This window comes from Mesorhizobium sp. C395A, from assembly GCF_030323205.1.
Lineage (GTDB): Bacteria > Pseudomonadota > Alphaproteobacteria > Rhizobiales > Rhizobiaceae > Mesorhizobium.
Window position 1 is genome coordinate 5437023 of the sequence record NZ_CP100473.1, and the last position, 228075, is coordinate 5665097.

General features: G+C 62.7%; 203 protein-coding genes, 2 tRNA genes, 1 other RNA gene, 8 pseudogenes and 1 riboswitch (1 of these 215 cut by a window edge). Of the genes and pseudogenes, 115 read left to right on the forward strand and 99 right to left on the reverse strand.

Annotated features, from left to right (window positions below):
* The 4 genes in view from NLY37_RS26445 to NLY37_RS26460 are tightly spaced (at most 26 nt apart) and all read left to right on the forward strand, a layout consistent with a single transcriptional unit that may run on beyond the window.
* A protein-coding gene (locus tag NLY37_RS26445) for an ABC transporter permease subunit (protein ID WP_023669492.1) crosses the window boundary here: on the forward strand, positions 1 to 308 show its 3' end. Its footprint begins 700 nt before the window's first position; only the last 308 of its 1008 coding nucleotides appear in the window; the start codon falls outside the window, past its left edge; its stop codon occupies positions 306 to 308.
* A 26-nt stretch (positions 309 to 334) separates the two neighbouring features.
* Positions 335 to 1219 carry an ABC transporter permease subunit gene (locus NLY37_RS26450; RefSeq protein WP_050485757.1) on the forward strand — a complete coding sequence of 295 codons (885 nt, stop codon included), beginning with the start codon at positions 335 to 337 and terminating at the stop codon, positions 1217 to 1219.
* Positions 1219 to 2064 carry an ABC transporter ATP-binding protein gene (locus NLY37_RS26455; RefSeq protein ID WP_023688781.1) on the forward strand — a complete coding sequence of 282 codons (846 nt, stop codon included), beginning with the start codon at positions 1219 to 1221 and terminating at the stop codon, positions 2062 to 2064. The genes NLY37_RS26450 and NLY37_RS26455 overlap by 1 nt, the downstream gene beginning before the upstream one ends.
* A complete protein-coding gene (locus NLY37_RS26460; RefSeq protein ID WP_023688780.1) occupies positions 2064 to 2894 on the forward strand; it encodes a dipeptide ABC transporter ATP-binding protein in 831 nt (276 codons plus the stop codon). Before NLY37_RS26455 ends, NLY37_RS26460 begins: the two co-directional genes overlap by 1 nt.
* 123 nt (positions 2895 to 3017) lie before the next feature.
* On the opposite strand, the gene NLY37_RS26465 is transcribed toward NLY37_RS26460, so the two are convergent.
* The 6 genes from NLY37_RS26465 to NLY37_RS26490 form a co-directional block, all read right to left on the reverse strand.
* The gene (locus NLY37_RS26465; protein ID WP_031202782.1) at positions 3018 to 4814 is read right to left on the reverse strand and encodes an ABC transporter ATP-binding protein; all 1797 of its coding nucleotides are present in this window, start codon (positions 4812 to 4814) and stop codon (positions 3018 to 3020) included.
* Positions 4814 to 5860, reverse strand: coding sequence for a glycosyltransferase family 2 protein (locus NLY37_RS26470; RefSeq protein ID WP_023712595.1), 1047 nt, complete (start codon positions 5858 to 5860; stop codon positions 4814 to 4816). The genes NLY37_RS26465 and NLY37_RS26470 overlap by 1 nt, the downstream gene beginning before the upstream one ends.
* Entirely contained in the window at positions 5857 to 6969 is a 1113-nt protein-coding gene (locus tag NLY37_RS26475) for a glycosyltransferase family 2 protein (RefSeq protein ID WP_023682047.1), read from the reverse strand. Before NLY37_RS26475 ends, NLY37_RS26470 begins: the two co-directional genes overlap by 4 nt.
* Positions 6966 to 8147, reverse strand: coding sequence for an acyltransferase family protein (locus NLY37_RS26480; RefSeq protein WP_023740784.1), 1182 nt, complete (start codon positions 8145 to 8147; stop codon positions 6966 to 6968). Before NLY37_RS26480 ends, NLY37_RS26475 begins: the two co-directional genes overlap by 4 nt.
* Complete coding sequence (locus tag NLY37_RS26485) at positions 8147 to 8335, reverse strand: hypothetical protein (protein ID WP_023682045.1); 189 nt, start codon at positions 8333 to 8335, stop codon at positions 8147 to 8149. Before NLY37_RS26485 ends, NLY37_RS26480 begins: the two co-directional genes overlap by 1 nt.
* 492 nt (positions 8336 to 8827) lie before the next feature.
* Positions 8828 to 8903, reverse strand: a tRNA-Thr gene (locus tag NLY37_RS26490).
* 350 nt (positions 8904 to 9253) lie between these two features.
* Between NLY37_RS26490 and NLY37_RS26495 the strand changes: the two genes are divergently transcribed.
* Entirely contained in the window at positions 9254 to 10477 is a 1224-nt protein-coding gene (locus NLY37_RS26495; protein WP_023740783.1) for a hypothetical protein, read from the forward strand.
* A 52-nt stretch (positions 10478 to 10529) separates the two neighbouring features.
* Here NLY37_RS26495 and NLY37_RS26500 read toward each other — a convergent pair whose 3' ends face one another.
* The 3 genes from NLY37_RS26500 to NLY37_RS26510 form a co-directional block, all read right to left on the reverse strand.
* On the reverse strand, positions 10530 to 11348 hold the full coding sequence (locus NLY37_RS26500; protein WP_023740782.1) for an isocitrate lyase/PEP mutase family protein: 819 nt from the start codon (positions 11346 to 11348) through the stop codon (positions 10530 to 10532).
* A 43-nt stretch (positions 11349 to 11391) separates the two neighbouring features.
* On the reverse strand, positions 11392 to 12990 hold the full coding sequence (locus tag NLY37_RS26505) for a cisplatin damage response ATP-dependent DNA ligase (protein WP_023740781.1): 1599 nt from the start codon (positions 12988 to 12990) through the stop codon (positions 11392 to 11394).
* A 244-nt stretch (positions 12991 to 13234) separates the two neighbouring features.
* Entirely contained in the window at positions 13235 to 14245 is a 1011-nt protein-coding gene (locus NLY37_RS26510; protein ID WP_023740780.1) for a ligase-associated DNA damage response exonuclease, read from the reverse strand.
* Between the two features lie 105 nt (positions 14246 to 14350).
* On the opposite strand from NLY37_RS26510, the gene NLY37_RS26515 reads away from it, so the two are divergent.
* Together NLY37_RS26515 and NLY37_RS26520 are read left to right on the forward strand one after the other, a co-directional pair.
* Positions 14351 to 15283, forward strand: coding sequence for a class I SAM-dependent DNA methyltransferase (locus NLY37_RS26515; RefSeq protein ID WP_023725790.1), 933 nt, complete (start codon positions 14351 to 14353; stop codon positions 15281 to 15283).
* 104 nt (positions 15284 to 15387) lie between these two features.
* On the forward strand, positions 15388 to 15744 hold the full coding sequence (locus NLY37_RS26520; protein ID WP_023740779.1) for a hypothetical protein: 357 nt from the start codon (positions 15388 to 15390) through the stop codon (positions 15742 to 15744).
* Between the two features lie 12 nt (positions 15745 to 15756).
* Here the strand turns inward: NLY37_RS26520 and NLY37_RS26525 are convergent, their stop codons facing one another.
* The 7 genes from NLY37_RS26525 to NLY37_RS26555 form a co-directional block, all read right to left on the reverse strand.
* Positions 15757 to 16698 (reverse strand): 2-hydroxyacid dehydrogenase, encoded by a 942-nt coding sequence (locus tag NLY37_RS26525; RefSeq protein WP_023669506.1) that lies wholly within the window; start codon positions 16696 to 16698, stop codon positions 15757 to 15759.
* Positions 16699 to 16717: 19 nt separating this feature from the next.
* Positions 16718 to 18349 (reverse strand): ABC transporter ATP-binding protein, encoded by a 1632-nt coding sequence (locus NLY37_RS26530; protein ID WP_023740778.1) that lies wholly within the window; start codon positions 18347 to 18349, stop codon positions 16718 to 16720.
* Complete coding sequence (locus NLY37_RS26535; RefSeq protein ID WP_023682037.1) at positions 18346 to 19485, reverse strand: ABC transporter permease; 1140 nt, start codon at positions 19483 to 19485, stop codon at positions 18346 to 18348. The genes NLY37_RS26530 and NLY37_RS26535 overlap by 4 nt, the downstream gene beginning before the upstream one ends.
* Positions 19485 to 20582 carry a microcin C ABC transporter permease YejB gene (locus NLY37_RS26540; RefSeq protein WP_023669509.1) on the reverse strand — a complete coding sequence of 366 codons (1098 nt, stop codon included), beginning with the start codon at positions 20580 to 20582 and terminating at the stop codon, positions 19485 to 19487. The genes NLY37_RS26535 and NLY37_RS26540 overlap by 1 nt, the downstream gene beginning before the upstream one ends.
* A 174-nt stretch (positions 20583 to 20756) precedes the next feature.
* Positions 20757 to 22625 carry an extracellular solute-binding protein gene (locus NLY37_RS26545; RefSeq protein ID WP_023740777.1) on the reverse strand — a complete coding sequence of 623 codons (1869 nt, stop codon included), beginning with the start codon at positions 22623 to 22625 and terminating at the stop codon, positions 20757 to 20759.
* On the reverse strand, positions 22625 to 24502 hold the full coding sequence (locus NLY37_RS26550; RefSeq protein WP_023740776.1) for an extracellular solute-binding protein: 1878 nt from the start codon (positions 24500 to 24502) through the stop codon (positions 22625 to 22627). The genes NLY37_RS26545 and NLY37_RS26550 overlap by 1 nt, the downstream gene beginning before the upstream one ends.
* A 151-nt stretch (positions 24503 to 24653) precedes the next feature.
* On the reverse strand, positions 24654 to 25319 hold the full coding sequence (locus NLY37_RS26555) for a c-type cytochrome (protein WP_023688767.1): 666 nt from the start codon (positions 25317 to 25319) through the stop codon (positions 24654 to 24656).
* 192 nt (positions 25320 to 25511) lie between these two features.
* Between NLY37_RS26555 and NLY37_RS26560 the strand changes: the two genes are divergently transcribed.
* Both NLY37_RS26560 and NLY37_RS26565 read left to right on the forward strand, forming a co-directional pair.
* The gene (locus NLY37_RS26560; RefSeq protein WP_023669513.1) at positions 25512 to 26237 is read left to right on the forward strand and encodes a 3-deoxy-manno-octulosonate cytidylyltransferase; all 726 of its coding nucleotides are present in this window, start codon (positions 25512 to 25514) and stop codon (positions 26235 to 26237) included.
* 23 nt (positions 26238 to 26260) lie between these two features.
* Complete coding sequence (locus NLY37_RS26565; RefSeq protein WP_023682034.1) at positions 26261 to 27124, forward strand: prephenate dehydratase; 864 nt, start codon at positions 26261 to 26263, stop codon at positions 27122 to 27124.
* 6 nt (positions 27125 to 27130) lie between these two features.
* Here NLY37_RS26565 and NLY37_RS26570 read toward each other — a convergent pair.
* From NLY37_RS26570 to NLY37_RS26580, 3 genes and pseudogenes are all read right to left on the reverse strand, one after another.
* Positions 27131 to 27435, reverse strand: a pseudogene (locus NLY37_RS26570) (Dabb family protein).
* A gap of 75 nt (positions 27436 to 27510) precedes the next feature.
* A complete protein-coding gene (nudC, locus tag NLY37_RS26575) occupies positions 27511 to 28452 on the reverse strand; it encodes an NAD(+) diphosphatase (RefSeq protein ID WP_023682033.1) in 942 nt (313 codons plus the stop codon).
* Between the two features lie 35 nt (positions 28453 to 28487).
* Positions 28488 to 28907 (reverse strand): HIT domain-containing protein, encoded by a 420-nt coding sequence (locus NLY37_RS26580; RefSeq protein ID WP_023682032.1) that lies wholly within the window; start codon positions 28905 to 28907, stop codon positions 28488 to 28490.
* A 157-nt stretch (positions 28908 to 29064) separates the two neighbouring features.
* Here NLY37_RS26580 and ffs point away from each other — a divergent pair.
* The 12 genes from ffs to NLY37_RS26640 all read left to right on the forward strand — a co-directional run bounded on the left by ffs (position 29065) and on the right by NLY37_RS26640 (position 40776).
* Positions 29065 to 29161: signal recognition particle sRNA small type (gene ffs / locus NLY37_RS26585), an RNA gene on the forward strand.
* 204 nt (positions 29162 to 29365) lie between these two features.
* The gene (locus NLY37_RS26590; protein WP_023740775.1) at positions 29366 to 31177 is read left to right on the forward strand and encodes a DNA polymerase III subunit gamma/tau; all 1812 of its coding nucleotides are present in this window, start codon (positions 29366 to 29368) and stop codon (positions 31175 to 31177) included.
* Between the two features lie 31 nt (positions 31178 to 31208).
* A complete protein-coding gene (locus tag NLY37_RS26595; protein WP_023669519.1) occupies positions 31209 to 31532 on the forward strand; it encodes a YbaB/EbfC family nucleoid-associated protein in 324 nt (107 codons plus the stop codon).
* A gap of 218 nt (positions 31533 to 31750) precedes the next feature.
* A complete protein-coding gene (locus tag NLY37_RS26600; RefSeq protein ID WP_023696746.1) occupies positions 31751 to 32719 on the forward strand; it encodes a cell wall hydrolase in 969 nt (322 codons plus the stop codon).
* A 97-nt stretch (positions 32720 to 32816) separates the two neighbouring features.
* Complete coding sequence (recR, locus tag NLY37_RS26605) at positions 32817 to 33422, forward strand: recombination mediator RecR (protein ID WP_023740774.1); 606 nt, start codon at positions 32817 to 32819, stop codon at positions 33420 to 33422.
* Positions 33423 to 33616: 194 nt separating this feature from the next.
* A complete protein-coding gene (locus tag NLY37_RS26610; RefSeq protein ID WP_023740773.1) occupies positions 33617 to 34894 on the forward strand; it encodes a lytic murein transglycosylase in 1278 nt (425 codons plus the stop codon).
* A gap of 264 nt (positions 34895 to 35158) precedes the next feature.
* A complete protein-coding gene (locus NLY37_RS26615) occupies positions 35159 to 36802 on the forward strand; it encodes an ABC transporter substrate-binding protein (RefSeq protein ID WP_023682026.1) in 1644 nt (547 codons plus the stop codon).
* A 19-nt stretch (positions 36803 to 36821) separates the two neighbouring features.
* Complete coding sequence (locus NLY37_RS26620; protein ID WP_023669524.1) at positions 36822 to 37889, forward strand: ABC transporter permease; 1068 nt, start codon at positions 36822 to 36824, stop codon at positions 37887 to 37889.
* Positions 37886 to 38806, forward strand: a complete 921-nt coding sequence (locus tag NLY37_RS26625) for an ABC transporter permease (RefSeq protein ID WP_023669525.1) — start codon at positions 37886 to 37888, stop codon at positions 38804 to 38806. The genes NLY37_RS26620 and NLY37_RS26625 overlap by 4 nt, the downstream gene beginning before the upstream one ends.
* Before the next feature lie 10 nt (positions 38807 to 38816).
* On the forward strand, positions 38817 to 39653 hold the full coding sequence (locus NLY37_RS26630; protein ID WP_023669526.1) for an ABC transporter ATP-binding protein: 837 nt from the start codon (positions 38817 to 38819) through the stop codon (positions 39651 to 39653).
* A complete protein-coding gene (locus NLY37_RS26635) occupies positions 39650 to 40399 on the forward strand; it encodes an ABC transporter ATP-binding protein (RefSeq protein ID WP_023669527.1) in 750 nt (249 codons plus the stop codon). Before NLY37_RS26630 ends, NLY37_RS26635 begins: the two co-directional genes overlap by 4 nt.
* 38 nt (positions 40400 to 40437) lie before the next feature.
* Entirely contained in the window at positions 40438 to 40776 is a 339-nt protein-coding gene (locus NLY37_RS26640; protein WP_023696743.1) for a DUF2185 domain-containing protein, read from the forward strand.
* 12 nt (positions 40777 to 40788) lie between these two features.
* On the opposite strand, the pseudogene NLY37_RS26645 reads toward NLY37_RS26640, so the two are convergent.
* Positions 40789 to 41572, reverse strand: a pseudogene (locus NLY37_RS26645) (efflux RND transporter permease subunit); the annotation flags it as partial.
* A gap of 195 nt (positions 41573 to 41767) precedes the next feature.
* Here NLY37_RS26645 and NLY37_RS26650 point away from each other — a divergent pair.
* Positions 41768 to 43045, forward strand: coding sequence for a 4-aminobutyrate--2-oxoglutarate transaminase (locus NLY37_RS26650; protein ID WP_023738174.1), 1278 nt, complete (start codon positions 41768 to 41770; stop codon positions 43043 to 43045).
* A gap of 121 nt (positions 43046 to 43166) precedes the next feature.
* On the opposite strand, the gene NLY37_RS26655 is transcribed toward NLY37_RS26650, so the two are convergent.
* Positions 43167 to 44420: an NAD(P)/FAD-dependent oxidoreductase gene (locus tag NLY37_RS26655; RefSeq protein WP_023696740.1), complete on the reverse strand. Its 1254-nt coding sequence runs from the start codon at positions 44418 to 44420 to the stop codon at positions 43167 to 43169.
* Between the two features lie 490 nt (positions 44421 to 44910).
* Here NLY37_RS26655 and NLY37_RS26660 point away from each other — a divergent pair, with 490 nt between their 5' ends.
* The 18 genes from NLY37_RS26660 to trmB all read left to right on the forward strand — a co-directional run bounded on the left by NLY37_RS26660 (position 44911) and on the right by trmB (position 62179).
* Positions 44911 to 46203 (forward strand): imelysin family protein, encoded by a 1293-nt coding sequence (locus tag NLY37_RS26660; RefSeq protein WP_023692591.1) that lies wholly within the window; start codon positions 44911 to 44913, stop codon positions 46201 to 46203.
* Positions 46204 to 46262: 59 nt separating this feature from the next.
* A complete protein-coding gene (locus tag NLY37_RS26665; protein WP_023669536.1) occupies positions 46263 to 46574 on the forward strand; it encodes a (2Fe-2S)-binding protein in 312 nt (103 codons plus the stop codon).
* A complete protein-coding gene (gene bfr / locus NLY37_RS26670; RefSeq protein ID WP_023669537.1) occupies positions 46540 to 47025 on the forward strand; it encodes a bacterioferritin in 486 nt (161 codons plus the stop codon). The genes NLY37_RS26665 and bfr overlap by 35 nt, the downstream gene beginning before the upstream one ends.
* Before the next feature lie 12 nt (positions 47026 to 47037).
* Complete coding sequence (locus tag NLY37_RS26675) at positions 47038 to 48627, forward strand: di-heme oxidoreductase family protein (RefSeq protein ID WP_023740772.1); 1590 nt, start codon at positions 47038 to 47040, stop codon at positions 48625 to 48627.
* Positions 48627 to 49706, forward strand: coding sequence for an imelysin family protein (locus tag NLY37_RS26680; RefSeq protein WP_023730920.1), 1080 nt, complete (start codon positions 48627 to 48629; stop codon positions 49704 to 49706). Before NLY37_RS26675 ends, NLY37_RS26680 begins: the two co-directional genes overlap by 1 nt.
* 2 nt (positions 49707 to 49708) lie before the next feature.
* The gene (locus NLY37_RS26685; RefSeq protein ID WP_023740771.1) at positions 49709 to 50815 is read left to right on the forward strand and encodes a DUF1513 domain-containing protein; all 1107 of its coding nucleotides are present in this window, start codon (positions 49709 to 49711) and stop codon (positions 50813 to 50815) included.
* Positions 50816 to 50922: 107 nt separating this feature from the next.
* Entirely contained in the window at positions 50923 to 51600 is a 678-nt protein-coding gene (gene tsaB, locus NLY37_RS26690; protein WP_023669541.1) for a tRNA (adenosine(37)-N6)-threonylcarbamoyltransferase complex dimerization subunit type 1 TsaB, read from the forward strand.
* A complete protein-coding gene (gene rimI / locus NLY37_RS26695) occupies positions 51600 to 52094 on the forward strand; it encodes a ribosomal protein S18-alanine N-acetyltransferase (protein WP_023669542.1) in 495 nt (164 codons plus the stop codon). The genes tsaB and rimI overlap by 1 nt, the downstream gene beginning before the upstream one ends.
* Before the next feature lie 28 nt (positions 52095 to 52122).
* Positions 52123 to 52923: a lyso-ornithine lipid O-acyltransferase gene (gene olsA, locus NLY37_RS26700; protein ID WP_023740770.1), complete on the forward strand. Its 801-nt coding sequence runs from the start codon at positions 52123 to 52125 to the stop codon at positions 52921 to 52923.
* Between the two features lie 76 nt (positions 52924 to 52999).
* Entirely contained in the window at positions 53000 to 54409 is a 1410-nt protein-coding gene (gene miaB / locus NLY37_RS26705) for a tRNA (N6-isopentenyl adenosine(37)-C2)-methylthiotransferase MiaB (RefSeq protein ID WP_023740769.1), read from the forward strand.
* 83 nt (positions 54410 to 54492) lie between these two features.
* Complete coding sequence (locus NLY37_RS26710; RefSeq protein ID WP_031245904.1) at positions 54493 to 55485, forward strand: PhoH family protein; 993 nt, start codon at positions 54493 to 54495, stop codon at positions 55483 to 55485.
* A gap of 17 nt (positions 55486 to 55502) precedes the next feature.
* On the forward strand, positions 55503 to 56009 hold the full coding sequence (gene ybeY, locus NLY37_RS26715; RefSeq protein ID WP_023669546.1) for an rRNA maturation RNase YbeY: 507 nt from the start codon (positions 55503 to 55505) through the stop codon (positions 56007 to 56009).
* 28 nt (positions 56010 to 56037) lie between these two features.
* On the forward strand, positions 56038 to 57132 hold the full coding sequence (locus NLY37_RS26720) for a hemolysin family protein (RefSeq protein ID WP_023669547.1): 1095 nt from the start codon (positions 56038 to 56040) through the stop codon (positions 57130 to 57132).
* Positions 57133 to 57152: 20 nt separating this feature from the next.
* Positions 57153 to 57623, forward strand: a complete 471-nt coding sequence (locus NLY37_RS26725) for a VOC family protein (RefSeq protein WP_023740767.1) — start codon at positions 57153 to 57155, stop codon at positions 57621 to 57623.
* 77 nt (positions 57624 to 57700) lie between these two features.
* Positions 57701 to 59293 (forward strand): apolipoprotein N-acyltransferase, encoded by a 1593-nt coding sequence (gene lnt / locus NLY37_RS26730; protein WP_023740766.1) that lies wholly within the window; start codon positions 57701 to 57703, stop codon positions 59291 to 59293.
* A 137-nt stretch (positions 59294 to 59430) separates the two neighbouring features.
* Entirely contained in the window at positions 59431 to 59850 is a 420-nt protein-coding gene (locus NLY37_RS26735; protein ID WP_023669550.1) for a helix-turn-helix domain-containing protein, read from the forward strand.
* Between the two features lie 222 nt (positions 59851 to 60072).
* A complete protein-coding gene (metK, locus tag NLY37_RS26740) occupies positions 60073 to 61338 on the forward strand; it encodes a methionine adenosyltransferase (protein ID WP_023669551.1) in 1266 nt (421 codons plus the stop codon).
* A gap of 139 nt (positions 61339 to 61477) precedes the next feature.
* Positions 61478 to 62179 (forward strand): tRNA (guanine(46)-N(7))-methyltransferase TrmB, encoded by a 702-nt coding sequence (gene trmB, locus NLY37_RS26745; RefSeq protein WP_023740765.1) that lies wholly within the window; start codon positions 61478 to 61480, stop codon positions 62177 to 62179.
* A 42-nt stretch (positions 62180 to 62221) separates the two neighbouring features.
* Here the strand turns inward: trmB and NLY37_RS26750 are convergent, their stop codons facing one another.
* Positions 62222 to 62386, reverse strand: a complete 165-nt coding sequence (locus NLY37_RS26750; RefSeq protein ID WP_023669553.1) for a hypothetical protein — start codon at positions 62384 to 62386, stop codon at positions 62222 to 62224.
* A 333-nt stretch (positions 62387 to 62719) separates the two neighbouring features.
* Here NLY37_RS26750 and rimP point away from each other — a divergent pair, with 333 nt between their 5' ends.
* The 10 genes from rimP to NLY37_RS26800 all read left to right on the forward strand — a co-directional run bounded on the left by rimP (position 62720) and on the right by NLY37_RS26800 (position 74943).
* Complete coding sequence (gene rimP, locus NLY37_RS26755) at positions 62720 to 63364, forward strand: ribosome maturation factor RimP (RefSeq protein WP_023669554.1); 645 nt, start codon at positions 62720 to 62722, stop codon at positions 63362 to 63364.
* A gap of 47 nt (positions 63365 to 63411) precedes the next feature.
* Entirely contained in the window at positions 63412 to 65007 is a 1596-nt protein-coding gene (gene nusA, locus NLY37_RS26760) for a transcription termination factor NusA (protein WP_023669555.1), read from the forward strand.
* A gap of 38 nt (positions 65008 to 65045) precedes the next feature.
* A complete protein-coding gene (locus tag NLY37_RS26765; protein WP_023669556.1) occupies positions 65046 to 65696 on the forward strand; it encodes an RNA-binding protein in 651 nt (216 codons plus the stop codon).
* Positions 65693 to 68257, forward strand: a complete 2565-nt coding sequence (gene infB / locus NLY37_RS26770) for a translation initiation factor IF-2 (protein WP_023740764.1) — start codon at positions 65693 to 65695, stop codon at positions 68255 to 68257. Before NLY37_RS26765 ends, infB begins: the two co-directional genes overlap by 4 nt.
* A gap of 161 nt (positions 68258 to 68418) precedes the next feature.
* Positions 68419 to 68838, forward strand: coding sequence for a 30S ribosome-binding factor RbfA (gene rbfA, locus NLY37_RS26775; protein WP_023669558.1), 420 nt, complete (start codon positions 68419 to 68421; stop codon positions 68836 to 68838).
* The gene (gene truB / locus NLY37_RS26780) at positions 68838 to 69809 is read left to right on the forward strand and encodes a tRNA pseudouridine(55) synthase TruB (protein ID WP_023740763.1); all 972 of its coding nucleotides are present in this window, start codon (positions 68838 to 68840) and stop codon (positions 69807 to 69809) included. Before rbfA ends, truB begins: the two co-directional genes overlap by 1 nt.
* A 44-nt stretch (positions 69810 to 69853) precedes the next feature.
* Positions 69854 to 70948, forward strand: a complete 1095-nt coding sequence (gene corA, locus NLY37_RS26785) for a magnesium/cobalt transporter CorA (RefSeq protein WP_023682006.1) — start codon at positions 69854 to 69856, stop codon at positions 70946 to 70948.
* A 95-nt stretch (positions 70949 to 71043) separates the two neighbouring features.
* The gene (rpsO, locus tag NLY37_RS26790; RefSeq protein ID WP_280790898.1) at positions 71044 to 71418 is read left to right on the forward strand and encodes a 30S ribosomal protein S15; all 375 of its coding nucleotides are present in this window, start codon (positions 71044 to 71046) and stop codon (positions 71416 to 71418) included.
* Between the two features lie 278 nt (positions 71419 to 71696).
* A complete protein-coding gene (gene pnp / locus NLY37_RS26795) occupies positions 71697 to 73844 on the forward strand; it encodes a polyribonucleotide nucleotidyltransferase (protein WP_023682005.1) in 2148 nt (715 codons plus the stop codon).
* A gap of 85 nt (positions 73845 to 73929) precedes the next feature.
* Positions 73930 to 74943, forward strand: coding sequence for a class I SAM-dependent methyltransferase (locus tag NLY37_RS26800; RefSeq protein WP_023715304.1), 1014 nt, complete (start codon positions 73930 to 73932; stop codon positions 74941 to 74943).
* 16 nt (positions 74944 to 74959) lie between these two features.
* Here the strand turns inward: NLY37_RS26800 and NLY37_RS26805 are convergent, their stop codons facing one another.
* From NLY37_RS26805 to fabA, 4 genes are all read right to left on the reverse strand, one after another.
* Positions 74960 to 76513 (reverse strand): putative bifunctional diguanylate cyclase/phosphodiesterase, encoded by a 1554-nt coding sequence (locus NLY37_RS26805; RefSeq protein ID WP_023669563.1) that lies wholly within the window; start codon positions 76511 to 76513, stop codon positions 74960 to 74962.
* 181 nt (positions 76514 to 76694) lie between these two features.
* Positions 76695 to 77507: an enoyl-ACP reductase FabI gene (gene fabI / locus NLY37_RS26810; RefSeq protein WP_023669564.1), complete on the reverse strand. Its 813-nt coding sequence runs from the start codon at positions 77505 to 77507 to the stop codon at positions 76695 to 76697.
* Positions 77508 to 77540: 33 nt separating this feature from the next.
* On the reverse strand, positions 77541 to 78761 hold the full coding sequence (gene fabB / locus NLY37_RS26815; protein WP_023682004.1) for a beta-ketoacyl-ACP synthase I: 1221 nt from the start codon (positions 78759 to 78761) through the stop codon (positions 77541 to 77543).
* A 122-nt stretch (positions 78762 to 78883) separates the two neighbouring features.
* Positions 78884 to 79399, reverse strand: coding sequence for a 3-hydroxyacyl-[acyl-carrier-protein] dehydratase FabA (fabA, locus tag NLY37_RS26820; RefSeq protein WP_023669566.1), 516 nt, complete (start codon positions 79397 to 79399; stop codon positions 78884 to 78886).
* Positions 79400 to 79742: 343 nt separating this feature from the next.
* Here fabA and irrA point away from each other — a divergent pair, with 343 nt between their 5' ends.
* Positions 79743 to 80174, forward strand: a complete 432-nt coding sequence (gene irrA, locus NLY37_RS26825) for an iron response transcriptional regulator IrrA (protein WP_031193300.1) — start codon at positions 79743 to 79745, stop codon at positions 80172 to 80174.
* 10 nt (positions 80175 to 80184) lie between these two features.
* Positions 80185 to 80544 carry a DUF4260 domain-containing protein gene (locus NLY37_RS26830; protein WP_023669568.1) on the forward strand — a complete coding sequence of 120 codons (360 nt, stop codon included), beginning with the start codon at positions 80185 to 80187 and terminating at the stop codon, positions 80542 to 80544.
* Between the two features lie 13 nt (positions 80545 to 80557).
* On the opposite strand, the gene NLY37_RS26835 is transcribed toward NLY37_RS26830, so the two are convergent.
* Positions 80558 to 81115, reverse strand: a complete 558-nt coding sequence (locus NLY37_RS26835; RefSeq protein ID WP_023669569.1) for an SH3 domain-containing protein — start codon at positions 81113 to 81115, stop codon at positions 80558 to 80560.
* A gap of 157 nt (positions 81116 to 81272) precedes the next feature.
* Between NLY37_RS26835 and NLY37_RS26840 the strand changes: the two genes are divergently transcribed.
* The gene (locus tag NLY37_RS26840) at positions 81273 to 82274 is read left to right on the forward strand and encodes a 2-hydroxyacid dehydrogenase (RefSeq protein ID WP_023669570.1); all 1002 of its coding nucleotides are present in this window, start codon (positions 81273 to 81275) and stop codon (positions 82272 to 82274) included.
* Positions 82275 to 82286: 12 nt separating this feature from the next.
* Here the strand turns inward: NLY37_RS26840 and NLY37_RS26845 are convergent, their stop codons facing one another.
* From NLY37_RS26845 to dnaA, 7 genes are all read right to left on the reverse strand, one after another.
* On the reverse strand, positions 82287 to 82700 hold the full coding sequence (locus NLY37_RS26845; RefSeq protein ID WP_023669571.1) for an aconitase X swivel domain-containing protein: 414 nt from the start codon (positions 82698 to 82700) through the stop codon (positions 82287 to 82289).
* Complete coding sequence (locus NLY37_RS26850; protein ID WP_023669572.1) at positions 82697 to 83950, reverse strand: aconitase X; 1254 nt, start codon at positions 83948 to 83950, stop codon at positions 82697 to 82699. Before NLY37_RS26850 ends, NLY37_RS26845 begins: the two co-directional genes overlap by 4 nt.
* Positions 83947 to 84435, reverse strand: a complete 489-nt coding sequence (locus tag NLY37_RS26855; protein WP_023669573.1) for a GNAT family N-acetyltransferase — start codon at positions 84433 to 84435, stop codon at positions 83947 to 83949. The genes NLY37_RS26850 and NLY37_RS26855 overlap by 4 nt, the downstream gene beginning before the upstream one ends.
* Positions 84436 to 84439: 4 nt before the next feature.
* Positions 84440 to 85195, reverse strand: coding sequence for a molybdopterin-synthase adenylyltransferase MoeB (locus NLY37_RS26860; RefSeq protein ID WP_023740762.1), 756 nt, complete (start codon positions 85193 to 85195; stop codon positions 84440 to 84442).
* A 31-nt stretch (positions 85196 to 85226) separates the two neighbouring features.
* Complete coding sequence (recF, locus tag NLY37_RS26865) at positions 85227 to 86372, reverse strand: DNA replication/repair protein RecF (RefSeq protein WP_023669574.1); 1146 nt, start codon at positions 86370 to 86372, stop codon at positions 85227 to 85229.
* A 58-nt stretch (positions 86373 to 86430) separates the two neighbouring features.
* Complete coding sequence (gene dnaN, locus NLY37_RS26870; protein ID WP_023669575.1) at positions 86431 to 87549, reverse strand: DNA polymerase III subunit beta; 1119 nt, start codon at positions 87547 to 87549, stop codon at positions 86431 to 86433.
* 277 nt (positions 87550 to 87826) lie between these two features.
* Positions 87827 to 89371, reverse strand: coding sequence for a chromosomal replication initiator protein DnaA (gene dnaA, locus NLY37_RS26875; protein ID WP_031195619.1), 1545 nt, complete (start codon positions 89369 to 89371; stop codon positions 87827 to 87829).
* Positions 89372 to 89976: 605 nt separating this feature from the next.
* Between dnaA and NLY37_RS26880 the strand changes: the two genes are divergently transcribed.
* The gene (locus NLY37_RS26880; RefSeq protein ID WP_156933890.1) at positions 89977 to 90192 is read left to right on the forward strand and encodes a hypothetical protein; all 216 of its coding nucleotides are present in this window, start codon (positions 89977 to 89979) and stop codon (positions 90190 to 90192) included.
* 26 nt (positions 90193 to 90218) lie between these two features.
* On the opposite strand, the gene rpsT is transcribed toward NLY37_RS26880, so the two are convergent.
* From rpsT to NLY37_RS26900, 4 genes are all read right to left on the reverse strand, one after another.
* A complete protein-coding gene (gene rpsT / locus NLY37_RS26885) occupies positions 90219 to 90485 on the reverse strand; it encodes a 30S ribosomal protein S20 (protein ID WP_023681995.1) in 267 nt (88 codons plus the stop codon).
* Between the two features lie 159 nt (positions 90486 to 90644).
* The gene (locus tag NLY37_RS26890) at positions 90645 to 91418 is read right to left on the reverse strand and encodes an enoyl-CoA hydratase (RefSeq protein ID WP_023681994.1); all 774 of its coding nucleotides are present in this window, start codon (positions 91416 to 91418) and stop codon (positions 90645 to 90647) included.
* Positions 91419 to 91458: 40 nt separating this feature from the next.
* Positions 91459 to 92349 carry a bifunctional DNA-formamidopyrimidine glycosylase/DNA-(apurinic or apyrimidinic site) lyase gene (mutM, locus tag NLY37_RS26895; protein ID WP_023726851.1) on the reverse strand — a complete coding sequence of 297 codons (891 nt, stop codon included), beginning with the start codon at positions 92347 to 92349 and terminating at the stop codon, positions 91459 to 91461.
* Entirely contained in the window at positions 92342 to 93580 is a 1239-nt protein-coding gene (locus NLY37_RS26900; RefSeq protein ID WP_023726850.1) for a phosphopentomutase, read from the reverse strand. Before NLY37_RS26900 ends, mutM begins: the two co-directional genes overlap by 8 nt.
* A 175-nt stretch (positions 93581 to 93755) precedes the next feature.
* Between NLY37_RS26900 and NLY37_RS26905 the strand changes: the two genes are divergently transcribed.
* Positions 93756 to 94709, forward strand: coding sequence for a PhnD/SsuA/transferrin family substrate-binding protein (locus tag NLY37_RS26905; RefSeq protein ID WP_023726849.1), 954 nt, complete (start codon positions 93756 to 93758; stop codon positions 94707 to 94709).
* Between the two features lie 28 nt (positions 94710 to 94737).
* On the opposite strand, the gene NLY37_RS26910 is transcribed toward NLY37_RS26905, so the two are convergent.
* From NLY37_RS26910 to NLY37_RS26920, 3 genes are all read right to left on the reverse strand, one after another.
* Complete coding sequence (locus NLY37_RS26910; RefSeq protein WP_023681990.1) at positions 94738 to 95373, reverse strand: TadE/TadG family type IV pilus assembly protein; 636 nt, start codon at positions 95371 to 95373, stop codon at positions 94738 to 94740.
* A gap of 30 nt (positions 95374 to 95403) precedes the next feature.
* Positions 95404 to 96021 (reverse strand): TadE/TadG family type IV pilus assembly protein, encoded by a 618-nt coding sequence (locus tag NLY37_RS26915; protein WP_031245903.1) that lies wholly within the window; start codon positions 96019 to 96021, stop codon positions 95404 to 95406.
* 153 nt (positions 96022 to 96174) lie between these two features.
* Positions 96175 to 96597 (reverse strand): pilus assembly protein N-terminal domain-containing protein, encoded by a 423-nt coding sequence (locus tag NLY37_RS26920; protein ID WP_023681988.1) that lies wholly within the window; start codon positions 96595 to 96597, stop codon positions 96175 to 96177.
* A gap of 345 nt (positions 96598 to 96942) precedes the next feature.
* Between NLY37_RS26920 and NLY37_RS26925 the strand changes: the two genes are divergently transcribed.
* From NLY37_RS26925 to NLY37_RS26965, 9 genes are all read left to right on the forward strand, one after another.
* Positions 96943 to 97113 (forward strand): Flp family type IVb pilin, encoded by a 171-nt coding sequence (locus NLY37_RS26925; protein WP_023681987.1) that lies wholly within the window; start codon positions 96943 to 96945, stop codon positions 97111 to 97113.
* A gap of 149 nt (positions 97114 to 97262) precedes the next feature.
* Positions 97263 to 97781: an A24 family peptidase gene (locus tag NLY37_RS26930; protein ID WP_023740760.1), complete on the forward strand. Its 519-nt coding sequence runs from the start codon at positions 97263 to 97265 to the stop codon at positions 97779 to 97781.
* Positions 97782 to 97986: 205 nt separating this feature from the next.
* Entirely contained in the window at positions 97987 to 98799 is an 813-nt protein-coding gene (gene cpaB / locus NLY37_RS26935) for a Flp pilus assembly protein CpaB (protein WP_023681985.1), read from the forward strand.
* Entirely contained in the window at positions 98796 to 100328 is a 1533-nt protein-coding gene (locus NLY37_RS26940) for a type II and III secretion system protein family protein (RefSeq protein WP_023681984.1), read from the forward strand. Before cpaB ends, NLY37_RS26940 begins: the two co-directional genes overlap by 4 nt.
* 14 nt (positions 100329 to 100342) lie before the next feature.
* On the forward strand, positions 100343 to 101080 hold the full coding sequence (locus NLY37_RS26945) for a CpaD family pilus assembly protein (protein WP_023681983.1): 738 nt from the start codon (positions 100343 to 100345) through the stop codon (positions 101078 to 101080).
* Between the two features lie 54 nt (positions 101081 to 101134).
* Positions 101135 to 102418, forward strand: a complete 1284-nt coding sequence (locus NLY37_RS26950) for a CpaE/TadZ family protein (RefSeq protein WP_023740759.1) — start codon at positions 101135 to 101137, stop codon at positions 102416 to 102418.
* A gap of 29 nt (positions 102419 to 102447) precedes the next feature.
* Positions 102448 to 103953, forward strand: a complete 1506-nt coding sequence (locus tag NLY37_RS26955) for a TadA family conjugal transfer-associated ATPase (RefSeq protein WP_023681981.1) — start codon at positions 102448 to 102450, stop codon at positions 103951 to 103953.
* A 29-nt stretch (positions 103954 to 103982) separates the two neighbouring features.
* Entirely contained in the window at positions 103983 to 104996 is a 1014-nt protein-coding gene (locus NLY37_RS26960; RefSeq protein ID WP_023703461.1) for a type II secretion system F family protein, read from the forward strand.
* 39 nt (positions 104997 to 105035) lie between these two features.
* Positions 105036 to 106052 carry a type II secretion system F family protein gene (locus NLY37_RS26965; protein ID WP_023703460.1) on the forward strand — a complete coding sequence of 339 codons (1017 nt, stop codon included), beginning with the start codon at positions 105036 to 105038 and terminating at the stop codon, positions 106050 to 106052.
* Positions 106053 to 106165: 113 nt separating this feature from the next.
* Here the strand turns inward: NLY37_RS26965 and NLY37_RS26970 are convergent, their stop codons facing one another.
* Positions 106166 to 106987 carry a tetratricopeptide repeat protein gene (locus NLY37_RS26970; RefSeq protein ID WP_023681978.1) on the reverse strand — a complete coding sequence of 274 codons (822 nt, stop codon included), beginning with the start codon at positions 106985 to 106987 and terminating at the stop codon, positions 106166 to 106168.
* A 240-nt stretch (positions 106988 to 107227) separates the two neighbouring features.
* Between NLY37_RS26970 and NLY37_RS26975 the strand changes: the two genes are divergently transcribed.
* The 3 genes from NLY37_RS26975 (at position 107228) to NLY37_RS26985 (ending at position 109899) form a co-directional block, all read left to right on the forward strand.
* Positions 107228 to 108589 (forward strand): leucyl aminopeptidase family protein, encoded by a 1362-nt coding sequence (locus tag NLY37_RS26975; RefSeq protein ID WP_023740758.1) that lies wholly within the window; start codon positions 107228 to 107230, stop codon positions 108587 to 108589.
* 69 nt (positions 108590 to 108658) lie between these two features.
* Positions 108659 to 109009: a MarR family winged helix-turn-helix transcriptional regulator gene (locus NLY37_RS26980; protein WP_023669596.1), complete on the forward strand. Its 351-nt coding sequence runs from the start codon at positions 108659 to 108661 to the stop codon at positions 109007 to 109009.
* 29 nt (positions 109010 to 109038) lie between these two features.
* Entirely contained in the window at positions 109039 to 109899 is an 861-nt protein-coding gene (locus tag NLY37_RS26985) for a C40 family peptidase (protein ID WP_023740757.1), read from the forward strand.
* Between the two features lie 142 nt (positions 109900 to 110041).
* On the opposite strand, the gene NLY37_RS26990 is transcribed toward NLY37_RS26985, so the two are convergent.
* Positions 110042 to 110236: a hypothetical protein gene (locus NLY37_RS26990; protein WP_245260071.1), complete on the reverse strand. Its 195-nt coding sequence runs from the start codon at positions 110234 to 110236 to the stop codon at positions 110042 to 110044.
* On the opposite strand from NLY37_RS26990, the gene NLY37_RS26995 reads away from it, so the two are divergent.
* Positions 110144 to 112648 (forward strand): ligase-associated DNA damage response DEXH box helicase, encoded by a 2505-nt coding sequence (locus NLY37_RS26995; protein ID WP_245270749.1) that lies wholly within the window; start codon positions 110144 to 110146, stop codon positions 112646 to 112648. The two genes, NLY37_RS26990 and NLY37_RS26995, sit on opposite strands and share 93 nt — an antisense overlap.
* Positions 112645 to 113361 carry a ligase-associated DNA damage response endonuclease PdeM gene (gene pdeM, locus NLY37_RS27000; protein ID WP_023688711.1) on the forward strand — a complete coding sequence of 239 codons (717 nt, stop codon included), beginning with the start codon at positions 112645 to 112647 and terminating at the stop codon, positions 113359 to 113361. Before NLY37_RS26995 ends, pdeM begins: the two co-directional genes overlap by 4 nt.
* A gap of 4 nt (positions 113362 to 113365) precedes the next feature.
* Here the strand turns inward: pdeM and NLY37_RS27005 are convergent, their stop codons facing one another.
* Positions 113366 to 114337 (reverse strand): quinone oxidoreductase family protein, encoded by a 972-nt coding sequence (locus tag NLY37_RS27005; protein WP_023740755.1) that lies wholly within the window; start codon positions 114335 to 114337, stop codon positions 113366 to 113368.
* 94 nt (positions 114338 to 114431) lie between these two features.
* On the opposite strand from NLY37_RS27005, the gene NLY37_RS27010 reads away from it, so the two are divergent.
* Positions 114432 to 115310 carry a LysR substrate-binding domain-containing protein gene (locus NLY37_RS27010; RefSeq protein ID WP_023740754.1) on the forward strand — a complete coding sequence of 293 codons (879 nt, stop codon included), beginning with the start codon at positions 114432 to 114434 and terminating at the stop codon, positions 115308 to 115310.
* A gap of 12 nt (positions 115311 to 115322) precedes the next feature.
* Here NLY37_RS27010 and NLY37_RS27015 read toward each other — a convergent pair whose 3' ends face one another.
* From NLY37_RS27015 to NLY37_RS27025, 3 genes are read right to left on the reverse strand one after another with little or no spacing between them, the layout of a single operon-like run.
* Positions 115323 to 116261, reverse strand: coding sequence for a dimethyl sulfoxide reductase anchor subunit family protein (locus tag NLY37_RS27015; RefSeq protein ID WP_023740753.1), 939 nt, complete (start codon positions 116259 to 116261; stop codon positions 115323 to 115325).
* 3 nt (positions 116262 to 116264) lie between these two features.
* Positions 116265 to 116993, reverse strand: coding sequence for a 4Fe-4S dicluster domain-containing protein (locus tag NLY37_RS27020; protein ID WP_023740752.1), 729 nt, complete (start codon positions 116991 to 116993; stop codon positions 116265 to 116267).
* Complete coding sequence (locus NLY37_RS27025) at positions 116990 to 119920, reverse strand: molybdopterin oxidoreductase family protein (RefSeq protein ID WP_023740751.1); 2931 nt, start codon at positions 119918 to 119920, stop codon at positions 116990 to 116992. The genes NLY37_RS27020 and NLY37_RS27025 overlap by 4 nt, the downstream gene beginning before the upstream one ends.
* A 278-nt stretch (positions 119921 to 120198) precedes the next feature.
* Between NLY37_RS27025 and NLY37_RS27030 the strand changes: the two genes are divergently transcribed.
* Positions 120199 to 121101, forward strand: coding sequence for a LysR substrate-binding domain-containing protein (locus tag NLY37_RS27030; RefSeq protein ID WP_023740750.1), 903 nt, complete (start codon positions 120199 to 120201; stop codon positions 121099 to 121101).
* Between the two features lie 99 nt (positions 121102 to 121200).
* Here the strand turns inward: NLY37_RS27030 and NLY37_RS27035 are convergent, their stop codons facing one another.
* From NLY37_RS27035 to NLY37_RS27050, 4 genes are all read right to left on the reverse strand, one after another.
* Complete coding sequence (locus tag NLY37_RS27035; RefSeq protein ID WP_023740749.1) at positions 121201 to 122457, reverse strand: Hsp70 family protein; 1257 nt, start codon at positions 122455 to 122457, stop codon at positions 121201 to 121203.
* 176 nt (positions 122458 to 122633) lie between these two features.
* Positions 122634 to 123425 (reverse strand): TIGR02186 family protein, encoded by a 792-nt coding sequence (locus tag NLY37_RS27040; protein WP_023740748.1) that lies wholly within the window; start codon positions 123423 to 123425, stop codon positions 122634 to 122636.
* Entirely contained in the window at positions 123425 to 124348 is a 924-nt protein-coding gene (locus NLY37_RS27045) for a sulfite exporter TauE/SafE family protein (protein WP_023669608.1), read from the reverse strand. The genes NLY37_RS27040 and NLY37_RS27045 overlap by 1 nt, the downstream gene beginning before the upstream one ends.
* Before the next feature lie 192 nt (positions 124349 to 124540).
* A complete protein-coding gene (locus tag NLY37_RS27050; RefSeq protein WP_023740747.1) occupies positions 124541 to 128551 on the reverse strand; it encodes a peptidoglycan-binding protein in 4011 nt (1336 codons plus the stop codon).
* Between the two features lie 480 nt (positions 128552 to 129031).
* Here NLY37_RS27050 and NLY37_RS27055 point away from each other — a divergent pair, with 480 nt between their 5' ends.
* The 8 genes and pseudogenes from NLY37_RS27055 to NLY37_RS27090 all read left to right on the forward strand — a co-directional run bounded on the left by NLY37_RS27055 (position 129032) and on the right by NLY37_RS27090 (position 138471).
* Complete coding sequence (locus NLY37_RS27055; protein ID WP_023740746.1) at positions 129032 to 129490, forward strand: MerR family transcriptional regulator; 459 nt, start codon at positions 129032 to 129034, stop codon at positions 129488 to 129490.
* 276 nt (positions 129491 to 129766) lie between these two features.
* Positions 129767 to 131575, forward strand: coding sequence for an acyl-CoA dehydrogenase (locus tag NLY37_RS27060; protein ID WP_023740745.1), 1809 nt, complete (start codon positions 129767 to 129769; stop codon positions 131573 to 131575).
* Between the two features lie 232 nt (positions 131576 to 131807).
* Positions 131808 to 132977: an acyl-CoA dehydrogenase family protein gene (locus tag NLY37_RS27065; protein ID WP_023696702.1), complete on the forward strand. Its 1170-nt coding sequence runs from the start codon at positions 131808 to 131810 to the stop codon at positions 132975 to 132977.
* A 31-nt stretch (positions 132978 to 133008) separates the two neighbouring features.
* The gene (locus tag NLY37_RS27070; protein WP_023740744.1) at positions 133009 to 134217 is read left to right on the forward strand and encodes an acetyl-CoA C-acetyltransferase; all 1209 of its coding nucleotides are present in this window, start codon (positions 133009 to 133011) and stop codon (positions 134215 to 134217) included.
* 23 nt (positions 134218 to 134240) lie between these two features.
* Complete coding sequence (locus NLY37_RS27075) at positions 134241 to 136460, forward strand: 3-hydroxyacyl-CoA dehydrogenase NAD-binding domain-containing protein (protein ID WP_023740743.1); 2220 nt, start codon at positions 134241 to 134243, stop codon at positions 136458 to 136460.
* Between the two features lie 41 nt (positions 136461 to 136501).
* Positions 136502 to 136632: pseudogene (locus tag NLY37_RS30955) on the forward strand (thioesterase family protein); the annotation flags it as partial.
* A gap of 307 nt (positions 136633 to 136939) precedes the next feature.
* A complete protein-coding gene (locus tag NLY37_RS27085) occupies positions 136940 to 137590 on the forward strand; it encodes a S24 family peptidase (RefSeq protein WP_023740741.1) in 651 nt (216 codons plus the stop codon).
* Positions 137591 to 137598: 8 nt separating this feature from the next.
* Positions 137599 to 138471, forward strand: coding sequence for a thermonuclease family protein (locus tag NLY37_RS27090; RefSeq protein WP_023711411.1), 873 nt, complete (start codon positions 137599 to 137601; stop codon positions 138469 to 138471).
* Here NLY37_RS27090 and NLY37_RS27095 read toward each other — a convergent pair.
* Positions 138434 to 140083 carry a lysine--tRNA ligase gene (locus NLY37_RS27095; RefSeq protein ID WP_023732412.1) on the reverse strand — a complete coding sequence of 550 codons (1650 nt, stop codon included), beginning with the start codon at positions 140081 to 140083 and terminating at the stop codon, positions 138434 to 138436. The genes NLY37_RS27090 and NLY37_RS27095 overlap by 38 nt on opposite strands.
* A gap of 194 nt (positions 140084 to 140277) precedes the next feature.
* Here NLY37_RS27095 and NLY37_RS27100 point away from each other — a divergent pair, with 194 nt between their 5' ends.
* Positions 140278 to 140652 (forward strand): tellurite resistance TerB family protein, encoded by a 375-nt coding sequence (locus NLY37_RS27100; protein ID WP_023740739.1) that lies wholly within the window; start codon positions 140278 to 140280, stop codon positions 140650 to 140652.
* A gap of 60 nt (positions 140653 to 140712) precedes the next feature.
* Here NLY37_RS27100 and NLY37_RS27105 read toward each other — a convergent pair whose 3' ends face one another.
* Positions 140713 to 141528: an ABC transporter substrate-binding protein gene (locus NLY37_RS27105; RefSeq protein ID WP_050590359.1), complete on the reverse strand. Its 816-nt coding sequence runs from the start codon at positions 141526 to 141528 to the stop codon at positions 140713 to 140715.
* A gap of 296 nt (positions 141529 to 141824) precedes the next feature.
* Between NLY37_RS27105 and NLY37_RS27110 the strand changes: the two genes are divergently transcribed.
* Both NLY37_RS27110 and NLY37_RS27115 read left to right on the forward strand, forming a co-directional pair.
* Positions 141825 to 142556: a helix-turn-helix transcriptional regulator gene (locus NLY37_RS27110; RefSeq protein WP_023669621.1), complete on the forward strand. Its 732-nt coding sequence runs from the start codon at positions 141825 to 141827 to the stop codon at positions 142554 to 142556.
* Positions 142557 to 142831: 275 nt separating this feature from the next.
* Positions 142832 to 143470 (forward strand): acyl-homoserine-lactone synthase, encoded by a 639-nt coding sequence (locus NLY37_RS27115; protein ID WP_023681954.1) that lies wholly within the window; start codon positions 142832 to 142834, stop codon positions 143468 to 143470.
* 201 nt (positions 143471 to 143671) lie between these two features.
* Here the strand turns inward: NLY37_RS27115 and ppk2 are convergent, their stop codons facing one another.
* Positions 143672 to 144577, reverse strand: a complete 906-nt coding sequence (ppk2, locus tag NLY37_RS27120) for a polyphosphate kinase 2 (protein ID WP_023703442.1) — start codon at positions 144575 to 144577, stop codon at positions 143672 to 143674.
* A 102-nt stretch (positions 144578 to 144679) separates the two neighbouring features.
* Here ppk2 and NLY37_RS27125 point away from each other — a divergent pair, with 102 nt between their 5' ends.
* The 3 genes from NLY37_RS27125 to NLY37_RS27135 all read left to right on the forward strand — a co-directional run bounded on the left by NLY37_RS27125 (position 144680) and on the right by NLY37_RS27135 (position 147889).
* Positions 144680 to 145948 carry an ATP-binding protein gene (locus NLY37_RS27125; protein ID WP_023740737.1) on the forward strand — a complete coding sequence of 423 codons (1269 nt, stop codon included), beginning with the start codon at positions 144680 to 144682 and terminating at the stop codon, positions 145946 to 145948.
* Positions 145949 to 146063: 115 nt separating this feature from the next.
* A complete protein-coding gene (phoU, locus tag NLY37_RS27130; protein ID WP_023669625.1) occupies positions 146064 to 146786 on the forward strand; it encodes a phosphate signaling complex protein PhoU in 723 nt (240 codons plus the stop codon).
* Positions 146787 to 146881: 95 nt separating this feature from the next.
* Complete coding sequence (locus NLY37_RS27135) at positions 146882 to 147889, forward strand: magnesium and cobalt transport protein CorA (protein ID WP_023669626.1); 1008 nt, start codon at positions 146882 to 146884, stop codon at positions 147887 to 147889.
* A 104-nt stretch (positions 147890 to 147993) separates the two neighbouring features.
* On the opposite strand, the gene NLY37_RS27140 is transcribed toward NLY37_RS27135, so the two are convergent.
* Complete coding sequence (locus NLY37_RS27140) at positions 147994 to 148512, reverse strand: GcrA family cell cycle regulator (RefSeq protein WP_023669627.1); 519 nt, start codon at positions 148510 to 148512, stop codon at positions 147994 to 147996.
* A gap of 358 nt (positions 148513 to 148870) precedes the next feature.
* Here NLY37_RS27140 and NLY37_RS27145 point away from each other — a divergent pair, with 358 nt between their 5' ends.
* The 3 genes from NLY37_RS27145 (at position 148871) to NLY37_RS27155 (ending at position 152140) form a co-directional block, all read left to right on the forward strand.
* Positions 148871 to 150070: an aspartate aminotransferase family protein gene (locus NLY37_RS27145; protein WP_023730971.1), complete on the forward strand. Its 1200-nt coding sequence runs from the start codon at positions 148871 to 148873 to the stop codon at positions 150068 to 150070.
* Positions 150071 to 150088: 18 nt separating this feature from the next.
* Entirely contained in the window at positions 150089 to 151000 is a 912-nt protein-coding gene (argF, locus tag NLY37_RS27150) for an ornithine carbamoyltransferase (RefSeq protein ID WP_023669629.1), read from the forward strand.
* 108 nt (positions 151001 to 151108) lie between these two features.
* A complete protein-coding gene (locus tag NLY37_RS27155; protein WP_027049368.1) occupies positions 151109 to 152140 on the forward strand; it encodes an Hsp33 family molecular chaperone in 1032 nt (343 codons plus the stop codon).
* Positions 152141 to 152326: 186 nt separating this feature from the next.
* On the opposite strand, the gene apaG is transcribed toward NLY37_RS27155, so the two are convergent.
* Positions 152327 to 152719 carry a Co2+/Mg2+ efflux facilitator ApaG/CorD gene (apaG, locus tag NLY37_RS27160; RefSeq protein WP_023740736.1) on the reverse strand — a complete coding sequence of 131 codons (393 nt, stop codon included), beginning with the start codon at positions 152717 to 152719 and terminating at the stop codon, positions 152327 to 152329.
* 221 nt (positions 152720 to 152940) lie between these two features.
* Between apaG and NLY37_RS27165 the strand changes: the two genes are divergently transcribed.
* On the forward strand, positions 152941 to 154092 hold the full coding sequence (locus NLY37_RS27165; protein WP_023740735.1) for a ceramide glucosyltransferase: 1152 nt from the start codon (positions 152941 to 152943) through the stop codon (positions 154090 to 154092).
* Positions 154093 to 154103: 11 nt separating this feature from the next.
* Here the strand turns inward: NLY37_RS27165 and NLY37_RS27170 are convergent, their stop codons facing one another.
* Positions 154104 to 155294 (reverse strand): O-succinylhomoserine sulfhydrylase, encoded by a 1191-nt coding sequence (locus tag NLY37_RS27170; RefSeq protein WP_023669633.1) that lies wholly within the window; start codon positions 155292 to 155294, stop codon positions 154104 to 154106.
* 57 nt (positions 155295 to 155351) lie between these two features.
* Positions 155352 to 155429, reverse strand: a riboswitch (SAM riboswitch).
* A 140-nt stretch (positions 155430 to 155569) separates the two neighbouring features.
* Between NLY37_RS27170 and NLY37_RS27175 the strand changes: the two genes are divergently transcribed.
* The gene (locus NLY37_RS27175) at positions 155570 to 156664 is read left to right on the forward strand and encodes a 2'-deoxycytidine 5'-triphosphate deaminase (protein ID WP_023740734.1); all 1095 of its coding nucleotides are present in this window, start codon (positions 155570 to 155572) and stop codon (positions 156662 to 156664) included.
* A 101-nt stretch (positions 156665 to 156765) separates the two neighbouring features.
* On the forward strand, positions 156766 to 157536 hold the full coding sequence (locus NLY37_RS27180) for an ABC transporter substrate-binding protein (protein ID WP_023699518.1): 771 nt from the start codon (positions 156766 to 156768) through the stop codon (positions 157534 to 157536).
* Positions 157537 to 157582: 46 nt separating this feature from the next.
* On the opposite strand, the gene araD1 is transcribed toward NLY37_RS27180, so the two are convergent.
* From araD1 to chvE, 4 genes are all read right to left on the reverse strand, one after another.
* Complete coding sequence (araD1, locus tag NLY37_RS27185) at positions 157583 to 158578, reverse strand: AraD1 family protein (protein ID WP_023669636.1); 996 nt, start codon at positions 158576 to 158578, stop codon at positions 157583 to 157585.
* Between the two features lie 201 nt (positions 158579 to 158779).
* Positions 158780 to 160066: a multiple monosaccharide ABC transporter permease gene (gene mmsB, locus NLY37_RS27190; protein WP_023669637.1), complete on the reverse strand. Its 1287-nt coding sequence runs from the start codon at positions 160064 to 160066 to the stop codon at positions 158780 to 158782.
* Positions 160063 to 161595 carry a multiple monosaccharide ABC transporter ATP-binding protein gene (gene mmsA / locus NLY37_RS27195; RefSeq protein WP_027049369.1) on the reverse strand — a complete coding sequence of 511 codons (1533 nt, stop codon included), beginning with the start codon at positions 161593 to 161595 and terminating at the stop codon, positions 160063 to 160065. The genes mmsB and mmsA overlap by 4 nt, the downstream gene beginning before the upstream one ends.
* A gap of 152 nt (positions 161596 to 161747) precedes the next feature.
* Positions 161748 to 162818: a multiple monosaccharide ABC transporter substrate-binding protein gene (gene chvE, locus NLY37_RS27200; RefSeq protein WP_023681943.1), complete on the reverse strand. Its 1071-nt coding sequence runs from the start codon at positions 162816 to 162818 to the stop codon at positions 161748 to 161750.
* Positions 162819 to 163107: 289 nt separating this feature from the next.
* On the opposite strand from chvE, the gene NLY37_RS27205 reads away from it, so the two are divergent.
* A complete protein-coding gene (locus NLY37_RS27205) occupies positions 163108 to 164115 on the forward strand; it encodes a LysR family transcriptional regulator (protein WP_023681942.1) in 1008 nt (335 codons plus the stop codon).
* Positions 164116 to 164119: 4 nt separating this feature from the next.
* On the opposite strand, the gene NLY37_RS27210 is transcribed toward NLY37_RS27205, so the two are convergent.
* Positions 164120 to 164193: transfer RNA gene (locus NLY37_RS27210), tRNA-Gly, on the reverse strand.
* A 180-nt stretch (positions 164194 to 164373) separates the two neighbouring features.
* Between NLY37_RS27210 and NLY37_RS27215 the strand changes: the two genes are divergently transcribed.
* A complete protein-coding gene (locus tag NLY37_RS27215; RefSeq protein WP_023696688.1) occupies positions 164374 to 164637 on the forward strand; it encodes a DUF6460 domain-containing protein in 264 nt (87 codons plus the stop codon).
* Between the two features lie 67 nt (positions 164638 to 164704).
* Here NLY37_RS27215 and NLY37_RS27220 read toward each other — a convergent pair whose 3' ends face one another.
* Complete coding sequence (locus NLY37_RS27220; RefSeq protein WP_023740733.1) at positions 164705 to 165607, reverse strand: histone deacetylase family protein; 903 nt, start codon at positions 165605 to 165607, stop codon at positions 164705 to 164707.
* A 217-nt stretch (positions 165608 to 165824) separates the two neighbouring features.
* On the opposite strand from NLY37_RS27220, the gene NLY37_RS27225 reads away from it, so the two are divergent.
* On the forward strand, positions 165825 to 167162 hold the full coding sequence (locus NLY37_RS27225; protein ID WP_023740732.1) for an MATE family efflux transporter: 1338 nt from the start codon (positions 165825 to 165827) through the stop codon (positions 167160 to 167162).
* Here NLY37_RS27225 and NLY37_RS27230 read toward each other — a convergent pair.
* Together NLY37_RS27230 and NLY37_RS27235 are read right to left on the reverse strand one after the other, a co-directional pair.
* On the reverse strand, positions 167159 to 168229 hold the full coding sequence (locus NLY37_RS27230) for a quinone-dependent dihydroorotate dehydrogenase (protein ID WP_023740731.1): 1071 nt from the start codon (positions 168227 to 168229) through the stop codon (positions 167159 to 167161). The genes NLY37_RS27225 and NLY37_RS27230 overlap by 4 nt on opposite strands.
* Positions 168226 to 168576 (reverse strand): DUF952 domain-containing protein, encoded by a 351-nt coding sequence (locus tag NLY37_RS27235; RefSeq protein WP_023669645.1) that lies wholly within the window; start codon positions 168574 to 168576, stop codon positions 168226 to 168228. Before NLY37_RS27235 ends, NLY37_RS27230 begins: the two co-directional genes overlap by 4 nt.
* A gap of 105 nt (positions 168577 to 168681) precedes the next feature.
* Here NLY37_RS27235 and NLY37_RS27240 point away from each other — a divergent pair, with 105 nt between their 5' ends.
* Together NLY37_RS27240 and NLY37_RS27245 are read left to right on the forward strand one after the other, a co-directional pair.
* Positions 168682 to 169110: a hypothetical protein gene (locus tag NLY37_RS27240; RefSeq protein ID WP_023740730.1), complete on the forward strand. Its 429-nt coding sequence runs from the start codon at positions 168682 to 168684 to the stop codon at positions 169108 to 169110.
* A gap of 116 nt (positions 169111 to 169226) precedes the next feature.
* Positions 169227 to 169886 (forward strand): response regulator transcription factor, encoded by a 660-nt coding sequence (locus NLY37_RS27245; RefSeq protein WP_023740729.1) that lies wholly within the window; start codon positions 169227 to 169229, stop codon positions 169884 to 169886.
* Positions 169887 to 169990: 104 nt separating this feature from the next.
* On the opposite strand, the gene NLY37_RS27250 is transcribed toward NLY37_RS27245, so the two are convergent.
* Positions 169991 to 173494, reverse strand: a complete 3504-nt coding sequence (locus tag NLY37_RS27250; RefSeq protein ID WP_023740728.1) for a PAS domain-containing hybrid sensor histidine kinase/response regulator — start codon at positions 173492 to 173494, stop codon at positions 169991 to 169993.
* A 251-nt stretch (positions 173495 to 173745) separates the two neighbouring features.
* Here NLY37_RS27250 and mscL point away from each other — a divergent pair, with 251 nt between their 5' ends.
* Positions 173746 to 174165, forward strand: a complete 420-nt coding sequence (gene mscL, locus NLY37_RS27255; protein ID WP_023681933.1) for a large conductance mechanosensitive channel protein MscL — start codon at positions 173746 to 173748, stop codon at positions 174163 to 174165.
* Positions 174166 to 174323: 158 nt separating this feature from the next.
* A complete protein-coding gene (locus NLY37_RS27260) occupies positions 174324 to 175490 on the forward strand; it encodes a pyridoxal phosphate-dependent aminotransferase (RefSeq protein ID WP_023740727.1) in 1167 nt (388 codons plus the stop codon).
* Positions 175491 to 175508: 18 nt separating this feature from the next.
* On the opposite strand, the gene hemA is transcribed toward NLY37_RS27260, so the two are convergent.
* Positions 175509 to 176786, reverse strand: coding sequence for a 5-aminolevulinate synthase (hemA, locus tag NLY37_RS27265; protein ID WP_023740726.1), 1278 nt, complete (start codon positions 176784 to 176786; stop codon positions 175509 to 175511).
* Positions 176787 to 177065: 279 nt separating this feature from the next.
* Here hemA and galE point away from each other — a divergent pair, with 279 nt between their 5' ends.
* From galE to NLY37_RS27280, 3 genes are all read left to right on the forward strand, one after another.
* Positions 177066 to 178061 (forward strand): UDP-glucose 4-epimerase GalE, encoded by a 996-nt coding sequence (gene galE, locus NLY37_RS27270; RefSeq protein ID WP_023669652.1) that lies wholly within the window; start codon positions 177066 to 177068, stop codon positions 178059 to 178061.
* A gap of 97 nt (positions 178062 to 178158) precedes the next feature.
* Complete coding sequence (locus NLY37_RS27275) at positions 178159 to 179409, forward strand: D-amino acid dehydrogenase (protein WP_023696678.1); 1251 nt, start codon at positions 178159 to 178161, stop codon at positions 179407 to 179409.
* Between the two features lie 3 nt (positions 179410 to 179412).
* Positions 179413 to 181239: an alanine racemase gene (locus NLY37_RS27280; RefSeq protein ID WP_023740725.1), complete on the forward strand. Its 1827-nt coding sequence runs from the start codon at positions 179413 to 179415 to the stop codon at positions 181237 to 181239.
* On the opposite strand, the gene NLY37_RS27285 is transcribed toward NLY37_RS27280, so the two are convergent.
* The 7 genes from NLY37_RS27285 to NLY37_RS27315 all read right to left on the reverse strand — a co-directional run bounded on the left by NLY37_RS27285 (position 181240) and on the right by NLY37_RS27315 (position 188369).
* Positions 181240 to 182616, reverse strand: coding sequence for an FGGY-family carbohydrate kinase (locus NLY37_RS27285; RefSeq protein WP_023740724.1), 1377 nt, complete (start codon positions 182614 to 182616; stop codon positions 181240 to 181242).
* Positions 182613 to 182930 (reverse strand): L-rhamnose mutarotase, encoded by a 318-nt coding sequence (gene rhaM / locus NLY37_RS27290; RefSeq protein ID WP_023681927.1) that lies wholly within the window; start codon positions 182928 to 182930, stop codon positions 182613 to 182615. The genes NLY37_RS27285 and rhaM overlap by 4 nt, the downstream gene beginning before the upstream one ends.
* Entirely contained in the window at positions 182930 to 183925 is a 996-nt protein-coding gene (locus NLY37_RS27295; RefSeq protein ID WP_023740723.1) for an ABC transporter permease, read from the reverse strand. Before NLY37_RS27295 ends, rhaM begins: the two co-directional genes overlap by 1 nt.
* Positions 183922 to 184899 (reverse strand): ABC transporter permease, encoded by a 978-nt coding sequence (locus tag NLY37_RS27300; RefSeq protein WP_023681925.1) that lies wholly within the window; start codon positions 184897 to 184899, stop codon positions 183922 to 183924. Before NLY37_RS27300 ends, NLY37_RS27295 begins: the two co-directional genes overlap by 4 nt.
* Positions 184896 to 186437 carry a sugar ABC transporter ATP-binding protein gene (locus tag NLY37_RS27305; protein ID WP_286440835.1) on the reverse strand — a complete coding sequence of 514 codons (1542 nt, stop codon included), beginning with the start codon at positions 186435 to 186437 and terminating at the stop codon, positions 184896 to 184898. The genes NLY37_RS27300 and NLY37_RS27305 overlap by 4 nt, the downstream gene beginning before the upstream one ends.
* An 84-nt stretch (positions 186438 to 186521) precedes the next feature.
* A complete protein-coding gene (gene rhaS / locus NLY37_RS27310) occupies positions 186522 to 187517 on the reverse strand; it encodes a rhamnose ABC transporter substrate-binding protein (RefSeq protein ID WP_023669661.1) in 996 nt (331 codons plus the stop codon).
* A gap of 48 nt (positions 187518 to 187565) precedes the next feature.
* A complete protein-coding gene (locus tag NLY37_RS27315) occupies positions 187566 to 188369 on the reverse strand; it encodes a DeoR/GlpR family DNA-binding transcription regulator (RefSeq protein WP_023669662.1) in 804 nt (267 codons plus the stop codon).
* Positions 188370 to 188552: 183 nt separating this feature from the next.
* Between NLY37_RS27315 and NLY37_RS27320 the strand changes: the two genes are divergently transcribed.
* The 3 genes from NLY37_RS27320 (at position 188553) to ggt (ending at position 193932) form a co-directional block, all read left to right on the forward strand.
* Positions 188553 to 190655: a bifunctional rhamnulose-1-phosphate aldolase/short-chain dehydrogenase gene (locus NLY37_RS27320; RefSeq protein ID WP_023741261.1), complete on the forward strand. Its 2103-nt coding sequence runs from the start codon at positions 188553 to 188555 to the stop codon at positions 190653 to 190655.
* Positions 190656 to 190762: 107 nt separating this feature from the next.
* Positions 190763 to 192055, forward strand: a complete 1293-nt coding sequence (gene rhaI / locus NLY37_RS27325; protein WP_023741260.1) for an L-rhamnose catabolism isomerase — start codon at positions 190763 to 190765, stop codon at positions 192053 to 192055.
* 137 nt (positions 192056 to 192192) lie between these two features.
* Positions 192193 to 193932 (forward strand): gamma-glutamyltransferase, encoded by a 1740-nt coding sequence (gene ggt, locus NLY37_RS27330; protein ID WP_023741259.1) that lies wholly within the window; start codon positions 192193 to 192195, stop codon positions 193930 to 193932.
* 17 nt (positions 193933 to 193949) lie between these two features.
* Here ggt and NLY37_RS27335 read toward each other — a convergent pair whose 3' ends face one another.
* From NLY37_RS27335 to NLY37_RS27345, 3 genes are all read right to left on the reverse strand, one after another.
* A complete protein-coding gene (locus NLY37_RS27335) occupies positions 193950 to 194297 on the reverse strand; it encodes a hypothetical protein (RefSeq protein WP_032885862.1) in 348 nt (115 codons plus the stop codon).
* Between the two features lie 185 nt (positions 194298 to 194482).
* Positions 194483 to 195832, reverse strand: coding sequence for a sigma-54-dependent transcriptional regulator (locus NLY37_RS27340; protein WP_023696667.1), 1350 nt, complete (start codon positions 195830 to 195832; stop codon positions 194483 to 194485).
* On the reverse strand, positions 195829 to 197688 hold the full coding sequence (locus tag NLY37_RS27345; RefSeq protein ID WP_023696666.1) for a sensor histidine kinase: 1860 nt from the start codon (positions 197686 to 197688) through the stop codon (positions 195829 to 195831). The genes NLY37_RS27340 and NLY37_RS27345 overlap by 4 nt, the downstream gene beginning before the upstream one ends.
* A gap of 231 nt (positions 197689 to 197919) precedes the next feature.
* On the opposite strand from NLY37_RS27345, the gene NLY37_RS27350 reads away from it, so the two are divergent.
* Both NLY37_RS27350 and NLY37_RS27355 read left to right on the forward strand, forming a co-directional pair.
* Positions 197920 to 199254 carry a dicarboxylate/amino acid:cation symporter gene (locus tag NLY37_RS27350; protein ID WP_023681916.1) on the forward strand — a complete coding sequence of 445 codons (1335 nt, stop codon included), beginning with the start codon at positions 197920 to 197922 and terminating at the stop codon, positions 199252 to 199254.
* Between the two features lie 135 nt (positions 199255 to 199389).
* On the forward strand, positions 199390 to 199971 hold the full coding sequence (locus NLY37_RS27355) for a histidine phosphatase family protein (RefSeq protein ID WP_023741257.1): 582 nt from the start codon (positions 199390 to 199392) through the stop codon (positions 199969 to 199971).
* A gap of 22 nt (positions 199972 to 199993) precedes the next feature.
* On the opposite strand, the gene NLY37_RS27360 is transcribed toward NLY37_RS27355, so the two are convergent.
* A complete protein-coding gene (locus NLY37_RS27360) occupies positions 199994 to 200746 on the reverse strand; it encodes a pseudouridine synthase (RefSeq protein ID WP_023741256.1) in 753 nt (250 codons plus the stop codon).
* A 148-nt stretch (positions 200747 to 200894) separates the two neighbouring features.
* On the opposite strand from NLY37_RS27360, the gene NLY37_RS27365 reads away from it, so the two are divergent.
* Positions 200895 to 201056, forward strand: coding sequence for a hypothetical protein (locus NLY37_RS27365; RefSeq protein WP_023669672.1), 162 nt, complete (start codon positions 200895 to 200897; stop codon positions 201054 to 201056).
* 27 nt (positions 201057 to 201083) lie between these two features.
* Positions 201084 to 201293 carry a DUF768 domain-containing protein gene (locus NLY37_RS27370; protein ID WP_023741255.1) on the forward strand — a complete coding sequence of 70 codons (210 nt, stop codon included), beginning with the start codon at positions 201084 to 201086 and terminating at the stop codon, positions 201291 to 201293.
* 76 nt (positions 201294 to 201369) lie between these two features.
* On the opposite strand, the gene NLY37_RS27375 is transcribed toward NLY37_RS27370, so the two are convergent.
* Complete coding sequence (locus NLY37_RS27375; protein WP_023741254.1) at positions 201370 to 201828, reverse strand: hypothetical protein; 459 nt, start codon at positions 201826 to 201828, stop codon at positions 201370 to 201372.
* Between the two features lie 190 nt (positions 201829 to 202018).
* Here NLY37_RS27375 and NLY37_RS27380 point away from each other — a divergent pair, with 190 nt between their 5' ends.
* Together NLY37_RS27380 and NLY37_RS27385 are read left to right on the forward strand one after the other, a co-directional pair.
* Positions 202019 to 202282 (forward strand): DUF982 domain-containing protein, encoded by a 264-nt coding sequence (locus NLY37_RS27380; protein ID WP_023681913.1) that lies wholly within the window; start codon positions 202019 to 202021, stop codon positions 202280 to 202282.
* 60 nt (positions 202283 to 202342) lie between these two features.
* Positions 202343 to 202941 (forward strand): annotated as a pseudogene (locus NLY37_RS27385) (SOS response-associated peptidase).
* A gap of 479 nt (positions 202942 to 203420) precedes the next feature.
* On the opposite strand, the gene NLY37_RS27390 reads toward NLY37_RS27385, so the two are convergent.
* The 4 genes from NLY37_RS27390 to NLY37_RS27405 are packed head-to-tail and all read right to left on the reverse strand — an operon-like array spanning position 203421 to position 205718.
* A complete protein-coding gene (locus NLY37_RS27390) occupies positions 203421 to 204347 on the reverse strand; it encodes an ImmA/IrrE family metallo-endopeptidase (RefSeq protein ID WP_023731944.1) in 927 nt (308 codons plus the stop codon).
* 4 nt (positions 204348 to 204351) lie between these two features.
* Positions 204352 to 204855 carry a helix-turn-helix domain-containing protein gene (locus tag NLY37_RS27395; RefSeq protein WP_198024931.1) on the reverse strand — a complete coding sequence of 168 codons (504 nt, stop codon included), beginning with the start codon at positions 204853 to 204855 and terminating at the stop codon, positions 204352 to 204354.
* 13 nt (positions 204856 to 204868) lie between these two features.
* Positions 204869 to 205498: a hypothetical protein gene (locus NLY37_RS27400; protein ID WP_023686068.1), complete on the reverse strand. Its 630-nt coding sequence runs from the start codon at positions 205496 to 205498 to the stop codon at positions 204869 to 204871.
* A 4-nt stretch (positions 205499 to 205502) separates the two neighbouring features.
* Positions 205503 to 205718, reverse strand: coding sequence for a ribbon-helix-helix protein, CopG family (locus tag NLY37_RS27405; protein ID WP_023686067.1), 216 nt, complete (start codon positions 205716 to 205718; stop codon positions 205503 to 205505).
* 135 nt (positions 205719 to 205853) lie between these two features.
* On the opposite strand from NLY37_RS27405, the gene NLY37_RS27410 reads away from it, so the two are divergent.
* From NLY37_RS27410 to NLY37_RS27425, 4 genes are read left to right on the forward strand one after another with little or no spacing between them, the layout of a single operon-like run.
* Positions 205854 to 206576, forward strand: coding sequence for a multiubiquitin domain-containing protein (locus NLY37_RS27410; RefSeq protein ID WP_023741252.1), 723 nt, complete (start codon positions 205854 to 205856; stop codon positions 206574 to 206576).
* Between the two features lies 1 nt (position 206577).
* On the forward strand, positions 206578 to 207099 hold the full coding sequence (locus NLY37_RS27415; RefSeq protein ID WP_023731941.1) for a hypothetical protein: 522 nt from the start codon (positions 206578 to 206580) through the stop codon (positions 207097 to 207099).
* Positions 207050 to 207622 carry a Mov34/MPN/PAD-1 family protein gene (locus tag NLY37_RS27420; protein ID WP_198020118.1) on the forward strand — a complete coding sequence of 191 codons (573 nt, stop codon included), beginning with the start codon at positions 207050 to 207052 and terminating at the stop codon, positions 207620 to 207622. The genes NLY37_RS27415 and NLY37_RS27420 overlap by 50 nt, the downstream gene beginning before the upstream one ends.
* Positions 207619 to 209121, forward strand: coding sequence for a ThiF family adenylyltransferase (locus NLY37_RS27425; protein ID WP_023731939.1), 1503 nt, complete (start codon positions 207619 to 207621; stop codon positions 209119 to 209121). Before NLY37_RS27420 ends, NLY37_RS27425 begins: the two co-directional genes overlap by 4 nt.
* 475 nt (positions 209122 to 209596) lie before the next feature.
* On the opposite strand, the gene NLY37_RS27430 is transcribed toward NLY37_RS27425, so the two are convergent.
* The 13 genes and pseudogenes from NLY37_RS27430 to NLY37_RS27490 all read right to left on the reverse strand — a co-directional run bounded on the left by NLY37_RS27430 (position 209597) and on the right by NLY37_RS27490 (position 222686).
* Positions 209597 to 210910, reverse strand: a complete 1314-nt coding sequence (locus NLY37_RS27430; protein ID WP_286440850.1) for an HlyD family type I secretion periplasmic adaptor subunit — start codon at positions 210908 to 210910, stop codon at positions 209597 to 209599.
* The gene (locus NLY37_RS27435; RefSeq protein ID WP_502882086.1) at positions 210897 to 212432 is read right to left on the reverse strand and encodes a type I secretion system permease/ATPase; all 1536 of its coding nucleotides are present in this window, start codon (positions 212430 to 212432) and stop codon (positions 210897 to 210899) included. Before NLY37_RS27435 ends, NLY37_RS27430 begins: the two co-directional genes overlap by 14 nt.
* Positions 212433 to 212875: 443 nt before the next feature.
* Entirely contained in the window at positions 212876 to 213667 is a 792-nt protein-coding gene (locus NLY37_RS27440) for a calcium-binding protein (RefSeq protein ID WP_023686103.1), read from the reverse strand.
* 369 nt (positions 213668 to 214036) lie between these two features.
* Positions 214037 to 214267: pseudogene (locus NLY37_RS27445) on the reverse strand (HlyD family type I secretion periplasmic adaptor subunit); the annotation flags it as partial.
* Entirely contained in the window at positions 214242 to 215957 is a 1716-nt protein-coding gene (locus NLY37_RS27450) for a type I secretion system permease/ATPase (protein ID WP_286440852.1), read from the reverse strand. The pseudogene NLY37_RS27445 and the gene NLY37_RS27450, both read right to left, overlap by 26 nt.
* Before the next feature lie 429 nt (positions 215958 to 216386).
* Positions 216387 to 217328, reverse strand: a pseudogene (locus tag NLY37_RS27455) (LysR family transcriptional regulator); the annotation flags it as partial.
* A 64-nt stretch (positions 217329 to 217392) separates the two neighbouring features.
* Positions 217393 to 218181 carry an ABC transporter permease gene (locus tag NLY37_RS27460; protein ID WP_023687364.1) on the reverse strand — a complete coding sequence of 263 codons (789 nt, stop codon included), beginning with the start codon at positions 218179 to 218181 and terminating at the stop codon, positions 217393 to 217395.
* A 3-nt stretch (positions 218182 to 218184) separates the two neighbouring features.
* Positions 218185 to 219096: a nodulation factor ABC transporter ATP-binding protein NodI gene (nodI, locus tag NLY37_RS27465; RefSeq protein WP_023685034.1), complete on the reverse strand. Its 912-nt coding sequence runs from the start codon at positions 219094 to 219096 to the stop codon at positions 218185 to 218187.
* A gap of 54 nt (positions 219097 to 219150) precedes the next feature.
* Positions 219151 to 219384: pseudogene (locus NLY37_RS27470) on the reverse strand (carbamoyltransferase N-terminal domain-containing protein); the annotation flags it as partial.
* Between the two features lie 37 nt (positions 219385 to 219421).
* A complete protein-coding gene (gene nodS / locus NLY37_RS27475) occupies positions 219422 to 220051 on the reverse strand; it encodes a nodulation methyltransferase NodS (RefSeq protein ID WP_023685032.1) in 630 nt (209 codons plus the stop codon).
* A 13-nt stretch (positions 220052 to 220064) separates the two neighbouring features.
* Positions 220065 to 221423, reverse strand: coding sequence for a chitooligosaccharide synthase NodC (gene nodC / locus NLY37_RS27480; RefSeq protein ID WP_023687361.1), 1359 nt, complete (start codon positions 221421 to 221423; stop codon positions 220065 to 220067).
* Positions 221424 to 221436: 13 nt separating this feature from the next.
* Positions 221437 to 222096 carry a chitooligosaccharide deacetylase NodB gene (nodB, locus tag NLY37_RS27485; protein ID WP_023672235.1) on the reverse strand — a complete coding sequence of 220 codons (660 nt, stop codon included), beginning with the start codon at positions 222094 to 222096 and terminating at the stop codon, positions 221437 to 221439.
* Positions 222093 to 222686 (reverse strand): NodA family N-acyltransferase, encoded by a 594-nt coding sequence (locus tag NLY37_RS27490; RefSeq protein ID WP_023685029.1) that lies wholly within the window; start codon positions 222684 to 222686, stop codon positions 222093 to 222095. The genes nodB and NLY37_RS27490 overlap by 4 nt, the downstream gene beginning before the upstream one ends.
* Positions 222687 to 222923: 237 nt before the next feature.
* On the opposite strand from NLY37_RS27490, the gene NLY37_RS27495 reads away from it, so the two are divergent.
* Positions 222924 to 223949, forward strand: coding sequence for a LysR family transcriptional regulator (locus NLY37_RS27495; protein ID WP_023698291.1), 1026 nt, complete (start codon positions 222924 to 222926; stop codon positions 223947 to 223949).
* An 80-nt stretch (positions 223950 to 224029) separates the two neighbouring features.
* On the opposite strand, the pseudogene NLY37_RS30960 reads toward NLY37_RS27495, so the two are convergent.
* The 3 genes and pseudogenes from NLY37_RS30960 to NLY37_RS27505 all read right to left on the reverse strand — a co-directional run.
* A pseudogene (locus tag NLY37_RS30960) lies at positions 224030 to 224257 on the reverse strand (IS1634 family transposase); the annotation flags it as partial.
* Positions 224258 to 224548: 291 nt separating this feature from the next.
* Positions 224549 to 225580 carry a LacI family DNA-binding transcriptional regulator gene (locus NLY37_RS27500; protein WP_023703127.1) on the reverse strand — a complete coding sequence of 344 codons (1032 nt, stop codon included), beginning with the start codon at positions 225578 to 225580 and terminating at the stop codon, positions 224549 to 224551.
* A 304-nt stretch (positions 225581 to 225884) separates the two neighbouring features.
* Positions 225885 to 227213, reverse strand: a complete 1329-nt coding sequence (locus NLY37_RS27505; RefSeq protein ID WP_023706359.1) for a dicarboxylate/amino acid:cation symporter — start codon at positions 227211 to 227213, stop codon at positions 225885 to 225887.
* Between the last annotated feature and the right edge of the window lie 862 nt (positions 227214 to 228075).

A 228075-nucleotide genomic window follows, 5' to 3' on the forward strand; every position in this document is an offset into this window, starting at 1 on the left:
TGCGGACCGCCCGCGCCAAGGGCCTGTCGTCGTCCCGCGTCATCGGCGTGCATGCGCTGCGCAATGCGCTGATCCCGGTGGTCACCACCATCGGCCTGCAGGTCAGTACCCTGCTCGCCGGCGCCATTCTCACAGAAACCATCTTCGCCTGGCCGGGCATCGGCAAGTGGATGGTCGAATCCATATCCAAGCGCGACTATGTCGTCGTGCAGTCAGGCTTGCTGTTGATCGCCCTTATCGTCATGGCGGTGAACCTGATCGTCGACGTGCTTTATGCCGTCATCAACCCGCGCATCAGGGCGGCGTGATGAGCCAGTCCACCGAAATCGCCCCGATGGCCGCCGGCAACCCTGACCGTCTGACCGGCTTCAGGACCTTCTGGCACTATTTCTCGGTAAACCGCGGCGCCGTCATCGGCCTATTCGTCTTCATCCTGCTGGTGCTGGCCGCGCTCTTTGCACCGCTGCTGGCGCCCTATGCGCCCGACATCCAGGACAAGACCGCTTTCCTGCGTCCGCCGGCCTGGCAGGCGGGCGGCAGCATGGAATATCTGCTTGGCACCGACGCGGTCGGCCGCGACATGCTCTCGCGCCTGCTCTATGGCGCGCGTTTCTCGCTGCTCATCGGCGCCGTCGTGGTCACACTGGCGCTTGTCGGCGGCATCACGCTCGGCCTTTTGGCCGGCTATTTCCGGGGCTGGGTCGACGTGGCGATCATGCGCGTCATGGATCTGATCCTGTCCTTCCCGTCGCTGCTCTTGGCGCTGGTTCTGGTCACCATCCTCGGCCCCGGCCTGTTCAACGCCATGCTGGCCATCGCGCTTGTCCTGCAACCCCACTTTGCCCGTCTGGTGCGCGCTGCCGTCATGGCCGAAAAGAGCCGCGAATATGTGGTCGCCGCCAAGGTCGCCGGCGCCGGCCATATAAGGCTTATGCTGCGCACCATCCTGCCCAACTGCCTGGCGCCGCTGATCGTCCAGGGCACGCTGTCCTTCTCCAACGCCATCCTGGAGGCGGCCGCTCTCGGCTTTCTCGGCCTTGGCGCCCAGCCGCCGACACCGGAATGGGGAACCATGCTCGCCTCGGCGCGTGAATTCATCCTGCGCGCCTGGTGGGTGGTGACCTTCCCCGGTCTGGCCATCCTCATCACCGTGCTTGCCATCAACCTGATCGGCGACGGTCTGCGCGATGCGCTCGATCCGAAGCTGAGGAGGTCGTAATGGCGCTGCTCGACATCCGCAATCTCGTCGTCGAGTTCCAGACCGCATCCGGCCCGTTCCGCGCGGTCGATGGCGTCTCGCTCCATGTGAACGAACGTGAAGTGCTGGCCATCGTCGGCGAATCCGGCTCCGGCAAGTCGGTGTCGATGTTGGCTGTGATGGGGCTGTTGCCGTGGACGGCGACGGTCACTGCCGACGAGATGAGCTTCAACGGCCGCGATCTCCTGAAGATGAGCCCGGCCGACCGGCGCAAGATCGTCGGCAAGGACATGTCGATGATCTTCCAGGAGCCGATGGCCAGTCTCAATCCGTGCTTCACCGTCGGCTTTCAGATCGAGGAGGTGCTGCGCTTCCATATGGGCATGGACAAGGCCCAGCGTCGCGAGCGCGCCATCGAATTGCTGACGCAGGTCGGCATTGCCGAGCCGGCCGAACGGCTGAACTCGTTTCCGCACCAGATGTCGGGCGGCCAGTGCCAGCGCGTTATGATCGCCATCGCCATCGCCTGCAATCCGAAGCTTCTGATCGCCGACGAGCCGACGACTGCGCTCGACGTCACCATTCAGAAGCAGATCCTCGACCTGCTGGTGTCGCTACAGGTCAAATACGGCATGGGCCTGATCATGATCACCCACAATATGGGCGTCGTGGCCGAGACCGCCGACCGCGTCATCGTCCAGTACAAGGGTCGCAAGATGGAAGAGGCCGACGTGCTGTCGCTGTTTGAATCGCCGAAGAGCAATTACACCCGCGCGCTTTTGTCGGCGCTGCCGGAAAATGCCGTCGGCGACCGGCTGCCGACCGTCTCGGACATGCTGTTCGAACCGGCTGCCGGGAGCGTCTGATGGGCATCAAGGTCGTCGAAGGCAAGGACATCGTGCGCGACTATCACGTCGGCGGCGGCCTGTTTCGCGGCGCGCGCACCGTGCATGCGGTCAAGGGCGTTTCGTTCAGCGTCGACAAGGGCAAGACGCTGGCCATCGTCGGTGAATCGGGCTGCGGCAAGTCCACGCTGGCGCGCATCATCACGCTGATCGATCCGGCAACGTCGGGCGAACTGTTCATCGACGGCAACAAGGTCGACATCGCAAGGAACGGCCTGACCAGGGAGATGCGCCGCAAGGTGCAGATCGTCTTCCAGAACCCTTACGGATCGCTCAATCCGCGCCAAAAGATCGGAGATGTGCTGGGCGAGCCGCTGCTCATCAACACCGACAAGCCGGCCGAAGAGCGGCGCGACCTCGCCATGAGGATGCTGAAGAAAGTCGGCCTCGGAACCGAGCACTACAATCGCTATCCTCACATGTTCTCGGGCGGCCAGCGCCAGCGCATCGCCATTGCCCGCGCGCTGATGCTGAACCCGAGCCTGCTGGTGCTTGACGAACCGGTCTCCGCGCTCGATCTTTCGGTGCAGGCGCAGGTGCTCAACCTGCTCGCCGACCTGCAGGACGAATTCCAGCTGACCTATGTCTTCATCAGCCACGATCTGTCGGTCGTGCGCTACATCGCCGACGATGTGATGGTGATGTATTTCGGCGAAGCCGTCGAATACGGCTCGCGCGAGGAGGTCTTCGCCGACCCCAAGCACAACTACACCAGGACGCTGTTCGCCGCGACGCCGCGCGCCGACGTCGCCTCGATCAAGGCGCGGCTGGCGAAGAAGAAGGCCGCCTGACCTCCCACCGAGAATTGTTTTTGAACAATCGGAAATGCGTCGCGGCGGTGGTTTGCCGGCAGGATTGATCGCGATCTGCGAGCTGCCGGGCGCAAGCCGCGTCGCAGGTTGGGGTGCGCCCCATCACTCACCCGCTCCGTGCTGGTAAAGCTCGTCCATGCTGAGCATTGCCAGGGTTGCGAAGGGGGCCTGTTTTTTCACCCGACCGCGGCTCAAGATCACCACGTCGTCGCAGAACGATATGGTGCTGTAATGATGACTGATGACAATGGTGGTGCGGCGGCCGGCCCGCGATTTCAGCGTCTCGACAATAGCGGCTTCTGACAACCCATCCACCGCACTGGTGGCTTCGTCGAGGATGAGAATATCGGGATCGCGCACCAGCGCCCGCGCCAGGGCGATCCTTTGCCTTTGTCCGGCTGACAGGTTGATGCCCCGGTATCCGACCAGTGTCGCGTAGCCCTGCGGCAGGTGCTCGATGAATTGATGTGCCTCGGCCAGCCTTGCGGCGCGCATGGCGTCGCTGGCCGACGCCGTGTCGTAGCCGTAGATAATGTTTTCAAAAATGGTGCCGTCGACCAGTTCCAGCTCCTGACTGGCCAGGGCAATGTTCCGCCGCCACTGGCTTGGGTCCACTTCATCGAGCGGTGCCCCATCGACGAGGATCCTGCCGCTGTCGGGTTTGACGAAGCGGCACAGGAGATTGACGATCGTCGTCTTGCCGGCGCCCGAGCGGCCGATCAGCGCCGTCGAGCGGCCGCTGCGGATGTCGAACACCGCCTTATGCAGCACCGCCTCGCGCGCGTCGGGGTCTGACAGGGGACCGGAATAGGCGAAGCTCACGTCATCAAAGCTGATCCCTTGGCGCAAGCCGTCGAACGGCAGGCTGCCCTGCGGCGCCTCGGGCTTGTCGGAAGGATCGAGCAGCCATTGTACCTCCTCCAGCGAGCCGCTCATGCCTTGCAACTGACTCCAGGACATCTGCAAGGCGCGCATATGCGGCTGCAGTCGGTAGAGCAGGATGAGGAAGGCGACGGTCAGCGGGAAGCTTACATTCGCCAGCCAGGCTCCGATCACCACCGCCAGGAACAGCATCGCGTGCAACACCTCGGTCAGTGGCGGCAAGACGCCCTGGCGGATTGAAAGCACGAAAGCCGCCCGCCGCACCCCGTCGGACGCTTTGGCGAAGACCGCCTTTTCGCGGTTCTCCTGCCCGAAGATGCGAATTAGGCGCCCGGCATGCACCAGATGCAGCATCTGCGACGCCAGTGCGCTGTTGCGCGAGACGACGCTGCGGCTCGGCGCCTTCAGATTGGACGACAAAACCCCGTGCGCCAGTTGGACGAGCGCCAGCCCTAGCGTCACCAGCAGCGTCATCTGCCAAGAGAGGAGCAGGAGGAAGGCGAGCAGGATGACGGCGGCCGAGGCACTGACGATCGCGCCGAGCAGGGCCTGGATAGCGTCGGATGCTCGCCAGGATTCGTTGGAGATGATGTTGAGCAGCCGCCCGGGGCTTTGCTGCAGGAAAAAGGGGTAGCCGACCCTGAGCAACTGCTCCGACAGTGCGCTACGGATCGAATAACCTGCCTTGCCGTAGATGTAGCTGGTCAGCAGAGTGTTGGCGAAGGCAAAGACATTTTTCAGTACGATCGAACCGAGGATCGCGGCCGAAATGGCGATCAGCCGCTGGCGCTCGCCGAGGTCCGCTCCAACCTGCTGGAGGAGGGCGGAGAAACCGGCCATGCCTGATGTTTCGCCACGTCCCATAATGATGCCGAGCAGCGGAATGATGAGACCGATGCCGAGGCCTTCCAGCGCGGCGCCCGCAAGCCCGAGCCCCACCACGACGGGAACGAGCCGCAACAGCCTGCCACCAAGCGCGCGGCGCAGCATTGGCAGGGCTGACGGAATCAGTGACATTATCGCGCTCTGGCCTCCGCATTGGCTTCGCTGGCTTCTCGGTCGTGGCGCAGCGGCAGCCGTTTTGGCCATCCCATCATGACGAGCAGCGCAAATCTGGCGGCACCTGCCAGATTCATAACAACAATAGGCCAGTGCGACAGATCGAGGTCGCGGTCAAAGCGAGGACGGCCCGCCAGTTCCCTGAACGCGGCCCGCGCGGACCAATAGACATGGCGAAGCAGCCAAGGGGCGTGGCGGACATGTTTCAGGCACAGCGCACCATTACCGAGGCTATAGTCGCGGTGCAGCCTGTCGATCGATTTGCGGTCTCGCCGGCCGTGATGATGCAAGACCGTCATGTCGGGCACATACTCGACCGGCATGCCGAGCAGCATCGCCCGCACGAGATAATCAGTATCTTCAGCCGAGCGTAGCGGGCCGCCAGCGCCGAAGCGTTCGTCGAACGAGCCGATGCGGGCCGCGACGTCGCGGTGCATGGTCATGTTGCAGCCGAGCACGAAGCCGCCGGGGTGGACCGCCGGGGTCAGCCGCTCGCTTGCCTCGCGGAGCTTTATGGTGAAGGGCAGGTCCCGGGCATCACCGAGCTCGACCCGGCCGCCGCGGATCAGCCACTTCTCGCCACTCCGGTAGTGCCGCTCCAGGTCGCGGAGATAGTCGCGGTCGAGCTTGCAGTCGTCGTCGACGAAGACCAGCACGCGGCCTCGCGCTCGCGCCAATCCGGCATTGCGGGCAGCGGCTAGTCCGGGGCGAGTCTCCGAGACGGCTGTGACTGGGATGTCGGAAGTTTCGGCGATAGCGGCCAGCCGCTTTGACGTGCCGTCCCGTGAACCATTATCGACCACCACCAACTCTGCCGCGAAGGTGGCGTGCACCCGGCATGCGGTCTGGATCGAGGCTATGCAAGCCTCCAGCACAGCGGCGCGGTCGCGCGTGCAGACGATGAAACTGACCTCGAGCGACGGCCGCTCCGATCGGGGAGATGTCGGGACAGGTGCACTCGCAAACTGGTGATCGCGCAGGAGCGGGTGGGGCCTGTCGGTCATACCAGTCCCCGCTGATAACGCGCAAGCACCGCTTCGGCCGGCGTGGTTTTGAAGAAGTACGCCACCGCGTCCGCCCGCTTTCCGGCCCTTATCGAGAGCAGGCTGAGCCAAGGCGCCCAGACGCCGGGACGCAGCGCATATTGTTCGCGGCGCCGGATGAAATTCCATCTCGCCGTCCGCGTGAGCAATTCGTGGGTCAGCGGCGGTTCTCCTTCGTCGCCGACGAGTTGGTAGAGGAAATAGAACAGGTTCAGCGCGCCTGCCTCGAAGCTTGGCCGTGTGTCGGTCGGCAGCTCGGAAATCCGCTCTTCGAGCGCACGGATGAAATCGGCTGCGCGCGAAACCGTGTCGAAAGAGACGGCCTCGCCGATGTCGCGCAGATCCGCTGTGGTTTCAGCAAGCCCCTCACGCTCGAGATTTTCGGCCACGATCCGCAAATGCGTCCTGCGCATTTCCTTGGCATGCCGCATGGTCACGCTTCCCGCATGGATGCGATAGACGAGCAGGCTATCGGGCAATATGGTCGCCGGGAAACGGCCGGCAAGCCGTCTGAAGAGATCGAAATCCTCGGCATGCCTATATTTTGGATCGTAATAGAGATCGTTGTTCCCAATAACCTTCCTGTTATAGATCACCGTCGGATGCAAGAATATCGTAAAGAACATCGACAATATGTCGAGCCGGCCGAGCCGGAACACCGGGTCTAGCCTGCCTTTGGCGATACGGCCGTGAAGCAAGGTATCGACGCAGGCGCCGCAGAAGCCGAGATCGGGCCGCCGCTCGAACAGTGCGACCTGGCGCGAGAGGCGCCGGGGATAGGCGACATCGTCCGCATCCATTCGCGCAACAAGCTCGCCCTGGGCCAGTCGTAGCCCTTCATTGAGGGTGGCGACGAGGCCGCGGTTCTCACGCGAGATGACAGAAACGCGATTGTCTGCCCGGCGGTATCGTTCGAGAATCTCGAGCGAGTTGTCAGTCGATCCGTCATCGATAGCGATGACCTCCAGGCGATCGTAGTCTTGCCGCAGAATGCTCTCCAGCGCAGCGGTGAGATAAGGCCCGGCATTGTAGACCGGCAGCAGGACGGAGACGAGCGGCGCGGTGGTCATCTCTGCGCATCCGTTCGCCGGAGTTCGAGTGCGGCGCGGCCATCGGGGGATCCGCCGGGATAGGCGTCCGCCGCCCTGCCGAGCCAGCCGGCATCGCCAGAGCGTGCCTGGGAGCGGCGGCGCGCTACATAGGGGAAGCGGCGCTTGAGGCCGTTGAGCGGCTTTTCGAAAGCCGTCCACGAGATCGAAGCGACGGCGATCGTGGCGGTGCTCGCGACCAGGAAACGCCCTGGCCCCTGCTCCGAGACATTGAGCGGGATCCAGGGCTGTGACTTGACGGCGAGCGAAAGAAGGATCGGATGGTAAAGATAGACGCCGTAGCTGATGCGGCCCAGTGACAGCAGCGGTGGCAGTTCGAAAACCCTGCCGAGGACGCCGCCAAGGCCGGCTGAACAGGCGGCGACAACGGCCACCAGCGGCACTAGGGGCAGGATCTGCAGTAACGCCCAGCGGGCCCATTCCAGCATAGGATCGGCCGGCGCAGGGATAAGCCACTCAATCGCCAGGAAGACAGCCGCAAGGGCTGGCCAGCCTAGCCGCATCCATTGCGGCAGGCCGGCGCCTCTGGTCCGCCGGCAGGCAAGCAAAGCACCAAACGCCAGCGCGTCCATCGATGCTGGCGGCAGCAGGTCGCGCGCTAGCGCCGGGGTGGCGGTGATCGGCCAGTAGAAGCGATAGGCCAGCGACAACAGGATGACGCCGATAGTGATCGCTTCCACCCGCCGGCGGGGTGCGAGAAGCACGACCAGCGGCCAGGCGATATAGAACTGCTCCTCGATGCTCAGGCTCCAGAAATGGCAGAGTAGCCAGGGCGTCCATTCGTTGCGCAGCGCGTACCAAAAATTCGACAGGTAAAGCGCATGCCAGACGAGCGATCCACTGGACTGCTCCAGATCGGTCAGCCAGACGAACCCAAGCACGGCGAAATAGGGCGGGAATATGCGCAGCGCGCGCCTGATGTAGAAGGAACTCAATGCAGGGCCGGCTTTGAATTCGGCCGCGGCGCGCGCTTCGAGCAGCAGTCGTGTGATCAGGAAGCCGCTCAGCACAAAAAAAAGCCGCACCCCGATGTGGCCCCAAAAGGAGGACCCGTTGGGTGCAAGGAAATGGGAATAGAGAACCATCGTGACAGCGATGGCGCGCAGAGCGTCCAACTGATTGTCACGCGCGACCGCCATCAGCCATTTCCGCCGGTCTGAAATCTCCGATGAAGCCAGCGGCCCTGCATTCCGGGCCTCAGGTCGAGGCCTGCCAGCGTCGAGAGTGCGCCGACAACATCAAACCCGCGCCTTGTGCGCGGGGCAGCCTCGAAATCGGTGCTGGCCAGCGAAAAATTCAAGCTGATCAACTTGGCGGAATCCTCCACGGCGCACTTCCCAGTACCAAATCCCCCAAGAAATGGTGCAACCGGGCAATGGTGCAGTGCAACACAAAATATCTATCGAGCTGTAATATTTGTGTGAGTTAGTGCTAAAAATGGGTATGATTTGCGAGTGCGTTGCGTCGATCAGGGTTTTTCACGTCCGCAATGCTGCATGAGCAGTAGTACCGTGTCAGAAAAGGCACGGTTTAATTACACAACTATAATCCGGAGTGTCTGATATAGGTCAAAATTGACGAAGATTATTCCAAGATAGTGGTTTTGTATCTTATAAATTATGCTTGTATTGTCGGGTTCTCTAGGCTGTCGATCTTGCGCGATGCAGCATAGTCGATGGTCAAGCGTCTGACGACGCAATCCTGTGGCGGCGGCCATATGGCGCATGTCGACGAGGCAGACAGGAAGTGCCGGTGTTGGTGTAGGGAGTGACGTGCATTAGCCTTGCACCTGCCGTCACGCTTGCGTCGGATGGAGAACTGGTGCCGCTTAGGTGACTCGAACACCTGACCCCATCATTACGAATGATGTGCTCTACCAACTGAGCTAAAGCGGCCCGGGAAGCGCGAGGTTCCAGGATCGGCTGGGTGATAGACTCAACCGGCCGCTAATTCAAGATGGGCAACCGCGATTTCGAGCCGGCATCCGGCAATTCGTCCCGGCATTTTCCATTGGCGCGGAATAAGCCACCGCCTCGTTTGCTTTTTCGGTTACGCGGAGACGTCGCGCCGGACTGCGCGCAAATCGCCCGGCAAGGCGGCAAACGGACTGATTTTATTGCTAAAAGGCATCGAAATGGGCGTTGAACAGGCCTGTAAGGCAGAATGCGGGCGCTCGCCCGTTGATTGATTGGTCGCCTGCGGCTAACGATCATGGCAATGTAAGCGAACGGACAGGGGAATTCGCTTGGACGCGATCGAAAAAGCGATCCGCAACGCCTTCGAGAAAGGCAACGCCGAGGACCGGGCATTTCGCGAGCGGGTCTATCGGTCGGCTTTCGCGGCGCTCGACCGCGTGCTCCAGGCCAATCCCGGCGTGACGGTGGAAGCCGCCATCAAGCGCCGTAAGGCGGTGCAGGAAAAGATCGCCGAGATCGAATCCGAATTCCTGCCCGCGGTCCCCGATGTCGCCGCGCCGACGCAGAGCGCTGCGCAGACACAAGATACCGCGCTGACGCAACACGTTGCGCAGCCGCAAGACGCCGTACAGGGCGCCGCCGAAGCGCCCGCGGTCGATGCCCCGACAGGTGTCGCGGCCGGACCGTCGCCGGCGATCGTCGTTGATGGACCGGTTCAGCCCGAGGCATCCGACGCGCCGCGTTCGCGCGTGCTGCCGGTCGTCCCCGACATCATGCCTGACGCCACGCTGCCCGGCGCCCCGGCGATCGATATGGCCGATTCCGCGCCGGCCGAGGCCGCGGCGGAAGTGGCGCCTGACCGTGATGAAAGGCGGATAAGGGGCCGCCGCCTGCCGCTGACGGCGATCTTCTTTGGCGTGACGTTGCTCGCCGCCGCCGGCATCGGCCTCTATTTCGCCGTGCAGACCGGGGTCTTCAAGACGCCGGCGCAGCTCGACACGGCGCCGCCCGAAGCGCCGCCGACCGTCGACGATGACGACTTCACGCCGCCTGCCGATACAACTGAGCCGCAGCAGCCTGGCGCGCCGCAGCAGCCTGGTGTCGCCGAACAGACGCGCGACTGGATCAACGTGTTTACACCCACCGATCCAACGCATGTGGCGACCCCGTCCGACGCCAAGGCCGATGTCGTGCAGGACGACACCGGCTCCTTCCTGCGCATCCGCTCCGGTGCTTCCGGCTCGGCCATCAGCTTCGATGTCGGGCAGGGCGTGCTGGAGAAGCTTGCCGGCAAACATGCCGTGTTCGACATCGTCGCCCGCGCCGAGGACGGCAAGGACACGCAGATCTCCGTCGACTGCAATTTCGGCGATCTCGGCGACTGCGGCCGCAAGCGCTATGCGGTCGGCCAGCAGCGTAACGAATATCTGTTCGACGTGAAATTCCCCGACAAGCCCCCGGGCGCCGCCGGGAGCATCGCCATCAACTCCGACTTCGACAAGCAGGGCAAGGCGGTCGACATCTACGAGATCCGCGTCTCGATCGAACCGTAGGTCCCGGTGCCCGGTGGTCACAGCCTGGATTTGCGGGCGCGGCTCCTGCCAGCTAAATCATCGCTTTGGGGCTGTGCAGGACGCCCCAGGCCGGGGCGGAGTCCAGCGCGCCGAAGTCGCCTGCCGCAATCTCCCGGCAGATGGTCAGCAGCGCTCCGCCGGCAGCGCGGGCGAGCGATCCACCGACGCTGATCCGCCGCACACCGGCTTGCGCAATCTGGTCGAGGGTCAACCCGGAGACACCCTGGCCGATCACATGATTGACGGGAGTTTTGACTGAGCGGCAAAGCTTTTCGAGGGACGCCAGGTCCGGCACACCCGGCGCATAGAGAACCTCAACGCCGACAGCCTCGAATGTCCTGAGGCGGCGAATGGCCTCTTCGAGATCATAAGCGCCTTTGCCGAGGCCGTCGGCGCGGGCAGTCAGCACGATGTTGTATTTTCGCGCGGCCTCTGCGGCGGCGGCTATCCGCGCCACCGCGTCGTCAAAATCGCGTATCGGCAGATCGGAATTCGGCTGCCGATCCTCGATGGACAGCCCCGCCAGTCCAGCCTCGGCCGCCAGCCGAACGGTCTCGGGAACACCCTCGGGCGTGTCTTCGTACCCGTCCTCGAGATCGGCGGTAACGGGAACATCGGTCGAGGCGGCGATATCGGCGGCATAGGCCAGGCTCTCGGCGCGGCTGACGTCCAGCGCTCCGTCTTTCCTGCCTTTCGAGAATGCGTAGCCCGACGATGTCGTCGCCAGCGCCTTGAAGCCGAGACCCGTCATCATCCGCGCGCCGGCTATGTCCCACGGATTGGGGATCACAAAGCAGCCGGATTTGTGAAGAGCACGAAATCGTTCAACCTTGTCGGATCGGGAAATCATCTACGCTCCTGCCTGGGTTGGTACTCCCGGTTCGGAATTAAGTCTAGCGATCAAGCAGCGCCTGCAGCGTCTCGATGCGGTCGGCTTCGGCGGTCGGCTTGTCCCAGCGCAGCCGTGAGATGCGGGGAAATCGCATCGCAACGCCGGATTTGTGGCGGGTCGAACGGTTGAGACCTTCGAAAGCCACCTCCAGCACCAGGCCTTGGCTGCGGTCGGCGCGCACCGAGCGCACCGGGCCGAAACGCTCGACGGTGTTGTCGCGGACAAATTTGTCGATCTGCTTCAGCTCCTCGTCGGTGAAGCCGAAATAGGCCTTGCCGACCGGCACCAGTTCCTCCGCGCCTTCCGGCCCCGACCAGACGCCGAACGTATAATCGGAGTAGAAGCTGGACCGCTTGCCATGGCCGCGCTGCGCATACATCAGCACAGCATCGACCGTGTGCGGATCGCGCTTCCACTTGAACCACGGGCCTTTCGGCCGTCCCGCGAGATAGGGCGAATCCCAGCGCTTCAGCATCACGCCTTCGATGATCGGGTGCGGCGGCGCGCGGCGCAGTTCCTCCAGCGTTTGCCAATCCGGGAATTCGACGAACGGCGACAGATCGAAACGGTGCGGGTCCAGCGTTGTGATGAAGGCCTCAAGACGGGCCCGCCGCTCGCGGAAAGGTAGTGCGCGCAAATCTTCGCCGTTGATCTGCAGCGCATCGTAGCAGCGCATGAATGCCGGGTATTGCTGCTGTATCTTCGGGGCCACGTTCTTGCGATTGAGCCGCTGTTGCAGGTCCGAAAAGGTGCCGGTCGCCACCGGCTCGCCGACCAGCAATTCACCATCGAGCGCGGCGGAAAAATCCATTGCCTGGGCGAGATCGGGGAATGCGCCGGACACATCGTCGCCGGTGCGCGAATAGAGCCGGCGCACGCCGCCCTCGCACACCGCCTGAACGCGGATGCCGTCCCATTTCCATTCCGCGGCATAGTCGGCCGGATCGAGCTTTTCGAGGTCGCCGTCGCCGACCGGGTTCGACAGCATCACCGGACTGAACAGGGCAAGTGCGGTCCGCTTCGGCTTCTCGGCCTTGCCTTCCAGCCACGCGAACAGCGAGATATAGGGCGGTGTCAGCCCGTGCCACAGCTCCTCGATCTCGGCGACATCGACCTTGCCGAAATCGGCCAGCGCCTGTTTGGCCAGCCGCGCCGAAACGCCGATACGCAAGCCGCCGGTGACGAGCTTGATGATGGCAAAGCGCGCCGAAATGCCGGCGCTGTCGAGCAGCCCGGCCAGCACCTTGGGTCCGTCCGAGCGGCTCGCCGCCTGCAGCTTCGCCACGACATCGCCAAGCGTCGGCTCCCGGTTGGGGATATGTCCCGGCGTCTGCGGCCAAACCAGCGAGACGGTTTCGGCAAGGTCGCCGACATAGTCGTAGGAATAGCCGAACAGCACCGGATCCATGCGCTCGGTGACCAGCGTGCGCAGCATCGCCGGCTTCACCGCCGCAATGTTGAGGTCGCCAGTGATCGCCGCCAGTGCCAGCCCGCGGTCGGGGTCCTCGACGCTGCGGAAATAATCGACGAGCAGCGTCAGCTTGCCATTGCGCGACGGCGTCAGCACCAAGCGGTCGAGGAGTTCGGCAAAGCGGTTCATGGATGCAAGGACCGCGTTGACGGCAGAGGTTTGCGTTCTGGCGCACCCCCCTCTGTCCTGCTGGACATCTCCCCTGCAAGGGGGGAGATTGGCAGCCTTGATCTTGCCGCCCATCTTGCGAGGTTGGCGATTGGCGAAAGCGGAGGTGACATCTGATCTCCCCCCTTGCGGGGGAGATGGCCGGCAGGCCAGAGGGGGGTGGGAAGGATCGCCGCGCCGGCGATTTCTGGATCAAAAATCACCATCAATCGCCCTCGTCCTCATATCCCACCAGGTGCAGTGGCCTGGCGGCGATGCCTTCCAGTTCGCACCAGCGCACCAGCGCTTCCTCGCGGCCGTGCGTCACCCAGATTTCGCCGGCGCCCGTCTCCTTGACGGTAGCGGTCAGTTCATCCCAGTCGGCATGGTCGGAAATGATCAGCGGCAGTTCGACGCCGCCTTGCTTGGCGCGCTGGCGGATGCGCATCCAGCCCGAGGCGAAGCATGAGATCGGGTCGGGAAAGCGCCGCGCCCAGCGGTCGGCGAAGGCCGATGGAGGGCCGACAACGATGGCCCCGGTGAAATCCTGCTTGCCGCCGCTGTCGACGGTTGCCGGCTCCAGCGTGCCGAGGTCGATGCCCTGGCTCTGGTAATATTCGCTGAGCTTGGCCAGCGCGCCGTGGATATAGATCGGCCTGTCATAACCGGCATCGCGCAGCAGCCGCATCACCCGCTGTGCCTTGCCCAGCGCATAGGCGCCGACCAGATGCGATCGCTCGGGAAACTGCGCCGCCGATTTGAGCAGCCGGGCGATCTCCTCCGTGTCGGGCGGATGGTGAAACACCGGCAGGCCGAAGGTCGCCTCGGTGATGAAGACGTCGCATTGGACCGGTTCGAACGGTGCGCAGGTCGCGTCCTTCTGGCGCTTGTAGTCGCCGGAGGCGACGATGCGCCTGCCCTTGTGCTCGACCGCGATCTGCGCCGAGCCCAGCACATGGCCGGCCGGATGGAAGGTGACGCTGACATCGTTCAGCGCCATCGCTTCGCCAAGCACGGCCGCTTGCGTTGTCCCGGCAAAATCCTCGCCATAACGCAACCCCATAATGTCGAGCGTCTGCTGCGTCGCCAGCACCGAACGATGGCCGGATCGGGCATGGTCGGAATGGCCATGCGTGATCAACGCCCGGTCGACTGGCCGCACCGGGTCGATGAAGAAATCGCCGGATGGGCAATAAAGGCCTTCAGGCCGGGGATGGAGCAGGTCGCTGGCGCGCATCCAGTCAAGATAGTGGCTAATTCCAGCGCGGGAAGCCTGTTGCAAGAGACTGCTGACTCGGCCTACAGCCAGCCACCGGCCGCATCAGCCGGCGGGGCCATCGCCATGCAACCGCTGAAAATCTCGTCCGGCGACCTGACCGCCGACCGTCGCGCCGACTATGCCGAGATGCTTTTCGGCTCGGGCGAGCACGCGGCAGCGGCGGAGCTGCTGCTCGGCGCGCTGGAACTGGCGCCGCAATGGGCGGCGGGCTGGTTCCGTCTTGGCGAGATGCAGGAGACAGCCGAGCGGCTCGACGTGGCGGCTCAAGCCTGGGCGACGGCGCTGAAACTGGACCCGGCGGATCGCCTGGGTGCTGCGCTGAAGCTGCAACTCATCGGCAAGGCGCCGGCTGCCGCAGCGCCACCCAGCGCCTTCGTCGAGACGCTGTTCGACCACTATGCCGAGACTTTCGAGGACTCGCTGGTCGACAAGCTCGGCTACCGGCTGCCGGAGTTTCTCGATCGCGCCATTCGCGCGGCAAGACCGGGCCGCTTTTCGCTGGCGCTCGATCTCGGTTGCGGCACCGGTCTGATGGGCGAGAAACTGCGGCCGGTCGCCGAACGGCTGGAGGGCTACGATATCTCCGCCGCCATGCTGAAAAAGGCCCGCTCCAAGGGCGTCTACGACCTGCTCGCCAAGGCCGATCTGCAGCATTTTGCCTATGCCGGGCCGAAAGCCGATCTGGTGGTGGCGGCCGACGTGTTCATCTATGTCGGCGCGCTCGATCGCGTGGTGAAGACCGTCGCCGGCATTCTGGCCACCAATGGCCTGTTTGCCTTTTCCGTCGAAACGCCAGCCAAGGGCGGGGCGGGCGGCGACGCCGGTTTTGCGCTGCAGCCGTCTCGTCGCTACGCCCATTCTCAAGCCTATGTCGAGCGGGTGCTTGCCGCAAACGGCCTGTCGGTGCTGTCGATGCAGCCGACCGTCATCCGCTGGGATCGCCGCCAGCCGGTCGGCGGGCTTGCCGCGCTGGCGGTGCCCTCGTCCAAGGGTTGATGTCTCGTCTTGTTCGAAAACGTGAATAGGATTTTTGCGGCTCGCGCGGCATCAGGTAGGATACAAGCCGAGAAAAGCCCTCGGCAGGCATTGAGGAGGAACACATGCGCTGGAACATGATGGTCTTGGCGTCCTGCCTGGCGATGGCCGGCTGCAGCAGCTCGATGTCGGAGCGGCAGGACCAGGACGTACAATCGTCGCTGCAATATGACAACGTGCCTTGCGATCAGTTGCTGGCGCAGCGCAACGAACTGGCGCAGCAATACCATCTGTCGACGGACGCCAAGCCGAGCTTCTCCAATCCGGCGATGGGCTTCGGCCCGTTCACGCCGGATATGCGCTCCAAAAGCAAGCGCGATACTGATCTGGCTAGTGGCAAGATCGACGCCATGAACCGCTCGATCGTCCGCCGCGACTGCGGCAAGCCCAACAAGCAGAAGAAGTTCAGTCTGCCGAGCTGAACCTGAACTTCCTCAGTACCCCGCCTTGCGGTCGACCACGTTATCAAGCTTTTCGCCGCGCTCGAAGGCATCCATCTGCCGCAACATGCTCGGCGCCAGGTGGACAGGGTCGGAGGTCGCCGCCGCGTGCGGCGTCACGAACACTTTCGGGTGACTCCATAGCGGACTGGTCTTCGGCAGCGGCTCGACCTCGAACACGTCGAGGCTCGCCTCCTTCAGCGTGCCGTCGTCCAGCGCGCGCAAGATGTCGGCGTCCTTCTGCAGCCGGCCGCGCCCGGCATTGATCAGCACCGAGCCGCCGAGGCCGTTGCGCTTGCGCAATTCCTTCAGCACGCCGTAATTGATGATGCCGTGCGTGTCCGGCGTCAGCGGCAGCAGCACCACCAGTATGTCGGTGGCGTTGAGGAAGGGGATCAGCCCGGCCTCTCCGGCATAGGTCGCAACGCCTTTCATGGCTTTGTCGCTGCGCGACCAGCCATTGACGGCAAAGCCGAGCGACAACAGCACCGACGCCGCGGCGCGGCCGAGATTGCCGAGCCCCATAATGCCGACCGAGATGTCGCCGGCCGGCCGCTGCGGCGGTTCGTGCCAGGTCTTCTTCGGCTGCTGGGCACGATAGAGCATGCCCTGGCGATGATGGTCGAGCACCCGCCAGACGACATATTCGGTCATGTATTGGGTGAGGTTGTCGGCTACCACTTTGACGATCGGCACATCGGGCAGGCCGGGATCGGCGAAGATATGGTCGACGCCGGCGCCGATCGAGAAGATTGCGCGTAGATTGGGCAGCGATTTCAAGAGGTTCGGCTTCTGCTTCCACACCACCGCATAGGTGATCGACGGATCCGAAGCGCCGTCCGGCTCCAGCACCACTTCGCGCTCGGCCGACAGCAGCTCGCGCCAGCGCTGCGGATGAAAGCCGGTGACGGCAAGCAGGATTTTGCCTTTTTCCATTTGCGGATTGTATTCCCTGTTATTCGCTGACGATACCGACCGGCGCCGTCTCGATCTTGAACGCGGCCGAGATCAGCGCCTTCGTATAGTCGGTCTGCGGCCGCTCGAAAATCTGTTCGGAAGGGCCGGCTTCGACGATCTTGCCATTGCGCATGACGATGACGTCATTGGCAAGGGCGCGAATGACTTTCAGATCGTGGCTGATGAACAGATAGGCAAGGTCGTGCCTGGCCTGCAGATTGCGTAAGAGGTCGACCACTTGCGCCTGCACGCTCATGTCGAGCGCCGAGGTCGGTTCGTCCAGCATGACGAAGCGTGGATTGAGCACCATGGCGCGCGCAATGGCGACGCGCTGGCGCTGGCCGCCCGAGAATTCATGCGGATAGCGGTTCCTGGTCCCCGGATCGAGCCCGACCTCCTTCAGCACGGCGACGACCTTGTCGTCGCGTTGATCGGGCGACAGCTTCGGCTCGTGGATCTTCAAGCCTTCCTCGATGATCTCCGAGACCGACATGCGCGGGCTGAGCGAGCCGAACGGGTCCTGGAAAACGATCTGCAACTCGCGGCGCAGCGGCCGCATGGCGTTGAAGGAAAGCTGGTTGATGTCGCTGCCATTGAACTGGATGGTGCCGGTCGATGAGATCATCCGCGCCAGCGCCAGCCCGAGCGTCGTCTTGCCGGAGCCGGATTCGCCGACGACGCCGAGGGTCTGGCCGGCGCGCACGGTGACGTCGATGCCGTCAACTGCCTTCACATTGTCGACGGTGGTGCGAAAGAAACCCTTCTTGATCGGGAACCAAACCTTGATGTTCTTGCCTGTCATCACCGGCTTGGCGGCATCGTTGGCGGCCGGCGGCTTGCCCTTCGGCTCGGCGGCCAGGAGGTGCTTGGTATAAGCGTGCTGCGGGTTGGCGAAGATGTCCCTGGTCGGCCCGGTCTCGACGATCTTGCCTTTGGTCATCACGCAGACGCGGTCGGCGATCTTTTTGACAATGCCGAGATCATGGGTGATGAACAGCATCGACATGCCCTTACGGCTCTTCAACTCCGCCAGCAATTCGAGGATCTGCGCCTGCACGGTGACGTCGAGCGCCGTCGTCGGTTCGTCGGCGATCAGCAGTTCCGGTTCGTTGGCCAGCGCCATGGCGATCATGACGCGCTGCCGCTGGCCGCCGGACAATTGGTGCGGATAGGCGTCGAGCCGCTTTTCCGGTTCGCGAATGCCGACCTCGTTGAGCAGCGCCAGCGTGCGCGCCTTGGCCTGGCGGTCGCCCATGCCCTGATGCAGCGCCAGGATCTCGACGATCTGCTGCTCGATCGTGTGCAGCGGATTGAGCGAGGTCATCGGCTCCTGGAAGATCATGGTGATCTTGTTGCCGCGCACGCTGCGCAACTGCTTTTCGTTCATCGCCAAAAGGTCGGCGCCCTGGAACAGGATCTTGCCCGAGGGATGGCTGGCCGTCGGGTAGGGCAGAAGCTTCAGCACCGACAGCGCCGAGACCGATTTGCCGGAACCGGATTCGCCCACAAGCGCCACCGTCTCGCCCTTGGCGAGATCGAAGGAGATGTGGTCGACGGCGGTCGACTGGTTGCCGCCTTGGGTGAAGGCAACGCTGAGATCGCGGACGGAGAGCAGGAGTTCGCTGCTCATCGGAACGCCTTGCGCGGGTCGAAAGCATCGCGCGTTGCTTCACCGATGAACACCAACAGCGACAGCATCAGCGAGATGACGATGAAGCCCGATATACCGAGCCAGGGGGCATTGAGGTTACTCTGCGCCTGTTTTAGCAGTTCGCCGAGCGACGCGGTGCCGGGCGGCAGGCCGAAGCCGAGATAGTCGAGCGAGGTCAGTGTCGAGATCGAGGCGCTGACCAGAAAAGGCATGAAGGTCAGCGTCGCGACCATGGCGTTGGGCAGAAGATGGCGCAGCATGATGGTGCGGTTGGACACGCCAAGGGCGCGGGCAGCGTTGACATATTCGAAGTTGCGAGCGCGCAGGAATTCGGCGCGCACCACGCTGACAAGCGACGTCCAGGAGAACAGCAGCATCAGCCCGAGCAGGATGAAGAAGCCCGGCGGCAGGATGGCGGCGACGATCAGCAGCAGATACAGCAGCGGTATCGCCGACCAGATTTCTATGAAGCGTTGAAAGAGAAGGTCGGTCCAGCCGCCGAAATACCCTTGCAGCGCGCCGGCGGCGACGCCGATAACCGACGAACCCGCAGTCAGGATCAACCCGAACAGCACGGAAATCCTGAACCCGTAGATGATGCGCGCCAGCACGTCGCGCGCCTGGTCATCGGTACCCAGCCAGTTCCAGTTGCCGACAATGCAGTCAGGATCGGCAGCGCCTTGCGGATATTGGCTGCATCGCCTCTGCGCGTCGTATTCCCATGACGGTTTTGCGGGAGCGGCGTCGGGGATCGCATTGTTGACGGTGCGGTAGGAATAGCGGATTGGCGGCCAGATCATCCAGCCATTGGCGTTGATCTCGTCGCGGATGACCGGGTCGCGATAGTCGGTGACGGCGTAGAAGCCGCCGAATTTTTCCTCGGGGTAGGCGACCGCCACCGGGAACAGGATCTCGCCTTTGTAGTAGGCGACGATCGGCCTGTCGTTGGCGATCAGTTCGGCAAACAGCGACAGCACGAACAGAGCGAGGAATATCCACAACGACCAGTAGCCGCGCCGGTTGGCCTTGAAGTTCTGCCAGCGCCGCTTGTTGAGCGGCGACAGCCAGGGGCGGGCGATCCTTGTCGGTGTGATCTCGGCTGCAGCCTGCGTCATCAGACGTCTCTCCGCTCGAAATCGATGCGCGGATCGACCCATGTGTAGATCAGGTCGGACAACAGCGTCACGAACAAACCAAGCAGCGAAAATATATAGAGGTTGGCGAACACGACCGGATAGTCGCGCGCCAACACGGACCTGAAACCGAGCAGCCCGAGACCGTCGAGGGAAAAGATGTTCTCGATCAAAAGCGAGCCGGTGAAGAAGGCCGAGATGAAGGCCGCTGGAAAGCCGGCAATGACGATCAGCATTGCGTTGCGGAACACATGTCCGTAAAGCACCCGCCGCTCCGACAGGCCCTTGGCACGGGCCGTCACCACATACTGTTTGCGTATCTCTTCCAGGAAGGAGTTCTTGGTCAGCAGCGTCGTCGTCGCGAAGGCCGACAGCACCAGCGCCGTCAGCGGCAAGGTCATGTGCCAGAAATAATCGACGATCTTGTCGGGCCACGACAATTGGTCCCAATTGTCGGAGACGATGCCGCGCAGTGGGAACCAGTCCCAGAAGGAGCCGCCCGCGAACAGCACCATCAGCAATATGCCGAACAGGAAGGCCGGTATGGCATAGCCGACGATGATCACGCCGCTGGTCCAGACGTCGAAGGCGGAGCCGTCCTTGACCGCTTTGCGGATGCCAAGGGGGATCGAGATCAGATAGGACAACAGCGTGATCCACAGCCCAAGCGAGATCGACACCGGCATCTTCTCCAGGATCAGGTCAAGAACCGAGATGTCACGGAAATAGCTGTCGCCGAAATCGAAGCGGGCATAGTTCCACAGCATCATGCCGAAGCGTTCGAGCGGTGGTTTGTCGAAGCCGAATTGCTTTTCCAGCTTCTTGATGAATTCCGGATCGAGCCCTTGCGCGCCGCGATACTTCGAGCCGACGTCACCGGCCACATCGAAATTGCCGCCGCCTCCTGCATCGCCGCCGCCGCTGCCGAGGCGGTCGCTGCCGCCCTGGTTGGTCAGGCTGGCGATGACCTGCTCGACCGGTCCACCCGGTGCGAATTGAGTGACGACGAAAGCAACCGCCATGATGCCGAACAGGGTCGGTATCATCAGCAGGATACGGCGCAGTATGTAGGCGCCCATCAGCTTTCACCCTCCCCCTTGTGGGGAGGGTCGATCCGCGAAGCGGAGCGGGGTGGGGGTAGTCTCGATCCGGCGTACGCCGTCACACCCCCACCCCGGTTCGCCATTCGCGCTGCGCACGAAGTGCTCACCGACCCTCCCCACGAGGGGGAGGGTAAAGTGCCGCGCAACAGCCTACCCTTTGCCAATTTTTGCCGCCTTGCCCTTGTCGACCCACCACAGCGCTTCGACCGGAAAGTCGAAATCGGGTTTCCGCTCGGGAAAACCGAACATGTCCCAATAGGCGCTTCGATGATTCGCCAAGAACCAACTTGGAATCCAATCCCGCCGTGCACGCAAGACCCGGTCGAGCGCGCGCATGGCAATTGTCAGGCCTTCGCGATCCTTGGCGGCGCCCGCGGCGTCAACCAGGGCGTCGATGGCCGGGCTCGACGTTCCCGGCAGATTGCGAGAGCCCGATACGGTAGCTGCTCGCGAATGGAAAATGGTTTCGAGGTCGTCACGGGTTGGCGTCGCCGGAAACGAGGCCGCGACCGAGACGAGGTCGTAGTCGAACGAATTCTGCCGTAGCTGATATTGCGCGGCATCCACCAGCCGGATCGAGGCATCGATGCCGACCGCCTTCATGTTTTCGACCCAGGGCGAGTAGACCTGTTCGAAGACTTCGTCGTCGACAAGAAACTCTGCGGACAACCGACCACCCTTGTCGTTCACGACGAAATTGCCGGACCGTTTCCAGCCGGCCTCGGCCAGAAGCTTGGCCGCCTTGCCAAGCAACTGCCGGTCGCGGCCGGAGCCGTTCGACGCGTCCTGGATCACGGCTTCGCCAAAAGCCTCGGCGGGAATCTGCTCACGCAGCGGCTCAAGAAGAGCCAATTCTTGTGGCGACGGTCTGCCCTCGGCGCGAAATTCGGATTTCTCGAAGCAGGATTGCGAGCGCTCATAGGAACCGTAGAAGAAATTGCGCCGCGTCCATTCGAAGTCGAAGCAGAGCCCGATCGCCTGCCGCACGCGCGAGTCGCGAAACTGCTCGCGCCGCTGGTTGACGGCGGTGCCCTGCATCGAAGGCACCGTTTCGGCCGGGAATTCGTGCTTCACCACCTTGCCGGCAGTGAAGGCTGGGAAGTCGTAGCCGGTCGCCCAGACGCGCGAGGTGAATTCCTCCCTGTAGAGGATTTCTCCCTTCTTGAACGCTTCGAAGGCAACGCTACGGTCCTGATAGAACTCAACGCGGATCCGCTGAAAATTGTTCTGGCCGCGATTGACCGGCAGGTCGTTGCCCCAATAATCAGCCACACGCTCATATTCGATCCAGGCCCCTGCCGACCAGCGACCGACCTTGTAGGCGGCTGACCCCAACGGCGGGTTCATCTGCGAGGAATCGAACGGGTTGGTCGTGTAGAAAGCCTTCGACAGGACCGGGAACTCGACGACGTTGAGGATGGTGCGGCTTGTCTGCTTGCCGGAAAACCTAAGCTGCAGCGTGTGGGCATCCACGGCAATCGCGTCATCCAGATGCGTTAGCGGCAGGGAATAGTACGGGTGCCCCTTGTCCTTGAGCAGCTTGAAGGTGAAGGCGGCATCCTCTGCCGTCAATGGCGTGCTGTCATGGAAGCGGGCCTGCGGGCGCAGCGAGAAGGTGAAGTCGTTGCGGTCGTCGGAAATCGTCACGCCGTCAGCGATCAGCCCGTAAACGGCGTCAGGTTCGTCGTACGCTCTCACCATCAGTGAATCGAAGCACATCTCCGTGCGCTGGGGCGAATCGCCTTTGGGAACGAACGAATTCAGCGTGTTGAAGGTCAGCGGCGTCTGGTTGGCAAGCCAGTTGCGCGGCAGGAAGTTGAAGACGCCACCTTGCGGCGCATCGACATTGACATAGTCGAAATGAGTGAAGTCCGGCTTGTATTTGAGGTCGCCGAAAGCCGACAGTCCATGCAGTTTCACGCCGGTTGGGCTGGCGGCGAAAGCCTTGCCCGGCAGCAGCGCAGCAACGGCTGCGGCGCCACTGAGGGCCAGGAAATCGCGGCGAGGGAGCCCCGCCATCAATTGCTGCCCTTGTACTTGGCGGCCAGGGCCTTTTCCTTGTCCGCATCGATCCACCAGGAATCGATATCGGCGCCACGGTAGCCGGGCTGCTTTTCCGGGATGCCGAACTTGTTCCAGTAAGCCAGCCACACAACGGCACGATAGTATTGCGGCACCACATAGTAATTCCACAGCAGCACGCGATCGAGCGCATGGGTGGTGGCGACGAGGTCATCGCGATCCATGGCAAAAATGATGCGGTCGACAAGGGCGTCAACGACCGGGTTCTTGATGCCGGAATAATTGCGCGATGCCGGTGTGTCGGCGGCCTTGGAGCTCCAGAAATCGCGCTGCTCGTTGCCGGGCGATTCCGACTGTTGGAGCTGTCCTGTGATGACGTCGTAATCGAAATTTCTGACGCGGTTGGTGTACTGGCTCGGGTCGACGATGCGCAGTGTCGCATCGACGCCGATCTTGCGCAGATTGGCGATCCAGGGGCTGGAAATGACCTGGTCGGTTTCATTCGAGCCTAGGATTTCAAACTTGAATGGCTCGCCGGTCTTGGCGTTGACCATCTTGCCGCCCTTGATCACCCAGCCGGCCTGGGCGAACAGGTCGACCGCCTGCTTCAGATATTTGCGCTCCGCCTGCGGCGAATCGTAGACCGGCAACTTGAATTCCCGGGTGAATACTTCCGGCGGCAGCTTGTCGCGGTACTTCTCCAGGATCTCCAATTCCTTGCCTTGCGGCAAGCCGCTGGAGGCTAGGTCCGTGCCCTGGAAATAACTGTGGGTGCGAGTGTTGAAACCGAAGAACAGCGTGCGGTTCATCGATTCGAAATCGAACGGGTAGGTGAGCGCGGCCCTGACCAGACGATCGGCAAACAACCTATGTCTCTGGTTGAGCATGAAAGCCTGCATCGGCTCGGGCGAGGTGGTCTTGAACTCCTGCTTGATCACATCGCCGGCCTTGATCGCCGCGAAATCATAAAACGTCGCCCAGCGCTTCGAGCTGTTTTCCGGCTTGATATCGTCGAGGCCACCTTTCTTGAACGCCTCCCAGGAGGCGTTGTCGTCAAGAATGTAGGTAAAGTGCTGCGTGTCGAAATTCTCCCGACCGATTTTCACAGCCAGCTTGGCGCCCCAATAGTCGGGGACGCGCTGCCAGACGATTTCCGACCCCGCCTTGAAGCTGGCGATCTTGTATGCAGCCGAGCCCAGCGGCGGCTCCAGCGTCCCCTTGGTGATGTCGCGCTTCTTGCCATTGGCGTCGGTGCCTTCCCACCAATGCTTGGGCAGCACGACAAGGTCGCCGAGGATCTTGGGCAGTTCGCGATTGCCCTTCTGGTCGAAGTGGAACTCGACCTCACGGTCCGAGACAGCGACTGCGTCGGTGACGTTTTCGAAATAGCGGCTGTACATCGGGCTGTTGGCCTTCAGCACCTGGAACGACCAGATCACGTCGTCAGTGGTGATCGGCTGTCCGTCATGCCATTTCGCCCGTGGGTCGAGCCGGTAGGTGGCCGAGGAATAGTCGGTCGGGTACTTGTAGGCATCGGCGATGAGCGGGTGGCTGACGCTGCCTTCGTCAGTCGCCTGATCCATCAGCGTGTCGTAGAGCAGGCCGCCGCCAAATGGCTGCAGGCCGGCTGCCGGCGATCCCTGAACGATATAGGGATTGAAGCTGTCGAACGTGCCGGAAACGACCGAATTGTAGGTACCGCCCTTCGGTGCATCCGGATTCACATAATCGTAGCGCTGGAAATTCTCGCCATATTTGGAGGGGCCGATCAGCGAAGAGGTGGTGTGCCATTCCTGGGGGAAGGCTGCCTGCAGGCCGCCTGCGAGGGCGCCCACAACCAGAAAGGACCTCAGAAGCGTTCGGCCAACCGTCATGCGTTCTCCTCTTCGCGATGCCCGGCGATCCTAAATGATTTGACGCCGGTGAAAACCGCCACGCGGCGGCTTTGTCGCCGCATATGCGATTTTCCTAACAAAAAGCCGGGCTGAACCCGGCTTTTTTGAGATCATGGAGATGACAATTCGGTTATTTGGCGGGCGCCGGTGCCGGCGTCGCAGGGGCTGGAGCTGCACCTTCAGCCGGCTTGGCCGGAGCAGCACCCTCGGCCGGCTTGCCCGGCGCGGTTGCATCAGCGGCGGCACCTGGCGTCGGCAGCGGCTTTGGGCTGTCCGACAGCGTTCGCAGATAGGCGATGACGTTGGCGCGGTCCTCGTCCTTTGGCAGGCCGGCAAAGCCCATCGCCGTGCCCTTCACGAATTTCTTCGGCGAGGTGATGAAGTGGTTGAGGTTGTCATAGGTCCACTTCTCGGCGCCGCCCTTGGAAAACTCCTTCATGCCGGCCGAATAGGCAAAGCCCTCATGCTCGGCGACGGGGCGGTCGACGATGTCCCAGAGATCCGGGCCGACCTTGTTGGGGCCGCCTTTTTCGCCGGAATGGCAGGCCTGGCATTTCTTGAAGACGGCCGCACCTTGCTCGACATTGGCGGTGGCTAAAAGGTCGGCGATCGGCTTGGCCTCTGCCGCGGGGCCGGCGGCGCCGCCTTCGGCAGGCTCCGTCGCCTCGATGGCGAAGCCGGGCTTTTCCGGCGCCGGCGAGGCAAACAGGGCGTCGGACACCAAACCGACCGAGAAGACGACGAAACAGGTTCCAAGCAACCCGGCGAGCAGTTTGTTGACTTCGTTGGAATCCATACGCCCCAGGGCTCCCTTTTCCGGCGGACCTCTCCGTCCACTCCGTCCGTCGGTATCGTGACCCACCCCGTCGAGCCGGCCAAATCGGGCGGAAACTAGGTCTTTTGCTTGGGCGTTGCAACACCTATAAGGGCGCTTCCAGTGAGACCTTTTGCCACTTTCCCCATCCTCTTTCGAACGCGTTGCACCTCGATGTCCACGCTCATCCTGATCCCGGCCCGCATGGCCTCGACGCGCCTGCCGGGCAAGCCGCTGGCCGACATAGCCGGCGCGCCGATGATCGTCCATGTCGCCCGCCGCGCCGCTGAGGCTGGGCTTGGCCGGGTAGTGGTGGCAACCGACACGCGCAACGTGGCCGAAGCGGTGCGCGCGCACGGTTTCGAGGCGGTGATGACGCGCACCGACCACGAATCCGGTTCCGACCGTATCTTCGAGGCGCTGACCGCCCTCGACCCCGATCGCAAGGTCGAAACCATCGTCAATGTGCAGGGCGACCTGCCGACCATCGATCCCAAGATCATCGGTGCGGCGCTGAAACCGTTCGAGGACGCTGCGGTCGACATCGCCACGCTCGGCGTCGAGATCGTCCGCGACGAGGAAAAGGCCAACCCCAACGTCGTCAAGATCGTCGGTTCGCCGTTGTCGGCGACGCGGCTGAAGGCGCTCTATTTCACCCGCGCCACCGCGCCCTGGGGCGAGGGGCCGCTCTATCACCATGTCGGCCTCTACGCCTATCGGCGCTCAGCCCTCGAACGCTTCGTCGCGCTAAAACCTTCGCCGCTCGAACGGCGCGAGCGGCTGGAGCAGTTGCGGGCGGTGGAGGCCGGTATGCGCATCGATGCCGAGATCGTGCAATCGCTGCCGCTGGGCGTCGACACGCCGGAAGACCTCGAACGCGCCCGACAAATTCTTTCCTGAGACCTTCAACCTGAGATATCGGCATGCCTGACAAGACCAACAGAATAGCCTTCCAAGGCGAACCGGGCGCCAATTCCGACACCGCCAGCCGCAACATGTTCCCTTCGATGGAGCCGTTGCCGTGCCCCACCTTCGAGGATGCCTTCAACGCGGTCGAGACCAACAAGGCCGACCTCGCCATGATCCCGATCGAAAACACCATCGCCGGCCGCGTCGCCGACATTCATCATCTCTTGCCGGAATCGAAACTCCACATCGTCGGCGAGTATTTTCTGCCGATCCACTTCCAGCTGATGGTGCTGCCAGGCGTCAAACGCGAAGAGATCAAGACCGTGCACAGCCATATCCATGCGCTGGGACAGTGCCGCAAATACATCCGCAAGAACGGTTGGAAGCCGGTGATCGCCGGCGACACGGCGGGCTCTGCGAAGCTGGTCTCGGAGCTCAAGGACCGCACCATGGCCTCGCTCGCCCCGGCGCTAGCCGCAGAACTCTACGGCCTCGACATCATCGAGAAGAACGTCGAGGACACGGATTCGAATGTCACCCGCTTTGTCGTGCTGACCAAGGACAAGCGATTGGCCGAACGGCCCTCGGCCGACACCAAGATGATGACGACCTTCATGTTCCGTGTCCGCAACGTGCCGGCTGCGCTCTACAAGGCAATGGGCGGTTTCGCCACCAACGGCGTCAACATGACGAAGCTGGAGAGCTATCAGTTGGGCGCCTTCACCGCGACGCTGTTCTACGCCGATATCGAGGGCCATCCCGACGATCCACTGGTCAAGCTGGCGCTGGACGAACTGCGCTTCTTCTCGCGCGAAGTGCGCATTTTGGGTGTCTATCCCGCCAGCGAGTCGCGCGAGCAGTGGAAGGTCGCGGACTAAGGTTCCCTAAACCAGCAGGGTCAGCGGCACATAGTCGATTTCCATGAAGGTTTCGACTTCCGGGATCCAGCGGTCGCGCACGAAGGCAACGTGGTCGGGATGCTCGTTATATCTGGTGTAGGGGCCTGATCGACGAACTCCATCGAGAAGCCGAAGTGATAGTCGTTTTTCGGGCTGACTTGCCGCAGCGGCTCGAAATGGGTGACGCCCTTGATTGCGCTGAGAATGCGCTTGGCATCGGAGAGGAACCGCTTTTCCTCCAGCGAGTACTGCGGGTGCTTCAGGGTGAAAACCACGGTGTGACGGATCATTTTTTGCTCCCGTTAAGCAATTCCAGGAAAAGTGTGAAGCGGTTTTCCGTCCGGAATTGCGTAAAATAACAAGTCTTATTCGCTGTCGACCCAGGCGCGGATCAGATGATGCGCGATCGCGCCTTTCGGCGGCGTGACCAGATTGTCCTTGTGCGTCCTCTCCAGCATGGAACGCACCTCGTCGCGAAAAAACCAGCGGCAATCTTCCAACTCGTTGAGATCGGCCTGGATGTCGTCATTGAGCGGTTCGCCGAAACAGCCGATCATCAGCGAATAGGGGAACGGCCAGGGTTGGCTGGCATGGTAGACGACGCGGCCGAGCCGGATGCCGGCTTCCTCCAGCGTTTCGCGGCGCACCGCCGCCTCGATCGTCTCGCCCGGCTCGATGAAGCCGGCAAGCGCCGAGTACATGCCGGGCCCGAAATGCCGGCCGCGGCCGAGCAGGCATTTTTCCCGCGTCGCCGTCAGCATAATCGCCACCGGATCGGTGCGTGGAAAGTGCTCGGTGCCGCAATTTGGGCAATGGCGCTTGTAGCCGCCGGCCCGCATATGCGATTCATGGCCGCATTTGCTGCAGAAGCGATGGGTGGCATGCCAGGCAAGCAGGGCGGCGCCTTGCGCCAGCGCGCCCGCTGCCGCCTCGTCGATCAGCCCCTGCATATAGACCGAGCGATAATCGATCGCCTTCATGGTCTCCGGTAGCTGTTCGGGATCGAGGCCGACCGGCACGGCAAGGACCGGGCCGCTCTCGGCAAAGCCAAGCAGCACGCCTTGTGCGAGTGATGGCTGCAGCTTCTGGCTCTCAGCCAGATCGAACCAAGGGTCGAAGCTGCCATCGTGCAATTTCAGATACAGCCGTCCGCCATGCATCGGCAGAAGACGTGCCGAGGGATCGGCCAACGCCCTTTCGACGGAATCGTCGGCGCGGTTCTCGGATTGCCGATCAATCGTGTTTCCGGCGAAGCCGACGAACTGGCTCGGTTCGCGCAAGGGCGCGTCAAAAAGGCGAAAGGTCATGGAAGCTCGAACGTCTAGGGATGGACACAGGCGGCTTATAGCGCCGCCTTGATCTGTTGCGCAAATTGGCGGATGCCTGAACGCTCATAGGGCTCGCGCATGCCGTGCCCCCACACCGGCCCCGGCCAGCCCGGATCGCCTTCCGAGCGGGCGATGACGTGGACATGCAATTGCCGAACGATGTTGCCGAGCGCGCCGGTGTTGATCTTGGTGCAGCCCGTGGTTCTTTTCAGCGCCTGCGCCACCATGTTGGTTTCGAAGGTCAACATCGCCTGGTCGAGCGGCGTCATGTCGTGGATTTCTTCGGCCCCCGGCCGCTGCGGCACCAGGACCAGCCATGGCCAGCGGCTATCGTTCATCACCCTGAGCTCGCACAGGCCGAGCCACATCAGCTGCTCGCTATCCGCCTCCAGCCTGGAGTCGAGCGTGAATCCGGCCTTGAGGCCCGGTAGCATTGGCGTTTCCCTTGCGCTTCTCGCATTATTCCCAAACTCATGACGCTAGAGCGGCTGCACGGGGGCTGCAAGCGATTCATTGAGCGGCGGAGTTCAAGGGCATCCGATTCTCAATGCACCCTTGCATTTGATCGCTGAATTGCCGATATGGAACGCGGGAGGTTGGTGGTGGACGATCCACTCGCCAACCGGGTCAGGTCCGGAAGGAAGCAGCCCTAACGAGCCCGGAACGGGTCATTGTTCCAGCCTCCCACCTCATCGGCCCCTCTCGCGACATTGACGACGCATTGCAGCGCGGGCGAGACTATTGGAGCAATTCCAGGGAAAGTGTGAGCGGTTTCCCGTCCGGAATTGCGTTAAAGCAAAGGGTAGAGCGGTTTGCCGTTTCAGAAAACGGTGAAACGATCTAGCAGGAATCGGCTACGCTGAGACGCGGCCTTTTGGAGCTTTACGGGCGAATGAGCGAAGCCGGAAATTCGGACCCCGAAAACCTGGAGAAGCAAAAGGCCGTCGCCTATCGCGTGCTGGCGCGCAAATATCGTCCGTCGAATTTCTCGGAACTGATCGGCCAGGAGCCGATGGTCCGCACTTTGACCAACGCTTTCTCCACAGGCCGCATCGCCCAGGCCTGGATGCTGACCGGCGTGCGCGGCGTCGGTAAGACCACGACGGCGCGCATCCTGGCGCGGGCGCTCAACTACAAGACGCCGACGGTCGACCATCCCTCGGTCGACCTCGCCCTCCTGGGCGAGCACTGCCAGGCGATCATGGAAGGCCGCCATGTCGACGTCATCGAGATGGACGCCGCGTCGCATACCGGCATCGACGACATCAGGGACATTATCGAGCGCGTGCGCTATGCCCCGGTGTCGGCGCGCTACAAAGTCTACATCATCGACGAAGTGCACATGCTCTCCACCCAGGCCTTCAACGGCCTGTTGAAGACGCTGGAAGAGCCGCCGCCGCACGTCAAATTCATCTTTGCCACCACCGAAATCCGCAAAGTGCCGATCACCGTGCTGTCGCGCTGCCAGCGTTTCGACCTGAGACGCATCGATGCCGGCGCGCTGGTCGCGCATCTCGCCTCCATTGCCGGCAAGGAAGGCATTTCGGTAGACGACGACGCGCTGGCGATGATCGCGCGCGCCGCCGAAGGCTCGGCCCGCGATTCGCTCTCCATCCTCGACCAGGCAATCGCCCATGGCGGCGGCGCCGTCAGCGCCGAAGCGGTGCGCGCCATGCTGGGTCTCGCCGACCGCGCCCGCATCGTCGACCTGTTCGAACATGTCATGAAAGGCGATGTGGCGGCCGCCCTTGCCGAATTCCGCAACCAGTACGACACCGGCGCCGATCCGGCTGCCGTGCTGACCGATCTGGCCGAATTCAACCACCTCGTCACCCGGCTGCGCTTCGTGCCGACGGCTGCCGACGACGCTTCCCTGTCCGAGGATGAGCGCCGCCGCGGCGCCGACTTCGCCAGCACGCTGTCGGTCAAGGTTCTGTCGCGAACCTGGCAGATGCTCTTGAAAGGCATTCCCGAGGTGCAGTCGTCCAACCGACCGGTCAGCGCCGGCGAGATGGTGCTGATCCGGCTGGCGCATGCCGCCGACCTGCCGACGCTGGACGAGGCGCTGAAATCTCTAGAGAGCGGCGCTCCGGCGTCCGGTGGTGCGTCACGCCCGAATGGTGCGCCGGTAAATGCCGGCAATGGCGGCGGCGCCAGCGCGGTAGCGCAGACCCGGATGCCGTCCGGGCCAGCCGGTGCGCAAACCATGCGATTGGTCGACGCGCCCCCGGTCGCCTTTGTCGCGCCTCCGCAGCCGGTCGTCGAGCCGCAATCGCCGCCGCTGAAATCGCTGGCCGATATTGTCGCTCTTGCCGACGCGCAGCGTGACATCGCCTTTAAGGTGCTGGTCAAGAGCTGTATTCGCCTGGTGCGCATCGAGCCCGGCCGTATCGACGTCGGCCTGACCGCCGATGCGCCCAAGATGCTGCTCAACGACTTGACGACGAAGCTGCGCGCCTGGACCGGCCGCAACTGGCTGGTGTCATTGTCGAAGGAAGAGGGCGGCCAAACGCTGGCCGAGATGGAATCGACCAGGCGCGAGACTGCTTTCTCCGACGCGAAAAGCGATCCGGCTGTGGCCGCCATCCTGGCGCGCTTTCCCGGCGCCAAGATCATCGACGTGCGCATTCCCGACGCGCCGGAAGTCGACACCGACACGGCCGAAGCGCCGGTCGAGCCGCCGTCCGACGACGACGAAACCTGACCATAGCCACGAATCCGCAAAGGACCCGACCATGAAAGATCTTCTCGGCCTGATGGGCAAGGCGAAGGAAATGCAGGCCAAGTTCCAGGCCATGCAGGACGAGATCGCGACGATTGAAGCAAGCGGGCAGGCGGGCGGCGGGCTGGTCAATGTCACGCTGACCGGCAAGTTCGAAATGAAGTCGCTGAAGATCGATCCGTCGCTGTTCAAGGAGGACGAGGTCGAGATTCTCGAAGACCTGCTGCTGGCCGCTCACAATGACGCCAAAAATAAGGTCGAGCAGATTATGCAGGAGAAGACCAAGGCGCTGACGGCAGGCTTGCCGATCCCGCCCGGAATGAAATTGCCGTTCTGAGCCGGCTCCAACCAGTTAATTGATTATGAAGGGAAATCGGCTGCGGAGGCTGTTGTTAAGACTTTCTCCGGCTTTGCTCACGCGGACATATCCGGGCATTTATAAAGTTTTACCTATGCTGCACGAAAGCTAATCCTTTAGCCATCTTTTTGCCTTTAAGAGTCTCATTCTTGCCACATCTCGGGGCGGGCTGGCATCTGGACAATGAGGCATTTTTGTTGATCGCGACGCGATGGAAGACGCCGCTTCTGCTCGGCATCATCTTCTCCCCTATGTTCCTGGCCGGTTGCAGCCAGACCACGTCTTCGCACGGCCTGTCGGTCGCCAGTCTGACCGACGCCATCACGCCCAGCTTCCTTTCGACGCGCGCCTACCGCAACACGCCGAAGGAGAAGGAATGTCTGGAGCGGGCGATGTTCTTCGAGTCCAACCGCTCGAGCCGTGACGGCATGATCGCCGTCGGCACGGTGGTGATGAACCGGCTGCGCTCCGGCAATCATGGCAGCACCATTTGCCAAGTGGTTGGCGAACCGGGCCAGTTCGCGCCCGGCGTGATGACGCGGGCGATGAATTCGAAAGCGATGCCCGATGTCGAGGAGGCCGCCGATGCGGTGCTCAAGGGCGAGCGCAAGGCCAAGCTGAAAAACACGATGTACTTCCACACCGCCGGCCTGAGGTTCCCCTACAAGAACATGCATTACACCATGGTTGCCGGCGGCAACGCCTTCTACGAGAAGCGCGGTCGCAACTGGCAGCCGCTGCCGGATGAATCCACGACCATGGTTGCCTCGGCGCAGCCGCGCGCGCCTGTGCCTGAAGCGCCGGTGCAGGTTGCCTACGCCGAGCCGGTGGTGAAGACCATTGTCCGTCCAGATCCTGCCAAGCAGGCCGCGGCGGTTCGCGCAGCCAAGGCGACACGTGCCCCGGCCGAGCAGACCTATGTGACGGCTTCCGCGGCGCCCGCCAAGAGCGCCCGCGTCGCCGCCAAGCAGACGGAGGTGGCGATGCAGGAGCCGATGGCCGAGCCCGATGCCTCGCGTTTCGGCGGCACGCTGAACGCCCGCCACATCACCTCGGTTCCATCGGCAACGCAGGAAGCGTCGATGGGCTTCCAGTCGACGCCTGAGAATACCGACGCTATCGGCGCGATGATTATCGACCAGACCCGGCCAGCGTCAGCTTACTGACGCCAAAAACAGTTTCCAAGCCCGCCATGGCAGCATGGCGGGCTCGGTGCGTATGCGGCATGTTTCAAAGCGCGCGGAAAAATCCTAGATCAGTGCGATGTCGAAGCGAATCGCCGGTCCCGAGATCGAACGCCTGATCCAGCTCCTGGCCAAGGTGCCGGGGCTAGGGCCGCGTTCGGCCAGGCGTGCGGCACTGCACCTCATCAAGAAGAAGGAGCAGCTTTTGTCGCCGCTCGCCGCCGCCATGGCTGAAGCCGCCGACAAGGTGCGCATCTGCACGACCTGCGGCAACGTCGATACCTCCGACCCTTGCATGATCTGCACCGATCCGCGCCGCGATGCCTCGACGCTGATCGTCGTCGAGGATGTCTCCGACCTCTGGGCGCTGGAGCGGGCGGCGGCCATGAATGTGCGCTACCACGTGCTCGGCGGCACGCTGTCGCCGCTCGACGGCATCGGCCCCGACCAGCTCAATGTCCGCTCGCTGGTCGACCGCGTCGCCGGCGGCGACGTGAAGGAGGTGATCCTCGCCGTCAACGCCACGGTCGAGGGCCAGACGACGGCGCATTATCTCACCGACCAGCTCTCGGGTTTCGAGATCAAGGTCACCAGGCTTGCACATGGCGTGCCGGTCGGCGGCGAACTCGACTATCTGGATGAGGGGACGCTGGCGGCGGCCTTGCGCTCGCGGACGGCGTTTTGACGCAATTGGCGGGCAGGATGTGCGACATGAAAGCTTCGCATTCTTCGAGGTTTGCGCCAAACACCCCCCTCTGTCCTGCCGGACATCTCCCCCGCAAGGGGGGAGATTGGCTGTCGCTTCGGTTTTCGCCTACCACCTGCGTTGAAAGAAGAATGCCGTCCGAGAAGCTGCTGATCTCCCCCCTTGAGGGGGAGATGTCCGGCAGGACAGAGGGGGGTGTGAGGGAACGCAAGCCTCCAAGGCTGCTACTATTTTCATTCCTTGCGGCTCTGCTCGCCCTCCTCCTCATCTCCCCCGCCTCCGCCGCCAAAATCGACGACCAGTTCCGCGCCTGGCTGCAAACCGATCTCTGGCCGGAAGCCCAGACCAAAGGCATCTCCAAATCCACCTTCGACGCCGCTTTCGACGGCGTGAAGCCGAACCTCAAATTGCCCGACCTCGTCCTGCCCGGCGAGAAACCCAAAACTCCGCAAAAACAGCATCAGGCCGAGTTCGGTTCGCCCGGCGCCTATTTCGCCGAAAAGACGGTGCGCGCCGTCACGTCAGGTGGGCGCACGCGCGAGGCGGCCAACGCCAAGACGCTGGCTGCGATCGAAAAGCGCTACGGTGTCCCGGGCGAGATACTGTTGGCGATCTGGGGCCGCGAGACCGGCTTCGGCGCGGCGAAAATGCCCTACGACGCCTTCGAGGTTCTCGGCACCAAGGCGTTCATGTCGACCAAGAAGGACTTCTTCCGCACCGAGGTACTGGCGGCGCTCGAGATCGTCGAGCATGGGTTGGCGCCGGTCGGCGCCATGAAATCGTCCTGGGCCGGCGCGCTCGGCCAGCCGCAATTCATGCCGACCTCGTTCCTGAAGCACGCCGTCGACTACGACGGTGATGGGCACCCGGACATCTGGAATTCGACGCCGGACGTGCTGGCCTCGATCGCCAACTATCTCGTCCACTATGGCTGGGTGAAGGGGCGTGGCTGGGGTTTCGAGGTGACGGTTCCGGAAAGCGTTTCCTGCTCGCTCGAAGGTCCCGACCAGGGCAAGAAGATCTCAGCCTGGGCGGCGATGGGAATCAGCCGCGTCGGCGGCAAAGCCTTTCCGGCCGGCGAACTGAAAGCGGAAGGATTCCTTTTGATGCCGGCCGGACGCAGCGGCCCCGCCTTTATCGCCACGCCCAATTTCTACGTGCTGAAACAGTACAACACCAGCGACCTGTACGCCCTGTTCATCGGCCATGGCGCTGACCGCATTGCCCATGGCGATGCTGATTTCGTCGGCAGCTGGGGTGCGGTTGGCCGCCTGCATCGTTCCGACATCGCCGCGCTGCAACGGGCGCTGGAGGCCAAGGGCTACGATGTCGGCAGCGCCGACGGCCTGCCCGGCTTTAAGACCCGCCGCTCGATCGGCAGCTGGCAGGAAAAGAACGGCCGCCCCGCCACCTGCTTCCCCGACGCCGATCTGGTTGCTGCCATCAAGTAGCACCGAAAAGAGCAGATTTTTCCCCATCGGCGGCTGCAATTGGCTCGCCCATGCTTCGACGCGCACAGCATATTCCGGTCCAGTATGCCGGCTCGCAAAAATGCCCGTTGCCGGTTGGAGGGCTGCCGGATAGGGTGTTGACCAACTGGAAAAAAATCAACACGGTATTGGGTCTAGCGGTCGTCCTCCGGCCGCGAAAAAGATTACTGCAGCCCTGAGCCGGGAACTCGGGGTCAACAATCAACAAAACAGGGAACAATCATCATGATGATGGAAAAGTTTGCTCTACGTTCGCGCGTCTGGCTCGCAGGTGCAGCCATGTCCGCTCTGCTCATTGGCGTTGCGCCCGCCTTCGCCGTGACGCCCGCCGACACGCTGGTCGAAGGTTTTGCCATCGACGACATCATATCCATGGATCCGGGCGAGGCCTTCGAACTGTCGACCGCAGAGGTCACCGGCAACACCTATGATCTGCTGGTCCGCCTCGATCTCAGCGACACCTCCAAGGTCAAGGGCGACCTTGCCGAGAGCTGGACCGTCTCCGACGACGGCCTGGTCTATACGTTCAAGCTCAAGCCCGGCCTAAAGTTCGCTTCGGGCAATCCACTGACGGCCGCCGATGTCGCCTATTCCTTCGAGCGCGCCATCAAGCTGGACAAGCCGCCGGCATTCATCATCAACCAGTTCGGCATCAGCGGCGACAATGTTGCCGACAAGGCCAAGGCCGTCGACGATACCACCTTCCAGTTCACCGTCGACAAGGCCTATGCGCCGAGCTTCGTGTTAAACTGCCTGTCGGCAACGGTCGCTTCGGTCGTCGACGCAAAGCTGGTGAAGGAACATGTCGCCGCGGTGACGCCGAGTGCCGACTACAAATGGGACAACGATTTCGGCAACGCCTTCCTGAAGACCGGTTATGCCGGCTCCGGCGCCTACAAGCTGCGCGAATGGCGGGCCAATGAGGTCGTCGTGCTCGAGCGCAACGACAATTACAATGGCGAGAAGGCCAAGCTCGCGCGCGTCATCTACCGCAACATGAAGGAGAGCTCGGCGCAGCGCCTGGCGCTCGAAGCAGGCGACATCGACGTTGCCCGCAACCTTGAGCCGAACGATCTCGACGCCATCGCCAAGAATGCCGATCTCACCACGACCAGCGCGCCGAAGGGCACGGTCTTTTACATCAGTCTCAACCAGAAGAATCCGAACCTCGCCAAGCCCGAGGTTCGCCAGGCGTTCAAATATCTGGTCGACTACGATGCGCTGAGCACGACCATCCTCAAGGGCATTGGCGAGATCCACCAGACCTTCCTGCCCAAGGGCGTGCTGGGCGAACTGGACGAAAATCCGTTCAAGTTCGACGTCGCCAAGGCCAAGGAACTGCTGACCAAGGCCGGCCTGGCCGACGGCTTCAGCGTAACCATGGATGTACGCACGGGACAGCCAACAACGGGCATGGCGGAATCGATCCAGCAGACGCTTGGCCAGGCCGGCATCAAGCTGGAAATTATCCCGGGCGACGGCAAGCAGACGCTGACCAAATACCGCGCCCGTAATCATGACATCTATATCGGCCAGTGGGGCCAGGACTATTTCGATCCGAACTCCAACGCCCAGACCTTTGCCTCAAACCCGGACAATTCGGATGAAGGCAAGACCAAGACGCTGGCCTGGCGCAATGCCTGGGACATCCCGGACCTGACAAAGCAGACCGAAGCAGCCTTGCTGGAGAAGGATGCCGGCAAGCGCGCCGATATGTACAAGAGCCTTGAAAAGACGATCCTCGACACCAGCCCCTTCGTAATCATCCACCAGCAATTGGAAGTGGCAGGCCTGCGCAAAAACCTGAAAGGCTTTGCGCTCGGTCCGAGCTTCGACACCAACTTCGTCGGCCCGGTCTCCAAGGAATAGCGCCGGCGGACGCGCCCTGATGAGCGCGATTGAAAACCAGGCGACGGCGGGGCAGGGAAGCGCCCGCGCCGTCGCTATCTTGTTGGCGATCGGCCGCTTCCTGGTCATCGCCGTCACCACCTATCTCGGCCTGCTCGCGGTGACCTTTTTCATCGGCCGCGTCATCCCGATCGATCCGGTGCTGGCGGTGCTCGGCGACCGCGCACCGGCCAATGTCGTCGAGCGCACCCGCCGCGAGATGGGGCTCGACCTGCCGTTGATCGAGCAATTCTATATCTATCTCAAGCATGCGCTGAACGGTGATTTCGGCACCTCTGTGCTGACCACCAATCCTGTGATGACCGACATCCGCCGTGCCTTTCCGGCAACGATCGAACTGGCGACTTTGGGCACTTTGATAGGCTCGTTGATCGGCGTGCCGCTCGGCGTGCTGGCAGCGGTAAAACGCGGCAGTCTCATCGACCAGATCGTTCGCATTGTCGGCCTGATCGGCTATTCCGTGCCTATCTTCTGGATCGGGCTTTTGGGGCTTGTCCTGTTCTACGCCAAGCTCCAATGGGTGGCTTTTCCCGGCCGCCTCGACATCGTCTACGAGTACACATTCACACCGATCACCGGCTTCTACCTGCTCGACGCCGCGCTGCAGGGCCAGTGGGATGTCTTCTACGACGCTTACCGCCACATCATCCTGCCGGCAGGGCTGCTGGGCTATTTCTCGCTCGCCTATATCAGCCGGATGACGCGCTCCTTCATGCTGAACGAGCTGTCGCAGGAATACATCGTCGCCGCGCGCGCCAAGGGCCTGTCTGAAACGCGAATCATCTGGGGCCATGCGCTGCGCAACGCCGCGGTGCCGATGGTCACGGTGATCGCGCTGTCCTATGCCGGGCTGCTCGAAGGTTCGGTGCTGACCGAGACGGTGTTCTCCTGGCCCGGCATCGGCCTCTACATCACCAATTCGCTGCAGAACGCCGACATGAACGCCGTGCTCGGCGGCACCATCGTCATCGGTTCGGTGTTCATCGGCATCAATCTCCTGTCCGATGTTCTCTACAAGGTGCTCGATCCGAGGACGAAGACAGGATGAGCGCCGAAGCAATCCAAACGCGCCGCGATTGGCTGCTCAGCGATCGGCCGGCCTCGCGCATGCAGGCACGGCTCGGCCGCGCCTACGTCGCTTGGCGGCGCTTTTCCGCCAACCGGCTGGCGTTTCTCGGCCTGCTCATCATCATCGCGCTGCTGCTGGTCGCAGCCTTTGCCGATGTGCTGGCGCCCTATTTGCCGACCATCGGCGATCTCAAGAATGCCCGGCTTTTGGCGCCGAGTGCGGCGCATTGGTTCGGCACCGACGATCTCGGCCGCGATATCTATTCGCGCATTCTTTTTGGCTCACGCTGGACCCTCTATGTCGTCATTCTTGTCGCTGTCATCGCAGCCCCCATCGGCCTTTTGGTCGGCACCGTCGCCGGCTATGCCGGCGGCTGGACCGATGCCATTCTGATGCGCATTACCGACATCTTCCTCGCCTTCCCCAAGCTGATCCTGGCACTGGCCTTTGTCGCCGCCCTTGGCCCCGGGATCGAAAACGCGGTGTTGGCCATCGCCATCACCTCGTGGCCGCCTTACGCGCGAATTGCGCGGGCCGAGACGATGACCGTGCGCAATTCCGATTACATCAAGGCGGTGCAATTGATGGGCGCCTCGCCGTTCCGCATCGTGCTGCGCCACATCATGCCGCTCTGCATCTCTTCGCTGATCATCCGGGTGACGCTCGATATGGCCGGCATCATCCTCACCGCCGCCGGCCTCGGTTTCCTTGGCCTCGGCGCGCAGCCGCCGCTGCCGGAATGGGGCACCATGATCGCGTCCGGCCGTCGCTTCGTGCTCGACCAATGGTGGGTGGCCGGCGCGCCCGGCTTCGCCATCCTGATCGTCAGTCTCGGCTTCAACCTGCTGGGCGACGGCCTGCGCGATGCGCTCGATCCCCGGAGTGGCGACCAATGAGTGGTGACCAATGAGCGGTGCACTTCTCGATGTCGACGACCTGCGCGTCACCTTCCCGACTCGGACCGGCCTCATCCAGGCGGTGCGCGGCGTCACCTTCTCGCTCGGCCGAGAGCGGCTGGGCATTGTCGGCGAAAGCGGCTCCGGCAAGTCGCAGACCGGCCGCGCCATCATGGGGCTGACGCCGCCGCAGGCTCTGGTTTCGGCCAAGAAGCTCGCCTTGGACGGCATCGATCTTTTGGACATACCCGCCCGCCAGCGCCGGGCGCTGCGCGGCAAACGCATCGCCATGATCCTGCAGGATCCGAAATATTCGCTCGACCCGGTGATGAGCATCGGCCGCCAGATCGTCGAGACGCTGCGCACGCATGAAAAGGTCTCCAAGGCCGAAGCGCGCGAGCGGGCGCTGGCCATGCTGGAAGCTGTGCAGATCCGCGATCCCTCGCGTGTCTTCGACCTGCATCCGCACGAGGTGTCCGGCGGGATGGGCCAGCGCGCCATGATCGCAATGATGCTGATCGCCGGACCGGAACTGATGATCGCCGACGAGCCGACCTCGGCGCTCGACGTCACCGTTCAGCTCGATGTGCTCGGCATCCTCGACCGCTTGGTCAGTGAGCGCGGCATGGGTCTGATCTTCATCTCGCACGATCTGCGGCTGGTCGCCTCCTTCTGCGACCGCGTCATCGTCATGTATGCCGGCAAGGTGGTCGAGCAGCTCAAGGCGTCGGAGCTGCGCGACGCCCAGCATCCCTACACGCGCGGCCTGCTCAACTGCATGCCCAGGATCGGTTACGAACGCCACCCGCTGCCGGTGCTCGACCGCAAGCCGGAGTGGGCGGCATGACGCCAGCCATTTCGATTGAAGGGCTGGAGGTGGTGTTCGACCGTTTTCGCGCGCTGAAAGGGGCGAACCTCGAGGTGAAGTCCGGCGAATCCTTCGGCCTGGTCGGCGAGAGCGGTTCCGGCAAGTCGACGCTGCTCAAAGCCATTGCCGGCCTGGTGCCTGTCGCATCCGGTACTATCACGGTCAATGGCAAGACGCTGGGAGCGCGCCGCGACAAGGCTTTTTATCGCGAAGTGCAGATGGTCTTCCAGGACCCCTATGGTTCGCTGCACCCGCGTCAGACCGTCGACCGCCTGCTACAGGAGCCGCTCGCCATTCACGGCTTTGCCGATGGCGAGCAACGCATCCAGCGCGCCCTCGACGAGGTCGGATTAGGCAACGGTTTCCGTTTCCGCTACGCGCACCAGCTCTCCGGCGGTCAGCGTCAGCGCGTGGCGATCGCGCGGGCGCTCATCCTCGAACCGTCGATCCTGCTGCTCGACGAACCAACCTCGGCGCTCGACGCTTCGGTGCAGGCGGAAGTGCTCAACCTGCTGGAAGAGGTTCGCCGTCGGCGCAAGCTGACCTTCCTGATGGTCAGCCACGACCTCGCCATCATCACCCATATGTGCGAGCGCCTGATGGTGATGCAGAATGGCGAAGCGGTGGAGAACCTGACGGCGGGCCAGCTGATCGGGCACCGCGTGGAGAAGGATTACACACGCAATTTGCTTAGGGCGAGCGAGGGGTTTGTTCGGACGGCGTGAACTAGTTTCTTCCGCAGAATAATCGCTTGGGGAATTCCATGGAAGAATGGAAGTTTGCAGATCCGCCCAATGTCGCGGTGCTATCGGACAAGAGCATATTCAAACGGGGCGACTGGATCGCATACGTTGTGCATGAAGCTGACGATGACGAGAACTACAACGATGAAGGGGGCAGTTGGCAATTCTATAGCAGCGACTCTCGAGATTGGGATGAACGCGAGATAATGCTCGTTGGCCTGCAAGAGGTGGTGCAGCAGGATGAAAGCATCCTGGCATTGGCCGACTTGCCAAAAGGCTGGCATGCTTGGCGGACGTCAAAATCATCGCCATGGCAGCGAGCGAAATCGCGCCCCGAACCCTCTAACGATAACGAATGATCCGGCAAAGCCTTAAGCGGGGTCTTGCGCCAGTTCGCCGTTCTCCGGAACAGATGGTTCGTCCCCCTGCTTAGGCTCCTTGATCCTGAACCACGTCACATAAAGCGCCGGCAGGAACAGCAGCGTGATCGCCGTGCCGGCGATGATGCCGCCCATCATGGCGTAGGCCATCGGGCCCCAGAACACTTCGCGCGCGATCGGGATCAGCGCTAGGCTGGCGGCCGCGGCCGTCAGCGCGATCGGCCGCATGCGGTGCTCGGTCGCTTCGATCACGGCTTCCCAGCGGTCTTGGCCCTCGGCCACCAGATCCTCGATCTGCACGATCAGGATCACCTGAGTTGCGGATCAGGATGCCGATCAGCGCCAGGACGCCCAGAATGGCGACGAAGCCGAGCGGTGCGCCGCTCGGCACCAGGGCCGCGACCACGCCGATCAGGCCGAGCGGCGCCACCGCCACGACCAGGAACAGGCGCTGAAAACTTTGCAACTGGATCATCAGGATGGTCGCCATCACGAACAGCATCAGCGGCACCACCGCTGCGATCGGTCCCTGGCTTTTGGCGCTTTCCTCGACCGAGCCGGCGGTTGCAACGGAATAGCCGGGCGGCAGTTTGGCGATGAAGGCGTCGACCGACGGCTTCAATTCGTTGACGACGGTGGCCGGCAGCACGTCGCCAACGAGGCCTGCGCGAACGGTGATCATCGGGATGCGGTTGCGCCGCCACACCGTCGGCTGTTCGAGGTCGTAGCGGAAGTTCGCCACCGCGGCGAGCGGGATCGCTTCGCCGTTCCCGGTGACGGGTGAGCTGTCACGGACTGCCCCGTACGTGTATCGGTCGGCTGGTTAAGACCGGTCTGTCGAAGTGGCCCGCATCGACGACAGGCCCAATCGCCCGGCGGCGGTGCCAACTTGAGGAAAACGTGAAATAAGGTCAGAAGAGGCCTTGGCATTCATCTAACGAGAACGGGCGTCGGCCCGATGAGGGACGAAATGAAGAACGCAGCCATTTCTGAGCGCAAGAACCAGTCGATCTCGCGCGGCGTCGGCATGACGACGCAGATCTATGCCGACCGCGCCGAGAATTCGGAGATCTGGGATGTAGAAGGCCGCCGATACATCGATTTCTCCTCCGGTATCGCCGTCGTCAACACCGGCCACCGCCATCCCAGGGTGATCGAGGCGGTCAAGGCACAGCTCGACCGCTTCACCCATACCTGCCACCAGGTCGTGCCCTATGAGAGCTATGTCAGGCTGGCCGAACGGCTGAACGGCATGCTGCCCGGCAAGTTCGAGAAGAAGACCATCTTCGTCACTACGGGTGCTGAAGCGGTCGAGAACGCCATCAAGATCGCCCGCAACGCCACTGGCCGCCAAGCCGTCATCGCCTTTGCCGGCGGCTTCCACGGCCGCACCTTCATGGGCATGGCGCTGACCGGCAAGGTCGTGCCCTACAAGGTCGGCTTCGGCGCCATGCCGGGCGACGTCTACCACGCGCCGTTTCCGGTGCCGCTGCACGGCGTGTCTACAGCCGATTCGCTGGTCGCACTCGACAAACTGTTCAAGGCCGATGTCGATCCGGCTCGCGTTGCCGCCATCATCATCGAGCCGGTCCAGGGCGAGGGCGGCTTCTACGACGCGCCGCGCGAATTCCTGACGGCGCTGCGCAAGCTCTGCGACCAGCACGGCATGCTGCTGATCGCCGATGAGGTGCAGACCGGCTTTGCCCGCACCGGCAAGATGTTCGCCATGGATCATCATGAGGTCGCGGCCGACATTACCACCATGGCGAAAAGCCTGGCCGGCGGCTTCCCGCTGGCGGCGGTCACCGGCCGCGCCGAGATCATGGATGCGCCCGGTCCTGGCGGGCTCGGCGGCACCTATGGCGGCAGCCCGATCGGTGTCGCCGCAGCACACGCCGTGCTCGACGTAATCGAGGACGAAAAGCTGTGCGACCGCGCCAATACGCTGGGCGCCCGGCTGAAACAGCGGCTGCAGTCGATCCGCGACGATGTGCCCGAGATTGTCGACATCAGGGGTCTCGGCTTCATGAACGCGGTCGAGCTCAACGACGTCAAGAGGGGCCTGCCGTCGGCCGAGATCGCCAATGCGATCCGGCTGAAGGCGCTCGACAAGGGGCTGATCCTGCTGACCTGCGGCGTCTACGGCAACGTCATCCGTTTCCTGGCTCCGATCACCATCCAGGACAATGTCATGAACGAGGCGCTCGACATTCTGGAAAGCTCGATCCGCGAAGTCTGCGCTGCCTAGCGCAAACCCTACCTCCCCCTTGTGGGGAGGTCGGACCGCAGGTCCGGGTGGGGGGCCTCGCGCCGACCCCAACCCCGCTGCTTCGCAGCGACCCTCCCCACAAGGGGGAGGGTAAGTGCGTCTAGCCCGCAGCCCGTGCCGGCTCATCCTGCTGGAACGCTGCCAGTGCAGCCTTCAGCCCGTCAGGTCCCTCAGCAATCGTCTGCGCCATCGGCGAAAACCCGGCCCCGAGCATCTTGCGGCCCAGCATATGGTCGCCCGGCCTGTTGACGGATTCGATGCCGAGCAGCCGGCTTCCAGCATAGTGGTAGATCGAGAACTTGTTCTCAGCGAGGTCGCCCAGCACGACATGGCTGTCGCCGCCCGAGGTCAGCCCGACCATCTGCAGTTTCATGTCGCCGATGTCAGACCAGAACCACGGCACCGCCGCATAGGCGTCCGTATGGCCGGTGATCGTGCGTGCGGCAAGCCGCGCCTGGTCGGTGGCGTTCTGCACCGATTCCAGCCGCACGTCGCCGCCGGTCGACCAGTGGCGGTAGGAAGCGGCGTCGCCGATGGCCAGAATATCAGGCACTGAGGTGCGCATCTGTTGGTCGACGCGGATGCCATTGGCGACAGTCAGTCCGGCAGCCTGCGCAAGTTCGACATTCGGCACGGCGCCGATGCCGACGATGACCATGCGCGCGGGCAGCCTTTCGCCGGTGGAGGTGATGGCAGCGCAGACATGGCGGTTTTCCCCTTCCAGCCTGGCAATGGTGGTGCCGGTGAGGATACGCACGCCGATCGCCTCCAGCCGTTGGCGGACATGGCTCGCCACCACCGGCGCCACGGCGCGGCCAAGCAGCCGGTCGACAGCCTCGACCAGGGTGACGTTGCGGCCGGCGGCCCTCAGCGTTGCCGCGATCTCCAGCCCGATGAAGCCGCCGCCGAGGATGACCACGTCTTCGCTTTGGGCGCTGAGCGCGCGGATCAGCCGCGCATCGGCGATCGAGCGCAGCGACAGCACGCCCGAGAGGTCGGCGCCCGGCAGCGGCAGAAGCCGCGGCCGCGAACCGGTGGCCAGGATGAGCCGGTCGAACGGCAGCACGCCGCCGCCCGCTATGTCCAGCTTGCGGCCTGCCGTATCGATGCTGTCGATTCGGACGCCCGGCCTGAAGTCGATGGCGCTGCCGGTGTAAAAGGCCTCGCCGCGCAAGGGTTGCGGCTTGGCATCGGCGTCCTTGATGAAGGTCTTCGACAGCGGCGGCTTGTGATAGGGCAGATCGGTTTCGTCGCCGATCAGTATGACAGGCCCGTCATAGCCTTCCTCGCGCAGGCTGGCGGCCGCTTGCACGCCCGCATGACCCGCACCGACAATGACGACCCCGTTCTTCATCGCAACCCGAATTCCTGTTTCAAATCTGGAGCATGATGCCGAAAAGTGTGAAGCGGTTTTCGGACGACATCATGCTTTGATTGTGAGCCGTTCCGCCAGATGGCGATTGTCTGCCGCCGTCGCAAGAGCCCCGGTCCGGGTCGCACCCGGAACGGTCGCTTGTCAATCGCGGCGTCTCTCACCTTGGCTGCTGGCTACGATTTAAAGTTGATAGTGCTAGTTTAGAATAATTCTAAACTGTTGTTTCAATTGAATTTTCTAGGGTTCACCAGTTGACTTCCGGCCTCGCCATCGTTTTATGGAGGCTCGCGCGTCAGCGCATCCCTTTGATGTTTGGGCCTTGAACCCGTTCGATTGGAGGCATTTGGTGTCTTTCTCCCGTGAGCCGCAGAGCGGCGCGGCATCTGTGGTGTCCTACGGCATGCCTATGTCCCGGCACCGTTTGGCACGCGCGCCTTTTACCGAATCCCCTTTGAACTGGAGACTGATGATGACAGCGCGATATGGCGGCAGACTGGCTGCGATCGGTGCCACGGCTATGTTGACGGCGGCGGTTTTCATCCTGCCGGCCAAGGCGGCGGAGATCGATGCCAAGGCGGTCATCAAGACCTATTCCGACATCGCGCTGGCCAAGTACGAGGATTCGCTGACCACGGCGCAGGCGCTCGACAAGGCTGTCGACGCGCTGCTTGCCAACCCGTCGGCGGACACGCTGAATGCCGCCCGCGATGCCTGGAAGGCGTCGCGCGTGCCCTACCAGCAGACCGAGGTCTACCGCTTCGGCAACAAGATCGTCGACGACTGGGAAGGCAAGGTGAACTCCTGGCCGCTCGACGAAGGCCTGATCGACTACGTCGCCAAGAGCTACGGCACCGAGTCCGACGCCAACGCGCTCTACACCGCCAATGTCATCGCTAACAAGGACATCGAGATCGACGGCAAGAAGGTCGACGCCTCGAAGCTTTCGCCGGAGTTCCTCGCCGGCACGCTGCAGGAGGCCGGCGGCATCGAGGCCAATGTCGCCACCGGTTATCACGCCATCGAATTCCTGCTCTGGGGCCAGGATTTGCACGGCACCGGCCCGGGCGCCGGCGAGCGTCCGTACACCGACTACGACCTCAAGAACTGCACCGGCGGCAATTGCGATCGCCGGGCCGAGTATCTGAAGTCGGCCAGCGATCTTCTGGTCTCCGACCTGCAGGAGATGGTCGGCAACTGGAAGGAAGACGGCGCCGCCCGCAAGAACCTCGTCGATGGCCAGCCGAACACCGCTATCTCGGTGATCTTCAACGGCATGGGCTCGCTGTCCTACGGCGAACTGGCCGGGGAGCGCATGAAACTCGGCCTGCTGCTGCACGATCCCGAAGAGGAGCACGACTGCTTCTCGGATAATACCTACAACTCGCATCTCTATGACGCCATCGGCATCCGCGCCGCCTATCTCGCCAGCTACACGCGCATCGACGGCACCGTCGTTTCAGGCCCGTCGGTGCACGATATGGTCAAGGCGGCCGATCCGGCGATCGACAAGGAACTGTCCGACAAGCTCGATGTCTCGGTCGCCAAGATGGAGGCGATCAAGGCGCGGGAAGTGGCCGGCGAGGCCTACGACCAGCAGATCGCCGAGGGCAACACCGAAGGCAATGCTACCGTGCAGGCGGCAATCGACGCGCTGGTCGACCAGACCAAGTCGATCGAACGCGCCGTCGGCGCGCTGAACCTGAACAACATAGCCTTCGAGGGGTCCGACAGCCTCGACGCACCGGACAAGGTGTTCAAGTAGCACCCCAACCAACTACCAGCCAAACGGCGCGGAGGGGCGCCGTCAGCCAGAGCCAATCCATGCTGATCTGCCATTGCAACATCATCACCGAAAAGGAGATTGAGCAGACGATCGTCGATCTGCTGGATCAGGACCCCTGGCAACTGATCGTGCCGGCGAAGGTCTATCACACGATGCAAAAGCGCGGTCGCTGTTGCGGCTGCTTCCCAAATGTGGTCGAAACGATCATTCGGGTCACCGAAAATTACCACACCCGTTCGGAGGCGAGCGGCGTGGACATCGTTTCACACCTGGATCGCGTCAGAGGCCTGCGCGTCCAATATGGGAGCAGAATCCATGAAAGGCGAACCGCAGATCATCGAGCGGCTTAACGAGGCTCTGTTCCTGGAGCTTGGCGCCGTCAATCAATACTGGGTGCATTTCCGCCTGCTCGAAGATTGGGGATATGCCAAGCTGGCAAAGAAGGAACGCGCCGAATCGATCGAGGAGATGCACCATGCCGACCGGCTGGTGGCCCGTATCATCTTCCTCGAAGGGCATCCCAATTTGCAGTCCGTGGCGCCGTTGCGCATCGGCCAGAACGTCAAGGAAGTGCTCGAATCCGATCTCGCCGGCGAATATGACGCACGCACCGCCTACAAGCGTTCGCGCGAGATCTGCAACGAAGCCGGCGACTACGTGACGATGAAGCTGTTCGAGGAATTGCTGGCGGATGAGGAAGGTCACATCGACTTCCTCGAGACGCAGCTCGACCTCCTTGCCTCGATCGGCGAGGAAAAATACGGCCAGCTCAACGCCGCATCGGCGGACGAGGCGGAATAGGACCATGCAGGAATGCGGCGCCCCATAGATATTCTGCGCCGCTTGCGGCGGGCCGCCGGCCCGCTGCTCCTCAAAAACCCGCGATATCAGGCCTTTCGCGGGCTTTCGGTTGTAACCCTGGCGGCAATTTTGGCCCCGGCCCTGGCCGGATCGTCGGAACCGGTCGGCCTCGCCACGAGCCGCACCGACCTGACGCCGAAGGACCAGGCCCGCGTCCTTGCCGTTACCAGGCCAACCCAGGATTTCTCCAAGCCCGAATCCTTCGAAACGATGCAAGGCGGCGCCGGCACGTCGCGCAAGCAGGTCGACCGCGACGCCTTCTCGCAACCCTCTGAAAACATTACCTTCGAGGAACAGGGCAATTTCAAGCTCGGCAATGCGCTTTTCCGCAAGAACTGGGTGTCGTCGCCATCCTCGACCCAGGCCTCGGACGGTCTCGGACCCCTGTTCAACGAGCGCGCCTGCCAGAATTGCCATTTGAAGGATGGCCGCGGCCGCCCGCCGGCCGCCGACAGCCGCACCACGTCGATGTTCCTGCGGCTAGCGCGCGATGCGAGCACGGCCGAGGAAAAGACCGAGATCGCCGCGCACAAGGTGCTGAACTTCCCCGATCCGGTCTACGGCGCGCAGTTGCAGGAACTGGCGGTGCCCGGCCTCAAGGGCGAAGGCCGCATGTATGTCGATTATCGCGAGGAAAAGGTCACGCTCGGCGACGGTAGCATCGTTTCGCTGCGCAAGCCGAGCTATTCGGTCGACGGGCTTGGCTACGGCCCGCTTGACCCGCGCACCACGCTGTCGCCACGTCTGACCCCGCCCATGATCGGCCTTGGCCTGATCGAACAGATCGCGCCGGCCGACATCCTTGCCCATGCCGATCCCGACGACCGCGACGGCATTTCCGGCAAGCCCAACATGGTGCGTGACCTCAGCAGCGGGCAACTGACGCTTGGCCGCTTCGGTTGGAAGGCGCAGACCGCATCGATCCCCCAGCAGGCGGCGGACGCCTTTGCCGGCGACATCGGCATTTCGACGCCGGAAGAGCCCAGTCACTGGGGCGATTGCACCGCCGCAGAAAAGGCCTGCCTCGACATGCCCAATGGCGTGCAGAAGCGGCTCGGCCCGGTCGAGGCGCCACCACCGGTGATGGACCTCGTCACCTTCTATTCGCAGAACCTGGCCGTGCCGGCGCGGCGCGATGTCGGCGCACCCGCCGTGCTCGCCGGCAAGAAGCTGTTCTACGAGATAGGCTGCATTGCCTGTCATACGCCGAAATTCGTCACCATGCGCGGGAACAAGGCGCAGGCGTTCCAACTGATCTGGCCCTATTCCGACTTTCTGCTGCACGACATGGGGCCTGGCCTTGCCGACGGCCAGGCGGTGGGCGATGCCACGGGCAGTGAATGGCGCACCCCGCCGCTATGGGGCATCGGCCTGACAAAGACCGTCAACGGCAACGCTTTCTTCCTGCATGACGGGCGTGCGCGCACGCTTACCGAAGCGATCCTGTGGCATGGCGGCGAGGGGCAGAAGGCGCGCGATCGCTTTGCCGCCGCCAATACGGCCGACCGCGATGCTCTCATCAAATTCCTGGAGTCATTCTGATGCTCAAGCGGGTTTTGCCTGTTCTACTCCTCCCATTGGCTCTGTTCGGTGCGTCCCCGGCATCGGCCTCGGTGAAAGCCTCCGATGTCATTCAAAGAGCGATCGACGGATTTGTCCGCCCCGCCTATGCCAGCCTGCATGGCCATGCCGGCACCTTGGCGAAGGCCATGGACGCGCTCTGCCAGGCGCCGTCGCAGGGCAACCTCGATGCCGCGCATGCCGGATTCTCGGCCACGGTCGCAGCCTGGTCGTCGGCTGAAATCATCGGCTTCGGGCCAATCAAGGAGAACAACCGGCTGGAGCGCATGCTCTACTGGCCGGACCGAAAGAGCATCGGCCTGAAGCAGGTGCAGGCGGCGCTGGCCGGCAAGGATCCGACCGCCACCGATCCGGCGCAGCTGGCGGGCAAGAGTGTCGCGATGCAGGGATTAGGGGCGCTGGAGTTCGTGCTTTACGGCGACGGCGCCGAGACGCTCGTCGGCAAGGACGAGCCCTATCGCTGCGCCTATGGCGCGGCAGTCGCCAAGAACATCGAGACCATGGCGGCCGATGTCGACGCGGCCTGGAAAAAACCGGACGGTTTTGCAGCCTTGTGGGCTAATCCCGGACCCGACAATGCGCTTTACCGCGACGGCACCGAAGCGGTGACCGAACTGGTCGGCGTCTTCATCAACGAGCTGGAAATGGTCCGCGACGTGCGCCTCAAAGGTTTTTTCGGCGCCAAGCCGGAGGCTGACAAGCCAAGGCAGGCGATCTACTGGCGGTCGCAAAACACCGGCCTGTCATTAGCCGGCAACCTCTCCGGCATTGATGCGCTGTTCCAGGCCTCGAAGCTCGGCGACGCGCTGCCCGAGGATAGCAGATGGATGGCGGAATCCATCCATATCCAGCTCATCAATGGCGTTGCCACTGCCAAATCCATCCAGGGTCCGATCGACAAGACGCTGGCCGATCCCGCGGAGCGCGGAAAACTCGAGCATTTCGCGCTGATCACCTCCAGCCTGTCGGGCCTAATCGGCACCAGGCTGACCGCCGAGTTCGGCCTGACCGCCGGCTTCTCCTCGCTCGACGGAGACTGATCATGAGGACGCCACTGATCGACCGCCGCAATTTTCTCAGGGCTGCCGGCGCCGGCTTGGTCGCGTCAATGGCGCCGCGGGCCTGGGCGGACACGCTTGCCGCCGATGCCGTCTTTGCCACCGCCTTCGTCAAGCGCGACGGCAGCTTTGGCGCCGCTGTGTTGTCGGAAGCCGGAAAAGTATTGCATGCGATCGACCTGCCCGACCGTGGCCACGACGTCACCTTCGATCCGGTCTCGAAGCGCTCCGTGGTCTTCGCCCGGCAACCCGGCACCTTCGCCGTGGTCTTCGACCATGCCGGCCGCGAGCCGCCGCTGACCATCGCCAGCATCACCGGTCGGCATTTCTTCGGCCACGGTGTGTTTTCCACCGACGGCGCGCTGCTTTACGCCACCGAAAACAATTTCGACAATGCCGCCGGCGTGGTCGGGATCTACGACGCACGGGCCAAGTTCAGCCGCATCGGCGAGTTTCCGACCTATGGCATGGGGCCGCATGAGCTCTTGCTGCTCGGAGACGGCCGGACGATCGCCATCGCCAATGGCGGCATCGAGACCCATCCCGACTATGGCCGCGCCGAGCTCAACATCGCCACCATGAAGCCGTCCTATGTGCTGGTCGATCGCACAACCGGCGATCTCATCGAAAAGCACGAACTGCCGCCGGCTCTGCACCAGCTGTCGATTCGCCACATGGATGCCGACCCCACAGGCACCATCTGGTTCGGCTGCCAGTACCGCGGGCCGGGCACCGAGCGGCCACCGCTGGTCGGCCGCGCCACGCGCGGCAAGGGGCTGCAGCTGCTCGACATGCCGCAGGACGTGCTATCCGGCTTCCGGAATTACATCGGCTCGGTCGCCGCCAACCCGATTGCCGGCACGGTCGCGGTGTCTTCGCCGGAAGGCAATTCGCTGGCCGTCATCGACGCCGCCGGCGGCAAGATCGTCGCCACCAAGGCGCTGGTCGAGGTCTGCGGCCTGGCGCCCGACGGCCCGGGCTTCATGGCAACCACGGGTGCCGGCGAAATCATCGAAGGCAGCGGCGCGACGCGCTCCGAGCCCGACTATGTCTGGGACAACCACATGCTGCGCATCGCGCCGGCGGCGTAAGCCGTCCGGCCTGCACCGAAGCGAAGCCGCTTAACAATTTACGCGCTGGCTCTTGCGGCGGCGCGCCGTGGCGGGCAGAGGGAGACTGTTTTTCGAACCGGTCGCCCATGAAACTGCTCGCCATCGACTGTGCCGCCAATCTCTGCGCCGCTTGCGTCTATGACGCATCGGGCGGCAGAGAACTTGGCCGCTCGGTACTCGATCTCGGCAAAGGCCATGCCGAACACCTGATGGCTGTCATTGACGAAGCGCTGAAAGCGGACGGCACCGATTATGCCGGCCTTGGCGCCGTTGCGGTTTCCATCGGTCCGGGTTCCTTCACCGGCCTGCGGGTGGGCGTCTCGGCGGCGCGCGGCCTGGCGCTGGCGCTGAAGATCCCGGCGATCGGGGTAACGACACTGGAGGCGCTGGCGGCCGAGGCGAGGGCGGCATTTCCCGGCCGCCCGGTCCTGGCCGCTCTCGATGCCGGCCGCGAGGAAATCCATGCCGCGCTTTACGATGCGGAAGCGATTTTGCGCTATGGTCCGGCGGTGACCACACTTGCGCAAGCCGCGGGAATGGCGGCGGACAATCGTCCGGTGCTTGCCGGCACGGCCGCCGTGCAGATCGCAGCCGCGGCCGGTCGCGATTTCGATATCGGCCCGACGGCTGCCACCGCCGACATTGCCGTCTACGCCCGGCTCGCCGCTGCAAAAGGCGAGGGCGACAAGCCGAAGCCACTCTATCTGCGCGGCGCCGATGCCAAGGCGCAGGCCGGGTTCATCCTGTTGAGGCAGGAAAAGTGATGCGCATCCCTTTCCTCCAGCCGCGCCGCAGGGACTATGCGCTCGAGCCGCTGACCATCGCCGACAGCCCGGCAGCGTCGGTGCTGCACCGCGAGGATTTCGTCCGGCCCTGGACCGATGGCGAGTTCGCCGCGTTGCTCGAACAGGAAACCGTGTTCGGCTATGCCGCGCGCGAAATCGGCCAGGGCGCCAAGCCGCCGGTCGGCTTCGTGCTGGCCAGGCTTGCAGCCGGCGAGGGCGAGATTCTGACCGTGGCGGTGGCGCGCTCGCATCGCCGCCAGGGGCTCGGCTGGCAATTGATGGACGCCGTACTGCGCGAATTGCATGCGCAGCGCGCCGAGGCGCTGTTCCTTGAGGTCGACGAGACCAATGTCGCTGCCATCGCCCTCTACCGGCGGCTGGGCTTCCGCCAGGTCGGCCACCGCGCCAATTATTACCGCTCGACCGAACATGGTCCTACCGGCGCGCTTGTCATGCGCCGCGATCTTCGCTAGCCAAAGTTTTGGGGCAGGGCCAAGCTGCATGATCGGAAAAATCAGGATTTTCCTGGCGCTGAGCCTCGTTGTCATCGGTTCGCTGGTCCTTGTTCCTTTGCAGCTGCTGTCGATGAAGACTGGAATCTGGCGTGAGACGGTCATTCTGAAGGCCTGGCACAGCCTCATCGTCCGGACGCTCGGCCTGCGCATCCATGTCAAAGGTGCGCTGTCCAGCCAGCGCCCGCTGCTGGTCGCCTCGAACCATATCTCCTGGACCGACATCATGGTGCTGGGCTCCTTTGCCGATGTGACCTTCATCGCTCGGGCGGACATGGAGGGATGGCCGCTGATCGGCTGGCTGTCGAAACTGCAGCGTACGGTCTTCATCGAACGCGAGCGTAAGCGGACAGCTGGCGACCAGGCCAGCGAGATCGCCAGCCGCATGGCCAAGGGCGACGCCATGGTGCTGTTTGCCGAGGGCTCTACCGGCGACGGCAACACCATCCTGCCGTTCAAGAGCACCTTGTTCGGCGCCGCCTCGATGGCGATTTCGGAAGGCGCGGCCGAGCAGGTCTTCATCCAGCCGCTGGCGATTGCCTACACGCGGGTGCACGGCGTGCCTCTCGGCCGTCGCCACCGGCCGCTCGCTGCCTGGATCGGCGATCAGGACCTGATGCCGCATCTCAAGGTGCTGATGGCCGAAGGCGCCATTGACGTCGAGGTGCATTTCGGCGAGCCCATCGCCTTTTCCAAGGGCTCGAACCGCAAGGAAACGTCGAGGCTGATGGAAAGCAAGGTGCGCGCCATGATGCAGGCCGCGCTCGCCGATCCCCGACCGAGCCGCTAGCGCAGGCCGGGCGCCTACAGGCCGATGCCCGAGAATCGTCTGTTTTTTGTCACGGAAAGGCGTTAGAAGCCGCCGGATGGATTTGAACACGATAGAGCGGAACGAAACCGACAGCGCCTCGCAAAGCGCTGCTGCGGCGTCCGCCCCGGCCAAAAAGGTCTTCGTCAAGACCTATGGCTGCCAGATGAATGTCTATGACTCACAGCGCATGACCGATGCGCTGGCCGCCGACGGCTACACCGCGACCGATGTCATCGCCGACGCCGATCTGGTGCTGCTCAACACCTGCCATATCAGGGAGAAGGCGGCGGAAAAGGTCTATTCCGAGCTTGGCCGCATCCGCGACATGAAGGCTGAACGCGCAGCAGTTGGGCGCGAAATGCTGATCGGCGTCGCCGGTTGCGTCGCGCAGGCCGAAGGCGCGGAAATCATCCGCCGTTCGCCTGCTGTCGATCTGGTCATCGGCCCGCAGACCTATCACCGGCTGCCCGATGTGCTGGCCCGGGTGCGTGGCGGCGAGAAGATCGTCGAGACCGAATACGCCATCGAGGACAAGTTCGAGCATCTGCCGCAGCCGAAGCGCGCCGAAATGATCAAGCGCGGCGTCACCGCCTTCCTCACGGTGCAGGAAGGCTGCGACAAATTCTGCACCTTCTGCGTCGTGCCCTACACCAGGGGCTCGGAAGTGTCGCGTCCGGTGGCGCAGATCGTCGCCGAAGCCGAGCGGCTGGCCGATGCCGGTGTGCGCGAGGTGACGCTGCTGGGGCAGAACGTCAATGCGTGGCACGGCAAGGGTGAGGATGGCATGGAATGGGGACTTGGCCGTCTGCTGTTCCGGCTGGCCGAGATTCCCGGCCTGGCGCGGCTGCGCTACACCACCAGCCATCCGCGCGACATGGACGACGAATTGATCGCTGCCCATCGCGACCTCCCGGCTTTGATGCCTTATCTGCATTTGCCGGTGCAATCCGGGTCCGACCGCATCCTCAAGGCGATGAACCGAAGGCACACGGCCAAGGACTATCTGGCACTGCTTGAGCGCATCCGCGCTGCGCGCGGCGACATCGCGCTGTCCGGTGACTTCATCGTCGGCTTCCCCGGCGAGACCGATGCAGATTTCGAGGCAACCATGGGTCTGGTGCGCCAGGTGAACTACGCCTCGGCCTTCTCGTTCAAATATTCGCCGCGTCCCGGCACGCCGGGCGCCGATATGCCCGATCACGTGCCGGAAGCGGTCAAGGATGAACGCTTGCAACAGCTGCAGGCATTGTTGCTCAAGCAGCAGCAGGATTTCGGCCTGGGCCTGGTCGGCAGCACCATCGACACGCTGATCGAGAAGCCCGGCCGTCAGGCCGGCCAGAAGGTCGGCCGCTCGCCTTGGCTGCAGCCGGTTATTGTTGATGAAAAGGCCGGCGAAATCGGTGACATTATCCGGGTGCGAATCACGAAGACGGGCTACAATAGCCTGTTCGCCGAGTTGGCTTGATGGCCTCGGCAGATGAGGAGAGACGGTTGAGCGCTGCTGAAGTGAAGACTCTGCCCCAGAACCAGACATCCGGGGCCTCTGACATGGCGCACATCGTTCTGACTTTCGACAACAACAAGCTTGCCAGCGCCCTGTACGGCCAGTTCGACGAGAACCTGGCCCGGCTCGAGCAGAAGCTCGGCGTCGACATCCGCTCGCGCGGCAACCAGTTGACCATCAAGGGCTCGGCCTCGGCGGCCGAACAGGCGCGCCGCGCACTCGACAATCTCTACGGCATTCTCCAGAAGGGCACCGACATTGGCCAGTCCGACGTCGATGGCGCCGTGCGCATGGCCATTGCCGCCGACGACCAGCTGACGCTGCCGACGCTGGAACGCAAGGGCAAGGTTTCGGCCGCCCAGATCTCCACCCGCAAGAAGACGATCTATGCCCGTTCGCTCAACCAGGACGCCTATATGCGGGCGCTGGAGCGTTCGGAACTTGTCTTCGGCATTGGCCCCGCCGGCACCGGCAAGACCTATCTGGCGGTGGCGCATGCGGCGATGCTGCTCGAACGCGGCATGGTCGAGCGCATCATCCTGTCACGGCCGGCGGTCGAGGCCGGCGAGCGGCTGGGTTTTCTGCCCGGCGATATGAAGGAAAAGGTCGATCCGTATCTGCGGCCGCTCTATGACGCGCTTTACGACATGATGCCGGCCGACAAGGTCGAGCGCGCCATTGCCGCCGAGGTCATCGAGATCGCGCCGCTGGCCTTCATGCGCGGCCGCACGCTGGCGCATGCCGCCGTCATCCTGGACGAGGCGCAGAACACCACGCCGATGCAGATGAAGATGTTTTTGACCCGCCTCGGCGAGAATTCGCGCATGATCGTCACCGGCGATCCGACGCAGATCGATCTGCCTCCAAGCACCAAGTCGGGCCTCGTCGAAGCCTTGCGTGTCCTTGACGGCGTGGCGGGCGCGGTAACCGTGCGCTTCAACGATGTCGACGTTGTGCGCCACCCGCTGGTGGCCGAAATCGTCAGGGCCTATGACCGCGACGCCAAGCTGGCGCGCGGCCTCGGCGCCCAGAGCTGATGTGACGATGCGGGCTCATGCCTGAAGACATAAGACCTGGCGGCGGGGATAGTTCGGTTCCCGTCGAGATCGATATGTCGGTCGAGGCCGGCGACTGGCCCGATGAGGCGGCGCTGACGCGTCTGGTCGATCGCGCCGTGTCGGCTGCCTTTGCCGAAACCGCTGCTGCCGGTCCTTCCGAACTCAGCATCGTCTTTTCCGACGATGCCCATATCCGTACCCTCAATGCCGGCTGGCGCGGCAAGGACAAGGCGACCAACGTCTTGTCTTTCCCTGTTTTTCCGTTCCCCAGGGGTGGCAAGCTGCCGCCCATGCTGGGTGACATCGTGCTGGCCGCCGAGACGGTGGCGCGCGAAGCAGCCCTGGAAGACAAGCCCTTCGAGAACCATATCACCCATCTCGTCATCCACGGCCTGCTGCATTTGCTGGGCTACGATCACGAGACCGATGCAGAGGCCGATGAGATGGAAGCCATCGAGCGCTCAGCGCTCGCAAGGCTTGCCATTCCCGATCCCTACACGTAATGACAAAAGACCAATTGACCGGACGACGATGAACGACAAACCAGAAACTGCCGCCCGCCCCGAGGCTGGCAGTGCGACAAAGCCTTCCGATACGACGGAAGAGGGATCGAGTCCGAGTCCCAGTTCCGGCAGCCCCGCTTCTGGTGGCATTGCCAGCGAGCCATCGCCTGCCGGTCCGTCCCTGTTCGACCGCGTCTTGGGCCTTTTCAGGCAGCGGAACGGCACCAGCCTGCGCGAGGAAATCGCCGGCGCGCTTGCCGAAACGACCAGCGATGCCGGGTCTTTCTCGCCCGGCGAACGCGCCATGCTCAACAACATATTGCGCCTGCGCGAGGTACGCGTCGAGGACGTCATGGTGCCGCGCGCCGATATTGAGGCCGTCGAGATCACCACGACGTTGGGCGATCTGCTCGGTCTGTTCGAGCAGTCCGGCCATTCCCGCATGCCGGTCTATTCCGAGACGCTCGACGATCCGCGCGGCATGGTTCACATCCGCGACGTGCTGGCCCACATCACCAAGGTCGCCCGGGTCAAGAAGGGCAGAACATCCAGGAAGACGCCGGCAACGACGCTTCTCGACCTCGCCCAGGTCGATCTCGGCCGCACCATCGGCGACCTCAATCTGATCCGCCCGGTGCTTTTCGTGCCGCCCTCGATGCTTGCCTCCGACCTGATGGGCCATATGCAGACGACGCGAACCCAGATGGCGCTGGTCATCGACGAATATGGCGGCACCGATGGTCTCGCCTCGCTGGAAGACATCGTCGAGATGGTCGTCGGCGATATCGAGGACGAGCATGACGAGGACGAGCCGCTGATCACCCAGACCGGCGAGGGCGTGTTCGTCGTCGACGGCAAGGCCGAGATCGACGAGGTCGCCAAGATGATCGGCGAGGACTTTACCGCCGGTGAGCATGGTGAATATGTCGACACGATCGGCGGCATGATCTTCAACACGCTGGGCCGCGTGCCCGCGCGTGGTGAGGTTGTGCAAGCCATCCCCGGCTTCGAATTCCACGTGCTCGACGCCGATCCGCGCCGCGTCAAGCGGGTGCGCATCGTCCAGAACCAGAAGGGCGAGCGTCGCCGCCGCGTGACCGCCCCCCGCACCGAGCAGGCCTAGGACAGAACGTCGCCCGGCCGATGACGATCGACGATCCCTTCAAGCACTCAACCTTTGGCTCGGGTGTGTTCTACAAGGACCCGCGAGCCGCATTGAAATGGCTCGAAACGGCCTTCGGCTTCGAGCCGAGCATGGTGGTCAGCGATGCCGACGGACGGCTGGTCCATGCCGAAATGCGCTTTGGCGACGGCTACATCATCGTCGATTCCGAATGGGCCGATCATATTGCCAGTCCGGTAAGCGTCGGCGGCAAGAACACTCAGTCGGTCTGTGTGCGTCTGAAAGACGGCCTGGACGTGCATTGTGGGCGGGCAATGGCGGCTGGAGCCCAAATCGTCGAGGAGCCTGCCGACCATTTCTACGGCGAACGGCAGTATCGGGCGCGCGACCCCGAAGGGCATGTCTGGACCTTCACCGAGACCTTGCGCACGGTGCCGCGCGAGGAGGCCGAGCACCTGAGCGGGCTCACCATCGAGGGATGGCACCGATAGCGCAGCGATCGGCCGGTTCGCGTTTCAATAAATCTGATAAATCTTGGCTCTTGATTCGCGCGACCTGGGAAGTCTGTATGGAGCGCCTTGCCGGCCGGATAATTCTGCTTTGGGGCTGGCGGCGCGCGCTGGTGGCGTTTCTTGCCGGGGCGCTGGCGGTGCTCGCCCAGGCGCCATACGATTTCTTCGCCGTCTGTTTCGTCTCGTTTCCACTGCTGGTCTGGCTGCTCGACGGCGCCACCGGCGAGGCTTCCGACGGCTGGCTCAGGCGCCTGCGGCCGGCCTTTGCCATTGGCTGGTGGTTCGGCTTCGGCTATTTCCTCGCCGGCCTGTGGTGGATCGGTGAGGCGCTTCTGGTCGAGGCCGACAGTTTCGCCTGGGCCTTACCCTTCGCGGTCGTCGGCATTCCTTTGGCGCTGGCATTTTTCTACGGCTTCGCCACCGTCGTCGCGCGGCTGTTATGGACCAACGACATTGGCCGCATTGCCGCCCTTGCCTTTGCTTTTGGCCTGACGGAATGGCTGCGCGGCTTCCTGTTCACCGGCTTTCCCTGGAATGCCGTCGGTTATGCGGCGATGCCCGTGCCGCTGTTGATGCAAAGCGTGTCGGTGACCGGCATGGTCGGCATGAACGCGCTGGCGGTCTTTGTCTTCGCCATGCCGGCCTTGCTTGCAGCACGCCGGCATGTCCGTCTCGGTGTGGTCCTGCTTGCCATTCTCGTCGCCGCCCATGCCGGCTTCGGCTATGTCAGGCTCGCGACCCCCGACAAGCCGGCAACCCGCACTCTCGATGTCCGTATCGTGCAACCGGATGTCGACCTCAGCGAAAAATGGGACGCCTCGGTGCGCGACCGCATCTTCGCCACGATGATGGGCCTGTCGGCCGCAGCGCCCGATCCCGGTCATGACAAACCGCAACTTATCCTGTGGCCGGAGACCTCGGTACCGTTCCTGTTCACCGAGCGTCCGGACGCGCTGACCGCGCTCGGCGACATGCTGCAGCCTGGTCAGATGCTGATTGCCGGCGTCGTGCGCGAGGAGCGCGGATCGGGGGCGGATGCCGACAGCCGCTACTACAATTCGGTGGTGGCGATCGATGACAAGGGCGAAATCGCTGATGCCGTCGACAAGGTCCATCTGGTGCCGTTCGGCGAGTATCTGCCGTTTTCCGGTCTGCTCAGCCGCTTCGGCATCGGACAACTCGTCGCCGGGCCGATGAATTTCGCCGCCGGCAACGAACGCCATCCGATCGCTTTGCCCGGCGGCATCAGCGCCTTGCCGTTTATTTGCTACGAGGTGATCTTTCCTGATCTGGTGGCTGTTGACGCAACGTCATCCCAGCTTATTGTAAACGTCACCAACGACGCATGGTTCGGCGACACGCCCGGGCCGTACCAGCATTTCAGGCAGGCTCAGATTCGCGCGGTGGAAAACGGATTGCCGCTGTTGCGCGCCGCCAACAACGGCATTTCCGCCGTTGTCGATACGCGCGGACGCATCGTCGACGCATTGGCGGTCGATGCGCGTGGCGCCATCGACGTGCGGGTGCCGATCTCCGGCCAAGCCTTCATCTCCGCCGCGGGGCGGCGCATTAACGGAATGCTGATCATGTTGGTGTTTGCCGCAATCGCCCTCAGCTTGAACGTAAGGCAACGGCTACGGGTGAATTGACAGTCGACACATTAGAAACTCATACTGTTACCGCCTAATTTTCTCGAAGTCGGTTGGTGTTTCTGTTGGGGCAGTTGGCTCCGGCTTCGTTTGGGCGAGAAAAATAGAAAAGGCCGGAAAAATTCGGCGAGGAAAAAATGACAGAAGAAAACAAGAAGAAACCGAATCCGATCGACATCCATGTCGGAAGTCGCGTCCGCCTTCGGCGCAATATGCTTGGAATGAGCCAGGAAAAGCTTGGTGAAAATCTCGGTATTACGTTTCAGCAGATCCAAAAATATGAAAAAGGAACGAACCGCGTCGGCGCCAGCCGTCTGCAGGCAATAGCCTCGATACTCAGCGTGCCTGTCGCCTTCTTTTTCGAGGATGCGCCAGGGCAGGAGCCGGTGGGTAATAGAGGATTTGCCGAGGACACTTCGATGGCTTTCGCCGTCGAATTCTGCGGCAGTCCGGAAGGGCTTCAGCTCAACCGCGCGTTCGTCAAGATCGCGGATGTGAAGGTGCGCCGCCGGATTATCGACCTTGTGAAGTCCCTTTCTGCCGAAGATGCCGAGTGATTCGGTGGGTCGATTGACCCATTGGCCCCAGTAATCCCCCGGGCCCGAGTAGCCCAGAGGCTCGACTGCCGGCGGTGCCAAGCCGCCGGTGGTACAAGATATATTGCTGCGGCACTCATGCCAGAACCGCGGCACCGCTTGACGAGCGGCGCCCGGCACCGTTAACACGTGGCGCGCCAAAATCGGCAGCCCTGCCGATCGTTTTTTCAAGAGGGGACACCCGTGACGCGGCAGAACTACTTCTTCACCTCGGAATCCGTGGCCGAGGGTCATCCCGATAAAGTCTGTGACCGCATCTCGGACGAGATCGTCGATCTGGTCTATCGCGAGGCCAAGAAGACCGGCATGGACCCATGGAAAGTCCGCGTCGCCTGCGAGACGCTCGCAACCACCAACCGCGTCGTCATCGCCGGCGAAGTAAGGGTTCCCGATACTCTGCTGAAGCGGGACAAAGCCGGCAACATCCTCAAGGACGCCGCCGGGCATTCGGTCGTCAACCCGGCCAAGTTCAAGTCGGTCGCCCGCAAGGCGATCCGCGAAATCGGCTACGAGCAGGCCGGCTTCCACTGGAAGACGGCAAAGATCGAGGTTCTGCTGCACGGCCAGTCGCCCGACATCGGCCAGGGAGTCGACAACGCCGCCGACCGCCAGGGCGAAGAGGGTGCCGGCGACCAGGGCATCATGTTCGGCTATGCATGCCGCGAGACCCCGGACCTGATGCCGGCGCCGATCTATTACAGCCACAAGATTCTCGAACTGCTCGCCGCTGCCCGTCACGAAAACAACGGCGAAGCCGGCAAGCTCGGGCCTGACGCCAAGAGCCAGGTCACCGTTCGCTATGTCGATGGCAAGGCCGCCGAAGCGACTCAGATCGTGCTATCGACGCAGCATCTCGACGCGACCTGGGATTCCAAGAAGGTCCGCAAGGTCGTTGAGCCTTACATCCGTGAGGCGCTCGGCGACCTCAAGATCGCCGACGATTGCATGTGGTACATCAACCCGACCGGCAAGTTCGTCATCGGTGGGCCGGACGGCGACGCCGGCCTGACCGGCCGCAAGATCATCGTCGACACCTACGGTGGTGCTGCCCCGCACGGCGGCGGCGCCTTCTCCGGCAAGGACACCACCAAGGTCGACCGCTCCGCCGCCTACGCGGCGCGCTATCTCGCCAAAAATGTAGTGGCGGCCAAGCTCGCCGACCGCTGCACCATCCAGCTGTCCTACGCTATCGGCGTTGCTCAGCCGCTGTCGGTCTATGTCGACCTGCACGGCACCGGCAAGGTCGACGAGGCCAAGCTCGAGGAAGCGCTGCGCACGGTGATGGATTTGTCGCCATCCGGCATCCGCAGGCATCTCGACCTCAACAAGCCGATCTACGCAAAGACCTCGTCCTACGGCCATTTCGGCCGCAAGGCCGGCCGAGACGGGTCCTTCTCCTGGGAAAAGACCGATCTGGCCAAGGCGCTCAAGGACGCGATCGCTGCTTAGGCATGATTCCAAAAAGTGGGTACCGGTTTTTTGGAAAAGATCATGCTCCAACAAAGGATTAGATTGAGATGAGATTTCAGCCAAATCTCATCTCAATCCCAAATCTCATCTCAATCTAAGCGCGGCGCGCGACCAGGCCATGGATCCACAGGACAGGCGGAGCCGGGCGACCGAAGGGTTCTTCGGCCGCCGGCACGGCAAGACCATTCGCCCGCAGCAGGCGGCGGCGCTGGAAAGCGGTCTTGGGGCCTATGGCCTCGACCTCTCCGTCCAGGCACCGGCAGAATTGCGCGCGCTATTCTCAGCGGATGTTTCAACGGTTCGGCTGGAAATCGGCTTCGGCGGCGGTGAGCATCTGCTGCACCGTGCCACGGAGGCACCGGCGACCGGCTTCATCGGTGTCGAGCCGTTCGTCAACGGCATGGCCAAGCTGATGATGGCGGTGCGGGAAAAGCCGCTTGCCAATCTTCGCGTTTATGACGACGACGCCACGCGCCTGCTCGACTGGCTGCCGCAGGCGTCGCTCGACGGCATCGACCTGCTCTATCCCGATCCCTGGCCGAAGAAAAAGCACTGGAAGCGGCGCTTTGTCAGCCCGCTCAACCTCGATCGGTTCGAGCGCGTGCTGAAGCCGGGCGGAAGCTTCCGCTTCGCCTCCGACATCGACACCTATGTGAACTGGACCTTGTTGCACTGCCGGGCGCATGGCGCGCTCCTCTGGCAGGCGCAAGATGGGGCCGACTGGCATCGGCCCTATGAAGGCTGGCCGGGCACACGCTACGAGGCGAAAGCCATTCGCGAGGGCCGACGGCCGGCCTATCTCACCTTCATCAGAAAATAGTTCGATGCGGGAAAGTGTCCCGCATCGACAGCCGGTCTGGCTTCAGAAACGGCCGATCTTGCCGAAAGCGGTCGGGTCCATGCCGAGCCGGCGCAGATCGTTGGCGCGCGGCTTGCGGCCGGCTTCGACGGCCCGCGAGGCGGCTACGGCGCTGCCGAACAGGGCGAAGGCGTCGCCTATGGCGGAAAACACGGTACGGTTGCTCATTGTCTTGACCTTTCGCGCCACCGCGCGCTCATATTGGTTTGTGCAGTGCAGCATAGATAGCGATGTCACATCCGGGATCACAGGGCCGTTACCGCATAGCCGGGATGCGCCCCGCGCAATCCTGGCCAGCCATCGCCGGCTGCACTCTGCGCGGCCCCTCAACAGACTTGAAACACTGGCCGGGATCGTCTATATCAGCCTCAAATTCTTGGTCGGTATGACGAAGAGTGGGTCCACCCGGTCCCGCTCTTTTTTATTACCTGCCGGTCAGCCATCAGCAAAGAGATGGTTCGGGACGACGATCATCCTGATCCATAGAACGACAGGAAACGCATGACTGCAACGGCAAGCGAAGCCGACGACCGCATCATCCGCGAAAGCGGTATCGATGCGCGCATCGCGCTGATCGTCCAGCCGGTGTTGCGAGGCATTGGCTTCCGCCTCGTGCGGGTGCATCTGTCGGGCCAGAACGGCCTGACGCTGCAGATCATGGCCGAACGCGAGGACGGCACCATGACCGTCGAGGATTGCGAAGAGGTCAGCCGCGCTGTGTCGCCGGCGCTCGACGTCGATGACCCGATCGAGAAGGCCTATCATCTCGAAGTGTCGTCGCCGGGCATCGACCGGCCGCTGGTACGCAAGTCGGATTTCGTCACGTGGACCGGCCATCTGGTGAAGATGGAAACCTCGGTGCCGGTCGCCGACCGCAAGCGCTTCAAGGGCAAGATCGCCGAAGCCGGCGAAGACGACATGCTGCTCGAGCGCGACAAGGCCGCCTACGGCGAAGAGCCGACGGTTCGCATTCCTTATGACGCGATCGCCGATGTGCGGCTGATCCTCACCGACGACCTTATTCGCGATGCCCTTTCGAAGGACAACCGGGAACGCAAGGAAGCCAAGAAACGCCGCGGCGAAGCTGATGATGCACCCGAAGGTGCTGAAGGCGGCGCGGAAGACGAAATCGAACAGGAACTATGATGAGCGGCCGGGCCTAAAAGCTCGGCAACAAGCTCGGGAGAAATAAGATGGTTGTAAGCGCCAACAGACTTGAACTGCTGCAGATCGCCGACGCGGTGGCGCGTGAAAAGTCGATCGACAAGTCGATCGTCATTGCCGCCATGGCTGATGCGATCCAGAAGGCCGCGCGCTCGCGCTACGGCCAGGAAACCAACATCCGCGCCGACATCAACGCCAACACCGGCGAGATGAAGCTGCAGCGGCTGATGGAAGTGGTCGAGAAGGTCGACGACTACGCCACCCAGATCGCCATTTCCTCGGCCCGCGAGCGCAATCCGGACGCCCAGCTTGGCGACTTTATCGCCGAACAGCTGCCGCCAATGGATTTCGGCCGCATCGCCGCCCAGTCAGCCAAGCAGGTCATCGTGCAGAAAGTGCGCGAGGCCGAGCGCGACCGCCAGTATGACGAATACAAGGACCGCATCGGCGAGATCGTCAACGGCACCGTCAAGCGCGTCGAATATGGCAACGTCATCGTCGATCTCGGCCGTGGCGAGGCGATTATCCGCCGCGACGAGCTGATCCCGCGTGAAAACTACAAGTACGGCGACCGCGTCCGCGCCTATGTCTACGACGTGCGCCGCGAACAGCGCGGCCCGCAGATATTCCTGTCGCGCACCCATCCGCAGTTCATGGCCAAGCTCTTCACCATGGAAGTGCCGGAAATCTATGACGGCATCATCGAGATCAAGTCGGTCGCCCGCGACCCAGGCTCGCGCGCTAAGATCGCCGTCATTTCGCGTGACTCGTCGATCGATCCGGTCGGCGCCTGCGTCGGTATGCGCGGCAGCCGCGTCCAGGCCGTGGTCGGCGAATTGCAGGGCGAAAAGATCGACATCATTCCGTGGTCGCCTTCGGCCGCCTCCTTCATCGTCAACGCGCTGCAGCCGGCGGAAGTCGCCAAGGTGGTGCTCGACGAGGATGCCGAGCGCATCGAAGTGGTGGTTCCCGACGACCAGCTGTCGCTGGCCATCGGCCGTCGCGGCCAGAACGTGCGTCTTGCCTCGCAGCTCACCGGCTGGGACATCGACATCCTGACCGAGGCCGAGGAGTCTGAGCGCCGCCAGAAGGAATTCGTCGAACGCTCGTCGCTGTTCATGGAAGCCCTTGATGTCGACGAGATGGTCGGCCAGGTGTTGGCCTCCGAAGGCTTCACCAGCGTCGAGGAAGTTGCCTATGTCGATTCGGGCGAGATCGCCTCGATCGACGGTTTCGACGAAGACACCGCTTCGGAGATCCAGACCCGCGCCCGCGAATATCTGGAGAAGATCGAAGCCGAGCATGACGACAAGCGCAAGGCGCTGGGCGTCACCGACGAACTGCGCGAGATCCCTGGCGTCACCACCGCCATGATGGTGACGCTCGGCGAGGATGGCGTGAAGACGATCGAGGATTTCGCCGGCTATGCCGCCGACGACCTGACCGGCTGGAAGGAACGCAAGGACGGCGAGACCAAGGTATTCCCGGGTGTGCTGGCCAATCACGGCGTGTCGCGCGCCGACGCCGAGCAGATGGTTCTGGCAGCCCGCCTCAAGGCCGGCTGGATCACCGAAGACGAGCTTGCAGCCGAACAGGTCCCGGCTGACGAAGCCGTTGGTGCGTGAGGTGAAACCGCATCGCACACAACCCGCCCCAGGACGAGATGAACGATCGCACCTGCATCGTCACGCGCAAGCAAGCCGAGCCGGATGAGCTGATCCGTTTCGTCGTCGGCCCGGATTCGGCCGTCGTTCCTGACCTGAAGAGAAATCTGCCCGGCCGTGGTTGTTGGGTGAGCGCCGACCGCCTACATATCGACAAGGCGGCGGCGAAGAACCTGTTTGCCCGCGCCTTCAAGGCGCAGGTCGTCGTGCCGCCCGATCTCGGCGGCATGGTCGACGGACTGCTTGCACGATCCGCTTTGGGTATGCTTGGCCTTGCCCGCAAGGCTGGCTCGATCGCACTCGGCGCAACCAAGGTCGAGAGCGCGGTGCGCTCGGGGTTGGCGCTTTTCGTGCTCCACGCGACCGAGGCATCCGACGATGGCGTGCGCAAGATCAGTCAGGCGCGGCGGGCAACTGTCCACCTCGGCGGGCCTGCAGTCCTTGCCTACAAACTTTTCTCCGAGGCCGAGTTGAGCTTGGCATTGGGGGGTACAAATGTGATACATGCTGCCGTTCTCGCGGGAGACGCGGGCAAGGCGGTTGAGAGGCGCATGGTTGCGCTCGACCGATATCGGGGCGGAACCCCCGACGATCTGGCAATGCTTGCGGCCGTTGCTGACGAAGATGATGCTGCAGAGGATATGGAATGAGCGATACGAAATCGGGCGACGATAAGACGTTGAGTGTTACACCGAAGAAGACCTTGACGCTGAAGCGCCCCGGTACCGAGCAGAGCGTCGTGCGACAGAATTTCTCGCATGGCCGCACCAAGCAGGTCCAGGTCGAGATCAAGAAGCGCAAATTCTCCATGCCCGGCGACAAGCCGGAGCCGGTGGCTGCACCCGTATTTACGCCCAAGCCCGCGGTAGTGGCAGCCCCCGTCGTGCAGGAAGCGCCCAAGGCGCCGCCTCCGCCGCCCCCGGCCGAACGCGGCGGCATGGTGCTGAACGAACTGTCGCGCAATGAAATGGAAGCGCGCCGCAGGGCGCTCGAAGGCTCCAAGGTTCGCGACGTCGAAGACCGCCAACGCGCCATCGAAGAGGCCAAGCGCCGCAACGAGGATGAGGAACGCCGCAAGCGCGAGCGCGAGGAATCCGCGCGCCGTCAGGCCGAGGAAGAAGCCCGCCTGCAGACCGAGGCCGAGTCCCGCCGCCGCGCCGAGGAAGAAGCGCGCCGCCGCGCGCCGCAGGCTGCCGAGCTTGTGGCATCGGACGATGAGGAAGAGGTCAAGCCGAAGCGCACCGCCGCCGGCGCCCCGGTACGCCGTCCGGTTACGCCCGAAGTGGCGCGCCCGGCCAAGCCGACCAAGGCCGAGGAAGACCGTCGTCGCGGCAAGCTGACCCTCAACACGGCTCTTTCCGACGAGGACGCGCGCGCCCGCTCGCTGTCGTCGATGCGTCGCCGCCAGGAAAAATTCAAGCGCGCGATGCACAATGAGCCGCGCGAGAAGGTTATGCGCGAAGTGATCCTGCCTGAAACCATCACCGTCCAGGAACTGGCGCAGCGCATGTCCGAGCGCGCCGTCGATGTGGTTAAGTACTTCATGAAGCAGGGCCAGATCCTGAAGCCGGGCGACATCATCGACGCCGACACGGCCGAGCTGGTCGCCACCGAATTCGGCCACACGGTCCGCCGCGTCGCCGAGTCCGACATCGAGGAAGGCCTGTTCAACATTGCCGACAATGCCGAGGACCTGGTGTCGCGGCCGCCTGTCGTGACCATCATGGGCCATGTCGACCACGGCAAGACCTCGCTGCTCGACGCCATCCGCAATGCCAATGTCGTCTCCGGCGAAGCCGGCGGCATCACCCAGCATATCGGCGCCTACCAGGTCGAGAAGAACGGTCAGAAGATCACCTTCATCGACACGCCCGGTCACGCCGCCTTCACGGCGATGCGCGCCCGCGGCGCTCAGGCGACCGACATCGCCATCCTGGTGGTGGCGGCCGACGACAGCGTCATGCCGCAGACCATCGAATCGATCAGCCATGCCAAGGCGGCCGGCGTTCCGATCATCGTGGCGATCAACAAGATCGACAAGCATGATGCCGATCCGCAGAAGGTTCGGTCGGAACTGCTGCGCCATGAGGTGTTCGTCGAATCGATGGGCGGTGAAGTGCTGGACGTCGAAGTGTCGGCGACCAAGGGCACCAACCTCGACAAGCTGTTGGAAGCGATCCTGCTGCAGGCCGAAATCCTCGACCTCAAGGCCAATCCGGACCGTACCGCCGAGGGCGTGGTCATCGAAGCCCAGCTCGACAAGGGCCGTGGCCCCGTCGCCACCGTACTGGTGCAGACCGGCACTTTGATGCCGGGCGACATCCTCGTCGCCGGCAACGAATGGGGCCGGGTGCGCGCGCTGGTCAATGACCGTGGCGAGCAGATCAAGGAGGCTCCTCCGGCAATGCCGGTCGAGGTGCTCGGCCTGCAAGGCACGCCGCAAGCCGGCGACCGCTTCGCTGTCGTCAACAACGAGGCCCGCGCCCGCGAGATCACCGAATATCGCCAGCGTCTGGCGCGCGAGAAGGCAGTGGCTCGCCATGCCGGCCAGCGCGGCTCGCTCGAACAGATGATGTCGCAGCTGCAGACGAGCGGGTTGAAGGAATTCCCGCTGGTCATCAAGGGCGACGTGCAGGGTTCGATCGAGGCGATCAACGCCGCTCTCGACAAGCTTGGCACCGACGAGGTGCGTGCGCGCATCGTTCATGCCGGCGCCGGCGCCATCACCGAAAGCGACGTGTCGCTGGCGGAGACCTCGGGGGCCGCGATCATCGGCTTCAACGTCCGTGCCAACGTGCAGGCACGTGCGGCCGCGGCGGCCGCGGGCATCGAAATCCGCTACTACTCGATCATCTACAACCTCGTCGACGATGTGAAGGCAGCACTTTCCGGCCTGCTGTCGCCGGAACGCCGCGAGACCTTCATCGGTAATGCCGAGATCCTCGAGATCTTTGACATCACCAAGGTCGGCAAGATCGCCGGCTGCCGTGTCACCGAAGGCAAGGTCGAGCGTGGAGCGGGCGTGCGCCTGATCCGCGACAACGTCGTCATCCACGAAGGTACGCTGAAGACCCTCAAGCGCTTCAAGGATGAAGTCGCGGAAGTTCCGGGCGGCCAGGAGTGCGGCATGGCTTTCCAGAACTACGAGGACATGCGCGTCGGCGACATCATCGAGTGCTTCCGCGTCGAGATGGTGACCCGGACGCTCTGAGTTCGTATACTGTCGATACGACCGGGCGGTGGTCGAAAGACCGCCGCCCTAACTTTAATGCCTGTCGCCCAAAAGTGCGGGATAAACGACATGCATAGAACAAATATGAGACATGGCGGCACGGTCCCATCCCGCGCCTCACGCTTTCCGGATTGAGAAAAATGCCCCGTCCAACCGCCTCCAGCCCATCCCAGCGCATGCTTCGCGTCGCCGAACAGGTGCGCCATGCGCTGTCGGAAACCTTGCAGCGCGGCGAGATTATCGACCCGCTGATCGAGAACACCGTGGTTTCGGTCTCGGAAGTGCGCATGTCCACTGATCTGAGGGTCGCAACGGCCTTCGTTTCGCCGCTCGGCGCCAAGGACACAGGTGCGGTCATCGACGCGCTCAACAAGCATGCGAAGTTCGTCCGTGGCCGCGTCTCCGGCGCGCTCCGCCAGATGAAGTTCATGCCGGAGTTCCGCTTCAAGCTCGATACGTCCTTCGACAATTTCGCCAGGATCAACGATTTGCTGAAATCGCCCGAAGTCGCGCGAGACTTGGGTGCCGATGGCGAAGACAACGACAAGGACGAGAAATAGTGGGGCGCCGCGGCAAGAGGAAGGGCCGGCCGATCTCCGGCTGGGTGGTGCTGGATAAGCCGGTTGGCATGGGTTCGACCGAAGCCGTCTCCAAGATCAAATGGCTTTTCCAGGCCGAAAAGGCCGGCCATGCCGGCACACTCGACCCGCTGGCCTCTGGCATGCTGCCGATCGCGCTGGGCGAGGCAACCAAGACCGTGCCTTATGTGCAGGACGGCGCCAAAATCTACCGGTTCACCGTCGCTTGGGGCGAGGAGCGTTCGACCGACGATCTCGAAGGCCCGGTGACGCAAAGTTCCGACCGCCGTCCGGCGGAAAACGACGTCAGGGCGCTGCTGCCGAACTACACCGGCGTCATCATGCAGACACCGCCGCAATTCTCGGCCATCAAGATATCAGGCGAACGCGCCTACGATCTCGCCCGTGGGGGCGAGGCGGTCGACATCCCCGCGCGCGAGATCGAGATCGGCCGTCTGGACATCGTCGAGCACGCTGCCGACCACACTTTGTTCGAGGTCGAATGCGGCAAGGGCACCTATGTGCGCTCGCTGGCCCGCGACATGGGCCGCGACCTCGGCTGCTTCGGTCATATCGCCGAATTGCGCCGGGTCGAGGTCGAGCCGTTCACCCAGGAGGATTTCGTCACCCTCGCCGAACTGGAAGTCGCCCGTTTCGGCGAACAGCGCGAAGCTGACGGAGAGGGCGACGCCGATGTTGCCGATGCGCCGATCGACTTCGGCGCCATCGATGCGCTGCTTGTCGACACGGCTGCCGCGCTCGACTGCCTGCCCCAGATCGCCATCAGCGACGAAGCGGCGACCAAGATCCGCCTTGGCAATCCCATCATCATCCGCGGCCGCGACGCGCCCGTGGAAGCCGAGGAAGCCTGCGCCACCGCGCGCGGCAAGCTTGTCGCCATCGGCGCCATCGAGCAAGGCATGTTCAAGCCGAAGCGGGTCTTTGTCGGCTGACCACTCTCGTCTAGTCTTACGTCGACGTCACATCCGAGGGGCACATGGCAAAGGCTGAGGCGGTGAAGAAGCGGGCGCCGGTGACAACGCGCCGGCCGCCGGTTGGCGCCTCGCCCGGCACGCTGATCGCCGATCCGGCGGCGCGACGGTCCGAGCTGCGGCTGACGCTGATTTCGCCTGAAAAATTCAAGACCATCAACGATGCCAGCATCGACGATCTCAACACCCATTGCGACAACTGGCCGGTCGTCTGGTTGGACTGCACCGGCCTCGCCAACATCCAGCTGATCGAGGAGATCGGCCGGATCTTCAACCTGCATCCACTGGCTCTTGAAGATGTCGTCAACACCGGCCAGCGGCCGAAGGTCGACTTCTTCGAGGACCACGCCTTCGTCGTCATGCGCATGATCGACGACGTCAAGGTGCATCGCTATGAGCAGATCGCGGTGTTCTTCGGCAAGAAATTCGTCGTCACCTTCCAGGAGCGCGAAGGCGATCCGTTCGACCCCGTACGCAAGCGCATCGCGGCAGCGTTGCCCAACCGCTTGCGGATGCGCGGCGCCGACTATCTGGCCTATGCGCTCATCGACTCCATCGTCGACAGCTATTTCCCGCCGATTGAGGCCGCTAGCGAGGAGGTCGATGGCATCGAGGACGAGATGCTCAACACGCCTCACAAGCATCAGATGCGCCAGCTGCACGAATTGCGGCGCGACGCCAATGTGCTCAAGGGCGTGCTGTGGCCGATGCGCGACGCGCTGGCGACGCTGATCCGCAACGACGTGCCCTATGTGAAGCCGGAGACGAAAATCTTCTTCAACGACACGCTCGACCACGCATTGCGGCTGATCGAGCTGGTCGAGAACCAGCGTGATATGCTGACCGGCTTGATCGAAATGCATTTGTCGCTGAGCCAGGCACGCACCAACGATGTGATCTCTTATCTCACCATCGTCTCGGTGATTTTCATGCCGCTAACCTTCCTGGTCGGTATCTGGGGGATGAATTTCGATCCCGAGAGCTCGCCGTGGAACATGCCGGAACTGAAAGCCTACTATGGCTACCCGGCTTCGCTGCTGTTCATGCTGGCCGTTGCTGTCGGGCTGATCGTCTTCTTCAAAAGCAAGAAGTGGCTGTAAGGTTTCGGTGTCAGGGGAATCCTGGATTCCCGAGCAAAGGGCTGCGACAAGCCGGCTTTATGAATGGGCTGGTGTTTTCCGGGGAATTGCCCTATATGCGCCGCAGCATCGCGCCATGTCGCTTTGCTTGCACCGGCCCCTGCTGGACGACATCCCGGCTGAGGGCGACCCGTTTCCTCAAACAGATAAGGAAAAACACGATGTCGATTACTGCCGAGCGCAAACAGGAATTGATGGGTGAATTCGCAACCGCCAAGGGCGATACCGGGTCTCCGGAAGTCCAGGTGGCCATCCTTTCCGAGCGCATCAAGAACCTGACCGACCACTTCAAGGACCACAAGAAGGATAACCATTCCCGCCGTGGTCTGCTCGCTCTCGTCTCCCAGCGCCGCAGCCTGCTTGATTATCTCAAGCGCAAGGATGACGCGCGCTATCAGACGTTGATCGAGAAGCTCGGTCTGCGCCGTTGACGAATTGACCGGCGGGCTTTCGAAGGAGAGCCCGCCGGTCGCGCATTCTGCCAGTCGCATCGATTGGCTAGACCCGGTTTCGAGCGCGCAGAGGCCACTCGAAACCGCCCATGGACGGTCATGGGGCAGGATTGCAGGACGCTCGTGCGCTAACCAGTGCCGAAATCTACCCGAGCTTCCCGTTGTCTTGCCCGTGGCTGCCCGAGAAAGGAAGCCAGGGAAAGGGCATCCGCGCACCGTGAAACGGCGCGGCCCTTTCCGCTTATTAAGGACAAGATATGTTCAACTACCACAAAGTGGAAATCGAATGGGGCGGCCGTCCGCTCATCCTGGAAACCGGCAAGATCGCACGTCAGGCTGACGGCGCGGTGCTTGCGACCTACGGCGAAACCAAGGTTCTCGCCACCGTCGTTTCGATGAAGGAGCCGAAGCCAGGCCTCGATTTCTTCCCGCTGACCGTCAACTACCAGGAAAAGACCTACGCCGCCGGCAAGATCCCCGGCGGCTACTTCAAGCGCGAGGGACGTCCGAGCGAAAAGGAAACGCTGGTTTCCCGCCTGATCGACCGCCCGATCCGCCCGCTCTTCGCCGACGGCTACAAGAACGACACCCAGATCGTCGTCACCGTCGTCCAGCATGACCTCGAGAACGATCCCGATATCCTGTCGATCGTCGCCACCTCGGCCGCTTTGACGCTGTCGGGCGTTCCCTTTATGGGCCCGATCGGCGGCGCCCGAGTCGGCTACATCAACGGCGAATACGTGCTCAACCCGCATGTCGATGAGATGCAGGAATCCAGGCTCGACCTCATTGTCGCCGGCACCGCCGACGCCGTGCTGATGGTCGAGTCCGAAGCCAAGGAACTCGGCGAAGAGCTGATGCTCGGCGCCGTCATGTTCGGCCACAGGGGCTTCCAGCCGGTGATCGACGCCATTATCAAGCTGGCCGAAGTTGCCGCCAAGGAGCCGCGCGATTTCACGGCGCCGGACTACTCCGCGCTTGAAGCCGAAATGCTGAAGATCGTCGGCGACGAGCTCAGCAATGCCTACAAGAACGTCGACAAGCAGAAGCGCTACGCTGCCGTCGACGCCGTCAAGGCGAAGGTCAAGGCTGCGTTTGCCCCGGCTGAAGGCGAAGACGCCAAGTACACCTCCGAGCAGATCGGTTCGGTGTTCAAGGAACTCCAGGCCAAGGTCGTGCGCTGGAACATCCTCGACACCGGTTCGCGCATCGATGGCCGTGACCTCAAGACTGTCCGCAAGATCGTCTCGGAAGTCGGCGTCCTGCCGCGCACGCACGGTTCGGCGCTGTTCACCCGCGGCGAGACCCAGGCGCTGGTCGTTGCCACGCTGGGCACCGGCGAGGACGAGCAGTATGTCGATTCGCTGACCGGTATGTACAAGGAGAAGTTCCTCCTTCACTACAACTTCCCTCCCTACTCCGTCGGCGAGACCGGCCGCATGGGTTCGCCGGGCCGCCGCGAAATCGGCCACGGCAAGCTCGCCTGGCGCGCCATCCGTCCGATGCTGCCGAGCGCGGACCAGTTCCCCTACACGCTGCGCGTCGTCTCGGAGATCACCGAGTCCAACGGTTCGTCGTCGATGGCCACCGTCTGCGGCACATCGCTGGCGCTGATGGATGCCGGCGTTCCGCTGGCCAAGCCGGTTGCTGGTATCGCGATGGGCCTGATCAAGGAAGGCGAGCGCTTCGCGGTTCTGTCCGACATCCTGGGTGACGAAGATCACCTCGGCGACATGGACTTCAAGGTTGCCGGTACCGAAGGCGGCATCACCTCGCTGCAGATGGACATCAAGATCGAGGGCATCACCGAGGAGATCATGAAGATCGCGCTGGACCAGGCCAAGGACGGCCGCCAGCATATCCTCAGCGAGATGGCGCATGCTCTGACCGGCGCCCGCCCCGAACTCGGTGAGTTCGCACCGCGCATCGAGGTTATGCACATCCCGACCGACAAGATCCGCGACGTGATCGGCTCCGGCGGCAAGGTTATCCGTGAGATCGTCGAGAAGACCGGCGCAAAGATCAACATCGAGGACGACGGCACGGTCAAGATCGCTTCGTCGAACGCCAAGGAGATCGAGGCGGCCAAGAAGTGGATCCATACCATCGTCGCCGAGCCGGAAGTCGGCGAAATCTACGAAGGCACGGTCGTCAAGACCGCCGACTTCGGCGCTTTCGTCAACTTCTTCGGTCCGCGTGACGGCCTCGTCCACATCTCGCAGCTTGCCAACGACCGGGTCGCCAAGACCTCGGACGTCGTCAAGGAAGGCGACAAGGTCTGGGTCAAGCTGATGGGCTTCGACGAGCGCGGCAAGGTCCGCCTGTCGATGAAGGTCGTCGACCAGGCCACCGGCAAGGAAATCGCCCGCGACAAGAAGGCCGAAGGCGAAGAAAACGCCGCCTGAGTGGTCTGACAATAGAGTTGAACGGGCGCGGCTTATGTCGCGCCCGTTTTCGTTCAATACCCGTCTACGACATGAGAATCGAAGAATGGCCGCTGAGCCGCTGAAGACACTGTTCCATCCCTTCGAGGCCGAGGGGCTCCCTCTGCCGCAAAAGGGCGAGCGTGTGTTGTTCCTGGGTGCGGAGCCCGGCTTCCGCTTGCCGGAAGGCTTCGAGGCAGAGCTCCATCTTGCACAGGGTTTCCGGCCGCATCTCCGAGCGCTGGAGCGTGCCGGTCACAAGGTAACGCCCCGCTCGGAAGGCGATGCATTCGATGCAGCGCTCGTGCTTGCCGGCCGCCATCGTGGGCTAAACGAGATGCGTATTGCCGAGGCGATCGAACGCGTCACGCCGGGCGGTCTGATCATTGTCGCCGGCGGTAAGGACGAAGGCATCGCCAGCCTGCGCAAGCGCATCGACGAGCTTGTCCCCATCGAAGGGCATCTGCCGAAATATCACGGCATCGCCTTCTGGCTTCGCCGTCCGGTCGATCTGGCGCCTGCGGAAAAACTGCGCGTCGCCAATCCTGCCTTGGTCGTAGAGGACCGCTTCCGCACTGCGCCGGGCATGTTCTCCTTCGACCGGATCGACGCCGGCTCGAAACTTCTGGTCGACAACCTGCCCAAAGACCTGCGCGGCAACATTGCTGATTTCTGCGCCGGCTGGGGTTATGTCGCCGCCGAGGTCGCGGCACGTTCATCCGGTATAACGGGGCTCGACCTTTACGAAGCGGATTTCGACGCGCTTGAGGCGGCCAAGGGCAATATCGGCCAGACAGGCTTCGAGCCCGGCTTCTTTTGGACCGATCTGCTGAGCGAGCCGGTCGAGCGGCGCTATGATGCCATCGTCATGAACCCGCCCTTCCATCGCAGCCGGGCGGCCGAGCCGGAAATCGGCGCCGGCATGATCCAGGCGGCGGGCAAGGCGCTGAAGCCGGGCGGGCGGCTGTTCATGGTGGCGAACCGTCAGCTGCCTTACGAACCGGTTCTGAAGGCCGTCTTCTCCAGCCATGCCGAGCTCGCCCGCGACGGCATGTTCAAGGTTTTCTCCGCGCGCCGATAGGACGGTGCCGGTCGCCTCAATGCATGCTGACGATGCGCGCCGGCTCGTGGACGGGAATGGTCGGTCTGATATCGCCAGGCTTGATCTTGAGCGGCGCCGGCCTGCCGAACAGATAGCCCTGCACCATCTCGCAACCAGCTGCTCGCAAAAGCGTCGCCTGGTTCTCGGTCTCGACGCCTTCGGCGATGATGCCGACGCCGAGCGCCCGCGACAGGCCGACGATGGTAGAGACGACGGCGCCCGAATTCGAATCGGTGTCGATGCGGCTGACGAAGGAGCGGTCGATCTTCAGCTTGCCGAAGGCGAAGTCGATCAGGTAGCTGAGATTGGAATAGCCGGTGCCGAAATCGTCGACGGCCACCGAAATGCCCATGTCGGCAAGCTGCTGCAGGATGGTGGCGGCGCGGTCGCGGTCCTGCATCATCGCCGTCTCGGTCACTTCGAGCTCCAGCCGCGACGGCTTGATGCCGGTGCTGGCCATCGTATCGCGCACGATGCCGACGAAATCCTTGGTCATGAACTGGACCGGCGAGATGTTGACGGCAACGAAGCAGTCCTCGGGCAAATGACGGGCATCGCTGCAGGCCTTGTTCAGCACCCAATTGCCGATCGGGTGGATCATGCCGGTCTCTTCGGCGATCGGAATGAATTCCATCGGCGGGATCATGCCGCGTTCCGGGTGCTTCCAGCGGATCAGCGCCTCGTAGCCGACGATACGGCCGGTCGGCAGGTCGAGCTGCGGCTGGTAGTGAAGGTCGAAATCGCCACGGACGAAGGCGATGTGCAGTTCGGATTCGATCCAGTGGCGGTAGTCGGCGACCTGGCCCATGTCGGAATGGAAGACCGACCAGTTGCCCACGCCGCCGGCGCGGGCATTCTGCAGCGCCAGGTTGGAGCGGCGCAGGATGAGGACCGGATCGACGCCATCCTTTGGCATCGCCACGATGCCGACCGACAGGCCGACCGACTGCAGGTGGGAATCGAGCTGGTACGGCTTCAGCATCTCCTCGATCATGGTTTCGACGGTGCTTTCCATGGACCTTTGGAGTTGGTGTTCCCAGACAAGGATAGCGAACTCGCCGGCGCCGATGCGCCCCATCACCGCGCCTTCGGGCATGCAGGCCTTCAACCGCTTGGTGAAGCCGCGGATCAGTTCGTCGCCATGGCTGTAGCCGATGGCGTCGTTGATCTGCTTGAAGCGGTCGATGTCGATGTCGATGAGGAACACCGGCTCACCGGTCCTGATCGTCGCGGACGCCGCGTCGGCAATCCTGCCGACCATCGCCGGCCGCGCAAAAAGCCCGGTCAGCTTGTCAAAATGGGTTTCGTTGAAAACGTAGTCCACCGATTCATCGACGCCGGCGAAGAAGGACAAGGCAGCACCGGCGGCGGCCAGCGCGCATAGCGCCGACGCGATGCCGATCATGGTTTCCGCCTGCATGCCGGCAAAGCCGTCCCCGAAACCATGCCGGAGGCCCCAAAGCCCAAGGATGAAACTGCCAAGGCCCGAACTGGCGACGGTGAGCAGCCGGAACACAGGTGTTCGCTTCGGGTTGCTGACAGCAGGCATTGCTCAGTCCCTGTCGCATGATCCCGAAATCAACTCGACTTTCGGAAATATCAAGCAAATTCATAAAGGCTAAAGCATCCTTTGCGCCCAGCAAGAACGCGCAGAGCCCAAGCCCATAAGACTTCTAGCGGATATCTCCTTAAAATGAGTTTCCGCCGATGCATCTAATTTTACTGGTGAGTTAATCGCGTACGCTGTCGGTCTGCTTCAACTCATCCAGGGTTGGCATCGACACGATGTGATAGCCGGAATCCACATAATGGATTTCGCCGGTGACGCCTGACGAGAGGTCGGACAAAAGATAGAGCGCCGAGCCGCCGACCTCGTCGATGGTCACCGTGCGGCGCAGCGGCGAGTTGCGCTGCTGGTAGGAGTACATGTGGCGGGCGTCCGAGATTCCGGCGCCGGCCAAAGTACGCACCGGTCCCGCCGATATGCCGTTCACCCGGATGCCGCGCGGGCCATAATCGTTGGCGAGATAGCGCACGCTGGCTTCCAGCCCGGCCTTGGCGACGCCCATGACGTTGTAGTTCGGCATGACGCGGACAGAGCCGGCATAGGTCAGCGTGATCATCGCGCCGCCTTCGCTCATCAGCGGGGCGGCATGGCGGGCGACCTCGGTGAAGGAGTAGCAGGAGATGACCATGGTGCGGACGAAATTGTCGCGGCTGGTGTCGGCGTAGAGCCCTTTGAGCTCGTTCTTGTCGGAAAAGCCGATGGCGTGGACGACGAAGTCGAGCCCGCCCCATTCCTTGCCGAGCGTCTCGAAGGTGGCGGCGACCGATGCGCTGTCCTCGACGTCACAGGGCACCACCAGAGACGCGCCAAGCTTCTCGGCAAGCGGCTTGACGCGGCGCCCGAATGCGTCGCCCTGATAGGTGAAGGCAAGCTCCGCTCCGTGTTCGGACAATTTCCTGGCGATGCCCCAGGCGATCGAATGATCGTTGGCGACGCCCATGACAAGCCCGCGCTTGCCCTTCATCAGTCCGTCCATGGCCGGCAATCCCCCTACAAAAAAACGCTGGCCTTATGCGGAATAGCGCTGGAAAATCAGCGTTGCGTTGGTGCCACCGAAGCCGAACGAGTTGGACAAAACCGTGTCGATCCTGGCGTCGTCGATGCGCTTGCGCACGATCGGCATGCCCTCGAATTCGGGATCGAGGTTTTCGATATGGGCGCTCTCGCCGATGAAGCCGCCTTGCATCATCAGGATCGAGTAGATCGATTCCTGTACGCCGGCGGCACCAAGGGAATGGCCGGTCAGCGACTTGGTCGAGGTGATGAACGGCATCTTGTCGCCGAACACCTCTCGGATGGCGCCCATTTCCCGGGAATCGCCGACCGGCGTCGAGGTGCCGTGGGTGTTGATGTAGTCGACCGGCGCGGACACCGTCGCTAGAGCCTGGCGCATGCAGCGCACCGCGCCTTCGCCCGACGGCGCCACCATGTCGTAACCGTCCGACGTCGCGCCATAGCCGACGATCTCAGCGTAGATCTTGGCGCCGCGCGCCTTGGCGTGTTCGAGCTCCTCCAGGATGAGGACGCCCGCGCCGCCCGCGATGACGAAGCCATCGCGATTGGCGTCATACGCGCGGGAAGCTGTTGACGCCTTGTCGTTATACTTCGACGACATCGCCCCCATGGCATCGAACAGGTCCGACATCGTCCAGTCGAGGTCCTCATGGCCGCCGGCAAACATCACATCCTGCTTGCCCCACTGGATCAGTTCGTAGGCGTTGCCGATGCAATGCGCCGAGGTCGAGCAGGCCGACGAGATCGAATAGTTGACGCCGTGGATCTTGAACCAGGTGGCGAGCGTCGCCGACGCGGTCGACGACATCGCCTTCGGCACCGCGAACGGACCGATGCGCTTGGGGCTGTTGTTCTTGAGCGTGGTCTCGGCAGCCTCGACGATGGTGCGGGTCGAGGGGCCACCCGAGCCCATGACAATGCCGGTGCGCTCATTGGTGATGTCGCTTTCGCCAAGCCCGGCGTCGGCGATCGCCTGGTCCATCGCGACATGGTTCCAGGCCGCGCCCTGGCTCAGGAAGCGCATGGCGCGCCGGTCGATCATAGGGGTCGGGTCGAGCGTCGGCGCGCCCCAGACCTGGCAGCGGAACCCGTGTTCGGCGAAGGAATCGGAGAAGCTGATGCCTGATTTGGCATCGTGGAGCGAGGATTGCACCTCGTTGGCGTTGTTGCCGATCGACGATACGATGCCGAGGCCTGTGACGACGACCCTTCTCATTCGCAACTCCTTCCAGCGGATGATCCCGAAACCCTAGTCGGTTTTCGCCGGCGATCATACGCAAAACCAAAATGCCGCAGCGTCGTTGCGCGTCCGGGAACGCCCTGCTGCAGTGGCGCCGGTCAGGCGGCCGATTGCTTGGACAGCCCCACTTTGAGGTCTGTCGCCGCGTATATGGGTTCGCCGTCGGCTTTAAGCCAGCCATCGGCGATGCCGAGAACCAGGCGTCCGCGCATGACGCGCTTGAAATCGATGCCGTATTCCACTTTCTTGACCGAAGGCGTCACCATCCCCTTGAACTTCACTTCGCCGGTCGACAGCGCCATTCCCTTGCCCGGCTCGCCGAGCCAGCCGAGGTAGAAACCCGTCAATTGCCACATGGCGTCGAGGCCCAGGCACCCCGGCATGATCGGATTGCCGATGAAATGGCAGGCGAAAAACCACAGGTCCGGCTTGATGTCGAATTCGGCGCGGATGAAGCCCTTGTCGTGGGCGCCGCCGGTCTCGCTGATCTCGGTGATGCGGTCGAACATCAGCATCGGCGGATAGGGCAGCTGGGCGTTGCCGGGCCCAAACAGCTCGCCGCGGGCGCAGGCAAGCAATTCCTCATAACCGTAGCTGGATTTCGAACCCGCCATATGTCTCGTCCCCATAATGTCCCGGGCGGTGGGGCGCCCTTGTCGTTGGTTTCCTAACACAATCCCTTTCGGTCCGGAAACCGGCGTTTGCGCTTAACCCGCCCGTCTGCCCGGGTCAATGCGCGCTCTCGCATCGGCCCGAAATCGATCTCGATTCCGGAAAGCACGATGCGACGCCAAAAAGCGATAGAGCGCACTTAGTGCGTCCAACTGGACGCACGTCGCTCTATTGATCGTATTCCGCCAACAGAATATATGTCGGGAGGTATCCAGTTTCGGTTGATGACGTTTTTTCGCCACTCTGGGCGTGTCTTGAGGCAGAACTGTGGGCTTGGACGGATAGATGGATCTGGGCGGCCGGAAGGAAAATGTCGCTGTGGACAAGCGGGTTCGCGAAGCCGGCCTTAGGCCGACACGCCAACGCATTGCGCTGGCCGATCTGCTGTTTGCCAAGGGCGACCGCCACCTTTCGGCCGAGGAACTGCATGAAGAGGCGGTCGCCGCCGGCGTGCCGGTCTCGCTCGCCACCGTCTACAACGCGCTTCACCAGTTCACCCAGGCCGGCCTGCTGCGCATCCTGGCGGTCGAGGGGTCCAAGACCTATTTCGACACCAACACCTCCGATCACCATCATTTTTACATCGAAGGCGAAAACAGGATCTTCGATATAGAAAGCGGTCCGGTGACCGTCTCCAACCTGCCGGAGCCACCCGCAGGCATGGAGATCGCCAATGTCGACATCGTGGTGAGGCTGCGCCCGAAACGCAGCGTTTAAGCCCCAACCCGTGAAACCTGTCGATTTTGCAATCCGGCTCGAGTGGGTTGCGGTCGCGGTCGTGGCTATAGTCGCCTATGCCGCGTCAGGCGTTTCCTGGTGGCTGTTCGCCCTGCTTATCCTGGCGCCAGACCTGTCGATGCTGGGCTATCTCGCCGGGGCACGGATCGGCGCTGTCGCTTACAATGCCTTGCACATATTGATCGTCCCGCTGTTGCTGGCGCTCGCCGGATATGTTCTGGCCAATTCGACGGCGACCGCGATTGGTCTGATCTGGATCATCCACATCGCCGTCGACCGCGCGCTCGGCTACGGTCTCAAACTGTCGACCGGTTTTCAGGACACCCATCTCGGCCGTATCGGCCGTTAGGCCTCCAGCAATCTCAATTCTTGACGTGCTCGCCGGGATAGGCGCCCCACACCTGCGACTGGGCGATCCAGCCGGTGTGGCCGTCGAAGGTCATTTCGCACCACTGGCCATCGCAGGTTTTGATCGTGCCCGTAACGCCCGGCTCGATGATGGCGATGACGCTGGCGTCCTTATCGGCATCGTCGAGCAGATTGATTCGGCCACCTTTGGTGCGTTGCCAAGGGGCGACGATCGCGGTCCGGCGGCCGGACAGCAGCGACTGGTTGATCCAACCCTCCGAGCCATCGGCATCGCGCACCCGCCGCCAGGTATCGAATTCCTGGATGATTTCCATCGGCAGGCCGGCCTTTGTGTACATCCAGTCGACGGAATAGTTGGCGCCGGGGCCAACGCGCGAGTTGACGCGAGCCGATTTCAGGCTGACGAAACGCGGCAGCGGCAGGCCGCTCGGCCCGAGCGTGACCGTCTGCACAGGTGCGGCGGCACCTTGCGCCGCGGCTTGCGGGGAATGCAGGAGAGCGCCGAGAAGCGCTGCGCTGAGGATCAGGCGAAGCGACGCGAAACCAGACACTTTCATTCCTTTCGGCGCGTGCCCTTTGGTCCGGGCGCCCCTTTTTCTTTGTCTTCGGCGGCACCGCTTGTTACAGGAGTGGCAGGCACCGCGACCGGTATTCAGTTTCGCCTGTCTTGGTTAAAGAGGTCTCAACGAGATCGGGTTCGAGGAAACAATGGCAGGCAAAAAACGGCCTCTCGTCGTCATCACGCGCAAGCTGCCCGATCCGGTCGAGACCCGCATGCGCGAACTCTTCGACGCCAGGCTGAATGTCGAGGACCGCCCGATGACGCAGCCGGAGCTGGTCGCGGCGATCAAGGAAGCCGATGTGCTGGTGCCGACCATCACCGACCAGATCGATGCGGCGCTGATTGCCCAGGCCGGCGACAATCTCAAGCTGATCGCCAATTTCGGAAATGGCGTCGACAAGATCGATGTGGCGGCGGCGGCCAGGAAAGGCATTACCGTCACCAACACGCCGAACGTGCTGACCGAGGATACGGCCGACATGACCATGGCGCTGATGCTGGCCGGCCCGCGGCGGCTGGCCGAAGGCGCCAATGTGCTCACCAGCGACAAGAAATGGGCCGGTTGGTCGCCGACCTGGATGCTCGGCCGGCGCATCTGGGGCAAGCGCCTCGGCATTGTCGGCATGGGCCGCATCGGCACCGCTGTTGCCAGGCGCGCCAAGGCTTTCGGCCTGTCGATCCACTACCATAACCGCCATCGCGTGCTGCCGGCGGTCGAGGAAGGGCTTGAGGCGACCTACTGGGAAAGCCTCGACCAGATGCTTGCCCGCATGGACATCATCTCGGTCAATTGCCCGTCGACGCCGGCGACCTTTCATCTGCTTTCGGCGCGGCGCCTGGCTCTGCTTCAGCCCACCGCCTATGTGGTCAACACCGCGCGTGGCGACATCATCGACGAGGAAGCGCTGGTCAAGCTGATCCAGGACGGCAAGATCGCCGGCGCCGGCCTCGACGTCTACGAGCACGAACCGGCGCTGAACTCGAAACTGCTGAAGCTTGCCGCGAAGAACAAGGTCGTGCTTTTGCCGCATATGGGTTCGGCGACGATCGAGGGCCGCATCGACATGGGCGAGAAGGTGATCATCAACATCCGCGCCTTCTTCGACGGCCACCGGCCGCCGGACCGCGTGCTGCCGCTACGGACTTGAAGCGGGCCGCGTTCAGGATGCGGTTGTGAGGGCGCCATCCGCCGCGACACTCACACGCTTGCCGCGATAGGCCTCAAAATCGTCGCGCTCGAGCCTGAGCGCTACCGGCGTCGGCCAGCCCATTTCCCTGGCCACGATCAAGCCAAGCAGCAGGATCGCGTCCGGCTCGTGCAGCACGAGTGCCGTCGGCGCATGGCCATTGTGGACGAGTTCCATCAGCACGGCTGACGCTGAGGACGAGCCGATCGTGCCGGGCAGGAACAGCACACGCCCGGAAATGGTCTCGCCATGATGCGGGTGACGGACATCGGCGATGCGGCCGCTCTTCGGATCGACGCCACCCCAGAAGCTGATTGGCGCGGTCAGCACCAAGGCCAGTCCTTCGCCTCCGCTGCCCGGCACCAGTATGTCGGCTGCAGCATTCATGCGGCGATGTCCGTAAACCTGGGCTTACCGGCAACCGCGCTTTCCACGCAGTCGGCCAGCGAGCCGTAAAGCACGGCGTAACCGGTATTGCCCGGCGCGTAGTGCGCGAATTTTCCCGAATTGGTCATCAGCACGCCGCCGGCCAGATCCGGCAGGATCGGCGTCACCACCACGCAGGTGTCGGCGACGATGATGACGCCGCTGGCTTCGAGCATCTTGCGCTTGCCGTTCTGCTCCAGCCTGGTGAGCACGTGGCGGCCGGTGCAGGCGTAAATCGGCACGCTGAGCCGCCGCCCGCCAATCAGCCGCTCAAGTGCATCGAATTCGGCCAAAGACAGATGCGGACTGCCGATCGCCACGGCATCGATGGCGGTCTGCGTGGCTGCGGTGGACAGGCCGGCGCGGGCCTTCATGGCCATCTCCGGCGTTACGCGGATCATCGTTTCCGGCCTGCCGCCCACCAGGATGGTCTCGGCGTCGGGCGCCTCGGGCGTCACGCCGGCAATGTGGAACAGGCCGACGGCGCCCGACGATGCCGCAGCCGCGCCGAAGGCCTTCAGCGCATCCTCGCCGGGATGGCTGAATATGCCGGTGACGACGCCGATCGCATTGCCGACCTCACGGCCGTAGAGGTTGCCCAGCACCGGCCAGGCGATCTCGGAGCCAAGGAACGAGGCGGATAGGCCGGACACATCGAACAACAGCCGTGCCTGCCGGTTCTCGGGGCGATGCAGGCCGTAATCCGGCGCGCGGCCCGATATGGCGCAGGCGATGTCGAGGAAGTCGCCATAGCGGTTGGTGCGTGCCCCCAGAACCGAATTGCAGAACACCACCGCGTTGGATTCACCCCAGGCGACATCGCTGCCAAGCGCCGGCCTGTGGCCGGCCTGATAGGGCGCGCAGGTCCAGCTCTGCTCGCAGCCCAGTTTGCGGTAGGCCTCCATCATTCGTCGCGCCATGCCGCGCGCCGGCTCTTCGAGGCGCACGCGCGAGCAGCCCATCAGGTCGAGCGCGCCGACATTGAGCGTCGAGCGCACCGCGACCCTGGCGCCGCTATCGACCAGCCTTTCGGCAAACAGCGTGCCGGAATCGCCGTGATAGAGCGCGCCGTCTATATGCGTCGAGGCGATCGGGATAAGTCGCGGCGCGCCGAGCAGCGCAGCGCTTTCGGCAACGATGCGCATCGCCATCGCCGCCCCGTCATGGCCGGAGGCGACTGTCTGCTCCTGTGAGCTGAGTGCAAGGCTCACGCCAACTCCTTGCGCAAGGTGATCGAGGTCGGCCGGTCATAGCCGTCATGCGCGGTGCGTTCAGTCTCGCGAAAGCCGAGACCGGCAAAGGTTGCATGATTTACGGTCAGTTCGATTCGCGTCTGCAGTTCGATGGCCGGTTTGTTCCGGCTGCGGGCGAGAAATTCGACAGCCTGCATCAGCCGCCTGCCGATGCCTTGCCCTTGAAGCTCAGGTTCGACGGCGAGCTTGCCGATGTAGAAATCATCGGCTCTCTCCAGCGCGAAAACGCAGCCGGCGATCCTGTCATCCTGCAGGGCCAGCAACACGGTCTCTCGGCCAGCCTTGTCCCTGAGGTTTCCGGCGTTCAGCAGATGTGCCGAGGAGGGCGGGTCGATGACGCCGTCCATCGGTGCAAAGGCGCGCATGATCAGGCTGAGCAGTTCGTCCCAGCGCTCGAAATCGGAGGCAAGCTGCGTAACAAGGACGCTGGTGGACCGATCCATAAGCTCAGTTTCTCTTGTAACGGATCGTGTCGAAGCGCGCCGACAGTGCATCGTAGAGCAGCAGCCGGCCGACCAGTGGTTCGCCGATACCGGTGATCAGCTTGATGGCTTCCATTGCCTGCAAGGTGCCGATGACGCCGGTCAGCGCACCGACGACCCCGGCCACCGCGCAGGACGGCACCAGTCCTTCCGGCGGCGCTTCAGGAAAGAGGTCGCGATATCCAGGGTTCGGTCTGCCGTCGGCGCCGGTCCCGAACGGCATCAACACCGTCACCGAGCCGTCGAAGCGGCCGACGGCGGCATGCACGAGCGGCCGCTTTTCCGCCGCGCAGGCATCCGCCACCACATAGCGCGTCTCGAAATTGTCGGAGCCGTCGACGACCACGTCGTAGCGCGCGACGAGAACGGCAGCATTGTCGGCCGTCAGCCTGAAATCGTGCAATTCCACCGCGACATGGGGATTGATCCGGGCGATCGCTGCTTTGGCGCTCTCGGTCTTCGCCGCGCCGACAGTATCGGTGGCGTGGATCACTTGCCGCTGCAGATTGGACAGCGAGACAATGTCGTCATCAACGATGCCAAGTGTGCCGACGCCCGCGGCAGCGAGATATTCCAGCACCGGTGCGCCGAGGCCGCCGGCGCCGATCACCAGCACCCGTGCGCGCTTCAGCCGCTGCTGGCCGGCGCCGCCGATCTCGGGCAGCACGATGTGGCGGGCATAGCGTTCGAGTTCTTCGTCGGTGAGGGCGGCAGGGGTCATTGCCCGACCATATAGCGGAGCAAAAACCTTGTCAGGTCTCTTCGGTTGGCCCAACCGTGCCGTGGTCGACGGTGAGGAACTGCGCGCGTCCCCTCAGGCTGGAAAACAGCGCGGCGTCGGTTCCGGTCATGAAGGCCTGGCAGTTCAGCTCCTCCAGGATCGAGAACAGCGCGGCGCGCCGGCCGGCATCGAGATGCGCGGCAATCTCGTCGAGCAACAGGATCGGCGTCATCGCCGACATCTCGCCGGTCAGCCTTGCGTGCGACAACACGATGCCGACCAGCAGCGCCTTCTGCTCTCCGGTCGAGCAGAGTTCGGCCGGCATCGCCTTGGGGCGGTGGCGCACCAGTAGATCCGAACGGTGCGGGCCGTCGAGCGTGCGTCCGGCGGCGCGGTCGCGCTCGCGGCCGTCGGCAAGGGCGTCGCGATAGCGTTGCTCGACATCCACAGCGGGTGCTGAGGCGACATGGCTTTCAAGGTCGCCGAAGAGGCTGATGTCGGCTTGCGGAAACGGCCCGCTGGACGGCAACCTGTCGATCATGGCGGCCAGCAGGCGCACCAGCTCGGCGCGCGCCGCGGCAATCGCCACGCCGGTTTCGACCATTTGCATCTCGATGGCGTCGAACCATGCGCCGTCTCGCGAACCTTCCGTAAGCAATCGGTTACGTCCGCGCATCGCCTTCTCATAGTCGAGCGCGCGCTGGCCGTGGCCGGGATCGATCGCAAGCACCAGCCTGTCGAGAAAGCGCCGCCGGTCCGCGGCAGGCCCCGGGAACAGGCCGTCCATGGCCGGCGTCAGCCAGACCACGCGCAGCCATTCCAGCATGGCGTCGGCCGACCGTGCCGGCGCGCCATTGATGCGCACCTTGCGACCGCCCTCGCCGGCCGCTTCACCCCCGGTGATGCCGGTGCCGATCTCGACCTGCCCCTCCGGCCCGTCGAGCCTTGCGTGCAGCGCAAAGCCGCCATCGCCGCCTTCGCGGGCCACGTCGACATAGGGCGCCCGGCGCAGGCCGCGGCCAGGCGTCAGCAGCGAGATGGCTTCCAGGAGATTGGTCTTGCCGGCGCCATTGTCGCCGGAAAACACCACCGCGCCGGGTGAAAAGCCGATCGACAACGCCGCATAATTGCGGAAATTCGTAAGTGTGAGCTTACTTATGTGATTTTGTTCCGGCAACCGCTATCCGCCTATAGAAGTCGCCGCAATCACTATGCTGCAGTGTGCCGCAGTGCGGCTACACCCGCATCGGCATCAGCACGTAGAGCGCGGTCTCATCGGCCATGTCGTGGATCAGCGTCGGCGAGCCGGCATCGGCCAGCATGAACTTGGCTTCCGTGCCGGTGAGTTGAGCAGCGACGTCGAGCAGATATTTGGCGTTGAAGCCAATCTCGATCGGGTCGGACGAATAGTCGGCCGCCAGTTCCTCGGTGGCGCTGCCCGAATCCGGATTGTTGACGGCAAGCGTCACCTGGCCTTCGGTGATCGAAAGCTTCACCGCGCGGCCGCGCTCGGAGGAAATGGTCGAGACGCGATCGACGGCGGCGGCGAAGCTCTGGCGGTCGATGATCAGCTTCTTGTCGTTGCCGGTCGGAATGACGCGCTGGTAGTCCGGGAAAGTGCCGTCGATCAGCTTCGAGGTCAGAACCACGCTGCCGATGGTGAAGCGGATCTTGGTGTCGGACAATTCGGTGGTCACCGCGACATCGGGATCGTCGACCAGCTTCTGCAATTCGCTGACCGTCTTGCGCGGAATGATGATGCCCGGCATGCCTTCGGACCCGGCCGGAGCGTCGATCTCGGCGCGCGCCAGGCGGTGGCCGTCGGTCGCCACCGAACGCAGCTTCAGCTTGCCGCCAGTTTCATGCGTGTGCAGGTAGATGCCGTTGAGATAGTAGCGCGTCTCTTCGGTGGAGATGGCGAACTGGGTCTTTTCGATAAGGCCTCTCAGGGCGACGGAATCGAGCCGGAAGATGTGTGAGAAGGATCCCGCCGAAAGCTCCGGGAAATCGGACTGCGGCAGGCATTGCAGGCGAAAGCTCGAGCGGCCCGACGTTACCGTCATGGCGTTGCCGTCCTCGTCGGTCTTCAGCATCACTTCGGCGCCGTCGGCCAGCTTGCGCACGATGTCGTAGAGCAGGTGCGCCGGAACCGTCGTCGCCCCGCCGCGCTCGACCTTTGCCGGCGTCGCTTCGGTCACTTCGAGGTCGAGGTCGGTGGCTTTCATTTCAAGGCTGGCGCCCTCGGCGCTGAGCAGCACGTTCGACAGGATCGGTATGGTATTGCGCCGCTCGACCACGCGATGAACGTGGTTGAGCGACTTCAGGAGATTGGACCGTTCCAGGATAACACGCATGACGAAACAGGCTCGCTTGAATGAATGGACGGGTCACCAGTGGGCGGCGCCCCGCGAAAGGTCTGAACAGGCTCAGAATCTATGCAAACTGACAGGAAAAAGCCAGCAAACGCAAGTCCGGGCCACCGGTTCGCGCCGGTTAAGCGGGCTTTCTGGGGATAAAGCGGACGTTGGCCGGCAACCGATGCATGTCGCCGGAAACTGCGCAGCGGTTTTGGGACAACGACATGCATCAAAACAAGAAAATTTAAAGCGCGACGACCGTTTGCCGCGCCGATCAGGCTTGGTCGTTGATCAGCCTGCGCAACAGTTCCAGTTCCTGCGCCAGCGTGTTGTCGACGCCGGAAAGGTCCTCGATCTTGCGCACCGCATGCAGCACCGTGGTGTGGTCGCGCCCGCCGAACCGCCGGCCGATCTCCGGCAGCGAGCGCGGCGTCAATACCTTCGACAGGTACATGGCGACCTGCCTGGGCTTCACGATGGTGCGCGTGCGCCGGTTGGACAGCAACTCGGTCTTCGACACATTGTAGTGGCGCGCCACGATGCGCTGGATGTCCTCGATGCGCACCCGCTTCGGCTCGCCAGAGCGATAGATGTGGCCGAGGATTTCGTCGATGCGGTCGATGGTGATCGCCGGCTCGAACGACTGACGAAACAGCAGCTGGTTGAACGCGCCCTCCAACTCACGACCGCTGCCGGTTACCGTGCGGGCGACATGGTTGAGGATCTCCTCCGAAATATTGAGCGATGCATCGTCGACCTTGGCGGTGGCAAGCCGAAGTTTGAGCATGCCGATGCGCATGGCGAAGTCCGGCGCCGACATTTCCAGCGCGACACCGCCATTGAGGCGCGAGCGCACCCGCGGTTCCAGCGATTCCAGTTCCGACGGCGGCCTGTCAGCGGCAACCACCACTTGCTTGGCGCTGTCGAGCAGCATGTTGATGAGATGGCAGAATTCGTGCTGGATCGACTTGCCCTGCAGGAACTGCATGTCGTCGATGATCAAGAGGTCGATGTCGCGCAGCTGTTCCTTCAGCGTCAGCGCATTGTTGTCGCGGATCGCGGTGGCGAAGCGCCACATGAAATATTCGGCCGTCAGATAGACGACGCGCGATTTCGGGTTCTGTTTCAGGGATTCGGCCGCAATCGCCTGCAAAAGGTGCGTCTTGCCGAGCCCGACGGTTGCATGAAGGAACAGCGGGTTGAAGCGCACCGCGCTCGACTGCGATTCCGCCACGGCTTTGGCTGCGGCGAAAGCCACCCGGTTCGACGGGCCTTCGATGAAGGAGCCGAACGTGTAGCGCGGGTCGAGCGGCGACCCCAGCACATTGTGCCGGAATTCGCTCTCGATCGGCGTGCCGGGACGAGGGGCGGGCGCCCGCTCCACCCTGCCGGGGCCGACCGTGCCGGCCGCCAATGCGGTCTGCGTATGCTTGGTCATCTTGCGCGCCGGCACGGCCTCGGGTTCGACGCCATTGCGGGCCGGACGGGTCGCGGTGCGCACGACCATCTCGATCTTGAGGATTTCGGGATCCTCGTGCTTCCACAGATCGGCGATGAGATCGAGATAATGGCCATTGATCCACGAGCGCAGGAAGGCCGTGGGCACCGAGATGCGTACAATGCCCCGGGAAGCCTCAGCCACCTTCATACGGCCGAACCAGCTCGAATAGACCTCGGTTCCCAGGCGCGCCTTCAACTGGGCCTTGACCCGGTCGAACTTCTGTTCCGCGTCGCTGGAAGCCGCCATATCGTGCGCTCCGACCAATGTTCCGGGAAATGGCAGGTCGCCCGTAAGCTCCCGCTCGATGCCGCTCTGCATGATTGTGCGTCCCTTTTCCTTTGTACCTTTTTTCCGCCGGGAGTGCGCCTCCTGCACCCATGTTTCCGGCGACCGTATCTTCGCTACAACACCACCGCCGCCGCCGGCGGATGACGTTGCCTCGTCAGAATGGGATCGGTCCCGGCTGCTTAAGGCCAGTCCGTCTGACATGTTCGGGCAAAGCGGTGCTACCCGGCGAAAACGCCGGTGCGCCATCAAGCTGCCATGTACAATTACGCCAGTCCCCTATCGTATCGAAAAGGCAAGCCATACCCGTTCGCGGAATTGATCCACGTCATGAATTCTGCCACTGTTAGCTGGCCGATTCAGGCTGGGTTAAGGGCTAATGGCCCGTCCCTTTCGATAGACCGACATTACCGAAATCGCTGTGGATAGGGCAAGGCCACCTCTAACGGATTTTTAAGGAATCTGGTTAGTGAACAACGGTTCGGGCTCCGTGCTGGAAGCGCATATTTTGACAAAGCCATTGGGATTCAAACCCTTTTGCCGCGAATATGAAAATGGCTGTGCGGTTTGAAATTTTCTGAAATAATTCGCTTGACACCAACTTGCTGCCTGTCGCCCACAGGCGATGTGAACAAGCTGTGGATCACTTCCAGCAAGCCACTGAAAAATATCAGCAATTTGTGACAGCCAAATTTATTGGCGTGGGCCGTTTCGGCGGATTGGAATATCAGTGGGAGTGTATGTGCCGGCAAAGCATTCCGGACTCTGGAATGCGGCTCGGGCATGCTTTGCGGCCGTTCTTTTTAAGTGCTTGCCGGCAAACGAAAAAACCCGGCGCGATTGGCCGGGTTTGAAAGAACGACAGTTCAGGAACGGTCGATCAGGCCGACAGCACCTTGAGGCGGTGAGCCAGACGCGACACCTTGCGCGATGCCGTATTCTTATGGATCACGCCCTTGGTCGCGGCGCGCATCAATTCCGGCTCTGCGGTCTTGAAGGCTTCCAGCGCGGCTGCCTTGTCGCCGGCAGCCAGTGCCTCTTCGACCTGGCGGACATATGTACGCACGCGCGAGCGGCGGTTCTTGTTGATCGCTGCGCGGCGGGCGATCTTGCGCGTTGCCTTTTTGGCCGAGGAGGTATTGGCCATGATGCCTCTCTTCTGATCTGGTGGGCGCATGCGGGATGCCGCAGGGCGCAAAAAACAAACGGGCAGCCAACGGCCGCCTCGATTGGAGCGGCTTATAGTTCAGCTTTTCCGGCGCGTCAACGCCGCTTTGGCTTCTTTTTGGTCCTCGCCGCCGCCACTCTAGCGATTGGTGAAATTCGGCTTCCGCTTCTCGGCAAAGGCGGCCATCCCTTCCTTCTGGTCGTCGAGCGCAAACAGCGAGTGGAACAGCCGGCGTTCGAAGCGCAGTCCCTCCGCCAGCGTCGTCTCGTAGGCGCGGTTGACTGCCTCCTTGGCCATCATCACCGATGGCAGTGAAAACTCTGATATCCTGGCCGCGGCCTTCATCGCCTCCTCGATCAACTCGCCGGCCGGCACGACGCGCGAGGCCAGGCCGCTGCGCTCGGCTTCGGCGGCATCCATCATCCGACCGGTCAGGCACATGTCCATGGCCTTCGACTTGCCGACAAAGCGGGTCAGCCGTTGCGACCCGCCCATGCCGGGAATGACGCCGAGCGTGATTTCGGGCTGGCCGAATTTCGCCGTGTCGGCGGCAATGATGAAATCGCACATCATCGCCAGTTCGCAGCCGCCGCCCAGTGCATAGCCGGCGACCGCCGCGATCATCGGCTTGCGCGCACGGGTAAACTCTTCCCAGCCGACGAAGAAATCCTGCACATAGGCCTCCGCGTAGGTGACGGCCTGCATTTCCTTGATGTCGGCGCCCGCCGCAAAAGCCTTCTCGGAACCGGTGATGACCATGGCGCCGATGCCGGGATCGGCGTCGAACCCCTTTGCCGCCGTCAGCAAATCCGCCAGCACCTGCGCGTTCAGCGCGTTCAGCGCCTTGGGCCGGTTCAGCGTGATCAGGCCGACCTTGCCGCGCGTCTCGACGATGATGGTTTCATAGCTCATGGGCTGGCCTCCTGGTTGCGGCACTGACGGACCGTCTAGCTTATCGCTGGCAGGTCCGGCAATAAAAGGTCGAGCGGCCGCTTTGCACGATGCGCTCGATGTGGCCGCGACAGCCGGGCGTCGGACAGGGCTCGCCTTCGCGATCGTAGACCGCGAAGGAATGCTGGAAATAGCCCAGCGACCCGTCTGTGTGCACATAGTCGCGCAGCGAAGACCCGCCGGCGGCGATCGCATCGGCGATCACCGAACGGATTGCCCCGGCCAGTCGTTCGCTCTGTTCCTTGGCCTTCTTGCTGGTCCCGGCGATGGTGCCTGCCTCGCGCAATGGCGAAAGGCCGGCGCGCCACAGCGCTTCCGACACATAGATATTGCCGAGCCCGGCAATCAGCTTCTGGTCGAGCAGCGCCGCCTTCAACGGCGATCTGCGGCCCTTCAGCAGAGAGGCGAGCAGGGCGCCTTCCAGCGCATTGCCGGTCGGCTCGACGCCCAGTCCCGCCAGCATCGGATGCGCGTCGGCCAGGCCTTCCGCAAACAGCATGAAGCCGAAGCGACGCGGGTCGTTGAAGACCACGCGAGACTGGACGCCGACAGGCGACACGACATGGAACACCACATGGTCGTGCTTGGCATCCTTCGAGCGCTCTTGATGGAACGTGCCGGGCGTCTCTTTCTCATCGGCGGTCTCGATGCGGAACGAGCCCGACATGCCGAGATGGCAGATCAGCACCGGGCCATCGTCCAGGTGTATGGTGAGATATTTGGCGCGGCGGCCAAGCGCGATGACCGTCTTGCCGGTCAGCCGCTGCGCAAATTTCGCCGGAAACGGAAATCTGAGATCGGGCCGGCGCGCCTCGACGCGTACGATCCGCGCGCTTTCCAGAACCGGCTGCAGGCCGCGCCGGACGGTTTCGACCTCGGGCAGTTCAGGCATGGCCGCCTATCGCCGCATGGAAGGAAGCGCCGTGGCGGCCGCGCGCCAGCTTGAGGTGTTCGGCGACCGTCTCGCCGATATCGGCGAAGGTGGTCCTGAGCCCGATGTCGCCGCCCGTGAGACCCGGTGCGGTGCCGATGACCGGGACGCGTTCGCGCGTGTGGTCGGTGCCTCGCCATGTCGGATCGTTGCCATGGTCGGCGGTGAGGACGAGCAGATCGCCCGGCTTCAGCTTTGCCAGTGCCTCGGGCAGCCGGCGGTCGAAGGCTTCGAGCGCTGCAGCATAGCCGGCGACGTCGCGGCGATGGCCGAAATCGGTGTCGAAGTCGACGAAATTGGCGAACACCAGGTCGCCGTCGCCGGCATCGTCCATCGCACCCAGCGCCTTGTCGAACATTGCCATGTTGCCGGGCGCCTTGCGTACTTCCGAGATACCGCGGTGGGCGAAGATGTCGCCGATCTTGCCGACCGCGATCACCCGGCTGCCGCGCCCGGTCAAGCGGTCGAGCAGCGTCGGCTCAGGCGGCGGCACGGCGTAGTCATGGCGGTTGTAGGTGCGCTCGAAGGTGGCCGATGTTTCGCCCAGGAAAGGCCGTGCGATCACCCGTCCGATCTTCAGCGGATCGACCAGCCGGCGTACCGTCTTGCAGAACTCGTAGAGCCGCTCCAGGCCGAAATGAACTTCGTGCGCTGCTATCTGCAGGACTGAATCGACCGAGGTGTAGCAGATCGGCTGGCCGGTGCGGATATGCTCCTCGCCGAAGCGCTCGATGATCTCGGTGCCGGGCGCATGGCAGTTGCCGAGAATGCCCGGCACCTTGCCCTCGCGGATCATCGCTTCGGTCAGTTCGGCAGGGAAGGCGGGCACCTTATCGGGGAAATAGCCCCAGTCGAACCGCACGGGCAGCCCGGCGATTTCCCAGTGACCCGACGGCGTATCCTTGCCGCTCGAAATCTCCTGCGCGGCGCCGTGGAAAGCGGAGGCTGAAACAGCGGCTTTGCTGTCGAATTGGAAGCCGGTTGCGGTTTCTGCTGCGCGGCCGAGACCGAGCGAAACCATGGTGGGCACCTTCAGCGGTCCCTCGCGCAGGCCCTCGCGATCGGCGCGGGCTTCCGCGCAGGCCAGCGCGATATGTCCGAATGTGTTCGAGCCGGCGTCGCCATAGGGTTCGGCATCGGCGGCGCCGCCAATGCCGAAAGAATCGAGAACGAAGAGGAAAGCGCGTGCCATCGGTGCCGTCATTGCCAGTCTGGTTGACCAGACATAAGGTCCCGTCGCGGCATTGGCAAATCGTAAACCAGGCGGCAACGGCCTGACGCGATGGTCGCGAAGTCGGGCAGGCGCGCTGTACGCATCCTTGAGACATGCGATGCGCTTCAAGGAACGGCGTGCGGGGCATGGATCGATGAGACGGGCTGACCTCGGTTGGAGTGCACTGGCGACCACTGTAGCGCTGCTGGCCTCGCAGCTCGCCGCGCACGCCGACTGGCGCGACCAGATCGGCACGTTTCGGATCGGCATCGTTGCCGAGCCGGGCGCCGGCAACACGGTTCCGGGTCTGGCCATGCTGACTGACGCCTACGGCAGGGCGCTCGGCATGAAGGTGGAATTCGTCGTCGCGCATGACTATGCGGCGCTGATAGAGGCACAGGCCAATGGCCAGATTCAGTACGCGGTCTATTCGGCGACCGCCTACGCCACCGCCTCGGAGCGCTGCGGCTGCGTCGAACCTCTTGTGGCGCCGGTCGATGCCGACGGTGCCACGGGCATCCGCTCCGTGCTTTTGACGCGCGACGGCAGGCTTTCCGATCTCGCGGCCCTGGAAACGCACCGCATCGCCATGGCGCCTTCCGACAATGTCGGCGGTTCGCTTCTACCGCTCGCCGGGCTGGCGGCCGACGGCATCAAGATCAGCCAGGATGCGCCATTCCTCGCTCATGCCGGCTCGGCTGCCGCCGCAGAAGCGATGCTGGTCGATGGCCAGGCCGATGCCTTGTTCGGCTGGGAGCGGGCCACGGCGGAAAACCGGACGGCGATTGCTGGCGATCAGCCGGCTGATCCGGACGGCACGGCGGCGCGACTGGAGGCGGCGGGCATTCCAGAAGCCGCGCTCCAGATCATCTGGACCTCCGGCGTGCTCAGATACGGCCCTCACGCCGTCCGCAGCGATCTCGACCCCGAAGCCAAACGCCGACTGACCGTCTTCCTCACCAATCTCAGATCGCAGTCGCCGGAAGTCTACGATTTCGTGGAATCGAGACATTCGGGAGGGTTCACGCTCGCCGCTGCGAGTGACTATGCGATGGCCGATTCCATCGTGCGCCTGGTGTCGGGCAGCACCGACAGCGGCGCGCAATAAAGCCGGGGTCGGATGGGCCAGAGCTGCTTCAGCAATCGCTGCAGGGGATCGACGTGGTCCGGCGCGGCCTGAGATAGTAGGTTTCGCTCATCGTTATCTTGCCTTCGTTGAAGGCCGAGATAAATCCGAGCGGCTTTTCGGAGCCTTCCGACCAGGAGATGATCGGTTGGTATGCTAGAGTGGTTTTGACACGAATGAGGAAAGTCCCCGCAACATTGAGCGTCGCCGGAACGGTGGTGGAAGTTGTCGGGTTGGAGTCGCGGCCAGTCTTCCCATCCAGCACGCTCCAGGACCACGCCACCTTTGCTTGCGGTATCGGATTGTTCGGGTCGGTTCTGATGTCGATTGCCGTAATGGAGATATTGGCGACCGAGCGGTTGTAAGGCTGAAGGCTGGAGTTGCCGATCTTCATGATGTCGGTGAGATCTGCGTTGACCACCGACGTTTGCTGCGTGACGAGGTCGGCAACCATGGAGCTGATGCGGCTGACCTTCTTGCTGGCCTCGATGGCTTGCGAGGCCTCCATCGTAATGAAATACATGATCAGCAAGACAGGCACGATGAGGGCAAACTCGACGGCCGCTATGCCGCGCCGATCGGAAAAAAACCGCGCCGCTCTCTTCCAGCTAACCGACATCCCCGGATGTGCCCCCGCACGAAACATGCACTTTTCCTTTTGCTTACACGTGCAATTTCAGTTGTCGAATGGCTCGTTTTGCCACGTTGTCGTCGCGTAATGCAGAGTCTTGCCGCCATCCATATTCGACATGTATTGAGCCATGAAATCGGTCATGACCGGCCAAGGGTAAAAGACCCGCAGCATGTTCTTTGATTCTGCCGGACCTATTGTAGGGGTCCCGAAAGCCGGGTCCTTGCCTGTATCCGGATCCTTGCCCGTCAGCGTGATGGTCGAGCCGGAAATCGTGAAACCCGCACTGGCTGCCCCGGCAAAGGTCTTGAACGGGCGCAGATCCACCAGCAAACCGGGGCAACCCTTCGCGACAATGATCTCGAGTCTGGCGCAGACCAAGCCCTTCAGCTTCTCTTCCGTCACATCGGCTTGCCTCAACTGGCCAGTACGCAACTGACGGGCGATATCATCGGTGATGTTGGCCATCACCTCCTGTCCGGCAAATGAAACGCAGCTCTCGAGGATGGCGAAGACGAGAGCCGCAAACGGTAGCGCAAGCATCGCGAATTCTATCGCCGTGCTGCCGCGCCGATCACGAAGGAAACGACGGGCAAACGTCACGCGCCCTGCCTTGGCCTTGCAGATCTTGCGTCTTGAATCCTCGTCCAAAACGTCGCCCATATCCCGTTCCTGCGATCCTGATGCGGTACCGTCAGCACCACTATCAAGAACCCATTTAGCTCCGGTTTGAATGACCGTTAAATTCGACCAGGCGACATTAACCGGCCGCTAACCGACGCGGCTTTCCCGAGACAATCGAGCCAACTGAGGCGCTTACTGCCCAGCGCTCATCTCGGCTTCGGACGACTTTTCCGAGTCGCTCTTGTACGAGCTTTCGCAATAGGGCGTGCAGGACATGGTCTGTACCGAGGCGCGCCTGTAGATACGCACGGACGACGCGTCCTGGCGCACCACGGTCACCTGCTCGTCGACGATCGGGCTGCCATCGTGGTCGAGGACAACCAGATTGGTGACGCCGAACCCCTTGCCAGTCAGTACGATCGTCGATGCATCCTGGACGGAGGCGTCGGCAATCGCCGGATTGCCGACGACTATGGTGTCGGCGGGGCGTGTCAGTTTGACGATCTTGGCCTGATTCATCGTCACTTCGATGCCGGCTCCGGCCTTGGCCGGCAGCACAAAAGCCGGGACGGCGAGAAGCGCGACAAGCAGGAATGACGATTTCATGGCAGTCATCAAGGCGCTCCACAGCGGCAAAACTTGTTCACGGAACATGAAGGAGATTGGTGAACCAACGGTTAAACCCTTGACCGGCGCCGGGTATTCGCTCCAATCTTGCTGCCAGCTGATATAACAATGCGTCCTGCCGATAGCCGTGAAATTACAGCTTTTCACGGGCAGGCGAGCCACTGTCCAGCGTTTAGTTTACGGTTAACCACGCAAGCTGTTCGAAGCGGGAAAGGAATCGGTAAGGCTGTTTATTAAGCCGATTGAAAGAGCTTCTCCGTAGATTGGCAGCATCCGATCAACCACCACAGAAGTTGACGGAAGTGCTGTAACACGTGGAGTAGGAGCTCTCGAATGTCTAATCTCATCGCACGTTTCGCGAAGGACGAATCCGGCGCGACCGCTATCGAATACGGTCTGATCGCCGCTCTCATCGCGCTTGCCATCATTTTTGGCGCTGGTCAGCTCGGCAACGCCCTGAACAACAAGTTCATCGCCATCGCCGGTAAGGTGAGTGGTTCGTAATACCCTGGTTGCCTTAGAGATAGGGGCCGCCTGACTGGCGGCCCTTATTTCATCGCGTCGGGCGGTTTTGAGTAACCCAGTCTCATCGATCGTTAATCATATATGTCTAGGCTGAGGCTGGACACAGTTGGCAACAGGGTGTCGCGCCCATGCTCGAAGCGTTGATCTTCGTCATCTTTCCTTTTTGCATGCTCTTCGCCGCGATCTCCGACATGCTGTCGATGACGATCGCCAACCGCGTACCGGTGCTGCTGCTGGCGGTGTTTGCGCTGGTTGCGCCGCTGACGGCCATGGACTGGGCAACCTATGGCTGGCATTTCGCCGCCGGCGCCCTGGTGCTGGCCGTGACGTTCGGTCTGTTTGCACTCGGCGGCATGGGTGGCGGCGACGCCAAGCTGCTCGCCGGCACCGCCGTCTGGATGGGGTTCAACATTCACCTTGTCGAGTATCTCGTGATATCGACGTTCATCGGCGGACTGCTGACGCTCGCCATCCTTCTCTACCGGAAATCGCCGCTGGCGATTTACACCAGCCACAATGTATTCCTGCGCCATTTCGCCGACGACACGACTGGCGTTCCCTACGGCATTGCACTCGGCATTGGCGGGCTGCTGACCTATCCGGATTCACCCCTGATGGTTTGGGCACTGGCAAAGCTGGCGAACTGAAGCAGCAAGCAACCTTTGCCGCTCCGACATCGGTCTGAAAAGAGGCGGCTGGTCGCCCTTTCTGTCGTCGGAGCAAGGGTCCGTCCAATTTATGTAAACCTTGAATTAATCACGATCGTAAGCATTGCATTAACCTTGTTTTGACGATTGCCGCTGCAAAGTCCGGCCTGGCTAGGTGGTTGCCTAAAGGCGAGGGTTCGGACAGATGCCAGCATCCCGACTGATTATTCTGGGCGTGGCGGTGGCTGCGGCGGGTGGTGCAGGTTATGTCGCCAAGAATATGGTGGCGGTCCCGCCCCAGCAGGTCGTCGCCGATGCCCCGCAGGCGCCGGCCATTGCCTTGCAGGATGTGCTCGTGCTTTCCGGCGACGTGCCGATGGGCAGCCCACTTGAGAACAATCTCAGCTGGGAGTCCTGGCCGTCCGATGGCATCAATGCGAATTTCATCACCCGTGCCGCCGAACCCGAAGCGCGGGAGAAACTGAAGGGCTCCGTCGCCCGCATGGCGATGTACACCGGTGAGCCGCTGCGGCGCTCCAAGCTGATCGGCGAGGGGCAAAGCTTCATGTCTTCGATCCTGCCCACCGGCATGCGTGCCGTCGCCACCGCGATCTCGGCTGACACGTCGGCAGGCGGGTTCATCCTGCCCAACGATTTTGTCGACGTCATCATGACCCGCAGATCCGACACCGGCAACGGCGGCAGCGGATTCACCACCGAGACCATCCTCAAGAACATCCGCGTCCTGGCGATCGATCAGACCATCCAGGAGGACGAGGAAGGCAAGAAGACCAGGGTCGGACAGACGGCGACGCTGGAGCTGACGCCGCAGCAGGCCGAGATCATAACCGTCGCCCAGCAGATGGCCGATCGCCTGACGCTGGCGCTGCGCTCGATCACCGACAACAAGGAAAAGGGTACCGATGAAGCCGACTACCTCGTTTCCGGCAGTGGGCGGCGCGGAACGGTGCGGTTGATCAAATCGGGCGAAGTTTCCGAAGTAGGGGCAAGGAAATGAGGTTAGTCGCTAAACTGCCGGTCACCATGGCTGCAGCCGTCGGCCTGCTTTTCCTCGGAGCCCATGCAAGTGGCCTCGGCGACGCCAAGGCCGCCGGAAAGAGCGTCGGGGTCACGGCCTCGACCGCCACGCAACGTGTCAAGCTCGGCCTCAACAAATCGGTCGTCATCGATCTGCCGAGCGACGCCTACGACATCCTTGTCGCCAATCCCGCGGTCGCCGATGCGGTGACCCGCACCGCAAGGCGCATCTATCTGTTCGGCAAGTCGGTGGGCGAAACCAACATCTTCGTCTTCGGTCCCAATGGCGAGCAGATTGCCAGCCTGGATCTGGCCGTCGAACGCGACGTCGCCGGATTGGAAGACTACCTCAAGCGCTTCCTTCCGAATGCCGAGATCAAGGTCGAATTGCTGAACGACAACGTCGTCCTGACCGGGACGGTGGATACGCCGCTCGATGCCAAGCGCGCCGTCGATCTGGCAACCATCTTCGTGTCCGGAGGTGAAGCGACGACGGGCCAGTATTCGCAGACCGCGGCCGGCGGCAATGCCAATGGCGGCGTCGACATCAACAACCCGGATGCCGAACGCCGGGTCTCGAAGATCGTCAACCTGCTACAGATCATCGGCGACGACCAGGTGACGCTGAAGGTGACCGTGGCCGAAGTCAGCCGCTCGGTGATGAAGCAGCTCGGCGTCAACATGGTTGGCAGCGGCAGCATGGACGGCATCGCTTACGGTGCGCTGAGTTCGCCCAACTACGGTTTGGGAAAGCCGCTTTCGCAGAATTCAGGCTTTAACTTGGGCGGCAGTGGCCTCAAAGCCTACATCAATGCCATGGAGCAAAGCGGCGTCATGAAGACGCTTGCAGAACCGACCCTCACCGCGGTTTCGGGCGAGAAGGCAACGTTCAGGGTCGGCGGCGAATTCAATCTCATCACGGCACGTACGAACAACGTTTCGACCGACAACCAGACCGGCCAGGTCACCTACACCAACGAAAAGCTGGAATACGGCATAGGCCTCGAGTTCCAGCCCGTTGTGCTGTCGGCGGGTCGGATCAGCCTCAAGGTCAGAACATCGGTTTCGGAGCCGACCTCGGAAGGTGCTACCACCCTGGAAGGCGGCGGCAGCTTGCCCGGCCTGACGCTTCTGTCGATCCGCAAGAGACTTGCCGACACCACCGTCGAATTGCCGTCGGGCGGTTCGATGATGATTGCCGGCCTCGTTCGCGACGACGTCCGCCAGGCTGTATCGGGCTTGCCCGGCCTGACCAAGATCCCGGTGCTCGGCACGCTATTCCGCAGCCGCGATTTCGTCCGCAATGAAACTGAACTGGTCATCATCATCACGCCTTATCTGGCTCGGCCGGTGGCGCGCAACGACCTGGCTAAGCCGGACGACAATTTCAATGCCGCCGGCGATGGTCCGGCCATGTTCCTTGGCCGCGTCAACCGCGTCTACGGCACCATGCAGACCGACAAGCCCAACGGCCGCTACCACGGCGTTGTCGGCTTCATCTACAAGTAAGCGGGGAAGCGGACATGTCTCAGTCAGCATCAAAGGTACTGGCGATTGCCGCAACGGCATGGTCTGGCCGTGGCCGGATCCGCCGATCGGCAATGCCGATCCTGGCGGTCGCGATCGCCGCCTCGCTTGCCGGTTGCGCTAAGCGCGACAGCATCACGGTTGGGGCGATTCCCGATGATTATCGCACCACGCATCCGATCGTAATTGCTGAGAAGAACCAGAAGCTCGACCTCCCGGTCGGCGCCGGCGATCGCGGCATGACCGGCTCGCAGCGCGACACGCTTCTGGGCTTCCTCGACGGTTACGACAAGAGCGCTGCCCCGGCGCTGACGATCGCAACCCCGATCGGCTCGGCTAATGAGGTCGCGGCGACTGCCGCGGCGCGCGATTTCGCAAGGCTGGCGGTTGCCAGCGGCATCAAGCTAAACCGGATCGTGGTGACCTCCTACCAGTCGGTTTCCCCGGAAGCGTCGGCGCCTATCCGCGTTTCCTATATTTCGGTGAGAGCCCAGACCGACAAATGCGGGCGCTGGCCCGAAGACATCCTCGAAACCTCCGAAAACAAGCACTACGCCGATTACGGCTGCTCGTCTCAAAACAACCTCGCCGCGCAACTCGCCAATCCGACCGATCTGCTCGGGCCAAGAAAGTCGTCCGACATCGACGCCGAGAACCGCGGCGCGGTGATCGACGTCTACCGCGGCAGAGGTATTTCGGACGAGTTCCTCGGCAATTCGGAAGTGACGTACTAGGAGCGCCGGTCCCGCGTAGAGACCGGAAGAGAAGTCACGGAAAAGAGCATGACAATGAGCAATCTTGCCTACGATACGCCCGTAGACGGCGGCGACAGCTCGCAATTGGATATTGCCGCGATGGAGGCGCTGCGGCCGGTTCCGCGTATTTCCATCCAGGCATTTTGCGAGACGGAAGGTGTCGCGCATCCGGTGGAGCGGGCCGGCGAGGATCGCCGCATGGCCAAGGCGCATCTGAAAGTGCATATGGGCGGCATCGCCACGGCGATCGAATTCTACCAATCCGCGCCGACGCCGAACCTCATCCTTCTGGAGTCGCGCAGCGAACCGAAGCAGTTGCTGGAGCAGCTTGCCCAGCTTTCAGAATATTGCGATCCCTCCTCTAAAGTCGTGGTGATCGGCCACTACAACGATGTCGGTCTTTACCGCGAACTCATCCGCTTCGGTATTTCCGAATACGTCATCGCGCCCGTGTCGATGGCCGATATTGTCTCGGTGGTTTCGTCGATCTTCGTCGATCCGGAAGCCGAGCCGATCGGCCGCTCGATCGCCTTCGTCGGCGCCAAGGGTGGCGTCGGCTCCTCGACCATCGCCCACAATGTGGCGTGGGCGATGTCATCGCTGTTCAAGTCGGAAGTGGTCGTCGCCGATCTCGACCTGGCTTTCGGGACGGCCAACATAAACTTCGACCAGGACCCTGCGCAAGGCATCGCCGAGGCCGTGTTTTCGCCCGAACGCGTCGACGAGGTTTATCTCGACCGTCTGCTTGCCCAGTGCGCCGAACATCTGTCGCTGCTCGCCGCGCCCTCCACCCTCGAACGTGTCTATGATTTCGATCCCGATGCCTTCACGCAACTCATCGATACCGCCCAGCGCAGCGTGCCGCTGCTGGTGCTCGACGTCCCCCATATCTGGACGGGCTGGACCAAGAACACACTGATCAAGGCCGACGAGATCGTCATCACTGCGACGCCGGAATTGGCCAATCTGCGCAACACCAAGAATCTGGTCGATATGCTGACGCGGCTTCGCCCGAACGATCCGCCGCCGAAACTGATCATCAATCAGGCCGGCGTGCCGAAACGGCCCGAGATTTCCGCTTCCGACTTCGCCGAGCCGCTCAGCCTCACGCCGATGTCGGTCATCGCCTTCGACCCGTTGTTGTTTGGAAATGCCGCGAACAACGGCCGCATGCTGGGCGAGATGGATCCCAAGAGCCCGGTCGTCGGCATGATCAACGAAATCGCGCACGTGCTGACCGGTCGCAGCGAAATCAAGGCCAGGAAGAAGGCAGGCCTTGGCGGCCTCCTCGGCAAGCTCTCGCGTAACAAGAAATGACGCTTCTCAAGCGAAATTGGTAGTCGATCATGTTTGGAAAAAGAGGCTCCGACGACGGCGGCCGGTTCACCCCGGAGTTCCGTCAGCCAGCGTCAGCGGCGCCGGCTGCTGCAACGCCTGCGGAGATGGCGGTACTTGCCCGACCCCCGGCAGCGCCGCCGCCGGGAGCGCTGGCAACGCCGCCAACTCGCCGTGCCGTTGAGGCGCCGTCGATGGCGCCGGAGCCGCCAAAAAAGATCCAGCGCGAAAAAAGCGAAACCTACTACGACACCAAGAGCCAGGTCTTCTCCGCGCTCATCGACACCATTGACCTGTCGCAACTTGCGAAACTCGATCCCGAGAGCGCGCGCGAGGAAATCCGCGATATCGTCAACGACATCATCGCCATCAAAAATTTCGCAATGTCGATCGCCGAGCAGGAAGAGTTGCTCGACGACATCTGCAACGATGTGCTAGGCTACGGGCCGCTGGAACCGCTGCTCGCCCGCGACGATATCGCCGACATCATGGTCAACGGCTCCAAGAACGTCTACATCGAAGTCAACGGCAAGGTCGAACAGACCGGCATCCGCTTCCGCGACAATCAGCAGCTGCTCAACATCTGCCAGCGCATCGTCAGCCAAGTTGGCCGCCGCGTCGACGAATCGAGCCCGATCTGTGACGCCCGTCTTCCTGACGGGTCTCGCGTCAACGTGATCGCGCCGCCGCTCTCCATCGACGGCACCGCGCTCACCATCCGCAAGTTCAAGAAGGACAAGCTGACGCTCGATCAGCTGGTCAAGTTCGGCGCCATCTCGCCGCAGGGCGCCGAGATACTCAAGATTATCGGCCGCGTCCGCTGCAACATCGTCATCTCCGGCGGTACCGGCTCCGGCAAGACGACGCTGCTCAACTGCTTGACCAACTATATCGACCGCGAGGAACGCGTCATCACCTGCGAGGACTCGGCCGAACTGCAACTGCAGCAGCCGCACGTGGTACGTCTCGAAACCCGCCCGCCCAATCTCGAGGGCGAAGGCGAGGTGACCATGCGCGACCTGGTCAAGAACTGCTTGCGCATGCGGCCCGAACGCATCATCGTGGGCGAAGTGCGCGGACCGGAGGTTTTCGACCTGCTGCAGGCGATGAACACCGGCCATGACGGGTCGATGGGAACGATCCACTCCAACAGCCCGCGCGAATGCCTGAACCGTATCGAATCGATGATCGCCATGGGCGGCTATTCGCTGCCGCAGAAGACCGTGCGTGAAATCGTCGTCGGCTCCGTCGATGTCATCATCCAGGCAGCACGCCTTCGCGACGGCTCGCGCCGCATCACCCACATCACCGAGGTGATCGGCATGGAAGGTGACGTCATCATCACGCAGGACATCGTGCTCTACAACATCAAGGGCGAGGACTCGAACGGAAGGCTGCTTGGCGAGCATGTGTCGACCGGCATCGGCCGTCCGCATTTCTGGGATCGCGCCCGCTACTATGGCGAGGAACAGCGCCTCGCCAATGCTCTGGAATCGATGGAGAAACGCGCTGACTAACGCATATCCAGGCGTGGGGACTGAGGTCGATGTTCGGAATTGATACCACCGTGCTGGCGTTCATCGTGCTCGCCGGCTTCAGCGCCGGTGCGGTCGCCTATGCCTTCCTGTTCACCAAGATGAGCAACGAGAAGCAGGCCGGCAAGCGGCTCGAGACGATCAAGGCCGCCGAGACCGATCGTTCGGTCGTCAAGGCTTCGCGCGACCGTGTCGCGGAGGCGGTCAAGCGGCGTAAATCTGTCCAGGACACGCTGAAACAGCTCGACGAAAAGCAGAAAACCAACGAACTCGCCGTCAAGAAGCCGCCGTTGAAGGCCCAGATTCGTCAGGCCGGCATGCAGGTCTCGATCGAGCGTTTCTATATCTACTCCGTCATTTGCGGCATCGCGCTGACGGTGCTCGCCTATCTCGCCGGCGCGCCGCTACTTGTCCTGCCGGGTACGCTTCTGGCCGGCGCGCTCGGCCTGCCGCGCTGGTTCGTCTCGTTTCGCCGCGCGCGCCGGGTAAAGGCGTTCCTCAACGAATTTCCCAACTCCCTCGACATCATCGTGCGCGCCGTCAAATCCGGACTGCCGCTCAACGACGCCATTCGCCTGATCGCCAATGAATCGCCGGAGCCGGTCAAGACCGAGTTCCGCCGGATCGTCGATTCGCAGCAGGTTGGCATGTCCATCCCCGACGCCACCTTGCGCATGGCTGAGACCATGCCGTGCAGCGAGGCAAGTTTCTTCGGAATCGTTATCCAGATCCAGTCACAGGCCGGCGGTAATCTCTCCGAGGCGCTAGGCAACCTTTCGCGCGTGCTTCGCGATCGCAAGAAAATGAAAGCCAAGGTCCAGGCGCTGTCCATGGAAGCGAAGGCGTCGGCCGTCATCATCGGCGCGCTGCCTATTGTCGTCGCCCTTCTCGTCTATCTGTCGAGCCCGAACTACATCATGCCGCTGTTCACCACCAGCACCGGCAATCTGATCCTTGGCTGTTCCGGCGTGTGGATGTCGATCGGCATTCTGGTGATGCGCAAGATGATGAACTTTGAAGTTTAGGCCCACCTTGGAAAGCTCGAACGAAAAGACTGAAAACGGATGACCGACCAAGTCGTAAAATCGCTGACCGATCCTGCCTTCCTGATCGCATTGCTGGTCGGCGTTGCGGTGTTCGCGACCGTCTTCACGTTGCTGCCGGCGCTTGGCGGCAATCAGCTCAAGGCGCGCATGAAATCGGTGGCGCTGGAGCGTGACGAATTGCGCGCCAAGCAGCGCTCGCGGCTTGCCAACGAAGCCGATCGCCGCCGCAAGGGGCTGCGCGAAGAGCAGTCGATCGGCATGCGCAACATCGTCGACAGGCTCGACCTGCGGCGTGCGTTGGCCGATGAAGGCACGTTGCAGAAGCTCAAGGTGGCGGGCTTTCGTGGCCAAAACCCGCTGACGCGCTTCCTGTTTTTCCGCCTGATCCTGCCGTTTGTGGGTTTCGCGCTGGCAGCGATCTATCTGTTCGTGCTCGGCGGACTGCCTGACCGGCCGGCCTTCGCGAAACTGTTCGTCTGCATTCTCGTCGCCTACGCCGGCTTCTACGCGCCGATCCTTTACGTCAACAATCGTGCCGCCAAGCGCAAGCAGTCGATCCAGGCGGCGTGGCCGGATGCGCTCGACCTGATGCTGATCTGCGTCGAGTCGGGCATGTCGGTCGAGGCTGCCTTGCGCAAGGTCTCCGAGGAGATCGGTTCGCAATCGGTGGCGCTGGCGGAGGAATTCGTGCTGACCAATGCCGAACTCTCTTATCTGCAGGAACGCAAGCAGGCTTATGAAAACCTGTCGGCTCGTACCGGCCTGGAATCGGTGAAGTCAGTGTCCCAGGCACTGGTCCAGGCGGAACGCTACGGCACACCCGTGGCGCACGCATTGCGCGTGCTGGCCGCGGAAAGCCGCGACATGCGCATGAATGCAGCCGAGAAGAAGGCCGCCGCCCTGCCGCCGAAGCTTACCGTGCCGATGATCCTGTTCTTCCTGCCGGTTTTGTTCGCCATCATTCTGGGCCCAGCCGGCATTCAGGTCAGCCAGCGCGGCATCTTCGGCGACCAGCACAATTCCTCAAGCCAGTAGGCCTCGTTGCAGCCATACAAAGAGCCGCACTGCCAATGCAGTGCGGCTCTTGGCTTTCAGCGTTGATGCGTGGACGGATTTTGCGCTGTGCGGAGCCGGCGCCCATGCGGCGCTCAGTTGGTCGCCGCCTTTGCCTTGTCCTGATCCTTGAGCTGGCTCCAGGCGTTCTGCTGGGCAAGCATCTGGCGAAGATAGGCTACATTGGCTTGCGCCTGTTCCGGCGAAAGCTCCTGCGAGGCGATCTTCTCGGCCTCGTCGAAGCGGCCCTGCAGTCCCACGACCAGCGCAAGGTTCTGGCGCACCCGGCTGTCGGCATTCGGTTGCTGGGCTGCCGAGCGCATATAGGTCTCGGCGGTGCGCAGATCGCCTTCCAGCACATAGGACATGCCGAGATTGGAAAGGATCGAGGGTTCGTTCGGCTTGAGGTCCAGCGCCTTGCGGTAGTTCTGGCGCGCTTCATCCTTCTGGCCAAGCTGGTCGAGAATGGCGGCCTCGGCCGACATCAGCCGCCAGTCCGGATATTCCGGCGTCTGCGCCCGGCGCACGGCGTCGAGCGCCGGCTCGAACTGGCCGTTGGCGGCCAGCGCCTTGCCGTAGGCGGCAAGCACGTCGCGATCCTTGGGGTAGGCGATCGCCAGCTTGCGCATCACGGCAAGCGACTGGTCGGCATCGCCGTCCATCTGGAGCGCCGCCGCAAAATTTGTCGCCAGCCGCTTGTCGTTGGGGTTCTTTGCGTAGGATTCGCCGAGCCGCCCGGTTGCCCCGTGCAACTCGCTGGCCGACATGGTTTCCAGCGGTTTGCCGCTGGTGCGACCGATCGAGCCGGTCGTGAGCTTGCTGGTTCCGCACCCGGCAACACCGGCTGCAAGCGCCATCAGCAACGCTGTGGTGACCAACCGTTTGCCCGTGACGTTCATCCTGCGGTTGGTGGGCATCGGCACGGGGCTCTCCATTCCTGCGCGTGGCCATTCACGTGGCCATCTTCATCCCCGCAGAAATATTCTGTTAACCCTAACGGACAGTTAAAAAGCGAGCCGTCTGATCGGCGAACGGCCCGCCGGAAGCCATTGGCCTGGCATGTCCAATGTCTGGTCTCTGTGCATAGATGTTGAAATCATCCGACGTCCCTGTCACTTGACTGGGGACGATCTGCAAGCCTTCCCGGAGACCATCGAATGCCCGTCGAACTCATCGAGACACTAAACACTGCCTTGCCGGTCCATCTGGTCGCGAGGGATGGACTGGAGGCCTTGGGGCTTTCGCCTTCCACGATCGCATGGGCGGCCGCCAACGGCTTTTCCGGCGAAGCCGGCAGGACGCTCGCCGTCGCCGGCGACAACGGTTCCCTTGCCGGCGCCTTGTTCGGCGTCGGTGATGGCGAGGGGGCGCTGGCCGTCGGCATGCTGGCGAGAGCCTTGCCGGAAGGCGACTGGCATTTTGCCGCCGCTCCAGCCGAGCCGGAACTCGCGGCCATAGGCTTGGTGCTCGGCGGCTATGTCTTCACTCGCTACGGCAAGAAATCAGGCAAGGCGTTGCGTTTTGCGCTGCCGTCCGGCGCCGATGCGGGTCGTGTCCGGCGCATCGCCGACGGCGTCTTCCTGGCGCGCGACCTCGTCAACACGCCGACCAGCGACATGGGACCGGACGAGTTGGAGAAGGCCGTACGGACCCTGGCGGCCACTCACAAGGCCGAGGTATCGGTGATCAAGGGGGATGATCTCCTAAAGCAGAATTTCCCGATGATCCATGCGGTCGGCCGGGCCTCGGTCGGAGTGCCGCGCCTGATCGATATGGTTTGGGGACCGGAAGGCGCGCCGAAGGTGACGCTGGTCGGCAAGGGTGTCTGTTTCGACACTGGCGGCCTCGACATCAAGCCTTCGTCGGGCATGCTCTTGATGAAGAAGGATATGGGCGGCGCCGCCAATGTGCTGGGCCTGGCCTCGATGATCATGGCTGCCGGGCTGAAGGTCCGGCTGCGTGTCCTGATCCCAGCAGTCGAGAATTCGATTGCCGGCAACGCCTTTCGGCCTGGAGATGTACTGACCAGCCGCAAGGGCCTCACCGTCGAGATCGGCAACACCGACGCCGAAGGGCGGCTGGTGCTGGCCGATGCGCTGGCGCTGGCCGATGACGAGGAGCCGGAACTGCTGATCGACATGGCGACGCTGACCGGGGCAGCGCGTGTCGCGCTCGGCCCCGATCTGCCGCCTTTCTACACTGGCGACGAAGTGCTGGCGTCCGAACTGGCTGCGGCCTCCATGGCCGTCGAGGATCCGTTGTGGCGCATGCCGTTGTGGCGGCCCTATGACGCCAGGCTGGCGTCGAAGATCGCCGACATCAACAACGTCACCACCGACGGCTTCGCCGGTTCGGTCACCGCGGCGCTTTTCCTCAAGCGCTTTGTCGAACGGACAACGGGCTGGGCGCACTTCGACATCTTCGCCTGGAACCCGTCCGATCGCCCCTACGGACCCGCCGGCGGAGAGGCGCAAGGCATCCGTGCACTGGAGCGGGTCATCTCGAGGCGCTATGCCTAGGGTCGTGAGCAAAGCACACTGCCTCTAAACTGAAACGGAACCGAAACAATTTGCTGTCATGCTCGGGCGATGTCGATTTCGATGCGTCCGAGCCAGGCGATGCGGCTGTGGCAGCAGGTGATGCTGTCGCAGGTGCGCGCCGGCGCGCCAGATCTCACCATGCGCCAGACGGCGATCCTGTTCACCATCTATCTCGACCCGCCGCCGCACACGGTGCGCGGTCTAGCCGCCCGCCTCAATGTCACCAAGCCGGTTATCACCCGCGCGCTCGACACGATGGGTGCGCTGAAACTGGTGTCGCGCCATCGCGACGAGCTCGACAAGCGCAATGTGCTGATCCGGCGCACGGTCGAAGGCGCGCTCTTTGTCGAGCGCTTCGGGGATGGTATCGTTGCCAGGGCTCATGAACTGCCCATCTGATCAATCCATGAATTAGAACGAGTACCGATTTGACTGCCAGGGATGCCCGCCTCCACGCCTTCCGTTCCGACCTCGCCGATGCAAGGCTGAAAGGGAAGGTTTCGGCCGACCGCTTCGTCACCGGCCGTCCGGCTCGGATCACGGCCTCCGTGGCTGACGTGCGCAAGGCACCGCGCCCGGATGCCGGCGTCAACACGCAGGTACTGTTCGGCGACGATGTGCTTGTCTTCGAGGAAGCCGAGGGCTGGGCCTGGGTCCAGGCCGAACGCGACGGCTATGTCGGCTATGTCGGCGCCACCATGCTGGGCGCACCCGAGCATGCGCCAACCCACATCGTCACGGCGCCGCGCACTTTTCTCTATCCGGGCCCGGATCTGCGCTTTCCGATCAGCGGGCAATTGTCGATGGGCTCGACGGTGACGGTGATGGGCGCTGCCGAAACGCGCGGCACGCACTATGCGCTGTTGCCTTCCGGCGAGGCGCTGATCGGCGGCCATGTGCGCCCGGTCAGCGATATCGCAGCCGACTATGTCTCGGTCGCCGAGATGTTTATCGGCACGCCCTATCTCTGGGGCGGCACCTCCGGCTTCGGCATCGACTGTTCTGGCCTCGTGCAACTGGCCATGCGCATGGCCGGCCGCAATGTGCTGCGTGATTCCGACATGCAAGCGGCAGGCCTCGGCGAGCCGCTCGATCCGGGACCCGATTATGCCGGGCTGAAACGCGGTGACCTCGTGTTCTGGAAGGGGCATGTCGCGGTGATGACCGACGCCGAGACCATGATCCACGCCAACGGCCACACCATGCTGGTCTCGCGGGAAGGGCTGAAGGAGGCGATCGGCCGGATTGGGTATCTCTATGGCGGGCCGACGGGCTTTCGGCGGCCGTAGCGCCTCTTCCTTCGCCCCCGTTCACGGGGAGAAGGTGCCCCGAACGGCGGATGAGGGGCGGCGCCAGCGATTGAAAGCTCGCGCTGCCCCCCACGTGCCTGCCGGCATCCTCTCCCGTACGGGGTGAGGATAACTCACCCGATCACCTTTTGTTCCGATTTTCCTTGGCGATCGCGCGCCGTCGCGCTACCTCTTTCGCGTGACCGAGCAGCCGCGCCTTGCCAAACAAAATGCCGCCGTCCTTCTGCCCGAGCCATTCATCAGATGGTTTGGCGAAAAAGGCTGGTCGCCGCGCGCTCACCAGATCGAGCTGCTGGCGAAGGCTCAAGCCGGGCAATCGGTGCTCTTGATCGCACCGACCGGCGCCGGCAAGACACTGGCCGGCTTCTTGCCATCGTTGACCGAACTGGCCAACCGCCCCAGACGCAAAGCCGGTATGGCACGGCGCGGCATCCATACGCTCTACATCTCGCCGCTGAAGGCGCTGGCCGTCGACATCGAGCGCAACCTCGGCAAGCCGGTGGAGGAGATCGGCCTGCCCGTCACCATCGAGACGCGCACCGGCGACACCCCTTCGCACAAGCGGCAGCGCCAGAAACTGGCGCCGCCCGACATCCTTTTGACCACGCCCGAGCAATTGGCGCTGCTGATCGCGGCCGGCGATGCCGGGCGCTTCTTCAAGGATCTGCGCTATGTCGTGCTCGACGAGTTGCATTCGCTGGTGACATCGAAACGCGGCCATCTGCTGGCGCTCGGGCTGGCGCGGCTGCGCAGCATCGTGCCCGGCCTGCAGACGATCGGTCTGTCGGCAACGGTGGCCGAGCCCGACGAGTTGCGGCGCTGGCTGGTGAGCCAGAATCCGCCCAAAGGCCTGGCAAGTCCCGATATGTCTGAGCTCATCGTCGTCACCGGCGGCGCGAAGCCCGAAATCTCGATCCTCGATTCGGAAGAGCGCGTGCCATGGGCCGGCCATTCGGCGCGCTATGCGACGCCGGAAATCTATCGCGAGATCAAGCGCCACAAGACCACCCTGCTGTTCGTCAACACCCGCAGCCAGGCCGAGCTGCTGTTTCAGGAATTGTGGCGGGTCAACGAGGATACCTTGCCGATCGCGCTGCATCACGGCTCGCTCGATGTCGCCCAGCGCCGACGCGTCGAGAAGGCGATGGGGGAAAACGCGCTCCGTGCCATCGTCGCCACCTCGACGCTCGACCTTGGCATCGATTGGGGCGATGTCGATCTGGTCGTCCATGTCGGCGCGCCCAAGGGCGCCAGCCGGCTGGCGCAGCGCATCGGCCGCGCCAATCACCGCATGGACGAGCCGTCGAAGGCGATCCTGATCCCGGCCAATCGTTTCGAAGTGCTGGAGTGCCGGGCAGCCCTGGACGCCAACTATCTGGGCGCCCAGGATACGCCGCCGCTGGTCAATGGCGGGCTCGATGTGCTGGCCCAGCATGTGCTGGGCTGCGCCTGCGGAGCGCCGTTTCGCGCCGACGATCTCTACGAGGAAGTGCTGACAGCAGCGCCCTATGCCAGCCTCGACCGGCCGACATTCGACCGCGTCATTGATTTCGTCGCCACCGGCGGCTACGCACTGAAGAACTACGAGCGCTACGCCCGCATCCGCCTCAACAAGGACGGCATGTGGCGGGTCTCCAATCCCCGCGTCGCGCAGCAATACCGGCTGAACGTCGGCACCATCATCGAGGTGCCGGCGCTCAATGTGCGTTACGTCAAGGCCGGCAGCAAAGGCTCGGCTTCGCACGGCGGCCGGGCTCTGGGCAAGATCGAGGAGGCCTTCCTCGAAACGCTGACGCATGGCGACACCTTCATGTTTGCCGGCAAAGTCCTGCGCTTCGAAGGCATCCGCGAGAACGAATGCTTCGTCTCGAATGCGCCGGGAAGCGACGCCAAGGTGCCTTATTATGGCGGCGGCAAATTTCCGCTCTCGACCTACCTCGCCGAGCAGGTGCGCGCCATGCTGGACGACCCGCAGCGCTGGAAGAAGCTGCCCGAGCAGGTGTCGGATTGGCTGCGTTACCAGGCCGACAAATCGGTATTGCCCAAACGCGACGACCTCTTGATCGAGACCTTTCCGCGCGGCAACCGTCACTATCTCGTCGCTTATCCTTTCGAGGGCAGGCTGGCGCACCAGACGCTCGGCATGCTGCTCACCCGCCGGCTGGACAGGGCCGGCGCCAGGCCGCTTGGCTTCGTCGCCACCGACTACGCATTGGCCATCTGGTCGCTGGGCGATATGGGCGCGATGTTCAAATCGCGGAAACCTTCGCTTGGCGCTCTGTTCGACCAGGACATGCTGGGCGACGACCTCGAGGCTTGGCTGGCCGACAGCTGGCTGCTCAAGCGCACCTTCCGCAACTGCGCGCTGATTTCAGGCCTGATCGAGAAGCGCCACCCGGGACAGGAGAAAAGCGGCCGTCAGGTCACCGTCTCGACCGATCTGATCTATGACGTGCTGCGCAGCCATGAGCCCGACCACATCCTGCTGCAGGCGACGCGCGCCGACGCGGCGACCGGTCTGCTCGATGTCAGCAGACTTGCCGACATGCTCTCGCGTATCCAGGGTCGAATCGTGCATAAGGCACTCGAACAGATATCGCCGCTGGCCGTGCCGATCATGCTCGAAATCGGCAAGATGCCGGTGAATGGCGAGGCCGACGAAACGCTGCTGATGGATGCCGCGACTTTGGTCGAGGAAGCCATGGGTCCGGGGATGGTTGAGGAATGAATTTTTCGCTGGCGCGGGCATCGCTGATCGCCGAGGCCGATTTTGTCGGCATCGCGGGCGAGCGCGCGGTCTGTGATTCGCGCGGCGTGCTTTATTTCCCCGATCTGAGGCTGCTCGCGGTCTCCGACCTGCATCTGGAAAAGGGCTCGTCCTTTGCCAGGCGCGGCGCACTGATCCCGCCCTACGATACCGGCGCCACTCTGCTCCGGCTGCAGGCGGTAATCGCGGACTACCAGCCGGCCATCGTCATCAGCCTGGGCGACTCCTTCCACGACGGCGGCGGCGCCGAGCGCATGCATCAAACCTTCCGCGATCGGCTGGAAGCATTGATGGCCGGCCGCGACTGGTTCTGGGTCGCCGGCAACCATGACCCGGAAGCGCCGGCGGATTTGCCCGGCGAGACGGTGCGCGAACTCGCCATCGGCTCGCTGCTGTTCCGCCACGAGCCGTCGAAGATAAGAACCGAGGGCGAAGTTGCCGGCCATCTTCACCCTTGCGCCCGCATCGTCCAGCAGGGCCGCTCGGTGCGGCGGCGCTGCTTTGCCGGCGATGGCGGCCGCATGATCATGCCGGCCTTCGGCGCTTATACCGGCTCGCTCAACGTGCTCGACCGCGCCTATGCCGGCCTGTTCCGCCGCGAGACGTTGATGGCCTATATGATGGGCGCCGCGCGCATCTTCGCCATTTCCGGTTCGATGCTGCGGCCGGGCTAAGTTTCTACGGTATAAGCACGGTTGCGCCTGTCGTCTGCCGTGCCCCGAGCCGGCGATGCGCCTCCGCCACTTCGGCAAGCGGCATGCTTGTGTGCACCGGGATTTTCACTGCGCCGCTGAGGACGACGCTGAACAGATCCTCGCTCATGGCGACAACGTCCTCACGCCTGGCGAGATGATGGAACAGCAACTGCCAGGTGGCGAACAGCGAACCCTTTTGCATCAAAAGCATGATGTCGAATGGCGGGATCGACCCCGACGCCGTGCCGTAGCTGACGAAGGTGCCGAACGGCCGCAGGCAGTCGAGCGAGGCGGGGAAGGTCGCGTTGCCGACGCCGTCATAGACGACGTGGCAGCCTTCGCCGTTGGTGACCTCTTTCACCCGTGCGGCGAAATTCTCTTTGCTGTAGTCGATGACATGGTCGCAGCCATTGGCGCGCGCAAGTTCGGCCTTTTCGGGTGAACCGACCGTGCCGATGACGGTCGCGCCGAGATGTTTGGCCCATTGCGTCAGGATGAGGCCGACGCCGCCCGCCGCGGCATGCACCAGGATGGTATGGCCCGCCTCGACGCGAAACGTGCGGCGCAGCAGATATTGCGCCGTCAGCCCTTTCAGCATCATCGCCGCACCTGTCTCGAAATCGATGGCGTCGGGCAGATGCACGACGAAATGCGCCGGCACGATGCGTTCTTCGGCATAGGCGCCGAGCGTCTCGACATAGGCGACTCGTTCGCCAGGCGCGAAGCCGCTGACGCCTTCACCGACGGCGACGATTTCGCCGGCGCCTTCATTGCCGGGAATGAATGGCAGAGCGGGCGGCGCGTATTCGCCGGTGCGAAAATAGATGTCGACGAAGTTGAGACCGACCGCCCGGTTGCGCACGCGCACCTCGCCCGGTCCGGGCTGGCCGATGTCGACATCTTCGTAGGCGAGCACATCTGGCCCGCCATGGCGGTGAACACGGATCGCTTTCATGGTTTTCTTCCCTGCGCTGTTCTCTTGAGTGTGAGATAGCGCGTGGCGGGATATCATTGTAGGCTGATACCGATGACATCAGAGTTCAAACAAAATGATATCTGAACAGATCGGCCTCGACCTTCTCCGCACCTATGTCGCGGTCTGCCGGCAAGGTAACCTGAGCAGGGTCGCCGCGCAGACCGGCAAGACCCAATCGGCGCTTAGCATGCAGATGCGTCGGCTGGAGGGCCTGCTCCAGCGGCATCTGTTCCAGCGCACCGGCCGCGGCGTTGTGCCGACTGCGGAAGGCGAGCTCTTTCTGGGATACGCGACCCGCATCCTCGCTCTCGGCGATGAAGCGGTGGCGCGTCTGCAGCAGGCTAGCAATGGGGGCGGCGTGCGTATTGGTCTTGCCGAAGAGGTCACCACGGCCGCGCTTTGGGCCGCACTCGGGCGGCTTCATCGCACCTATCCCGATATCAGCCTCGACGCGATGGTCGAGCACAGCGTCGCGCTGGGACGGCTGTGGAGCGAGGACGCGTTGGATGTCATGATCGCGCCGACATCCGTCGTCGCGGCCGATGCCGTGACGACATGGAACGTCGAACTGCAGTGGGTCTGCGCCCAGGACTATGTGCTGGACCATGACCGGCCACTCGATCTCGCTGCCTTCGGCGCAACCTGCCCTTGGCGCAGGCGGATGATCGAGGCGCTGATTGCCGCCGGCCGGGAGCACCGGATCGTCCTGTCGTGCCAGAGCGTCACCGGCCTTCAGGCCGTGATCGAGAACGGACTGGGCGTTGGACTGCTTCCGCCCGAATCCGTGCGTACCGCTTCGATGCGGGTGCTGAAGACGTCAGCCGGCCTGCCCGAGCCGCTCACGGTCCAATACGGCCTTTACGCGCACGACCGCAGGACAGCTGTAATCGATGCCGCGATCGAAATCCTGCTTAAGGATTTGCCGGCGGCGCCACGAGCACGGGCCGCCTGACGGCGGGACGCTCTACCGGCCGTAATAGAGGGTGACGGTGTGCTTGGCCTCGGCGAAGAACAGCCAGCGCTCGACCAGCATGCCGGCGAACTGGACGATTGCCGCAAGCACCGACAGCACCGCTGCGAATGGCCAGGGCAAAGCGAATAAGACAGAAAGCAGCAGCAGGGCAGGCAAGGCGAAAGCCAGCAACTGCGTGATCAGCCGCAGCTTTGCGCCATGTTTGCGCGCGATCCGAAAACCCATTTCCTTGAGCAGGTAGTTCTCCTCGGTGTGCGGCCATTCCAGCGAGCGCACTGTGCCGCCAGTGAGCCCTGTCGCCGTGTTGGAGGTGGTCGCGATCTCCAGCGCGTCATTGTATCGCCACGTCGCCAGCTTCCAGCCCCAGCCGAGCAAGGTCAGCAGCAGAGCGGCTACCGCAACGGCGGTCGGGCTGATGGCAAAAGCCTGCAGCAGCGCGTTGAGCAGCACGCTGCCGGTCATCGCCGAAAAGATGAGATAGCCCGGCAGCGTATACGGGCTATGCCACTGCGCGATCGGCTTCAGCGAGGCATAGATCATGCCGGTGGTGCAGACGGTGACGACCGCGCCGATGGCTGCCAGCAGCCCGGCAATAGCTACCCAGCCGCCGGTGTGGCCGAAGAACACCCAGCCGATGCCGAACAACCCGGCCGGAATGAAGGTTGCCACCGAAGCCACGCCTTCGCGCGACAGCCACGAACTGCGCCATTGCGAGAAGGCGCGCCATGCGCGTTCGGGGCGGCCGAGATGGCCGGTCGACGACAAAAGGCCGGCGGCAATCAGGCCAAGCGCCAGCCCCATGCCGATAAGGCCGAGCCAGAAATGGGCCGGGATAAAACCCAGTCCGCCAAGCACGCCGAGCAGCGCCAGCAGTCCGTAGCCCGCTCCTGTAGCAGTGGTGAAGAAAACGACGGAAAAGGCTGGATGCATTGGTCAGTTCGAAAGCATGCGGTCGATCAAGCCAAGAAAACCGCCTTCGACCGTGACTGGCTCGAGCCTTGGCGCCGGCACCGATGCGGCGCGCTGGGCGCGCGGCGGCAGATATTTGTTGGTCGGCTTGTAACCCATCTCCGGCATCAGGTCGACGCCGCCACGCTCCGCCACCAGTTGCGATACCGCCGAGGTGGGATCGCCGAGGTCGCCGAAATGCCGGGCGCTGGTCGGGCAGGCGGCAACGCAGGCCGGCACGCGGTCTTCCTCGGCCAGATTGTCGTTGTAGATACGGTCGACGCACAGCGTGCATTTCTTCATCAAGCCGACGTCGGTATCGAATTCGCGCGCGCCATAGGGGCAGGCCCAACTGCACAGTTTGCAGCCGATGCATTTGCTTTCGTCGATCAGCACGATGCCGTCCGACGCCCGCTTGTAGGACGCGCCGGTCGGGCAGACAGTGACGCAGGCAGGCGTCTCGCAATGCAGGCAGGAGCGCGGAAAGTTGACCGTGCGCCCGCCCGCCTCGGTCGTGTGCTCGTAGCTGTGCACGCGGTTGAACCAGACGCCGTCGACACGGCCGCCATAGGGGTCGATGTCGGTCAGTGGCGCCATGTGGCCGCCGGTGTTCCACTCCTTGCAGGCGGTGACGCAGGCCTGGCAGCCGACGCAGGTGTCGAGGTCGATGACTAGGCCAAGCTTCTTGTCTGTATGGGCGGGAAGGCAGGTCATTCCACGGCTTCCCTATGGACGCGGAACTCGGCGCCGAAGCGAAGGATGTCGGGCGAAGGCTCGACATTTGGCGGCTGGCTGAAACGCTCGAATTGCGGTTCGGTGAAGCCGGCTTCCTCATCAGAGCATTTGACGATGCGCACCCTGAGGTCGAACCACGCCGCCTGACCGGTCACCGGATCGGAATTCGAATAGCGTTTGCCGTTCGCGTCAGCCGATGTCTGGTCGCCGATAATATGGTTGAGCAGGAAGCCGCGATTGCTCTCGGCAGCGTTGTCCTTCAGACCCCAGGCGCCGCGCCTTTTGCCGATGGCGTTCCAGGTCCAGACCGTATCCGCATTGACGCCGTCGACCAGCTTGATCTGCCCCTTAACCCTACCGTTGATGCCTTCGATCCACACCCAGTCGTCGTCGACAAGACTGAGATCTGCCGCGGTCCTGTGGTGCACGAACAGGCGGTTCTGACTGGTGATTTGCCGCAGCCACGCATTCTGCGAGCCCCAGGAATGATACATGTGCATAGGCCGCTGCGTCAGCGCATGCAGCGGGTATTTATGCGGATCGACGGCGGCCTCTTCGAACGGGGTAAACCAGAACGGCAGCGGATCCATATAGGTCTCGATGCGCCGGCGTTCGCTCTCGGGCGGCTGGACGCGACCATGACCGCGCGCGGCGAGGCGAAAGCGCTGCATCGGTTCGCAATAGAGCTGGAACACGATCGGCTCGGCCTTGGGGATGAACCCCATCTGCTCTGCGAAGTCGAGATAGGAGCGGTTGGCCATCTTGTAATAGCGCTGGTCCTCAGCAAAATCCTGGTGCCAGAAGCCGCCATTGCCGATGTAGCGCTGCAACTGGTCGGGATTGACTTCGCCCTTGCCGACGGAAGTGCCGTCCTTGCCGCGCCAGCCGGCCAGCGGGCCGATGCCCGGCGTGCGTTCGTGATTGACGATGTAGTCGGCATAGTCGGCATATCTGGCCGAGCCATCGTCCTCGACGAAGCCGGGCAGGCCAAGCCGAGCGCCAAGTTCGATCAGCACCGATTGGAACGGCCTGACATCTCGGTCCGGTTCGACCACCGGATGGCGGATCGCGTCGCCCGGCCCGTCGGCATGGCTGATCGGCCGGTCGAGCAGGCTGATGCAGTCGTGACGTTCGAGATAGGTGGTGTCGGGCAGCACCAGGTCGGCGAACGGCACCGTCTCGGAATAATAGGCGTCGGAATAGATGATGAAGGGGATCTTGTAGTTACCCGCTTCGTCATGGTCGGTGAGCATGGCAATGGTCTCGACGGTGTTCATCGAGGAATTCCACGCCATGTTCGACATGTACATCATCAGCGTGTCGATTGGGTACGGGTCACCGGCCCACGCATTGCGGATGACCGTATGCATCAGCCCATGCGCGGCGAGCGGCGCATCCCAGGAATAAGCCTTGTCGATGCGCAAAGGCGTGCCGGCCTCGTCGACCAGGAGATCGTCCGGCCCGCAGACGAAGCCGAGCGGCATGCCGTCGAGCGGCGTCATCGGCCTGACCACCTTGCCGGCCGGCTTCGGTCCCGGGGGCGCCGAGCGCGGGTAGGGGGGCTTGAAACGGAAGCCGCCGGGCACGTCCACCGTGCCGAGCAGCACCTGCAGCAGGTGGATGGCACGGCAGGAGTGAAAGCCGTTGGAGTGGGCCGAGATGCCGCGCATGGCATGCATCGACACCGGCCGTCCCTTGATCGTCTCGTGCCGCCGTCCGGCCCAGTCGGTCCACGCAACCGGCAGTTCGATCGTCTGTTCGAAGGCGACGTGGGCGAGTTCGGCAGCGATCCGCCGGATGGTGTCGGCCGGAATGCCGCATCGTGCCGCGACCACATCGGGTGCGTAGCTGTAGTCCATGTAACGGTCGGCGATAAGCTGGAACACCGGCACGCAGCGGCGACCGGCGAACGTGAAGCTGCCGGTCAGCGCCGGCTTCGCATCGGCATCGGCTGCGTTGACGGTTGTCTTCGCCACTCTGTCCCACGCGAGAAGATTGTTGTCGCTGTCGCGCAGGAATAGCCCGTCATCGACCGCGCCCGGCTCCTGGATGACCAGCACATGGGCGTTGGTGTAGCGGAGCAGATAATCGAGATCGATGCGGCCTGCCTTCAGCAGTTCATGGATTAGGGCGAAGACGAAGAGGCCGTCGGTGCCGGGCCGGATCCCGATCCAGTCGTCGGCAATGGCGTTGTAGCCGGTGCGGCAGGGGTTGATCGACACCACCTTGGCGCCGCGCGCCTTGAGTTTACCCAAGCCGATCTTGATCGGGTTGGAATCATGGTCCTCGGCGACGCCGAACAGCATGAAGTATTTCGTATTGTCCCAGTCCGGCTCGCCGAACTCCCAGAACGAGCCGCCGATCGTGTAGAGCCCGCCGGCCGCCATGTTGACCGAGCAGAAGCCGCCATGGGCGGCGAAGTTCGGCGTGCCGAACTGGCTCGCCCACCAGCCGGTCAGCGACTGCGACTGGTCGCGCCCGGTGAAGAAGGCGAGCTTTTTCGGATCGGCCCGGCGGATATTCGATAGCCGCCCGGTCGCAATCGAAAACGCTTCCTCCCACTCGATCTCGCGGAATTCGCCCGAGCCGCGCAGGCCGCTGCGCAACAGCGGCTTCTTCAGCCGCGCCGGGCTGTAGTGCTGCATGATGCCGGAGCTGCCCTTGCCGCAGATCACGCCGCGGTTAACCGGATGGTCCTTGTTGCCGTTGATGTAGCGCACCTTGCCGTCCTTGATGTGGACGTCGATGCCGCACCGGCAGGCGCACATATAACAGGTGGTCTTGGCGATGCTGTCGGAGATAGCGGGCGAGGTGTCGACGCCGTCGCCTTCATCAGGCGCGCGTGTATCGCCAAGCGGCCGTTGCGACGGTGCGGAATTGGCTCCGCGCGGCGCAGCTGGGTTCATGATGCCGGCGTGCTTTTGCTACCTGCGAATTTGGCCCGCGTCTTCGGTCCGGGGCCACGCATATAGTGTTCTTCAGGATGATATCGATCGCCGGCCAGCCGCCGCCTGAGGCCACGGGTCCAATGCGCAAAAAGGGATCTGAACCGCCCGATCATTTTGTTGGCCGCGATTTGTTGGCGAATTTATTCTAACTTCGACTGAAAAAGTAGAATAAAGCTATCGATCCGTCTAATCAGTTGTTCTTGTAAATTCGATCGGAATTGGTTCTTAATGCACACATGACGCTGGACCAGTTGCGCATTTTCGTTGCCGTTGCCGAACGCGGCCATATGACCAAGGCGGCAGAGCTTTTGGGCATCTCCCAGTCGGCGGCGTCGGCCGCCATCCGCGCTTTGGAAGAGCAGCATGGCGTTCATCTGTTCAACCGTGTCGGCCGCAACATCGAGCTGGCTCAGACCGGCCACCGTTTCCTGCCTGAGGCCAAGGCGGTGCTGGAACGCGCCGCCGCCGCCCGAAATGTGCTGGAGCATGTCTCGCAGACGGTCGCCGGCAGCCTGTCCATCGCCGCCAGCCTGACCATTGCCAGCTACTGGCTGCCGCGCCGGCTGGCCTCTTTCCACGAGGCCTACCCGGCGGTGCGCTTGAGCGTCAGCATCGGCAACACCAGGCAGGTCGAGGCCAACGTGCTCGATGGCACCGCCGATCTCGGTCTGGTCGAGGGGCGCACCGAGTCAGACATCCTCCGCCGCACCAAGGTCGACGTCGACAGGTTGATGCTGGTCGTGGCCGCCTCGCATCCCGAAATCGCCGAGATCGCGCCGGGCCGCCCGGATATCAGAGGGCTGCGCTGGATCATCCGTGAGGGTGGTTCGGGCACGCGCGAGGTGCTGGAGGACCTGGCCCGCCGCGAGGGGATATCGCTTGGCGACCTGCAGATATTTCTGGTGCTGCCGAGCAACGAGGCGGTTCGCCAGGCGGTCGAGGCCGGCGCCGGCGCCACCATCATCTCGGACCTCGTCGTCGGACGCGCCGTCGCCGAGGGCAGTCTCCGGTCGGTGCCGCTCGAACTGCCGAAGCGCGACTTCGCCATGATCACCCATCGTGACCGCCGGGCAAGCTTGGCCCAGATGGCGCTCAAGGCGCATCTCGGCGCTGAAGCGGGGAACGGCATCCCGGCATAGCCGTCCTCAGGGCATCTGATATCGGTCTAGGGTCGGGGTGAAATGGTGCGGCCTCGTTTGGGTATTTATGGTCATTATGGGGTAGCCGCAGTTATGTGTTCAGGAGAACTTCCGCTGCGCATCCAGCGCCAGGCCAAGGCCGACCGAACCGAACATGTCGCCCTCGATCACAGCCGCTTGCGGCACCAGCGACAGGATTTCACGCCGTGCCAGCGGGATCGCGGTCGAACCGCCGGTGAGGAATACGGCGGTGATCGCAGACGCCGTTATGCCGGCATCGGCAATCGTCTGCCGCACCGTAGCGGATACCCGCTCGATGTCGGCGGCGATGGTCTCTTCCAGGCCGGTCCGCGAGATCTCGGCGGCGAAATGCGCGCCGGGCAGCGCCACCGTTACATCGGCCGAAGCCTGATCCGTCAGCGCGATCTTGGCTCGTTCGACGAGGCCGGCCAGCGCATGGCCGTAACGGTGCTCGACAATATGGATGAAGCGGTCGACAAGGTCGGCGCGGACGGCCTCGAAGCGGATTTGCCTCAGATGCGTCATCGCCTTGGCAGTATAGACGAGGTTGATGCGCTGCCACGTCGCGAGATCAATGAAATAGCTCGCCGGCAGGTTGCGCTTGCCGTCTTTTGTGGGCGTCAGGTAGCCGAGCTTGGGCATGACATGGGCAATGCTGAGCAGCCGGTCGAAATCGGTGCCGCCGATATGGATGCCGCGGTTGGCCAGGATATCGTCCTTGCGGTCGCGTGAGCGGGCGCGTTGCGGCGAAACCCGCACGATCGAGAAGTCGGACGTGCCGCCGCCCATGTCGACGATCAAGGCCAGTTCCTCGCGCTTCACGTCCTGCTCATAGTCGAGCGCTGCCGCGATCGGTTCGAACTGGAAGGCGATGTGCTTGAAGCCTTGCGCGCGCGCCGCCTTTTCAAGCTCGCTTTGCGCCTTGGCATCGGCTTCCACATCTTCGTCGACAAATTGCACCGGCCGGCCGAGCACAACGTTCTCCACCGGAGCGCCGGCATCTTCCTCAAGCCGCTTCTTCAAATGGCCGACGAACATGCCGACAATGTCGATGAAACCGATCTGCCGGGCCTTGATCCGCGTCTTCTCATGCGCCAGCGAACTGCCGAGCACGCTCTTCAGCGACCGCATCAGCCGGCCTTCGATGGCATCGGTGTAGTCGGCAATGGCGCGGCGGCCGAAATAGGTGTGACCGTCCTCGAATTTGAAGAAAACCGCGCTTGGCAATGTCGGCTGTTCACCTTCCAGCGCCACCAGCCGTGCCTGGCCGTTGCGGATCACGCCCACCGTAGAATTGGACGTGCCGAAATCGATGCCGCCAAATGCCTGGTGCATTGCAGCCTCCTGTCATTGGGTCGTCGCTGTGGCGGGCGTCCGCAAGGCGCGCGCCGTCCAGAGGCCTGACCGTTCTGCCGAATGATTGTGCGTGTAACCCGAGGGTTGGGAGGCGGCGGTCTATCGCAAGACTGAGAAAAGGGGAACCCCTTTTCCCCGGAAATGGGTCCTGCGCGTCAATCCCTGCGGAAAATCAGCCTGCCCAGCCAGCCGGTGATCATGGCCAGCGACACGGAGAAGACGCCGTAGAGAAACGAGTAATCATGCGCGACGCGGAAGATCGACTGTTCGAAGCCCGATTTGCGGATTTCGAGCTGGGCCGAGCTTTCCTTGAGGAACAGACCGCTCTTGAACAGGAACGCGCGGGCTTTATGGGTTCCAACCGGGACGTTGGGCGCCAGCCGCACCGTGGCGCGAAACAGGTTCTGCGACAAGAACTGCACGCCGCCGACATTCTCGCTATAGAGGCCGGTCGCCGCCTTGCGCTCGCGCAGCGCCACGGTGAATTCCTCGATCGTCGCCGGACTGTCGGTTACCTCGGCCGGCTGCATGTAAAGGTTGGAGGCGCCGAGCGACAGCTGCTTGTAGCTGTTGGGTTCGGTGATGTCCTGCAGCGGCCGCGTCGTGGCGACGGAGTAGGATACCGGCACGTTCTCGAAGGTCTCGGATTCCAGATTGACCCAGACGCCGAGCACGCGGTCCTTGCGGCGCACCACCACCGGCCGCGGCGGGCCTTCGAGCACGACGATGACGTCGTAGCGCCCCTGTCGCGCGACCAGCGGGTCGGGATTTTCCAGCGAACCGAAAATGGTCAGGTCGGCGCCGGAAAACCCGGCGGTGATCGACACCGCGTCGGTGGAGAGACCGATCTGGATGCCTTCCGGCAAGGGGTTCGGCGATTGCGCTGCCGCCGGCAGAGCGAGGGCGAAAAGCAAAACGGCGGCCGAAAAAATCCCCCACCGCAGCATCAGTTCAGGCCCGCGGCGGTCAGCGAATAGAGGTTTGGCGGCGTGACGAAGAGATCGATGGCAAGCCGGATCGCGACCGCCAGCACCAGCAGCGCCAGCAGTGCCCTGAGCTGTTCGCCGCGCAGCTTCTGTCCTGCCTTGGCGCCATATTGCGCGCCGGCAACGCCGCCCGCCATCAGCAGGAAGGCAAGCATGACGTCGACCGTCTGGTTGGTGGTGGCGTGGACAAGCGTGGTGTAGGCCGAGGTGAAAATGATCTGGAACAGCGAGGTGCCGATGACGACGTTGGTCGGCACCTTCAAGAGATAGATCAGCGCCGGCACCATGATGAAGCCGCCGCCGACACCCATGATCGACGACAGGAAGCCGATGCCGGCGCCGAGCCCCAGCACCGGAATGACGCTGACGAACAGCTTCGAGGCCCTGAAGCGCATCTTCAGCGGCAGCCGGTGGATCCAGTTGTGCTGGCCGGATTTCTTCAAGACCGGCGCCGCACCGCTGCGCGTCGCGCGCAGCGCATTGACGCTCTCGACCAGCATCAGCCCGCCGACGGTGCCAAGCAGCACGACGTAGAGCAGCGAAATGAACAAATCGAGCTGGCCGAGCCGACGCAGGAAGGCAAAGACAAAGATACCGCCGGTCGAGCCGACAATGCCGCCGGCCAGCAGCACCCCGCCGAGCTTGAAGTCGAGCGTGCCGCGCTTCATGTGCGACAGCGCGCCGGAGAAGGAGGAGGCGATAACCTGGTTGGCGCCGGTAGCAACGGCGATTGCCGGCGGGATGTTGTAGAAGATCAAGAGCGGCGTGATCAGAAAGCCGCCACCGACCCCGAACATGCCCGACAGGAAACCCACCGCCGCGCCCATTGCCAGCAGCACGAAGACGTTGACGGAAATTTCCGCGATCGGGAGATAGATGCCCACCCGTCAGTCTCGATCAGTTTGCCTGTCGGCGATTGCAGCCATTCCAGGGCATTGTCGCACCGAAAAGCCAATTCTTTCTTGCACCGCCGGGGCAGTGGGATCAAACCCCGCCGCCCTACCGAAACAAAAAACATCTCAAGCAGTTAGCAGGCAAATGTATGGCAGGGCGTCGCGTTAGCGACGCATCTGCCGTTATTTGTGCGCCAGCAGCGCCTTCACCAGCTTTTCGTCGATTTCGCCGGTCGCCTGCATCTTGTTTTCGGTCTGGAAAGCCATGATTGCGGTCTTGGTCTTGCCGCCCATCACGCCATCGGCGCCGCCGGCATCGTAGCCGTTCTTGTTGAGGATGAGCTGGATGTTCTTGACCGCCTTCTTCATGTCGACGCTGGCGGTGGTCTGCGGCGTGCCTTCCTGCCAGGATTCAGGAATGTCGGCCGAGTTGGACGCCGGGTCGAGCGGCTTCGGCTTCCACAGTTCCGTGGCGGCGCGCGCCCGCTCCAGCTGTTCGGGGCGCAGCGCAGTGGCGACTTCGTCGCGCTTTGCAGCCGCATCCTTGTCGCCGGTCTTGGCGACGAGCGCGAACCATTTGTAGGATTCCTCCAGGCTCTGCTTCATGCCGACGCCCTTTGCCGCCAGGATGCCGAGATTGAACTGGCTGTCCTTGACGCCGACATCGGCCGCCGCCTGAAACCAGTGCGCGGCCGATTCATTGTCGGTCACGCCGTCGGCGGCCATGGCAAACAGAACGGCCAGATTGTGCATGGCGCTGGCATTACCCTGCGCGGCGGCGAGCTGGTAGAAGGTCTTTGCCTTCTTGACGTCGCGCGTGACGCCGATGCCCTTCTCGTAGAAATTGCCGATGCGGTATTCCGCCGGTGCGAAGCCGAGCTCGGCCGACTTTTCGTACCATTTGGCCGCTGCCGCCATGTCTTCCTTGACGCCGCGCGATTCAGCATAGCGCGAACCGAGCTCGAACAGCGCCTTGGCGTCGCCGCCGGCAGCCGCGTCGCGCAAGGCTTGCGGGCCGGCATCGGCCGGAACGTCTATCTTGGCCACGACAGGTGCTACCGCGGCATCAGCCGGCGGAATGGCGCCGGTAGTATCCGAGGCCGTCGTATCCGAGGCCGAGGGCGCCATGACGGCGGCCGCAGGCTGCGCGTCAGCAGCCGCCGGTTCCGCAGTGGCGGTCGTCGGCAGCATTGCATTTGGCGCGGGGGCCGGATCGGCCAGAGCCATCGGCGCTGGCGCGGGTTCCACGGCCGGCATTTCGGGCTCGGCGATCGAGGCCGCATTCATTGGCGCATCGTTGCCAACTGCCGGTTCCGTGGGCTCCGCCTGCCTGACGGTCCGGGCCGGCGCGTCCTGCACGGCCACCTGCGCGTCTGCCTTGGGTTGGCTGGCAGCGTTGACCGAAGCAGTCTCGACCGGCTGCGAGGCGACGATCGGCGCTGTATCGTTGCTTGCGACCTCGACCGGGTCGGCGAAGAAGGCCTTGCCGAGTTGCAGGCCGGCAAGCGCCAGCATGATCGCGACCGCTCCCATCAGTATCGGCTTGCGCCGCGCCTTGAGCAGGTCGCCGATACGAAGCGCCTTGACCGGGCCCTTCATGGTGGACTGGCGTTTCAGCGCGTCGGCCTCGGCGGCCGCAGCCTGCGCCGCGCGCCTGGCAGCGGCAATGAAGTCGGATTTCGATGCATCGCCGGAGTTTTGGCGCACCGGTGGGCCACGTTCGTCGCGTACGCGCTTCATGATGGCGTTGAGGTCGGGCGCGCCGGAGCCCGGCTCCAACGGCCGGTTGGCGAGCTTCGGATCGAGCGGCTCGTCGAGATCGACGCTCGGCATGTCGACATTGGGCCCCGAGCCGGCAAGCGGCGGCATGTCAGCCGGCTTCTTGCCCCTGAAGGCGCGCGCCAATCCACCGAACAGCGACGTCTTGGCCGTGGCTTCGCCTTTCTCGGCAATCCTGTCGGAACCGAGCGCTGCCTGGGCAGCGGCCGCGGCAGCCTCGGCTGGCGAGCGCCGCACGGGTTCGCTGCCCATGACCGGGTCGCTACGCGTACCCGGGTCGCTACGCGTACCCGGGTCGGCGCGCATATCCGGCTCGCTGCGCATGATGGCGGCGGCGCGGCCGTCGAGATCGGCCATGTCTCCGGTCAGCGGCAGCGGCTGGTCGATATCCATCGACGGCGCGTCCTGCACCGAAATCTTGGAGGCGCGTGCAGCGCGGGCCCGCCGCGCCGGCTCGGCCTGGGCATCCAGAAGCTCGCTCACCGCCTCCGCCGGTTCGCTGGTCTCCAGCGAGCCCAGACGATCGACGATCTTGAGCAACGTGTCGTGGATAGCCTCGAATGTCCGTGAATTGCGCTCGTCCGAACGGCGCGTCAGCGCTTCCAGCGTCTTCAGATCCTGAGCAAGGCCGGTAACGGCCGCGGTGTTGGCGTTGAAATCTGCCAGCGAGCGCACGGCGCTCTCGGCTGCTTCGCGTGCCGCGCCCATGATGGATTCGCGGGTTCCGGCCAGCGACTTCTCGATTTCGTTGAGGCGCGGGCTGATGTCCTCGAATTCCGGCAGCGGCGTGCCGGGCTTCGACAGATGCGCCGATAGGCTGGAGACCTGCGCCTCAAGGCTGCGGATCAGTGCCGGATCGATGCCGGCGACCTGCGCGGCCGACGATTCCAGCCGGCTTGAAATGTCTTCGAGCCGGCTTTCCAGGCCGCGGATCGCCGCCTCGTTGGCAGGATCGGGAATGCGCGTCTCCATGCGTTGGGCGAGCGCGGTGAAGCGTGCGTCGATGGCGTCCATGATGCCGGCGCTGTCAGCCTGCGGCTGGCGCTGGTCCAGCCGGTCGGCAACCTCGTCCAGCCGCCGCTCGAGATCGCGAAACAGCATGTTGCCCTGTTCGATGGCGTCGCCCTGCCGACGTTCCATCATGCCCGACAGCACGTCGAAGCGCTGTTCCAGACCCTGGAAGATATAGTCGGCGTCGGGCATGGCCGGGGCGCGATCGATCTTGTCGGCGATCATCGCGATCTGCTTGCCGAGGCGCTCCATCGCCTGTTCCGGCAGATTGGCGCGGCCGGCAAGCTCGTCGACCCTGTTCGACAGCGTGCTGAGACGGTCGAGAACCTCGCCGCTCGGACGAACCTGCACGACTTCCTCGATCTGCTGCGCCAGCGAGGCGATCCGCTTCTCGATGCGTTCAAAGGGTTCGGGGTCGAAGGAATTGGCCTGTGCGGCGACGGTCGAGGCGACGATGGCGCGCGAAATCTCGTCGAGCCGTTCGTCGATCAGGCCAAGCGTGTCGCCGCCGCGGTTGCTCTGCTGGCTGACGAAATGATCGACGGCGCCGGCAAGCGTGCGGACCTTTTCTTCCATCGAGCGCAGCGACAGCGATTCCGGCAGATTGTGGACCGCATTGCTGATCTGTTCGAGCCGGTCGGTCAGGGCCGAAAATCCGGGGCCGTCGGCACGGTTGCGCTGGTCGGCGTCGACACGGTCCTCGAACGCGCTCCAGCGGCGGTCGAAATCGTCCCAGCGGCGGTCGACCTTCAGCACACTTTCCTCGCGCGCCAATGTGTCGAGCGCCGTCTTTACCTGCTCAAGCTCGAGCCGCAGCATGTTGACGCTTCGGTCGTCGCTCTTCTCGGCCAGCGTCTGGATGGCGCCGGACAGCCGCTCGAATTCGACGCCGAGTTCGGCGCTGCCCTTGCCGGGCAAGCCGCTTGCCTGACCACCCGATTGGTTGCTCGCCTGGAACGCCCGTTCGATGTCCTTGCGCAGCGCGGCGAATTCGCGCTGCAGGCCGGCGGTCATCTGATGGCGAAGTTCCTCGCGCAGGCCGCGCAATTCGCCGGCGATCTTGCCGACCACGGCGACGCTGTCTTCCTGGCCGCGCACGCGGTCGATGTCGCGCGCGATCGCCTGATAGTTCTGGTCGAAGCCGGCCGTCACAGGGCTTTTCGGCCGCGGCGCGGGCTGCGGGTCCTCGTACCAGCGCGGCGGCGGGGCGTAGGGCTGGGCACTTGCGTAGCGCGGCTCCGGAGCGGGCCGGCGCGGATCGAAGCGCTCGGCGGCGTCCTCGCGCTTGCGCTCCAGCCGCTGCTCCAGCGTTTCCAGCGAGCGGTTCAATTCATCAAGCGTAGTGTTCGGCCTGCGCGGCCTGCCGGCGTTGAGTGTATCGAGATAGGACCGCTTGCTGTTCATCGATGCGTCCGTTTTTCAGAATGGCCGGCTTGCTGCCAGTTTCCCCAGGTCCTTGTCGGGAACGAAGGCGGCCGCGCGGCACTGCTGCGGCGAAAGACGAGCTTCCCGGGCCATGCCCGCTCTCCGAAAAACCGTGAAAAATTCGCTACAGGATAAACACGGGTGACCGACATCCGCACATTTCACCCATCGTGGTAAACAAGGCGTTAACCAAGCTTAAGAAGTTACGGCATTGCTGGAATACAGGCGGTGCCCGTTCGGACCCGGCGCCGGGGGTGCGGCATAAGGTTTCGCAATCCCAGAACGCCCTTGCGTCATGCGGCGGCTATCGTTATAGAATTGACGTAAACGTAAGAGGGGCGCCGTTCGTGCCTTTTGCGATGAATTAGTTGAAACCACGACTGGAAGCATGCCCCCGCTTCCACTCAGGCGTTGCAAGGTCCGAGACCGCGATGCCACGACAGGGGAAAGCCAGTGACTATGAAACTTGTTTCGCCCGGCGAAGCCGCGGCCAACACCAACAATATGTCTGCCGAAGCCGGCGAGGAGCTGGTGCGCATCGGCGAGATGGCCAAGAAATACGGCGTGACTCTGCGCACGCTGCGGTTCTATGAAGACAAGGGCCTGCTCAATCCAAAGCGCGATGGGGCGACGCGGCTCTACACGCGTCGCGACAAGGCGCGGCTGAAGCTGATCCTCCTCGGCCGCAAGGTCGGGTTCTCGCTACGCGACGTCAAGCAGATGATGGATCTCTACGATCCGACGGGATCCAACATCAAGCAATTGCGGCTGGCTCTCGACAAGTCGGAGAAGCAGCTTGCCCGCCTGCAGAAGCAGCGCGCGCTGATCGACGACGCCATCAACGAGTTGAGCGGCTCGATGTCGGCCGTGCGCCAGATGCTGTCCGAGCGTTCGGCCCCGGCCAGCGCCGCCAGCTGATTTCGCTCCGCAGTTCCCGGCGAAAGCTTTGAAGGTAAGAGCCGCGCGGCCCGCCTGCGTGGCTCTTTTTGCTTGACCACCCTCGCTTTGCGCAAAGCCATGCACCGCTCGTGCCGATAGGCTGGCATAAGTAAATTTTGTAGCGGCGACCAAATTGACGTTTACGCAAACGTCAATTTTTGCTATCCCGCTTTCAACATTGGCCCGCATGCCGCCCCCAACCTCATGTTTCGGGGCCCGATCTCGCGGCCAAGGCCCGCATGGTGGAGGAAACACATGCCGATCTACAGGGCGCCGGTCCAGGACACGCTGTTCGTGCTCAACGAGGTGCTGGGTTATCAGCGCTACTCCAACCTTCCCGGATTTGCCGACGCGACGCCCGACGTTGTCGAGGCGATCCTCGCCGAAGGCGCCAAGCTTGCCGAAAACGTTATGCATCCTCTGAACCGCGTCGGTGACATGGAAGGCTGCGTGCGCCATGAGGACGGCTCGGTGATGACGCCGAAGGGCTTCAAGGAAGCCTACGACCAGTATCGCGAAGGCGGCTGGATGGGACTGGCGGCGCCCGTCGAGTTCGGCGGCCAGGGGCTGCCCTATGCCGTGCACACCGCGGTTGCCGAATACATGGTTTCGGCCAACATGGCGCTGATGATGTATCCCGGCCTGACTCAAGGCGCTATCGCTGCGATCATCACACACGGCACCGACGAGCAGAAGGCGACATGGCTGCCGAAGCTGGTCGAGGGGTCCTGGACCGGTACCATGAACCTGACCGAGCCACATTGCGGCACCGATCTCGGCCTGCTGCGCACCAAGGCGGTGCCGAACGGCAACGGCACCTACAAGATCTCAGGCCAGAAGATCTTCATCTCGGCCGGCGAGCACGACATGTCGGAAAACATCGTCCATCTCGTGTTGGCCCGCATCGAAGGCGCGCCGGCGGGCGTGAAGGGCATCTCGTTGTTCATCGTGCCAAAGCTGAAGCTCGATGCCTCGGGCAATCCGGGCGAGAAGAACACGCTCTCCTGCGGGTCGATCGAGGAGAAGATGGGCATACACGGCAATTCGACTTGCGTCATGAATTATGACGAGGCCGAAGGCACGCTGCTCGGCGAGGCCAATGGCGGCCTGAAGGCGATGTTCACGATGATGAACGAAGCCCGCCTCGGCGTCGGCCTGCAGGGCCTGTCGCTGTCCGAGATCGCCTACCAGAACGCGGTCTCCTACGCCAAGGACCGGCTGCAGGGCCGCTCGCTGTCTGGCGCCAAGGCGCCGGACAGACAAGCCGATCCGATCATCGTCCATCCCGACATCCGCCGCTCGCTGATGACCATGAAGGCCTTCAACGAGGCCGGCCGCGCGCTGGCGCTGTGGACGGCGATCAAGTCCGACATCGCCCACCGCTCCGCCGACGACAAGGATCGCCAGGCGGCCGACGACTATACCGGCCTGCTGACGCCGGTGGTCAAGGGCGTGCTCACCGACAAGGGTTTTGACCATGCCGTCATGGCGCAGCAGGTGTTCGGCGGCCACGGCTACATCGAAGAGCACGGCATGAGCCAGTTCGTGCGCGATGCCCGCATCGCCATGATCTATGAAGGCGCCAACGGCATCCAGGCGCTCGACCTCGTCGGCCGCAAGCTTGGCCTGAATGGCGGCCGCGCCGTGCAGGCCTTCTTCAAGGACGTCGGCGAGTTCTGCGAGGAGAACCGCGCCGACGAGAAGCTGGCGCCTTTCACGAAGGCGCTGAAGAAGGGCCTCAACGATCTGCAGGCGGCGACCATGTGGCTGGTGCAGAACGGCATGGCCAAGCCCGACAATGCCGGCGCCGCGTCGACCGATTACATGCATCTCTTCGGCCTGGTGGCGCTGGGCTACATGTGGGCGCAGATGGCCAAGGCCGCGCTCGGCAAGACCGGCGCCAATGGCTCCCAATCTGTCCACGAAAATGGGGCTTTTTACGATAACAAGGTGGTGACGGCGCGCTTCTTCATGGAGCGGATCATGCCCGAGACATCGGCACATCTCGCCCGCATTTCCAGTGGTGCGGACACGCTAATGGCGCTGCCTGCGGAAGCGTTCTAGAAATGGCTGGCGTCCCCCTCCCCCTTGAGGGGAGGGTGGCCCGAAGGGCCGGGAGGGGTCCTTGCGTGCAGTGCGCCGGCTGGTTGGCGCTTTGGTAGGAGATGATCGCAATGCCCCAAACCCGCGTCAATTCCGAAGATAAGGTCGAGCACGTCATCGGCGACCCCACCCGACCGCTTCGCGGCCACCCTCCCCTCGAGGGGGAGGGGGACGTTGGCGCGGGAGAAACGGCATGACAAATCCAGCCGAAGTGCTCTCCTTGCCGAAGCCCGCCTGGGCGGCGGACGAGGTCGGCATGCTCTACGACATGGCGCACCGCTTCATGTCGGAAGAGATCGCGCCGCGCTACGACGAGTTCGAGAAGAACGAGATGGTCGACCGCGAGAGCTGGCGCAAGGCGGGTGCCGCCGGCCTGCTCTGCGCCTCTATGCCGGAGGAATATGGCGGCTCCGGCGGCACCTTCGCGCATGAGAGCGCCATCATCGAGGCGATCGGCCATGTCGGCGTCGACGGTTTCGGCATCGGTCTCCACAACGCGATCGTTGCTCCTTACATCCTTCACTACGGCTCGGAAGAGCAGAAGAAGAAATGGCTGCCGAAACTGGCGACCGGCGAACTGATCGGCGCCATCGCCATGACCGAGCCGGGCGCCGGCTCCGACCTGCAAGGCGTCAAGACGCGCGCCGAGAAGGACGGCAACCAGTACAAGATCAACGGTTCGAAAACCTTCATCACCAATGGCCAACTGGCCAATTTCATCATCGTCGTCACCAAGACCGATCCGGCCAAAGGCGCCAAGGGCACCTCGCTGATCGTCGTCGAGGCCGACGAGGCCGAAGGCTTCGAACGCGGCCGCAACCTCGACAAGATCGGCCTGAAGGCCAACGACACGTCGGAGCTGTTCTTCAATGATCTGCGCGTGCCGACCTCGAACCTGCTTGGCCACGAAGAGGGACAGGGCTTCATCCAGCTGATGCAGCAATTGCCGCAGGAGCGCCTGCAGATCGGCACCGGCGCGATCGCCATGATCGAGCGCGCGCTTGCTCTGACCATCGACTACGTCAAGGACCGCAAGGCCTTCGGCAAAGCGATCATCGAGTTCCAGAACACCCAGTTCAAGCTCGCCGAACTGAAGACCGAGGCCACCATCGGCCGCGTCTTCTACAATGATTGCGTCACCCGCCACATCAATGGCGGGCTGGATCCGGTGACGGCGTCGATGGCGAAATACTGGCTCTCGGACCTGCAGGGAAAAGTCGTCGACGAATGCCTTCAATTGCATGGCGGCTATGGCTACATGAATGAATATCCGATCGCCCGCATGTTCCGCGACGCCCGCGTCCAGCGCATCTACGGCGGCACCAACGAGATCATGAAATTGCTGATCGGCCGCTCTCTCTGAGAGCGACGTCGGCAAAGCAAGGAGCAAGCAAATGGCTGAAGCTTATGTCTATGACGCCGTGCGCACACCGCGCGGCAAGGGCAAGAAGGATGGCTCGCTGCACGAGATGCCGGCGGTGCGGCTTGCGGCCAGGACGCTTGAAGCGTTGCGCGACCGCAACGGCCTCGACACTGCAAACGTCGACGACATCATCTTCGGCTGCGTCGATCCGGTCGGCGAAGCCGGCTCCGTCATTCCGCGTGCCGCCGCCTTCGAGGCCGGCTACGATAACAAGGCGCCGGGCATGCAGATCTCGCGCTTCTGCGCCTCAGGCCTCGACGCCATCAATTTCGGCGCCGCCAAGATCGCTCAAGGCGCCGACGAGATCGTCATTGCAGGCGGCGTGGAATCGATGTCGCGCGTCGGCATGGGCGCCTCGGGCGGCGCGTGGTTCATGGACCCGTCCGTCGGCCTGCCCGGCTGGTTCGTGCCGCAAGGCATTTCGGCCGACCTGATCGCCACCAAATACGGTTTTTCGCGCGACGACGTCGATGCCTATGCGGTCGAGAGCCAGAAGCGTGCGGGCAAGGCCTGGGCCGATGGCCGTTTCAAGAACTCCGTCATACCGATCAAGGACCAGAACGGCCTCACCATCCTCGATCATGACGAGCATATGCGGCCGTCGACCGACATGCAGTCGCTGGCCTCGCTCAACCCGTCCTTCGTCATGCCTGGCGAAATGGGCGGCTTCGACGCGGTCGCCGTGCAGAAGCATCCGGAAGTCGAAGAGGTCAACCACGTCCACCATGCCGGCAACTCGTCCGGCATCGTCGATGGTGCGGCCGCCGTACTGCTCGGCTCGAAGAAGGCCGGCAAGACGATGGGCCTGAAGCCACGCGCCCGCATCCGCGCCTTTGCCAACATCGGCTCCGAGCCGGTGCTGATGCTTACCGGTCCGGTCGACGTCACCGAGAAGCTTCTGAAGCGCGCCAAGATGAAGCTGTCGGATATCGACCTGTTCGAGCTCAACGAGGCCTTCGCCTCAGTGGTGCTGCGCTACATGCAGGCATTCGAAATCCCGCACGACAAGATCAACGTCAATGGCGGCGCCATCGCCATGGGCCATCCGCTCGGTGCCACCGGCGCGATGATCCTGGGCACGGTGCTGGACGAGCTCGAGCGCCGCGATTTGAACACCGCTCTGGTGACGCTCTGCATCGGCGCCGGCATGGGCACCGCAACGATTATCGAACGCGTCTGATTTTCGGCCGGAAGGAGAGAGACATGACTTATACAAACTTCACGGTCGACACGGACGCAGACGGCATCGCGATGGTCACCTGGAACATGCCGGACCGCTCGATGAACGTCTTCACCGAAGAGGTGATGAACGAGTTCGACAAGATCATCGACCAGGTGGTGGCCGACGCCGCCATCAAGGGCGCGGTGATCACCTCGGGAAAGGACAGCTTCTCCGGCGGCGCCGACCTGACCATGCTGCAGAAGATGCTGGCCGTATTTGCCAAGGAGAAGACCAAGGACCCGGAGAAGGCGGCACAGCTTTTGTTCGACAATGCCGGCCGCATGGGTGGCTTGTGGCGCAAGCTCGAAACGTCGGGCAAGCCTTGGGTCTCGGCGATCAACGGCACCTGCATGGGTGGCGCGTTCGAGCTGTCGCTGGCCTGTCATGGCCGCGTTGCCGCTGACTCCGAAAAGGTCAAGATGGCCTTGCCGGAAGTCAAGGTCGGCATCTTCCCCGGCGCCGGTGGCACCCAACGCGTGCCGCGCCTGACCGACCAGCAGCAGGCGTTGCAGATGCTGACCACCGGCCAGACGCTGTCGCCGCAGAAAGCCAAGGCGATGGGGCTGATCCACGAGATCGCCGAACCCGGCAAGCTGATCGAGACCGCCAAGGCGATGATCAGGAACGGCCTGAAAGCCGTCCAGCCCTGGGACGAGAAGGGCTTCAAGCTGCCTGGCGGCCAAATCTATACGCCGGCCGGCTTCAATCTGTGGCCGCCGGCCATCGCCATCCTGCGCCGCGAGACCTACGGCAATTATCCGGCCGCCGCGGCGATCCTGAAATGCGTCTATGAAGGCCTGCTGGTGCCGTTCGACACCGGTCTGCGGATCGAACAGCGCTATTTCACCGAAATCATGCAGTCGAAGGAAGCAGCAGCGATGATCCGCTCGCTGTTCGTCTCGCTGCAGGAGCTCAACAAGGGCGCCCGCCGCCCGGCCGGCGTGCCGGAGACCAAGTTCAAGAAGATCGGTATTCTCGGCGCCGGCTTCATGGGCGCCGGCATCGCCTTTGTCACCGCCAAGGCCGGCATCCCGGTCGTCCTGCTCGACCGCGACATGGCGTCGGCCGAAAAGGGCAAGACGCATTCCGACAGCCTGATCTCCGATCAGGTCAAGAAGGGCCGCGTCAAGCCCGAGGAGAAGGACAGACTTCTGTCGCTGATCACGCCGTCGGCCGACTATGCCGATCTCGCCGGCTGCGATCTGGTGGTCGAGGCGGTGTTCGAGGATTCGGCCGTCAAGAAGGCTGCCACCGAGCAGGCCGAAGCCGTGCTGAAATCGTCGGCGATCTTCGCCTCCAACACCTCGACCATCCCGATCACCGCACTGGCCAAGAATTCGGCGCGGCCGAAGAATTTCGTCGGCATCCACTTCTTCTCGCCGGTCGACAAGATGATGCTGGTCGAGATCATTTTGGGCAAGAAGACCGGCGACAAGGCGCTGGCCACCGCGATCGATTTCGTGCGCGCCATCAAGAAGACGCCGATCGTCGTCAACGACACGCGCGGCTTCTACGTCAACCGCTGCGTGCTGCGCTACATGTCGGAAGCCTACAAGATGCTGATCGAAGGCGTTCCGGCGCCGATGATCGAGAACGCCGCCAAGGCCGCCGGCATGCCGGTCGGCCCGCTGGCGCTGACCGACGAGACGGCGATCGACCTTGCCCAGAAGATCATGAAGCAGACCATCAGGGACCTCGGCGACAAGGCCGTCGACCCCAGGCAGATGGCGTTGATCAACACGCTGGTCGACACCCATGGCCGCTTCGGCCGCAAAAACGGCAAGGGTTTTTACGACTATCCCGCCAAGCCCGCCAGGAAGAAGCTGTGGCCGGGCCTGAAGGATCTCTATCCGCAGCTGGAGGCCGAGAAGGTCGATTATGAGGAACTGCAGCAGCGCCTGCTGGTCACCATTGCGCTGGAAGCGGCCCGGGTGATGGAGGAAGGCATCGTCACCGATCCGCGCGAGGCCGATCTCGGGTCGATCCTCGCCTTTGGTTTCGCGCCATTCACCGGCGGCGCGCTGTCCTATATCGACGGCATCGGCGTCGGGGAGTTCGTCAGAATAGCCAAGGGCCTGCAGAAGAAATACGGCGCCGAGTTCAAGGCGCCCAAGCTGCTACTCGACCTGGCGGAGAAGGGCGAGACCTTCTACCAGCGCTTCGATCCCTATGCGAAAGGCGAGGTGCAGAAGGCCGCTTGAGCTAGCGCCCCATGTACGTCTGAGGGCGCCTTGCGCGCATGATGGCCACGGCAAGGCGCGCCGTGACCCTTTACGCGGTCGGCAGCGAAAGTCGGCTGGCTTTTCGCTGCCTGCCGACATCGACTTCAACCTCCATCTCAACAACGCCCGCTACATGATGCTCGCCGACCTCGCGCATGACCCCGAAAATCGGAATCGATTTTCGGAAAGGATCATGCGCCAAATCAAATGCTACTGCGTCCTTGGCGCGTCCAATAGGACGCTTGACCGCTCCGTTCAACCGCGGCCGCCGACCGAGGCCGAGCGGGTTTGCATGACCTCCCACCAAGGATTGCGCAGCCTTGCCAAGGCAGTTTGAGGCATCCATGACGACTTCGCCGCACACAGCTTTTTAGGGGATCGGGCCGCGCGCCGGTGGACAATCGGATGACCACGCGTTAGAAGGAAAAGGTATTTTTTCCTGTTTTGAGGAGAGCGAATTGCTCTCGCATGACCGAGTTTGGGCAGCCATCGACGCTCTCGCCGAGCGCTATTCGTTGTCGGCCTCCGGCCTGGCCCGGCGAGCCGGTCTGGACTCCACCGCTTTCAACAAGTCGAAGCGGCTGTCCTCGGATGGGCGACCGCGCTGGCCCTCGACCGAATCGCTGGCCAAGATCATCGAGGCGACAGGCGCTTCGCTCGACGAATTCACCGGACTGGTCGAAGGCCGTGCCAAGACAGCTTCGGGCTCGTTAGCCCCGCAGCGTTCGGCGGTGCCGCTGCTCGGCTTCGCCCAGGCCGGCGCCGGCGGCTTCTTCGATGATGCCGGCTATCCCTCAGGCCAGGGCTGGGACCTTGTCGAGCTTCCGGCACGGGCGACCGAAACCTCCTATGCGTTGAAGGTGCAGGGCGATTCCATGCTGCCGCTCTACCGCAATGCCGATGTGCTGATCGTCGAGCCGGGCGCCGCTACCCGCAAGGGCGACCGCGTCGTCGTCAAGACCAATGCCGGCGAAGTCATGGCCAAGGTGCTCGACCGCCAGACGACGAAATCGATCGTGCTGATTTCGCTCAACCCCGACCATCCGGACCGCGACATCGCGATGCGCGATGTCGAATGGGTGGCGCGGATCGTCTGGGCAAGCCAGTAGGTCTCGCGGTGCGTCTGCTTCAAATCCTCATAGCCCTCCTGGCGATCCCGGTGATGGTCGCCATTGTCGTCGCCGGCGGTCGCGCGCTGCATCGCGACGGCCCCGCCATTACTGTCGACCAGATCGACCCGGACACCGAGGCCGTGCCCGAGGAGCCGGCGACGTCGGCGATCCCCGAGGTCCAGCCCGTCAAGCCTCCGATGCACTCGCCTCAGGTGCATTCGAGGGCGATCGATCCCGAGGCCATCGCTCCGCCGCCGCTGCTGGTAGAAGAACTTGAACGGGTTGAGCCACGCGCGCCGCTGAGCGACCTGGCGCTGGCCGGGCCGCCCAAGCCGCGTGGGCGCAGAGCGGTCGACGACTGGGGAGGAACAAAACTGTTCCAGCCGGTCGCGGCCGCCGCCGGCCTGATCGAAGCCAATGGTTATTCCGTGACGGTCTCCGGCATCGACATCGTCAGGCAAGACGAGACCTGCACCGAGGGCGGCAAGTCCTGGGCTTGCGGTATCAGGGCGCGTACCGCGTTCCGGTCTTTCCTGCGCGGCCGGGCCGTTGCCTGCAAGGTGCCGCCGGAGGCCGACCGTGCGCTGATCGCCGCCGAATGCCGCATCGGCAAGCTGGATGTCGGCCAGTGGCTGGTCGAAAACGGCTGGGCGCGCGCCACGGCAGGCGGCCCCTATGTCGAAGCGGGCGACAAGGCGCGCGCCGCCAAGAAGGGCGTCTTCGGCGCCGCGCCCGATCTTGGCGGCCTGCCACCGGCGCCAACGCCTGTTGCGGCACCGACGGCGTCGCAACCGATCCTCGATGCCCCGGCGATAGACACGCCGCCGGCCGGGACGGAAATTACGCCGCCAGCTGACCAGCCAGCGCCCGCTCAATGAGCGCGCGGGTTTCGGCGATGCCGTAGAGGGCTGCGAACGAACCGAAGCGCGGTCCGCGTTCCTGGCCGATCAGCACCTGGTAGATCATCTGGAAGAAAGCGCCCGAGACACCAGGGCCGCCGTCCGGGCTCTTCTTCGAATGGTCCTGATAGCGTTCGATCTTGCGCGCCACGTTGAGCGAAGCGTTCTGGATCGCTTCGCCGTCGGCGCCGGCCGGCAGGCCAGCAAGCGCGTTGCCAAGCGCTTCCAGCGCCACGCGTTCGACATCGTCGGCCGGCCGGAAGGTCTTCGTCGGCTTCACGAAATCGTCGAAGTAGCGGATGGCGAAACCGACCAGCTGGTCGAGTTCGGGATGCGTCGCCGGCGTCACGCCAGATGCATGGCGCGAGATGAAGCCCCACAGCACATCCTTGTTTTGCGCGTTGGAGGCGCTGACCAGGTTGAGCAGCAGCGAGAACGGCACCGGCATGTCGATGGAAGGCGGCTTGCCGTCATGCATGTGCCAGACCGGATTGCCCAGCCGCTCCTTCCAGTCCTGGCGCGGATAGGCGTTGAGGAAGGTGTAGTACTCGTCGACGGCGCGTGGGATGACGTCGAAATAGAGCTTTTTCGCCTGCCTTGGCCGCTGATACATATAGAGGCCGAGGCTTTCGGTCGGCGCGTAGCGCAGCCATTCGTCGATGGTCAGCCCGTTGCCCTTCGACTTCGAGATCTTCTGGCCGTTCTCGTCCAGGAACAGTTCGTAGACGAAATGCTCGGGCGCGCGCCCGCCGAGAATGTTGCAGATGCGGTCGTAGATCACCGCGTTCGTCTGGTGGTCCTTGCCGAACATTTCGAAATCGACGCCGAGCGCTGCCCAGCGCATGCCGAAATCCGGCTTCCACTGCAGCTTGACCTTCCCGCCGGTCACCGAAAGCGTGGTCTCGGTGCCCTCATCGTCGAAGGTGATGTTGCCGGCCTTGGCGTCGACATGCTTCATCGGCACGTAGAGCACGCGCCCGCTCTTCGGCGAGATCGGCAGGAACGGGCTGTAGGTTGCCTGCCGCTCCGGCCCCAGCGTCGGCAGCATCACCGCCATGATCTGCTCATAGCGCTCGGCGGCGCGCACCAGCATCGCATCGAAGCGGCCGGCCTTGTAGTACTGCGTGGCGCTGGCGAATTCGTAGTCGAAGCCGAACGTGTCGAGGAAGCGGCACAGCATCGCGTTGTTGTGGTCGCCAAAGCTCGGATAGTCGCCGCCGAACGGATTGGGCACCGCCGACAGCGGCATATGCAGATAGGGCTCGAGCGCTGCGCGATCCGGCACATTGTCGGGGATTTTGCGCATGCCGTCCATATCGTCGGAGAAGCAGAGCAGCTTGGTCTTGACCTTGTTCCCGGTCAGCACGTGAAAGGCATGGCGCACCATCGAGGTGCGCGCGACCTCGCCGAACGTGCCGATATGCGGCAGGCCCGACGGGCCGTAGCCGGTCTCGAACAGGACGATCTCCGGGAAGTCGCCGCCCTTGTAGCGCTCGATGATCTTTTTGGCTTCCTCGAACGGCCAGGCCTTGCTTTCGGCGGCTGCCGCAAGCATTTCGGGGTTGAGATCGGCGATGTTTGATCCCGTCATGTCAAAGTTCCAGTCATGGCCGGCTTTCGCGGCTGGTAAGATTTTTCAACCGGGTCTCTAGGCGCGACAGGGCGGAGCGTCAACGATATCAGGCGTTTTCGTTGCGACGGCGCCGTGGCGTCCCTACCTTCGACCCTCACTATCAAGGAGTTTTGAATGCCGTTGCCGTCCACCCATGAGCCCTGATCTACCTGATGGTCATCACCTCGGCTTCCGATCGCGACATGACCGATATCGAACTGGCGCGCATCGGCGACGTCGTCCGCAGCTGGCCGGTGTTCGAGGATTTCAAGCAGGACAGGCTGATCGCCATTGCGCAGGACTGCCAGAAGATGCTGCATGAAAAGGATGGGTTGGAAGGCGTGCTCGAGCGTGTCGCCGAGATTTTGCCCGAACGGCTGCACGACACCGCCTATGCCGCGGCCTTCGAGGTTGCCGCCGTCGATCTCGAAATGCGCATGGAGGAATTGCGGGTGCTGCAGTTGATCCGGCGTGAGCTCGATCTCGACACGCTGACCGCCGCAGCCATCGCGCGCGGGGCGAAGGCCCGCCTGCGCACGCTGACCTGATCCAGCCCGTAGAGGAAGCTGACCGGGGCCGGATCAGAAAAAGCTGGACCGAGAACCGGATCAGAAGAAACTGACCGGGAAATAGCGCAGGTAGAATTCGGCGAAGGTGCCTTTCACCGATATCTCCTGCAGCGCGTAGTCCATGGCTGCGGCCAGCGCTGGGTCGCTGGCCCGGGTGGCAATGGTCATGCCGGACCCCAGATATTCCGGCGCCAGGTAGGGTCCACCGGCGAAGCGGCAGCAACCGGCGGCGTCCGTGCCGCCCAGCCAGAAGGAAAAGCGCATGCCGTCGCCGAAGGCGGCATCGATCTTGGCGCTCTTCAAGTCGCTGTAGAGGTCTTCCGGCCGTTGAAAGCGGATGATCTGCACGGTGCCGAAATAATCGCGCAGCATCTTTTCATGCGCCGAGCCGGCCAGCACGCCGACCCGCTTCGAGCGCAATTTGTCGAGGATCGGCTCGGCGAAGGCCTTGGTCTTCGGCATGATGAAGCGCGCCGGAAACTGTAGATAGGAGCGCGAAAAGCTGTACTTCGCCCGCGTCTCCGGCGTTGCGGCGATGCCGGCGATGATCGCCTCGCCTTCGCCCTTCTGCAACGCGTCGTCGAGTTCGGCCCAGGGCAGCGCCTGGATCTGGCATTTGTCGGCGATGTCGAGTTCGGCGCAAATCGCCCGCGCCAGGTCGATGTGGAAGCCGGACAATCGGCCCGTGCCGTCGAGAAAATTGAAGGGCGGGAAATCGGTTGTGGTGAGGAACCTGAGCCTCGGCAGCGCCGAAAGGTCCGGTTTCGGCAGCCGCTCCTTGGCATCCCAAAGCACCGGTACCTGCGGTTCCGCTGCCCGCGCAGCGCCGGCAAACGGCTGCACTCCCATCAGCATCGACAGCAAGGCGATGGTTATCCAGCGTGATGTCACAAAAAACTCCGCCCGTCTTGGCCGTTGGCTTGTGATACGAAAACGGCGCAGGCACAATTGTTTTTGATTTCAACGGGCAAATTTCGGGTTATGCTTTGGCGAGGTTGCAAATAGCCGCACAGAGTCGGCCCGGGGTTGGCGGTCGCTGGCGTTAGAGAAGCTAAGGATGTGGCTTTGCAATCCGGGGTTGATGGCTAAGTGCGGGGCAGGCACGTAGCATCGGTCTCAAGAGCGGTAGGCAACATGGGGTAGATGTTGCGATGGGTTATTTTGACCGGACACTTGAATATATTGACCGGGTGCAGCGTGCCGACACGTCGGCTGCGGTGTGCGAGCAGCTACTTAGTGTCACCTCGAATTTCGGATTGACGGCCCTGATAGCCGCAACGGTGCCGCAGCCCGGTACACCAAGCAGCCAGACGAAGGACCATGTGCTGCTCTGCGATTGGCCTAGCGAATGGCTGGAGCGTTACTTATCGCGCAACTACGTCGACCACGATCCGGTCGTCAGCCATTTGAAGCAGTTTCGGGCGCCATTCCAATGGCGCGATGCCGTTCAAAGCATGCCCGCCGACAAGAGCAGCGCCGAGGTGATGCGCGACGCCCGCCAGTTCAAGCTGCGTGACGGCCTCGCCTTCCCGCTGATCACGCTCGAAGGCCAGATCGCGCTGGTCTCGCTGGGCGGTGAGGCGGTCGAACTGTCCGAAGCCGAATTCGCAATGGTCTCGCTGGCCTCCACCTATGCCATCGGCCGCGCCATGCAGCTTCAAACGACGGCCGGCAAATCTATCGATCACATTGAATTGACGCCGCGCGAGCGCGAATGCCTGCAATGGGCGGCGGTCGGAAAATCCGAGTGGGAGATTTCGCAGATCCTCGGCATCTCGGAGCATACCTCTGAGAAACACCTTCTCAACGCCAAGAGCAAACTAGGCGCCGCCAACCGTGTGCAGGCAGTCGCCGAAGCAGTCAGGCACGGCTATATCAGCTAGGCCGGTTCTGGCGGCCCGAAATTTATGGCCGCAGTGTTGGCGTCATATCTTCAGAAAAGACCGGCCCCTGTCGTCCTCTTGAGACGGCTAATGCTTTCTTAACGCCAAAAGCAGACTCGGCGTCGCCAACAGGGTGCACGCCATCGCGGAGGCGTTTAGACGCAGCTATATTAGCCATGTCGGCTGTGGCAGCCTGGAAATCCTTGCCAACACCTTCGCGCAATTTTTTCGGGAAAGCCCGGCCGTATCTTCCTCTTAAGCCCAGGAGACGGCTAATGCTATTTTCCCTTACCACTCAACAACTGATGGAACGTCCCGACCTATGGGAGGCCGTCCATCGCCTGCGTTACAAGGTCTTCGTCGATGAGATGCGGTGGACCGATCTCGATCGCCCGGACGGCCTCGAAATCGATCAATTCGACCATGATGAGGCCGAACACCACCTTGTCATACGCAATGGCGAGCTTGCAGGCTATCATCGGATGCTGCCGACCACACGGCCGCATCTCCTTAGCGATGTGATGCCGGAACTCTGCGAGGGAAAGCGCCCTTCGGGACCGAATGTCTGGGAGCTAACCCGTTACGCGGTGGCGCCAGGCTTTCGCGATGGCAAGCGCGGCGTGTCTACGGTCGGCACCGAACTGATCGCCGGCTTCGTCGAATGGGGCCTTGCTCGCAATGTCGATCAGGTCATTATCGAGGTCGAGCCGGTGTGGGTGCTGCGGACGCTGCAGTTGCACTTCCTGGCGACGCCGCTCGGTTACCAGCGCACCTATGGCAACCAGCAGGTCGTCGCCACACTGCTGACCTTCAACGAGCATACGCTGGATGTCGTGCGTTCGCGCCGCAACCATCACGCCCCGGTGTTGGCCAGGGGCACCCCCCACATGCTCGGCATGCGGCAGGCGTCGTGAGACTGTCTTCACCCGACGCGCTTTAATGCATGTCGCTCAAAGTGGCCCCGGTTTTGAGAGAACGACATGCATGAAACAAAGACCTAAAGCGCGTCGCGTGAATCCGTTCAAATGCGATGCGCTTTAGACAATGGCCACAGAGCCCACCTCCGTGTGGGGGTGGGCTCTGTAATTTCAGCCTCTGCCTATCGAGGCCAGTCTCTACTTCTCAAGAAACGACGGCCCTTCGCCGACGATCTTTTTGTCTTCCTTGCCGATGGCGTCGAGATCGCGCCCATCATAGGGCAGTGACAACAGGATGCGCCGCATGACGGCCAGCCGCGAGCGTCGCTTGTCATTGGCCCGCACGATGATCCAGGGCGCGAACTGTTTGTGCGTGCGCTCGACCATCTGGTCGCGCGCCTTGGTGTAGTCGTCCCATTTGGTGATGCCGGCAATATCGATCGGCGAGAACTTCCAGTTCTTCAGCGGCGACCAGCGGCGGTCGTGAAACCGTTCGAGCTGGGTCTCGCGGCCGATGTTGAGCCAGAATTTGAAGAAATAGATGCCCTCATTGGAGATCATCCGCTCGAAATGCGGCGTCTCGTCGAGGAATTTTGCATGCTGTTCCGGTGTGCAGAAGCCCATCACCGGCTCGACGCCGCCGCGGTTGTACCAGGAGCGATCGAAGGTGACGAATTCGCTTGATGTCGGGAAATGGGCGACGTAGCGCTGGTAGTACCACTGCCCGACCTCGGTCGGGGTCGGCTTGGTCAGCGCCACGTTGCGCGCGGTTCGAGGATTGAGATACTGGCGCAGCACCGAGATGGTGCCGCCCTTGCCGGCGGCATCGCGCCCCTCGAACAGCGACATCACTCTGCTGCCGGTCGCCTGCAGCCAGGCCTGCGCCTTGACCAGTTCGATCTGCAGCCGCTCCAGCGTCTCGTCATACTCCTCGCTCTTCATTTTCTTGTCGTAGGGGTAGTCGCCTGCGGTCAGTTTGTGGTCCTCGATCCAGCTGGGAAGTTCGGGGTTTTCGATGTCGAACTCCCGCTCCTTGCCGTCCACCTTGATCTTCAGCGGCCCCTTTGCCGGCTCTGCGGCGGGACTTTCCTTGGCTTTTTTCATCGAGACGAACCTTTCCAGCTTGCGGACTCATGCTATGGGGGGCCTCAAACCCGGTCCAGCGGAAGTTTCGGCGGGACCGGCGCAGAAGCACGGAAAGCACGAATGGCTGACACCGGGGCAGAGCGGACAACCAGGGGGCAGGCCGTCGCCGGCCGGCTGTGGAACAGCCGATGGCTGCTTGCCGCCGGTGCGATCGCTATCCTGGCCGTTTATGGTTTTGCCGGTATCTCCGCCTATGTCGTCCTGGCTGCGTTGACGGTGCTGCTGGCTGCCGCGCTTCTGCCAACCGGTGGCGCCAGCCGGTCTGCTGAGAAGACCATTGCCACGGTCGAGGCGAGCGGGCTGCAGCGGCTTTCCGGCGAATATCTTGCGGCTGCCGTTGCCGATCCGCTGATCATCTTCGACCGCACCGCCACCATCGTCCACGCCAATGCCGCCGCCTTTGCCGCCTTTGTCGGTATCGCGCCCGGCCTGTCGCTGTCGCTAAAATTCCGCGCGCCGGAAATGCAGGCCTTGCTCGACGGCGTGCTGTCGGGAGCCGTCGCCTCGGATGCCGTCGACTACACCGAGAAGCTGCCGGTGGAACGCGCCTACCGGGTCAGCGCATCCTCGGTCGGCCACGCCACAGATCTCTATGTGCTGGTGTTCAAGGACCAGAGCGAGACGCGCCGCATCGACCGCATGCGCGCTGACTTCATAGCCAATGCCAGCCACGAGTTGCGCACCCCGCTTGCTTCAATCTCGGGCTTCGTCGAGACGTTGCGCGGCCCGGCCCGCAACGATCCGGCGGCGCGCGAGCAGTTCCTGCAGATCATGCAGAACCAGACCGGCCGCATGGCGCGCCTCATCGACGATCTCCTGTCGCTGTCGAGGCTTGAAATGAAGCCTTACCTGAGGCCGGGAACCGAGGTCGATCTGCGCCAGACCATCGACAGCGTCATCGATTCACTAGGCCCGCTCGCCAGCGAGAACGGCGTCGTCATCGAACGCGACTACGCCGAGGGGCCGCTCGACGTGCCCGGAGACCGCGACGAGCTGTTCCAGGTGTTCGAGAATCTCTTGGAAAACGCCTGCAAATACGGCCAGCCTGGCGGACGCGTCACGGTGTCGATCGCGCGGGGCGAGGCCGGCCCGGAACCGGGCATCGATGTAACCATCAGGGACTACGGCCCGGGCATCCCGGAAGAGCACATACCGCGCATTACCGAGCGCTTCTATCGCGTCGACGTGGAGAGCAGCCGCACGCAGAAAGGCACCGGTCTTGGCCTGTCCATCGTCAAGCATATTCTGACGCGCCACAACGCCCGGCTTTCGATCAAGTCGGAGGTTGGCAAGGGCGCGGCGTTCACGGTCCATTTGCCGGCAGGCTGAGGCGGTACTATCTGCTAACTGCCTGTTTCTTCTTTCTGTCATCCGGCTAGCGTATCAGCACAGGGGTCGAGGAAACGACTCAAAAGGCCAAAGATTTAAGGAAGGCATTTCGCCCATGCAGTCCGTACACATTGTCAGCGCCTATGACGAAGAGCTGAAATACCTGGCGAAGCGCATCGCTGCGATGGGCGGCCATGCCGAGCGCATGGTCGAGCAGGCGATCCAGGCGCTGGTCAATGCCGATCCCGGCCTCGCCCAGAAGGTCATCCGCGACGACATCGTGCTTGACGAGGGCCAGCGCGAAATCGACGACAAAGCCATCGTCATCATCGCCAAGCGCCAGCCCATGGCGACCGATCTGCGCGAGATCGTCGGCGCCATCCGCATTTCGGCCGACCTCGAACGGGTCGGTGACCTCGCCAAGAACGTCGCCAAGCGTGTGGTCAGCGTCATTGATGGCCGCCAGCCGACCAGCCTGTTTCGCGGCCTCGAGGCGCTGGCCGAACTCGCTTTGACCCAGCTCAAGGAAGTGCTCGACGTCTATGCCTCGCGCTCGGTCGAGAAAATAGGCTTCGTTCGCGACCGCGACGACCAGATCGATGCCATGTACACCTCGCTGTTTCGCGAGCTTTTGACCTACATGATGGAAGATCCGCGCAACATCACGCCGTGCACGCATCTGCTGTTTTGCGCCAAGAACATCGAGCGCATCGGCGACCACGCCACCAACATTGCCGAGACGATCTACTACATCGTCACCGGCGAGCAGTTGCCGGCCGAGCGTCCAAAGGGCGACAAGACCGACAAGATTGCCCTTCCGGCGCTGCCGGTGAAGTGATCGCGCGCCCCTCGAACGCTTAATCATATTGCGCTAAACTACCCGGATGTTAGCGTCTCGGTTCCTGGCCAAGGCCAGGCGCTCAGGAGGCTGCGATGGAATATGTCCGAGAGTTCAAGCCGGCGCCGGCATCGTCCGGCATCATCGCGTCGAGCGTCTACACCGCCGGCAAGCGCATCGCCGACATTCCGATCGAGGAAGCCGGTGAATGGGCCAAGAAGTCGGGCCATGTCGTCTGGATCGGGCTGCTCGAACCCGACCGCGAGCTTCTGCTGCGCGTCAAGGCGCAATTCCATTTGCATGAGCTGGCGATTGAAGACGCCGAACATCCGCACCAGCGGCCGAAGATCGAGCAATATGGCGATGCGCTGTTCATCGTTGCCCGCACTGCACAGCTGATCGACGGACGCGTCACCTTCGGCGAGACGCATCTGTTCGTCGGCTCAGGCTATATCGTCAGCGTCAGGCATGGTCCCTCGACCTCATACGCCGCCGTGCGCCAGCACTGGGAAAGCTGTCCGCACTCACTGGCCAAGGGCGAGGATTTCGTCCTCTACGCCATTCTCGACTTCATCGTCGACAACTACATGCCGGTGCTCGAGCAGATCGAGGACGAGGTCGAGGCGATCGAGGACAGGGTGCTGCTGAAGCCGATGACCGGTCCCGACATCGAGCGGCTCTATATGCTGCGCCGCGATCTGTTGCGCCTGCGCAATGCGGCGCTGCCGCTGGTCGAGGTCTGCCGCCGGCTGACCAGCGCCGACCTGCCGCAGATCCATACCGCCATGCATCCGCTGTTTCGCGATGTCACCGATCATATCCGCACCGTGCAGGAAAAGATCGACAGCCTGCGCGAGGTTCTGGCCTTCGCTTTCGAAGCCAGCCTGCTGGTCGGCCAGAGCCAGGAAACCGCGAACACCAAGAAGCTGGCCTCATGGGCCGCGATCCTGGCGGTGCCGACGGCGCTCGCCGGCATTTACGGCATGAATTTCGACGACATGCCGGAGCTGAAGATGCAATACGGCTATCCCGTCGTATTGGTCTCGATCGCGCTGATCTGCTCGTTTTTGTATTGGCGATTTCGGAAGAGTGGGTGGCTGTGATGGTAGGCAGTAGGCAGTAGGCAGTAGGCAGTAGGCAGAATAAGGTAGCGCCTCACGAGCGCTACCCCATTCCCTACTGCCCAGTCCCCAATCCCTATTCCTAACTACCGGCTTCTGCGCCGCTCTGAAGCCGGCTGGAACGCCACCCTTGCGTGGTACTTGCAGTAAGGTCCGGTTTCGGCCGCCTCGTTGCCGCAGAAGTTGAAGTCTTCCGACAGCGGGTCGCCATTCGGCCATTTGCAGGTGCGCTCGGTGAGATCGGTGAGCTGCAGATGCCGCGAGATCGGCACGACGACGTTTTCGACCGGGCGGATGTAGTGGCGCGCCACTGGCTCGGCGTCGAACTGCGCCTGCAGCGCGTTCGCCCCGATCGACGTCGTGACATGGCGCTGCGTGGTTGCGGCGCGCGGCACCGATTTCTGGATCGAAGATCCCTGCGTTGTCTTCTTCTGACGCGCCGGCGTCGCGGTCGAGCGTCCGCGGCCCGACAGCTTCAGCCGGTGCACCTTGCCGATGACCGCGTTGCGGCTGACCCCGCCGAGTTGTGCGGCGATCTGGCTTGCGCTCAAGCCCTCCGACCACAGTTTCCTGAGAAGTTCGACCCGCTCGTCAGTCCAGTTCATGAGACCGCGCTCCTGCTAAGTGTGCGGCAGCCGGAATCCGTTCCCGACCCGGCAATCTTTGCCGGGGCAGACACCACATATATTAGGTGATTAGGTCCGCCGCACGAAATCTAGTTATTTCCCGACTACAATTACCTCATGTGTTGACTCGGTGACAAGAGTCCCAGGTGCAACACGAATCGGTTTTTTAGGTTTTCCCCAACTTGCCCGGTCGCTTATGAGCCGGCGTCTCGTCGGGAGCTGGCCACGCGCCTCTGCACGACGTTTTCGTTGACTTCATGGCCGAAAAACACGATAAGCCGCAAAGGCCGCCGCTTTGGCGGCTTTTTTGATTTTTCCGGTACCGGAGACGCATATAATGAGCGGTTCGGCGCTTTACGAGACCTTTGCCCGCGCCCCTTTGGCCTTCGATCATGGCGAAGGCACCTGGCTGGTTACCGACAAGGGCGAGCGATATCTCGATTTCGCTGGCGGCATCGCGGTCAATTCGTTGGGCCACAGCCATCCGCATCTGGTCTCGGCGCTGACCGAACAGGCGGCCAAGCTCTGGCACGTCTCCAATCTCTACGAGATCCCGGGGCAGACCCGGCTCGGCGAGCGGCTGGCTGACGCCACCTTCGCCGACAAGGTGTTCTTCACCAATTCCGGCGCCGAGGCGCTCGAATGCGCGATCAAGACGGCGCGGCGCTACCAGTTCGTCAAGGGCCATCCCGAGCGCTTCCGGGTCGTCACCTTCGAAGGCGCCTTCCACGGCCGCACGCTGGCGACCATCGCCGCCGGCGGCCAGTACAAATATCTCGAAGGTTTTGGGCCCAAGGTCGAAGGCTTCGACCAGGTCGGCTTCGACGACATCGACGCCGCCGAGAAGGCGATCACACCAGAGACCGCCGCGATCCTGATCGAACCGGTGCAAGGCGAGGGCGGCATCCGCCCGGTGCCGACGCAATCCTTGAAACGGCTGCGGCAGCTCTGCGACCAGCACGGCCTGCTGCTGATCTTCGATGAGGTCCAGTGCGGTATCGGTCGCACCGGAAAGCTGTTCGCGCATGAATGGACCGGCGTGACGCCCGACATCATGGCGATTGCCAAGGGCATTGGCGGCGGCTTCCCGATGGGCGCGTGCCTCGCCACCGACGACGCTGTCGTCGGCATGACGGCAGGCGTGCATGGCACCACTTTCGGCGGCAATCCGCTGGCCATGGCGGTCGGCAACGCTGTGCTCGACGTCGTGCTGGAAGACGGCTTCCTCGAAGACGTCCAGCGCAAGGCATTGCTGATGAAGCAGGGCCTGGCGGCGGTCGCCGACGAATTTCCCGATGTCATCGAAGGCATCAGGGGCAGCGGCCTGATGCTTGGCCTGAAATGCGCCATGCCAAACACCAAGGTCAACATGGCGCTGCGCGACCAGCATCTGCTGGCGGTGCCGGCCGGCGACAACGTCATTCGTCTGCTGCCGCCGCTGACCGTCACCGACGCCGAGATCGGCGAAGCGCTCGATCGCATCCGCGCCGCTGCCAAGGGCCTGACCGACGCCATCGCCGCGGCCGCCGCGAAGTAATCCCGAGAACCATTCCCGATGAGCCTTCGCCATTTCACCGATCTTTCCGCCGTTTCCGAAGGCGATCTGCGCCTGATGCTGGACGATGCGGTGGTGCGCAAGGCGCGCCTCAAGGCCGGCGAACGGACCAAACCGCTCGAAGGCAAGGTGCTGGCCATGATCTTCGACAAGCCGTCGACGCGCACGCGCGTGTCCTTCGACGTCGGCATGCGACAGCTCGGCGGCGAGACCATCATGCTGACCGGCACCGAAATGCAGCTCGGCCGCTCCGAGACCATTGCCGACACCGCCAAGGTGCTGTCGCGCTATGTGGACGCCATCATGATCCGCACCACGTCGCATGAGCGGCTGCTCGAGCTGACCGAGAATGCCACGATTCCGGTCATCAACGGGCTGACCGACGACACCCATCCCTGTCAGCTGATGGCCGACATCATGACCTTCGAGGAGCATCGCGGTCCGGTTGCCGGCAAGACCATCGCCTGGACCGGCGACGGCAACAACGTGCTGCATTCGCTGCTCGAAGCTTCGGCGCGGTTCCGCTTCAACCTGAACGTCGCAGTGCCGGAAGGCAGCGAGCCGGCGCAAAAGCACATCGACTGGTCGAAGTCCAATGGCGGCAAGCTGCACTTCACCCGCTCGCCCGAAGAGGCCGTCGACCAGGCCGACTGCATCGTCACCGACTGCTGGGTGTCGATGGGCCAGGAACACCGCGCCCGCGGCCACAATGTCTTCTCGCCCTATCAGGTCAATGCGGCGCTGATGGCCAGGGCCAAGCCCGACGCCCTGTTCATGCACTGCCTGCCGGCGCATCGTGGCGAGGAAGTGACCGACGAGGTCATCGACGGTCCGCATTCGGTGGTCTTCGACGAAGCCGAGAACCGGCTCCACGCCCAGAAGGCGGTTTTGGCCTGGTGTCTGGGCGCTTGATCTCCAGGCGCTTGATCTCCAAGCGCTTGATCCGGGGCGGCGCGATGCCTATTTGCGCCCCATCACGCAAATCAAGCGCGTTTGGACGCATGCACCCCTCCGGGCCGCATGGCCGCGCCCTGGAGCTTTGTCATGTTGGAAACGCATCAAGTGACTGAACATCACCCCAAACTCGGCGAGTTCGGCTATGCCGGCGACGATCATGTCGTGCCCTTCGAGGTAGGCCCGCTCGACGTGCGCGGCCGCACCGTGCAGCTCGGGCCGATGCTCGACGCCATCCTCAACCGTCATGACTATCCCGAGCCGGTCGCCCGCCTGCTGGCGGAAGCCTGTGTGCTGACGGTGCTGCTCGGCACTTCGCTCAAATTTGAAGGCAAGTTCATCCTGCAGACCCGCACCGACGGGCCTGTCGACATGCTGGTCGCGGATTTCTCCACGCCCTCGGCATTGCGCGCCTATGCGCGCTTCGATGCCGACCGGCTGGAGGCCCTGGTGGCCGCAGGCCAGACCTCGCAGCAGACGCTGCTGGGCAGCGGCGTTTTGGCGCTGACCATCGACCAAGGCGCGCACACGCAGCGCTATCAGGGCATCGTCCAGCTCGACGGCGAGACGCTGGAAGACGCCGCGCGCACCTATTTCCGCCAGTCGGAGCAGATCCCGACCGACCTCCGGCTGTCGGTGGCCAAGCTGCTGACGCCCGGCCCCGGCGGTGCGCGCGAGCAGTGGCGCGCCGGCGGTATCCTGGCGCAGTTCCTGCCGCAGTCACCCGAGCGCATGCGCGTGCCGGACATTTCGGGCGGCGACGGCGATCCGCGTGACGTGACGCAGGAGCCGGCCGACAATTCGTGGCGCGAGCTGGTGGCGCTGCTCGGCACCATCGAGCCGACCGAGCTGATCGACCCGACCATCGGCGCCGAGCGGCTGCTCTACAGGCTGTTCCACGAACATGGCGTGCGCGTCTTCGGCGGCGTGCCGGTCGCCGACCAATGTTCCTGCTCAAGGGACAAGATACGCGGCATCCTCGAGGGGTTTTCCGCGCAGGAGATCAAGGACAGCACCGAAGATGGCGGCATCCACGTCGCCTGCGAGTTCTGCTCCAAGCAGTACGACTTCGACCCGGCGGAGTTTGCAGCTCAGTAGCATCTCTTCCTTCTCCCCGTTCACGGGGAGAAGGTGCCCGAAGGGCGGATGAGGGGCAGCGCGAACTTTGGTGAATGGCCGCGCATAGCCTACGTCATGTGCGTGGAAGATAACCTCATGAGTCCGGCGGCGCCCCTCATTGCACTGCCGGGCATTTCTCCCCGTATAGAGATGGGGAGAAAACCCCTAATTCACCGTCCGCCGCGTCCCCGGCAGATCCAGCGAAAACGCGGGAATAGCGACGTCGAACGTCTCGCCCTTTTTGTTGCGCATGGTGTAGTGGCCGACCATGAAGCCGGAGGGCGTCGAGAGCGGGCAGCCTGACGTGTATTGATAGCTGTCGCCGGGATTGAGCTCAGGCTGGTCGCCGACCACGCCGGCGCCGCGCACTTCCTCGATCCGGCCGCTGCCGTCGGTGATGTGCCAGTAACGCGACATAAGCTGCACGAAATCGTCGGACTGGTTGTCGATCGTCACCTGGTAGCCCCAGACATAACGGTTCTCCGCCGGGTCCGAGCGGTCCTCCAGGTAGAACGGTCTGACCTGCACTTTGATGTTGCGCGTGACGGCGCGATACATGGGCTGCTCCGGTTGCGCGGCAAGGAACATTTGTCGCGCTATGCGGTTTGATACGCGCACAACGGCATGTCCTGCCAGCCTCAAAGCGGAGGTGCCGACAAACAATGTCATTTAAGTGACACATGACAGTGTTGGTGTGCGCAAACCTTGCCGGCGCCTCAAGGCCCATCTGTCGACTGACAAAGCAGCCGCGAGCGGCCTTTCCGGAGTGACCAGATCTCATGGAACTAGCTCTCACAGCCGCCTTCGCTTCCTCCGCTTTGCTTCTTTCCAATCTCGCCAGCATCCTGCTTGCTTCGTCGAAACTGCAAGCGCGTCGCCTTATCCCTCCGCCATCCGACGAGCAGCCACCGGTCTCGATCGTCGTGCCGTCGCGCGGCGTGGAGCCGTTCACACAAGAGACGCTGCAGCGAGCCTTCTCGCTCGACTGGCCGCGCTACGAACTGATCTTCTGCGTCGCTCACGCCGACGATCCCGTCGTCAAACTGATAAACAGGGCGATCGTCCTGTTTCCCAACGTGCCGGCCCGGCTGCTGATCGGCGACGACCGCGTCAGCAGCAACCCGAAGCTCAACAACTGCGTCAAGGGCTGGGAAGCGGCGCGCAATCATTGGGTTATTCTGGCGGATTCCAACGTGCTGATGCCTAGGGATTACGTCCAGCACCTGATGGCGGCCTGGCGGACCAATACCGGGCTTATCTGCTCGACGCCGATCGGCTCGCGGCCGGAAGGCTTCTGGGCCGAGGTCGAATGCGCGTTCCTCAACACGCTGCAGGCGCGCTGGCAATATGCCGGCGAGGCGCTCGGTCTCGGCTTTGCCCAAGGCAAGAGCATGCTGTGGAACAAGCCGATGCTCGATACCAGTGGCGGTATCCGCGCGCTGGCCGCCGAGATCGCCGAGGATGCTGCTGCAACCAAGCTGGTCAACGGACTGGGCCTGCACGTCAATCTCGTTGCCTCGCCTTTCGAGCAACCACTGGGGCAGCGCCGACTTGCCGACATCTGGTCGCGCCAGGCGCGCTGGGCGCGGTTGCGCCGCGTCACTTTCCCGCTGTTTTTCGCACCCGAGATCCTGACCGGCGTCGCCGTGCCGTTGGCGTTGGCGCTGGTGGCGGCCGCAAGTGCCGGCATCAGCCTGCCGGCCACGGTGTTGGCCGTGCTGACGGCGGCCTACATTCCCGAATGCGCGCTGGCCGCGGCCAAGGGCTGGCACCTGTCGCTGCGCATGGTCCCGGCGATGATGGTGCGCGACATGATGCTTCCCGCCATCTGGGCGCGCGGCTGGCTGAGCGGCGCCGTCGACTGGCGCGGCAACATCATGACCATCGGCACCAAGACGGCCGAACTGGAAGAGGTTTCGTCGGGAGCGTGACGCCTCGCGGCCTATCCGGCGGCCTTCAGCGCCTGCGCAACGTCCTCCAGCAGATCGTCCGTATCCTCAAGACCGACCGACAGCCTGAGCGTTCCCGGCCCGATGCCAAGCTCGGCGCGAGCTTCGTCGCTGAGGTTCTTGTGCGTGGTGGTCGCCGGATGGGTGATCAGGCTCTTGGCGTCGCCGAGATTGTTGGAGATCAGCACGATGTCGAGCGCGTTCTGCAAGGCGAAGGCCGCCTGCTTGCCGCCCTTGACGTCGAGGCAGATCAGCGTCGATCCGCCCGTCATCTGCTTCTTGACGATGTCGGCCTGCGGGTGGTCGGCGCGGCCGGGATAGATGACGCGGGCGATTTCCGGCCGTCCTGCCAGGAAATCCGCGATCTTGGCCGCGCTTTCCGTCTGCTGGCGCACCCGAACCGGCAGCGTCTCCAGGCCCTTGAGCAGCGTCCAGGCGTTGAACGGCGACAGGCTCGGGCCGGTGTGGCGGAAATAGTCGTGCAAATTCTCGTCGATCCATTTCTTGTCCGACAGGATGATGCCGCCGAGACAGCGTCCCTGGCCGTCAATGTGCTTGGTCGCGGAGTAGACGACGATATGGGCGCCGAGCTGCAAGGGCTTCTGCTGCAAGGGCGTGGCAAAGACATTGTCGACGATCAGCCTGGCGCCGATCGAGGTGGCGAGCGCCGCCACCGCTGCGATGTCGACCACTTCCAGCGTCGGATTGGTCGGGCTTTCCAGGAAGAACAGTTTCGTGTTCGGCCGCACCGCCTTTTCCCAGTTGGCGATGTCGGTGCCGTCGACCAGCGTTGCCTCGATGCCGTATTTCGGCGCCAGCGTCTCCACCACCCAGCGGCAGGAGCCGAACAGCGCGCGCGCCGCAACGATATGGTCGCCGGCCTTGGCGCTGCACAGGAGCGCTGCCGTCACCGCCGCCATGCCGGACGCCGTGGCGCGCGCATCTTCGGCACCCTCCAGCGCGCACATGCGCTTTTCGAACATGTCGACGGTAGGGTTGGCATAGCGCGAATAGATGAAGCCCGGCTCCTCGCCCTTGAAACGGGCCTCGGCAGCCTGCGCCGTCTCGTAGACATAGCCTTGGGTGAGGTACATCGCTTCGGACGTCTCGCCGAACTGGGAACGCAGCGTTCCCCCGTGCACGAGTGCGGTCTGAGGTTTCCAGTTACGCTTCTTGGTGCTCATCGCTTTTGTTCCAGACACAAAAAAACCGGCCGCGAAAGTCGCAACCGGTCCATATGGCCTTGCGGCCCGACGGTCCTTTAGCGACTTGTTTAACGTGGCTGCAAGCCGACCGGCCAAATCACCACGGGATAACGACCCTTTAGACCTCACCTGCGCTTGCGTCAATTGCCGGCTTCATTAAGAGGTTTGTACCAGGCAGGTTCCGCAATAATATCCAGCGGTTTTGCGGCAAGAACCTGCCACAAAGAGACCGACCTTGGAGCGGAGCCAGCCTTTTGCGGCAGACAGGCATTCTTCCCGATCAGGACATTTCCGCGCTGTTTCAGTCCGGCGCGCTGAAGTCGCCGCGCGCGCTCGATGTCGACCAGGTGCAGCCGGCGAGCCTCGATCTCAGGCTCGGCGACAAGGCTTTTCGCGTGCGCGCCTCCTTCCTGCCGGGTCCCGATCATCTGGTGGCCGACAAGCTTCACCGGCTGAAATTGCATGAGTTCAGTCTCGCCGAGGGCGCGGTGCTGGAAACCGGCTGCGTCTACATCGTGCCGCTGCTCGAAAGCCTGGCGCTGCCCGCAAACGTGTCGGCCTCGGCCAACCCGAAGAGCTCGACCGGCCGGCTCGACATCTTCACCCGGGTGATGACCGATCGCGGCCATGAGTTCGACAAGATCGCCCCCGGCTATCACGGGCCGCTTTATCTCGAAGTCAGTCCGCGCACCTTCCCGATCGTCGTACGCGCCGGATCGAGGCTGTCGCAGATCCGCTTTCGCACCGGCAACGCGCTGTTGTCGGAGGCAGAACTGAACGAATTGCACCGCGCCGAGATGCTGGTGGCGACCGAGCCGCCCAACATTTCCGGCGGCGGCATTGCGCTGTCGATCGATCTTGACGGCGACCAGAACGGCCTGGTCGGCTATCGCGGCAAGCATCACACCGGCTTGGTCGATGTCGACAAGCGCGCCGTCCAGGATGCCGTCGATTTCTGGGAGCCGCTCTATAAGAGCGGCGCCGGCGAACTGGTGCTCGACCCGGACGAGTTCTACATCCTGGTCAGCCGCGAAGCCGTGCACGTGCCGCCGCTCTACGCCGCCGAGATGACGCCCTTCGATCCGCTGGTTGGCGAATTCCGTGTTCACTATGCCGGCTTCTTCGATCCGGGCTTCGGCCATTCGGCCTCAGGCGGCACCGGCAGCCGGGCGGTGCTCGAAGTGCGCAGCCACGAAGTGCCGTTCATCCTCGACCACGGCCAGATCGTCGGCCGGCTGGTCTACGAACACATGCTGAAGCGGCCGCAGGCGCTTTACGGCACCGATCTCGGCTCGAATTACCAGGCGCAAGGCCTCAAGCTCTCCAAGCATTTCCGCCCCGCCGGCTGAACCTTCGATCACCGTCAGGCAAAATACTTGCCTGCGCTGCCTCACCATGCTTGGCTGCCTTTCGGTGGCCGGCAAGAGAACGGCGCGCAAGGGGAACCGAAATGCAGATTTCAAGATGGATCATATCGGCAGCGAGCGCTGCCATGCTGGTGATATCGGCCGGCTCGCTGGCTGAGGCGCAGGAGAAATTGAAGATCGGCACCGAGGGCGCCTATCCGCCCTTCAACACCATCACCGCGGACGGCAAGATCGAGGGCTTCGACATCGACATTGCCAATGCGCTGTGTGCGCAGATGAAGGTCGAGTGCGAGATCGTCACCCAGGACTGGGACGGCATCATCCCGGCGCTGCAGGCGAAAAAGTTCGACGCCATCATCGCCTCGATGAGCATCACCGAGGAGCGCAAGAAACAGGTCGCCTTCACCAACAAATACTACACGACGCCGCTGGCGCTGGTGGCGCCGAAGGACAGCGACCTCACTTCCACCGAACCGGCAGCCCTTGCCGGCAAGACGGTGGGCGCGCAGGCCTCGACCACTCAGGCCGACTATGCGCAGGACGCCTATGGCAAGGCCGGCGCCGAGGCGAAACTCTACCCCACCCAGGAAGAGGCGATCACCGACTTGCAGAACGGCCGTCTCGACGCCGTCATCTCCGACAAATTCGTGCTGATGGACTGGCTGAAGAAGGCGAGCGACGGCTGCTGCAAGCTTGTCGGTGACGTCAAGGGCACCGAGACGCAAGCCGGCATCGCTGTCCGCCTGGAGGACACGGCACTTCGAGACAAGCTCAACGCGGCGATAGACGCCATCGTCGCCGACGGCACCTACAAGAAGATCCAGGCCAAGTATTTCGACTTCGATATTTATTGACGGTGGGCGCTGCCAATCTCCCCCCTCAAGGAGGGAGATTACGCTCTCAAAGCGCCTTCACCGCCACCTTAACCGGCTGCTCAATCTCCAGCGGGTTGCGCAGCGGCAGGCCGAAATCCCCGGCCTCGATCTCGAACACGTCGCCAGCCTGAGTCTTGATGCCGTCGGCAAAGGACAGCGTCGCCGTGCCGAACATGTGCACATGCACGTCGCCCGGCTGGCGGAAGGCCGAATATTTGAAGTGATGATGTTCGAGATTGGCGATTGTGTGCGACATGTTCGCTTCGCCCGACAGGAACGGCTTTTCCCACAGCAAATTGCTGTCGCGATAGATTCGCGATGAGCCCCTGACGTCGGCCGGCAGGTCGCCGATCAGGATTTCCGGCCCGAACGAGGCGTTGCGCAGTTTGGAATGTGCCAGGAACAGATAGTTCACCCGCTCGGTAACATGATCGGAAAACTCGTTCGACAGCGTGAAGCCGACGCGGAACGGCGCGCCGTCGTCGCCGATGACATAGATGCCGGCGATTTCCGGCTCCTCGCCGGCGTCCTGCGCAAAGGCCGGCGACATCAGTGCGGCGCCCGGCGCCACCGCCATGGTGCCGTTGCCCTTGTAGAACCATTCCGGCTGCACGCCGGTCTGGCCCTTGGCCGGCTTGCCGCCTTCGAGCCCCATGCGGAACATCTTCATGGAATCGGTAAGCTGCTCCTCGCCGCCATCGCTGAGCTTCTTGTGCATGGAATCGCGCGTCGCCGCCGAGCCGAGATGGGTCAGGCCGGTGCCGGTCAGATGCAGATGCGCAGGATCGGGATGGTTGATCGGCGACACCAGCCGGCCCTTCTTGTAGACGGCGTCGAGGTCTATCGCTTCACCGAACCCCTTGCGCTCGATCAGCGCGGCGAGGCCCGTTCCGGTGCGCGCGGCTTCCATGGCCAGCGAATAGACGCTGCGGGCGCCGTTGATGATCCTGGTCTTGCCGCCGCCATTGCGGGCGACGACGCGGATGGTCTCGGCGTCGTCGAGGATCTGGGAGATTAGCATGATGAAATCCTCTCTCATGTGCCTTGGCCGGGTTGCCCCTTGGCAAACCTTGACCTGCGCGGCTCGGACCTCGCCGCGCCACGGGTTGAACTCTTCGTCCGGATTGCGCTCGCGAGCTCCATCCCTCGGGGGACTTCTTATGCCGACAACTTGCCGGCTGCGCCGCGACCGTATGCCTCCTGCTTGCCTCGCTGAAGCTTGTCAGGCCTTGTTCTTGTTGTAGACGTCGAAGATCACGGCGCCGAGCAGCACCAGGCCTTTGACCACCTGCTGCCAGTCGACATTGACGCCCATGATCGACATGCCGTTGTTCATCACGCCCATGATGAAGCCGCCGACGACCGCCCCGATAACCTGGCCGACGCCGCCCATCGCCGAGGCGCCGCCGATGAACACTGCGGCGATGACATCGAGCTCCGAGCCGAGACCCGCCGCCGGCACCGCCTGGCCGAGACGAGCCGCGATGATCAGGCCGCCAAGCGCCGACAGCACGCCCATATTGATGAACACCATCAGCGTCAGCCGCTCGGTGTTGATGCCCGACAGCTGCGCCGCCTTGGGATTGCCGCCCATGGCGTAGATGCGCCTCCCGATGGTCATGCGCTTGGTGACGAAGACGAACAGCGTGATCAGCACGCCCATGACCAGCAGCACCACGGGCAGGCCGCGGTAGCTGGCAAACTCATAGACCAGGAACAGCGCCAGCGCGCTGGCGACCAGCGTCTTGACGACGAACAGGGTGAAGGGCTCGGCCTCATAACCATGGCGTTCTCGTTTGCGCCGGGTGCGGACCCCGAAATAGGCATAGGCGAGCACGGCGATCAGCCCCAGCACGACCGTCGTCATGTGCAGGGTCACGCCGCTGCCCATGATGGTCTTGCCGGCTGCGTTCACGACCGGCGGGACGAGCGTCAGTGGGCCGATCACATCCGGGATGAAGCCGGAGCTGAGCATCTTGAAGTCGTCGGGAAGCGGACCCACCGACGAGCCGCCGCCAAGCAACGCCTGGCAAATGCCGCGGAAGATCAGCATGCCGGCCAGCGTGACAATGAAGCTCGGTATCCGGTGATAGGCGATCCAATACCCTTGCGCGGCGCCGATCAGGCCACCCGCGACCAGGCAGACGATCGAAACCACCAGCGGATTGCTCAGCGGTCCGAGTTGCCAGATGACCATCATGTTTGCCGCCAGCGCGCCAATGAAACCGGCGACCGATCCGACGCTGAGGTCGATATAGCCCGATACGATCACCAGCAGCATTCCCAGCGCCATCACGATGATGAAGGAGTTCTGCTGCACTAGATTGCTGAGGTTGACCGGCTTGAACAACGTCCCCGACGTGGTGAACTGGAAGAACAGCATGATGACGATCAGCGCTATGATCAGCCCGTATTCGCGCAAATTCGTCGCCAGCGCCGAGACGGCGATGCGCGGGCGCTGTTCGTCGGCGACGTTGCCCTGCGGGGCGGGGGCGCTTTCGGTGCTCATGCTGCTTTTCCTTCTCCCCGGACGATAGCGCGCATTATCTTTTCCTGGCTTGCTTCCGCCGCCGGCATTTCGCCCACCATGCGCCCTTCGTTCATGACGTAGATGCGGTCGGTAATCCCTAGCAATTCCGGCATTTCCGACGAGATGACCACGATCGCCTTACCCTCCGAGGCAAGGCGCGCGATGATCGTGTAGATTTCATACTTGGCGCCGACATCGATGCCGCGTGTCGGCTCGTCGAGGATCAGCACGTCAGGATCGGCAAACAGCCATTTCGACAGCACCACCTTCTGCTGGTTGCCGCCGGAAAGATTGCCGGTCATCTGATAGACGCTTGACGCACGGATATTGGTCTTCTTGCGATAGTCGTTGGCGACCGCAAGTTCGCGCATGTCGTCGATCACGCTGTGGCGCGACACGCCGTCGAGATTGGCCAGCGTAATGTTATGCTTGATATGATCGATGAGGTTCAGGCCGTAGGTCTTGCGGTCCTCGGTGACATAGGCGATGCCGTGTTGGACCGCCTTGCTTACCGAGGAGACATCGACCGGCTTGCCCTTGAGCAGCACTTCGCCGGTGATGCGGCGGCCATAGGAGCGGCCGAACAGGCTCATGGCGAATTCGGTGCGGCCGGCGCCCATCAGCCCGGCGATGCCGACCACCTCGCCCTTGCGCACATTGATGTCGATGCCCTTGATCACCTGCCGCTCGGCATGGAGCGGGTGATAGACCGACCAGTTTTTCACCTCGAACACGACTTCGCCGATCTTGGGCTCGCGCGGCGGATAGCGGTCGTCGAGCGAACGGCCGACCATCGAGGTGATGATGCGGTCTTCGGAGATATCCTTCTTGGCCAGCGTCTCGATGGTGCGCCCGTCACGGATGACGGTTACCTTGTCGGCGACCCGGTTGATCTCGTTGAGCTTGTGCGAGATCAGGATCGAGGTCATGCCTTGTCGCTTGAATTCGAGCAGAAGATCGAGCAGCGCCTGGCTGTCTTTCTCGCTGAGCGACGCGGTCGGCTCATCGAGGATCAAAAGCTTGACGTCCTTGCTCAGCGCCTTGGCGATCTCGACCAGCTGCTGCTTGCCGACGCCGATATTGGTGATCAGTGTCTTGGGGTCCTCCTTGAGGCCCACCTTCTTCAACAGGGCAGCGGTGCGCGCCTCGTTGGCATCCCAGTCGATGACGCCGTATCGGGCGTTTTCGTTGCCGAGGAAGATATTTTCGGTGATCGACAGCATCGGCACCAGCGCTAGCTCCTGGTGGATGATGACGATGCCCTTGTGTTCGCTGTCATGGATACCTTTGAACTGGCATTCCTGACCCTGAAAAATGATCTGGCCGTCATATGTGCCGGCGGGATAGACGCCCGACAGAACCTTCATCAGCGTCGACTTGCCGGCGCCGTTCTCGCCAACCACGGCGTGGATCTCGCCTTCTTCGACGCTGAGGTTGACGTTCGACAGCGCCTTCACGCCGGGGAACGTCTTGGTGATGTCGCGCATCTCCAAAATCGTCGTCATCAGGGCAAGCTCCTCCTGTTGCATGTCGCTCCAAAGTGCTTGCGGTTTGAGACAACGACATGCACGCAAACTAAGTCCGGTAGAAACAATACCGGGGTCGCTTGTGAACGGAAAGGGGTCCTGCGTCGCGCAGGACCCCTGTCTTTCTAAACGGATTACTTCAGTTCGTCGGCCTTGATGTAGCCGGAGTCGACGACCAGTGCCTGGTAGTTCGACTTGTCGACCTCATGCGGCGTCAAAAGGATCGAGGGAACGACCTTGACGTCGTTGTTGTAGGTCTTTTCGTCGAGGCCGTCCGGCTTGCCGCCCGAGAGCACCTTGTCGACGAGTTCGACGGTGGCCTTGGCCAGTTCGCGGGTGTCCTTGAACACGGTCGAGTATTGCTCGCCCGTGATGATCAGCTTGACCGAAGCGGTTTCGGCGTCCTGGCCGGTCACGATCGGCCACGGCTGGGCGTCGGTACCGTAACCGACGGCGCGCAGCGAAGCGGTGATGCCGCGCGACAGGCCGTCATAAGGCGAAAGAACGCCATCGACGCGGCTGCCGTCCGAGTAGTTGGCCGACAGAAGGTTGTCCATGCGCGCCTGGGCGGTCGCGGCGAGCCAGCGCAGCGTGCCGACCTTGTCCATGCCGGTCTGGCCGGACTTGATCTTGATCGAGCCGTCATCGATCAGCGGCTGCAGCACCGAGATTGCGCCGTTGTAGAAGAAGAAGGCGTTGTTGTCGTCCGGCGAGCCGCCGAACAGTTCGACGTTCCACGGCTTGGTGTTCGGGAAGCGCTCCTTGAGACCCTTGACCAGCGAGTTCGCCTGGATCACGCCGACGCCGAAATTGTCGAAGGTGGTGTAGTAATCGACATTGGCGGTCTTCTTGATCAGGCGGTCATAGGCGACGACGACGACGCCGGCGTCGGCGGCCTTCTGCAGCGCGTCCGAAAGGGTGGTGCCGTCGATCGAAGCGATGATCAGCGCCTTCGGGCCCTTGGTGATTTCGTTTTCCAGCTGGCTGAGCTGGTTGGGGATGTCGTCCTGCGCGTACTGCAGGTCGACCGTGTAGCCGAGAGCTTCGAGCTGGGACTTGACGGCATCGCCGTCATTGATCCAGCGCTGCGAGGTCTTGGTCGGCATCAGCACGCCGACAAGACCCTTGTCGGCTGCATGCGCCGAGTAGGTCATGGCAGCGATGCCAAGGGCCGCGACGGCGGCCAGTGTCTTGATGATTTTCACGTAAAACTCTCCCTGGTTGATGGACGCGACACCTCGGGGCTTCGCGGGCCGCGCAGTCGGGCGGATGCGCCAAAGCGCCGCCGCCGTCATAATCGATCTCCGGTATCCTCCCAATCGGCCCTCAGATTTAAATCGATACGATTTTGCTCGTCATCGACCGTCAAGTCTTGAGGACGCGCGAAAGTGTGACCCTTTGCCATAACTGTCAAATGCGATCTTCGGTGGTTGCTATACCAAAACCGGTATATGACTAAACCGGACTGGAACAGTGGCGGAAGCGGGAAAAGGCATGGCGGCTTTACGAGGTCCTCAGGGAATTTCAAGCGGTTACGATGAATTGCCGGGCGATGGCGAGACACTTCTGCGTAGCGGCTTGAGCCTGCGTCACATGCGCATGATCGCAGCACTCGACGATCACGGTCGGGTGAGTGCTGCCGCCCAGGTGATGAACATCTCGCAGCCGGCGGCCTCGCGCATGATTTCCGAGATGGAAGCGGTGCTCGAGGTGAAGCTCTGCGAAAGGCTGCCGCGCGGCATCACACTCACCCCTTACGGCAAGGCGCTGGCCCGGCGCGCGCGCTCGATCCTGCTCGAAATGCGCGAGGCCGACCGCGAAATATCGGAGCTCAAGGCCGGCAAGGGCGGCTCGGTGTTCCTTGGCGCGGTGACGGCGCCGGCGATCGAACTGGCGGTCCCGGCGATCCGCGAGATACGCCGCCTCTATCCGCGCATCGAGATTACCATGCAGGTCGAGACGTCGAATGTGCTGGCGCGCGAACTGATCGCCACGCGCCATGATTTCATCATCGCCCGTGTCCCCGAAGACCTCAATCCGCGCCTGTTCGAATCGCGCGTCATCGGCGTCGAGAAGGCCTGCCTGATCGTGCGCCGAGGCCACCCGCTGAGCAACGGCCATCCTCTAAACAATGGGAAGGCGGTGAGGCTGGAGGACACCGCCGCCTTCGACTGGGTGTTCCAGTCGGGCGGGTCGCCGCTGCGCCAGGCGATGGAGAGCAATTTCCTGAACCGCAACATCGCCCTGCCGGACCGCATCCTCAACACCTCGTCGCTGCTGCTCACACTGGTCATGGTGGCGCAGTCCGACGCCATCGCCCCGGTGTCGATCCAGGTGGCAAAATTCATCCAGAACCCCGACGGTCTCGCCGGCGCCATCGATGTCGTCCAGACCGAGTTCGACATCGAGGTCCGCCCCTACAGCCTGATCACGGTGAAGAACCGCGTGCTGTCGCCGGCAGCCAAGATGCTGCACGATTTTATATTGCGGGAAGTGGGATAGGAACTGGAGCGGGTAGAGGGAATCGAACCCTCGCGTTCAGCTTGGGAAGCTGACAAGCTACCATTACATCATACCCGCGTCGGCCTCTCGATATCATGATGGGCGTGCTTCGGGCAATCGCCCTTGGACAGCTGTTCGGAAACGGCTGTTGGAAACCCGACCGATTGCGCCGTCCGCCCGCCTTGATGCGGGCGCAGCAAGTGCGTATTCGTGGGTTTGTACCCCGAATCCGGGCACACCAATCTGGAGGCAGGCCCCTTGTCCACAGTGACGCGCTTTCTCGGTGACTCGCCCGTCAGGGTGATCGTCAAGCTGCTGGTCGTGTCGTTCCTGGTCGGCCTGGTCATGAATGCGTTCGGCTGGACGCCGATGGACGTCTTCTACCGCATCCAGGGTTTCTTCATCGATCTTTGGAACCTCGGCTTCAACGCGGTCTATCGCTTCTTGGGCTATATCCTGCTCGGCGCCGCGATCGTCGTGCCGGTGTTCATCCTGCTCAGGCTCGCGAACTACCGGAAGTGAAGCGGACCACGATCCCGAAAAGTGGAAACCGGTTTTCGGAAAAGATTGTGCTCAAACCAAAGGCCACTCAGGCAAAGTCCGACGCCACCTCGAACAGGATGGCGTGGCGCGCCGCGAGCGCTGCGACATCGGTCGAATAGCCGCCGCCGATGACACCGCAGACCGGGATGCCCAGCGCGCGGAAATGACCGATCACCATGGCGTCGCGGGCACGCACGCCGTCATCGCTGAGCGATAGCCGGCCGAGCCGGTCCTCGGCATGCACGTCGACACCGGCATTGTAGAAGACGATGTCCCAGTGCGCCTTGGCCGAGAGCTCCGGCAGGAGGACACCCAGCCGTTCGAGATAGGCGCCATCGCCGGTGCCGTCCGGCAGGGCAACGTCGAGATCGGAGGCAATCTTGCGCACCGGATAATTGCGCTCGCCATGCATGGAAAAGGTGAACGCGCGTGGCTCGTCTTTCAGGATGTCCGCGGTGCCGTCGCCCTGATGCACATCGAGATCGACGATCAGGATGTTTTTCACCGCGTCTTGGGCTAGCAGCACCAGCGAAGCGACGGCAACATCGTTGAAGGTGCAGAAGCCCGCGCCTTGCGCGCGCCGCGCATGGTGGCTGCCGCCGGCGCTGTTGCAGGCAATGCCATTGATAAGCGCCAGTCGCGCCGCCAGCACCGTGCCGCCGGCGGCGAGTTGCGCCCTGAGCGAAACGCGCGGTCCCACGGGAAAGCCGATCTCGCGCTCGATCTTTTCAGGCACTGAACACGTGATGACCTGGTCGACATAATCAGCCGCATGGGCGAGCTTCAGCCAGGAGGCCGGCGCCGGCTCGGGCATCGACAGCGCCCCCGCATGGATCAGACCCCTGATATGCAAGGCCTGCATCAGCAGCGGATATTTGCTCATCGGAAAGCGATGATTGACGGCGAAGCCGGCATCGTAGTCGGGATGATGGACGATCTGCAGGGGCATGGCTAAAGCAATTCCAGGAAAAGTGTGCAGCGGTTTTCCCGGGAGAAGCGCGTAGCGCTTCCCCTTGGGAATTGCTTAAAACCAGTACTCGGATCCGGCGGGCTCGCGCCAGAAGAACATTTCGGTTGGCCGTCACGGCAAGAGTGATTGCGCGGTGGCCGGAAAATGGGGCACATCGGCTGTTCGATCAAGCCGCAATCAGCAAGGCAGCAGTCCCCTGGACACGGGTGCAATCCCAGCCGACGCGAGACCCTTCGCCGTCACCAACCGTTCGGTGCTCGCCATCGCCGTGCCGATGACGCTCGCCTATCTGACGACGCCGCTGCTCGGCATCGTCGACACGGCGGTGGTCGGGCAGTTCGGCGATGCCGCCCTGCTCGGCGGCCTGGCGGCCGGGGCCCTGGTCTTCGACGTCGTCTTCAGCACCTTCAATTTCCTGCGCTCCGGCACCACCGGCCTCGTCGCCCAGGCGTTTGGGCGCGGCGACGAAACCGAGGAGCAGGCGGTGTTCTGGCGCGCCGTGCTGATCGCGGTCGCCGCCGGCATCGTGCTTGTCGTCCTTGCGCCGCTGATTGCCATCGCCGGCCAGAAATTCATCGGCGGCGAAGCGCGCGTCGGCGAGGCGATGGGCGTCTATATCCACATCAGAATGCTCGCCGCCCCCTTCACGCTGATCAACTACGCCATCCTCGGCTATGTCCTTGGACGCGGCGAGGGCGGGCTTGGGCTGATGCTGCAGGCGGTGCTCAACGGCATCAACATCGTGCTTTGCATCCTGCTCGGCCTGAAGCTTGGCTGGGGCGTCGCCGGCGTGGCCTGGGCGACCGTCACCGGCGAATGTCTGGCCATGCTGCTGGGTCTCGCCATCGTTGTCTGGCGCTTCCGGGCCGCACCCCGCCTGCCGCGGCATCGCCTGCTCGACATGCCCGCTTTCCTGCGCATGCTGTCGCTCAACCGCGATATCATGATCCGCTCGTTCTCGCTGCTCGCCGCTTTCGCGCTGTTCACCCGCCAGGGCGCGCAGTTCGGCACGCTGACGCTGGCCGCCAATGCCGTGCTGATGAACTTCTTCCTCGTCGCCGGCTATTTTCTCGACGGTTTCGCCACCGCGGCCGAACAGTTGGCGGGACGCGCGATCGGCGCACGTGCCGAGACGGCGTTCCGCCGGGCGGTACGTCTGACCTTATTCTGGGGGTTCGGCCTCGCCGGAACCGCCACGCTGATCTTCTGGCTCGGCGGCGCCGGCCTGATTTCGTTGATCACCACGTCGCCGGATGTTCGTGCTGTTGCCGACATCTATCTGCCGTGGGCGGCACTGACACCGCTGAGCGGCGTGCTGGCCTTCCAGATGGACGGCGTCTTCATCGGCGCTACCTGGTCGCGCGAGATGCGCAACATGATGCTGGTGTCGTTCCTGGCCTTCAGCGCCGCATTGTTCAGCTTGGCGCCGTCTCTCGGCAATCACGGCCTGTGGGCGGCGCTGCACGTCTTCCTGCTGGTGCGCGGCTTCAGCCTGCTGGCCATCCTGCGGCTCCGGTTGCGCACGGCGTTTTAGAGCGGCCTGGCAGCCCACTGATCGAGCCGGCTGTCGCGCAGTTCGCGCAATGATTTCAGCCGCTCCTTGTCGGCAAATCGCACCATCCCGGCAAGGATGCGCCCCGGCAGCGCCGGCCCGGCATAGACCATGCCGGTATAGAGCTGCACGAGGTCGGCGCCGGCGCGGATTTTCTCCAGCGCGGCATCAGTGGAATCGACGCCGCCGACGCCGATGACGGCGCGCTCCGGCCCGAGCAGCCGACGCATCTTGGCCAGCACGATGGTCGAACGCTCGAACAGCGGTTTTCCCGAGAGACCGCCGGTCTCGCCGCTTGTGCTACGCAATCCGGTTCGCGCCAGCGTCGTGTTGGAGACGATGACGCCGTCAATCTGCTTCTCGCTGACTTCGGCGGCGATGTCTTCAAGCTCGGCCTCGACCAGATCGGGCGCGATCTTGAGGAAGAGGGGCGGCTGCGCCGAAGCTGCTGCACGCACCGACATGACCCGAGACAACAGTTCGCCGAGCTGTTCGCGCGCCTGCATGGTGCGCAGGCCGGGCGTGTTGGGCGACGAGATGTTGACGGTGAGATAGCTGGCGTATTTCGCAAAACGGGAAACGCCCAACTCATAGTCACGGACACGATCGGCGCTGTCCTTGTTGGCGCCGATGTTGACGCCGACAATGCCGCCGCGTCCCTGGCGCGCGGCAAGGCGTTTTTCCGCCGCCTCGTGGCCCTCATTGTTGAAGCCCAGGCGGTTGATCACCGCATCATCCTCCGTCAGCCGGAAAATGCGCGGCTTCGGATTGCCGGCCTGCGGCAGCGGCGTCACGGTGCCGACTTCGGCAAAGCCGAAGCCGAGGCCAAGCAGCGCGTCGGGCACCTCGGCGTTCTTGTCGTAGCCTGCGGCCATGCCGAGCGGATTGGGGAAGGCGATGCCACAGAGGCTGAGCTTCAACCTGTCGTCGCGCACCGTCCGCGCGCCGACCGGCAGACCGCATCGCAGCGCCGCGATCGACATGCCATGCGCCGTTTCCGGATCGAAGGTGAACAGCAGTTTCTGGCCGATGCGATCGAACACGATCATTCGGCCTCCAGCGCCGGGAATTGATGGGCGCCGTCGGCCCCGAGCGGCAGTGGCCGCACCCACAGCACGGCGCTCATATCGAGCACGCCATAGAGATGCGGGAACAGCGCGCCGCCCCGCGAGACCTCGTATTTCAGCGCGTCACCGAGCAGCGCCCCGTCGATGGCGATCAGCAGCAAATCCATCTGGCCGGCGAAATGCTTCGCCGCCGTCTCCCTGACCTGATCAGCGGTGGAGAAATGGATGAAGCCGTCGGCGATATCGATCGGAGCGCCGGTGAAACGGCCGTTTTTCTCGGCCTCGCGCCAAAGCGCTTCGGGCGCGATCTTGTAGATAATCTGAGACATGGTTGCGCTATAATCCGAACCGATCATGCGGGGAAGGGCAACTCGTCCGCATTTACGGCGCAAAGCTGTGATAGGTTGCGCATACTGGCTCGTGGAGGATGGAACATGCGTCTGCAGCACATACTGATCCCCGCCGCACTGGTCTCGCTGGTTGCGGCATCGGCCTGGTCCGAAGAGACCGACCGCTACCGGCTGGAAAAATCCGCCAACGGTTATGTCCGCATGGACACCCGGACCGGCGCCATGTCGATCTGCGAGGAGCGCTCCGGCCAGCTCGTCTGCAAGATGGCCGCCGACGAACGCGCCGCCTTCCAGGACGAAGTCGACCGTTTGCAGGCCTCGATGAAGGCAATGGACGAACGCGTCGCCAAGCTCGAGAACTCGCTGTCCGCCCGCCTCGAATCGAAGCTGCCGAGCGAGGAGGATTTCGACAAGACGATGAGCTATATGGAGCGCATGCTGCGCGGCTTCATGGGCATCGTCAAGGAAATGGACAAGGATGACGGCGCCAATCTCAATTCGCAAAAGACCTGAACTGCCCGCGGGGAAATGCCCCGTCCGGCCATTGCCGCTTGAAACAAAGCGCTTCGCCGCATAATCGTCCGGTCCCGTAAAAGCCGATAATCAATAAGGGATTTGGGGAGGAACATTTGCCGTCGGGCTACACCTTCGTCATTGCCGACGACCATCCGCTGTTCCGCGGCGCCTTGAAAGAGGCGCTTGCCGGCGTCGGCGATGTCGCCGCCATTCACGAGGCCGGCGATTTCGAAAGCGCCAAGGCGCTGGTCGTGGCCCATGAGGATGTCGACCTCGTGCTGCTCGATCTGTCGATGCCGGGCGCCAGCGGCCTGTCCGGTCTGATCGCGTTGCGCGGCATCCACCCGGCGGTGCCGCTGGTGGTGGTGTCGGCGCACGACGACCCGGTGACCATCCGGCGCGCACTCGATCTCGGCGCGTCCGGCTTCATCTCCAAATCGGCCAGTATGGAAGAGATTCGCAGCGCCGTGCAGACGGTGCTGGCCGGCGACATCGCAGCACCCGTCGGCATCGACCTCGGCGTCGAGCGCGACCCCGAAATATCCGACCTGATCAAGCGGCTGCAGGCGCTGACACCGCAGCAGACGCGTGTCCTCGGCATGCTGGCCGAAGGCCTGCTCAACAAGCAGATCGCGTACGAACTCAGCGTCTCCGAAGCGACGGTCAAGGCGCATGTCTCGGCCATCCTGCAAAAGCTCGGCGTCGACAGCCGCACCCAGGCGGTGATCCAGCTGTCCAAGATCGGCAGCGATCCGTTGCAGCCAGCAGGCTAAAGCGCATCGCGCTGAACGGATTCATGCGACCCGCTTTAGCTCTTGTTCGATGCATGTCGTGGTCCCAGAACCGGGGCACACTTCTGGGCGACATGCATTGAACCCTACTCGGCCGCCGATGCCAGCGGCCTGACCCTTGCCATCATGGAACGCAGCACGGCCGGCTTCAGCGGCTTGTTGATCACCGGCACGTCCAGGGCGGCGGCAGCGGCACGGACCTCGGTGGAGCGGTCGGCGGTGACCAGCACGGCCGGCAGGTCCGAACCATGGATGTCACGCAGGCGGGCGATGATGTCGAGGCCGCTTCTGCCATCGAGATGATAGTCGGCAAGCACGATGTCGGGACGATCGGCCCTGCCAAAATCCTCCGAACCCGAAAACGTGCCGATGCTGCAGCCCCAGCCCTCGAGCAGAAGCCGCATGCCGTCGAGGATGCGGGCGTCGTTGTCGATGCACATGACGCGCAGGCCGGCCAGCGAATTCGCGGTGCGGGCAGGCGCCTTCGGCTCGACCTCGCGCCGCGGCGCCTCAACCGCCGCAACCGGCAGGATAACGGAAAAGCGCGTACCCTTGCCCGGGTTGGAAAAGATCTGGATCTCGAGCCGCAGCACCCGCGCGATGCGGTCGACGATGGACAGGCCAAGGCCGAGACCTTCGGCCTCGCGCACGCCTTCGTCCAGCCGGGTGAACTCGTTGAAGACCGTGTTCAGCTTGTCGCCGGCAATGCCGATGCCAGTGTCGATCACCTGGATTTCGGCGAGTTCGCCGCGCCGTCGCACGCCGACCAGGATGCGGCCATGGGGGGTGTATTTGATGGCGTTGGAGACCAGATTCTGGATCAGCCGGCGCAGCAGGTTGCGGTCCGTCAACACGCTGAGCGACGAGGCTATGATCGTCAGATCGAGTTTCTTTTCGGCGGCGAGCGGCTGAAAATCATTGCCGATCTGGCGCAGCAGCCCGTCCAGGCGGAAGGCGCTGTCGTCCGGCTTCATCGCGCCGGCGTCGAGGCGGGAAATGTCGAGCACGGCGCCCAGGATCGTCTCGACCGATTCGAGCGAGGATTCGATGTTGATAGCAGCCTTCCCGGCCGGGCCCTTGCCGGCCTTTTCGATCAGCGACGAGCAGTAGAGACGGGCGGCGTTCAGCGGCTGCAGGATGTCGTGGCCGGCGGCGGCGAGGAAGCGCGTCTTGCCCAGATTGGCCTCCTCGGCCAGCATCTGCGCCTGCGCCAACTCCTCATTGACCCGGGTCAACTCCTCGTTGACCCTAGTCAGTTCGATGGTACGCGTCTTGACCCGCTGCTCCAGCGATTCATTGGCCCGCTTCAGCGCCAAATCCTGTTCGACGCGTCCTGATATGTCGGCATAGGTGGCAACGATTCCGCCGTCCGGCATCGGGTTGGAGCGCAGTTCGAGGATACGGCCACTGGTCTTCAACTCCATCTGCCATGGGCTGACGAAGCTGGTCAGCCGGTTGAGCATCGCCACGCGCTGGTCGGCCGGAATATCGCCGCGCTCGGCGAGGTGGCGCAGGATGCGGTCGAGCGAGACGCCGACCTGGCCCATCTCGTCGGGCAGGTCGAACAGCGCGCGATATTGTCTGTTCCAGCAGATCAGACGAAAATCGCGGTCGAATACGGTGATGCCCTGCTCCATCTGGTCGAGCGCGATCTGCAGCAGGTCGCGATTGTGCTGCAGCGCTTCGGTGGCGTCGTCGAGCAGGCGAAAGGCGTCCTTGGACTCGCGGTCGTTGCGGCGAAACAGCAGCGACAGGATCAGCCGCGCCGAAGACGAGCCGACCGCGCTCGCCAGCAGCTGCTCGGAAAAGCGGATGACATCCATGCTGGCCTGCTCATTGCCGTGCAGCGAGACGCCATTGCTTTTCTCGAAGGATTGGAAGGAGCGCTCGGTGCGCTCGACGCCGAGGTAGCGCGAGATGGTGTCCTTCAGCACGTTGACGGTGATGGCGGTGCGGAAGCGGCGCAGGCTGGGCATCGGGCCGGATTCGCGCGGCACGAAGATCGACGCCTGGATCCGCTCCAGCGGCACTGACGCGCGCGACAGCGAGCCGAGCACGAAGAACAGCGTGTTGACCGACAGGCTCCAGAGCACGCCGTGGTTCAACGGTTCGGCGACGGTGCCGAACAGAGCCTGCGGCCGCAGCGCCTCGAAACCGAACAACCCCTGCACGACGATGTCCGCGTCGGCTGCCGAGAGCGACGGCAAAAGCAGCGTATAGCCCCAGACGAGGATGCCGGCGACCATGCCAAGGGCCGCGCCGCGGCCATTGGCGCCGCGCCAGATCAGCCCGCCGATCAGCGCCGGCGCGAACTGGGCGATTGCCGCGAACGACATCAGGCCGATCGACGACAGCCGCGCCGAGTTGGTGCTTTCGCGGTAGTAGAGGAAGGCGATGAACAACAGGATGAAGATGGCGCCGCGCCGCACGTTGAGGATCAGCGTCGACCAATCCTCATTCTCAGAGGTCGTGGTCTTGAGCAGGCGGCGCACGAACAGCGGGATGACGAGGTCGTTGGAGATCATGATCGACAGCGCCACGCTTTCGACGATCACCATGGCGGTCGCCGCCGACAGCCCACCGATGAAGGCGGCCATGGCGAGGAAGTCATGGCCGCCGAACAAGGGCAGCGCCAGCACATAGAGGTCACTGGTGGTTTTGGCGCCGACCAGCGCCAGGCCGGCGAAGGCGATCGGCAGCACGAACAGGTTTATCGCCACGAGATAGAGCGGAAACACCCAGGTCGCGGTGCGCAGTTCGGCCTCGCCGCGGTTCTCGACGATGGTGACGTAGAACTGGCGCGGCAGCATGATGATGGCAAAGCCGCTCAGGCAAGTCAGCACCAGCCAGGTGGCGAGCGAGGTGTTGTAGCCCATGGCTTGCCGCACCTGGCTGTTTTCGGCCAGCTTGTCGATCATGTCGCCCGGGCCGCCGAAGATCAGGAAGGTGACCATCAGGCCGATCGCCAGGAAGGCGGCGAGCTTGACCACGGTTTCGACCGCCACCGCCAGCACCAGCCCGTCCTGGTGCTCGGTGGCGTCGGCATGGCGGGTGCCGAACAGCACCGCAAACAGCGCCAAGAGCATGGCCACCACCAGCGAGATGTCGCTGACGAAGGGATCGAAGGAGGGCGGCGATCCCGTATAATGCTCGACCATCAGGCCGACCGAACCGGAGATCGCCTTCAATTGCAGTGCGATATAGGGCACCGCGCCGATGGTGGCGATCAGCGTGGCGATCGCCGAGACGGCAAAGCTCTTGCCGTAGCGCGCGCCGAGGAAGTCGGCGATCGAGGTGATCTTCTCGCTCTTGGCCAGCCGCACGATGCGATTGAGCAGCGGAAAGCCGAACACGAACACCAGCACCGGCCCGGTGTAGATGCCCAAAAATTCGAGGCCGCGCTCGGACGACAGGCCGACCGAGCCGAAGAAGGTCCAGGAGGTGCAGTAGATGGCGAGGCTGAGCGCATAGATGAAGGGCCGGGCGCGGCCGGGTCCCAACGCCGTTGAACGCCGGTCGCCGAGGCTGGCGATGACGAACAGCAGCGTTACATAGGCGACCGCAATGATGACGATGAACCAGCCCTGCACGACCCGAAAATCCTCCTCGGCCAGCTTTCACCCCGGCCTGCCCAGAGGCAATCACAGCTCTAAGGTCAAGTCCATCGCGGCTTTCGGCGCATGGCCGCGACGCCGCCCTGTCGAACCGTGACCTGAGGTAAGGAGAAAGCGGTGTTTTCCAGCTTTTGCTTCTGTTGCAACCGCAGGTTTTTGTTATGGTGCGCACGGGCCGACGCCGGAGGGACGGCGGCAGCGCGGTCCGTCATGACAAGGAGGGTCGAATGCTGAAAGAATTCCAGGAATTCATTTCCAAAGGAAATGTGATGGACCTTGCGGTCGGCGTCATCATCGGCGCGGCCTTCAGCAAGATCGTCGATTCTCTTGTCAATGACATCATCATGCCTTTCATCGGCGCACTTGGTGGCGTCGACTTTTCCAACTACTTCATAGGCCTCTCATCAACAGTGCATTCGACCAATCTTGCCGACGCGCGTAAGGAAGGCGCGGTGTTCGCCTACGGCAATTTTATCACCGTGGCGCTGAATTTCGTCATCCTGGCTTTCATCATCTTCCTTATGGTCAAGGCCGTGAACAACATGCGCAAGCGGCTCGAGCGCGAGAAGCCGGCCGCACCTGCGGCTCCGCCGCCGGCTGACGTCGCTTTGCTCACCGAAATTCGCGATCTCCTCGCCAGGAAATAGACAAGGCCAGATTTCTGGACCAAAACCCCGGTCGTTCGCGGCCGGGGTTTTCTGTTGCCGCATCTGCTAAGAGCATCCGCCAATGCATGTCGCCCATAAGTGCGCAGCGGTTCTGGATAATGAGATGCAGCAAAGCAGACATCAAAACGGACCTGTTCATGACCCTGATCGATAGCTTGCGCGCCGAAGCGGTGGCCGCCCCCGAAAGCGGCATTGTCGCCGTCGTCAATTACGGCCGTACGCGCGAGGGCATGATCCCGCTCTGGGCCGGTGAAGGCGATTTGCCGACGCCTGCCTTCATTTCGGAAGCCGCCGCCAAGGGGCTCGCCAATGGCGAGACCTTCTATACCTGGCAGAAAGGCATTCCGGAGCTGAGGCAAGCGCTTTCTCGCTACTATGCCAGGCATTTCGGCAAGAGCTTCGCCGAAGAGGAATTCATCGCCACCGGTTCCGGCATGCATGCCATTCAGTTGGCATTAGCCGCGGTCGCCGGCAGCGGCGACGAGGTGGTCTATCTCTCCCCGGCCTGGCCGAATTTCGCCGCCGCCGCCGGTATTTCCGGCGCTACCCCGGTTGCGGTCACGCTCGACCAGTCGGGCAATGGCTGGTCCTGCGATGTCGACAAGATTGCGGCTGCGGTGACGCCGCGCACCAAGGCGCTGTTCGTCAACACGCCATCGAACCCCACCGGCTGGACGGCCGATAAGGAAAGGCTGCAGGCGATCCTGAATCTCGCCCGCCAAAAGGGTCTGTGGATCATCGCCGACGAGATCTATTCGCTGTTCCACTACGGCCACGGCCGTGCGCCGTCCTTCCTCGACATTTCGACCGCGGAAGACCGCATCCTGTTCGTCAACTCCTTTTCCAAGAACTGGGCGATGACCGGCTGGCGCGTCGGCTGGATCAAGACCCATCCCGAGCTGCAGCAGGTGTTCGAGAACCTGATCCAGTATTCGACCTCAGGCGTCGCCCAGTTCATGCAGCGCGGCGCCGTCGCGGCGCTGGACCACGGTGATGCCTTCATCGTCGAGCAGGTGGAGCGCGCCAGGAAAGCGCGCGACCTAGTCTGCGATATTCTCGGCGCAACCGGCAAAGCGCGCTTCACCGTGCCGCAAGGCGCGTTCTATTTGTTTTTCACGGTCGACGGCATCACCGATCCGCGCCGGGCTGCTTTCGACATCGTCGACAAGGCCAATGTCGGCCTGGCGCCGGGCACCGCCTTCGGCCCTGGCGGAGAGGCGTTTTTGCGCCTGTGCTTCCACCGCCGCCTCGACCAACTCGAGGAAGCGGCACACCGGCTGGCGGGATGGATGAGGACGGTTTGAGGTGAATGGGCGGCGGCTTCAGCCGCCCGACTTCGGCACAAGCAGCGGCACAATCCGGTCGCTCTTGGCGACAGTGGGCCGTCCGGCGGAGCCGTAGGGAATGCCCAGCGCATCCCATGTCTCGACCAGCGCGTCCTGCAGTCCCGCAATCAGGGTATCGGTATGGAACGGCGTCGGCGTGATGCGCAGCCGCTCGGTGCCGCGCGGCACGGTCGGATAGTTGATCGGCTGGATGTAGATGCCGTGCACGCCGAGCAGACGGTCGCTGGCCATCTTGCAGAGTTCGGGGTCACCGACCAGCACCGGCACGATGTGTGTCGGCGATTCCATCACCGGCAGGCCGGCTGCAGACAGAACCTCCTTGGTCCGCGACGCCTGGCGCTGTTGCGCATCGCGCTCGGCTTGCGACCGCTTGAGGTGGCGGATGGACGTGGTGGCGGCGGCGGCGATCGCCGGCGGCAGCGCCGTGGTGAAGATGAAGCCCGGCGCATAGGAGCGCACCGCGTCGATGACGGCGCTGTTGCCGGCGATATAGCCGCCCAGCGTGCCGAACGCCTTGGCCAGCGTGCCTTCGATGATGTCGATGCGGTCGGCCAGCCCCTCGCGCTCGGTGATGCCGCCGCCGCGCGGTCCGTACATGCCGACGGCATGGACCTCGTCAATATAGGTCATGGCGTTGTAGCGTTCGGCCAGTTCGACGATCTGCTTGATCGGCGCGATGTCGCCATCCATCGAATAGACACTCTCGAACACGATCAGCTTGGCGCGTTCGCGGCCCGCCACCTGCAGCACGCTTTCGAGATGCGCGACGTCGTTGTGGCGGAAAATCTTCTTTTCGGCGCCCGAGCGCCGTACGCCTTCGATCATCGAGGCATGGTTGAGCTCGTCCGAAATGATCAGGCAATTGGGCAAAAGCCGCGCAATGGTCGAGATCGAGGCCTCGTTGGAGACGAAGCCGGAGGTGAAGACCAGGGCCGCTTCCTTGTCGTGCAGGTCGGCCAGTTCCAGCTCGAGCTCGACGAGCGGGTTCGAGGTGCCGGAAATGTTGCGGGTGCCGCCGGCGCCCGAACCCATCTTGCCGGCTGCATTCTGGAACGCGGCAATGACATCGGGGTTCTGGCCCATGCCGAGATAGTCGTTGGAACACCAGACGGTGATTTCCTCGGCGCGACCGTTTGAACGCCAGATGGCGCGCGGAAACTTGCCGACAATGCGCTCGAGATCGGCGAAAACCCGGTAGCGCCGCTCGGCGTGGAGCTGGTCGATCGCTTCCTCGAAGAACCGCTGATAGTTCATGTCGCCTTCCCAGTTTTGCGCGGGATCATAATCGTTGGCCCATTCGTCGTCCACCGGGCCGTTTTGGTCAAAATGCCACGCCCCAAGCCTGTTCCTAACGATGCCAGATCGTGGCCTATTCCCTTGATGTGGATCAATTTTGTGTCCGTACGATGCCACAGGCCGGTGAGACTGTTACGGATTTAACATTCAGGCGTTTCTAATGGCCTTGCCGCAGGCTTTCCAGTAAGGCGGTGATTGAGACAGTTTCCGACAAATTATGAGTAAAAGAGGACGCGGATGACGGTTTTGGTAACGGGCGGCGCCGGCTATATCGGCAGCCACATGGTCTGGGAATTGCTGGATGCCGGCGAGAGCGTCGTCGTTCTCGACCGCCTTTCCACGGGCTTCGAATGGGCGGTGGCGCCGGAGGCCAAGCTGGTCGTCGGCGATGTCGCCGATAGGGAATTGGTCGGCCAGATCATCCGGGATAACAAGGTCGACGCGATCATCCACTTCGCCGGTTCCATCGTGGTGCCGGAATCGGTTGCCGATCCGCTCGCCTATTACGAGAACAACACCTCCAAGACCCGTACGCTGATCGAAACCGCTGTACGCGAGGGCGTGCCGCATTTCATCTTCTCCTCGACCGCCGCCGTCTATGGCGGCGCCGGCCTGGAGCCGGTGCGTGAGGATGCCCGCCTGGCGCCGGAATCGCCCTACGGCCTGTCCAAGCTGATGAGCGAATGGATGCTGCGCGATGCAGCGCTTGCGCATCCCTTGCGCTACACGGCGCTGCGCTACTTCAACGTCGCCGGCGCCGATCCCAGGGGCCGGACGGGGCAGTCGACGCCTGGCGCCACGCATCTGATCAAGGTCGCCTGCGAGACCGCGCTCGGCAAACGCCCCTTCATGCAGGTGTTCGGCACCGATTATCCGACGCCGGACGGCACCTGCATGCGCGATTATATCCATGTCAGCGACCTGGCTGCGGCGCACCGGCTGGCGCTGCAGCGGCTGCGCGCCGGCGGCGGCAGCCTCGTCGCCAATTGCGGCTACAGCCACGGCTATTCGGTGCTCGAGGTCATCGACAGCGTGCGGCGCGCCTTCGGCCGGGATTTCGAGGTCAAGATGGGCGACCGGCGCCCCGGCGACGCCGCCGCCGTGGTTGCCAATTCGGACCTTGCACGCGCCGAACTCGGCTGGACCCCGCAACGCGACGACCTCGACCAGATCGTCGCCGATGCACTCGCCTGGGAGCGTATCCTCACCGGCAAGAACTCCGCGCGGGGCTGAGCCGGACACTTCCGAGGGCTCGCAAGGCGCGCGGCGAAGCGCTATTGAAGCAATGGCGGTGCGGCGTGGAGGCGCTGTGCCGCGAAGAGGGGGTGGCATGAAGATAACGGTGCTTGGAGCCGGCGTTGTCGGTACCGCGGCCGCCTATTATCTGGCCGCCGACGGCCATGAGGTCACCGTGATCGAGCGCCATCCGGCGCCGGCGCGCGGCACCAGCCAGTCCAATGCCGGTCTGGTGTCGCCGGGCGACGCCACCGCCTGGGCCTCGCCGGCGGCGCTGAAGACCTTCCTGCGCGCTCTCTGGAACCATGATCTCGGCATCAAGGTCAGGCTGCGCTTCGATCCTTATTTCCTCGCCTGGAGCCTGCGTTTCCTGCGCCAGTGCACCGTGGCCCGGCTGCGCGCCAACAGCCAGGTCAAACTGCGCCTGGCGCTCTATTCGCGCGACTGCATCAACGCGCTCTCCGACGCCACCGGCATCCACTATGACGAGCGCAAGAAGGGCATTCTTTATTTCTTCCGCTCGCAGCACAGCCTCGACACCGGCACCGACAACTACCAGTTTCTGGCGAAGCATGGCCTGCCGATCGAGATAGTGGGCCGCGACCGGCTGGTCGAACTTGAGCCCGGGCTCGCGGGCGTGAAGGAAAAGATCGCCGGCGGCGTTTATTCGCCGATCGACCAGACCGGGGATTCCAGGATATTCGTCGACGGGCTCGCCGCCTATGCGGCCGAAAAGCTTGGCGTCAGATTCCTGTTCGACACCACGATCGAGGGGCTCGACATAGAGGGCGACTGGGTGCGTGCGGTCATGACATCGGCCGGCCCGGTGACGGGCGACGCCGTCGTCATCGCCATGGGCCCCGAGAGCGGCCTGATCGGTCGCCGCTACGGTATCGACCTGCCCGTCTATCCGGTTAAAGGCTATAGCGCGACCATCCCGCTGGAGGACGAGAGCAAGGGACCGACCATGGGCGGCGCCGACGAGGACCGGCTGGTTGGCTACTCCAGGCTCGGAAACCGCCTGCGCATGTCCTCGACAGCCGAGTTCACCGGCTTCGACCGCAGCTTCAAGCCCAGCGACTTCAAGTCCATGCTGAGCACCGGCAAAGACCTTTTCCCCGGCGCTTTCGACGAGAAGAAGGCGCTGTTGTGGGCAGGTCTGCGGCCGATGATGCCCAACTCGGTGCCGGTCATCGGCAAGGCGAAATACAAGAACCTTTACCTCGACACCGGCCACGGCCATGTCGGCTGGACCATGGCCTGCGGCTCGGGCAAGTTCCTGGCCGACCTCGTCGCCGGCCGCAAGCCGGAGATCGACCCCCAAGGGCTGGTCTACGGGAGCTGAGCGATGTCGGGACCGCAAGTCGCTATCGACCTTGGCCGCATCGAGCGCAACGCCCGCACCATCGTCGAACGCTGCGCATTGTCTGATATCAAGGTGTTCGGAGTTACGAAGGGCACATGCGGCATGCCGCAAGTGGCGCGGGCCATGCTGCGCGGCGGTGTTGCCGGCATCGCGGAATCGCGCTTCGAAAACATCCGCCGGCTGCGCGACAGCGGCATCAATGCGCCGGTCATGCTGCTGCGCAGCCCGCCCATGGCGCGCGTCGAGGAGGTCGTGCGCACCGTCGACATCAGCCTGCAGTCGGAACTGACCACCATCCGCGAGATATCGCGCATTGCCGAGCGCATGGGCCGCGTCCACGATATCATGCTGATGATCGATCTCGGCGATCTCCGCGAAGGCATCTGGCCAAGCGACCTGATCCCCACCGTCGAGCAGATCCTACAATTCAAGGGCGTGCGCATCGCCGGCATCGGCACCAATCTCGGCTGCTTCGGCGCCATAATGCCGACCCCGGAGAACCTTGGCCAACTCGTCGCCCATGCCTACAAGACTGAGCGCCTGTCCGGCAAAAGCCTCGACTTCATTTCCGGCGGCGCCTCGTCATCGCTGACGCTGCTGCTCGAAGGCAAGCTGCCGCCCGGCATCAACAATCTGCGCGTGGGCGAGGCGATCCTGCAAGGCGGTGTCGAAACCTTTCGCGACGTGCCGTGGCCCGAACTCGAACCCGATGCCTGCCGGCTGACCAGCGACATCATCGAGGTCAAACTCAAGCCTTCGCGGCCGATCGGCACATCCGGCTACGACGCCTTCGGCAACCAGCCGGTCTTTGCCGACGAGGGCGACCGGCTGCGCGCCATCGCCAATATAGGCCGCGAGGACGTGCTGGTGGAAGGGCTGACGCCGATCGCCAAAGGGGTGAGGGTGCTCGGCGCTTCCAGCGACCATCTGCTGCTCGATGTGCAGGATGCCGATCCGCGACCCACCGTCGGCGACCGCGTCGCCTTCCGCATGAATTATGGCGCCATGCTTCTGGCGATGACCTCGGAATATGTCGAGAAGGCGCCGATGCACGACGTCGCGGATTTCTCCGGCCGCAAGATGGTGTCGATCTCGGCCGAACCGGAAGCCGGCGGGATTATCGCCCGCGAGGGAACCGGCGCGCGGCTGGAGGCAATGAATTTCGACGTGGTCGAACTCGCCGACGTCGAGCGGCCGCCCTCGGGCCTCGTCCGTCTCGCCGCCGGCGCAGATCGCCGTATCGCCCACAAGGCGCTGACCGCAACGGCGCGGGCGACGCATTCCTTTGGCCTGATCTGGATCGATTCCCTCGCCGCCCTGATGCCCGAGGACGAGGAGGCCGAAGACATGCCTGAAGTCTCGGTGCTGGCCCGCGCGCTCGGTCTCGATCACAAGCCCGGCGCGCTGCAGCCGCAGCTGTCGCCGGAAAATATCGTCATCGTGGGCCTGCGCCATGCCGATCCGGCGGAGGCAAGGGTGCTCAAGGATTCGCGTGTCTCGGCCTTCACCATGACCGACATCGACGCCATGGGCATGCGCGACCTCATGCATGAGGCGATCCGCATCGCGACGTCGGGCACGCAGGGCTTTCACGTCAGCTATTCGCCGACGGCGACCGAATTTACCGGCTGGGCTGCGGGCTCGGGCGGGCTGACGGTGCGCGAGACGCATCAGGCAATGGAGGCGATCTCGCTGTCCGGCGGTCTGCTGTCGATGGATGTTTCCGGGCTGACCGCCGGTCTGGAGCCGCGGATCGGCGCCGACGCCGTCAACTTCGTCATGTCGGCCTTTGGGAAGCGGATTTTGTGATCAGCCTTGCGCGTCGACTGCCGCGCGCCACGCGGTGACATAGGCCGCCCAGACCGGGTCGGTCTGCGGCTCAATTCTTTCGCCCTTGCCGTGCGTCACTGGCTGATCGGATGCGAGCAGTGCCGCGCCGATGCTGGTGCCGGTGGCCGCCTCGGAGGCGATGACGATGCGCGCGGTCGCTGCCGCCAGCATGCCGACAAAGAGCCGGTTGCGAGCAAACGGTCCTTCCACGGTGGTCGGGCCGTCGGCGCCGATCAGCTCGAGGCAGGTCGCCGTCATCAGTGCCAGATAGAAGGAAATGGCGGCGAACCGCTCGCCTTTGCTGATGCCCTCGGCACCAAGCCATGCCGCGGCATGGTGCGGGAACGGACCTGATCCCTGCTGGGTAGAAGGCAAAAGCAGCATCTTTTTTGTCAGAACGGCCAGCACCTCGCTGCCGCTGCAGTCCTGCGGCTTGTCCTTGGTCAGCTGGGAAAACTCGCGGCCACCCATGAACCGCGCCGAGGGGACGGGAGCGCCAAGCGCGCTGACATTGACCAGCGTGTCGCGCGCAGCATCGAGCGCAATCTCTCTGCCGCCGACCGCCATCGATACCACCCAGGTGCCGGTCGAGACGACCGAGAAGGGCGGCTCGTCGGACAGAAGATGCGGCAATAGGGAGGCGTTGGAATCGTGCAGTCCGCAGAAAACCGGGGTCTGCGGATCGAGCCCGGTGCGCGCGGCAAGCGCCGGCAGGATCGGGCCGAGCTGGTCCCTGGCCGGCCGCACCGATGCCATCAGCCTGCGCCAATCCAGCCTGTCGACCATCGAGGAAAAGTCCGCCTCCCAAGGGCTCCACAGATCGGTGTGGCAGCCGAGCGAGGTCACCTCGTTGGCGGCAACGCCGGTCAGGCGCAGCGCCCAGTATTGCGGATACATCAGCATCGCGGCGGCCCTGGCGAATTCGGTGGGAAAACGCTTCTCAAGCCAGAAGAATTGCGCACCGAGATTGAGGCCGAGCGGCAGGCGCGGCGTCCCGGTCTCAATGAAGGGCGGACGGATCGCACTATACTCTGTAGCCAGCCTGTCGGGGCCGTCGAACTCATAGTCGAGGACAGGCAGCACCAGTTCGCCCGCGGCGTCGACCAGCACGCCGGTCGCACCATGCGTGGTGATCGAAATCGCGTCGATACGCTGTTCGCGGTCGAGGCTGGCAAGGCTGTTGAGGATAAACGTCCACAGCGCCTCGACATCGTGATGCGGATAGGGCGCTTGTCGCAGCGGCGCGTTCGCCATGCGGCGCAACCCCACCTCGCTCAGCGTGACGAGATCGACCAGCGCCACCTTGGCGTTGGTCTTGCCGATGTCGATGACGGCGATGTGGCGCAGCGCACTCATGCCATATGGAACATTGTTTCCAGGGGGATGGCCACCGGTTGGTTGTCCGGCCTGGTCTCCATGATGTCGGCCATGTGCGCCCACCAGCGCTGCATCACCGGATGCTTCGGCAGGTCGGCCATGCCATGGTCGTCCCGCCGCCACAGCACGCCGAACAGGATGTTGGTGTCTTCATCGAGATGGATCGAATAATCGGCGACGCCGGCCTCTCTCAGCAGCGCCACCAGCGACGGCCAGATCTCATCGTGGCGCTTTTTGTACTCGGCTTTCATGCCGGGTTTGAGCTGCATCTTGAAGGCGTATTTCTCAGGCATCAGCTGTTACCACGCAGCTGTCGCCAGACGATCGGCAGCGCGATGACGAAGATCAAGAGCAGGCCGATGAAGATCGACATGACGATGCCGGGCACGTTGAGCAGGCCGAGGCCGAAGGTCACCAGCCCCATGATAAAGGCGGCGAGCACGACGCCAACAATGCTGCCGGAGCCGCCCAGAATGCTGACGCCGCCCAGCACCACCATGGTGATGACCTCAAGCTCGTAGCCCTGCGCGATGGACGGCCGCGTCGAGCCGAGCCGCGAGGTGATCAGCACCGAGGCGATGCCCGCCATCAGTCCGGTCATGCAAAACAGGATGAATTTGATGCGGCCGACGCGAACGCCGGAAAACTGTGCCGCGACCGGATTGTTGCCGATGGCAAAGACACGGCGGCCGAAGCTGGTGCGATGCAGCAGGAACCAGTAGGCGACGGCCGCGAGGAGGAAGAGCACCAGTTCGAACGACACCACCCACCAGACGTAACCCTGGCCCAAGAAAGCAAAACTCTCGGGATAGCCTTTGTAGGCCTGATCACCGAGGATGATGAAGGCAATGCCGCGAAACAGGCTCATCGTGCCGATGGTAACGACGATGGACGGCAGGCCGAGCCTCGTCACCAACAGGCCGTTGAAGGCGCCGCAACCGAGCCCGACGACGATGCCGATAGCCACCAGCACCGGCGTGTCGGCGCCGGCCTGTACCGCCATGCCCATCATGGTCGAGGCGAGCGCGATGATGGCGGCGACCGACAGGTCGATCTCGCCCGAAATGATCAGCAGCGCCATGGCGAAGGCGATCAGGCCTTTCTCGGTGAAATTGAAGGTCAGGTCCGACAGCGAATAGGCATCGAGGAAATAGGGCGATGCGAAGCTGTTGATGGCGAAGATGGCGACCGCCACGAAGACCAGCAGCGCTTCCCAGGAAAAGATCGCTGAAGAGAGCGGCTTGTCGAGCCGGTCGGGAATGTGGCGCGGGGCGGGGGTGTCGGTCATGCCGCCTCCGCCTTCCTCAGAATGATCCGCCCCTGCTGGCGTTCGCCGCGCGCGTTGAGCACGACGGCCAGGATGATGGCGCTGCCTGAAATCGCCATCTGCCAGAAGGGCGAGATGTTGATCACCGGCAGTGCGTTGGAGATGATGCCGAGGAACAGCGCCCCTAACACCGCGCCCCCGACCGAGCCGATGCCGCCGGCAATCGAAATGCCGCCGATGACGCAGGCGGCGATGATATTGAGTTCATAGCCATTGGCGACCTCGACCGAGGCGATGACATAACGAGAAATCCAGAGATAACCGGCGAGCCCGCCGATCATGCCGGAAATGCAGAAGACGATGAATTTGGTTCGGCCGACATCGATGCCGGCATAGACCGACGCCGTCGGGTTGACGCCGATGGCATAGATCGAACGGCCAAGCGCGGTTCGCGTCATCACCACGAAGAACAGCGCGATGACCAGTATGGCGATCCAGGACAGAACCGGAATGCCCAGGAAAGCTGCGCGCTGGAAGCCGATGAAGTCCGGGCTCATCTTGTCGGCATTGACCCAGGCGCCGCCGGAGAGGACGAAGGTGGCGCCGCGATAGATGGTGAGCGTGCCCAATGTCACCACGATCGAAGGGATGTTCAGCCGCCACACCAGCAGGCCGTTGATGGCGCCGAGCACCAGTCCGACGGCCAGCGCAATGACGATCAGCAGCGGGATCGGGATCGCCGGATGTGCGGCGTTCAGCATCGCCACCACCATGCCGGTGAAGCACAGGTTGGAGGCCATCGACAGGTCGATCGAGCGGGTCAGGATGACGACCATCTGTCCCAGCGCCAGGATCATCAGGATCGAGGTGTCGTTGAACACCTGGGCGAGATTGCCGGGGTCGGCAAAGGCCGGGAAGCGCGTCGAGATCAGAGCAATCAAAACGACGATCGCCGCTGCCAGCCAGATCTCGCGGAATTTCAGGAGAGCCTTCATGCCGCGATCCCCGCTGCCGTCCGGACCAGCGTTTCGGCGTCCAGCCCCTTACTATCGTAGACCGCCGCAACCAGCCCTTCGCGCATGACGACGACGCGGTCGGACATGCCCAGAATCTCCGGCAGTTCCGACGACACCATGATCACCGACAGGCCCTGCGCGACGAGCTCCGCCATGAAGCCGTGCACGGCGGCCTTGGAGCCGATGTCGATGCCCTTGGTCGGCTCGTCCAGGATGATCACCTTGGGCGCTGTCGCCAGCCATTTGGCGATGACGATCTTCTGCTGGTTGCCGCCCGACAGCGTGCCGACATCCTGGCTCAGCGACGAGGCGCGCAGGTCTAGCCGCTCGGTGTAGGAGCGGGCGAGCGCGAATTCGTCCGACAATCGCAGCAGGCCGGATTTGGAGGTGCGCTTGAGCGAGGGAAGCGAGACGTTTTGGAAGATCGGCAGGCCGATCACCACGCCCTGCTTGCCGCGTTCCTCCGGCACGTAGACGATGCCGGCTTCGATGGAATCCGCCGCCGATTTCGGCGTGATCACCTTGCCTTCCAGCGTTATCGTGCCGCCCGATATGCGGGTGATGCCTGAAATCGCCTGCATCACCTCTGACCGCCCGGCGCCGACAAGGCCGTAGAAACCGAGGATCTCGCCCTCGTGCAGCTCGAAGCCGATGTCGCTGAATTCGGTCGGGTGCGACAGGCCGGATACAGACAGCACCGGCGCGCCGATCTCGGCCTTGCGTTGCGGGAAGATGTGGTCGACCGAGCGGCCGACCATCATGCGCACGATCTGGCTCTGGCCGGCATCCTTTATAAGGCCCTGGCCAACCATCTCGCCATCGCGGAACACGGTGTAGCGATCGGCGATCCGATAGATCTCGTCGAACTTGTGGCTGATGAACAGGATCGCCTTGCGTTCCTCCTTGAGGAATTCGATCAGCAGGAAAAGCTCCTCGATCTCCTTCATCGAAAGGGCTGCGGTCGGCTCATCCATGATGACGATCTGCGCATCGATCGACATCGCGCGAGCAACCGCTACCAGGTGCTTGTTGGCGATGCCGAGGTCTTTCAGCCGCGCATCGGCGTCGATATGGCCGGCATGCATGGTGTCGAGCACTTCGCGCGCGTGTTTTCGCATGGTGCGCCAGTCGATGGTGCCTAGCCGCGTGCGGGGCGCATGGCCGAGAAAAATGTTTTCGGCGACGCTCAGATCGTCGAACAGCACGGTTTCCTGATGAATGGCGGTGACGCCGTGGCCGAAGGCGGCATGCGCGCTGGGCAAAGTGACGGCCTGGCCGTCAATGCTGATCGTGCCGGCGTCCGGCTGGTAGATGCCGGTCATGATCTTGACCAGCGTCGACTTGCCGGCGCCGTTTTCACCGATCAGCGCCGTAACCTGGCCGGGGTAAAGCGACAGGCTGACATTGTGCAGCGCGCGCACGCCGGGAAAGCTTTTGGAGACGCCGGACAGCGTCAGGCGCGGGGCAGGACCCGTGGGCTCCTCCTTCGCAATGCCGTGCTGGGCTGTCGTGTCCATATCCGTATCAAGCCCTGAAACAAGGTCCGTTTAAAGTCGCGGCGGGATTTTGGTCCCGCCGCGCTTGGTCCGAGACGTCCGAGATCAATAGATCTTGGAGAACTTTTCGATGTTGGACTTGTCGAACTGGAAGGGCGGAGCCATCGCAGCCGAGTTGCTGTCATCGAGCGTGACCTTGCCGACGCGGCCGATCGACAGCGTTGCGCCCGGCTTTGCCTCTTCCTTCTTCACCGCCAGATCATGAGCGAGGTAGACGGCGGAGTAGCCGAGGTCGATCGGATTCCAGAGGGCAACCGCCTGGCTGGAACCGTTGTCGATGAACTTCTTGAACTCCGACGGCAGCGCGAGACCGGTGACATTGACCTTGCCGATCAGGTTCGCGTCGGTGACGACCTGGGCAGCGGCAACGACGCCGACGGTGGTCGGCGCGATGATCGCCTTGAGGTTCGGATAGGATTTCAGCAGGCCCTTGGCTTCGTCGGTGCTCTTTGCCGAATCGTCATCGCCGTAGACGGTGGCGACGAGTTTGATCTTGGGGAATTTTTCCGGCAGGATTTTCTTGGCCGCGTCGATCCAGGCGTTCTGGTTGGTCGCGGTCGACGAAGCCGACAGAATGGCGACTTCGCCGCCTTCCGGCAGATAGTCGGCGGCAAGCTTGATGATGGTCTCGCCGATCAGGCCGGTGTCGGACGGGTTGAGGTGCAGCTGGCGGCCTTCCTTGGCGACGCCCGAATCCCACGAGATGACGGTGATGCCGCGCTCCATCGCCTTCTTCAGCACCGGCACCAGCGCGTCGGCGTCATTGGCCGAAATCGCAATGGCGTTGACCTTCTGCGCGATCAGCGAATTGACCACTTCGATCTGCGCTTCGGCGGTCGCCTTGGTCGGGCCGGTGTAGATGATGTCGACATCGCCGAGTTCCTTGGCCGCCTCTTCGGCACCCTTGTTGGCGGCGTCGAAGAAGCCGTTGCCGAGCGACTTCACCACCAGCGCGATCTTGACGTTCTCGGCATAGGCGGCATTCACGAACATGGCGGCCGAGAACGCGGCCGTCACCATCAATTTCTTCAGAAAGCTCATCGTATTTCCTCCCTTGAGCGTTGCATTCCATCGTCGCTGCGGTTGGCCTCAGGCCTGCAGCGAGGATTCTTCCTTTGCCGACTTGCGGGCGACGATCAGCGTCACACCCGCGGCCTCCAGCATGTTGGCTTCGCGATCCTCGATGCCGTCATCGGTGATGACGGTGGCGATGCGCTTGAGCCCGCACAGGATCAGGCTCGAGCGCTGGCGGAATTTCGATGAGTCGACCAGCACCACCAGTTCGTCGGCCTGGTCGATCAGTTTCTGCTCCGCCTGGATCAGCAGCGGGTCGCCTTCCATCAGGCCAAGCGGCCCGAGCCCTTGAGCGCCCATGAACATGCGGCGCGCGTAGAAATTACGCGTCACGTCATTGTCGAAGGGCGAGAGGATGATGTTCTGCTCGCGGTAGATGGTGCCGCCCGACAGCATGACGGTGTTCTTCGAATGCTTGAGCAGGTGCTCGGCGATGGGGAACGAATTGGTGAAGATCGGCATGCGGCGTCCGGTCAGGAAATGCACCATCTGGAAGGTGGTGGTGCCGCCATTGATGATGATCGGCTCGCCGTCCTTGCACAACTCCACCGCTTCGCGCGCAATCGCACGCTTCTGCGAAGCGTTAAGCGTTTCGTTGACGGAAAAGGGCCGGCCGGCGAGGCCGATGAACTGCGGTGGCGAGATCGCTTCGGCGCCGCCGCGCACGCGGCGCAGGCGCTTTTGCACATGAAGAGCCGCGATATCGCGCCGGATCGTCGCCTCGGAGGAGTCCGTCAGGTCGACCATCTCCTGCACCGTCACCACAGGCTTTTCCTGGACGGCGGACAGAATGATCCTGTGGCGCTCTTTTTCGTGCATGGTTCCTCCCTGCATGGTCATGAGGCACTAGAAAACCACCAGTGTCAATCATTTCCGCTCATATAATTTCATTGTGCAGTGCAATATGATCGATCTTGATCGTTTATGATTGACAACCGAGATGCTTGCGTAGACATTTCCGGCAAAATGGACCGCGCCTTTTGCGTCCCAGGGAGGATAATCATGCTCGACAAGCGCTCCGGCTCGCGCCTTGCCAACCTTTGGGACGATGCGAAAGCCAAGGGGCTGAGCGAGCCTGAGCTTCTGGTCTATCGCTCCAACACGCTCGGCTCCGACAAGCGTGTCACCAATTATGGCGGCGGCAACACCTCGTCCAAGATCCGGCAGGAGGACCCGCTCTCCGGCGCCGAAGTCGAAGTGCTATGGGTCAAGGGCTCGGGCGGCGACAGCGCCTCGATCAAGCTGGACGGTTTCGCCACGCTTTACATGGACAAACTGCAGGCGCTGAAAGGCCTTTATCGCGGCGTCGCGCATGAGGACGAGATGGTGGGCTATCTTCCCCACTGCACCTTCAACCTTAATCCACGCGCGGCCTCGATCGACACACCGCTGCACGCCTATGTGCCGAAGCCATTTGTCGACCACATGCATCCCGATGCCATTATCGCCATTGCCGCTGCCAAGGATTCCAAGGCGTTGACCAAGGAGATCTTCGGTGACGCCATCGGCTGGCTGCCGTGGAAGCGGCCGGGCTTCGAACTTGGCCTGTGGCTGGAGAAATTCTGCGTCGAACACCCCGAGGCCAAGGGCGTCATCCTCGAAAGCCACGGCCTGTTCACCTGGGGCGACACACCCAAGGAATGCTACGAAACGACCATTTCGGTCATCAACCAGGCGATCGAATGGTTCGAGCGCCGCTCCGAGGGGCTCGCCATATTCGGCGGCGAAGTCGTCAAATCGCTGGACGCGGCTGAGCGCCGCGCCACCGCGGCAAGACTGATGCCGAGAATACGCGGCCTGATTTCGGAGAAGAGCCACAAGCTCGGCCATTTCGACGATTCCGCCGCCGTGCTCGAATTCGTCAACTCCAGGGATTTGCGCCCGCTGGCGGCACTCGGCACTTCATGCCCGGATCATTTCCTGCGCACAAAAATTCGCCCGCTGGTTATCGAGTTCGACCCAGCGAAGCCCGACGTCGAAGCCGTGATTGCGCGCCTCGCCGACGATATTGCTGAGTACCGTGTCGGCTACCAGGCCTATTACGACAGCTGCAAGCATCCGGACTCGCCCCCGATCCGCGACCCCAATGCCGTGGTCTACCTGATGCCCGGCGTCGGCATGTTCACCTTCGCCGGCGACAAGGCCACCGCCCGCATCTCTGGCGAATTCTACGTCAACGCCATCAATGTCATGCGCGGCGCCTCGACCGTTTCGTCCTATGTCGGCCTGCCGGCGCAGGAGGCCTTCGACATCGAATACTGGCTGCTCGAGGATTTGAAGCTGCAGCGCATGCCGAAGCCGAAGTCGCTCGCCGGCCAAATCGCGCTGGTCACCGGCGGCGCCGGCGGCATCGGTCGCGCCACCGCCAGTCGGCTGCTGCGCGAAGGCGCCTGCGTCGTGCTGGCCGATATCGACGAGGCCGCACTTGCCAGCGCCAACGACGAACTGGCGAAAGCCTATGGCAAGGACTTCGTCCGGCCGGTGCTGATCAACGTCACCGCGGAGGAGCAGGTGATTTCCGGCTTCACCCAGACAGCCGTCGAGTTCGGCGGCATTGATATTCTCGTCTCCAACGCAGGCCTCGCCTCCTCGGCGCCGATCGAGGAGACGACGCTGGCGCTGTGGAACAAGAACATGGACATATTGTCAACCGGCTATTTCCTGGTCTCGCGCGAAGCCTTCCGGCTGTTCCGCGCCCAGAAGATCGGCGGCAATGTCGTCTTCGTCGCCTCCAAGAACGGTCTTGCGGCGTCGCCCAACGCCGCCGCCTATTGCACCGCCAAGGCCGCCGAAATCCATCTCGCTCGCTGCCTGGCGCTGGAAGGCGCCGAAGCCCAGATCCGGGTCAATGTCGTCAATCCGGACGCCGTGCTGCGCGGTTCGAAGATCTGGACCGGCGAGTGGAAGGAACAGCGCGCCGCCGCCTACAAGATGTCGACCGACGACCTCGAAGAACACTACCGCTCGCGCTCGATGCTGAAGCGCTCGGTGTTTCCCGAAGACATTGCCGAAGCGATTTATTTCTTCGCCTCCGACATGTCGGCCAAATCCACCGGCAACATCATCAACGTCGACGCCGGCAACGCGCAGAGCTTTACGCGCTGAGTTAAGAGCGGAGCGCTTCTCTTCTCCCCGTCACTATAAGGGGAGAAGGTGGCCCGAAGGGCCGCATGAGGGGCAGCGCTGACTGAACGCATTGGGAGGAATAGCACTTGTCCGAAACCATCGTCGCCGCCGATCTCGTCTCCAGCCACAACGCCCAGCGCAAACCCGACCTCGAGCGCGACTACGCCTCTCTCGGCGAACGCCTCGACCGCCGCGGCATCGCCATCGATGCCATCCGCGACAAGGTCGAGAAATTCGCCGTCGCCATTCCGTCCTGGGGCGTCGGCACAGGCGGCACGCGGTTTGCCCGTTTTCCCGGCGCCGGCGAGCCGCGCGACATTTTCGACAAGATCGAGGACTGCGCCGTCATCAGCCAACTGACGCAGGCGACACCGACCGTCTCGTTGCACATCCCGTGGGACAAGGCCGATCCGAACCGGCTGAAGCAGGCCGCCTCGCGCTTCGGCCTCGGCTTCGACGCCATGAACTCCAACACCTTTTCGGATGCCAAGGATCAGACGCTCTCCTACAAATTCGGCTCGCTTTCGCATGCCGATGCCGGCACGCGCCGCCAGGCCGTCGAGCACAATCTCGAATGCATCGAGATCGGCAAGACGCTGGGGTCCAGGGCGCTGACAGTGTGGATCGGCGACGGCTCGAATTTCCCCGGCCAGGTCAATTTCGCCAAAGCCTTCGAGCGCTATCTCGACGCCATGAAGGAGATCTATGCCGGACTGCCCGCCGACTGGAAACTGTTCACCGAACACAAAATGTACGAGCCGGCTTTCTACTCCACGGTCGTGCAGGACTGGGGCACCAATTACATGATCGCCAAGGAGCTGGGCGACAAGGCCTACTGCCTGGTCGACCTCGGCCACCATGCGCCCAACGTCAACATCGAGATGATCGTGTCGCGGCTGATCCAGTTCAAGAAACTCGGCGGCTTCCACTTCAACGATTCCAAATATGGCGACGACGATCTCGATGCCGGCTCGATCGATCCCTATCGGCTGTTCCTGGTCTTCAACGAACTGGTCGATGCCGAGCTGTCCGGCGCCGAGGGTTTCGATCCCGCCCACATGCTCGACCAGAGCCACAACGTCACCGATCCGATCGAAAGCCTGATGCTGTCGGCGGTCGAGGTGCAGCGCGCCTATGCGCAGGCGCTGCTGGTCGACCGCAAGGCGCTCGAGGGTTTCCAAGACGGCAATGATGCGCTGATGGCGACGCAGACGCTGAAAGCTGCCTACCGCACCGATGTCGAGCCGATCCTTGCCATGGCGCGGCTGAACACAGGCGGCGCCATCGATCCAGTCGCCGCATATCGCGCGGCGGGCTACCGGGCGAAGGTCGCGGCGGAACGGCCGGCGGTTGTGGGCGGTTCAGGCGGGATTGTTTGAGATTGGCTAATCTCCACCACAGGGGGAGATCAGCTTGCCTCTGCCGGCAGGCGAACATCAATATGTGTTCGCTCATATTGATGATGGACTCGGCCGCTCCATGTAGCTCTTCTAGGCACCGCACTTGGAGCACCGCCATGCCCTTGACCCGCCGGACGCTGATTGGCGTCACCCTTTCGCTCGCAATTGCGCTCGCGCCATCCGGCGCGCTCCATGCCGCCTCGCCACAACCGGCGAAGGGCGAGCACGGCATGGTCGTCACCGCCCAGCATCTGGCGTCGGAAGCCGGCGTCGAGGTGCTGAAGAAGGGCGGCAATGCCGTCGATGCGGCGGTCGCCGTCGGCTATGCGCTCGCCGTCGTCTACCCTAATGCCGGCAATATCGGCGGTGGCGGGTTCATGACCATCCGCTTCAAGGACGGCAAATCGACCTTCCTCGATTTCCGCGAGCGCGCGCCGCTGGCGGCAACCAAGACCATGTATCTCGACAAGGACGGCAATCCGGTGAAGGGCGCCAGCCTTGATGGCTACCTTGCGGTCGGCGTACCGGGTTCCGTGGCAGGGTTCGAGATGGCTCGTGAAAAATATGGCACGCTGCCACGCCAGGATTTGATGGCGCCGGCAATTGCCTATGCCAAGGATGGCTTCATCCTCGACCAGGGCGACGCTGCTTCATTCGCGAGCAATGCCGCACGGCTGGCGAAGGACCCTGCCGCCGCCGCCATCTTCCTGAAGCCGGACGGCAAACCCTATAGCGCCGGCGAGCGTCTCCTCCAGCCCGATCTTGCAGCCTCGCTCGCCGCCATCTCCGAAAAAGGCGCCGACGCCTTCTACAAAGGCGCCATCGCCGACGCCATCGTCAAGGCGAGCGGCGCCAAGGGCGGCATTCTGGCCAACTCAGACTTCGAGCAATATAAGGTACGCGAGCTGCAACCGGTGAGCTGCACCTATCGGGGCTATGAGATCACGTCCTCGCCGCCGCCAAGCTCCGGCGGCGTCATCATCTGCGAAATCCTCAACGTGCTGGAGGGCTACCCGCTGTCTTATCTCGGCGCCCGCTCGGCCGAGACCGTGCATGTCATGGTCGAGGCGATGCGCTACGCCTATGTGGACCGCAACTCGGCGCTCGGCGATCCCGATTTCGTCGACAATCCGGTCTCGAAACTGCTCGACAAGGGTTACGCCAAGGAGATCCGCGACAAGATCGACCCGTTCCGCGCCGGCGTCTCGCAGGATTTGATGCCGAAGGGCTTCGGCGAGTCGAAGGAAACGACGCACTATTCAATCATCGACGATGACGGCAATGCGGTCGCGGTCACCTATACGCTGAACGGTTCGTTCGGCGCCGGCGTGGTCGCCGACGGCACCGGCATCCTGCTCAACAACGAGATGGATGATTTCACCCAGAAGCCTGGCGTGCCCAACCTCTACGGTCTCGTGCAGGGAGAGGCCAATGCCATCCAGCCGAAGAAGACGCCGCTGTCATCGATGAGCCCGACCATCGTCGCCAAGGACGGCAAGCCGTTCATGGTTATCGGCAGCCCCGGCGGCTCGCGCATCATCACCATCACGCTGGAAGCCATCGTCAACGTCATCGACCACGGCATGAACATCCAGGAGGCGATCGACGCATCGCGCATCCACCATCAATGGCTGCCCGCCACGATCTATGTCGAACCGTTCGGCCTGTCGCCCGACACTGAAAAACTGCTGGCCGGCATGGGCTACCACCTCGATCTCGCGGATTCTACCTGGGGTCAGGCGGCCGGCATTCTTGTCGGCGGCAAGAGCCTGGCGGAAATCGAGAAGGGCGGCGGCGCCCGCTACAACGGCGCCATCGACAGCCGCGCCGCATCCGGCGAGGCGATTGGCTACTGATCAAAACAAGAGATTGATCAGAGGACGAGCGTAAGCGTCGACCCGACGAGCATCAGCGCCGCGATCACGACGAACGCCGCGTAGATGCGGGGACGGTCGAGGAGCAGCGCATTGCCCGATATCCAGGCCGCGGTTGCGCCGCCAAGCGCAAACAGGAAGCCGTTCCGGTGACCAAAGGTCATGGAAGCGGCCATCAGCCCGCCAATGATCAGCGCGCCGAAGACGATGATCACGGCAACGGCGTATTTCTCGAAGTCGTTGCCGCCGCCCATGGCCGGGCCGATCGCGTTCAAATTCGTCAGATCGTCCGGATCGAACGGGTTGGTCGATCCATATTCATCTTGACCGACAGGTTCTCGCATCATTCATTCTCCGCTGACCGGCAACAAATCATCAACATCCGCCAAGCGCAACCGGATCGCGCCTTGCCGAAGGCCGCCGATGCGGTCTTCAACACTTTCTGATGCCGACTTGCCACGGTTTTTTTGCGCCGGTTCACAAAATCTGCCCTGCTTTCGGGTCCACACGCCTGAATTGCCTGGAAAATGAATTACCTGGAAAAATCGCTGCGCACGATGCCGTGCCGCTGCAGCTTGTCGTAGAAGGTCTTGCGCGGAATGCCGAGCGCTTCGATCGTGCGCCGGACATCGCCGTCATTGCGGCCAAGTGCCTCGCGGATGACATCGGCTTCATAGCGTTCCAGCCGTTCCGGCAATGAACTGGCGTCATCCGGCTCCGCCGATGCGGAAGGTGGCGCTTGCGCCGCTTCCTCGAGTCCCAGCACGAAACGCTCGGCGAAATGCGCGAGTTCACGCACATTGCCCGGCCAGTCGTGCTGGCTCAGATGGCGGTGCACTGAGGCAGGCACGGCTGGCATTTGCCGGCGGAAGCGGGCGGCTGCACGCTCGGCGAAGTAGAAGAACAGCAGGGCGACGTCGTCGCGGCGTTCGCGCAGCGGCGGGATCGAGATCGTCACCACATTGAGCCGGTAGTAGAGATCCTCGCGGAAGGCGCCGCGCCGGCTGGCATCGCCGAGATCGACCTTGGCGGCGGCGACGACGCGCAGGTCGACCGGCCGGATTTCATTGGTGCCGAGCGGCGTCACCTCGCGCATTTCCAGCACCCGCAGCATCTGCACCTGGGTCGAGGCCGGCATGCTTTCGATCTCGTCGAGGAACAGCGTGCCGCCGCTCGAATGCTCGATCCGGCCGATGCGCTTCTTCTGTGCGCCGGTGAAGGCGCCGGCCTCATGGCCGAACAGTTCGCTTTCGATCACCGTATCCGGCAGCGTGCCGCAATTCAGCGCCACGAAATTGCCCTTGGCGCGGCGGCTCCAGCGATGCAGCAGGCCCGCCACCACCTCCTTGCCTGAGCCGGTCTCGCCGGTCACCAGAACGTCGACATCGGTGTCTGCGATTTGCCGCAGCGTGCGGCGCAGCCGCTCCATCGCCGGCGTCTGCCCGATAAGCGGCAGGCCGTCCTGCGCCTGTTCGGCGCTTTCGCGCAAGGCGCGGTTCTCCATCACCAGCCGGCGCTTTTCCGCCGCCCGTGCCACACTTTGCGCCAGCCGGTCGGCGGCGAAAGGCTTGGTGATGAAGTCGTAGGCGCCATCCTTGATCGCCTTGACCGCAACCGCGATGTCGCCATGCCCGGTGACCAGGATGACCGGAATGTCGGCATCAAGCTGCAAGACGCGGTCGAAGAGCTGCAGGCCGTCAATGCCGGGCATGCGGATGTCGGACACCACCACGCCGGGAAAATTGGCGTCGAGCCCGGCCAGCGCCTCGGCCGCCACCGCAAAGGCCGAGACGGAAAAACCAGCGAGTTCCAGCGTCTGCCGAGTGGCCCTCAGCAATTCGCTGTCGTCGTCGATCAATACGACCGGTGCGGTGTCCATCATGCTGCCCTGGCGAGGTGAATGGTAAAGCGCGTGCCGGCCTGGCCGCTCGCCACCTCGATGCGCCCGCCATAATCGGCGACGATGTCCTGCGAGATGACGAGGCCGAGCCCCAGGCCTTTTTCCTTCGAGGTGTTGAACGGCGTGAACAATGACTTGAGGATGGCAGGCGAAATGCCCGGCCCATTGTCGGCGACGGCAAGCGCCACGCCGTCGGCCGTCTCCTGGGCCGACACCTGCACCCTGGCGCCGTCGCGCCCGTCCAGCGCTTCCAGCGCATTCTGGAACAGGTTGATCAGCACCTGTTCGAGCCGCAGCCGGTTGCCCATCACCTTGAGCGTTACCGGCGGCAGCGTGATATCGAGCGCGTCCAGCCGGCCGGCAAAGCGGCTTCTGAGCAGCACCACGGCGCCCTCGATGACGCCGCGCAGTTCGACCGGTTCGGCTGCCGTGCGCCCCTTGCGGGCAAAGACCTTCAACTCTTCGGTGATGCCGCCGATGCGCTCGGTCAGCGCGGCAATCGCTCCAAGGTTCTCCTCGGCCGAGGCGGTCTGCTTGCGCTCCAGGAACACACGCGCATTGTCGGCATAGGCGCGGATGGTCGCCACCGGCTGGTTGATCTCATGCGCGACGCCGGCGGCAACCTGGCCGAGGGTAGCAAGACGGTTGGCCTGCACCAATTCCTGCTGCATGACCTGCAGCTTGGCTTCGGTGCTGCGGTGATCGGTGATCTCGGCCTGCAGCCGGTCGCGAGCCAGGCTGAGGTCATGCGTACGCTCGACGACGCGGCGCTCGAGCTCGATGCGCGCTGCCTGTTCGGCGGCGATGCGCATCTGCGCCGACTGACGGCGCCACAGGAGGTAGCCGGCCAGCGCCAGCAACGGCACCACGACGCCCAGCGCCAGCAGCCGCATCTCACGCACCGCAGCCGCGATCGGCGCTTCGACCGGCACGAGATAATCGAGCCGCCATGGCGTCGATTGGACCAGTGTCGAAAGCCTGAGATATTCGGCATCGCTGCCGCCCGGTGTTATCGCATGCACCATCGACACGTCAGGGCTCAATGCCTCGGGGCGTGTGATCGGCAAGGGGATCAGCGGCGCGTTGCCGAATTGCTGGCTGCTCCGGATGGCGGCAGCCACCGGGCCGGCCAGCGGCGCGGTGGTCATGAAGCGCCAGGACGGCACGCTGGTGATCAGCACGACGCCGTGGTCGTCGCTGACATAGGCCGGCCGGTTGGCCTCATGCCAGTCGGCTTCAAGCTGGTCGAATTCCATCTTGACGACGACGACGCCGAGCGGTGCCGCCGCATTGCCGACGCGACGCGAAATGTAGAGGCCGGGGCGCTTGCTGGTGTTGCCCAGCGCAAAATATTCGGCCGTTCCCGATTGCATGGCGCCGGAGAAATAGGCGCGGAAGCCATAGTCGTTGCCGACGAAGCTGGTTGTTTCGCGCCAGTTGCTGGAGGCGATCGCAAACCCGTCGACGCCGGTGACGTAAAGCACCGAAGCCTTGGTGCCGGAGACCAGCCCTTCGAGCTTGCGGTTGAGCACGTCGATCGTGACAGCGCCCTTGTTCTGCAGGGCGTCGTGCACCTGCTGGTCCTCGGACAAGAGCAGCGGCAGCGCCCGCGGGCTTTCCAGCACGGCGCGCAGCAACGCTACCTTCAGATTGGCATCGGTGCGGCCTTGCGCCGCCAGTGCCGCGACCTCGGCGCGGCGCGCGTAGAAGCCGGCGCCGGTGAGCGCCGTGGCAACGATCACCAGCGCGATCGCCGCAAACAGGAGCCAGGCGCGACGCGCGCTTTTGCCGAGTTGCTCGGACGTCGGCGACAGGACCGCGGCAGGGCGTTGCAGCATTCCCTATTTGTGCATAATTTCGCACAAAGCACAATTCAATCATGCGGATGTCCGCACTTGCGGTTGAGCGGCATCAGCCTCCATCGGTCGAATACCCAACAAAATCAATGGCTGCGGTAATGCCGCACAGTCTGGCACGGCAGTTGCAATCACCGATACAGCAGTCGCAAGGCTGCGGAAACAACTGCCCCGGGAGGTCGAGCTTTCGATCGGGGCGCCATGGAGGACGTCATGCAGCCAGCATTCGCTGCCGCCGAACCGCGCGGCAAGCTACCCTTTTACCGTCATCTCTACGTGCAGGTCCTGACGGCGATCGCCGCCGGCGTGCTGCTCGGTCATTTCTATCCCGAACTCGGTGCTTCGCTGAAGCCGCTCGGCGATGCCTTCATCAAGCTGGTCAAGATGGTGATCGCGCCGGTCATCTTCCTGACGGTGACCACCGGCATTGCCGGCGTCTCCGACCTGAAAAAGGTTGGCCGCGTCGCCGGCAAGGCGATGATCTATTTCCTGGTCTTTTCGACCCTGGCGCTGGTCGTCGGCATGGTCGTCTCCAACGTCGTCCAACCGGGCGCCGGCATGCACATCAATGCGGCGACGCTCGACCCCTCGAAGGTCGCCACCTTCACAGAGAAGGCGCATGACACGACCATCGTCGGCTTCCTGCTCAACATCATCCCCGACACCATCACTGGCGCCTTCGCGCAAGGCGACATTCTGCAAGTGCTGTTCTTCTCGGTACTGTTCGGCATCTCTCTCGCTCTGGTCGGCGAGCGCGGCCGCCCGGTCGTCGATTTCCTGCAGGCGCTGACCTCGCCTATCTTCCGCCTGGTCGCCATCCTGATGAAGGCCGCCCCCATCGGCGCCTTCGGCGCCATGGCCTTCACCGTCGGCAAATACGGCATCGGCGCGATTGCCAACCTCGCCTTTCTGATCGGCACCTTCTACCTGACGTCGCTGCTCTTCGTGCTGGTCGTGCTCGGCGCTGTCGCTTGGTACAACGGCTTCTCGATCCTCGCCTTGATCCGCTACATCAAGGAAGAGCTGCTGCTGGTGCTCGGCACCTCGTCCTCGGAAGCCGCTCTTCCCGGCCTGATGGCCAAGATGGAGCGCGCCGGCTGCAACCGCTCGGTGGTCGGCCTGGTCATCCCGACCGGCTATTCCTTCAACCTCGACGGCACCAACATCTACATGACGCTGGCGGCGCTGTTCATCGCCCAGGCGACCGATACGCCGCTCACCTATGGCGACCAGATTCTGCTGCTGCTCGTCGCCATGCTGAGCTCCAAGGGTGCCGCCGGCATCACCGGCGCCGGCTTTATCACGCTGGCCGCCACGCTCTCGGTGGTGCCTACTGTGCCGGTCGCCGGCATGGCACTGATCCTCGGCGTCGACCGCTTCATGTCGGAATGCCGGGCGCTGACCAACTTCGTCGGCAATGCAGTGGCGACGATCGTCGTGGCGCGCTGGGAAGGCGAGCTCGACCAGACCAAGTTCGCCGCCGCCATGGCCGGCACATTGTCCGAGGAAGCCGACCTCGCGCTGTCGGGCGATCTGCAGCCCGCCTGACCGCTCCGGGCACTGATGTTGGAGCACAAGGCCGCAGCCGATTCGGTTGCGGCCTTTCCTTTTCCGCCTGCACGTGGCTGGCGCTGGCCGGGCCCTCCCGGGTAGGGTGCGGACGTAAAACCGAAAGGCCGGCGCATGAGCAATCCGTACCCCGAAATCTACCTCGTCCGTCACGGCGAGACGGAGTGGAGCGCTTCGGGAAAACACACCGGCCGCACCGACATACCGTTGACGGCAAAGGGCGAGGCGGCAGCTCGCGGCGTGGCAGACCGGCTCAAGCATCTGTCCTTCCAGGCGGTGTGGTCGAGCCCGTCGCAGCGCGCCTTCAGCACCTGCACGCTTGCCGGCTTCGGCGCTGCTGCCGTCAAGAAGGACGACCTGCAGGAATGGGACTATGGCGCCTATGAGGGCGTTAAGACCAAGGAGATTCTTGTGCAGCGTCCCGGCTGGCAATTGTTCCGTGACGGCTGTCCCGACGGCGAGTCGGTAGCGGATGTTGGTGCCAGGGCCGACAGGATCATCGCCGGGCTGCAGGCAATCGAGGGCAATGTGCTGGTGTTTTCAAGCTCGCATTTCCTGCGCGTGCTGGCCGCGCGCTGGCTCGGTCTGCCACCCGAAGGCGGTGCGCACTTCGTACTTGATACCGCGAGCCTCAGCATCCTCGGCTATGAGCACGATCTGAGCGAGCCGGTGATACGCACGTGGAACCAGAAGTAGAGTTTCGCGGCAAGCCTGCCTCTTAACGCGCGAGCACCGCCAATTCCTCCGATGTCAGATGCCGCGCCTTGCCCTTGGCGAGCTCGCCGAGCTGCAAACCGCCGATCGCCACCCGAACCAGCCTCAGCACCTCGATGTCGAATGCCCCGAGCAGGCGGCGGATCTGGCGGTTGCGGCCCTCGTCGAGCACGATTTCCAGCCAGGCAGTGCGGCCGCCGCTGCGCAGCAGTTCGATCGAACTTGCGGTCAGCAGTTCGCCGTCGACGATCGCTCCGTCGCGAAAGCGCGCCAGCATCGCTTCGTCGGGCGCGGTGCCGATCTGGACATGATAGGTCTTGGCGACATGCGAGGCCGGATCGAGCAGGCGGTTGGCCCAGCGCGTGTCGTTGGTCATCAGCAACAGGCCTTCGCTGGCCTTGTCGAGGCGGCCGACCGGCGACACGAAAGGCAACTCCAGATCCGCCAGGCAGTCATAGACGGTGCCACGATCCTGCGGGTCATCGCGCGTGGTGACCTGTCCGCGCGACTTATTGATCATCAGGTAGACTTTTGCCTCGCCGACGATCTGCTCGCCGTCGACAGCGATGCGGTCGCGGCCGAGATCGACACGCAGCGACGGATCGCGCACCACCTTGCCGCCAACCCGCACGCGCCCTTCGGCGATCAGCAACTCGGCCTGCTTGCGCGAACACAGGCCGAGTTTGGAAAGCGCCCGGTTCAGGCTGACGCCTGCCTTGGCGGCCTGGTGTTGGGCGATGTCTGGTGGCCGTGCCATGTCCTGCTTGCCATCCCAATGATCGGCACCGACAAATGCCACGCCCCGCATTGGCTTCGCAACCTGCCGCGGCATCAACATCACGGGTTAGCGGGAGCGGGGCTGTTCTCAAATACGATGTGTCAGGGGGCGGGCTCAACAGCCCGCCATGGAACGCTGCCCCGCGACGGACGTTGTTGCCGACGAGCGATTTGTCGCGAAAGGCACCGCCATGAAGAAAATCTACCAAAAGCCGACGCTCGTGAAGCGAGGCAGGCTCACCAGCCTGACGGCTCAGATCGTCGCTTCTGGGGTCATTCTGGGTGAATGATCCCCAGATAAAGGAAGGGATAAATCGATGAGCGAGCGCGGCGTTGATTTCCTGCAGGGCTGGATCCACGAGCACCTGCCGGGCGAACCGCCTGCCAACAAGGCAACGGCTCGAACCCTGACCACGCGAGCTGCCCTGGATGCTCGGCATTTAGGCCTTGAGGTCAGCGAGATCGAAGAGGAGTTCGGTTCGTTGGAACGGGTGATTTTCGAGGCGCTCGATCAGCCCGATATATGAACCCATTGCAGGCGATATCGGCCCATCGCAATCCTGGCGGGGGCTTTTCCGTGATGGCATCCGTGGGTGCGCAGCCCTAGGCAGCCCGCGCAGCTGACGCTCCCCGTGCCGGCGGCAATTCGAACACAGTGGCGCCGTTCTCTCGGCCGCGTTCGACATAACCGATGACGCGGAACCATTTGCCGAGGTCGGCCCGCTGCAGCCAGCTGCGCGAGTGGATGGGCAGGTTGCCGGCCAGCGCCTGAATGTGGCGGATGTGGCGCCTGCAGAAGCGGACCGTCGCGGCGCTGAAGAAACCCTCCTGCGCGGCAAACAGCGTGTCGGCGGCGTCGCTGTTTTCGTGCCAGGCGACGATCGCCACCGTCTTGTCGCCGTCGACCAGCGCGTGCGCCCGGCCTTCCTTCAAATTCATCATCAGATTGTCGTAGGCGACCTTGCTGTCCTTGCCGGCGGCCACATACTCGTCCGACATCCGCGTGGACAGATCGCGGAAGACACTTTCGAGATCGCCGATCGTAGCTGCGCGTGCTCGCATTTCTCCTCCTGCAGCCCCGGCAGGCAGTTTGCCCTAGGCAGACGGGATCACCAAGCAAATCAAATCCGCCATTTGGCCGATGCGCGCAAAGTGATTTCAGAAGGCGGGTTTATTGCGTTGGCAAATCGCTCCCGTGGAACCGAACTTGCCTCCCCCGAATTGACTCGCGATCGCGTTCGGGAGGGGAAGCATGCAAGATCAGCATTTCGATGAGCCGGTTCGCGTGGCGCTCGGCAGGTCCAGAAACACGATCTACAAGGTGGAGCGTGTCGCGCAGGCCGCTGACATCCTCATGAACCGATGGCCCGTGAAGACAGGCGGCTATCACGTCGCCGCCCGTAAAGCCTGCCTTGGCGTTCTGGAAGGCCTTCAAGAGGCGCGCTATGCCCGCGCCGCCTTCGTCAACGCGGCGATCGAGGCCGATATACTGCTCGAGCGCGACCGCGAGGGTTGAGCGGTCCATCGCCTCTTTGTTTGGCGTGAGGTAAACTGGCAGACCGGTCGGGAGCCTTCCATGTGCAACGACTATGAGCAGCATATTCTCTGGGCTGAATATTGCCGGATGCTGGAGTCGCTGGCACTCGAGATCCCGACCCATCAGACCGAACTTGACCTGCCGCGGGTTGATCACATCCATATCAACGATCCAGCCCCGATCATGCGCGCCGCCGGCGACACTGGCGTTGTTGAACTGACGTCGATGACGTTTGGATTTCCGCCGGCCGGCCCGAAAGGCGGACCAGTGTTCAACTTCCGCTCCGAAGGCCGGCAATTCGCCGGCAGCAAACGCTGCCTCGTGCCGGCATCCGCCTTCTTCGAGTTCACGGGCACGAAGTATCCGAAGGCAAAGCATCGCTTCACGCTCAACGGCTCGCCGTTCATGGCCATCGCAGGGCTTTGGCGTGAAGCTGCCGGCAACAAGCCGCCAACCTTCACCATGCTGACAACCGAGCTTGGACCGGATATTGCGCCCTATCACATCGGCAGGTCGTGGTGCTTCGGCCCGGCGATTGGGCGGCTTGGCTCAGTCTGACGAAGCCGGAAGCCGAACTGCTGCAGCCGCTTCCAGCCGGCTCGCTGCGCGTGGAGACCGTGCGCCCCGAAAGTTCATAACTCGGTTGCGCAGGCTTGCCGGCACAGCCGGCAGGCCGAAATCAGGAATCCGTCGGTGCGGCGCCAGGAAGTCAAGCCCTTGATGTTCAGAGAAAACTGGTGCCCAGAGGCGGAATCCAAGTGGAGAAAATCCCGTTTTCGTTTCAGAGACTTATGCGAAGGTTGGCCGCATCTGCTACCAACAGAAATACCAACAAAATATTTCTGTGGATTGGTTCGGTTCCTGATATTTCTCTCAATGCCTCGCACCTGCACCTTGTCTTTTCCGGTTCGGTCTAGATCCTTCTTGGTTATCTATCATCATGCGGGGGGGTCAAGTGAAGACCACGGCTGGCCAAGACGACTCAATGAAAACGATGGCCGTCTGCGGCCCTAATGCGCCCTGGTATCGGCCGTTCGTTCACGCAGCTTAAGCCTGGAAGCTTCCGTTCCCTGACCAGCGGACGTAGCCGGGCGAGCTTATTAGCGCCGCAGCGGTATCACTTAACCGGTGTTATCAACGGAGCCGGGCGCCTGTGTACGGCATAGGTCAGGATCGCGTGGTGGTTGCAGAAGCATTCGATCGCGAACTCGTGTCGGACTCCGTTCGCGTCCGTCAACACGACGGTTCCGTCGAAAATCGGACCTCTCCTAGCCCGGCCGGCACTGGCCCTGAGAAAGTTCCAACAGAATTCCTGAGTGATCCCCGGAAACCGCGTCCTGAACGCGGGTGAGCGGATGAAGTATCGCACGTCCTTGCCGCCGGGGTCGCGGCCGATATCGTCGTGGTGCGGATGGGCGCTGACCATCCCGAATGCCGGCGTTTCGCCATCCCGCTCCTCGACCGTGCGCCATAACGTGGTGGTTATCGTATTGCCGTAGCGCTTGGCCAGATTCTGGATGGACTTGAAGGTAATCTCGACGTCGCGAGCCTCGCACGCGAAACGGTCCTGAAGGAACAGCAAGCGTGCGGCGGCGAAATTAGCCTCCGCCTCCACATTGGCGTGGCAGTTCGGATCGAGCGTGTACTGATCGTCGCCGAACAGGAAATCCTTGTGCCAGGGAATGAAACTATGCCCAACCTCATGGGCCTCGATCCATCGTTTCTTCGCGTCGGGAACCTGTTGGTCGATCAGGATGCGATTGCCGTCGGGTATCCATAAGGCGGAGAGGTTGGCCTTCTTGATCACGTCGATCAGAATGGTCGGACGGGCGATAACCTGCTTGCCCGCCACCTTCATCCTATGCGCGACTTCCTGCAGGAGCGTCGGATTGGACAAGCTATAGTACTTGAGGTCTAGCGCGAGCAACTGCCGGACCTCCGGGAGACGGAGGGGCGGTTCGGGATTGCCGAGTTCGCGGAGAATCCTGTCAACGAGTCCTCGGATGTCGTCCGCCTCATATGCTCCGACCGTCCCCTCCATCATCGGTTCATTTCTGCCCCAGCACCAGAAACTTGACGAAACTGTCCAAGACCTGTTGCTCGTGCTTACTGAGCTTGGACAAATCATCGGACTTAGCCGCGAACTTCTGGGCCTCTTCCTGCAGGACCTCGTCTCTAGTAACCGTAGCGCCAGAGAGCTTCATCAGCGCTCGTGGCGGCATCCTAAAAAACTCGGCCAACTGGTGAACGGTCCTCGGCCTGGGTTTGTAGTTGGGGTCCCGTTCGATCAACCTGATCTCGGCGGCCTCCACCCGCGCCTTTGCGCCCAAGGTTTCAACCGACAATTGGTCGCGTCGTCTCAACTGGCGTATGAAGACCCCGAAGGCGTGCTTCATTTCGACCACGTTGCCCGCGTCCGACACAAGTTCGGACGGCAGGAACATCCCTATATTGTCGATGGCTTCCAACGGCCATCCCGCGTCATGGTCCGTATCCGGATCGGACTCGATCTTTCGCCGGAGCCAGTCGGGTGAGATAAGCATCTCCATCATCTGCTCCTTCTGTTTAAGTGAGGAAGGCGCGCGCTTGTGCTTCGGTCATCTCAAAGTAGCGCATGCGCGTGTCGTCGATTTCCAGGTCGGTCATTCCAACCACATCTCGATACCAAGCTTCGGCCTGTGGCAAGGCGTGCAGGCCTACCCGTCCCCTGAATTCCTCTTGAACACTCAAGCTGATCGCGGCAACCATCATGATGCGCCCCACGCCCTTGAAACGAGGGGACGCATCGAAACGCGGTCTGTTCCAAGGCGCGGTAGCCAGCAGGTCCACCGTGACCAGCGGCTTGCCGCGTTGCGAGGGTTCTTTGGCAAAACCTGCAGTCGTCACGAGCATCAGGCCCTGTGTGGCACCTTCCGCCACGATCGCGAACGACTGCCGGTCAAGCCGGTTTGACGCCATGTCGACTTTCTCGGACCATCGCCAATGAGCGTCCTGGATGTCGTTATCGGCGAGGAATTGCAGGTTGTATTGGCCGGCGGCTTTCAGTTCCGCAATCCTGGCTTCCATGAGCGGGCGCCACGAGCCGTCTATATCGGCGACATTGCCGGCATCCGCGGGGCTGAGGAGATGGGATTCCGTGAACTTGCCGGTCCGACGGTCTAACAGGTCGTAGGTACCGATGAGGCTACCCGACATGGCTTCAGCTCAGCATCATGAGCTCGGCCTTTTCCTTGGTGGAAGGGTGTTCGAAGAATACCTTCTCGCCGCGTTCTATTCTGTCCGTGATGGATTGGTAGAGCCTGAGGGCCTGTCGGACTAGGGCGGTCTTGGACAAACCTTTTTCATCGGCGAGGCGATCGACCAGATCCATCTCCTGCGAACTCAAATTCAGCGTCATCGTACGTTTTTCAACCATAGGGTCCTCCTTGACGGCCGCGCGTTCATATCATTATCCACGACGCTAGTCAACAATTAATAGCTACCGTTCACGTATTGACTAGCTAAGAAATAGCTACTATTTGATGTGATATCGAGGCGCAGGAGAGACCAAATGAACGACAGCGATCCCATTCGCAGCATCCATATCGCAGGCACCGACCCAGTGTTCCGCGCGGTTCCCGTAAATGACCAGACCCCCTCAGGCGACCAGATCGCCCTCGCCGCGGGGTTTTCGTCCGACGATTACAGCTATGTCCTGCAGATGCGGGACAACGGCGAACTTGAGGACGTCCGCAGCCGCGAATCCGTGCCCTTGTCCGACGGACAGCGGTTTATCGTCGCCCTGAGCGACCGATCCTACCGGCTTGCCTTCGCCGGCGGCCCCCTGGATTGGCCCGCGCGCTTCATCACGGCCGGAACCTTGCGCAAGCTGAAGGGCGTGGCTGCCGACAAGAGCATCTATCTGGAAAAGACGGACGAGCCCGACTTTCCCCTCGATGAGGACGACGTCATCGACCTGGATGAAGATGGCGTCGAAAGCTTCAAGGCGGGCAAGCTTGCGGGGCCGAAGAAGCAGACGGTGCGCGTCAAGCACCTGGGTGAACTGGAAACGGTGCGCTTCAAGGCCGAGTCCGGTACTACTCTGCAGTCGATCTGGGACCGGGCCTACGAGGAGCTCGACGTCATGCGCAACGAGCGTGACGTGTTCCAGGCCGAGACGGACGTCGGGACAGTGAGCCTGATGGACCACCTCGACCTTCCTCTCGAGACGGCCCAGCAGGAAGGTTTGTGCGACAAGAAGTTCGAGATCGCGGCCAGGACCGGGGGGGCCTGAAATGGCATCGCATGGCGTCCGGCCCACCATTGACCTGCAGGCAGGCACGCAAGTGCTAGGCCAGCACTTGCCGCGGGTGCTGTCCTTCAGGGGCCAGACGATAGAAGAGCTCGGCTGGAGCCGGCCATCGGACCGGACGCTTCTTGTCCCCATGCGCGGCACTTTCGGCGGAAATACCGAAGAGTATCTTCTCCGGCTCGATTTTCTTGCCGGTTCGGACTGGCCGCCCAGCGCCAGGTTCGTCAATCCGGCGACCCTTGACTACGCCGGCCTAGCCGAACAGCACCATCTGCCCCAACTGACCTCGCCGGAGGTCCACGTCCATCCGGCTTACCAGAACCCCAGCGGGCAAAAGATCCAGCTCGTGTGCTGTTCCGCTGTGTTCGAATACTACGACGTCAATCACGGCGGTGAAGACACCACCCTCTGGCGCACGGGCGATACCTTTAATCATACGTTGGTGGCGATCGAACGTGCTTTCCGCAACCACTATTCGGGAAGATTCGATCGTCATGCAGGATGAATACCTATTGTGGCGCGACCCGGCACCCGGGCCCTATGTGCCGATCGGATCCGTCCTTCGCTTACCTCCGACTGCGATTTCGGCGACACGCGAACTGCTTCAGCGCGCAGGCCGCCGGGAATCGTGTGTTTTCTGGTACGGCGAGCGGGACGGCGATACCGCCCTTGTGCGATCGGTCCGGGCGCCCACGCAGCGATCTATGCCCGGAAACTATCATGTGGAGCCGGATGCGATCAGCGAAATGGTGCGCGATCTGCCCGAAGGGTGGAAGCCCTTGGCTCAGATTCACAGCCATCCCGGCATGGGCACGGAACACTCGCGATATGATGACCGCATGATTTCGAGCCGCCGGATTCTTTCGCTCGTATTCCCGATATACGGCGTCCCGGCCGCGCCCTGGCCGCAAGGCATCGGCGTGCACGAGTGGCAGAACGATTATTGGCACATGCTATCCCCAGGGCAGGTCCATGGCCGCCTTGAGGTGATCGCCGCACCGGCAGTGGACAGAAGGGATTTCCGATGAGTGGCTTGGCATTGGGGGATCGTCATTCCCGACCGTTGGATGGTTTGGGGGACGTCGCGTCGCCTAAAACGATCCTCATTCGTGCCGGCGACGTATCAGGGGCAGTCAATCGCCAACACCTTCTGGTCTGTCTCGTCAATCTACTGGCTAGGCTGCATGGCTTGGTCGGTTCGATCCGGGTCGCGGTAAAAGGCGAGATGACGGTCGTCACGCCGAACGGGGCCGGTCCGGCAAATGCCTTCCAGGCCGTCGAGAACCTCGCGTCCTGGGCCAACGGCGGGCGGATACCGGTGCTTCCACCCGATGGCGTGGAGGACTTGACCATAGATATGACCGGTCAGATGCGTGGAGGCGCGAGCATCTATGTTTGGGGAGAGGGGTGGAAAGCCTGGATCGGCTCCGCTCCGCGAGCCTTCGGTGGTTCTTTCGGCCGGCGCGATTGCCTCGGCCCATACCTGGCAGCGGCCTTGGCAGCAGGCGAGGTCTTCAAGCACGCCAAAGGCTTGAAGAAAGGACGCTTCGCCCGGGATGACGCGTATTCCCTGTGGTCGGGGGAATCCGGCCGCTGGGAAGTATTGGAAGACGGTCCAGCCGTATCGGACACGCGCTTGCCCCCTTTGTATGTCGTCGGGGCAGGCGCCGTCGGTCAGGGGATCATCCAGGTGTTGGGCGCCAGCGAATTGGCAAGCTCATTCCTCGTTACCATCGATCATGACCGCCACGACCTCGAGGGCACCAATCTTAACCGGTGCTTTTTGGCCGGCCTCGACGATCTCGACCGACCTAAGGTCGAGGCCGTGGAGCGATACAGGACCTTCAGCGGACTGGGGGGCTTGGAACATTCCGGAACGCTTCGGGATTACATCCTCTCGAGCCGGTCAGGCCTGCATCCGAAGCTCGATCTGGCGGAAGCGCGGGACTCGTACGAACTCGTGGTATCGGCCGTGGACATCAATACGTCCCGTCAGGACATCCAGGGTCTGTGCCCCCGCGTCGTCGTGGGCGGAAGTACAGACGGCTTAAGGGCTCAAGCGGTGATATACGGCCTCGTCGAACAAGCCGAATGCCTGGGCTGTTGGAACGTGCCCGACGACGGAAGGGCCAAGGCCGCTGCCCGGGAAGCGGCCCTACGGGCAATGTCGCCGGAAGAACGACGGAAGGAATTGGCCGGACAGGTCGAAAACCTTGATGCAGCCTTGTCCTATCTCGCTTCTGCCGAGCCCAGATGCGGACAGTTGGGAGAAAGCGATGTCAAGAGCTTCGTAGACCGGATGCCTCCGGAGTTTTCGGCTTCGTTCGTGTCCATGGCGGCCGCCACGATGGCCGCAGCCAGCCTATTTCGTGTCACATCGGGATTGTCTTCAGATGTGAACTTGCAACCCAAGACAATTCTCCAGTTCAAGAACTTGTCGATGGCTAAAACGGTGACTGCGCGACGGAGCGGTTGCGCGCATTGCTGTGTTGTCCGTGAGGCCGGTTCTCCGGCGAAACTCGGCTAGTACTTGGCCGCGGTCGATAACTCGGTCCCCTTGGACACTACCGAAACATTTGGGCCCTGATACGCCACCACCCGGGCAGGCACGCCACCCCAGAGTCGCGTCGGTACCCTCATCGCTGAACAGACAACTGACCTTCTGGACCTTTGGTGCCGCAAGGTGAAGCGACACAGAGGGCGCTGCACTTGTTCAACGCTATCCATTTTTCGGCGGCTTCTAAGGCAAGGGTTGCCAAAAGTAGACGGTCGGCTCCCGGCCCCCCTCCTGAACGTTTGTGCTCTGGCCAATAGCGGCCTGAGGAGAAACGATATGGGACATTCGCAGTATGACCTCGCCGGACAAGGCCGTCCCGGTAGTGTGCTGAGAGTTCTGCAAATTCGCTGAGAGGGGGCGGTCATGGCAGGCTGGTGATTGTTCACTTCACCTGATTCCCGCGAAGGAACGCCACCATGGCCAAGACTCATTTCTCTGGGTTATTTCATTCCTCCCGGAATGTCCGACTGATTTGGTCCGACAGCGGCTTCACGAAATAGGAAAGCGCCGTACGCTCGCCCGTCTCGACCATCGCTTCGGCCGGCATACCGGGCACGAGCGTCAGGCCCTTGAGCTTCGTCAGTTCCGCCTGCGGAACTGACAGGCGCACCAGGTAGTACGAAATGCCGTTTTTTTCATCCGTCGCCAGATCGGCTGCGATCCGGCTGACATATCCGTTCAATATCGGCGTGGTTCTCAGATTGAAGGCTGACATCCGCAGCACGGCCTTGTGACCAAGCTGGATTTGGTCGATGTCCTTCGGGGTGATTCGTACTTCAAGCGCAAGATCGTCGCCTTCCGGCACGATTAGCATGATCGGATCGGCGGGCGTAATCACTCCGCCGACCGTATGAATTGCGAGTTGTTGAATGGCGCCTGACTGCGGCGCGACGATATCGATCCGCCGCAGTTCCTGCTCAACCGCCACCTTGCGCTCAACATACTCCCCGACCTGCGCCTGAACCTCTCTGAGCTCCTGGCCGACTTCCGACTTGAAATCCTGATCGATCTGCGGGATCTGCAGGCGCGTTTCGGCTATGCGGGCTGCCGTCTGTGCCTGATCTGCGATCTTCTCACCGCGCTCGCCACCGAAAGTGGCAACCTGGATCTTCAGGCTGTTCAACCGTTGGTCCGAGACAATGCCTTGCTTGCGCAGCCCACTTAGAACAGCAATTTCCTTTTGGAGAACCTCGATCATTTTTTCACAGGCAATTTCCTGCGCCTTGAGTCCTTCGATCTCGTGGTGATATTGAGTAATGCGTTCCGCCAATTGCGCCTGCTTCCCGTCGCGGGATTGCCTGCGGAATTCGAACAGCAGCATCTCGCTATCTATTGCCGAAGCTACGTCTGGAACATCTCTTCGGGCGAGTAGCCAGTCCGGGAAGGCGATTTCCGCGAGATCGTCACGCTCAGCATCGAGTCGTGCCAGGTAGGCGGCCAGCTCATCGAGCCGCTTGGTGACTATGGCGAGATTAGCGCGCGTCTGGGTAGCATCGAGCCGCATGAGGATGTCGCCGGCTTTTACTTTATCCCCTTCGCGCACCAGGATTTCTCCGACCACCCCGCCAGTCGGGTGCTGCACCTTCTTGACATAGGAAACGACGACAAAGTGTCCGGACGCTACAACCGCACCGGAGAGATTCGTGAAGGTCGCCCAGGCTCCGGCTCCTCCCACAAAGATCACGCTCGCCAGAAGGCCCGCCACCAGGTGGCGGCGAATGGAGCTTGAAACGTCATTGTTCTGATCAATGCCGGACACCGGTATCCTCCATGTCAGCGCGCTCTGCCACGTGATCCTGTGTAGACTCGATGGCCTTCAGGACTTTGGAACGCGCACCGAATGCTCGCTGCCGTCCACCTTCCATCACCAACACCAAATCGACGGCGCTGATGACGCTCGGCTGATGGCAGACGACAACCGCAATGCCTTTGCGCTCGCGCACGGAGGCGATCGCCTTAGCGACTGCAGCTTCGCCTTCCGCATCGAGATGGGTATTGGGTTCATCCAGCACAACAAGGAAAGGGTCTCGATAAAGGGCCCGGGCAAGACCGATAAGCTGACGCTGCCCGGCGGAAAGTGCCGATCCGACCTCACCGACCGGAGTTTCGTATCCGTGCTCAAATCGGAGGATGAGTTCGTGGGTGCCCGCTGCTTTCGCCGCGGCGACAATAGCCTCAGGGTCAGGATCATCTTCAAAACGAGCGATGTTTTCGGCAATGGTGCCGTCGAACAATTCAACACCTTGTGGCAGATAGCCGATATGACGGCCTAGTGCTTCCCGGTCCCATTGATCGAGGCTTGCGCTGTCGATGCGAACCTTCCCGGCGACCGGCGTCCATGCGCCGACGATGGCGCGCGAGAGTGTCGACTTGCCCGAACCCGATGCGCCGATGACCCCGAGTGCGCTTCCCGCCTGAATGGCAAACGCAAGGCCGGTCACGGTCAGCTTGCTTTCGCCGGGCGGAACGATTGTCACGCTTTCGAGGCGCAGTTCGCGTTCAGGTGCAGGCATTAGCATAACAGGAGCGGTTTCAGGAACCTTTTCCAAGAGGTCCTCCAGCCGCGCCCAACTCTGGCGCGCAATGAGGAAGGGTTTCCAGCTTGAAATGGCCAGATCGACCGGAGCCAGCGCACGCCCCATCATGATCGAACTGACAATCATGACCCCGGCCGTAGCCTCCTGCCTGACGACAAGGTACGCACCTACGGTAAGAATGGCCGATTGCACCTGCAGGCGCAAGTCGGCATTGCAACGCGCTGCTTGCAGCAGACCATTGCGTGCCATGTTATGGGCAACGGTATCGCTTATCGGCCCTTGCGAGAGAGTGTTCGCAAGGAGTGTCAGAGATGTGAGACCGACCGCCCCGATAAGTGCCGTCATGCCGATCCAGAAATGAAGGAGGAAGCAAATGCCAAGATAAAACAGCATCCATGGCAGATCGAAGAACGCTGTCGGACCGTTTCCACCTAAGAAGCCGCGAACATTGTCGAGATCGCGAAGCGGCTGCAAGCCGTCGCCCGGCATGCGCGTTGAAAGCGGAAGGCGAACGATCGCATCGTGAACGCGTCCGGAAAACTGTCCATCGAAACGCTCGCCAATCCGCAGCAGCACGCGGGCGCGCAAAATGTCGAGCAGGCATTGGAACGCATAAAGCCCCGCAGCAAGCACGACGAGCCCCACTAGCGTGGATACGCTGCCACTTGCCAGAACGCGGTCATAGACCTGAAGCATGAACAGCGGCGAGATGAGCGCAAGCACGTTGACCACGCCGCTGATCAACACAATGCCCCAAATCGCGGAAGTCAGAGGGAAGGGTCTCAAAGCTGAATCCTTTAAGGAATGGTTGTCACGTAAGTCTCCGGAGGCTGGCGACCCAGCTCCTATATTGCTCCCCGACCGGCAACCGACTGCATCCGCTCGCTGGTTCAGGATCAGTGCTCCCGCCGAATATGTTTGGTCCCGGCATTTAATGGAGCGCGTCAACAACACCGTCCGGCTGAAGGTTTGGAAGGGATTCATCGTGGTCGGCCGCAAGGGCCCGAACAGGCTTCCGCCTCCACACCTTCAGTGGGATTTCGGTGCACGACCAGCGCGACGCGCAGGGCTTCGTCACTGTACACGCTGACTGCTCCCGGGCGCCCCGGCCCATGGCAAGTAGCGGAAACGGGAAAGCGCCCGCCCAGGGGGGCGGGGCGGGCGCGGTTCCGTATGGGTTTTCTGGATCAAACGAAGGTGAAGTCGGACGCGGTCAGGCCCAGGTCTGCCACGGTGACCACACCGCCCAGGTGGGCGAACTCGTGCGCGCTGCCGTCGGCGGTGACATAGGCCAGAGTTGCGAGTCTGTCGGTGTAGCTGCTTTGGTAGACAATGATGTCGCCGGCGTGCTCGCCGGAGATCGCACTCGCCGCCTCATTAGCAGAGTTGAAAGATTCGCCAGTGATCACCACGACGTGTTCGCCGTTCGCACCCGAGGCCGCACCGCTGTAGAAGCTGCTCACCGGGTAGCCGGACTGTATGCTGGCGTTGTTGACGAAGTTCGCGCCAAAACCATCGTTGTAGAGGCCCACCGCATCGAAGGCGAACTTGTCCTCCGCCGGGTTGAAATCGGTGATAGTGGTAATGTCCGACGTCGACCCGACAACCCCAGGCACCGGATTGTGGAACTGGAACACGAACGTGTCACTGTCGCTGCCCCCGGTCAACGTGTCCTGGCCGTCACCCACGTAGAGGACATCCTGGCCGGGTCCGCCGCTGAGCCTGTCATTGTCCTCACCGGAGACGCGCGCGTTGAAGCGGCCGTTGTCGCCGGAGAGATCGTCCCAGCCATCTCCGCCGAAGATGCGGTCGTTACCCTTGCCGCCGATGGCTCGGTCACTGCCCGCGCCACCCGAGATCTCGTCGTTGCCGCCACGACCGTCAAGCCAGTCACCGCCCTGGTAACCCTCGATCCAGTCAACACCCTCGGTGCCGAGGAGTGTTTCGGAACCCGGGCCACCTTCGATAATCTTTGCCATTGAAAATACTCCTAATGATGCCCCTGCCTGAGTCGTTCATATTCGTCATCGGACAATTGGAGAAATCGATTGCTTGGATAGGCATACATTTACGAAATGGATGCATTCTCGTTCACTTCGCCCTTCTGCTGAGCAGTTGCGGGCTCGCAGGCGGCGGGGACACGCCCCAGGCAATCGGCCCGAACATTCACACTCAAAGAACGGTCCAGGAAAACTTGGCAACCGGTCGTCCTGGTTGGGCCGCCCTCGGAAGAACGGGCATGGGGCTGTGTTGCCGAGTCGCGCCGGCACTGCCCATTGCGAGCAATGGAACGTTAGGGAGCGCGTTCGCGCGAGCCGAGATCGGAACCGACAGGCGCACCAGGTAGTACGAAATGCCGGGTTCACCAGGATTTCTCCGACAACCCCGCCAGTCGGGTGCGGTATCTTCTCACTAGGAAACCACGACAAAGTGTCCGGACGCTACAACCGCACCGGAGAGATTCGTGAAGGTCGCCCAGGCTCCGGCTCCTCCCACAAAGATCACGCTCGCCAGAAGGCCCGCCACCAGGTGCCGGCGAATGGACTCGAAACGTCATTGTTCTGATGAATGCCGGACACCGGGATCCTCCATGTCAGCGCGCTCTGCCACGTGATCCTGTGTAGACTCGATGGCCTTCAGGACTTTGGAACGCGCACCGAATGATCGCTGCCGTCCACCTTCCATCACCAACACCAAATCGACGGCGCGGATGGCGCTCGGCCGATGGGCGACGACAACCGCAATGCCCTTGCGCTCGCGCACGGAGGCGATCGCATTAACGACTGCAGCTTCGCCTTCCGCGTCGAGATGGGCATTGGGTTCATCCAGCACGACAAGGAAAGGGTCTCGATAAAGGGCCCGGGCAAGACCGATAAGCTGACGCTGCCCGGCGGAAAGTGCCGATCCGGCCTCACCAATCGGAGTTTCGTATCCGTGCTCAAATCGGAGGATCAGTTCGTGCGTGCCCGCTGCTTTCGCCGCGGCGACAATAGCCTCAGGGTCAGGATCATCTTCAAAACGAGCGATGTTTTCGGCAATGGTGCCATCGAACAATTCAACACCTTGTGGCAGATAGCCGATGTGACGGCCTAGTGCTTCCCGGTCCCATTGATCGAGGCTTGCGCTGTCGATGCGAACCTTCCCGGCGACCGGCGTCCATGCGCCGACGATGGCGCGCGAGAGTGTCGACTTGCCCGAGCCCGACGGGCCGATGACCCCGAGTGCGCTTCCCGCCTGAATGGCAAACGCAAGGCCGGTCACGGTCGGCTTGCTTTCGCCGGGCGGAACGATTGTCACGCTTTCGAGGCGCAGTTCGCGTTCAGGTGCAGGCATTAGCATAACAGGAGCGGTTTCAGGAACCTTTTCCAAGAGGTCCTCCAGCCGCGCCCAACCCTGGCGCGCCATGAGGAAGGGTTTCCAGCTTGAAATGGCGAGGTCGACCGGAGCCAGCGCACGCCCCATCATGATCGAACTGGCAATCATGACCCCGGCCGTAGCCTCTTCCCTGACGACAAGGTACGCACCGACGGCAAGAATGGCCGATTGCAGCAGCACGCGCAGCGACTTTGAAATGGCACCCAGCCCACCTGCCACGTCCCCAGCTTTCCGGTTGGCGGCCAGACACTTGGCATTGGCCTTTTGCCATCGGGCAGCGATCCGCTTTCCAAGACCGAGAGCTTGCACGACCTCGGCATTGCAACGCGCTGCTTGCAGCAGACCATTGCGTGCCATGTTGTGGGCAACGGTATCGCTTATCGGCCCTTGCGAGAGAGTGTTGGCAAGGAGTGTCAGAGATGTGAGACCGACCGCCCCGATAAGTGCCGTCATGCCGATCCAGAAATGAAGGAGGAAGCAAATGCCAAGATAAAACAGCATCCATGGCAGATCGAAGAACGCTGTCGGACCGTTTCCACCTAAGAAGCCGCGAACATTGTCGAGATCGCGAAGCGGCTGCAAGCCGTCGCCCGGCATGCGCGTTGAAAGCGGAAGGCGAACGATCGCATCGTGAACGCGTCCGGAAAACTGTCCATCGAAACGCTCGCCAATCCGCAGCAGCACGCGGGCGCGCAAAATGTCGAGCAGGCATTGGAACGCATAAAGCCCCGCAGCAAGCACGACGAGCCCCACTAGCGTGGATACGCTGCCACTTGCCAGAACGCGGTCATAGACCTGAAGCATGAACAGCGGCGAGATGAGCGCAAGCACGTTGACCACGCCGCTGATCAACACAATGCCCCAAATCGCGGAAGTCAGAGGGAAGGGTCTCAAAGCTGAATCCTTTAAGGAATGGTTGTCACGTAAGTCTCCGGAGGCTGGCGACCCAGCTCCTATATTGCTCCCCGACCGGCAACCGACTGCATCCGCTCGCTGGTTCAGGATCAGTGCTCCCGCCGAATATGTTTGGTCCCGGCATTTAATGGAGCGCGTCAACAACACCGTCCGGCTGAAGGTTTGGAAGGGATTCATCGTGGTCGGCCGCAAGGGCCCGAACAGGCTTCCGCCTCCACACCTTCAGGCGCGTTCATATTCGTCATCGGACAATTGCAGAAATCGATTGCTTGGATAGGCACACATTTACGAAATGGATTCACTCTCGTTCGCTTCGCCCTTCTGCTGAGCAGTTGCGGGGTCGCAGGCGGCGGGGCATCGCCATCCATGCCTCCTCTCATAGTCGAGGGGGGGCATTTTCTCAATTTGGGGACAACTGAGACGTCCGGTGCTCTTAGGCAGAGGAATCATACGAGATCCCTCCTGCAACATCATTTCCCGCATCCACAGGCTTGCCGGATCACTATTGTGGAGCGCAGGCCATTGAACGGCCTCCGTGAATGCGGGAGGAAGTGGCGGCGGAAGTTTGACAATCCGCAGGGGTGTTGTTTTTGCGAAATGCTGCGCCAGCCGTAAGGGCATGGTCCCGATGCGGCTAGTGCCTGATACAACGGGCGGGATCAGGCTAAAGCCGTGTACGACAACTTCGATGCGTCTCTCGAAACCGTGCTCGAGCAAATACCATTCCTCCATGGAGAGCTGCCGGGTGTCCCCGAATTTGAAGACAACCTGCCCCATCGATAAGTATCGCTCCAATGTAAGTGGCTCTGACAGCTGCTTGTTCGTGCCGCAGCCTACGCACACGAGCATATCTTCGAACAGGGCTGCGCGAGGATGTTTCGACATGAATACTTCCGGCATAATTAGAAAATCAACGTCGCCGCGCCGGAGAAGCTCCTCGGGGTCGTCGGAAATAGGGAGACATTCAAAGCGGACGGCGGGAGCTTCCCGCGCAGCACGTTCTACGATCTTCTTAAAAAATACGAGCGTGATGTAATCGGAAAGGATAATCCGGAAGCGACGATCCGATTGGGCTGGGTTGAAGGCGTCCCAGGAAATAATCGATAGCTGGATGTGCAGCAATGCCTCCCTGACTGCTGGGGCGAGCCCCTCAGCGCGAGGTGTCAAAATGAGCTCGCGGCCGCTCATCGTAAATAGCTCATCGCTGAAATAGGCGCGTAACCGAGCAACGGCGGCGCTCATTGCCGGCTGGCTCAGGTTAATACTGCGGGCCGCCGCGGTGACTTTACGTTCCCTGACCAGAGCGTCCAACACGACGAGGAGATTCAGATCGAGTCCCTTAAAACGCATGTCTTGATCTAGGCGGCGTGTGAATGGGTTGCGACCAAACATTCAATTCGAATGGTGAGTAGCGTCAACGCATCAGCCTTCGACGAAAAAGAGCAATCGAAAAGAAGAAGGGCAAAACTGTGTATATGCAAAGCGCGCCGATATGCAGGCCCATTTTGTCAATCGGACGGCCAAGCATCGCTGGACGAATGAGGTCGATTGCATGTGCGAGCGGTAATAAGGAGGCAGCATACTGAAAAGCGCCGGGCAATTGGTTGACCGGAAACATCGCGCCGCAAAGGAACAGCATGGGTGTAATAACAAGCGTATTATAAAATATGAAATATTCATAACTGGGCGCAAGCGCCGTGACGACCATCGCTAGACTCGCGAAGGCGAGGCCATTGAGAGCGATGACTGGCAGCAAGCAGAGGATGGATGGCCACGATGCGTAGCCGAGCGTGGTAGCAACAATAGTGATTGCTGTGCCCGCCATGAGGGCCTTCGTGGCTGCCCACGCCAATTCGCCGAGTAAGATATCGCCGAGCGTCAGCTGAGTGCATAGCATTCCTTCCCAGGTGCGCTGGTCGCCCATGCGGCCGAAACTCCCGTAGACCGTTTCAGCGGTCGCCGATGCCATCACGCTTGTGGCAACCATGCCAGCCGCGAGAAACGCAATGTACGAAGTGCCCTCAACAGGACCTATCATTGTTCCGATGCCAAAGCCGAGACCGAACAGATAGATCATCGGATCGGCGAGGTTGCCGAGAACCGATGCAAGCCCGATTTTCTTCCATCCAAGATAGTTGCGGCGCCAAACCGCGACCCAATTCCACGCATTGGCGGGCATGCCCGCCGCATAACGTTCGCCCATTGTTCAGTCCTCCATCTCGCGCCCGGTTAACCGCAAAAACACATCCTCGAGATTGGGGGGACGCTGCAGAAGGCGTAGACCCGTGCGCCCGCGTAGCTGCGCCAGCACCTGCTCCGGATCGGGTGCATAGCAAAAAAGCGTCTCACCGCTCACCTCGATGCGCTGTGCGTACGGCCGGATCAGCGCACCTAGTTCATGCGGATTGCCGCCGTAGACCTCCACCACGTCACAGCCGATCTGCTCGTCAATGAGTTCGGACGGGCGACCTTCGGCGATCTTGCGCCCCTCCTCCATAACGCACAGCCGATCGCACAGCCGCTCGGCCTCTTCCATGAAATGGGTAGTCAAAAGAATAGTCTTGCCCCGCGCCAGCAGCGATCGCAGCCGATCCCAGATCAGGTGGCGGGCCTGCGGATCGAGGCCGGTGGTCGGCTCGTCCATCACCAGCAAGTGCGGGTCATTGATGAGCGCACGCGCGAGCGTCAGGCGCCGCTTCATGCCGCCGGACAGTTCGGCGACGCGCGCATCCGCTTTGTTCTCGAGGCGGGCGAACTCAAGCAGCGATGGTATGACCGCATCGATCTGGCGTCTGCTCATCCGGAAGTAGCGCCCGAACACCAACAGGTTCTCGCGTACAGTGAACGCGGCATCAAGATTGTCGAACTGCGGGACCACGCCGATGCGCATACGTGCCAAACGCGCGCGCGCCGGCACTGGAGCGCCGAGCACAGTAATCTTCCCCGCATCAGGCGATGTCATGCCGAGGACCATACGCGCAATCGTGCTTTTGCCCGCGCCGTTCGGTCCCAAGAGCCCGAAGCATTCCCCCGCCGCAACGCGGAACGACAGCCTGTCGACAACGAGCTTGTCATAAGTTTTGCTTACGTCAGTAAGGTCGATCGCTATCATGGACATGGGTTCATTTTACCGAGAGGGACGACAAAACTGGCGGTCGCTTGGTTCCCTGCCGATCTGAAACTGTGACTCGTCTTCGCCATCCCCGCCGTCGATAACGAACTGATCGACATCACAAGGATCTAGCCGCTGCTCCGCTAAAGCGGCGACAATTGCGTCGAGATTATCGATGGATTGGTAACGCGGATCGTTGTGCCGCTTTTCCTGGTCATCGCAGAAGACGAGCCGTCCATCCTGGACCAGGGCGATCGCCCCATCATGGGTCAGCTTGGTACCACAGATGCGCATAGTGTCTCCACGTTAACGGCGATAGATTCGAGATTCATCAGGAAGCGGAAATCGGGTTCCGGAAACGGACGAGCAAGCAGTCTTCGTTGACCGACTCACCCCGACACTCAAGCCGCTCTACCTCGATCAACGTTTCGTTCAGCATGGCGATGACCGGCTCAGCACCAGCGGCGTGACCCCAGCGACGGCAATTAGCATCCCTTGCCGATCCGAAGATCAGATGCCCGCCTGGCGCAAGCACCCGCACCAGGTTTTTGACGGCCGCGCGCATCTCGGCTATGTCTCCGAGGTAGTAGAGGACCTCCGCCACAACGATCACGTCAAACAACTCGTCGGTCGAAAACTGTTGAACATCGCAGACTATCCAGTTGATGCGCGACGGCTCCTTTATCCGTTGACGTGCTCGAGCAATCGCTTGCGCCACGACATCGATGACGGTGAGCCCTTGGCAGTAGGGGGCTAGTTTTTCCGTGAATGCGCCGGCAGCGCACCCGACTTCGAGGGCATTTGTAATGGAGCCTTGGGCAAGCGCCAGCTGGAGCATTTGCGTGTGGCGCTTCCGCTCGAATGGATTGCCGTCGAGGCCCCACGGATCGTCGGCGGCCAATTCCCGATCAAGCAACTGATGATTCACGTTCTGGGTCAAACTCGTGCACCTTTCGTCCATTAGGTATTTGCGATCAATCGTCGCCGCAAATGTTGTCCGACAGGACTAATTCCGAAGAATCCCGCGCAAGACTGAGCCTGCGAAGCGGAGCCGAATGGGGCGAGAGTTCTGCCCTGCTGGAACCAGTGATCGGAGCTTGGGTGGGGGCCTGTTTTCCCCCAGTGTTCGATGTAGCGACAGCAGAGCTTCGCGACAGCCAATCGCTATTGCTCAAGGTACACAGCGCGTAGGCCTTCAACGGAAGCAAGAGAAAGACGTTGATGAACGTGTGCAGCGAAAAGCCAAGAAATCGAAATTGTCGAGCACGAAATGCTACCACGCTGCATCGGAGCATGGTCATGGACACAATCATCAGTCCTGTCCACCAAGGCACAGTGCCTGTCAGTGCGAAATGTGCGAGGCCCGTTAATACCGATAGGGCGAGGAGTAGCGCGCCGAGATTCTGTCCGACCACGTCCAACGTGAGATAGCTATTTAGGCTAGGCAGCAAGCGCAGCCCAAGCAGTGTGTCCCGGAATGTGCTTCGTGCCCAACGGAGTTGTTGGCGCAGATACGGTCCGAGTCTGTTCGGAACGACTGTGGCCGCGATGGCGCTCGGAACGTATTCGGTTCGAAAGCCTGCTTTCAGCATCAGGATAGTGAGATGGCGATCCTCACCGAAGTCGCTTGGCTTGCCCCGAAAAAATTGCGACTCGTACTGGTCCAGTAACAAAAGGAGCGCAGACCGGCGGTACATGGCACATGGGCCGCAACAGCACATAACGGCACCGAAGCGAGCCTGTGCCGCGCGCTCCTCGTTGCAAGCCAGCCAGTACTCCATGTCTATCAGCCTGGTCAGCCAGCTCTCGGTTCGGTTACTGGCCGTCAACTGACCCATGACTGCGCCGACCGCTGAATCTCGCATCTTCGGTACAAGCTTGGAAATGACGTCGGGCGCGAGTACCGTGTCTGAATCAACGTTAAGCACCAGATCCCCTGATGAGCGTCGTATCGCGGCGATCTGCGCCTTGCGCTTTCCAACATTCTCGGGAAGCAAAATGATGTCGAACCTGGGGTCGCGCGCGTAGTCTTCGTGGACAGTTCCTAAGGCTTCGCGATTTCCAGAACCGTCATCAACCAAATAGACCCGAAGTCTTCCGGCGTATTCTTGGTCTGCAATGGAAGCCAGGCACTCTGAAAGCGTGCGCGGATCCTCGTTGAAGCAGGGGACGATGACATCGACGCTGGGCAGTTTGTCGGAGCCGGCGAGAACCTCCAACGCCGACGAATCCTTTGTCGGCATAGCATAAAGCCCTTGCATGCTCTTATAGGCAGTCGAGAGCAGTGCATAAAGCGAAATGGCCACAGTGCTGGTTGTACCAAGAAGAGTCATGGGATCTCGTTGTTCAGTGATGTTGAGGAAGTGAGCGGATTACAAATCCGCGCTCACGCAGTGCTGGAATCAGCCGGGACAGCGCCGTGACCGTCTGGTCGCGCATGCCGGCGTGAGCGCCCTGGCTCAACTCGCCGGGAGGGCATCCGTCGTGCAAGAGTACAATTGCGCCCGGCCGGACGGAGGCGAGCACTTTATCGATAATCGCCTCGACTCCAGGGCGAGACCAATCTCGAGGGTCGACGGACCAATGAAGGGCCGCCAGCCCGGCGATCTGTGATGCTGTGCAGACTTCTTCGCTCCAGGCGCCGTAGGGCGCGCGAACAAAGCGGACCGAGGCCTGCGGGCACGCTCTCATGATGGCGTCGTTCGCTTCAAAGACCTCACGTTGCACTTCGCCGAAACCGCATTGGTACAGATCCGGATGAGACATCGTGTGGTTGCCTACCTCGTGCCCTTCTGCGATCATCCGTTGGATTAGATATGGGTGCTCTAAGGCGTAGGCGCCGATGACGAAGAAAGTCGCCGGCACCCGCTGCTCTGCCAGCACGTCGAGAATCTCCGGTGTGAAAAGTGGATTGGGACCGTCGTCAAACGTCAGATAAACGCTTCGACGGCCGGTGCCGTCAGAGCACTCACGGCGCACTTCGTACAAGCAATCGGACCGGCTCATAGCTCTGGTCCGTTCCGATCTATCATCGTGCCCGTGGGCCATTCGCTGATCGGCCGTCCAACTGGCAGAACAATTGTGAGTGCGTCATCGATGCGTGTGGGCGGCAGGTCGAGGCGGGCCTCTGGTCGGGTGGAGCGCACGCGAATTCCCGACAAAACGGCCATAGGGCTGTATCGCCGTCCGAACCTCTCAACATGATTCCGCATCGCGTCCCTGACCGTTCCGAAAGCGAATGGAACGCCAAGCTCCTGCAGTATTGGAAGCATGACATGGATTGAATGGGCGATTCCCAGACCCTCAAGGTCCGGACGTACCCCGTACAGGCCCAGTTCAGCCACCAACAGGTCGACCGCGTCGACCTTGATGAAACGGCGCAGTATGCCCATGTGAGCCGCTACACCGCTTGAATCATAGGCGATTACGCGGAGTTCAGGCCTGGCTCCGGCCCAGCTTCGACTACCTTCGAACGGTTCTGCGTTGGACGCCCCAGTCGGCCCGTACGTATCACGAAAGAACTCGGCGAGCTTAACGTGATCGGAGAGCTGCAACTCGTTTTCCCAGCACAACTTCCACTGCACCTGATGGCGCATTCAGGACCTCTCTTCATATTGGTTTTTGTGGCCGCATTACTCGACCAAAGCGGCGTTGGTGGCTGCACTCAGCCGTTGTCGTTGGCGAAGGTGAGCCAGACGCTCTCTCGAGTTCCGGCCCGTGTCGTCGATTTGAGCTTGACGTCGCTCACTTTCCGTTCCTCTAATGCATGGCTCGTAAATTCGTAAAATTGATTGTTTGAATGATACGCATCCACACGTTGGATAGAACATGACATGCGTTTTAAAGGGCTGGATCTAAATCTCCTCGTTGTGCTGGACGCTCTGATGAGGGAGCGTAAAGTCACTGCCGCGGCTCGCAGTATCAACCTGAGCCAGCCGGCCATGAGCGCCGCCGTTGCTCGGCTACGCGCCTATTTCAACGATGAGCTATTTACGATGAACGGCCGCGAGCTCATTTTGACGCCGCGCGCCGACGGGCTCGCCCCAGCAGTCCGGGACGCATTGCTGCACATCCAGCTATCGATTATTTCACCCGACGCCTTCAACCCGGCCCAATCGGATCGTCTCTTCCGAATCATGCTTTCCGATTACATCACGCTCGTATTTTTTAGGAAGATAGTAGAGCGCGCTGCGCGGGAAGCTCCCGCCGTTCGCTTTGAATGTCTGCCTATTTGCGACGACCCCGAGGAGCTTCTCCGGCGCGGCGACGTTGATTTTCTGATTATGCCGGAAGTGTTCATGTCGAAACATCCTCGGGCAGCCCTGTTCGAAGATAAGCTCGTAGGCGTAGGCTGCGGCACGAACAAGCAGCTGTCGGAGCCACTTACATTCGAGCGATACTTGTGCATGGGGCATGTTGTGCTCAAATTCAGGCACACCCGGCAGCCCACCATGGAGGAATGGTATTTGCTCGAGCACGGTTTCGAGAGACGTATCGAAGTTGTCGTACAGGGCTTTAGCCTGATCCCGCCCGTCCTGTCAGGCACCAGCCGCATCGGGACTATGCCCTTACGGCTGGCGCAGCATTTCGCAAAAACAACACCCCTGCGGATTGTCCAACTTCCGCCGCCACTTCCTCCTCCTGCATTCACGGAAGCCGTCCAATGGCCTGAGCTTCACAATAGTGATCCGGCAAGCGTGTGGATGCGGGAAATGATGTTGCAGGAGGCATCTCGCTTGGCGCCTTTGCCTGAAATTATTGAGCGTCTCGGGCACGCCGATCCGACCTTTCGTTTCTTGGTACCGACTGCCACCTCGAAATCGCGTGCGAAGTCCCGGAAGATGTTGAGCCCCACCTAATCACCGCCTGTAATACAGGCTGATCAGCATGTTCGACAAGCGCCGGCGCGGCGCGTGTAACCTACGTTCTGGGGCTGATCTCAGGCGAGTTGCTCGTCGAGGATGTGTGGCAGAGTGATGCCAGCTGCCTTGATTGCCCGCTTTGGCCGTAGGTGGTGACGACGCGAGCATTCTTTTCGATGGCGGCTTCTGGAGGCGGACGCGATCGCGTAGGAGCGGTCGACCTTCGGGCGTCGGGCCTTTGGCCCGGCAGAGCGGCGCAGTTCCTTGCTGAGTGCGAGGGGCCGGAACGAGCAGAACACACGCCCGGGCTGCTACTGAATTGACTGCCGCCTCGATTTGCGTGCGAAGTCCCAGAAGATGGTTAGCCCGGTTAAATTCCTACCTTGCCGGCTGTGCCGCGGCTTTTCACGTGCAGCCATGCGAGGAGATGGCGGTCGACGAGGTCGACCCCAAATGGACTGTGCTGGCCTCGCTCGGCTCTTGCCGTGCGGGATCATTGACCACACCCCCTGCACGAGAACGTGGGGCATGTTGGCAAGTGAAGCCGGTGGAGGTTGACGCTGCGGATCTAGGCAATCTACCTCGCGCTTCCGCCTTCATATATTTTCCGGCAGATGGATGTCGAACGGCAGAAATGTCTGTCCGGGTGTTTCAGCGGTGCCGGTCTCGATAGCCCGTGTCATCAGCGTTATCAGCTCCTGGCAAAGCCGGCGCATTGGCGTGGCGACCGCCATCGTGACGATGTTATCTGCAAGCGCTGCCCGAGACTCAGGTGTGATTTCATTCACGATCGCGACGAGATCCCGACTTTTGCCCTCTTCTCGGAGCGCGGAGATCGCGCCCTCCATGCCGCCGCCGGCGACATAGAAGCCGACGAGCTCGGGCTCCCGCTGCATGAGATCAAGCGTTGCCTCGTAGGTGATCTGCCGTTTCTCGAGGTTCATGACCGGATCCAGCACCTCGAACGTGGGCGCGTTCTCACGGCAATAGGAGCGAAAGCCGACGTCACGGAGCTCGTGCCCCTGGAAACGATGGCTGCCGACAAACACCGCCACTTTGCCGGGCCGTTTTGCGACCTTGGACACCATCCAAGCGGCCGTGCGCCCCACCTTGCGGTTGTTAAGGCCGATATACCCCTGTCGCACGCCGGCGGCGAAGTCGGAAAGCAGCGAGAAAACCGGAATGCCCTTGGCCTTGAGGTCCTCAACCGCTGCTGTGATTTTCGGGTGGTCCGGTGCCACCATCGCGATTGCATGGCAGCGTGCGCCCAACTCCTTGAGCGGCGCGATCAGGTCGCTCGGCATATGTGACGGGGCGAATTCGACGAGCGGAATGCCGTGGAAGGACTGGGCCAAATTGACCGATGCTTCGACCTCGCGCGCTAAATCTTGGTAGAAATGCTGGGCCGGTTTTCTCAAGATGAAGCCCAGACGGTAGTGCGGTAGGTCTCGCCGCAACCGCTGCTTGATTAGCCCGGCAGCATGATAGCCGATCGCCTGGGCGGCGTCGTGGACCCGCCGCGCGGTCTCCTCGCGCACCGGATGGCGGGCGTTCAGAACCCGATCGATCGTTGCTACGCTGACTCGGGCTTCGCGGGCGAGATCGGCAATTGTGGGGCGCTTGGTCATAGGTCCTATTCTGATTGGTTTTTGACGCGGGCCGGCTCTCTGTCCGCCTAGCGCGTTTCGGTTTCGGGTGGCAAAGTGAAGACGTCCCCATACGAATGGGCACAACGTGTTGGACGAACATCATTGCAGACGTAAACCGGCCGGGTATACTGAAAGGCTCATTCGCTTAAAGTGCGGTGACGATTTGCACTCACACATTTAGCGCTTCTGATACATGGTCCGTGAGGAGCCGTTTAGAGGCTGCGGGTCGGTCGTTCAGTTATGTGACCAGCTAAGCGACTTGACAGGTCGTGGGCCGCCCACCTTACTTGCAGGAGGGTAGCCGGTTTGATGCCTCGGTAAGCTGATGACCGCTGAAGGCAGCTTTCATCTGTGCTCGGTCCAACTCTCCTTCCCAGCGTGCGACGACGAGGGATGCCACTGCGTTGCCGACGCAATTCGTCAGCGCCCGGCATTCGGACATGAATCGGTCGATGCCGAGTATCAGTGCCATCCCAGCAACGGGAACACTCGGAACTACCGCGAGCGTAGCCGCCAGGGTGATGAAGCCCGCACCTGTCACACCTGCAGCGCCCTTGGAGGAAAGCATTGCTACGAGCAGCAGCAGTACCTGATCGCCGATGGACAGATCCGTGTTCGTCGCCTGTGCGATGAAGAGAGCCGCTAGCGTCATGTAAATATTCGTGCCGTCCAGATTGAACGAATATCCGGCCGGGATGACGAGACCCACAACCGAACGCCTGGCGCCCGCCTTCTCCATTTTCTCCATCAGCGACGGGAGCGCCGCCTCCGAGGAGGACGTTGCGAGGACAAGCAGCAGCTCTTCCTTGATGTAACGAATGAGAGAACAAATCGAAAAGCCGTTGTACCGGCAGACTGCGCCGAGAACCCCGAACACGAAGAGGAAGGCGGTGAAATAGAACGTCGCGACCAGCATCGCGAGGTTGACCACCGAACCGATGCCATATCTGCCGATGGTGAAGGCCATCGCGCCAAAAGCGCCGATCGGCGCGGCCTTCATCAGAATTCCGACGAGCTTGAAGACAGGCACAATGAGCGCCTGGAGGAAGGAAACGACAGGCTTGCCCGTCTCTCCGGCCATCGCAAGCGCCATGCCGAACAGAACCGAGAAGAACAGCACCTGCAGGATGTCGCCTTCCGCGAAGGCACCGACGATCGTTGGCGGGATGATGTTCATCAGGAAGCCGGTGACCGACTGCGCTTTGGCTTTTGCGGCATAGGTATTCACGGCCTGGACATCGAGCGAGGCCGGATCGATGTTCAGGCCGTCGCCAGGCTGGACGACATTGGCGACGATGAGGCCGACGATCAGCGCGAGCGTTGAGAAGGTGAGGAAATAAACCATTGCCTTGCCGGCGACCCGGCCGACCTTATGAAGATCGTTCATGCCAGCAATGCCGGTCGCAATTGTCAGGAAGATGACAGGCGCGATGATCATCTTGACCAGCTTGATGAAGGCATCACCCAGCGGCTTCAGGCTCTCGCCGGTCTCCGGATAAAAATAGCCAATTGCGACGCCGAGCGCGATGGCGGCAAGCACCTGGGCGTAGAGCTTGGTGTAGAAGGGTTTGCGGGGCGCGGGACTCGCGCCGCGGACTTGTGCAGCTGACACTGTTTCTCTCTCCCTGACCGGATCGAGGTGGCGTGACTTCTCCCGGGCTTCTCCCTATCGCGGCGCTCCGGTCGAACGCTGCACCAACGCCGCCGCAATACCCATGCCAGATGAATCCGCATCACCTGAACTGACGTGGGCTCGCCAATGATGGAGGAATGCGGTGTCAGACCAGCGGGCAAGGTCGCGGTCCGAACGCCCTTGATGGTCTCTGGCAGAGTGCTGCCGGTCGATCCCTCTGGCTAGCGGTTTGCTGCACAGAGCGTGGTGGGTTCCTCGTTAGCCGGCTTTGGACCGGGCCCCATCGTGTCGCCTGTTCAAGGCCGTCCAGATGACAGGCTAACTTACCCCTATTCGGAAGCGCTCGTTTCTGGACAGCCTACGACCGTGCAGCCACTGCAATGCACAGAATAAATTCGGACGGTCCTTTGGACGACCCATTTTGCAAATGAACGCCCGCAGCAGGGGCAGCCGTTTTCAAGCGGTCGCATCGTAATCTGTTCAGACTTTTCGATACGCTCATTGAGTGTGCCGATTTCGGCCCCAGGCCGGTGATGGTGCTGACCACGACGATGCGATTCAGAAGTTGCGAGCACCGCCTACGAAGTCGTACTCGACGCCAGCTTCGCGCCTTCACACCCGACATCGCCGCCGCCTGATCAACTCGAGAAAGATGGCGGTTGCCGCAACCGACCAGTGCCGTTGGCGGTTATTCTCGCTCCCGCCCCTCCTTCGCGGGCGCTGGTGAATGGCACGGCCCCGCATTTACACTCCGCGCGGTCAGCCGCTCGGGCAACGCATGGCCGGCCCAGGTATTTCTGCTTCAACGCAAAGATAGAACTGATGAATCCTATCATAGGCC

What these genes read in the sequence shown, in the direction of transcription:
- NLY37_RS26905 (WP_023726849.1), top strand. Translation starts at nt 93,756, where the DNA reads ATGAGACGGGCTGACCTCGGTTGGAGTGCACTGGCGACCACTGTAGCG.
- NLY37_RS26945 (WP_023681983.1), top strand. Translation starts at nt 100,343, where the DNA reads ATGTCTCAGTCAGCATCAAAGGTACTGGCGATTGCCGCAACGGCATGG.
- NLY37_RS27460 (WP_023687364.1), bottom strand. Translation starts at nt 218,181, where the DNA reads ATGGGCGAACGTTATGCGGCGGGCATGCCCGCCAATGCGTGGAATTGG.
- NLY37_RS27100 (WP_023740739.1), top strand. Translation starts at nt 140,278, where the DNA reads ATGGTCATCACCTCGGCTTCCGATCGCGACATGACCGATATCGAACTG.
- tsaB (WP_023669541.1), top strand. Translation starts at nt 50,923, where the DNA reads ATGAAACTGCTCGCCATCGACTGTGCCGCCAATCTCTGCGCCGCTTGC.
- NLY37_RS27495 (WP_023698291.1), top strand. Translation starts at nt 222,924, where the DNA reads ATGCGTTTTAAAGGGCTGGATCTAAATCTCCTCGTTGTGCTGGACGCT.
- NLY37_RS27015 (WP_023740753.1), bottom strand. Translation starts at nt 116,261, where the DNA reads ATGCATCCAGCCTTTTCCGTCGTTTTCTTCACCACTGCTACAGGAGCG.
- argF (WP_023669629.1), top strand. Translation starts at nt 150,089, where the DNA reads ATGAGCCTTCGCCATTTCACCGATCTTTCCGCCGTTTCCGAAGGCGAT.
- NLY37_RS27145 (WP_023730971.1), top strand. Translation starts at nt 148,871, where the DNA reads ATGAGCGGTTCGGCGCTTTACGAGACCTTTGCCCGCGCCCCTTTGGCC.
- NLY37_RS26890 (WP_023681994.1), bottom strand. Translation starts at nt 91,418, where the DNA reads ATGAGCTATGAAACCATCATCGTCGAGACGCGCGGCAAGGTCGGCCTG.
- fabB (WP_023682004.1), bottom strand. Translation starts at nt 78,761, where the DNA reads ATGAGAAGGGTCGTCGTCACAGGCCTCGGCATCGTATCGTCGATCGGC.
- NLY37_RS27125 (WP_023740737.1), top strand. Translation starts at nt 144,680, where the DNA reads ATGGCTGACACCGGGGCAGAGCGGACAACCAGGGGGCAGGCCGTCGCC.
- NLY37_RS26525 (WP_023669506.1), bottom strand. Translation starts at nt 16,698, where the DNA reads ATGGAAAAAGGCAAAATCCTGCTTGCCGTCACCGGCTTTCATCCGCAG.
- phoU (WP_023669625.1), top strand. Translation starts at nt 146,064, where the DNA reads ATGCAGTCCGTACACATTGTCAGCGCCTATGACGAAGAGCTGAAATAC.
- NLY37_RS27380 (WP_023681913.1), top strand. Translation starts at nt 202,019, where the DNA reads ATGCAAGATCAGCATTTCGATGAGCCGGTTCGCGTGGCGCTCGGCAGG.
- miaB (WP_023740769.1), top strand. Translation starts at nt 53,000, where the DNA reads ATGGATTTGAACACGATAGAGCGGAACGAAACCGACAGCGCCTCGCAA.
- NLY37_RS27345 (WP_023696666.1), bottom strand. Translation starts at nt 197,688, where the DNA reads ATGCTGCAACGCCCTGCCGCGGTCCTGTCGCCGACGTCCGAGCAACTC.
- rhaS (WP_023669661.1), bottom strand. Translation starts at nt 187,517, where the DNA reads ATGAGCTTTCTGAAGAAATTGATGGTGACGGCCGCGTTCTCGGCCGCC.
- NLY37_RS26595 (WP_023669519.1), top strand. Translation starts at nt 31,209, where the DNA reads ATGAAAGATCTTCTCGGCCTGATGGGCAAGGCGAAGGAAATGCAGGCC.
- NLY37_RS26800 (WP_023715304.1), top strand. Translation starts at nt 73,930, where the DNA reads ATGGCCGCTGAGCCGCTGAAGACACTGTTCCATCCCTTCGAGGCCGAG.
- NLY37_RS27260 (WP_023740727.1), top strand. Translation starts at nt 174,324, where the DNA reads ATGACCCTGATCGATAGCTTGCGCGCCGAAGCGGTGGCCGCCCCCGAA.
- NLY37_RS27060 (WP_023740745.1), top strand. Translation starts at nt 129,767, where the DNA reads ATGCCGATCTACAGGGCGCCGGTCCAGGACACGCTGTTCGTGCTCAAC.
- NLY37_RS26650 (WP_023738174.1), top strand. Translation starts at nt 41,768, where the DNA reads ATGAAGAACGCAGCCATTTCTGAGCGCAAGAACCAGTCGATCTCGCGC.
- NLY37_RS27280 (WP_023740725.1), top strand. Translation starts at nt 179,413, where the DNA reads ATGTCGGGACCGCAAGTCGCTATCGACCTTGGCCGCATCGAGCGCAAC.
- NLY37_RS26855 (WP_023669573.1), bottom strand. Translation starts at nt 84,435, where the DNA reads ATGGATCGGTCCACCAGCGTCCTTGTTACGCAGCTTGCCTCCGATTTC.
- NLY37_RS27355 (WP_023741257.1), top strand. Translation starts at nt 199,390, where the DNA reads ATGAGCAATCCGTACCCCGAAATCTACCTCGTCCGTCACGGCGAGACG.
- NLY37_RS27315 (WP_023669662.1), bottom strand. Translation starts at nt 188,369, where the DNA reads ATGCACGAAAAAGAGCGCCACAGGATCATTCTGTCCGCCGTCCAGGAA.
- NLY37_RS26845 (WP_023669571.1), bottom strand. Translation starts at nt 82,700, where the DNA reads ATGAATGCTGCAGCCGACATACTGGTGCCGGGCAGCGGAGGCGAAGGA.
- NLY37_RS26840 (WP_023669570.1), top strand. Translation starts at nt 81,273, where the DNA reads ATGGCAGGCAAAAAACGGCCTCTCGTCGTCATCACGCGCAAGCTGCCC.
- NLY37_RS27305 (WP_286440835.1), bottom strand. Translation starts at nt 186,437, where the DNA reads ATGGACACGACAGCCCAGCACGGCATTGCGAAGGAGGAGCCCACGGGT.
- NLY37_RS27340 (WP_023696667.1), bottom strand. Translation starts at nt 195,832, where the DNA reads ATGATGGACACCGCACCGGTCGTATTGATCGACGACGACAGCGAATTG.
- NLY37_RS27425 (WP_023731939.1), top strand. Translation starts at nt 207,619, where the DNA reads ATGAGTGGCTTGGCATTGGGGGATCGTCATTCCCGACCGTTGGATGGT.
- NLY37_RS27400 (WP_023686068.1), bottom strand. Translation starts at nt 205,498, where the DNA reads ATGTCGGGTAGCCTCATCGGTACCTACGACCTGTTAGACCGTCGGACC.
- NLY37_RS26615 (WP_023682026.1), top strand. Translation starts at nt 35,159, where the DNA reads ATGATGATGGAAAAGTTTGCTCTACGTTCGCGCGTCTGGCTCGCAGGT.
- NLY37_RS26950 (WP_023740759.1), top strand. Translation starts at nt 101,135, where the DNA reads ATGAGCAATCTTGCCTACGATACGCCCGTAGACGGCGGCGACAGCTCG.
- NLY37_RS27335 (WP_032885862.1), bottom strand. Translation starts at nt 194,297, where the DNA reads ATGATGCGAGAACCTGTCGGTCAAGATGAATATGGATCGACCAACCCG.
- NLY37_RS26765 (WP_023669556.1), top strand. Translation starts at nt 65,046, where the DNA reads ATGAACGATCGCACCTGCATCGTCACGCGCAAGCAAGCCGAGCCGGAT.
- nudC (WP_023682033.1), bottom strand. Translation starts at nt 28,452, where the DNA reads ATGACCTTTCGCCTTTTTGACGCGCCCTTGCGCGAACCGAGCCAGTTC.
- NLY37_RS27405 (WP_023686067.1), bottom strand. Translation starts at nt 205,718, where the DNA reads ATGGTTGAAAAACGTACGATGACGCTGAATTTGAGTTCGCAGGAGATG.
- NLY37_RS27135 (WP_023669626.1), top strand. Translation starts at nt 146,882, where the DNA reads ATGGAATATGTCCGAGAGTTCAAGCCGGCGCCGGCATCGTCCGGCATC.
- NLY37_RS27180 (WP_023699518.1), top strand. Translation starts at nt 156,766, where the DNA reads ATGCAGATTTCAAGATGGATCATATCGGCAGCGAGCGCTGCCATGCTG.
- NLY37_RS26540 (WP_023669509.1), bottom strand. Translation starts at nt 20,582, where the DNA reads ATGGGCGCCTACATACTGCGCCGTATCCTGCTGATGATACCGACCCTG.
- rimP (WP_023669554.1), top strand. Translation starts at nt 62,720, where the DNA reads ATGACTGCAACGGCAAGCGAAGCCGACGACCGCATCATCCGCGAAAGC.
- rpsO (WP_280790898.1), top strand. Translation starts at nt 71,044, where the DNA reads ATGCGCCGCAGCATCGCGCCATGTCGCTTTGCTTGCACCGGCCCCTGC.
- NLY37_RS27065 (WP_023696702.1), top strand. Translation starts at nt 131,808, where the DNA reads ATGACAAATCCAGCCGAAGTGCTCTCCTTGCCGAAGCCCGCCTGGGCG.
- NLY37_RS26640 (WP_023696743.1), top strand. Translation starts at nt 40,438, where the DNA reads ATGGAAGAATGGAAGTTTGCAGATCCGCCCAATGTCGCGGTGCTATCG.
- mscL (WP_023681933.1), top strand. Translation starts at nt 173,746, where the DNA reads ATGCTGAAAGAATTCCAGGAATTCATTTCCAAAGGAAATGTGATGGAC.
- nodB (WP_023672235.1), bottom strand. Translation starts at nt 222,096, where the DNA reads ATGAGCCGGTCCGATTGCTTGTACGAAGTGCGCCGTGAGTGCTCTGAC.
- NLY37_RS27395 (WP_198024931.1), bottom strand. Translation starts at nt 204,855, where the DNA reads ATGATGGAGATGCTTATCTCACCCGACTGGCTCCGGCGAAAGATCGAG.
- NLY37_RS27165 (WP_023740735.1), top strand. Translation starts at nt 152,941, where the DNA reads ATGGAACTAGCTCTCACAGCCGCCTTCGCTTCCTCCGCTTTGCTTCTT.
- NLY37_RS26955 (WP_023681981.1), top strand. Translation starts at nt 102,448, where the DNA reads ATGTTTGGAAAAAGAGGCTCCGACGACGGCGGCCGGTTCACCCCGGAG.
- apaG (WP_023740736.1), bottom strand. Translation starts at nt 152,719, where the DNA reads ATGTATCGCGCCGTCACGCGCAACATCAAAGTGCAGGTCAGACCGTTC.
- NLY37_RS27275 (WP_023696678.1), top strand. Translation starts at nt 178,159, where the DNA reads ATGAAGATAACGGTGCTTGGAGCCGGCGTTGTCGGTACCGCGGCCGCC.
- mmsB (WP_023669637.1), bottom strand. Translation starts at nt 160,066, where the DNA reads ATGAGCACCGAAAGCGCCCCCGCCCCGCAGGGCAACGTCGCCGACGAA.
- ybeY (WP_023669546.1), top strand. Translation starts at nt 55,503, where the DNA reads ATGCCTGAAGACATAAGACCTGGCGGCGGGGATAGTTCGGTTCCCGTC.
- NLY37_RS26900 (WP_023726850.1), bottom strand. Translation starts at nt 93,580, where the DNA reads ATGGCACGCGCTTTCCTCTTCGTTCTCGATTCTTTCGGCATTGGCGGC.
- olsA (WP_023740770.1), top strand. Translation starts at nt 52,123, where the DNA reads ATGATCGGAAAAATCAGGATTTTCCTGGCGCTGAGCCTCGTTGTCATC.
- NLY37_RS26860 (WP_023740762.1), bottom strand. Translation starts at nt 85,195, where the DNA reads ATGACCCCTGCCGCCCTCACCGACGAAGAACTCGAACGCTATGCCCGC.
- rpsT (WP_023681995.1), bottom strand. Translation starts at nt 90,485, where the DNA reads ATGGCCAATACCTCCTCGGCCAAAAAGGCAACGCGCAAGATCGCCCGC.
- irrA (WP_031193300.1), top strand. Translation starts at nt 79,743, where the DNA reads ATGGATCTGGGCGGCCGGAAGGAAAATGTCGCTGTGGACAAGCGGGTT.
- dnaN (WP_023669575.1), bottom strand. Translation starts at nt 87,549, where the DNA reads ATGCGTGTTATCCTGGAACGGTCCAATCTCCTGAAGTCGCTCAACCAC.
- rimI (WP_023669542.1), top strand. Translation starts at nt 51,600, where the DNA reads ATGCGCATCCCTTTCCTCCAGCCGCGCCGCAGGGACTATGCGCTCGAG.
- recR (WP_023740774.1), top strand. Translation starts at nt 32,817, where the DNA reads ATGTCGAAGCGAATCGCCGGTCCCGAGATCGAACGCCTGATCCAGCTC.
- dnaA (WP_031195619.1), bottom strand. Translation starts at nt 89,371, where the DNA reads ATGCAGAGCGGCATCGAGCGGGAGCTTACGGGCGACCTGCCATTTCCC.
- NLY37_RS26655 (WP_023696740.1), bottom strand. Translation starts at nt 44,420, where the DNA reads ATGAAGAACGGGGTCGTCATTGTCGGTGCGGGTCATGCGGGCGTGCAA.
- NLY37_RS26545 (WP_023740777.1), bottom strand. Translation starts at nt 22,625, where the DNA reads ATGGCGGGGCTCCCTCGCCGCGATTTCCTGGCCCTCAGTGGCGCCGCA.
- rhaM (WP_023681927.1), bottom strand. Translation starts at nt 182,930, where the DNA reads ATGCCTGAGAAATACGCCTTCAAGATGCAGCTCAAACCCGGCATGAAA.
- NLY37_RS26665 (WP_023669536.1), top strand. Translation starts at nt 46,263, where the DNA reads ATGCTGATCTGCCATTGCAACATCATCACCGAAAAGGAGATTGAGCAG.
- NLY37_RS26750 (WP_023669553.1), bottom strand. Translation starts at nt 62,386, where the DNA reads ATGAGCAACCGTACCGTGTTTTCCGCCATAGGCGACGCCTTCGCCCTG.
- NLY37_RS26710 (WP_031245904.1), top strand. Translation starts at nt 54,493, where the DNA reads ATGGCGCACATCGTTCTGACTTTCGACAACAACAAGCTTGCCAGCGCC.
- NLY37_RS27295 (WP_023740723.1), bottom strand. Translation starts at nt 183,925, where the DNA reads ATGACCGACACCCCCGCCCCGCGCCACATTCCCGACCGGCTCGACAAG.
- NLY37_RS27300 (WP_023681925.1), bottom strand. Translation starts at nt 184,899, where the DNA reads ATGAAGGCTCTCCTGAAATTCCGCGAGATCTGGCTGGCAGCGGCGATC.
- NLY37_RS27025 (WP_023740751.1), bottom strand. Translation starts at nt 119,920, where the DNA reads ATGAACCCAGCTGCGCCGCGCGGAGCCAATTCCGCACCGTCGCAACGG.
- NLY37_RS27235 (WP_023669645.1), bottom strand. Translation starts at nt 168,576, where the DNA reads ATGTCTCAGATTATCTACAAGATCGCGCCCGAAGCGCTTTGGCGCGAG.
- NLY37_RS27415 (WP_023731941.1), top strand. Translation starts at nt 206,578, where the DNA reads ATGGCATCGCATGGCGTCCGGCCCACCATTGACCTGCAGGCAGGCACG.
- NLY37_RS27040 (WP_023740748.1), bottom strand. Translation starts at nt 123,425, where the DNA reads ATGCTGCGGTGGGGGATTTTTTCGGCCGCCGTTTTGCTTTTCGCCCTC.
- NLY37_RS26565 (WP_023682034.1), top strand. Translation starts at nt 26,261, where the DNA reads ATGCCTGACAAGACCAACAGAATAGCCTTCCAAGGCGAACCGGGCGCC.
- NLY37_RS26450 (WP_050485757.1), top strand. Translation starts at nt 335, where the DNA reads ATGGCCGCCGGCAACCCTGACCGTCTGACCGGCTTCAGGACCTTCTGG.
- NLY37_RS26735 (WP_023669550.1), top strand. Translation starts at nt 59,431, where the DNA reads ATGACAGAAGAAAACAAGAAGAAACCGAATCCGATCGACATCCATGTC.
- NLY37_RS27050 (WP_023740747.1), bottom strand. Translation starts at nt 128,551, where the DNA reads ATGAACAGCAAGCGGTCCTATCTCGATACACTCAACGCCGGCAGGCCG.
- ppk2 (WP_023703442.1), bottom strand. Translation starts at nt 144,577, where the DNA reads ATGAAAAAAGCCAAGGAAAGTCCCGCCGCAGAGCCGGCAAAGGGGCCG.
- NLY37_RS27370 (WP_023741255.1), top strand. Translation starts at nt 201,084, where the DNA reads ATGAGCGAGCGCGGCGTTGATTTCCTGCAGGGCTGGATCCACGAGCAC.
- NLY37_RS26630 (WP_023669526.1), top strand. Translation starts at nt 38,817, where the DNA reads ATGAGCGGTGCACTTCTCGATGTCGACGACCTGCGCGTCACCTTCCCG.
- NLY37_RS27240 (WP_023740730.1), top strand. Translation starts at nt 168,682, where the DNA reads ATGCGTCTGCAGCACATACTGATCCCCGCCGCACTGGTCTCGCTGGTT.
- NLY37_RS26520 (WP_023740779.1), top strand. Translation starts at nt 15,388, where the DNA reads ATGCGCTGGAACATGATGGTCTTGGCGTCCTGCCTGGCGATGGCCGGC.
- rbfA (WP_023669558.1), top strand. Translation starts at nt 68,419, where the DNA reads ATGCCCCGTCCAACCGCCTCCAGCCCATCCCAGCGCATGCTTCGCGTC.
- NLY37_RS27155 (WP_027049368.1), top strand. Translation starts at nt 151,109, where the DNA reads ATGGCCGCGCCCTGGAGCTTTGTCATGTTGGAAACGCATCAAGTGACT.
- NLY37_RS26535 (WP_023682037.1), bottom strand. Translation starts at nt 19,485, where the DNA reads ATGACGCAGGCTGCAGCCGAGATCACACCGACAAGGATCGCCCGCCCC.
- lnt (WP_023740766.1), top strand. Translation starts at nt 57,701, where the DNA reads ATGGAGCGCCTTGCCGGCCGGATAATTCTGCTTTGGGGCTGGCGGCGC.
- NLY37_RS27170 (WP_023669633.1), bottom strand. Translation starts at nt 155,294, where the DNA reads ATGAGCACCAAGAAGCGTAACTGGAAACCTCAGACCGCACTCGTGCAC.
- NLY37_RS27440 (WP_023686103.1), bottom strand. Translation starts at nt 213,667, where the DNA reads ATGGCAAAGATTATCGAAGGTGGCCCGGGTTCCGAAACACTCCTCGGC.
- NLY37_RS26915 (WP_031245903.1), bottom strand. Translation starts at nt 96,021, where the DNA reads ATGGGCGACGTTTTGGACGAGGATTCAAGACGCAAGATCTGCAAGGCC.
- NLY37_RS27410 (WP_023741252.1), top strand. Translation starts at nt 205,854, where the DNA reads ATGAACGACAGCGATCCCATTCGCAGCATCCATATCGCAGGCACCGAC.
- NLY37_RS26625 (WP_023669525.1), top strand. Translation starts at nt 37,886, where the DNA reads ATGAGCGCCGAAGCAATCCAAACGCGCCGCGATTGGCTGCTCAGCGAT.
- NLY37_RS26980 (WP_023669596.1), top strand. Translation starts at nt 108,659, where the DNA reads ATGTCGATTTCGATGCGTCCGAGCCAGGCGATGCGGCTGTGGCAGCAG.
- ggt (WP_023741259.1), top strand. Translation starts at nt 192,193, where the DNA reads ATGCCCTTGACCCGCCGGACGCTGATTGGCGTCACCCTTTCGCTCGCA.
- NLY37_RS27220 (WP_023740733.1), bottom strand. Translation starts at nt 165,607, where the DNA reads ATGCCCCTGCAGATCGTCCATCATCCCGACTACGATGCCGGCTTCGCC.
- NLY37_RS27005 (WP_023740755.1), bottom strand. Translation starts at nt 114,337, where the DNA reads ATGAAAGCGATCCGTGTTCACCGCCATGGCGGGCCAGATGTGCTCGCC.
- pnp (WP_023682005.1), top strand. Translation starts at nt 71,697, where the DNA reads ATGTTCAACTACCACAAAGTGGAAATCGAATGGGGCGGCCGTCCGCTC.
- NLY37_RS26660 (WP_023692591.1), top strand. Translation starts at nt 44,911, where the DNA reads ATGACAGCGCGATATGGCGGCAGACTGGCTGCGATCGGTGCCACGGCT.
- trmB (WP_023740765.1), top strand. Translation starts at nt 61,478, where the DNA reads ATGGATCCACAGGACAGGCGGAGCCGGGCGACCGAAGGGTTCTTCGGC.
- NLY37_RS27110 (WP_023669621.1), top strand. Translation starts at nt 141,825, where the DNA reads ATGGGTTATTTTGACCGGACACTTGAATATATTGACCGGGTGCAGCGT.
- nodC (WP_023687361.1), bottom strand. Translation starts at nt 221,423, where the DNA reads ATGACTCTTCTTGGTACAACCAGCACTGTGGCCATTTCGCTTTATGCA.
- bfr (WP_023669537.1), top strand. Translation starts at nt 46,540, where the DNA reads ATGAAAGGCGAACCGCAGATCATCGAGCGGCTTAACGAGGCTCTGTTC.
- mutM (WP_023726851.1), bottom strand. Translation starts at nt 92,349, where the DNA reads ATGCCTGAACTGCCCGAGGTCGAAACCGTCCGGCGCGGCCTGCAGCCG.
- NLY37_RS26920 (WP_023681988.1), bottom strand. Translation starts at nt 96,597, where the DNA reads ATGACTGCCATGAAATCGTCATTCCTGCTTGTCGCGCTTCTCGCCGTC.
- NLY37_RS26720 (WP_023669547.1), top strand. Translation starts at nt 56,038, where the DNA reads ATGAACGACAAACCAGAAACTGCCGCCCGCCCCGAGGCTGGCAGTGCG.
- NLY37_RS26465 (WP_031202782.1), bottom strand. Translation starts at nt 4,814, where the DNA reads ATGTCACTGATTCCGTCAGCCCTGCCAATGCTGCGCCGCGCGCTTGGT.
- NLY37_RS27030 (WP_023740750.1), top strand. Translation starts at nt 120,199, where the DNA reads ATGACGCTGGACCAGTTGCGCATTTTCGTTGCCGTTGCCGAACGCGGC.
- NLY37_RS26500 (WP_023740782.1), bottom strand. Translation starts at nt 11,348, where the DNA reads ATGATTTCCCGATCCGACAAGGTTGAACGATTTCGTGCTCTTCACAAA.
- NLY37_RS26725 (WP_023740767.1), top strand. Translation starts at nt 57,153, where the DNA reads ATGACGATCGACGATCCCTTCAAGCACTCAACCTTTGGCTCGGGTGTG.
- NLY37_RS27285 (WP_023740724.1), bottom strand. Translation starts at nt 182,616, where the DNA reads ATGAGTGCGCTGCGCCACATCGCCGTCATCGACATCGGCAAGACCAAC.
- NLY37_RS27230 (WP_023740731.1), bottom strand. Translation starts at nt 168,229, where the DNA reads ATGATCGTGTTCGATCGCATCGGCCAGAAACTGCTGTTCACCTTCGAT.
- NLY37_RS26680 (WP_023730920.1), top strand. Translation starts at nt 48,627, where the DNA reads ATGCTCAAGCGGGTTTTGCCTGTTCTACTCCTCCCATTGGCTCTGTTC.
- NLY37_RS26480 (WP_023740784.1), bottom strand. Translation starts at nt 8,147, where the DNA reads ATGGCGGTCGCGCGTGACAATCAGTTGGACGCTCTGCGCGCCATCGCT.
- NLY37_RS26470 (WP_023712595.1), bottom strand. Translation starts at nt 5,860, where the DNA reads ATGACCGACAGGCCCCACCCGCTCCTGCGCGATCACCAGTTTGCGAGT.
- NLY37_RS26475 (WP_023682047.1), bottom strand. Translation starts at nt 6,969, where the DNA reads ATGACCACCGCGCCGCTCGTCTCCGTCCTGCTGCCGGTCTACAATGCC.
- NLY37_RS26590 (WP_023740775.1), top strand. Translation starts at nt 29,366, where the DNA reads ATGAGCGAAGCCGGAAATTCGGACCCCGAAAACCTGGAGAAGCAAAAG.
- NLY37_RS26805 (WP_023669563.1), bottom strand. Translation starts at nt 76,513, where the DNA reads ATGCCTGCTGTCAGCAACCCGAAGCGAACACCTGTGTTCCGGCTGCTC.
- NLY37_RS27070 (WP_023740744.1), top strand. Translation starts at nt 133,009, where the DNA reads ATGGCTGAAGCTTATGTCTATGACGCCGTGCGCACACCGCGCGGCAAG.
- NLY37_RS26580 (WP_023682032.1), bottom strand. Translation starts at nt 28,907, where the DNA reads ATGCTACCGGGCCTCAAGGCCGGATTCACGCTCGACTCCAGGCTGGAG.
- NLY37_RS26970 (WP_023681978.1), bottom strand. Translation starts at nt 106,987, where the DNA reads ATGCCCACCAACCGCAGGATGAACGTCACGGGCAAACGGTTGGTCACC.
- fabI (WP_023669564.1), bottom strand. Translation starts at nt 77,507, where the DNA reads ATGGACGGACTGATGAAGGGCAAGCGCGGGCTTGTCATGGGCGTCGCC.
- NLY37_RS26965 (WP_023703460.1), top strand. Translation starts at nt 105,036, where the DNA reads ATGACCGACCAAGTCGTAAAATCGCTGACCGATCCTGCCTTCCTGATC.
- NLY37_RS27115 (WP_023681954.1), top strand. Translation starts at nt 142,832, where the DNA reads ATGCTATTTTCCCTTACCACTCAACAACTGATGGAACGTCCCGACCTA.
- corA (WP_023682006.1), top strand. Translation starts at nt 69,854, where the DNA reads ATGGCAAAGGCTGAGGCGGTGAAGAAGCGGGCGCCGGTGACAACGCGC.
- NLY37_RS26925 (WP_023681987.1), top strand. Translation starts at nt 96,943, where the DNA reads ATGTCTAATCTCATCGCACGTTTCGCGAAGGACGAATCCGGCGCGACC.
- galE (WP_023669652.1), top strand. Translation starts at nt 177,066, where the DNA reads ATGACGGTTTTGGTAACGGGCGGCGCCGGCTATATCGGCAGCCACATG.
- NLY37_RS26685 (WP_023740771.1), top strand. Translation starts at nt 49,709, where the DNA reads ATGAGGACGCCACTGATCGACCGCCGCAATTTTCTCAGGGCTGCCGGC.
- NLY37_RS26620 (WP_023669524.1), top strand. Translation starts at nt 36,822, where the DNA reads ATGAGCGCGATTGAAAACCAGGCGACGGCGGGGCAGGGAAGCGCCCGC.
- NLY37_RS26910 (WP_023681990.1), bottom strand. Translation starts at nt 95,373, where the DNA reads ATGTTTCGTGCGGGGGCACATCCGGGGATGTCGGTTAGCTGGAAGAGA.
- NLY37_RS26960 (WP_023703461.1), top strand. Translation starts at nt 103,983, where the DNA reads ATGTTCGGAATTGATACCACCGTGCTGGCGTTCATCGTGCTCGCCGGC.
- hemA (WP_023740726.1), bottom strand. Translation starts at nt 176,786, where the DNA reads ATGAACTATCAGCGGTTCTTCGAGGAAGCGATCGACCAGCTCCACGCC.
- NLY37_RS26635 (WP_023669527.1), top strand. Translation starts at nt 39,650, where the DNA reads ATGACGCCAGCCATTTCGATTGAAGGGCTGGAGGTGGTGTTCGACCGT.
- fabA (WP_023669566.1), bottom strand. Translation starts at nt 79,399, where the DNA reads ATGGCGGGTTCGAAATCCAGCTACGGTTATGAGGAATTGCTTGCCTGC.
- NLY37_RS27205 (WP_023681942.1), top strand. Translation starts at nt 163,108, where the DNA reads ATGGCGGCTTTACGAGGTCCTCAGGGAATTTCAAGCGGTTACGATGAA.
- NLY37_RS26975 (WP_023740758.1), top strand. Translation starts at nt 107,228, where the DNA reads ATGCCCGTCGAACTCATCGAGACACTAAACACTGCCTTGCCGGTCCAT.
- NLY37_RS27010 (WP_023740754.1), top strand. Translation starts at nt 114,432, where the DNA reads ATGATATCTGAACAGATCGGCCTCGACCTTCTCCGCACCTATGTCGCG.
- NLY37_RS27105 (WP_050590359.1), bottom strand. Translation starts at nt 141,528, where the DNA reads ATGCTGATGGGAGTGCAGCCGTTTGCCGGCGCTGCGCGGGCAGCGGAA.
- NLY37_RS27360 (WP_023741256.1), bottom strand. Translation starts at nt 200,746, where the DNA reads ATGGCACGGCCACCAGACATCGCCCAACACCAGGCCGCCAAGGCAGGC.
- NLY37_RS26460 (WP_023688780.1), top strand. Translation starts at nt 2,064, where the DNA reads ATGGGCATCAAGGTCGTCGAAGGCAAGGACATCGTGCGCGACTATCAC.
- NLY37_RS27490 (WP_023685029.1), bottom strand. Translation starts at nt 222,686, where the DNA reads ATGCGCCATCAGGTGCAGTGGAAGTTGTGCTGGGAAAACGAGTTGCAG.
- NLY37_RS27390 (WP_023731944.1), bottom strand. Translation starts at nt 204,347, where the DNA reads ATGATGGAGGGGACGGTCGGAGCATATGAGGCGGACGACATCCGAGGA.
- nodS (WP_023685032.1), bottom strand. Translation starts at nt 220,051, where the DNA reads ATGGACGAAAGGTGCACGAGTTTGACCCAGAACGTGAATCATCAGTTG.
- NLY37_RS26530 (WP_023740778.1), bottom strand. Translation starts at nt 18,349, where the DNA reads ATGAGCAGCGAACTCCTGCTCTCCGTCCGCGATCTCAGCGTTGCCTTC.
- NLY37_RS27375 (WP_023741254.1), bottom strand. Translation starts at nt 201,828, where the DNA reads ATGCGAGCACGCGCAGCTACGATCGGCGATCTCGAAAGTGTCTTCCGC.
- NLY37_RS27055 (WP_023740746.1), top strand. Translation starts at nt 129,032, where the DNA reads ATGAAACTTGTTTCGCCCGGCGAAGCCGCGGCCAACACCAACAATATG.
- NLY37_RS26515 (WP_023725790.1), top strand. Translation starts at nt 14,351, where the DNA reads ATGCAACCGCTGAAAATCTCGTCCGGCGACCTGACCGCCGACCGTCGC.
- NLY37_RS27365 (WP_023669672.1), top strand. Translation starts at nt 200,895, where the DNA reads ATGGAACGCTGCCCCGCGACGGACGTTGTTGCCGACGAGCGATTTGTC.
- nodI (WP_023685034.1), bottom strand. Translation starts at nt 219,096, where the DNA reads ATGTCCATGATAGCGATCGACCTTACTGACGTAAGCAAAACTTATGAC.
- NLY37_RS26675 (WP_023740772.1), top strand. Translation starts at nt 47,038, where the DNA reads ATGCGGCGCCCCATAGATATTCTGCGCCGCTTGCGGCGGGCCGCCGGC.
- infB (WP_023740764.1), top strand. Translation starts at nt 65,693, where the DNA reads ATGAGCGATACGAAATCGGGCGACGATAAGACGTTGAGTGTTACACCG.
- NLY37_RS27500 (WP_023703127.1), bottom strand. Translation starts at nt 225,580, where the DNA reads ATGACCAAGCGCCCCACAATTGCCGATCTCGCCCGCGAAGCCCGAGTC.
- NLY37_RS26560 (WP_023669513.1), top strand. Translation starts at nt 25,512, where the DNA reads ATGTCCACGCTCATCCTGATCCCGGCCCGCATGGCCTCGACGCGCCTG.
- NLY37_RS27035 (WP_023740749.1), bottom strand. Translation starts at nt 122,457, where the DNA reads ATGCACCAGGCATTTGGCGGCATCGATTTCGGCACGTCCAATTCTACG.
- NLY37_RS27075 (WP_023740743.1), top strand. Translation starts at nt 134,241, where the DNA reads ATGACTTATACAAACTTCACGGTCGACACGGACGCAGACGGCATCGCG.
- NLY37_RS26940 (WP_023681984.1), top strand. Translation starts at nt 98,796, where the DNA reads ATGAGGTTAGTCGCTAAACTGCCGGTCACCATGGCTGCAGCCGTCGGC.
- NLY37_RS26555 (WP_023688767.1), bottom strand. Translation starts at nt 25,319, where the DNA reads ATGGATTCCAACGAAGTCAACAAACTGCTCGCCGGGTTGCTTGGAACC.
- pdeM (WP_023688711.1), top strand. Translation starts at nt 112,645, where the DNA reads ATGAATTTTTCGCTGGCGCGGGCATCGCTGATCGCCGAGGCCGATTTT.
- NLY37_RS26550 (WP_023740776.1), bottom strand. Translation starts at nt 24,502, where the DNA reads ATGACGGTTGGCCGAACGCTTCTGAGGTCCTTTCTGGTTGTGGGCGCC.
- NLY37_RS27140 (WP_023669627.1), bottom strand. Translation starts at nt 148,512, where the DNA reads ATGAACTGGACTGACGAGCGGGTCGAACTTCTCAGGAAACTGTGGTCG.
- NLY37_RS26610 (WP_023740773.1), top strand. Translation starts at nt 33,617, where the DNA reads ATGTCCGGCAGGACAGAGGGGGGTGTGAGGGAACGCAAGCCTCCAAGG.
- cpaB (WP_023681985.1), top strand. Translation starts at nt 97,987, where the DNA reads ATGCCAGCATCCCGACTGATTATTCTGGGCGTGGCGGTGGCTGCGGCG.
- NLY37_RS26510 (WP_023740780.1), bottom strand. Translation starts at nt 14,245, where the DNA reads ATGCGCGCCAGCGACCTGCTCCATCCCCGGCCTGAAGGCCTTTATTGC.
- araD1 (WP_023669636.1), bottom strand. Translation starts at nt 158,578, where the DNA reads ATGCTAATCTCCCAGATCCTCGACGACGCCGAGACCATCCGCGTCGTC.
- NLY37_RS27020 (WP_023740752.1), bottom strand. Translation starts at nt 116,993, where the DNA reads ATGACCTGCCTTCCCGCCCATACAGACAAGAAGCTTGGCCTAGTCATC.
- NLY37_RS27350 (WP_023681916.1), top strand. Translation starts at nt 197,920, where the DNA reads ATGCAGCCAGCATTCGCTGCCGCCGAACCGCGCGGCAAGCTACCCTTT.
- NLY37_RS26930 (WP_023740760.1), top strand. Translation starts at nt 97,263, where the DNA reads ATGCTCGAAGCGTTGATCTTCGTCATCTTTCCTTTTTGCATGCTCTTC.
- NLY37_RS27095 (WP_023732412.1), bottom strand. Translation starts at nt 140,083, where the DNA reads ATGACGGGATCAAACATCGCCGATCTCAACCCCGAAATGCTTGCGGCA.
- NLY37_RS27320 (WP_023741261.1), top strand. Translation starts at nt 188,553, where the DNA reads ATGCTCGACAAGCGCTCCGGCTCGCGCCTTGCCAACCTTTGGGACGAT.
- NLY37_RS26505 (WP_023740781.1), bottom strand. Translation starts at nt 12,990, where the DNA reads ATGAACCGCTTTGCCGAACTCCTCGACCGCTTGGTGCTGACGCCGTCG.
- NLY37_RS26455 (WP_023688781.1), top strand. Translation starts at nt 1,219, where the DNA reads ATGGCGCTGCTCGACATCCGCAATCTCGTCGTCGAGTTCCAGACCGCA.
- nusA (WP_023669555.1), top strand. Translation starts at nt 63,412, where the DNA reads ATGGTTGTAAGCGCCAACAGACTTGAACTGCTGCAGATCGCCGACGCG.